This is a genomic window from Roseospira visakhapatnamensis (assembly GCF_014197915.1).
Classification (GTDB): Bacteria; Pseudomonadota; Alphaproteobacteria; order Rhodospirillales; family Rhodospirillaceae; genus Rhodospira; species Rhodospira visakhapatnamensis.
On record NZ_JACIGK010000006.1, the window covers coordinates 1 to 169,103 of the forward strand.

The 169,103-nt window shown below is 68.5% G+C and carries 139 protein-coding genes, 3 tRNA genes and 2 pseudogenes; 70 read left to right on the top strand and 74 right to left on the bottom strand.

From position 1 onward, the window contains the following. Positions 1 to 324: 324 nt before the first annotated feature. The 3 genes from GGD89_RS05055 to GGD89_RS05065 are packed head-to-tail and all read right to left on the bottom strand — an operon-like array spanning position 325 to position 1,390. Complete coding sequence (locus GGD89_RS05055) at positions 325 to 675, bottom strand: hypothetical protein (RefSeq protein ID WP_184043034.1); 351 nt, start codon at positions 673 to 675, stop codon at positions 325 to 327. After that, a complete protein-coding gene (locus tag GGD89_RS05060) occupies positions 672 to 1,040 on the bottom strand; it encodes a hypothetical protein (protein ID WP_184043035.1) in 369 nt (122 codons plus the stop codon). Before GGD89_RS05060 ends, GGD89_RS05055 begins: the two co-directional genes overlap by 4 nt. Continuing rightward, a complete protein-coding gene (locus GGD89_RS05065) occupies positions 1,037 to 1,390 on the bottom strand; it encodes a helix-turn-helix domain-containing protein (protein WP_184043036.1) in 354 nt (117 codons plus the stop codon). The genes GGD89_RS05060 and GGD89_RS05065 overlap by 4 nt, the downstream gene beginning before the upstream one ends. A gap of 168 nt (positions 1,391 to 1,558) precedes the next feature. Here GGD89_RS05065 and GGD89_RS05070 point away from each other — a divergent pair, with 168 nt between their 5' ends. The 4 genes and pseudogenes from GGD89_RS05070 to GGD89_RS19955 all read left to right on the top strand — a co-directional run bounded on the left by GGD89_RS05070 (position 1,559) and on the right by GGD89_RS19955 (position 4,906). Continuing rightward, positions 1,559 to 2,011 (top strand): helix-turn-helix domain-containing protein, encoded by a 453-nt coding sequence (locus GGD89_RS05070; protein WP_184043037.1) that lies wholly within the window; start codon positions 1,559 to 1,561, stop codon positions 2,009 to 2,011. A 20-nt stretch (positions 2,012 to 2,031) separates the two neighbouring features. Beyond that, entirely contained in the window at positions 2,032 to 2,637 is a 606-nt protein-coding gene (locus tag GGD89_RS05075; protein ID WP_184043038.1) for an ORF6C domain-containing protein, read from the top strand. Positions 2,638 to 3,508: 871 nt separating this feature from the next. After that, positions 3,509 to 3,652: pseudogene (locus GGD89_RS19950) on the top strand (transposase); the annotation flags it as partial. A 306-nt stretch (positions 3,653 to 3,958) separates the two neighbouring features. Then, positions 3,959 to 4,906 carry a hypothetical protein gene (locus GGD89_RS19955; RefSeq protein ID WP_343058546.1) on the top strand — a complete coding sequence of 316 codons (948 nt, stop codon included), beginning with the start codon at positions 3,959 to 3,961 and terminating at the stop codon, positions 4,904 to 4,906. 42 nt (positions 4,907 to 4,948) lie between these two features. On the opposite strand, the gene GGD89_RS05085 is transcribed toward GGD89_RS19955, so the two are convergent. Beyond that, on the bottom strand, positions 4,949 to 5,203 hold the full coding sequence (locus tag GGD89_RS05085; RefSeq protein WP_184043040.1) for a transposase: 255 nt from the start codon (positions 5,201 to 5,203) through the stop codon (positions 4,949 to 4,951). A gap of 149 nt (positions 5,204 to 5,352) precedes the next feature. Here GGD89_RS05085 and GGD89_RS05090 point away from each other — a divergent pair, with 149 nt between their 5' ends. Genes GGD89_RS05090 through GGD89_RS05105 form a run of 4 tightly spaced genes read left to right on the top strand, consistent with a single transcriptional unit; the run spans position 5,353 to position 12,116 of the window. Further along, positions 5,353 to 6,837: a Wadjet anti-phage system protein JetA family protein gene (locus tag GGD89_RS05090; RefSeq protein WP_184043041.1), complete on the top strand. Its 1,485-nt coding sequence runs from the start codon at positions 5,353 to 5,355 to the stop codon at positions 6,835 to 6,837. Then, positions 6,821 to 7,528, top strand: a complete 708-nt coding sequence (locus GGD89_RS05095) for a DUF4194 domain-containing protein (RefSeq protein ID WP_184043042.1) — start codon at positions 6,821 to 6,823, stop codon at positions 7,526 to 7,528. The genes GGD89_RS05090 and GGD89_RS05095 overlap by 17 nt, the downstream gene beginning before the upstream one ends. Next, the gene (locus GGD89_RS20345; protein ID WP_184043043.1) at positions 7,525 to 11,034 is read left to right on the top strand and encodes an SbcC/MukB-like Walker B domain-containing protein; all 3,510 of its coding nucleotides are present in this window, start codon (positions 7,525 to 7,527) and stop codon (positions 11,032 to 11,034) included. Before GGD89_RS05095 ends, GGD89_RS20345 begins: the two co-directional genes overlap by 4 nt. Continuing rightward, positions 11,034 to 12,116, top strand: coding sequence for a Wadjet anti-phage system protein JetD domain-containing protein (locus tag GGD89_RS05105; protein WP_184043044.1), 1,083 nt, complete (start codon positions 11,034 to 11,036; stop codon positions 12,114 to 12,116). The genes GGD89_RS20345 and GGD89_RS05105 overlap by 1 nt, the downstream gene beginning before the upstream one ends. 958 nt (positions 12,117 to 13,074) lie before the next feature. On the opposite strand, the gene metH is transcribed toward GGD89_RS05105, so the two are convergent. The 7 genes from metH to GGD89_RS05140 form a co-directional block, all read right to left on the bottom strand. After that, entirely contained in the window at positions 13,075 to 16,602 is a 3,528-nt protein-coding gene (metH, locus tag GGD89_RS05110; protein WP_184043045.1) for a methionine synthase, read from the bottom strand. 66 nt (positions 16,603 to 16,668) lie between these two features. Next, entirely contained in the window at positions 16,669 to 17,397 is a 729-nt protein-coding gene (locus tag GGD89_RS05115; RefSeq protein WP_184043046.1) for a methyltransferase domain-containing protein, read from the bottom strand. Positions 17,398 to 17,538: 141 nt separating this feature from the next. Then, positions 17,539 to 17,679 carry a hypothetical protein gene (locus tag GGD89_RS05120; protein WP_184043047.1) on the bottom strand — a complete coding sequence of 47 codons (141 nt, stop codon included), beginning with the start codon at positions 17,677 to 17,679 and terminating at the stop codon, positions 17,539 to 17,541. Between the two features lie 136 nt (positions 17,680 to 17,815). Beyond that, on the bottom strand, positions 17,816 to 18,727 hold the full coding sequence (metF, locus tag GGD89_RS05125; protein WP_184043157.1) for a methylenetetrahydrofolate reductase: 912 nt from the start codon (positions 18,725 to 18,727) through the stop codon (positions 17,816 to 17,818). Positions 18,728 to 18,753: 26 nt separating this feature from the next. Next, positions 18,754 to 19,746, bottom strand: a complete 993-nt coding sequence (locus GGD89_RS05130; protein ID WP_184043048.1) for an ArsR/SmtB family transcription factor — start codon at positions 19,744 to 19,746, stop codon at positions 18,754 to 18,756. A gap of 142 nt (positions 19,747 to 19,888) precedes the next feature. Continuing rightward, positions 19,889 to 20,941 carry a DUF418 domain-containing protein gene (locus tag GGD89_RS05135; protein ID WP_184043049.1) on the bottom strand — a complete coding sequence of 351 codons (1,053 nt, stop codon included), beginning with the start codon at positions 20,939 to 20,941 and terminating at the stop codon, positions 19,889 to 19,891. A gap of 17 nt (positions 20,942 to 20,958) precedes the next feature. After that, the gene (locus GGD89_RS05140) at positions 20,959 to 22,389 is read right to left on the bottom strand and encodes a LysM peptidoglycan-binding domain-containing protein (protein ID WP_184043050.1); all 1,431 of its coding nucleotides are present in this window, start codon (positions 22,387 to 22,389) and stop codon (positions 20,959 to 20,961) included. A gap of 289 nt (positions 22,390 to 22,678) precedes the next feature. On the opposite strand from GGD89_RS05140, the gene GGD89_RS05145 reads away from it, so the two are divergent. The 5 genes from GGD89_RS05145 (at position 22,679) to GGD89_RS05165 (ending at position 27,753) form a co-directional block, all read left to right on the top strand. Further along, positions 22,679 to 23,383 (top strand): cytochrome b/b6 domain-containing protein, encoded by a 705-nt coding sequence (locus GGD89_RS05145; protein WP_343058541.1) that lies wholly within the window; start codon positions 22,679 to 22,681, stop codon positions 23,381 to 23,383. A gap of 175 nt (positions 23,384 to 23,558) precedes the next feature. Then, positions 23,559 to 24,224, top strand: a complete 666-nt coding sequence (locus GGD89_RS05150; RefSeq protein ID WP_184043051.1) for a biliverdin-producing heme oxygenase — start codon at positions 23,559 to 23,561, stop codon at positions 24,222 to 24,224. Then, positions 24,221 to 27,019, top strand: a complete 2,799-nt coding sequence (locus GGD89_RS05155; RefSeq protein ID WP_184043052.1) for a GAF domain-containing protein — start codon at positions 24,221 to 24,223, stop codon at positions 27,017 to 27,019. Before GGD89_RS05150 ends, GGD89_RS05155 begins: the two co-directional genes overlap by 4 nt. Positions 27,020 to 27,116: 97 nt before the next feature. Further along, positions 27,117 to 27,203, top strand: a tRNA-Leu gene (locus GGD89_RS05160). A 55-nt stretch (positions 27,204 to 27,258) separates the two neighbouring features. Beyond that, on the top strand, positions 27,259 to 27,753 hold the full coding sequence (locus GGD89_RS05165) for a hypothetical protein (RefSeq protein ID WP_184043053.1): 495 nt from the start codon (positions 27,259 to 27,261) through the stop codon (positions 27,751 to 27,753). A 193-nt stretch (positions 27,754 to 27,946) separates the two neighbouring features. Here the strand turns inward: GGD89_RS05165 and GGD89_RS05170 are convergent. The 3 genes from GGD89_RS05170 to GGD89_RS05180 form a co-directional block, all read right to left on the bottom strand. Continuing rightward, positions 27,947 to 28,021: transfer RNA gene (locus GGD89_RS05170), tRNA-Thr, on the bottom strand. Between the two features lie 187 nt (positions 28,022 to 28,208). Next, a complete protein-coding gene (locus GGD89_RS05175) occupies positions 28,209 to 29,543 on the bottom strand; it encodes a sensor histidine kinase (protein ID WP_184043054.1) in 1,335 nt (444 codons plus the stop codon). 76 nt (positions 29,544 to 29,619) lie between these two features. Further along, positions 29,620 to 30,297 carry a winged helix-turn-helix domain-containing protein gene (locus GGD89_RS05180; RefSeq protein WP_184043055.1) on the bottom strand — a complete coding sequence of 226 codons (678 nt, stop codon included), beginning with the start codon at positions 30,295 to 30,297 and terminating at the stop codon, positions 29,620 to 29,622. 538 nt (positions 30,298 to 30,835) lie between these two features. Between GGD89_RS05180 and GGD89_RS05185 the strand changes: the two genes are divergently transcribed. Together GGD89_RS05185 and GGD89_RS05190 are read left to right on the top strand one after the other, a co-directional pair. Beyond that, complete coding sequence (locus GGD89_RS05185) at positions 30,836 to 31,531, top strand: DUF2062 domain-containing protein (protein ID WP_184043056.1); 696 nt, start codon at positions 30,836 to 30,838, stop codon at positions 31,529 to 31,531. A 194-nt stretch (positions 31,532 to 31,725) separates the two neighbouring features. Beyond that, a complete protein-coding gene (locus GGD89_RS05190) occupies positions 31,726 to 32,451 on the top strand; it encodes a hypothetical protein (protein WP_184043057.1) in 726 nt (241 codons plus the stop codon). Between the two features lie 103 nt (positions 32,452 to 32,554). Here GGD89_RS05190 and GGD89_RS05195 read toward each other — a convergent pair whose 3' ends face one another. Then, positions 32,555 to 33,229 (bottom strand): response regulator, encoded by a 675-nt coding sequence (locus tag GGD89_RS05195; RefSeq protein ID WP_246422669.1) that lies wholly within the window; start codon positions 33,227 to 33,229, stop codon positions 32,555 to 32,557. An 877-nt stretch (positions 33,230 to 34,106) separates the two neighbouring features. On the opposite strand from GGD89_RS05195, the gene GGD89_RS05200 reads away from it, so the two are divergent. Next, positions 34,107 to 34,559 carry a c-type cytochrome gene (locus GGD89_RS05200; protein WP_184043058.1) on the top strand — a complete coding sequence of 151 codons (453 nt, stop codon included), beginning with the start codon at positions 34,107 to 34,109 and terminating at the stop codon, positions 34,557 to 34,559. A gap of 1,142 nt (positions 34,560 to 35,701) precedes the next feature. Here GGD89_RS05200 and GGD89_RS05205 read toward each other — a convergent pair. Then, positions 35,702 to 36,769, bottom strand: coding sequence for an EAL domain-containing protein (locus tag GGD89_RS05205; protein WP_184043059.1), 1,068 nt, complete (start codon positions 36,767 to 36,769; stop codon positions 35,702 to 35,704). A gap of 351 nt (positions 36,770 to 37,120) precedes the next feature. Here GGD89_RS05205 and GGD89_RS05210 point away from each other — a divergent pair, with 351 nt between their 5' ends. Then, positions 37,121 to 38,128 (top strand): ATP-binding cassette domain-containing protein, encoded by a 1,008-nt coding sequence (locus GGD89_RS05210; RefSeq protein WP_221238334.1) that lies wholly within the window; start codon positions 37,121 to 37,123, stop codon positions 38,126 to 38,128. Then, on the top strand, positions 38,125 to 39,480 hold the full coding sequence (locus GGD89_RS05215; protein WP_184043060.1) for a hypothetical protein: 1,356 nt from the start codon (positions 38,125 to 38,127) through the stop codon (positions 39,478 to 39,480). Before GGD89_RS05210 ends, GGD89_RS05215 begins: the two co-directional genes overlap by 4 nt. Here the strand turns inward: GGD89_RS05215 and GGD89_RS05220 are convergent. After that, positions 39,399 to 40,211 (bottom strand): 6-hydroxymethylpterin diphosphokinase MptE-like protein, encoded by an 813-nt coding sequence (locus GGD89_RS05220; RefSeq protein ID WP_184043061.1) that lies wholly within the window; start codon positions 40,209 to 40,211, stop codon positions 39,399 to 39,401. The two genes, GGD89_RS05215 and GGD89_RS05220, sit on opposite strands and share 82 nt — an antisense overlap. Further along, on the bottom strand, positions 40,195 to 42,024 hold the full coding sequence (gene aspS / locus GGD89_RS05225) for an aspartate--tRNA ligase (protein WP_184043062.1): 1,830 nt from the start codon (positions 42,022 to 42,024) through the stop codon (positions 40,195 to 40,197). The genes GGD89_RS05220 and aspS overlap by 17 nt, the downstream gene beginning before the upstream one ends. Before the next feature lie 295 nt (positions 42,025 to 42,319). Here aspS and acmB point away from each other — a divergent pair, with 295 nt between their 5' ends. Together acmB and GGD89_RS05235 are read left to right on the top strand one after the other, a co-directional pair. Beyond that, the gene (acmB, locus tag GGD89_RS05230) at positions 42,320 to 43,537 is read left to right on the top strand and encodes a methyl acetate hydrolase AcmB (protein ID WP_184043063.1); all 1,218 of its coding nucleotides are present in this window, start codon (positions 42,320 to 42,322) and stop codon (positions 43,535 to 43,537) included. A gap of 112 nt (positions 43,538 to 43,649) precedes the next feature. Continuing rightward, positions 43,650 to 44,075, top strand: coding sequence for a SufE family protein (locus tag GGD89_RS05235; RefSeq protein WP_221238335.1), 426 nt, complete (start codon positions 43,650 to 43,652; stop codon positions 44,073 to 44,075). A 39-nt stretch (positions 44,076 to 44,114) separates the two neighbouring features. On the opposite strand, the gene ribA is transcribed toward GGD89_RS05235, so the two are convergent. After that, entirely contained in the window at positions 44,115 to 45,272 is a 1,158-nt protein-coding gene (ribA, locus tag GGD89_RS05240; protein WP_184043064.1) for a GTP cyclohydrolase II, read from the bottom strand. A gap of 169 nt (positions 45,273 to 45,441) precedes the next feature. On the opposite strand from ribA, the gene GGD89_RS05245 reads away from it, so the two are divergent. After that, the gene (locus GGD89_RS05245) at positions 45,442 to 46,260 is read left to right on the top strand and encodes a winged helix-turn-helix domain-containing protein (protein ID WP_184043065.1); all 819 of its coding nucleotides are present in this window, start codon (positions 45,442 to 45,444) and stop codon (positions 46,258 to 46,260) included. A 124-nt stretch (positions 46,261 to 46,384) separates the two neighbouring features. Here the strand turns inward: GGD89_RS05245 and GGD89_RS05250 are convergent, their stop codons facing one another. The 3 genes from GGD89_RS05250 to crtI form a co-directional block, all read right to left on the bottom strand. After that, on the bottom strand, positions 46,385 to 47,317 hold the full coding sequence (locus GGD89_RS05250) for a hemerythrin domain-containing protein (RefSeq protein WP_184043066.1): 933 nt from the start codon (positions 47,315 to 47,317) through the stop codon (positions 46,385 to 46,387). Between the two features lie 117 nt (positions 47,318 to 47,434). After that, a complete protein-coding gene (locus tag GGD89_RS05255; protein ID WP_184043067.1) occupies positions 47,435 to 48,493 on the bottom strand; it encodes a phytoene/squalene synthase family protein in 1,059 nt (352 codons plus the stop codon). Then, the gene (gene crtI, locus GGD89_RS05260) at positions 48,474 to 50,033 is read right to left on the bottom strand and encodes a phytoene desaturase family protein (RefSeq protein ID WP_184043068.1); all 1,560 of its coding nucleotides are present in this window, start codon (positions 50,031 to 50,033) and stop codon (positions 48,474 to 48,476) included. Before crtI ends, GGD89_RS05255 begins: the two co-directional genes overlap by 20 nt. Positions 50,034 to 50,240: 207 nt before the next feature. On the opposite strand from crtI, the gene GGD89_RS05265 reads away from it, so the two are divergent. The 3 genes and pseudogenes from GGD89_RS05265 to GGD89_RS05275 all read left to right on the top strand — a co-directional run bounded on the left by GGD89_RS05265 (position 50,241) and on the right by GGD89_RS05275 (position 51,924). Further along, entirely contained in the window at positions 50,241 to 51,134 is an 894-nt protein-coding gene (locus GGD89_RS05265) for an arginase family protein (RefSeq protein ID WP_184043069.1), read from the top strand. 24 nt (positions 51,135 to 51,158) lie between these two features. Next, positions 51,159 to 51,385: pseudogene (locus tag GGD89_RS05270) on the top strand (ISAs1-like element ISAzs22 family transposase); the annotation flags it as partial. 71 nt (positions 51,386 to 51,456) lie between these two features. Beyond that, positions 51,457 to 51,924: a rhodanese-like domain-containing protein gene (locus tag GGD89_RS05275; RefSeq protein WP_184043071.1), complete on the top strand. Its 468-nt coding sequence runs from the start codon at positions 51,457 to 51,459 to the stop codon at positions 51,922 to 51,924. Between the two features lie 25 nt (positions 51,925 to 51,949). Here GGD89_RS05275 and GGD89_RS05280 read toward each other — a convergent pair whose 3' ends face one another. Next, entirely contained in the window at positions 51,950 to 55,279 is a 3,330-nt protein-coding gene (locus GGD89_RS05280; RefSeq protein ID WP_184043072.1) for a sensor domain-containing protein, read from the bottom strand. Between the two features lie 394 nt (positions 55,280 to 55,673). Here GGD89_RS05280 and GGD89_RS05285 point away from each other — a divergent pair, with 394 nt between their 5' ends. Continuing rightward, positions 55,674 to 56,339 (top strand): site-specific integrase, encoded by a 666-nt coding sequence (locus GGD89_RS05285; RefSeq protein ID WP_184043073.1) that lies wholly within the window; start codon positions 55,674 to 55,676, stop codon positions 56,337 to 56,339. A gap of 40 nt (positions 56,340 to 56,379) precedes the next feature. Here GGD89_RS05285 and GGD89_RS05290 read toward each other — a convergent pair. From GGD89_RS05290 to GGD89_RS05300, 3 genes are all read right to left on the bottom strand, one after another. Next, positions 56,380 to 56,454 (bottom strand) — tRNA-Val (locus GGD89_RS05290). Between the two features lie 509 nt (positions 56,455 to 56,963). Continuing rightward, on the bottom strand, positions 56,964 to 57,818 hold the full coding sequence (locus GGD89_RS05295) for a universal stress protein (RefSeq protein ID WP_184043074.1): 855 nt from the start codon (positions 57,816 to 57,818) through the stop codon (positions 56,964 to 56,966). Positions 57,819 to 57,828: 10 nt separating this feature from the next. Continuing rightward, positions 57,829 to 59,313 (bottom strand): SulP family inorganic anion transporter, encoded by a 1,485-nt coding sequence (locus GGD89_RS05300; RefSeq protein ID WP_184043075.1) that lies wholly within the window; start codon positions 59,311 to 59,313, stop codon positions 57,829 to 57,831. Between the two features lie 708 nt (positions 59,314 to 60,021). On the opposite strand from GGD89_RS05300, the gene GGD89_RS05305 reads away from it, so the two are divergent. The 6 genes from GGD89_RS05305 to GGD89_RS05330 all read left to right on the top strand — a co-directional run bounded on the left by GGD89_RS05305 (position 60,022) and on the right by GGD89_RS05330 (position 65,735). Further along, on the top strand, positions 60,022 to 60,792 hold the full coding sequence (locus tag GGD89_RS05305; RefSeq protein WP_184043076.1) for a transketolase: 771 nt from the start codon (positions 60,022 to 60,024) through the stop codon (positions 60,790 to 60,792). Further along, positions 60,789 to 61,787, top strand: a complete 999-nt coding sequence (locus tag GGD89_RS05310) for a transketolase family protein (RefSeq protein WP_184043077.1) — start codon at positions 60,789 to 60,791, stop codon at positions 61,785 to 61,787. Before GGD89_RS05305 ends, GGD89_RS05310 begins: the two co-directional genes overlap by 4 nt. Before the next feature lie 57 nt (positions 61,788 to 61,844). Next, on the top strand, positions 61,845 to 62,597 hold the full coding sequence (locus tag GGD89_RS05315; protein WP_184043078.1) for an SDR family NAD(P)-dependent oxidoreductase: 753 nt from the start codon (positions 61,845 to 61,847) through the stop codon (positions 62,595 to 62,597). Between the two features lie 124 nt (positions 62,598 to 62,721). Beyond that, the gene (locus GGD89_RS05320; RefSeq protein ID WP_184043079.1) at positions 62,722 to 63,705 is read left to right on the top strand and encodes a TRAP transporter substrate-binding protein; all 984 of its coding nucleotides are present in this window, start codon (positions 62,722 to 62,724) and stop codon (positions 63,703 to 63,705) included. 187 nt (positions 63,706 to 63,892) lie between these two features. Further along, entirely contained in the window at positions 63,893 to 64,462 is a 570-nt protein-coding gene (locus tag GGD89_RS05325) for a TRAP transporter small permease (protein WP_184043080.1), read from the top strand. 16 nt (positions 64,463 to 64,478) lie between these two features. Then, the gene (locus GGD89_RS05330; RefSeq protein WP_184043081.1) at positions 64,479 to 65,735 is read left to right on the top strand and encodes a TRAP transporter large permease; all 1,257 of its coding nucleotides are present in this window, start codon (positions 64,479 to 64,481) and stop codon (positions 65,733 to 65,735) included. Here the strand turns inward: GGD89_RS05330 and GGD89_RS05335 are convergent. Beyond that, positions 65,722 to 66,738 carry a LysR substrate-binding domain-containing protein gene (locus GGD89_RS05335; protein ID WP_184043082.1) on the bottom strand — a complete coding sequence of 339 codons (1,017 nt, stop codon included), beginning with the start codon at positions 66,736 to 66,738 and terminating at the stop codon, positions 65,722 to 65,724. The genes GGD89_RS05330 and GGD89_RS05335 overlap by 14 nt on opposite strands. A 122-nt stretch (positions 66,739 to 66,860) precedes the next feature. Between GGD89_RS05335 and otnK the strand changes: the two genes are divergently transcribed. The 7 genes from otnK (at position 66,861) to purU (ending at position 74,945) form a co-directional block, all read left to right on the top strand. After that, entirely contained in the window at positions 66,861 to 68,162 is a 1,302-nt protein-coding gene (otnK, locus tag GGD89_RS05340) for a 3-oxo-tetronate kinase (RefSeq protein ID WP_184043083.1), read from the top strand. Further along, positions 68,162 to 68,803 carry a 3-oxo-tetronate 4-phosphate decarboxylase gene (otnC, locus tag GGD89_RS05345; RefSeq protein WP_184043084.1) on the top strand — a complete coding sequence of 214 codons (642 nt, stop codon included), beginning with the start codon at positions 68,162 to 68,164 and terminating at the stop codon, positions 68,801 to 68,803. The genes otnK and otnC overlap by 1 nt, the downstream gene beginning before the upstream one ends. Positions 68,804 to 68,868: 65 nt before the next feature. Next, positions 68,869 to 69,675 carry a 2-oxo-tetronate isomerase gene (gene otnI / locus GGD89_RS05350; protein WP_184043085.1) on the top strand — a complete coding sequence of 269 codons (807 nt, stop codon included), beginning with the start codon at positions 68,869 to 68,871 and terminating at the stop codon, positions 69,673 to 69,675. After that, positions 69,672 to 70,691, top strand: coding sequence for a D-erythronate dehydrogenase (gene denD, locus GGD89_RS05355; protein WP_246422672.1), 1,020 nt, complete (start codon positions 69,672 to 69,674; stop codon positions 70,689 to 70,691). Before otnI ends, denD begins: the two co-directional genes overlap by 4 nt. After that, a complete protein-coding gene (tkt, locus tag GGD89_RS05360) occupies positions 70,688 to 72,673 on the top strand; it encodes a transketolase (RefSeq protein WP_184043086.1) in 1,986 nt (661 codons plus the stop codon). The genes denD and tkt overlap by 4 nt, the downstream gene beginning before the upstream one ends. A 104-nt stretch (positions 72,674 to 72,777) precedes the next feature. After that, positions 72,778 to 73,749: a 2-hydroxyacid dehydrogenase gene (locus GGD89_RS05365; RefSeq protein WP_184043087.1), complete on the top strand. Its 972-nt coding sequence runs from the start codon at positions 72,778 to 72,780 to the stop codon at positions 73,747 to 73,749. Positions 73,750 to 74,075: 326 nt separating this feature from the next. Further along, positions 74,076 to 74,945, top strand: a complete 870-nt coding sequence (purU, locus tag GGD89_RS05370; protein ID WP_184043088.1) for a formyltetrahydrofolate deformylase — start codon at positions 74,076 to 74,078, stop codon at positions 74,943 to 74,945. Between the two features lie 24 nt (positions 74,946 to 74,969). Here the strand turns inward: purU and GGD89_RS05375 are convergent, their stop codons facing one another. Together GGD89_RS05375 and GGD89_RS05380 are read right to left on the bottom strand one after the other, a co-directional pair. Next, positions 74,970 to 75,878: a glycosyltransferase family 2 protein gene (locus tag GGD89_RS05375; RefSeq protein WP_184043089.1), complete on the bottom strand. Its 909-nt coding sequence runs from the start codon at positions 75,876 to 75,878 to the stop codon at positions 74,970 to 74,972. A gap of 11 nt (positions 75,879 to 75,889) precedes the next feature. Continuing rightward, positions 75,890 to 76,864 carry a UDP-glucuronic acid decarboxylase family protein gene (locus GGD89_RS05380; protein WP_184043090.1) on the bottom strand — a complete coding sequence of 325 codons (975 nt, stop codon included), beginning with the start codon at positions 76,862 to 76,864 and terminating at the stop codon, positions 75,890 to 75,892. A gap of 342 nt (positions 76,865 to 77,206) precedes the next feature. On the opposite strand from GGD89_RS05380, the gene GGD89_RS05385 reads away from it, so the two are divergent. Beyond that, on the top strand, positions 77,207 to 78,982 hold the full coding sequence (locus GGD89_RS05385) for a GGDEF domain-containing protein (protein ID WP_184043091.1): 1,776 nt from the start codon (positions 77,207 to 77,209) through the stop codon (positions 78,980 to 78,982). Then, positions 78,979 to 79,560: a D-glycero-alpha-D-manno-heptose-1,7-bisphosphate 7-phosphatase gene (locus GGD89_RS05390; protein ID WP_184043092.1), complete on the top strand. Its 582-nt coding sequence runs from the start codon at positions 78,979 to 78,981 to the stop codon at positions 79,558 to 79,560. Before GGD89_RS05385 ends, GGD89_RS05390 begins: the two co-directional genes overlap by 4 nt. Positions 79,561 to 79,617: 57 nt before the next feature. Here GGD89_RS05390 and GGD89_RS05395 read toward each other — a convergent pair whose 3' ends face one another. From GGD89_RS05395 to ruvX, 3 genes are all read right to left on the bottom strand, one after another. Further along, positions 79,618 to 80,157: an HNH endonuclease family protein gene (locus GGD89_RS05395; protein ID WP_184043093.1), complete on the bottom strand. Its 540-nt coding sequence runs from the start codon at positions 80,155 to 80,157 to the stop codon at positions 79,618 to 79,620. A gap of 219 nt (positions 80,158 to 80,376) precedes the next feature. After that, positions 80,377 to 81,066: a PilZ domain-containing protein gene (locus GGD89_RS20500; protein WP_343058542.1), complete on the bottom strand. Its 690-nt coding sequence runs from the start codon at positions 81,064 to 81,066 to the stop codon at positions 80,377 to 80,379. Then, entirely contained in the window at positions 80,996 to 81,457 is a 462-nt protein-coding gene (gene ruvX, locus GGD89_RS05405; protein ID WP_184043163.1) for a Holliday junction resolvase RuvX, read from the bottom strand. Before ruvX ends, GGD89_RS20500 begins: the two co-directional genes overlap by 71 nt. 148 nt (positions 81,458 to 81,605) lie before the next feature. Here ruvX and gatC point away from each other — a divergent pair, with 148 nt between their 5' ends. Genes gatC through gatB form a run of 3 tightly spaced genes read left to right on the top strand, consistent with a single transcriptional unit; the run spans position 81,606 to position 84,930 of the window. Then, complete coding sequence (gatC, locus tag GGD89_RS05410) at positions 81,606 to 81,893, top strand: Asp-tRNA(Asn)/Glu-tRNA(Gln) amidotransferase subunit GatC (RefSeq protein ID WP_184043095.1); 288 nt, start codon at positions 81,606 to 81,608, stop codon at positions 81,891 to 81,893. A gap of 11 nt (positions 81,894 to 81,904) precedes the next feature. Beyond that, the gene (gatA, locus tag GGD89_RS05415) at positions 81,905 to 83,413 is read left to right on the top strand and encodes an Asp-tRNA(Asn)/Glu-tRNA(Gln) amidotransferase subunit GatA (RefSeq protein ID WP_184043096.1); all 1,509 of its coding nucleotides are present in this window, start codon (positions 81,905 to 81,907) and stop codon (positions 83,411 to 83,413) included. A gap of 17 nt (positions 83,414 to 83,430) precedes the next feature. Next, entirely contained in the window at positions 83,431 to 84,930 is a 1,500-nt protein-coding gene (gene gatB / locus GGD89_RS05420; RefSeq protein ID WP_184043097.1) for an Asp-tRNA(Asn)/Glu-tRNA(Gln) amidotransferase subunit GatB, read from the top strand. A gap of 177 nt (positions 84,931 to 85,107) precedes the next feature. Here the strand turns inward: gatB and GGD89_RS05425 are convergent, their stop codons facing one another. Together GGD89_RS05425 and GGD89_RS05430 are read right to left on the bottom strand one after the other, a co-directional pair. Next, positions 85,108 to 85,788, bottom strand: a complete 681-nt coding sequence (locus tag GGD89_RS05425) for a DUF4332 domain-containing protein (protein ID WP_184043098.1) — start codon at positions 85,786 to 85,788, stop codon at positions 85,108 to 85,110. A gap of 137 nt (positions 85,789 to 85,925) precedes the next feature. Beyond that, a complete protein-coding gene (locus GGD89_RS05430) occupies positions 85,926 to 86,354 on the bottom strand; it encodes a hypothetical protein (protein ID WP_184043099.1) in 429 nt (142 codons plus the stop codon). A 580-nt stretch (positions 86,355 to 86,934) separates the two neighbouring features. Here GGD89_RS05430 and GGD89_RS05435 point away from each other — a divergent pair. Both GGD89_RS05435 and GGD89_RS05440 read left to right on the top strand, forming a co-directional pair. After that, a complete protein-coding gene (locus GGD89_RS05435) occupies positions 86,935 to 87,354 on the top strand; it encodes a response regulator (RefSeq protein WP_184043100.1) in 420 nt (139 codons plus the stop codon). A gap of 321 nt (positions 87,355 to 87,675) precedes the next feature. Next, complete coding sequence (locus GGD89_RS05440; protein WP_184043101.1) at positions 87,676 to 88,545, top strand: DUF502 domain-containing protein; 870 nt, start codon at positions 87,676 to 87,678, stop codon at positions 88,543 to 88,545. 83 nt (positions 88,546 to 88,628) lie between these two features. Here GGD89_RS05440 and GGD89_RS05445 read toward each other — a convergent pair whose 3' ends face one another. Continuing rightward, positions 88,629 to 89,189 (bottom strand): thermonuclease family protein, encoded by a 561-nt coding sequence (locus GGD89_RS05445; protein ID WP_184043102.1) that lies wholly within the window; start codon positions 89,187 to 89,189, stop codon positions 88,629 to 88,631. 453 nt (positions 89,190 to 89,642) lie between these two features. On the opposite strand from GGD89_RS05445, the gene GGD89_RS05450 reads away from it, so the two are divergent. The 4 genes from GGD89_RS05450 to GGD89_RS05465 all read left to right on the top strand — a co-directional run bounded on the left by GGD89_RS05450 (position 89,643) and on the right by GGD89_RS05465 (position 105,573). Next, positions 89,643 to 95,156: a PAS domain S-box protein gene (locus GGD89_RS05450; protein WP_184043103.1), complete on the top strand. Its 5,514-nt coding sequence runs from the start codon at positions 89,643 to 89,645 to the stop codon at positions 95,154 to 95,156. Next, a complete protein-coding gene (locus GGD89_RS05455) occupies positions 95,137 to 96,057 on the top strand; it encodes a diguanylate cyclase (protein ID WP_246422728.1) in 921 nt (306 codons plus the stop codon). Before GGD89_RS05450 ends, GGD89_RS05455 begins: the two co-directional genes overlap by 20 nt. A gap of 38 nt (positions 96,058 to 96,095) precedes the next feature. Continuing rightward, positions 96,096 to 98,288, top strand: a complete 2,193-nt coding sequence (locus GGD89_RS05460; RefSeq protein ID WP_184043105.1) for a GGDEF/EAL domain-containing response regulator — start codon at positions 96,096 to 96,098, stop codon at positions 98,286 to 98,288. Between the two features lie 292 nt (positions 98,289 to 98,580). After that, on the top strand, positions 98,581 to 105,573 hold the full coding sequence (locus GGD89_RS05465) for a transporter substrate-binding domain-containing protein (RefSeq protein WP_184043106.1): 6,993 nt from the start codon (positions 98,581 to 98,583) through the stop codon (positions 105,571 to 105,573). Positions 105,574 to 105,613: 40 nt separating this feature from the next. On the opposite strand, the gene GGD89_RS05470 is transcribed toward GGD89_RS05465, so the two are convergent. From GGD89_RS05470 to GGD89_RS05510, 9 genes are all read right to left on the bottom strand, one after another. Continuing rightward, a complete protein-coding gene (locus GGD89_RS05470) occupies positions 105,614 to 105,955 on the bottom strand; it encodes a rubredoxin (RefSeq protein WP_184043107.1) in 342 nt (113 codons plus the stop codon). Between the two features lie 243 nt (positions 105,956 to 106,198). Next, complete coding sequence (locus GGD89_RS05475) at positions 106,199 to 108,253, bottom strand: PhoX family protein (protein WP_184043108.1); 2,055 nt, start codon at positions 108,251 to 108,253, stop codon at positions 106,199 to 106,201. A gap of 562 nt (positions 108,254 to 108,815) precedes the next feature. Then, complete coding sequence (locus GGD89_RS05480) at positions 108,816 to 110,528, bottom strand: PP2C family protein-serine/threonine phosphatase (RefSeq protein ID WP_221238337.1); 1,713 nt, start codon at positions 110,526 to 110,528, stop codon at positions 108,816 to 108,818. A gap of 7 nt (positions 110,529 to 110,535) precedes the next feature. Further along, a complete protein-coding gene (locus GGD89_RS05485) occupies positions 110,536 to 111,327 on the bottom strand; it encodes a substrate-binding periplasmic protein (protein WP_184043109.1) in 792 nt (263 codons plus the stop codon). 164 nt (positions 111,328 to 111,491) lie between these two features. Beyond that, positions 111,492 to 112,325 (bottom strand): diguanylate cyclase, encoded by an 834-nt coding sequence (locus GGD89_RS20505; protein ID WP_343058543.1) that lies wholly within the window; start codon positions 112,323 to 112,325, stop codon positions 111,492 to 111,494. Between the two features lie 90 nt (positions 112,326 to 112,415). Continuing rightward, on the bottom strand, positions 112,416 to 112,805 hold the full coding sequence (locus tag GGD89_RS05495) for a DUF1987 domain-containing protein (protein ID WP_184043111.1): 390 nt from the start codon (positions 112,803 to 112,805) through the stop codon (positions 112,416 to 112,418). An 18-nt stretch (positions 112,806 to 112,823) separates the two neighbouring features. Further along, positions 112,824 to 113,384 carry a SiaB family protein kinase gene (locus tag GGD89_RS05500; protein WP_184043112.1) on the bottom strand — a complete coding sequence of 187 codons (561 nt, stop codon included), beginning with the start codon at positions 113,382 to 113,384 and terminating at the stop codon, positions 112,824 to 112,826. A 101-nt stretch (positions 113,385 to 113,485) separates the two neighbouring features. Continuing rightward, positions 113,486 to 114,730 (bottom strand): vWA domain-containing protein, encoded by a 1,245-nt coding sequence (locus GGD89_RS05505; protein WP_343058544.1) that lies wholly within the window; start codon positions 114,728 to 114,730, stop codon positions 113,486 to 113,488. Further along, on the bottom strand, positions 114,714 to 115,607 hold the full coding sequence (locus tag GGD89_RS05510) for an AAA family ATPase (RefSeq protein WP_184043166.1): 894 nt from the start codon (positions 115,605 to 115,607) through the stop codon (positions 114,714 to 114,716). Before GGD89_RS05510 ends, GGD89_RS05505 begins: the two co-directional genes overlap by 17 nt. A 423-nt stretch (positions 115,608 to 116,030) precedes the next feature. Between GGD89_RS05510 and GGD89_RS05515 the strand changes: the two genes are divergently transcribed. Next, a complete protein-coding gene (locus GGD89_RS05515; protein ID WP_184043113.1) occupies positions 116,031 to 116,471 on the top strand; it encodes a type II toxin-antitoxin system HicB family antitoxin in 441 nt (146 codons plus the stop codon). A gap of 75 nt (positions 116,472 to 116,546) precedes the next feature. Here GGD89_RS05515 and GGD89_RS05520 read toward each other — a convergent pair whose 3' ends face one another. Genes GGD89_RS05520 through GGD89_RS05530 form a run of 3 tightly spaced genes read right to left on the bottom strand, consistent with a single transcriptional unit; the run spans position 116,547 to position 120,250 of the window. After that, complete coding sequence (locus GGD89_RS05520; RefSeq protein ID WP_184043114.1) at positions 116,547 to 117,344, bottom strand: FAD binding domain-containing protein; 798 nt, start codon at positions 117,342 to 117,344, stop codon at positions 116,547 to 116,549. A 25-nt stretch (positions 117,345 to 117,369) separates the two neighbouring features. Further along, positions 117,370 to 119,763: a xanthine dehydrogenase family protein molybdopterin-binding subunit gene (locus tag GGD89_RS05525; RefSeq protein WP_184043115.1), complete on the bottom strand. Its 2,394-nt coding sequence runs from the start codon at positions 119,761 to 119,763 to the stop codon at positions 117,370 to 117,372. A 4-nt stretch (positions 119,764 to 119,767) separates the two neighbouring features. After that, positions 119,768 to 120,250 carry a (2Fe-2S)-binding protein gene (locus GGD89_RS05530; protein ID WP_184043116.1) on the bottom strand — a complete coding sequence of 161 codons (483 nt, stop codon included), beginning with the start codon at positions 120,248 to 120,250 and terminating at the stop codon, positions 119,768 to 119,770. Positions 120,251 to 120,688: 438 nt separating this feature from the next. On the opposite strand from GGD89_RS05530, the gene GGD89_RS05535 reads away from it, so the two are divergent. After that, positions 120,689 to 121,699 (top strand): XdhC family protein, encoded by a 1,011-nt coding sequence (locus GGD89_RS05535; RefSeq protein WP_184043117.1) that lies wholly within the window; start codon positions 120,689 to 120,691, stop codon positions 121,697 to 121,699. 162 nt (positions 121,700 to 121,861) lie between these two features. Beyond that, complete coding sequence (parC, locus tag GGD89_RS05540) at positions 121,862 to 124,150, top strand: DNA topoisomerase IV subunit A (RefSeq protein WP_184043118.1); 2,289 nt, start codon at positions 121,862 to 121,864, stop codon at positions 124,148 to 124,150. A gap of 58 nt (positions 124,151 to 124,208) precedes the next feature. Here the strand turns inward: parC and GGD89_RS05545 are convergent, their stop codons facing one another. From GGD89_RS05545 to GGD89_RS05570, 6 genes are all read right to left on the bottom strand, one after another. Further along, positions 124,209 to 125,120 (bottom strand): flagellin, encoded by a 912-nt coding sequence (locus tag GGD89_RS05545; protein ID WP_184043119.1) that lies wholly within the window; start codon positions 125,118 to 125,120, stop codon positions 124,209 to 124,211. Positions 125,121 to 125,131: 11 nt separating this feature from the next. Beyond that, the gene (gene flgK / locus GGD89_RS05550; protein WP_184043120.1) at positions 125,132 to 126,871 is read right to left on the bottom strand and encodes a flagellar hook-associated protein FlgK; all 1,740 of its coding nucleotides are present in this window, start codon (positions 126,869 to 126,871) and stop codon (positions 125,132 to 125,134) included. Positions 126,872 to 126,883: 12 nt separating this feature from the next. Next, complete coding sequence (locus GGD89_RS05555; protein WP_184043121.1) at positions 126,884 to 127,360, bottom strand: hypothetical protein; 477 nt, start codon at positions 127,358 to 127,360, stop codon at positions 126,884 to 126,886. An 11-nt stretch (positions 127,361 to 127,371) separates the two neighbouring features. Beyond that, positions 127,372 to 127,629 (bottom strand): hypothetical protein, encoded by a 258-nt coding sequence (locus tag GGD89_RS05560; protein ID WP_184043122.1) that lies wholly within the window; start codon positions 127,627 to 127,629, stop codon positions 127,372 to 127,374. 5 nt (positions 127,630 to 127,634) lie between these two features. Further along, a complete protein-coding gene (gene flgE / locus GGD89_RS05565; RefSeq protein WP_184043123.1) occupies positions 127,635 to 128,912 on the bottom strand; it encodes a flagellar hook protein FlgE in 1,278 nt (425 codons plus the stop codon). A 78-nt stretch (positions 128,913 to 128,990) separates the two neighbouring features. Beyond that, positions 128,991 to 129,686 carry a flagellar hook assembly protein FlgD gene (locus GGD89_RS05570; RefSeq protein ID WP_184043124.1) on the bottom strand — a complete coding sequence of 232 codons (696 nt, stop codon included), beginning with the start codon at positions 129,684 to 129,686 and terminating at the stop codon, positions 128,991 to 128,993. A gap of 274 nt (positions 129,687 to 129,960) precedes the next feature. On the opposite strand from GGD89_RS05570, the gene GGD89_RS05575 reads away from it, so the two are divergent. The 12 genes from GGD89_RS05575 to GGD89_RS05630 all read left to right on the top strand — a co-directional run bounded on the left by GGD89_RS05575 (position 129,961) and on the right by GGD89_RS05630 (position 140,630). After that, positions 129,961 to 130,785 (top strand): flagellin, encoded by an 825-nt coding sequence (locus GGD89_RS05575; protein ID WP_184043125.1) that lies wholly within the window; start codon positions 129,961 to 129,963, stop codon positions 130,783 to 130,785. A gap of 116 nt (positions 130,786 to 130,901) precedes the next feature. Beyond that, positions 130,902 to 132,566: a flagellar filament capping protein FliD gene (gene fliD, locus GGD89_RS20350; protein WP_184043126.1), complete on the top strand. Its 1,665-nt coding sequence runs from the start codon at positions 130,902 to 130,904 to the stop codon at positions 132,564 to 132,566. A gap of 33 nt (positions 132,567 to 132,599) precedes the next feature. Then, complete coding sequence (locus tag GGD89_RS05585; protein WP_184043127.1) at positions 132,600 to 133,070, top strand: flagellar protein FliS; 471 nt, start codon at positions 132,600 to 132,602, stop codon at positions 133,068 to 133,070. 51 nt (positions 133,071 to 133,121) lie between these two features. Continuing rightward, on the top strand, positions 133,122 to 133,757 hold the full coding sequence (locus GGD89_RS05590) for an RNA polymerase sigma factor (protein WP_246422681.1): 636 nt from the start codon (positions 133,122 to 133,124) through the stop codon (positions 133,755 to 133,757). 60 nt (positions 133,758 to 133,817) lie between these two features. Further along, positions 133,818 to 134,063: a hypothetical protein gene (locus GGD89_RS05595; RefSeq protein WP_184043128.1), complete on the top strand. Its 246-nt coding sequence runs from the start codon at positions 133,818 to 133,820 to the stop codon at positions 134,061 to 134,063. Positions 134,064 to 134,273: 210 nt separating this feature from the next. After that, entirely contained in the window at positions 134,274 to 136,076 is a 1,803-nt protein-coding gene (lepA, locus tag GGD89_RS05600) for a translation elongation factor 4 (protein ID WP_184043129.1), read from the top strand. Between the two features lie 144 nt (positions 136,077 to 136,220). Then, on the top strand, positions 136,221 to 136,739 hold the full coding sequence (locus GGD89_RS05605) for a hypothetical protein (protein WP_184043130.1): 519 nt from the start codon (positions 136,221 to 136,223) through the stop codon (positions 136,737 to 136,739). Between the two features lie 209 nt (positions 136,740 to 136,948). Continuing rightward, positions 136,949 to 137,161 carry a hypothetical protein gene (locus tag GGD89_RS05610; protein ID WP_184043131.1) on the top strand — a complete coding sequence of 71 codons (213 nt, stop codon included), beginning with the start codon at positions 136,949 to 136,951 and terminating at the stop codon, positions 137,159 to 137,161. 137 nt (positions 137,162 to 137,298) lie between these two features. Next, positions 137,299 to 137,532, top strand: a complete 234-nt coding sequence (locus GGD89_RS05615; protein WP_184043132.1) for a hypothetical protein — start codon at positions 137,299 to 137,301, stop codon at positions 137,530 to 137,532. Between the two features lie 107 nt (positions 137,533 to 137,639). After that, complete coding sequence (locus tag GGD89_RS05620; protein WP_343058545.1) at positions 137,640 to 138,224, top strand: NUDIX hydrolase; 585 nt, start codon at positions 137,640 to 137,642, stop codon at positions 138,222 to 138,224. Positions 138,225 to 138,344: 120 nt separating this feature from the next. Then, a complete protein-coding gene (locus GGD89_RS05625) occupies positions 138,345 to 139,241 on the top strand; it encodes an isocitrate lyase/PEP mutase family protein (RefSeq protein ID WP_184043133.1) in 897 nt (298 codons plus the stop codon). 324 nt (positions 139,242 to 139,565) lie between these two features. Then, entirely contained in the window at positions 139,566 to 140,630 is a 1,065-nt protein-coding gene (locus GGD89_RS05630; RefSeq protein ID WP_184043134.1) for a cytochrome-c peroxidase, read from the top strand. Between the two features lie 83 nt (positions 140,631 to 140,713). On the opposite strand, the gene GGD89_RS05635 is transcribed toward GGD89_RS05630, so the two are convergent. The 15 genes from GGD89_RS05635 to GGD89_RS05705 form a co-directional block, all read right to left on the bottom strand. After that, positions 140,714 to 141,628, bottom strand: coding sequence for a 2-dehydro-3-deoxygalactonokinase (locus GGD89_RS05635; protein ID WP_184043135.1), 915 nt, complete (start codon positions 141,626 to 141,628; stop codon positions 140,714 to 140,716). 11 nt (positions 141,629 to 141,639) lie between these two features. Beyond that, positions 141,640 to 142,323, bottom strand: coding sequence for a 2-dehydro-3-deoxy-6-phosphogalactonate aldolase (locus GGD89_RS05640; RefSeq protein WP_246422686.1), 684 nt, complete (start codon positions 142,321 to 142,323; stop codon positions 141,640 to 141,642). Further along, positions 142,317 to 143,468: a galactonate dehydratase gene (gene dgoD, locus GGD89_RS05645; protein ID WP_184043136.1), complete on the bottom strand. Its 1,152-nt coding sequence runs from the start codon at positions 143,466 to 143,468 to the stop codon at positions 142,317 to 142,319. Before dgoD ends, GGD89_RS05640 begins: the two co-directional genes overlap by 7 nt. 125 nt (positions 143,469 to 143,593) lie before the next feature. Next, positions 143,594 to 144,922, bottom strand: a complete 1,329-nt coding sequence (locus tag GGD89_RS05650; RefSeq protein ID WP_246422691.1) for a TRAP transporter large permease — start codon at positions 144,920 to 144,922, stop codon at positions 143,594 to 143,596. A gap of 1 nt (position 144,923) precedes the next feature. Continuing rightward, the gene (locus GGD89_RS05655) at positions 144,924 to 145,538 is read right to left on the bottom strand and encodes a TRAP transporter small permease subunit (RefSeq protein WP_184043137.1); all 615 of its coding nucleotides are present in this window, start codon (positions 145,536 to 145,538) and stop codon (positions 144,924 to 144,926) included. A 169-nt stretch (positions 145,539 to 145,707) separates the two neighbouring features. Continuing rightward, positions 145,708 to 146,769 carry a TRAP transporter substrate-binding protein gene (locus GGD89_RS05660; RefSeq protein WP_246422692.1) on the bottom strand — a complete coding sequence of 354 codons (1,062 nt, stop codon included), beginning with the start codon at positions 146,767 to 146,769 and terminating at the stop codon, positions 145,708 to 145,710. A gap of 77 nt (positions 146,770 to 146,846) precedes the next feature. Next, positions 146,847 to 147,698, bottom strand: a complete 852-nt coding sequence (locus GGD89_RS05665; RefSeq protein WP_184043138.1) for a FadR/GntR family transcriptional regulator — start codon at positions 147,696 to 147,698, stop codon at positions 146,847 to 146,849. Between the two features lie 373 nt (positions 147,699 to 148,071). Next, positions 148,072 to 149,289, bottom strand: a complete 1,218-nt coding sequence (locus GGD89_RS05670; RefSeq protein WP_184043139.1) for a beta-ketoacyl-[acyl-carrier-protein] synthase family protein — start codon at positions 149,287 to 149,289, stop codon at positions 148,072 to 148,074. A gap of 84 nt (positions 149,290 to 149,373) precedes the next feature. Then, positions 149,374 to 149,628: an acyl carrier protein gene (locus GGD89_RS05675; RefSeq protein WP_184043140.1), complete on the bottom strand. Its 255-nt coding sequence runs from the start codon at positions 149,626 to 149,628 to the stop codon at positions 149,374 to 149,376. A 41-nt stretch (positions 149,629 to 149,669) separates the two neighbouring features. Next, on the bottom strand, positions 149,670 to 150,770 hold the full coding sequence (gene lpxD / locus GGD89_RS05680) for a UDP-3-O-(3-hydroxymyristoyl)glucosamine N-acyltransferase (RefSeq protein WP_184043141.1): 1,101 nt from the start codon (positions 150,768 to 150,770) through the stop codon (positions 149,670 to 149,672). Between the two features lie 554 nt (positions 150,771 to 151,324). Then, positions 151,325 to 151,873, bottom strand: a complete 549-nt coding sequence (atpF, locus tag GGD89_RS05685; protein ID WP_184043142.1) for a F0F1 ATP synthase subunit B — start codon at positions 151,871 to 151,873, stop codon at positions 151,325 to 151,327. A gap of 1 nt (position 151,874) precedes the next feature. Continuing rightward, positions 151,875 to 152,366, bottom strand: coding sequence for a F0F1 ATP synthase subunit B family protein (locus GGD89_RS05690; RefSeq protein WP_184043143.1), 492 nt, complete (start codon positions 152,364 to 152,366; stop codon positions 151,875 to 151,877). 428 nt (positions 152,367 to 152,794) lie between these two features. After that, complete coding sequence (locus tag GGD89_RS05695; RefSeq protein ID WP_184043144.1) at positions 152,795 to 153,019, bottom strand: F0F1 ATP synthase subunit C; 225 nt, start codon at positions 153,017 to 153,019, stop codon at positions 152,795 to 152,797. Between the two features lie 139 nt (positions 153,020 to 153,158). Continuing rightward, on the bottom strand, positions 153,159 to 153,884 hold the full coding sequence (locus GGD89_RS05700; protein ID WP_184043145.1) for a F0F1 ATP synthase subunit A: 726 nt from the start codon (positions 153,882 to 153,884) through the stop codon (positions 153,159 to 153,161). Between the two features lie 97 nt (positions 153,885 to 153,981). Then, positions 153,982 to 154,374 carry an AtpZ/AtpI family protein gene (locus GGD89_RS05705; protein WP_184043146.1) on the bottom strand — a complete coding sequence of 131 codons (393 nt, stop codon included), beginning with the start codon at positions 154,372 to 154,374 and terminating at the stop codon, positions 153,982 to 153,984. Positions 154,375 to 154,753: 379 nt separating this feature from the next. Here GGD89_RS05705 and GGD89_RS05710 point away from each other — a divergent pair, with 379 nt between their 5' ends. Further along, complete coding sequence (locus tag GGD89_RS05710; protein ID WP_184043147.1) at positions 154,754 to 155,992, top strand: 6-phosphofructokinase; 1,239 nt, start codon at positions 154,754 to 154,756, stop codon at positions 155,990 to 155,992. A gap of 97 nt (positions 155,993 to 156,089) precedes the next feature. On the opposite strand, the gene GGD89_RS05715 is transcribed toward GGD89_RS05710, so the two are convergent. Next, positions 156,090 to 157,085 carry a complex I NDUFA9 subunit family protein gene (locus GGD89_RS05715; RefSeq protein WP_184043148.1) on the bottom strand — a complete coding sequence of 332 codons (996 nt, stop codon included), beginning with the start codon at positions 157,083 to 157,085 and terminating at the stop codon, positions 156,090 to 156,092. A gap of 171 nt (positions 157,086 to 157,256) precedes the next feature. Here GGD89_RS05715 and queG point away from each other — a divergent pair, with 171 nt between their 5' ends. After that, complete coding sequence (gene queG, locus GGD89_RS05720) at positions 157,257 to 158,411, top strand: tRNA epoxyqueuosine(34) reductase QueG (protein ID WP_246422698.1); 1,155 nt, start codon at positions 157,257 to 157,259, stop codon at positions 158,409 to 158,411. Positions 158,412 to 158,470: 59 nt separating this feature from the next. Here the strand turns inward: queG and GGD89_RS20355 are convergent, their stop codons facing one another. Further along, positions 158,471 to 160,018 carry an SPOR domain-containing protein gene (locus GGD89_RS20355; protein WP_184043149.1) on the bottom strand — a complete coding sequence of 516 codons (1,548 nt, stop codon included), beginning with the start codon at positions 160,016 to 160,018 and terminating at the stop codon, positions 158,471 to 158,473. A gap of 379 nt (positions 160,019 to 160,397) precedes the next feature. Here GGD89_RS20355 and GGD89_RS05730 point away from each other — a divergent pair, with 379 nt between their 5' ends. Next, the gene (locus GGD89_RS05730; protein ID WP_184043150.1) at positions 160,398 to 161,969 is read left to right on the top strand and encodes a CYTH and CHAD domain-containing protein; all 1,572 of its coding nucleotides are present in this window, start codon (positions 160,398 to 160,400) and stop codon (positions 161,967 to 161,969) included. Positions 161,970 to 162,026: 57 nt separating this feature from the next. Here the strand turns inward: GGD89_RS05730 and nhaA are convergent, their stop codons facing one another. The 4 genes from nhaA to GGD89_RS05750 form a co-directional block, all read right to left on the bottom strand. Next, entirely contained in the window at positions 162,027 to 163,244 is a 1,218-nt protein-coding gene (nhaA, locus tag GGD89_RS05735; RefSeq protein ID WP_184043151.1) for a Na+/H+ antiporter NhaA, read from the bottom strand. Positions 163,245 to 163,577: 333 nt separating this feature from the next. Further along, positions 163,578 to 164,696: an AmmeMemoRadiSam system radical SAM enzyme gene (gene amrS, locus GGD89_RS05740; protein ID WP_184043152.1), complete on the bottom strand. Its 1,119-nt coding sequence runs from the start codon at positions 164,694 to 164,696 to the stop codon at positions 163,578 to 163,580. Positions 164,697 to 164,958: 262 nt separating this feature from the next. Further along, positions 164,959 to 166,014: an NAD(+) diphosphatase gene (gene nudC / locus GGD89_RS05745; RefSeq protein WP_184043153.1), complete on the bottom strand. Its 1,056-nt coding sequence runs from the start codon at positions 166,012 to 166,014 to the stop codon at positions 164,959 to 164,961. Then, positions 166,002 to 166,748, bottom strand: coding sequence for a class I SAM-dependent methyltransferase (locus GGD89_RS05750; RefSeq protein ID WP_184043154.1), 747 nt, complete (start codon positions 166,746 to 166,748; stop codon positions 166,002 to 166,004). Before GGD89_RS05750 ends, nudC begins: the two co-directional genes overlap by 13 nt. Here GGD89_RS05750 and GGD89_RS05755 point away from each other — a divergent pair. From GGD89_RS05755 to GGD89_RS05765, 3 genes are read left to right on the top strand one after another with little or no spacing between them, the layout of a single operon-like run. Next, positions 166,747 to 167,574, top strand: a complete 828-nt coding sequence (locus tag GGD89_RS05755) for a DUF6134 family protein (protein ID WP_184043155.1) — start codon at positions 166,747 to 166,749, stop codon at positions 167,572 to 167,574. The genes GGD89_RS05750 and GGD89_RS05755 overlap by 2 nt on opposite strands. Next, on the top strand, positions 167,571 to 168,380 hold the full coding sequence (locus GGD89_RS05760; RefSeq protein ID WP_184043156.1) for an SDR family NAD(P)-dependent oxidoreductase: 810 nt from the start codon (positions 167,571 to 167,573) through the stop codon (positions 168,378 to 168,380). The genes GGD89_RS05755 and GGD89_RS05760 overlap by 4 nt, the downstream gene beginning before the upstream one ends. Then, on the top strand, positions 168,377 to 168,856 hold the full coding sequence (locus tag GGD89_RS05765; RefSeq protein WP_246422699.1) for a nuclear transport factor 2 family protein: 480 nt from the start codon (positions 168,377 to 168,379) through the stop codon (positions 168,854 to 168,856). The genes GGD89_RS05760 and GGD89_RS05765 overlap by 4 nt, the downstream gene beginning before the upstream one ends. Positions 168,857 to 169,103 lie beyond the last annotated feature (247 nt).

Below are 169,103 nucleotides of genomic sequence, written 5' to 3' on the forward strand. Positions count from 1 at the left end.
GCCCCGTCCGCCGATCCGGCAGGGCCGCGCACCGCTCCCGCAGCGCCGCGATTTGCTCTTCAAGCCACCTCACCCAGAGGGTGAATCACATCCCGTGTCCCGTGTCCAAGCCTTTCAGCTCAAAATGAGAACTGCTGCTCCTGGACATGAACCTTGCCTTGATCGAACTCCTCTTGCACCGCGAGGTCCTCGCGGAAGACGAGGTGCAGGCGGCACTCGAAGAGGCGTCGGCGAGACTGAAGACGGACATGAACGGCCTCATCACGGGCAGTGCCTTGGATTACATCCAGGATGGCGATGCACGCTTGGTGCGCCTCGCCGGGATCACACGGCGAGTTCAGATCGCGCGTCGAGGAAAGGCCTCAGACTGATCGCCGGCAACGGCGACAGACCTCTAGGGGCGGGGCGCGCCGGGCGCATCGCCTTCAGGCGCGCGATGAGGTCCTGCGCCTCGTCGGCCGTCGGCGCCGGGACCGTCCCGTCCTCTGGCCAGTCCGCCAGCACGTCCTCCACGCTTGGGCGCGAAGGGTGCGCGTACAGGCGCATGAAGGTCAGCGCCCACGGCGGGATCTCGCCCAGCCCCTGGGCGACCTCGAACGCCCGGTCATGCTGCGCCTGCCGGCGAGCATCCCAATCCATCCGGCCCGAGCCGGCGCTTTCGTGATCCATGCTCATGCCACCGCCCCCCGGGGCTCGCGAACCACCAGGGTCGCCAGGGCGTCCGGCTCTTGGAGCGCCAGCATCGCCCGCTCTACCGGCGCGCCGTCCACCCACAGCGTGGTACCGTCGTCCAGTGCGCTGACCAGCCTGTCGCGCGCGGCGGTCAAGGCGTCCGCCATCCCGGCGGTCTGTCTGGGCGCGTCCCAGGCATGCGCCCAAACGACCAGGTCCATCAGGTCGGCCAGTGCCCGCATGGCAGCCGTGGGCGACATATGCCGCGCGCGGAGGCTCATCTGGCAGTAGGTGGCGCGGGCGCTCGCCGTCCCGTCATCCAGCAGCCGCACCGCCGCCAGACCTCCTCGTCGCGTCGTCGTGCTCATGCCACACGCTCCTTTTGCCGCTGACCGCCAGGGGCGGGCGCGGTATGTTCAGAGAGTGAGCGCATCCGGTGCCGGGCCGGAGACCGCGTCTGCGTGAGGCGGCGGCCGGTCTCGGAGCACCAGCGCTCAGGCCACAGATCCTGGGCCGTCATGCCGATCGCTTCGGCAATCACCGGCTCCAGGTGGATGTTCGGATTGACGCAGGCGTCCGTCAGGGCGCGGCCCGAGACGCCGACCGTGCGAGCGAGTTGCCGAAAACTCAGCCCGCGCAACCGCAACTGATAGAGGATCCACGCCCGCCGCGCGGCGGGCTCTTTCGGAACCTCGTTGCTTCTGTGGTGTGTGCTCATGAGAAAAATCATATTTCCGTTTTCAGACCCACGTAAGTCCGAAAACGGATTTCAGAGTTCCGCGAATTCGGAAAACCGATTGCTGGTCCGCAACGCATTGGTATTAGAAGAAAAAAGGGAACTCCGAAACGACCGTTGCTGGAGTGCACAAATTTCGGAGTTCGGAGTGTGAACCCCGAAATCGATACAGACGCTGGATTTCGTGCGCGGCTCGGCGAGTTGGTGGCAGACGCACCACCCTTTCAGTGGGCCAAACAGGCCGGTGTTCCCCCTGGCTCCTGGGACCGTGCCTGGAATAAGGGCGCAATTCCGAAGGCGCCGCATCTCATTCGGATAGCGGAACATGGTGGGGTCACGCTGGATTGGCTGCTGACGGGCGACGGTCCGATGCACCGCGACGGCAGTGCAGAACAGCCTAAACAGGCGGTGGATACAGATCTTCTGCGTGACTGTATAGAAGTCCTGCACGAGGAATTGGATCTGCGCGAAGTCAAGCTTACGCCGACGCAAGAAGCTGAGGCAATTTCACTGCTTTATGATTTGGCTCGACCGGAGTCTGGTCAGCGGACGAAGCCTGTCGACAGAGGTGTAGTCGTCCGTATATTGCGGATGGCCGGGTAAATAAAAGAAGACATCTAGCTATGAACGACAGTGCCGAAGATCGTAAACAGCGCTTACGCCAGATCATTGGCGGGGATGAAAAACGATCCCACTCAAAATCTTCCGGTCACACTATAACCGGCAACAACAACATCGTCGGGAATGGAAATTCGATCAATCTTCACGAACCAAAAATTGTTAGGAAGGTCTATGTTCAGACGGGTGTCGGCACTATTGACGCCGCACAGAAAAAACAGATCAACGAGATGTTTGCCGAGTGGGCACGAGTGCGCGATCTTGTGCGAAAGACGAGCCCAGAATATAAAGCTCTGCGGAGCGCCTTCAATCGATACATGGGCGTCAATAGTTACCATGAGATAAAGCAGGATGATTTTGACAAGGCCGTTACTTGGCTTCAGCGCCAGACCGGCATTGTCCTTTCCATGTCCTCAGCCAAGACGCGAGTCCCCGATTGGCGAAAAAAACGCTACGCGTCAATCAATGCTCGCGCCAAAGAGTTCCCAGGCGGTGCTGAGCGCTATCGCCTTTTCGCTAAGGAGCGCTTCGGAACAACGTCATTGAAGGAATTGACCGACGAACAGCTTGATGCAGTATACCACCATGTTTTTGGGTGGCGAAGGCAGTAAGACCAAGATTTATTGGCGTCACCATCGACGGTCAAGCGTGGAAACACTCGGCGTAAGGTTGGTTTCTCGAAGGATTGATTATAGATCGTATAGAACTACGTGTGTTCGTCAGCCGTATGCGCGGCTATTGAGTGCATCATCAGGAGATTCCACCATGTTCTGCCGGCACCTCTTATCGTGCACCACTGCCCTAACGCTAGTACTAGCCATCGCCGCGCCAACCCAGGCTGCGGACGTGCCATACACACGAGGTAGCTGGACTAAAGAGATAGGAGACGTTCAGGGTGTTGTAAACGAAGGTGCAGCGCTGATCCGTCGTTTTGGTTGGCGTTGCGATAGCGTGTCCAGTATCGTCCGACGTTGGCCTTCGTCCGGTTTCGTTTTTTACTGTAATGACTTCCGGTATAGCTACGATGTATGGGACCGTGGCGGACGCTGGGTCGCCAAGATCAACGACTGATCAAGCGGCGCGGACCGGCGATCATCCCCGCTCGGCCGTGTGCCAAATCCCTGCCGATCCGCGATCATTCGCAACCAGGCTGTGCCAAATCCCCTTTCGGCCGCCGGCCCAATTTTTCTTGGGATCCCAATACGTTTCGGCAAATCCCTCAGAATCCCGCCTGTGCCAAAACGATCACCTCCCCACAGCTTCCCGATTGGGTGTGCCTTTGGCGGACAATCCGCCAAGTCAGCGGTGGAGCGGGTGACGGTGGCTCGGGCTGGGGCCTCGGCGCGCCAGAGAGCCGCTGCGGCGTACAAAGAGGGAATAGCGGTTCCTCGCGGGACCTTTCATGATTGAGCTGGCCCCAAGGATCTGGACAGGTTGGTTGGCTCTGAGGTGAGCTTCCTGGACCACACAGGAGAGGCCACGATGCCGAAGCAGACCCGCCGCAACCACAGCGCCGCATTCAAGGCCAAGGTGGCCCTGGAGACCTTGCGGGGTGAGAAGACCGTGTCCGAGTTGAGCGCCAAGTGCGGCGTCCACCCGACCTTGATCAACCAGTGGAGGCGAATGCTCAGCGAGCAGGCGTCGGTGGTGTTCGAAAAGGACGGTGGCCCGGACGAGAAGAAAACGGGACCCGGACGGCGCGGTTTTGCTATCCTTCCCGATGTGGTTCAGACATCCCGGCCGACGAAAAGAGTGACCTTTTCGAAGGCCGGCCGGCCTGACTACGCCGGCGCGGCGAAGCCGCGGAGCCGCGCGCCCCGAAGGGGCGCTGCGGCGAGAAAATCAAAGACTCATCTTCTTCGGCGGGCCGTTGAGACCATGGGCCCGCCGAGTCAATGCAAGTGTTGCTCAGTATCAGAAGGGAGAGACGCCGTGCCCGTCAGCAAGACCCGCCGCAAAAACGGCAAGACGGCCCCCAAGCCGGTGCCCCGGAAACGCCGGAAAACCGATCCGTCCCCGGCCCCGCTTCCGGAGGACCTTCCCCCGCGGGTGGCCATGGAGAAGATGATGGCCAATCTCCAGAGGAGCCTGGTCGTTGACGATCTCCTGGGCGAGGCGGAGGCCGATCCGCTCCACGCGGCGCAGGATGTCATGTATGACGCCTGGGAACGCGGGACGAAACGGGAGCGGATTGCCCTGGCGAAGCGGGCGCTCGGGATCTCGGAGCTCTGCGCCGACGCCTGGCTGCTGCTGGCCGAGGAGGAGGCCAAGGGCATCATTGAGAGGCGGGCCACCCTGGACAAGGCCGTGGCCGCCGGGGAACAGGCCGTGTGGCACGCCCTGGGGGAGGAGGCATTCGAGGAGGAGGAGGGGCACTTCTGGGGGATCCTGGAAACGCGCCCCTACATGCGGGCGCGGGCGGCTCTGGCCGACTGCCTGTGGGAGATGGGGGACCGCGACGAGGCCGTGGCCCACTGGCGCGACATGCTGCGACTGTGCCCGAACGACAACCTGGGCATCCGCCATGTGCTGGCGCCGAAACTGCTGCACCTGAACCTGTTCGAGGCCGCCCGGGACCTGCTCGACGAGTACGAGGAGCCGGACTTCGCCGAGTGGGCCTACACCGACGCCCTGCTGAAGTACAAACAGGGCGGGCCCACATCGGGGGCCGGCAAGGCATTGGCCGCGGCGATCAAGGCCAACCCCCATGTGCCGGCGTACCTGCTCGGCGAGACACGCCTGCCGAAACAGCCGCCGCCCCACTATGCCCTGGGATCAAAGGAGGAGGCCGTCCTCTATGTCTTCTCCAGCCTGGAAACCTGGACCTCGACCAAGGGCGCCCTGGCCTGGCTGAACGAGACCGCCAAAAACATCCTGTAAAAAATCGGCCGCCCGAAATCTACGATAAACGTCTGTTATCGTTCACAAAGCCTCAGCCCGCCCGAACCCTGGTGACAGATCCGGGTTCATGTCGGCCAGGGTGTGCTGGATGTGGCCGGGGTCGCGCGGATCGTCCAGGCCGTCGGCCTGTCGGCCGGCCAGCCCGGTGCGCCGTTCGATTTCGCGCAGCGCCAGCAGACCGCCGTCCGAGGAGGCGGCGCCGCCGTCAAACCGGGCGACGATGTCCTTGTCGAGAACCGGTGACAGGCCGGTCAGCGGGAGGGTACGTTCGTCCATGGCGGGCGTCGTGATCTGGGGATCCGTGTTTTTGGCTTCGACACCCAGAAAATACGCGATCTCAGGATCTTACGCTACACCCGCCAACCCCGATGAATAAAGCGGGCTAATTTGGGTTGTAGGTTTTCTGTTTCTTCCCTGGTGTTCAGATGCTCTTGTTCGATCACTTGTCCCCGGATTTCTTCCTGATTTTTTCCCGGTCCAACCGGCACCTCTACGCCCAGGTGGTGACGGAGATTTACGATCAGTATTTTGGGGTGGGGTTCGTCTACCCAAAACGGAACGATCTGGTATTGGTCATCTACAATGTCCTGCGCGCCAATCCCGACCTCTGGACCGAGGACGAGGAGTTGCTTGGTCTGCCCGATGTGGTCCGAAAGCGAGGGCGACGGCTGCGGGTGCTGTCCGACGAGGCGGGGCAGGACCGGTTGCTCAAGCAGGCCCAACATATCTATCGGCGGCTGGTGGATACCGGCTGGTTGGAGGAAGAGGCCCAGGGCCTGAAGGTCACCGTGGACATGCCACCCGCGGCCCTGCTGGTGACGGAACGGCTGGTGGCTTTGCGCGAAGGCTTGGCGGTGGCCGCCGCGGGCGTGGTGGTCGCCATCCGCACGGCCTTGAACGCGGTGCGGGTCGACGGCCGGACCAATGCCGCGGGCCTGCGTAAGGCGGCGGAAAACGCCCAGGCTTTCGAGCGCTCCCTGCGGGTGGTTCTGTCTGATTTGCGGCGGGTGGAAAGAAAGGTCATGGACAGCGACAGCCTGGAGGCTCGCTACCAGGCCTTTTTCGAGGATTTCATCGGCGAGGTGCTGCTGAAGGATCTGGAGGAGATCCAAGGCCCCAACCACCCCTACCGCCATCGAACGGAAATTCTCCGCGATGTCGAGGACATTTCCCTGTCCGACCATACCCGCGAGCGGGTGATGGAGGGCTATGTGGAGGACCGGATCAGTCCCAATGGCGCCGAGGCGCGAGCCCAGTTGGACCACGACCTGCGGGTCGTGGCCGCCGTCTTCGGGAACATCGACATCTCCCTGGACCACATCAATCGCTTCCGCCGCAAGTTGGAAAGCAAGCTGAGCAATACCATCCGCTACGCCGAACAGGGGGAAGGGCGGATCTCACGCCGGGTGGTGGATCTGGTCCGCGGGTTGGAGGAAATCCGAGGCCGGTCGGAGATCCTTGGGCGGACGTCCTCGATCGTGCCGGGGCCTTATCTGGAACGTCCCCTCTACTTCGGCCGGGCGGTTTTGGCCGCGCCCCGTCGGCCCCGCCCACCGGTGGCCAGGCAACCCCTTGAGAGTCGCCGCGTCGATCCGGCCCAGGCCTTGCGCCGGGCCATGATGCGGGATTATGCCCAGTTGTTTCAGGTTGGGCCGGACCAAGTGCGCGCCTACCTGGACCGGGTCCTGGATGGGCGGACGTCTCTCGAGGCGCGCGACATGCCCGTTACCTCGCTGGAAGAGTTCCTGGTGGTCGACGAATTGCGGCGCTATCGCCGGGGCATGCCGCCCTCCCTGGAACGGTGGTATGTGATCAAGGGGGCGGAGGGGTGGCGGGTTGACGAGTGGTTCCGTTGTCCGAATTTCCGTCTGAGCCTGTACGAAGGGATGGTCGATGCTGCCGGATCTTGAGCGCCTGGACCAAGCCACGGGCGGCAAGGCGGCGGAGGATATTTCCGCGGCCCTGCGCCTGTTGCTGAACAGGCAGTTCCTGTTCAGTGGTGATCGGGGGGTGGCCAAGGCCTACGACGTTCTGACCAACTCGCGCTACCGGTCTTTCATCGAGGATTGGGTGGACGTGCTGGGACTGGAGTTCGTCCTTCACCAGCGGGAACAATGGGTGGGACTGCTTCCCAAAGCCGAGATTTCCCATATACCTTCCATGAACCTGGCAGATACCTTGGTTCTGCTGGTGGTGGGCCAGGCTTGGCAGGAGGCCGCCAACCGGGGGGATTTCAGTGGAGACCGGGCGGAGGTTCAAACCACCGTCAACCGGGTCTGGGATCTGTACGATACCCTTAGATCCGGTCTGACCGGGACGAGTATGGCCATCGGTGAGTTCCAACGCGCCCTGAAGGAACTGGACCGTCGGAACCTGATCCTTCTGGGGGAGATGGACGGGGAGATGGAAGACCAGGACCTGCGCATCCGACCAATGGTGACCCACCTGTTGCGTGACGGGGAGGCCCTGCGGATTCTAGAGGACTACGCCCGGTCCGAACGGGGTTTGATGAACCTTCGGGGGACGCGGGATGAAAGGAGCCGGGGCCCGGACGCGACGTCCGACGCGGAGGGCGGAACGGACGGGGAGGAGGCGCCATGATCGGCTTGACCCGTATCGGCATGGTGAACTGGCACCAATTCCCCCACCAGGACATCGATATCGATGGAAACGCGGCACTGGTGGGGGAAAACCGCTCGGGCAAATCCACCCTGCTGGATCTGATCCAGACGGTGATGTCCGGCAATGGCTTGGGCAAATACCTGGAACTCAACGCCCGAGCCAGTGGGGGGAAACGCAAGGGACGGCGGTCCGTGCATGCCTATATTCTGGGGCGCACCGGCGATGGGCCGGAGGGGGTGAAGCGGCCGGAGGCCCAATGTGTCTTGTTTCTGACGTTCGAGCGGCCCGACGGCTGGCCCGTCACCCTTGGGGTGGTCATGGAAGCACGGGTTCAGGACGCCAAGGAAAGCACGCGGGCTCGGTTCATCGCCGACGGGGTGAAGCTCTCCGTCGACGATCTGGTGGATCGGCCCGAGGGAAGCGGGGAAGAGGGAGGCTTGCCCAAGGATTGGGACGCCGTGATCCGCCCCTGGCTGGAGAGCGCCTGCGTCGAAGCGGGAGGCCAGCTGATCGCCCATCCGGAATCGAAACCGGCCATGCATTTCGTCGGCGACTACTTGAAGCTGCTGTCGACGGGGCGGTTGCCAATCCCGCCGGACCGCTTTCTGAGGGCCTTCGGTAACGCCGCCCGGCTGAAGGACATTTCCTCCGTCAACGATTTCATCCGCGACTATATCCTGGAAAAGGATGACGTGCGGATCGATCAACTGCGGGAGTCCATCCGAGATTACCGAGGGTATGCCCGTGAAATCACCCTTCTGCGCAAGAAACTCGACCACCTGAAACCCCTGGCAGAGCGGATCGAAGCCCATGCGCGGCACCTGCGTCTGCAAGATATCACCCGCTGGGGCGAGGCACGGGCGAAGGCCCTTTCCGCCCGGATCGCCATGGGGCGTCACCAGCGTCTCGCCCGGGAAGGCTTGGAAAAACAGGCCGTGGTCAGGGCGGATCTGGAGAGGATCAAATGTGAGTGGGCGGAACTGGAGGCGGAACGGAAGGGCCTCGAGCGGCTGATCAATGCCGCGTCGGAAACCCAGCGGATGACCGAATTACGGGGGCAACGGGGGGACCTGGAACGGGGAAAGAAGGACGCTTTCAACGATATCCTGGGGCACTACAAGGTGGTGGTCGATCTGGTGAACGTCCTTCTGGCCGCCGACATGATCCCCCCGAACCTGGGGCGGATCCTGGAGACCCTGCGTCTGTTGCGAGAGCAAGGGGGCGCCGACCAGCCACCCCGTTGGCCCAAGGACCCCCAGGCCGTGGAGGGGCTGTTGGGGGCTCTTTGCCTGGAGCGGGAGAGGCTGACGGGCAGTCTGGAAACCGCCGCAGACGCCCTGACCGTGGAGCGGGCCGAGGTCGACGGGCGGACCAGGGAACTGACCCGTCAGATCGAGGAAATCACCCGGCGGGGATTTTCGATCCGTCCCGAAGTAGAGGCCTTGCGCGAGGATCTACGCCGCATGGGCATCCCCTCCCATTTGCTGTGCGAAAGGCTGGAGGTGGTCGACGAGGGCTGGCGGCTGGCCCTGGAGGTCCTGTTGGGCCGGGACCGGGAGGCGATTCTGGTGGGCCGGGAGCATGTGGAAACGGCCATCCGCCACCTTCAGGATAACCGCCGGATCTACCGAGGGTGCCGCGTCGCTAACAGTCGGAAGTTGACGGAAGGGGGGGCGGCCCAGCCCGGGACTCTGGCGTCCGTCGTCCGATCCGACGACCCCCTGGCCACGGCCTTTGTCCTGCGGCGTATCGGAAACGTGCGTCTGGCGGAAACCATCGCGGATCTGCACGCCGAGGGCCGCGCGATCATGCGCGACGGCACCTATGACGATGGATTGGCCGTGGAGGTGCGCCAATTGGGGCGAAACGACGGCCACAAGATCGGTGCCAATGCGGGCCGCTCCTCCCTGCGTTCCCTGGAGCGGGAACGGGACGGCTTGAGGGCACGATCGGCGGAATTGGAAAAGGACCGTAAGCGGCATGGATCCGTCCTCCTGGCCTTCCGGGGGCTGGAAGGCTGGGCGGAGCGTCCCGGCCTCGGACAGGCCGTGGATCGCTTCGAACACGCTCGGGATGGGTTGGAGGAGATCGCCCGGGCCATGGCGGAGGAAAGGGATCGCGCCGACCCCGCCTACGTGGAGCGACTGGCGGTCATCGACGTCCAGTTGGAAACCTATCGGGAGGAGGAAATCGGCCTGAATCAAGCCCTGGTCCTGGCCAAACGCGATGTGGAGGGGGCCACCTCCCGCTTGAGCGGGGGAGAACAGGAGGCTGGGTCCAAATTCCAGGTTAAGGTTCTGCGCGGGCGTTATCTTGGGCTTTTTTCGACGCTGGGTCCGATCCGGACCCTGGGTGGGCGGGAGCATTTCCTTGATGTGCTCGCCAGACGGAGCGGGAAGCTGGAGGCAGCGGCCGTGAGTCTGGGGGCGGAGAGGGAAAAACTTGAAAAGTATTTGGCGGGGGAAGCACCTGAAATCCTGCGCCAGTACGTGGAGTACACGCGTCTGGACGAAAGTTCCCCGGCCTTCGATTCCACGCATTCCATCCAGGGTGACCTGCGAGATTGGGTGGCCGAGCAGATCGTCACCATCGAGGCCAACAGTCTTCAACGTTACGAAGATTTGGCCAAGCAGGCCGCGGAACGGGCGGAATACTATTTCCAACATGCCTTCATTCACGAACTGCGCGAGCGTTTCAGCCGGGTTGAAGAGGCCGTGTATAGCATGTCCCAGGCTCTGAAAGGCCATCCCTTTCATAACGAGCGCTATCGGTTCTTCCATGAGCCCTCCGGTAGTCATCACGCCGTCTGGGAGTTGGTCCAACGCTCCCGGGAGGATGACAGCCTGCTGCTGCCCCTGTTCCAGGAGGTGGAAATCACCGAGGAGACGCCCCATGGCGAGGCTTTGCTCCGGGTGCGGGACCTGTTGCTCTCCTCGGACGTGGAGGTGGAGGCTTTCGCCGATTACCGGAACTACTTTGTCTTCGACCTGGAAATGATCGATGTCCAGACCAAGCGGCGTACCAATTTGGAGAGCCGCCAGGGAACGGGATCGGGAGCTGAGCAGCAGACCCCCTATTACGTGGCCATCGGGGCGTCCCTGGCGACGCTCTATCACAGGGCGCGGCACCGGGTTGGAACACGGGGCGTGATGGACGATCCGGGGCTTGGGCTGGTCATCCTGGACGAAGCCTTTTCCAACATGGATCCCAAGAATGTTTGGGCGGCCTTCGAGTATTATCGGGACCTGGGGCTCCAACTGATCGTGGCGGCGCCATACGACAAGCGAGCGGTTCTGCTGGAAAAGGTGGAGACCGTGGTGGACATCTGGCGCGACGGTGACTATGCGGATACGGAAACCTCCTATCCGGGCGCCCGCTTGCGGGAGGAACTGGCCCGGCGCAACCCCGCCCATTATGACATGGATGATTTCCGACGGTTCGTGGAAGCGCACTCCAGTCGCTTCGATGAGAGTGGGCGGGGCTGATGGTGAAATCCGTGGTTGATGCCCGCGCGGGGCTGGACTGGATGCTGGACCGGATGGAGGAGCGGCCCGACCGGGACCCGACAAGGGTCTTGGTCCGACCCGACTACACGGCGATGTCCCTGAGCGACGACGTGGTCCGCTTCCATGCCCTGTTGCGACAGGCCGAGGAAGCCGGAGCTCTGACCATTGAATGGTCAAGGAAGGCCCGTGATCTGGTGGACCGTGTACGCCTGAAGGACCCCGCGCGGCTTTATGCCTTCCTGAAACGGGATCCCACCGGGGAGCGGGCCATCGCTATTCTGGATGAGGTGTCGTCGGAGCTGTCGCCCCCACGTGCCGACCTTTCCCCTTTGCTTGAAAGGGTTCGGGAGCGATGGGCATTGGGACGGTCCGCCCTGGGCTCCCTGAAGCCGGGGGACAGATATGGTCTGACCGTCATTCTGAAATGCGTCGACGCCATCCTGCGGGATGAACATCTGGATTGCGAACTGCGGAAGTTCTCCGAAAAGGTCACTGGGACCACAAAGGCGGTGGAACGGCAGGCACCTCGTATCGGAGAGGCGCTCAAGCTGTTTTTTCCCTTGCCGGAGGAAGCCAGAGGGCTGGAAGTTCTCGCCGCCTTGGGATTGCTGAAATATTCCACGCCGATCCTTCTCAAGGGCCATTTGAGGATCCGGGGCGTGGGCGCGGTCTCGGCGGACCCTTTGATTGGCATACCAGAGGAATGGCTGGAGGGCATGTCCATCGTCGGTGATCCGCCTTATCTGATGTCCGTGGAAAATCTGGCGTCCTTTAATCGCTATGTTCGCGAGGTGAAGGACAACGGGCTGGTGATCTATACGGGGGGCTTTCCCTCCCGTTCGGTTGCCGCGACTTTCCGTCATCTGGATCGGATATTGCCGCCCTCGGTTCCCATGTTCCATTGGGGCGACATTGATAGGCATGGACATTTGATCGCCGACGTCATCGAGCGCCTGCTGTCCCGCCCCTTGACGCGACACAGAATGGAATGGGCCAGGGCCGGCGACAAGGGGAGCCTGGAACAGGAGGCGTTGGACCCCGAAGCGCCAGCGTGGCGTTGAAAGAGGAAGAGATAAAAAGATCAGTGTTTGAGTTCATGAATTGAGTGAAGTTGATGTTCTTTTCTTAGAGCGTGTTGCGTGATTTTGGACTCACCCAAAACGCTCTACGTTTTTGTTTTTAAAGCAAATCGTCGTCGCGATCTGGTTCGGATCGCTCGGGATTTGCTCTAAGTTAAAAAAATTAGATACGAAATTTCTCGCAAAACTCCAGTTTACTTTATGGATTGGCGTGCTTATATGGACATAACATGGACCGCAGAGCAGATTTTGGAGCTTTGATTACTTGACTATAGAAGCTAAGGGCCAGTGATGGCGTCGGCAATGAAGTCCGAAATCTTTCTGGCGGCGGCTTTCACGGAATTATTCGCCAAATGGGCATGCCGAGCCGTGGTTTGGATCTGCGTGTGCCCCAAGAGTTTGCCGATCATCGGCAAATCCTCGCCTAGTGCAGCGACGCATTCAAGGGATTCCCCCTTGAATGCAAACGTCGCTGCACAAAACATTGTTTCTCGTGCACTTTCGATCCAGACAAAAAGAATGCGGACTGCATCTTTTGTCTGGATCAGTGCACTAGCGCGAGGGCGCCACCGGCGTAGGAGTGGCGCAAGTCATGGATCCGAACATCGGGGAGCCCGGCCTGTTCCCGAATGCGCCGCCACGGATGTTGGTGGTCGCTCCCAAGCGGCCGAGCGGCGGCCCGCCACAACCTTTGCGTAGGTGCCCAACCGGATTGGCGCCCCCATCCGCGTCTTCAATTCCACATGAAAGGTCGAAGAACCATCATGAGACCCTCCGGGAGACCACGATGGCGACGTAGCACTCACACCAACCAACCTCCGCCAAACCCGGGGCGGTTCAATACTTGGTGCTGGCCTGGTTCGGCTGACTGACGGTATCGCAGGTCGGCCCCGGGCCGGCGCGGATCTGCCCCTTGAGTCCACGTCAAACGCGGACGGGGCTATATCCGGAAGTACTTCGCCTGCGGGTGCAGGACGACGATGGCGGTGGTGGACTGCTCGGGCACCAGTTCGTCCTCGTCGGTCAGCGACAGGCCGATGCGGTCCGCCCCCAGAAGGTCCAGCAAGGCGTGCTGGTCGGCCAGGTTGGGGCAGGCCGGGTAGCCGAACGAGTACCGCGAGCCCCGGTAGTCCTGCTTGAACAGGCCCTCGATGTCGCGGCTGTCCTCGCTGGCGTAGCCCAGTTCGCCGCGAATGCGCTTGTGGACCACCTCGGCCAGGGCCTCGGCCATCTCCACGCCGATGCCATGCAGGTAGAGGTAGTCCTTGTAGCGGTCCTCGGCGAACCACTGCCGCGCCACCTCGGACACCCGATGCCCCATGGTCACGGCCTGCAGGCCGATGACGTCGCGGGTGTCGTCGGCGATGTCCCGGAAGAAGTCGGCCAGGCACAGCCCGCCCGGCCGGTCCTGGCGCGGAAAGGCAAAGCGGGCGACCTCGGTGGTGCCGTCGGGCTCGAACAGCACCACCGCGTCGCCATCGGCGGCCGCCTTCCAGTACCCGTAGACGGCTTGTGGCCGCAGGATGTTGTCCTCCACGCAGCGCCGCGTCATGTCGTGAAACACCGGACGCAGGTCCTGGATGGCCCATTTCTTCCAGTCAGCCAGGGTGCGGCCGGACTTCTTGATGCCCCACTGGAACTGATAGAGCGTGTTCTCGTTGACGTAGGGCACCAGGGTCTTGGTGGCGATGGACGTTTCCAGTACGCGCGGTCCCCAGAACGGCGGCTCCGGCGGCGTCAGGCCGGCATGCAGGTCCTGGCGGCGCAGGCGGATTTCCTCGGCCTCCACCGGGCGGTTGGTGCGCGCGCGGGCTTCCGGCGGCACCGTCAGGACGTCGTCGTTGACCGCCGCGCGACGGCGTGACGGCCGGTTGGCGCGCTTGTTCTGGAGGTCGGAAAGGTAGCCGTCGAACCCGCCCTCCATCACCTTGGCCATCAGGTGCAGGCCGTCGAAGGCGTCGCGGGCGTAGGCCACCCGGCCGTGGTCGCCGTAGGCGCGCACGCAGTCCTCCTCGACGAAGCCGCGCGTCAGCGCCGCGCCGCCCAGGATCACCGGCACGTCCCAGTCCTCGCGGGCCATTTCCTCCAGGTTGTCCTTCATGATGACCGTGGACTTGACCAGCAGGCCGGACATGCCGACGGCGTCGGCCTTGTGCTCCCTGGCCGCCGCGCAGATGGCGGCGACCGGCTGCTTGATGCCCAGGTTGATGACCTTGTAGCCGTTGTTGGTGAGGATGATGTCCACCAGGTTCTTGCCGATGTCGTGAACATCGCCCTTCACGGTGGCCAGGACCATGATGCCCTTTTCCTGCCCCTCGATCTTTTCCATGTGCGGCTCCAGGTGGGCCACGGCGGCCTTCATGGTCTCGGCCGATTGCAGCACGAAGGGCAACTGCATCTTGCCGGCGCCGAACAACTCGCCCACGACCTTCATGCCGCCCAGCAGGAACTCGTTGATGATGGTCAGGGGCGGATGGACCCGCATCGCCTCGTCCAGGTCGGCGTCCAGGCCCTGGCGATCGCCGTCGATGATGCGCTGCTTGAGGCGCTCCTCCACGGACGCCGGGCGCTCCTTCTTCTTCTCGGTCTCGGCGCTGCGATCCTGATAGAGGGCGATGAACGCCTGCAAGGGGTCGGGGCCGCCCTCCTCGCGCTTGTCATAGATGAGCGCCTCGGCGGCCTGGACCTCGGCGTCGGGGATGGCGTGCAGGGGCTTGATCTTGGAGACATGCACGATCGCCGACGTCATACCGTGACGGACCGCGTGGTCCAGGAACACCGAGTTCAGCACGTGACGCGCCACCGCCTTCAGGCCGAAGGAGATGTTGGACAGCCCCAGCACGATCTGGCAGTCGGGCAGGGCCTCGCGGATCAGGCGGATCCCCTCCAGGGTCTCGATGCCCAGGCGGCGGTCGTCCTCGTTGCCGGTGCAGATGGTGAAGGTCAGCGGGTCGAATATCAGGTCCGATGGCGGCAGGCCATGCTGGTTGACGGCGAAGTCATAGAGCCGCCGGGCGATCTCCAGCTTCTTGTCGGCCGTCTTGGCCATGCCGTCCTCGTCGATGGTCAGCGCGATGACGGCGGCGCCGTGCTTGCGGGCCAGGGCCAGGCGTTCGGCGGCCGGCGCCTCGCCGTCCTCGAAGTTGATGGAGTTGAGGATGGCCTTGCCGCCGTAGAGCTTCAGCGCCGCCTCCAGCACCGGCGTCTCGGTGCTGTCGAAGACCAGCGGCACGTTGACCGAACCCCGCAGGCGCGAGACGACCTCGGTCATGTCGGAGACTTCGTCGCGGCCGACGAAGGCGGTGCAGACGTCCAGGGTGTGGCTGCCCTCGCGCACCTGGTCGCGCGCCATGGCGACGATGGAGTCCCAGTCCTCGGCGTCCTGCAACTCGCGGAACTTCTTGGATCCGTTGGCGTTGCAACGCTCGCCGATGGACAGGATGGCGTTCTCCTGGCGCAGGTCGACGCGCGAGTACAGCGAGGCGACGGAGGGCACCCATACCGCCGTGCGCGGCACCGCCGCCGGGCGGTGGGCGCCGTCGGCGGCGCGGGCGCGCAGCATGGCATCGACGGCGGCGATGTGATCGGGCGTGGTGCCGCAGCAGCCGCCCACCAGGTTGATCTTGTCGTCACTGATGAAGCGCGCGTGCCAGTCGGCCAGTTCGCGCGGGGTCAGCGGGTAGAAGGTGGCGCCGTCGCGCAGCTCCGGCAGCCCGGCGTTGGGTTGCAGGCTGATGCGGCCCTGCCAGTTCTCCGCCAGCCAGCGCACGTGCTCGGCCATCTCCGCCGGGCCGGTGGCGCAGTTCAGGCCCATGGAGTCCACGCCCAGCGACCGGGCGACCGTGGTCGCGGCGCCGATGTCGGCGCCCACCAGCAGGGTTCCGGTGGTCTCCACGGTGACTTGCAGGAAGATCGGCACGTCGGCCTTGCCCTGGCTGAGGCGCGCGGCCTTGGTGCCGTTGATGGCCGCCTTGAACTGCAAGGGATCCTGGCAGGTCTCCACAAGCACACCGTCGCAGCCCCCGGCGATCAGGCCCTCGGCCTGCGTGGCGAAGGAGGCTTCCAGGGACTCGTAGTCGATGTGTCCCAGGCTGGGCAGCTTGGTGCCCGGGCCGATGGAGCCCAGCACGAAGCGGCGCCGGCCGTCCGAGAAGCCCTCGGCGGCCTCGCGGGCCAGCTCGACGCCGCGCCGGTTGATCTCGAAGGCCCGGTCCTGAAGGTCGAACTCGGCCAGGGTGATGGGCGAGCCGCCGAAGGTGTTGGTCTGCACCACGTCCGATCCGGCGGCGTAGTACTGCCGGTGGATGTCGCGCACCACGTCCGGGCGCGACAGGCTGAGAACCTCGGTGCAGTTCTCCTTGCCCTGGAAGTCCTCCTCGATGGTCAGGGGCAGGGCCTGCACCAGGGAGCCCATGCCGCCATCGCACAACAGGACGTGACGGTCGAGGTGATCGAGGAAATCGCTCATGGGACGTGCCTGCGGGTCTGAGGAAGAAAAACGGGATCGGGTGTCGGGAATGGCGGTCCGGGATGGCTACCCATCGGCCCGCCGAAGGGCCCAGGTCACCGGCACGACGGGGCCGTCCATCAAGGCGACCTCCTCGATCTGGCGCGCGACATAGGCGTCCAGGTCGGCCGCGATCTCGGGGTGTTTCGCCTTCAGATCCTCGGCGCGTCTGGGAACGGCCGTGAGCGTCAGGTCGTTGAAGGCGGCCAGTGTCGGACTGCGTTCGCGACGGGCGACGATGGTATCGCCGAACCGGATCAGGCTGGCCTCCGTCGTCGCCCTGTCGGCGTAGTCCACATACGCATCCGTCGGCGGGGTGCCGTGCTCCAGGTAACCGTCGCCGATCACGATCAGCCCGCCGGGCTTCGTCAGGGTTCGCAGAGCCCCGACCGTCGTGGCCATATCGCCCAGGACCGGACCGACGGCGACCATCAACACCGCGTCGTACCGTGCCTCTTCCGAGAACGCACCGCGCAGGTCTCCGGCGACGAAACGGCAACGCGCCGACAGACCCGCCGCCTCCGCCGCCTGTCTGGCCTGCCGGACGAAGCCGGTGTGGCCCTCAAACCCCGTGACATGGGCGTCGAACGCCTTGGCCAAACGGATCGTGATGTCGCCGCGCCCGCAGCCGAGATCGAGCACGGCACACCCCTTCGGTAGCCCCGCTTCCTTCAGAACGTCAATGACGTCCTGGTCGTCTCCGCTCAGCGACGGCAGGTCCTGCAGCAGAAAGGGCAGATGCCGCAGCAGCGTCACCTCCGTTTCCATGGCGAGGGCGATTTCCGTTTCGAGGGCCGTCGTCATGTGTCCGCTCCTCGAAGCCTTTGGCCCCGGGTCATGCGACGCGTCGCCCGGCCTGCTCCCGGACAGGACAGTCGCGCGGGCCGGGACGACCGATCATGCCACCGTGCTGCCATTTCCCGTCTCCTTTGTCGCTTTTGCTTGCAAAGACACCCACCAGATCGCGCTGGCTCCCATCAAAAACACGCCGAAACTCGCGAAGAATAAACATATAAAGAGCATGGGGGATATGGTCATGGGGCTCTCCATTGCGGGCATCGTGAGTGCGCGAGGCAAAGGTCGAATGGTTCAGCTCGAATAAACCAGACATCCTCCGCCTTCGGTTCTGAGGCCCAGGTCTCGGGCCTGACGGTCCGCGAGGGGCCCGGTCGGATCAGGCCCCGGGCGAGGGTACCCCATCCGGGGCCGCCGGTCGCACGCCCAGGATGTGGCACAGGGCCGTGGCCAGTTCGGCCCGGTTCAGGGTGTAGAAGTGAAAGGTGTCCACGCCGGCGGCCGCCAGGGTACGCACCTGTTCGGCGGCGACCATGGCGGCGACCAGTTGGCGGGTGTCTCCGTTCTGATCCAGCCCCTCGAACACCGACGCCATCCACGGCGGGATGGTCGCGCCGCAGGCCCCGGCGAAGCGGGCGACGGTCTTGAAGTTGGTGACGGGCAGAATGCCGGGGACGATGGGCACGGTGATCCCGGCGGCGGCGGCGCGGTCGCGAAAGCGTGCGAACACGGCGGTATCGAAGAAGAACTGCGTGATGGCCCGGGTGGCGCCGGCGTCCACCTTGCGTTTCAGGTTGTCCAGGTCGGCCTCGGCGCTGGCGGCCTCGGGATGGCTTTCCGGGTAGGCGGCGACGCTGATCTCGAAGTCGGCCACGTCGCGCAGGCCCGTGACCAGATCGGCGGCGAAGGCGTAGCCGCCCGGCGTGGGCCGATAGACGCCGTCGCTTTCGGGCGGGTCACCCCTGAGGGCGACGATGTGGCGGATGCCCGCCTCCCAATAACGCCGGGCGACGGCATCGACCTCATCACGGGTGGCGTCCACGCAGGTCAGGTGGGCGGCGGCGTCCAGGCTGGTCTCGCCCTGGATGCGGGCCACGGTCTCGTGGGTGCGCTCGCGTGTCGAGCCGCCGGCGCCGTAGGTGACCGAGACGAAGGACGGCCGCAAGGGTTCCAGCCGGCGCACCGCCTGCCAGAGGGTTTCCGCCATGGCCTCGGTCTTCGGCGGGAAGAACTCGAACGACACCGAGACGTCGGTCGGCAGGGGGCTGCTGAGCGGCAGGTCCCGGGTCATGCGGGCCAGGGTCTGGCTATCGATCGTCACGCGGCGGGCTCCTCGGTTCGGGTCAACACGGGTGCGTCGGGCGCCGACGCGGCCGGCTTGCGGGCCAGCCACAGGCGCACGGTCAGGGGGTGGCCGGGCAGATCGCGGGTCTTGTCGAGGGTCAGTCCGGCCTGGGCGCACCAGGCGGCCACCTCGTCCGCGCGCAGGCCCAGGCGGCGATGCTGGTGCTGCTCGCGCAGGTCCTCCAGGTCGTGGGGCGCCAGGTCGACGATGACCAACCGCCCGCCCGGCCGCAGCACGCGGGCGCACTCCCGCACCACGGCGGCCGGATGTTCGGCGAAGTGGAGCACCTGGTGAACCGTGACGGCGTCGCGCGAGCGGTCCTCGCAGGGCAGGGTGTACATGTCGGCTTGACGGACACGGCAGTTGCGGGCGCCGGCGGCGTCCAGGTTGGCGCGGGCCACGCCCAGCATCTCGCGGGACAGGTCCACGCCCAGGCCCTCGCGGATATGCCGGGCGTACAGCAGAAGGACGCGGCCGGTGCCGGTGCCCACGTCCAGCAGGTCGGCGATGCCCTCGGGCGGCAGCATCTCCAGAAGGCCCTGTTCCACGGCGGTGTCGTCCACATGCAGGCGGCGCACGGCGTCCCACTGGGCGGCGTTGGCGCGGAAGTAGGCCTGTGCCGCCTCGACGCGGGCGCGGAGGATGTCCTGTTGACGCTCGCGGTCGTGGACCAGGACCGGATCGTCGCCCGGCAGCAGGGCGGCGACGGCGCGGGCCAGGGTGCCGGCCTCGCCCTGGTGGGCCAGGCGGTAGAACACCCAGGCCCCCTCCCGAACCCGCTCCAGCAGGCCGGAGTCACACATGACCTTGAGGTGGCGGGACACCCGGGGCTGGCTGAGGCCGAGGATGGAAACCAGGTCGGTGACGGTCAGTTCACCCCGCGCGCATAGGGCCAGAAGCCGCAGGCGGGTTTCCTCTCCGGCGGCGCGCAGGCCCGCGAGCACCTGGTCCAGGGTCATGGTCATGCGAGGATCGTCCTTCGGTCGGGGCTCCGGGTGAGGGCGCGCCGGGGCCGGGGGCCTGACTCCGGACCGCATGGCGTGCCCTCACACATATACATATAAATATATCTTTATATCAAGGCAAGGGCCAGAAACCGGTTGTCGTTTATCCGGCCAGACGGCGCATCACGGCCTCGACCGGTCCCCGGCCGATCCAGCGTGACCAGGCCAGCGCGTAGACCACCGACAGGGCGCAAAACGCCGCCGCCGCCCCCAGCGCCACGGGAAGGGGTTGGCCGCCCAGGAGCCCCAGGGCCTCCAGCGTGCCCATGCCAATGAGGATGTGGGCGATGTACAGCGTCAGCGTCTGCCGCCCCGCCGGGGCCAGCACGGCGACGACGCCCAGGCGGGCAAGCCGGGGCGCGCCGAGGAGGCACAGGCCGATCACCAGGGCGGCGGCGCCGGTTCCGGCCACCGTGTACAGCGGCGTGGGTGGGATCGGGCCGGTGGTGATGACCTCCAGAAGGGCCGGGTCGCCCGCCGCCCACACCCGCAGGCCGGCCGATACGGTCTCGGCGAGGGCCAGGGCGGCGGCGCCCAGGACGATCAGGCGCCGCTGGATGCGGGCGTCGGACAGGCGCAGGCGGCTCAGCAGGATCCCGAACAGCAGGAAGCCGAACCAGGGGAACACCGGATGCCAGCCGTTGAAGAAGAGATTGCGAACGAACCCGAGCGGCGTCCAGAAGTCGGCATAGGTGTAGGTCGTCCAGTCCCAGCCCGCGTCATAGGTCAAGGTGGCCAGCATGACCATGAAGATCACGTTGACCGCCGCGATCAGGCCGATCAGGCCCCGGTTCGGCGCCGCGACGCAAAAAACCGCCAGAAAGAAGTACACGGCATAGTAATGCAGGATATCCGCGTCGAAGATGAGCGTGTTCAGCAGGCCGACGGCCAGCAGGAACACCGCCCGGCGCAGGGTTACCGGGAGCGTGGCATGGGAGCCTTCCCGTCGCGCGCCGAGGCCCAGGCCGATCCCGGCCAGGACGACGAAGGTGGCGGCGGCCCGTCCCTCCAGGGTGCTCACCAGGACGGCCAGGGGGCCGCTCGCGGTCTCTTCGGCGCCCATGGCGATGCGGAAGTTGACGATGACCATGCCGACGAAGGCCGCGAACCGGGCCACGTCAAGCCCGTCCAGGCGGGCGGAAAGGGGGGGCGTCATGGGGACGGCAGGAGTCCTCAGTTGCGGGGCGCCCCGGCCGCCTCGTCGTGCGGGATGGTGAAGACCTGCCCGGGGTAGATCAGGTCCGGATCCCTGATCAGCGTGTCGTTGGCCCGGTAGATGGTGGTGTAGGCGATGCCCCGACCGTAGACGGTGCGGGCCACGGTCCACAAGTTGTTGCCCGGCTGGACGACCACCAGGGTCTCGCCCTCGGCCGTGGCCCGCAAGTCCAGGTCGGCGTGCTGGAACGGCAGTTCCACGCGCCGGGTCACGGTGCCGTCGGCGATCTCGTCGGCGCGCAGGGTGTACAGCCGGGCCGCGATGCCGCCGCCGCCCGGCGCGGCCGTCCACTGGCCACCGCTGTCGGTCTCCACCCGCGCCAGCGGCTGGTTGTCCAGGTAGAGTTGAACGGTCGTGCCCGGCCGGGCCGTCCCGGACAGCGTCAGGCCGCCGCTGGCCGTGTAGTCGACCATGCCGATGCCCAGGCGCCCCTCGGCCGCCGGTACGACCGGACCCTGCAACAGCCGCGAGGCGCCGCCGCCGCCGCGGGAGGCTTCGAAGGCCAGGACCGGCGCGTCGCCGTCCGGGCGGGGAACGGACAGGATGACGACGGTGGGCGACCGGCGTTCCGTGGCGTTCCCTGTCCCATGATCGGCGTGCGGGCCGCCATCGGCCTCGGCCCGGATCGGTGCGGCGGAGGCCAGCGGCGCCGATGTGGCCCCGGGGCCGGCCGTGTCCGGCGGTGACCCGAGGGCCGGACGCGGGGTCGACGTCGCCGGCGTCACCGCCAGACCGTCGAGGGGCAGGGCACGAACGATCGGTACGGGCGTGCCCGCGTCGGCCCGCGCGGACGCGGCGGCCCGGCCCGTCGCGCGCGCGTCCAGATCCGGGTCGTCAAGGATGCCTTGAAGGCGCCCCCCGCGACTGACCAGGGTCAGGCGCCGTTCTCCCGGAGGCAGGGGCGCGTCGGGAACAAAAACCCACTGGCCCCGGCTGTCGGCGTCCGCCTGTCCGAGTTCCCGTCCGTCGTCCAGGATGGAGACCGTGGCGCCGGGCGCCGCGCGTCCGGCCATCACCGCCTGGCCGTCCGGGGCGACGCGCACCACGTCGAAGCGCGGGGCGTCTGGATCATCGGCGGGGGCCTCGCTCGCCATGACCCGTGGTGCGCCGGGGACGGGCCGAGTCGCGCTCGGCGCCTCGGAGACGGTGTCCCCGGCCGCGCCGTCAAGGGTGGCGATGGTGCGGCGCGCGGTGTCCATGGCGCGCTCCAGCGAGGTGTCGTCGCCCGGGGGCGGGGCGCCTGTCGCCTCGGACGAGGGGGGCGCGGAGGTGCCGTCCGGCCGATCCATTGGGGCCGGCCACCAGACCACGGCCGTGACGCCCGCCGCCACGACCACGACGATCGCCACCACGGCGGCGGCCCGGAGGATCGGGGTCCTGCGCTGCATGACGGACGGCCTCCCGCGTGGTCCCGGATTCGGTGTCGTCTCCTGGGTCTCGGCATCCTGGCTTGCGTGTTCGCATGGACGGCGGACCCGCGTTCCCCCGACTGTGGCCGGGCGTTCGCGTGCTGGCAAGAGGGGCTGTCGGCGCCACCCGTACGCCGGGCAGGGGAACCCGCGCGACCGTCTGGACAGGCGTGGGCGCGCGGCCGATACCTGTGCGCGAGGCCTCGGAGTCGGCCGCTCACGGGCGCCCGGGAGTCATCGGTTTGACGCAGCTAAAAGGAGTATCGTCGTGTCCAAGACCCGCCCCCCGTCCGACGCCATGGTGGCGATCCGGCCCGTGAAAGTCTGGGATCTGCCGACTCGCCTGTTCCACTGGGTGCTGGTGCTGGTGATCGCCGTGGCCTGGCTCAGTGGCGACCAAGGCAACTTCACGGTTCACTTCATCGCCGGGCAGGTTGCCCTGGGGTTGCTGCTGTTCCGTCTGATCTGGGGCTTTGTCGGCAGCGACACGGCCCGCTTCAAGGCGTTCGTGCCGACCCCGGCGCGGCTGCGCGACTATGTCCGGGCCGCCGGCGCCGGCCGCTCCCACCTGATCGTCGGTCACAATCCGATCGGCGCGGCGATGGTGTTCGCGCTGCTCGCGGTGCTGGGCCTGCAAGTGCTCACGGGGCTGTTCGCCAGTGAGAATACGTGGGCCTTTGTCTCGGGGCCGCTGGCGCGCTTCATCGGCACGGACTTGAGCGAGACCCTGACGGGATTTCACAAGGACTGGCTGTTCAACATCTTGCTCGGCCTGATCGCCCTGCACGTGCTGGCGGCGTTCTTTCATCTGTTCGTCAAGAAAGACAACCTGATCCGGCCCATGGTGACCGGGACCAAGGACTACCCGGCCCAAGAGATCGGTTCGGTGCCGCGCCTGGCGTCGATCTGGGTGGCCCTGGTGCTGGCCCTGGTGGTGGCGACCGGGGTGTGGGCGCTGTTCACCCTGGTCTGAGCCGGCGGCGGCGGCGATCAAGCCTCGTGTCCAGGCGGATCAGGTGGAGGTCCATACCGCTTCGTGGTCTTCGCGATTTTCCCGACGGGCGGGGCGCGGGGGGCTCTGGTCTCCGCGCGGGCTCCCTGCTAGCCTCGGGTCATCGGAGCCCCCCGTCGGCCACGAGGACCCGCGCATGACCTCCGGCGCCAGCGATGCCCGCCTTCCGGACTCGACCGCTTTCGCGACGCCGGCGGATGGTGCCGCGATGCCGCTGATGGCGCGTCTCAAGGTCCGTACCCGCGACCAGCATGACGCGCTGCACCGGCACGGGGCGTTGTCCCTGCTGGTGCGACCGCGCTTGGCGCCATCCTCCTATCGTAGTATTCTTGAGGTGTTTGACGCTTTCCTGGTGGCGGCCGAGGCCCAGGTTCTGGTCCCGGCCGACGACGGGCTGGCGGCGGGCGGGTTTCGTCGTGCCTCGCGCCGGCCGGATCTGGCCCGCGATATCAAGGATCTCGCCGCCGCCGGCGTGCCACCGCCCCCGGGAGGACCGCCCGCGCCGCCCGCCCTGCGGGTGCCGGCGGGGCAGGGAGGTGCGCTGGGCGTGTTGTACGTGCTGGAGGGGTCACGCCTGGGCGGCCAGGGGCTGGCGCGCCGGGTCGGATCCTCCCTGCCGCACGGACTGGGCGGCGCCACCCGCTTCCTGGGGTCGCCCGGCCTGGATGTCGCCGCGCACTGGCAGCGGGTGGGCCAGGTGATCAACACCCTCGGCAAGGAGCCCGGTGTGGCCGAAGAGGCCTGTGTCGCCGCGCGGGATGTCTTTTGTCTCCTGGCCGACCTGTTCGATGAGGTCCCATGACCGAGACCGCGACGGACCTTCCCACCGTTGACCTCAGCGAGTGCGATCAAGAGCCGATCCACCTCCTGGAACTTGTGCAAGGCCACGGGTGCCTGCTGGTGGTAGGGGGAGACTCCCTCTGCGTGCGGCAGGTCAGCGAGAATGCGCGGGACCTGCTGGGACAGTCCGCGGAGGATGTCCTGGGTCGGCCGCTGACGGCGGTGCTGGACGACTTGGCGGTGGCCGATCTTGAGGCGCTGCGCGAGGACGTGCCCTGGCCCGAGAACCGGTCGATCGGCTTCTACGCGCGCCCGCGCACGTCCGTGGCGGGGGGCGGGCGGCTGCGCGTCACCGCGCACCGGCGGGGGGGCGAGGGCGCCGAACGGGGCCATGAACGGCCCGACCTGATCGTCGAGGTGGAGTCGGTCCCGGAAACCGACGAAGAGGACGCGGAGCTGACCTACGAGGCCGAGAGCATCGCTCTCGCCAGCCTGACCGAGGGCGAGAACCTCTACCAGCTTCTCAACCAGGCCGTCCACGGCATCGCCGGGCTGACCGACTACGACCGGGTCATGGCCTACATGTTCCACGAGGACTGGTCCGGCGAGATCGTGGCCGAATGCTGCAACCCCGACATGACGCCGTTCCTCGGGCTGCGCTATCCGGCCTCGGACATCCCGGCACAGGCGCGCCAGCTCTACCTGTCCATGTTGTTGCGGGTGATCGTGGACGTGGACGGTCTCAACGTGCCGATGCATCGGGCGCCGTCGGCGGTCGGCGAGCCGCCGCTGGACCTGGGCGGCGCGATCCTGCGGAGCGTGTCCTCCTACCACATCGAATATCTGCGCAACATGGGGGTGAAGGCGACCCTGGTGGCCTCCCTGGTGGTCGATGGGGAGTTGTGGGGCCTGATCGCCTGCCATCACGACACGCGCAAGGAGGTTCCCTGGTATCGGCGCGAGGCGGTCAGCCGCGTCGCCGCGCGCCTGTCCGATCGCATCGCTGACATTCTGAGCCTCCAGCGTACGCGGGTGCGGCGGCGGTCCAAGCGGTTCCTGGTGCTGCTGGGGCTGGCCCTCGCCGAGAACGCGAATCCTGTCCACACCCTGTTTTTTGGGACACCACGCCTGAGTGACGTGGTCCGCTGTCAGGGGCTGGCGCTGGTGGTCGGCGACCGCGTCGTGACCTGTGGCGAGGCGCCGCCGGTCGAGGTGCTGCCGGCGCTGATGGCGCGCGCGGCCGAGCATGCCGAGGACGGCCGGTTCGTGTCTCACGATCTGGTCGGCGGTGGCCTGTTCGACGACATGCCCGTGGGGTCGTCACGGGGCATGCTGGCGGTGTTCCCGGGGGACGGCGGGCGCCTCGCCCTGGCCTGCTTCCGGGGCGAGGTGGTGCGCGAGGTGCACTGGGGCGGCGACCCGAACAAGCCGGTGGAGGTGGACGGTGCCTCGCAGCGCCTGTCGCCGCGCAAGTCCTTCAATTTGTGGCGCCAGGTGGTGCATGACCAGGCCAGCCCCTGGGAGCCCTGGGCCATCAGGCTGGTGAGCGAGATTGCGGAGGTTCTGGTCCGTTATGAAGCGGACAATCGCGCGGTCGACGGCCTGGCGCGGGCCGTGCAAGACCAGGTGGTCCGGTTCGAGACCTCCCTGGAGTCCCAGGTGGAGACGGTGTTCGCCGCGGATAACGGTCTGATGCTGGTCGAGGTGACGGCCGACGAGAACGCGGATGGCGACGGGGGCGGGGGGCACGGCAACCGCGTGGTGGCCGTCAACCAGACCTTCCGGACGCGCTTCGACGTGGACCAGGACGATATCGAGGGCTGTGCCATGGGGCACGTTCTGCGCCAGTTGGGTCTGCCCAAGGCGATCGCCGACTTGCCGCGGAGTGGGGACATGGACGTCGAGTGGTGGTCCGGTGAGTCGGGACATCGCACCTTGCAGGTTCATCGCAGGGGCCTGTTTGCGTACGTCGACGGTTCGGCGCGGCGGGCCTGGGTGACCTATGCGTTCGGTGACGTGACCCGGTTCCATCGCACCCGCCGCGCGCTGGGGGCGGCGCGCGACCAGGCGCAGGCGCGCAGCCGGGGCCGGACCGAGTTCCTGGCGCGTCTGGCGCGGGAACTGCGCGGACCGCTGCAGGCGATCCAGGGATACGCGACGTTGCTGGAGAATGACGATCTCGCCGCGCGTCCGGATCACTTCAAGTCCTTCGCCCACGAGATCGGCAATCACAGTGGAACGCTGCTGAACCTCCTGAACAACATTCTCGACCTCTCGCGCCTGGATCACGGCGCCAGCGGATCGGCCGGCGAGAGCTTCGATCTGACCACCATGGTCGCGGAAATCTGCCAGCAGGCCGCCACCGCCGCCGCCCATGGCGGGCTCGTGTGGGAATGGCACATGCCCAACGAACAGATCCTGGTGCAAGGGGATGCCGGGGCCTTGCGCCGCGCCTTCGAGACGCTGGTCTACAAGGCCATCGTGGTCAGTCCGGCCGGGTCCACGGTGCTGGTGCGCCTGACGATGGAGCGGGGCGGCGAGCCGCGCCTGTCCGTCAACGACTCCGGACTGGGCCTGAGCGACGAGGAACTGCTGGCCCTGCAACGGCCGCTGGAGGCGCGACCGCACGACGGCACGCTGAACGACGACCAGTTGGGCAGCGTGTCCCTGGCCCTGGTGCGCGGCCTGGTCGACCTGCACGGCGGGGCCATCGCCGTGACCTCCACCCCCGGATCGGGCACCACGGTGCATGTGACGCTGCCGCGCCATCGGGTGCTGGGCCACGACAACGCCCCGGAGGCCGGGGCGGGGCTGTGATCCGTCCGGATGCGGTCCGGCCGGACGGATCCGGCGCGTGTGGATTGACGGCCGCCTCGGGCCCTGCAATAACCGGGGCCGGGCCACGGCCCACCCTGCCCGGGTGGCGGAATTGGTAGACGCACCGGACTCAAAATCCGGCGGTGGGAACACCATGCGAGTTCGAGTCTCGCCCCGGGCACCATATCGTTTTTTGGGTTCCAGATTGGTGACCGGGGCAAAAGTGGGGGCGGTCAGGCTTGGCAGCGCGCGGTGACCAGGCGCGGCGGTTCCAGGCCGGCGGCTTCCGCCAAGCTCCACCGGCCCAGTACCGGGTTCACCCCTACAACGCGCCCCCCACCCGTCTGCTGTTCGGCATCGTGGATCCGGGGTCGCCGGCGTGGCCGGCGCCGCAGTCCCTGGCCGCGCGCCTGCTCAGGGGGCAGATCTGCGAGAGGCATGTGCTGGCGTACGTCGTCGGGCGCGGCGCCACGCCCTACCGGCCCACCCGCTATCCGCGCAGCCGAGCCCAGGCGGAAGCGGCGCTGGTCAAGGACGTCCAGGCCGAATGCCGCCGCCGGGGGTTGCCCCGCCCGGACGTGACGGTGACGGACCTGTCCATGGGGGCATGGGGCGGCAACGTGGCGGCGGCGGTTCGGTTGGTCTTCCGGGTCGCGGTGCGGGGCCCGATCCTGCTCGGCCGCGATTGCCATCGGGACGGCGGCGGGCTGTTCCGGGGTGACGCCACGTCGTAAAGGCGAGCCCGGCTTTTTCGTCCAGACTATGAGATCGCTATATACTTTTCGGTTGTGTGCATTGATCAAAGGGTGCCACGACACCCAAGCAATATCGTCTTCGGCCCGCTTCCCCCGGGCTTTCCCAACTCCACGCAACGCGAGACGGCGCCCCTGAGGCGCCTTGCAACGTGCTGATCGGACTGAAGAAAAATGGTGCCGCCGGGGTGAATTGAACACCCGACCCCACCCTTACCAAGGGTGTGCTCTACCCCTGAGCTACGGCGGCCCATGTGCGGTAATCCGAGGGTAGGGACAGGCCCTTGTCGTGCGGCCTGCCGTTCCAGATTACGCCGTCGACCTTGCGGCGGGTTTTCCGCCGCGCGACGTGGGCGGTTTCTAGCCCCTGGCCCGTGTGATTGCAACCCCTTTTTCCCGGTGGCCCGGGGCGTTCGGGGGCTTCGCCCAGGATCGCGTCAGGCGTTGGCCCTGACCTGGGGGTGACGGACGAAGGTCATGACCACGCGCAGGCCCGGGTCGTTGTCCTCCAGGGCCAGCACGGCGCCGTGCAGTTCGGCCACGGCCGCCACCAGGCTGAGGCCCAGGCCGGTTCCCGAGGTATGCCGGCTCTGTTCCAGGCGCACGAAGCGGTCGAGGACGGTGTGGCGGTGCTCCTCGGGAATACCCGGTCCGTCATCGGCGACCTCCAGGCGCGCGGTGCCGTCCGTGACGCTCACGCGCACCGCGATGCGAGCACCCTGGGGGGCGTACTTGATGGCGTTGTCCACCAGGTTGGCGGCGGTTTGCATCAGCAGGTGGCGATCGCCGTTGACCAGGGCCGCCACCGCCGCGCCGGGGCCGTCGAAGGTCAGATGCTGGTCACGCTCGTCGGCCACGGGCTCGTAGAGTTCCACCGTGCCCTCGGCGATCTCCGCGATGTCCAGGGGCTCGAACGTCTCGGTGGCGTTGCGGCCCTCGATGCGGGCGATGGACAGCAAGGCGTTGAAGGTTTGCAGGATGGTGTCGATGTCCTCCAGGGCGCCTTGCAGGGAGGCCTGGTACTCGTCCATGTCCGGTTTGCCGACCAGGGTGATCTCCAGGCGCGAGCGCAGCCGGTTGAGGGGGCTGCGCAGGTCGTGGGCGACGTTGTCGGTGACCGAGCGCATCGCCATGATGAGCTTCTGGATGCGGTCCAGCATGGTGTTCAGGTTGGCCGCCAGCCGGTCGAACTCGTCGCCGGCGCCCGACACGGGCACCCGGCCGGACAGGTCGCCGGCCAGGATGGTCGCCGCCGTGCGGTTCACGGCGTCCAGCCGGCGCAGCAGGTTGCGGCTCATCACCACGCCGCCGAGGATGCCCAGGATCAGCGCGGCGGCCAGGGCGAAGGCCAGGGACTGCTCCATGATCTGGGCGAAGTTGCTGCGCTCCGTCATGTCGCGCCCGACCATCAAACGCAGGCCGCTGGCCAGCGGCACCACGCGGGCCTGCACCGGCCACAGGTCGCGGCGCTGGTCGGTGTCGTCCTCGACGGTGAAGCGTAGCCAGCCGGTGCTGTCCGGCTCGACGCGGGGCCAGTGGTGCAGGTTGCCGACCATGGGCTCGCCGTCCCGCGTGGCCAGCAGGTAGACGTGATGGTAGCCCTGATAGCCGGCCACCCGGCGTTCCAGCGCCTTGACCAGCGCTCCCGGGCCACCGCGTTGGTGGATGTCCTGCAAGCCCGCCATCTCGGTGTTGATGGCGGTCACCGTCTGATGGTCGATGAGGGTGGCGGTGGTGACGAACACGAGGCCGAGCACCACCGACGACAGCATGGCGAAAACGATGGCCGAGATCAGCGCCAGCCGGAAGACCGTGGTGCCGAACAGGCGTACCGTGGCGCCACCGGCGCTAATCGGATCCCCGCAGGCGGTAGCCCGCGCCCCGGACGGTCTGGATCAGCGATGTGTCGAAGTCCTTGTCGATCTTCTGGCGCAAGCGGCTGACATGCACGTCGATGACATTGGTCTGGGGATCGAAGTGATAGTCCCAGACGTGTTCCAGCAGCATGGTCCGGGTGACGACCTGCCCGGCGTGGCGCATCAGATATTCGAGCAGCCGGAACTCGCGCGGTTGCAGGACGATCGGACGGCCGGCGCGGGTCACGGTCCGGGCCAGCAGGTCCATGTCCAGGTCGGCGACGTGCAGGCGGGTTTGCTGGCTGCTGCCCTCGCGGCGCCGCAACAGGGCCTCCAGGCGGGCCAACAGTTCCGAGAAGGCATAGGGCTTGGCCAGGTAGTCGTCGCCGCCGGCGCGCAAGCCCTGGACGCGGGCGTCCACCTCGCCCAGCGCCGACAGGATCAGCACGGGCATCTGCTTGCCGGCCTTGCGCAGGGTTTCCACCACCGCCAGCCCGTCCAGGCGCGGCAGCATGCGGTCCAGGACCACGGCGTCGTAGGGCTCGTTGGTGGCCATGTACAGACCATCCATGCCGTTGTCGGCATGGTCCACCACATACCCGCTTTCCCGCAGCCCCTTGACCAGGTAGGCCGCCGCCTCGGCATCGTCTTCGACCACCAGGAGTCTCATGGGCGCATCATACCGTCTCGCCCGGACCGGGCAACGATCGCGATGGTGAACAAACCGTCATGTCACGGTAATGTCTTCAATGGTCGTATGTCGCAATTTGATACTCTTTTTGGAAAGCGGGCTTGTCCGCGTGATCGGTCGCCGGGACGGCGCGTCGGGGGCAGGGGAGTCGTCGCGCCCCGCCCCGCGACCGCGGGCCAAGCCGGCCCATGGGGGGATGGTCTGCGGGGGCCGGAGGCCGGCGCCGGCCCGGACCTCGCGGTGTCATGCATTCAGCCTCGCGAAACGGCTCCGTCCATGGTATCTCCGGCGACACGGCCCCGTGCCGCCGTTTTTTGGGCTGGTGTCGGACCGCGCCGCGATCCCGCTGGCCTTGCATCCCATGACGACGTGGCCCGCCGCATGCATGGAAGACCGCAGCGTGCGCCGTCGTCCGTGGGCGCCAGCCGCCCGCGTGCGTCCCTGAGTCCCCGTCCGTCCGCGCGATCGCGGCGTCCACCACATCCCGTTCACCCCAGCTCCACCATGGATCCCGACCATGGACCGTGTGTCGCCCCGGCAAGCCCATACCACGCCTCCGGCGCATGCTTTCGCGCCCAGGCGCTTTTCGTGGTGGCGCCAGGGCCTGCGCCTGGTGCGCTATCGTCTGGTCATTCCGCTGTTGCGCAGCCGCCATTCCCCGGAGCACACCGCGCGTGGAGTGACGATCGGCGTCATCTGGGCGATGACACCCCTGGTGGGCATCCAGATGCTTTGCGTGCTGCTCACCTGGGTCGTGACCACCCGCCTGTTCTCGTGGCATTTCAATCTGGTCCTGGGGCTGGCCTGGACGTGGATCACCAACGTCTTCACCGTGCTGCCCTTCTATTACACATTCTACGTCACGGGGCAGGTGATGCTCGGGCATTGGGACGACCTGTCCGGGTACGACAGCTTCGTGGCCCTCTGGCAGGGCACGTTCAGCGAGGATGCCGGGTTCTGGGAGGTCGCACGCGGGTACGCCGGGGACATCGTCCAGGGGTGGGGTCTGCCCCTGGTGGTGGGGTCGCTGCCCTGGGTGCTTTTGACGGGGGTCAGCAGTTACATCGTCACGCTGCGCCTGTCGCGCCGGCGTCAGGAGCGCCTGGAGGCGCGCCAGTTGGCGCGATCCCGCGCCGCGATCGAGGCCGATGGTCATGACCCGTCCGGCGGTCGCGTGTCCGCGGGGCTCCGCACCGGAACGGACGACCGGTAGGGGGGCGAGCCGGCACGGGCGGCACCTTCACGGAGTGTGCCGCCGAGGGTCGGGGCCCGGAGACGGTCTCCACTGGATTGACGGGGCCAGTCCGGATCGCCAAGATCGCCACCGGGTCAGGGGGCCGCGCTCCGTGGGTCCCTGGCCCGATGTCTGTTGTCGTCCGTCCGTTCCCGCCCGCACGAGTCCGCCCGATGCCCTTGGGTCGTCCGCGCCGCCGTCGGCGCTCCGGTCGTCCGGTTCTTGTCCTGCTGCTGACCCTCGTCGCCCTGGGCGTCTTGGGGGCTGGCCTGTGGTACGGCCACCGGGTGTTGAGCCATGATCTGCATGTGCGCATCGCGACCCTGGAGGCCCGCGTCACCGACCTGAGCCATGACCTGGAACGCACCGCGCGAACCCGCGACCGCCTCGCCGAGACCCTGGAGGAGACGCAGGCTCAGCTTCGGTACACCGAGATGCAGTACGAGCGCGAGGTGCCCGACGGCGATGCCCGGCGGCTTCTGGATCTGGTGCGGGAGGGTTTGGCCCGGGGCGCGGATCCGGACCGGCTGGCCTTCATGATCGAGGCGGGCGCCCGCCCCATGCGCTGCGACGAGACGCCCTCGACCGACCTGCTCGCGGTGGCGCATCCGGGCCGCCGTCGCGCGGCGGGCGCGATCCGGGTCGCCGACGGCCGGGTGACGGTCACCGCCGAGGGGGCTACCGCCACGGACGAGCGCGACCGTCCGGAAGACTGGTTCGACGTGGACCGGCCGGTTCGGGTGCGGTTCGCGCAGGGCGGCCTTGCGCCCACCGTGGTCGAGGGAAAGCTGCCGCTGACGCACAAGGTCATCTCCGGCGAGGCGGAGTACCGGTTCGCGATCGCCGCCGCGCGCCGTGGCTATATGGAGATCAGCGTCACGCGATGCGCGTTTCCCTGATCCCGCCCGTGACGGTGGTGTCTCGGGAGGGACGAGCCGGGCGCCGACGAGGCCCACGCCTCCGCCGCGCCCGTCTGGAACCCGTCCCCGGACGACGGCCGCGTCAGCCGGAAATGCCGTGCTGAATGGCCATGGCCACCGCCTGCGTGCGGTTGGCGGCCCCGATCTTCTTGAAGATGCTGCGCATATGGGACTTGACCGTGATCTCGGTCAGGCCCAGGTGCAGGCCGATTTCCTTGTTCGATTCCCCCCGCACCAGCAACGACAGAACCTGAACCTCGCGATTGGTCAGGTCGGCGAAGCGCCCCCCGGGGGCGTGGTTGCTGGCGTCGGTCTCGCCGCCGCCGGGCCCCAGCAAGTGGGCCGAGAAGTACGGTTGACCACTGAGAATCAACCGCAACGCGTGTACGAACGACGTGCCGCTCATGGACTTGGGCAGGTAGCCGGACGCCCCGAGTTCCATGGCCCGCAACACATCGTCGCGAACCACCTGGCCGGTGATGATGACCACCGGCACGTTCGGGCAAGCCTTGCGGAATGCGCTGACGGTTTCCACGCCGGCCATGCCGGGCATCTTCAGGTCGAGCAGCACCAGGTCCGGCGTCGTCTCGGTGGCCAGGGCCAGCGCGCCGTCGAAATCGACGGCTTCGACGATGTCCACCTGCTCGGCCAGATCGGTCAGGAAGGGGCGGATGCCGTCACGCAGCAGGGCGTGATCATCGGCAAGCAAGACCCTGACGGTCTGCATCGTCTCGATCGAGGGTTCCTCGGCGACCATTCCGGATGGGTCCTTTCGGCTGGCGGAGGTTCGTCGCGTTACCACGAATTTTTCGACGGCGGGGCCAGCACAATTGTTACAAGCGCCTTCATTTATCCGGGTTTGGCTCCAAAGCGTCAAGACCGGCGGTCCAAAAGTAGGGGACCGATCCAGCCATGCGGAGTGGGTGCGCCGGGTCCCACGGGGCCAAACCCATCCGTCCGGCTAGGCCGGGCGGGGCGACCACCGAGTGTCCGCGTGCGTTCCCGGGGGCGGCAGGGGGTCGTCCTGGTGGTCCATCGCCGGGCGCCGCCCGTCACCCGTCTATCATCATCATGTCGGCATCGTCTCGTGGTTGCGGCATGGAAGACGCTCCTAAGACGTGTTTCTTCGTCATAGCATACCTCTCGCGGGAATTCACCGGCGGTGCGATGAAGGCTCGGGCCGACTCGACCGTTGTGCGAGGGGCGGCCGGCGGCCCGAACCCCGATGTCTTGGGCGGGCTGGGCGCCGAAGTCCCCGCACGCGAGTCGTGATCCCGGGACCATGGATCGCTCCGGTGTCACGCCCGATGGCCGGCGGCGCCGGGCCGCACGGCGACCAATGACGGGAGGGGGACTGGGTCGCTTGGGTTGTGCGTTGCCCCATGCACCCATGAGAGGTGTTGCGTCCCGAAGACATTTATGGCATCGGCTTGCTTCTCCCTGGACGGGGTCACAGAGGTTATAATAAGGTCTCCCTAATGTACCTGTGGTAGAGGTACCCCGGACAACGATGTCTCGGTGTTCGGGCCAGGGCGTGCCTGGGTGCGTGCGTGTCCGGGTGACGTGTCCCCCTGGCGTCCCGGCACCCCGCCCATGCCCCCCCTTCCAACGACGCGACAACAGGAGTTGCTCCGATGATCAAGACGTTCGCCGCCGCCACCACCGCCGCCCTGCTGCTGGTCGGTATGGCCTCGCCGGCCACCGCCGATGACGACGCCACCGTCGCCTACCGTCAGGACGTGATGAGTGTCGCCGGCGCCGGCATGGGCGCGCTGGGGTGCTTCATGAAGGGCGAGTGCGGCCTGGACGGCAAGGTCCTGGCCCGGTCCGCCAAGGCGATCGCCCTGGTCGGCGAACTGTCGCAGGATGCCTTCAAGGATCCGGCCGCCGACGCCATGGTGGAGACCACCGCCGTGCCGGCCATCTGGGAGAACTGGGACGCCTTCTCCGGCGGCTTGCAGGCCATGACGGACGCCGCCGACGAACTGGCCGTGGCCGCCCGCGAGGCGGACAAGGCCGCCATGGGGCCGCTGATGCAGAAGCTGGGGGGCACCTGCAAGGAGTGCCATGACAACTTCCGGAAGTAGCCCGGCCTTGGGCCCCGATCCGGACCGGCGATGCCGCGCGCGTGCTTGTCTGGATCGACGGGGCATGCGGTTCAAGACTCATGTGCGGTGGCGTGATCCGCCGGTCGTGAGTCTCCTGAGGGCGTCGCCGCGCGCGGGTCCGTCCGGTGCGTGAGTCTGCCGACATGAACGGCGCGTTTCCTTCGGAAGCGCGCCGTTCTGCGTGAGAGGCGACGATGCTGATGACAACGGCCACGGCCCTGAAGATGACCAGGACCATGACGCGGAGGCTGCCCCGCCACGGTGCTTCGCGCCACGTCGCGTCGATGTCTGGTCGAGGATTTGGTGTGACTGGCGGATACGATCAACTTCTTGGCGTAATGCACCTAGACATCGTTATGGAGGCCTGATACACAATAGGGCTATGAATGATTGGCGCGAAAGCGATGGTCGACCACTAAACCGACTATAAGAAAGGAAATTTTACCAAAAACGGGACGAATTTTATAAACAAACATCGCAATAACAATTAAATACTGAAGCTCTGTTTTGCCAGTTTTGGCGCAATAAAAAACTCTTGCACCACCTCTGGAGTGCCTGATACCGTGCCGTTGCCAGGTCGGAGTTCGGGCCGTGTCTTGGGTGCCCAGAATACGGCAAGTAACCGGCCTTCGGCGACGCTACGGTCTTTGGACAGTCGGGACCGCGCCGTGGGGTGATCGGTGTTCGGTCGATCGCTCGACCAGTCTCGACCCGAAATCTGACGGGAGGCACCCCCCCGACTGCCCCCCAGCCTCTCCGTCGGAGGGAACCCCCCTGGACCTGATCCAGGGGGGTTCTTTTTTCATCGCGCCCTGAGGATCGGAGTCGGGCATGACAGCCGCTCCACGGGACCATTCCGGTCTGGTTGGGGTTGTCCAGAGCATGCTTTCGCGCCGGTGGGGTAATAATGTGCCGTCTTAATGGATCCGTGCAGGGCATTGATATCGGCCATGCCAAGGCCAGAGGCCGCGCCGACGCGCGCGGCCTGACCGGATGCGCGACTTGCATCGGCGGGCCATTCGGCGCAAGAGTACCATGTTCTGAAAGGCACACATTTCCGTGTCGAAAAGGCATCTCCTCATGCTGACCTGAACCCCGGCGCGTCAACGGCGGGGTTCTTTTTATGGCCGCCAGGGTCCGGGCGCCGGACGCGCGAGCAGGTATCCCTGCACGTAATCCACGTCGTGGCGTTTCAGCCAGTCAAGGTCCTCCGCCTGCTCCACGCCCTCCGCGATGACGGCGATGGACAGATCGTGGGCCAGTTGCACCAGGCGCTCGATGACGATGGCCTTGACCTGATCCGCGTGCATGCCATGGACCAGTGACCGGTCCAGCTTCACGAAGTCGGGCCGCAGGCTGGGCAGCAGCCCCAGGGTGGCGTAGCCGCCCCCCAGGTCGTCCAGCGCCACGCGAAATCCCGCCCGCCGGTAGAAGGCCAGCACGCCGGCCAGGTGCTCGGGATCCTGGATGTCCTCGGTCTCGATGACCTCGAAAACCACCCGCGCCCTGTCCAGGGCGGCGTCGTCGACGGCGGCGAGGGTGGTGCGCAGGCAACTCACCGGGTCGTAGATCGACGACGGCGTGAAGTTGATGAAGATGGTGGTGTCCACGCCTTTCTCGGCCGCCGTGGCCACCGCCGTGGTGCGGGCCAGCTTGTCCAGCTGGAAGACCAGGTCCGCGCGTCGGGCGATGTCGAACATGGTGGTCGGCGCGATCGGAGAGCCCTGGGGGTCCAGGCCCCGCAGCAGGCATTCGTGGGCGAACACGCGGCCGGGCTCGTCCACGCGGAAGATGGGCTGGAACAGGGTGGTGACCCGCCGCGCCCGCATCAGGTCCAGCAGCCAAGCGCCCTGTTCCCGGGCCAGATAGGTCTCCAGTCGATCCACCTGGCCCATCTGCGTCAGCCCGGGGTCGGTGTCGCCCGGGACGAACAGCACGCGGCTGTCACGGGCCTCGGCGGCGGTCAGCACGCTTGCCAGGCGCGCGGCCAGCGGGGCGTGGCCCTGATCCGGGACGCCGATCACCAGGCATCCGTCGGCGGCCCGGTCCTCGCAGGGCAGGTCGTCCCGGCGCAGCAGCACACGCACCTTGTCGGCGGTGTGCCCCAGGGGAGGCCAGAGAAACAGCCGTCCGCCTTGCGCGGGCACGTCGGGCATGCGGTCACAGCGGGGGCAGGAGGTCCGGGTCATGGGCGCGTCCTTGACGGGATCGGACAACGGCGGTGCTCGTGTGGCACGCGACGGCGCAGGGAAAGCGGGGCGCCACGCGCCGCTCGGCTCGCGCCACGCCCCGCCACACGGAAAGAAGGGCGCGAGCGTCGGCAACCAACCCAATGTGGGTTGCGGGCGGATCGCGAACCAGGGGGCATGGCCCGCCGACATCGCGTCTTTCGGATCACACCGGACCGGTGATACACGCGGTCGGGCCGTGATTGCCAGGGCTGTTGTCGTGACCCGGCACCCGCCAGGGTCTATCATCCCGCGGTGCCATCGCGCGCGCCGTGTCGCGCGCTGCCGTTCTCCCAGCCGGAGTCCGCTACTGTGCCCCTGGATGTTCCTCCGCACGCCGCGCTCATCCAGGTGGATGGGCTGACACAGGACTACCCCGGCCACCGTGCCCTGGACGGGGTCGGGTTCGCCGTGCCCGCCGGCTCCATCACCGCCCTGGTCGGCCCCAACGGCGCGGGTAAGACCACGTTGATGCGCTGCCTGGCGGCCCTGGACCCGCCCTTCGCCGGACGCGTCCGTGTCGCCGGCCTGGAGGTGTCGGAGGCGCCCCGTGCCGTGCATCGCGTCACCGGCTTTCTCCAGGACATCTTCGGCCTGTACGACGGCCTGACGGTGGAGCAGGGCCTGTGGCATGCCGCCGCCGCCCGCGCGGTCCCGACCCGGGACATTCCCGAACGCATCGCCTGGGCGGCCGACGCCGTGGGCCTGGCCGATCGCTTCAAGCAGAAGGCGGGCAGCCTGTCGCGCGGCCTGCGCCAGCGCCTGGCCATCGCCCAGACCATGGTGCACCGGCCCCGCGTCCTGTTGCTGGACGAACCGGCCTCTGGTCTCGACCCCGAGAGCCGCGCGGATCTCGCCGCGCTGTTCCGGCGGCTGAGCCGGGACCTGGGAACCACGCTGGTGGTATCGTCCCATATCCTGGCGGAACTGGAGGACTACTCCACCCACATGTTGATCTTGCGCGAGGGTCGGGTGGTTCGCCACGCGGCCCTGGATGCCTCGACCGGGACGCCGTCGCGGACCGCGGCGGTCCGCCTGGTCCTGCGCCTGGCCGCGCCGTGCCCGGATCTGGCGACCATGCTGGAAGGGATGTCCGAGGTCCGGGACGTCGATGTTTGGGCCGACGGCGAGACGGTGCGCCTGAGCCTGGAGGACGGTCACGATCCGGCGCGTCGGGCGGCCCTGCTGCGCGCGCTGGTCGCGCGCGACGTGGCGGTTTGCGGCTTCGACCTCGACCGTCGCAATCTGCAAGACGTCTACCTGGACCACGTGCGCCCCGCCGCGACCGCGCGCCCCACCCCCGGAAAGGGCCATCCATGACCCTGCTTGATCGACTCAACCCTCTGGCCAATCCGGAGTTTCGACGCAATCTCTGGTCGGAGTTCTCGACGCATCGGCTGATCGCCATGCCCCTCTTGCTGGGCCTGGTGTTTCTTGGGGCGCATAGCGGCTTCGGGACGGCCGGTGTGGATCAGGCCGCGCAAGGCGCGCTGCTCGCCCTCCTGGTCGTCTGGGGCGGGCGCCAGGCGGCCGGCGCGGTGAGCGACGAGATCGTGGGTGGCACCTGGGACGCCCAGCGCATGAGCGCGATCGGCCCCTGGAGCCTCACCTGGGGCAAGCTGCTCGGCGCCACCGCCTACACCTGGTACGGCGGCCTTCTGTGCGTGCTGGTGATGCTGGGGGCCGGCGCCACGAGTTCCCGCGATCTCCTCACCATGGTGCTGACGGCGTTGGCCGCCCAAGGGAGCGCGCTGTTCGTGGGCATGCTGTTGCAGCGAGGGCAACGCCCGGCGGCGCTGCTGGGCTACGTGACCCTTGCCCAGGTGTGCGGCATCGGCGTGGCCGTGGTGCTGGCGGCACAGGGATACACGTGGTCGATGGACGACAGCGTGACCTGGTGGTCCTGGCGTGTGTCGGGCGAGACCTTCCTGTTCGCCTCCACCGTGGCGGCGCTCGTCTGGGTGCTGGCCGGCGTGCACGCGCTCATGCGCGAGGAGTTGCGCTACCGTCCGCAGCCCTGGACGTGGCTCGCCTTTCTGCTGTTCGCCGCCCTCTACGCGGCCGGGCTGGCCGATCCGGGGCGGTTGTCGAGCCTGTACGGCACCATGATCGCGGTGGACGTGGTGCCGTTGACCGTTGCCTACGGCGTGGTCACGGCGTTGACTCTGTGGTCGGCGGTGGTGTCGTCGAACACCAGCGTCGGCTTGCGCCGCTGGCTGGCGGCGCCCACGCCGGCTCGCGACAGGCCGAGCGCTCTGTTCCTGGAGGCCCCGGCCTGGGTGCTGGGCCTGGCGGTCGGCGTGCTGCTGGCCATGGCGCTGACGGCGGCCTGGTCGGCCGTGCCGACGCCCGCGTGGTTGCCCGTGCTGGTGTGGAGCACGCTTCTGTTCCTGGTCCGGGACCTGGGGGTGGTGCTGGCCGTGACCCTGGACGGCGACCGGCGGCGCGGTGCCCTGGGGGCGATCGTCTACCTCGCCGTCCTCTACGCCCTTCTCCCCGTGGTGCTGCAGGACCTGATTCCCAATGTCGCCATGGCCCTGCGTCCCACCGAAGGCGCGACCATCGCCGGGTCCCTGGTTCCGGCGGCGCTTCAGGCGGTCGGGGCCTGGGCGCTGGTGGCCTGGCGCTGGCGCCGGGCCGGCCGGGGCCTGTCGGCTGTCGCGGCGGTGTAGGCGAGGCGCGGGACACCGGTCAGGCGTCCGCCCGGGGTGGCGTTCACCAGGCGCCGCCCATGCTCGGCGTACACCCGCGCCGCGCGCCGGAAGGCCACCAGCATGCGGTCGGTCTTGGGCAGGTGCCAGCGCCGCCCCGGGCCGAAGTAGGCCGGATCGAAGTGGTTGGGATCGGCGGCGGTGGAGGTGACCACGGGACCGGCCACCCGCGCCGACGCCGGCAGCCGGTAGTCGAGGTCGATGCCCAGCAGCACGACCGGGTCGCAGCCCATCACGAAGGCCACTTGCAGGGCCAGGTAGGCGACGCTTTGCCCCGCGTGCAGGCGGCCGGCGGCGGCGTTGGTGGTGAAGCCGGGTTCGCGCGGCGGCCGCAGGGGATCGTAATAGGACCAGTCCACCGGCACATGCAGACGCCCGGGTGCCGGCGGACTCACATCGGCGTGATCGGTGGGCAGCACCAGCAGCGTCGCCGGATCCAGCGCGGCCAGGTGCGCGGCCTCCTCCTCGGCCACCAGCCGGTCCTCGACCATGTGGATCGTCGGCACCAGGCTTTCCCGCAGCCGCCAGGCGCCGTTGAAGGCAAAGGTGATCTCGCCGGCCAGGGGCGCCAGATCCATCGCCGCCAGCGACGGGCCGTTGCCGACGATGAAGGCCCGGCGGCCGGCGACCCGGCCGGCCAGATCGGCCAGCCGCCGGGGCCGGCCCCGGACCAGATCAGCCCGCGTCGCCACCCGCCGTCACCGTCCCCGCGCCTTGGGCCTTGGGCTTCGGCTTGGGCAGATCCAGCGCGATGTGCAACTCCTTGAGCTGAGCCGCGCTCACGCCGCCGGGGGCCTGCATCATCAGGTCCTGGGCCTGCCCGTTCATGGGGAAGGCGATGACCTCGCGGATGTTGGGCTCGTCGGCCAGCAGCATGACGATGCGGTCGATGCCCGGGGCGGCGCCGCCATGGGGCGGCGCGCCATAGCGGAAGGCGTTCAGCATGCCGCCGAAATGCTCTTCCACATGCTCGGGCGAATACCCGGCGATGCCGAACGCCTTGAACATGATGTCCGGGCGATGGTTCCGGATGGCGCCGGAGGACAGCTCCACGCCGTTGCAGACGATATCGTACTGGAACGCCTTGATGTCCAGCGGGTCCATGGTCTCCAGCGCCTCCAGCCCGCCCTGGGGCATGGAGAAGGGGTTGTGGCTGAACTCGATCTGGCCGGTGTCCTCGTTCCGCTCGAACATGGGGAAGTCCACGGTCCAGCAGAACTTGAACACGCCGGTTTCCAGCATCTCCAGTTCGATGCAGACCTTGGTGCGCACCAGGCCCGCGAACTTGGCGGCGGCCAGGGGCTTGTCGCAGGCGAAGAACACCGCGTCCCCGGCCTTCAGGTCCATCTGGCCGCGCAGCGCCTCGACCCGGTCGGCTTCGAGGTTCTTGGCGATCGGACCCTTCGGACCGTCCTCGCCGAAGATGATGTAGCCCAGCCCCCCGGCGCCGTTCTCGCGCGCCCAGGCGTTCAGCTTGTCGTACCAGCCGCGCGGACGGTCCGCCGCGCCCGGCGCCGGGATGGCGCGCACCACCGCGCCCTTGCCGTCGATCAGCTTGGCGAACAGCCCGAAGCCGCCGCCCTGGAAGTGCGGAGTCACGTCCTGGATGATCAGCGGGTTGCGCAAATCCGGCTTGTCCGAGCCATATTTGAGCATGGCCTCGTCGAAGGGGATGCGCGGGAACGGCGCCGGGGTCACGGCGCGGCCCTCGGCGAACTCCTCGAACACCCCGGCCAGCACCGGTTCGATGGCGTTGAACACGTCGTCCTGGGTGACGAAGCTCATCTCGAAATCAAGCTGGTAGAACTCGCCTGGCGAGCGGTCGGCGCGGCTGTCCTCGTCGCGGAAGCAGGGCGCGATCTGGAAGTAACGGTCGAAGCCCGAGACCATCAGCAGCTGCTTGAACTGCTGCGGGGCCTGCGGCAGGGCGTAGAACCGGCCCGGATGCAGCCGCGAGGGCACCAGGAAGTCGCGCGCGCCCTCCGGGCTGGAGGCGGTCAGGATGGGGGTCTGGTACTCCAGGAATCCCTGCTCGACCATGCGCTGGCGGATCGCGGTGATCACCCGGGACCGCAGCACGATGTTGCGGTGCACCTGCTCGCGGCGCAGGTCGAGGAAGCGGTAGGTCAGGCGCAGATCCTCGGGGTACTCCTGGTCGCCGGCCACCTGCAGGGGCAGCACGTCGGCGGTGGACTGCACCGTGACCGCGTCCACGCCGATCTCGACGTCGCCGGTGGGCAGGCGCGGATTGATCGTTTCCTCGCTTCGGGCGATGACCCGGCCGGTCACGGTGATCACGCTTTCCACCCGCGCGCCTTCCAGGACGGGGAAGATGTCCGACGACACGTCGGCCACGCACTGGGTCAGGCCGTAATGGTCCCGCAAGTCCACGAACAGCAGGTTTCCGTGGTCGCGCTTGCGGTGGATCCAGCCGGACAGGCGAACGGTCTGGCCCACGTCCGAGCGACGAAGCTGGCCGCAGGTGTGCGTGCGGAAGGCGTGCATGACGGCGGGAATCCCTTGGCAATCGGAAGACGGCGCGATCCCCGGAGGACGGCGCCGACAGACGGTGGGACGGAACCCACACTGAACGGGCCGCTTTGTCAAGGCGGCCATCGGCCCGGTGGCTTGCCGGGGCGACGCGCGCGGATCCACCGCCGGAGCGATGTCCGATGACGTGGGTTTCCCCGCCCATCATCGCGTATTGCGGTCACCGGCCGGCTGCCCGTACTCTTGGATCCGGCGGGTCTCGCGCACACCGCCGCCGTCCACGATCCACCCCAGCGGAGAGCAGCGGCCCATGACCACAGCAGCGGACGCGGAACCCCGGACCGGTGCGGCGGCGGCGGACATGGCCCTGCCCGGCGTCGTCGCCATGGCCACCAATCGCACCGGCACCATCCACGAACGCGCGACCGGCTGGCGTGTCCTGGACCCGGCGGGCGCGCCCGGGGAGCCCATGACCATGGACACGGTGTTCGTGCTTCTGTCCATGACCAAGGCCGTCACCGCCACGGCGGCGCTTCAACTGGTCGAGGAAGGCCGCCTGGACCTGGACGCGCCCGCCCGACTCCATGCGCCGGCGATCGGCGCGCTTCAGGTGCTGACCGGCTTCGATGCCGAGGGCCGGCCCCAGATGCGGCCGCCGAAGCGGGATATCACCCCGCGCATGCTGCTGCTGCACACGGCGGGCCTGGCCTATCCGTTCTTCAACGAGAGCTACCGGCGGCTGGTCGCCGAGGGGCACTGCGTGGACACCCTCGGCGCCACCCGGGCGGGCCTGAACACCCCCCTGCTGTTCGATCCCGGTGACGCCTGGGAGTACGGCAGCGGCCTCGACTGGGTCGGCCAGGTGGTGGAGGGCGTCACCGGCGCGCGCCTCGGCGAGGTCATGCGGGCACGCATTTTCGAGCCGCTGGGCATGACCGACACGGCCTTCACCCTGACGCCCTCGATGCGCGCCCGTCTGGCCGGCATGCACCGGCGCGACGGCGACGGGACCCTCCAGCCGATGCCGGACTTCGCGTTGCCGCCCGAGCCCGAGGTGCACATGGGCGGTCATGGCCTGTACGGCACCGTTGGCGACTACGTCCGGTTCATCCGCATGTGGCTGAACGACGGCATGGGGCAGGCGGGCCGCGTGCTGCGCGCCGACACCATCCGGATGGCGGAACGCAATGGCCTGGGCGACCGGCGCATCCGGATGCTGCCCGGCGTCATGCCCATGCTGTCCAACGACGCGGAGCTGTTTCCGGGCCTGCCCAAGTCCTGGTCCCTGTCGTTCATGGTCAACGAGGAGGACGCCCCCACCGGGCGCCCCGCCGGTGCCCTGGGCTGGGCCGGGCTGGCCAACCTGTACTACTGGATCGATCGCCGGACGGGCGTGGGCGGTGTGTGGGCGTCGCAACTGCTGCCGTTCGCCGACCCGGCGGCCCTGAGCGCCTTCTATGCCTTCGAGACCAGCATCTACAAGGCGATGTCCGGATCGGCCGCCGAGGCCGGCGGCGGGTCCCCGTGACGCCGAGGCGGTGGAGTCCGTCCGGGGGGTTTCCGCGCCGGCCGATTCACTCTAGATCCGTACCCGACCGGCGCGCCGCGCGCGCCTCGACCGCCAGCCGGGACCCCTGCCCATGGTTGCCATGACCCTTGACGACCTTCGTGAGACGTTCACGCTTCTGGATGATTGGGAGGAGCGCTATCGCTTCATCATCGATCTGGGCCGCACGCTGGAGCCCATGCCCGACGCCGACATGACCGAGGCCAACCGGGTGCGGGGCTGCATGAGCCAGGTGTGGCTGACCGCCGAGACCCGGCCCGGCGCGCCGCCCCGGATGCACTTCCGCGCGGACTCCGATGCCCATATCGTCAAGGGCCTGATCGCCATCCTGCTGGTGATGGTCAACGATCGCCCGGCCCAGGAGGTCCTGGCCCTGGACGCCGAGGCTGTCATGGCCGAACTCGGCCTGGACCAGCACATCAGCCCCAATCGGCGCAGCGGCGTGACCGCCATGATTCAGCGCATCAAGGCCGAGGCCGCCGACGCCGCCGTCGCGTGATGGAGGCCCGGTCGCGCGGCTCGGTCTCAGGCCCGCCCCTCAGAACAGGTGCCCGCTGCGCCGCGCCTTGGCCCGCAGGTAGCCCACGTTGTGCGCGTTGGCGGGGAAGGCGTGGGGCACCCGCTCGACCACCTGGATACGATGGCGGGCCAGCGCCGAGACCTTGCGGGGGTTGTTGGTCAGCAGCCGCACGCGCGTGAAGCCCAGGTGACGCAACATCTCGGCCGCCGGGGAATACAGGCGCTCGTCGTCGTCGAAGCCCAGTTGCTCGTTGGCGTCCACGGTGTCCAGGCCGCCGTCCTGGAGGGTGTAGGCGCGCAGCTTGTTGACGAGGCCGATGCCCCGTCCCTCCTGCGCCAGGTAAAGCAGCACGCCCGCGCCCGCGCGGCTGATCACGTCGATGGCGCCGCGTAACTGCTCGCCGCAGTCGCAGCGGAGCGAGCCCAGGATGTCCCCCGTGAAGCACTCGGAATGCAGCCGGGTGAGCACCGCGCTCTCCGGGTCGGGGCGGCCGATGACGATCGCCAGGTGTTCGATGCCGCCGTCGTCGGGACGGAAGGCGATGACGCGGGTCTCCTCGGCTCCCATCAGCGGCACCCGGGCCTCGCTGACCGGCCGCAGGGCGCGCGCGGCGGTCTCGTGATGGGCCACCACGTCCTCGGCGGCCACGGCGACGATGTCGCGCGCGCGCGCCCAGGCCAGCGCCTCCAGCGCCGAGACGGGACACGGCACGGCCACCACCGCCGGCAGCAGGCGGGCCAGCTTGGCCAGCACCACCGCCGCCCCGGCGCCGCTGTCGGCGGCCACGGGCTCGACCGTGGAGCCCGCGGGGACGGGCACCGGGTCGGCCTCGGTGGGATCGGCCAGGCGCCGCAAGCGGTCCTCGGTCAGGCCCCCGGGGAGACCGAGGCGCACCGCCCCCGGCCCGGGCGCGCCCAGGTTCAACACCGCGGCGCGCCGGGTGGTCATCAGCAGGTCGGGCGCCGCCTCGGTCTCGCCCAGCGCCGAGAGGTTGGCGAGCAGGTCCCCGTCGGCGCCCTCGGCGGTGGCGGCCAGCACCGCGTCGCCGGGGCCGACGACCACCACCGCCGCGCCCCGGCGCAACTCGGCCAGCGCGCGCCCGACGCGGTCCAGGGGCGAGAGGGCAGGGGGTGACGAGATGTCGGGGCGGGGCTGGGACAGTGGGGCCAGGGTCATGACGGGCGAAGCCCTCCGGAACGGAAACTCGGACGCCGCCACCCCGCGACTGGCGGCGCGGGACGGAAGCGGTTAAGAAGAAAGCACCCGTACCTAAGCAAGGACCGCCAGGGACGCAAGAGGCGCGCCACGCTGAGCGCCTGTTCCGTCCCGTCGGCCAGAGCCGAGCATGTCGCAGCCGTTCACGCCTTCCGCTCCGGTGGCGTCCCCCGAGACCGGGCCGCGCCTGTTGTTGATCGACGCCGACGAGGCGCCTCGCCATGCCCTGGCCGGACATCTGGCCTCCCACCTGCGCCTGGTGCCGGCGGTTGTCGAGGGCGACGGGGGCGGCCTGTCGGCCCCGATCGCTCCGGTGGTCGTCACCGAGTCGGGCAGCGTGCCGGAGGCCCTGGCCGCGCTCGCCGGGTGTCCGTCGGGGGACGGCTGGGACGTGGTGCTGCTGGGCGCGCCGAACGCCGGTGCCGCGCGGAGGGCCGTCCGGGCGTTGCGGGTGGCGGGCCTGGACCCGCCGGTGATCGCCATGATCCCGCCCGATGGCCCGGGCGAGGATGCCGACACCGTGGCCTGGCCGGCCGGCGTCACACGCACCGCCCGGCCCGCGCGCCTGTCCACGCTGGTGGCGCTGCTGCGCGCGGCCCTGGCCCCGCCGGTGGACGGGACGGCGGCGCCGGCGGACGGCTTCGATCTGGGACCCTACGCCTGCGCGCCCCGGGCCCGAACCCTGACGGACCGCCACACCGGCGCGGTGCTGGCGTTGACCGAGAAGGAAGCGGCCATCCTGGCCTGTCTGTGGGGGGCGGACGGTCCCGTGAGCCGCGACGATCTGCTGGCGCGCGTCTGGGGGTATGGGGACAGCATCGACACCCACACCCTGGAGACTCACATCCATCGCCTGCGCCGCAAGATCGAACCCGATCCGCGCCAGCCCGCCTTGCTGATCACCGACACCGACGGGGGAGGGTACCGCTTGGCGGTGTCCCCGTCCTAGTGCAGCGACGCATTCAAGGGATTCCCCCTTGAATGCAAACGTCGCTGCACAAAACATTGTTTCTAGTGCACTTTCGATCCAGACAAAAAGAATGCGGACTGCATCTTTTGTCTGGATCAGTGCACTAGCCATAGGCCGCCTGGTAGCGCGGGTCCTGCTGATCGGCCAGCAGCGCCCGCAGGGGCACCAGCCCGGCCATCGTTTCCTGGGCGATGCGGGCCACGTCGATGGCGCTGGCCGGATGCAACAGGATATGCGCGACCCCCGCCAGGTCGCAGGCATTCACCACCGCCTCCAGCGGACCGAAGGTGGCGGCGATCACCGGGATGCCCTGGTGCTGGTACAGGTCCTCGGCGAAGACGCCGGCGCCGTCCATGGACCAGCCCAGCAGCACCATGTCGGGCAGCATGGTGGTGACGGTGGTGTTGGCTTCCAGCACCGACTTGGCGGTGGAGACCTGGGCGCCCTGCTCCTGCAACACGCGCTGGAACAGCACGCGCAGGTCCATGACCTCCTCGACGATCAGCACCCGCACGCCCTTGAGGGATGTGTCCGCGCCCTTGCGGCCCTTCATGTTCAGCTTCTTGGCCACGTCGGCGTACCGGATGCGGCGGATGTCGTCCTCGACGAGGCGGTTGCCGCGCATCAGCGCGGCGTAGGACTCCTGGTCCTCGTCCTTCACGTGCTTCAGCAGCCACAGGCGCAGGAACCGCAGGGTGTCGTCGAAGGGGAAGAGGGCCGGCGACTGTTCGAAGGCTTCCCACGACGCGCTCATCTTGGACACGATGGTGCGGTGAACCTTGCGGTGGTTGTCCAGGGTCGCGGTCGGCGTGCCGGCCCGCTCCATGGCCTGTTCCTCGACGAAGAAGTGGATCCGGCAGTAGCCCAGAACGTGCTGCAGCTCCCGGCGCACGGCGGGCAGGCACTGTTTCCAAGAACCGCCGATGACGTACAGGCGATTGAGGCAGCCGATCAGGATCTGGTGGTGCAGGTCCAGGGTCAGCGAACTAACGCTCAGCTCCGGGGACCACTGGATGATGCCGATGTCGTCGTCCATGCGTTGTTCTCGAGCCTTATGAAACCGCGATGATGGCCGTGCCCCGAACACGCAAACACCGCTCCCCGGGCCGCTGGCCCGGAAGCGGCGAGGCCGCGCTCGCGGTCGGCGCGTGTGTCAGGCGGCGCGTCGGCGTTCCTCCAGGCGAGACATCAGCTCCAACGCCCAGAAGACGCGTTCGCCATAGCTCTGCTGCTCGGCGGCGGGCTGCCGGGCCATCACCCAGATGTTCGGCGCGAAGGCCGCGGCATCGACCAGGAAGTGGGTTTCCGCAAGGGCCGGGTCGGCGGCGACCGACCGGTACACGGCGGTGTCGCGCACGGCGTTGGCGACCAGGGCCAGCTTGCGACGGCCCGGCACGTAGGCGCGCCGCGACACCGAGTCGTAGCCGGCCTGGGCGATTTCGGTGCCGATGCCGGCATAGATCAGGCGGGCCGCGTGAATCGCCGGCCGGCAGCCGGCCGGCAGCCCGGCGATGCCGCTGGCGGCGCGGTCGTACAGGCGATCGGCCTCGGCCAGCAGGCGGCGCACCACGACGCCGAGGGCCGGGGTGAAGCGCGGCCGGGCCAGGAACGCCTCGGGGTCCAGGCCGGCCTCGACCATCCACTGGCGGGGCAGATAAAGGCGGCCGTTGCGGGCGTCCTCGCCGACGTCGCGGGCGATGTTGGTCAACTGCATGGCGACGCCCAGGTCGCAAGCGCGGGCCAGCACGTGTGGTTGCCGGGCGCCCATCAGCACGCTCATCATGGCGCCGACGGTGGAGGCCACGCGGGCCCCATAGGCGCGCACCTCGGAGATGGTCTCATAGTCACGGCCGCGCGCGTCCCATTCGAAGCCTTCCAGCAGGGCGTCGGGCAGGGTCCGGGGCAGGGCGTGGCGCTCCACGACATCGGCGAAGGCCCGGTCGACGGGATTGTCCATGGGCGTCCCGGCGTAGATCAGGTCCAGCCGGTGGCGCAGGTGCGACACGGCCTGGAGACAGGCGTCGGACTCGTCCACCGCGTCGTCGGACAGGCGGCAGAACCCGTACAGCGCATAGGCCGGATCGCGCATCGCCGGCGGCAGCAGCAGCGAGGCGGCGAAGAAGCTGCGCGACCCCGTCTTGATCAACGCCCGGCATTGGGTGCGATCCTGGGGCGAGGCGAGGTCGGGGCGTTCAGACCAGGGCTTTTGCATCGGGAACCACCGTGTCGAGAACCCGGGCCGAGGAGAGAACACCGGGCAGTCCGGCGCCGGGATGGGTTCCCGCGCCAACCAGATAAAGATTCTTGACGTCTTCGCTCTTGTTGTGCGGACGGAACCACGCACTCTGGAGCAGGACCGGTTCCAGGCTGAAGGCCGCGCCCTTGACGGACAGCAGGCGATCCCGGAAATGCAGCGGCGTGGCGATCCGCGAGCAGACCACCGATTGCTCCAGGTCGGGCAGGATGGTTTTTTCCAGGAAGGCGGCAACCTTGCGCCGGTAGCTCTCGGCGATCCGGGTCCAGTCGTCGCCGCTGTCGAGATGCGGCACCGGCGACAGCACGTAGAACGAGTCGCAGCCGGGGGGCGCCATGGACGGATCGGTCGCCGTCGGCCGGTACAGGTAGACGCTGAAGTCCTCGGCCAGGGTGTGGCGCTTGAAGATGTCGTTCAGCAAGCCCTTGTACCGGGGGCCAAGCAGGATGGAATGGTGCCCGACGTCGTCGTAGCGGCGGTTGGTGCCGAAGTACCAGACGAACAGGCTCATGGAATAGCGGGCGCGATCCAGTTTGCGGTCTGTCCAGCGCTTGCGGAACTCGGGCGGGATCATCTTCTGGTAGGTCCAGGCCGAGTCGGCGTCGGACACGACGATGTCGGCGAGCATCACCTCGCCCGAGGTCAGGCGCACGCCCTTGGCGGTGCCGTCCTGAACCAGGATCTGCTCCACCTCGCTGTTCAGGCGGACGGTGTTGCCCTGGTGGGTCTCGATCAGCTTGGCCATGCCCTTGGCCAACTGGCCGGTTCCGCCCATGACGAAGTGAACGCCCCACTGGCGTTCCAGGTAGGCGACCAGACTGTAGACCGAGGTGGCCTCGTAGGGATTGCCGCCCAGGAACAGCGGATGGAACCCCAGGCCGATGCGCAGGCGCTCGTCCTTGATATGCTTGGAGACATGGGTGTGCACCGAGCGATCGGACCGCAGCCAGATCAGGTTCGGCAGGATCTTCGCCATGTCCCACAAGGTGTTGAAGGGGACGTCCGCCAGCTTCACGAACCCCGTGTGAAAGATCTGGCGGCTTTCCTTCAGAAACCTCTCGTAGCCGGGCACGTCGCCCGGAGACAGCTTGGCGACCTCGGCGCGCATGGCCTCGGGATCGCCGTTGCAGGTCATCCAGTGGCCGTCCGGGAACCGGATCCGGTAGAACGGATCCAGCGCGCGCAGTTCGACATCCTCGGCCATGCTGCGCCCGCACAGCGTCCACAGATCCTCGAACATGAACGGCGCGGTTACGATGGTCGGGCCGGCGTCGAAAGTGTATCCATCCACGGTGAAGGGCGCGCCCCGGCCGCCCACGGCGTCCTGGCGGTCCAGGACCGTGACGCGGTAGCCGCGCGCACCCAGCCGGATGGCGGCCGCTAGGCCGCCGAACCCGGCGCCGATGACCACGGCATGCGGGGTACCGCCTCCCCCTGACCCCCCGTCCGGTCCGTCGGCGCGGCGCGGCGCGGTGGGCATGGTCTTGATCATCGACATGAACGATCCCGTCACAAACGATCCACTTTCTGTCAGCTTGAATTGACTATACCAGTGTCAATCTGGCGTGATCAATGGCCCGATGGTGACCGGGGGCATTTCCTGAGCGGGGCGGCCCCCCGGCGCGATCCCCGGGTGGGATGATCGGGGGTTCATGTGGGGGGTGGTTTCCTTATCTATGAGTGCTGAAGGAGGGAGGGACGGACCATGCGGATGCAGGTGATCGAGGTGCCCTACGACAGCGGGTCGCGGGATCGGGGCATGGGGCGCGGCGTGGCGCCGCTGATGGAGCGGGCGGTTCTGCCCACGGTCCAGGTTCGGGGCCATGACGTGCGGCGGCGGAGTCTGTCGGTGAACGCCGCCATGCCGGCCGAGGCCGCCGCCGCCTTTGCGTTGCAGCGCGATACCGCGACGGCGGTGGCGGAGGCCCTCGCCGGGGGCGCCTTTCCGCTCATCGTGTCCGGCAACTGCAATCCCGCCGCCGTCGGGGCCGTGACGGGCCTGAGGCGGGAGGCGGCGAGGGACGGCGTCGCGGTGATCTGGTTCGATGCCCATGCCGATTGCGAGACACCCGAGACGACCGAAAGCGCCCTGCTGGACGGTATGGGGATGGCGATGCTTGCCGGGGAATGCTGGCGCGGGCCGCTGGCGGCACTGCCCGGGTTCTCGCCGCTGGCCGGGTCCCGGATGGTCCTGGTCGCCGCCCGGCAGGTCAGCGAGGGAGAACGGGCCCTGATGCGGCGAACGGGCATCCGCGACGTGCCGGTGGCGTCGCTGGTGGAGGGTGGTGCCGAGGCCGCGTTCGGGCCGATCCTGGCCGACTGGCGACGCGACGGCGTCCGCACCGTCTACATTCATGTGGACGTGGATGTTCTCGATCCCGCCCAGGTCGCCCCGGCCAACCGGTTTACCGAGCCCGATGGCCTGATGCCCGCCCACGTGCGGGAGGTTGTCGCGGCCGTGGCCCGGGTGCTGCCGATCGGGGCGGGGGCCCTGGCCGCCTATGACCCCGACTATGATCCCGACGGTCGCATTCCGGTGGCCGCCGCCGAGATCGTCGAGAGCATGGTGGAGGCGGCGGCCGGCGTCGCCCCGAGGTGATGCCAACGGCATCTGACGATGACCATGGGCCGTTGGGTCCAGGGCGAGAGGCCGGCGTGTCACATCGCCATCGACGGCAAACGGCTTCGGGGCAGTGCGACACTTCGGGGCAGTGCGACACTGGGGCGTCGGGCATTCATCTGCTGGCGGCGTTCAGCGAGGCGCTGGGTGGGGTCATCGGACGGTTGAGGGTGGAGCCGGGCGCCAACGAGATCACGGCCGCCCTGAAACCGCTAAAGGACCTGCCGCTGGTTGACAGGGCGTCGCGCCTTGGCTACCCCGGCCAGACCTTGCCGCCGCACGCCTGCCCCGGAGTCTCGCCGTGACGCTCTCCGATGTGTTCGCTCCCGACATCTGGCTGCCGATCGTCATTGGCGTCGGTGCCGTGGTGATCCTCCGCCAGATGCCGCGCCTGCTGGCGGGCGTTCCCTTTGTCGGTGTCGAGACCCTGAAGGCGCGCCTGGACCAGGGCGACGACGTTCTGGTGCTCGACGTCCGGAGCGGCGGCGAATTCACCGGCAAGGGGGGCCACGTTCCCGGGTCCATCAACCTGCCCCTGGACCATCTGCCGTCGCGCGTCGCGGCCCTGAAACAGGACCTGACGGACCACCTGGACACCCCGGTGTTTATCGTCTGCCAGACGTCCAGCCGCGCCGCCCATGCCGCCCGCCTGCTGCGCAAGACCGGCTTCCGGGATCTGGCCGTCGTGACCGGCGGCATGTCGTCGTGGCGCGCCCGGGGCTATCCCACCCGCAACGCCACCACGGACCATCCCCGGACCGCGCCCTAAGCACGCGTCCGCGCGGGCGTCCCCGTCACGGCATGGTGCCCTTGGACGGGGGCCGGTCGACCGCGGCCCGCAGGGCGCACTCCATCTCCTCGCGCGGCAGCGGACGGGAGAACAGGAAGCCCTGAACGACGTCGGCGCCCTCGCCGCGCAGATAGGTGAATTGTTCGTCGGTCTCGACCCCCTCGGCGACCACCGACATGCCGAGGCTGTGCCCGAGATTGATGATGGCCCGGACGATGATGGTGTCGTTGGAATCTGTGTGCACGTGGCGCACGAACGACTGGTCGATCTTCAGCGTGTGAACCGGGAACCGTTTCAGGTAACCCAGGGACGAGTAACCGGTGCCGAAGTCGTCGATGGTGATGCGCACCCCAAGCTCCGAAAGCTGGCCCAGGACGCGGATGGCCTCCTCGCCCTCCCGCATCAGCATGCTTTCCGTCAGTTCCAGTTCAAGCGCCGACGGCGGCAGGCCGTGCTGCTCCAGCGCGCTGCGCACGTTTTCGGCAAAATCGGTTTGCGCGAACTGGGCGGCGGAGATGTTCACGGCGACCGGAACGAGTGGCAGGCCCGCCTGATGCCAGGCGCTCAGGTCGGCCAGGGCCTGACGCAGCACCCGATCACCCAGGGGCAGGATGAGGCCGGATTCCTCGGCGACGGGGATGAAGGCGCCGGGCGAGATCAGGCCGCGCGCCGGGTGCTGCCAGCGCACCAGGGCCTCCATCCCCACCAGCGCGCCGGTCATGTCGTATTGCGGCTGGTAGTGGTTGATCAGTTCCCGCCGCTCCAGGGCGCGGCGCAGGTCTGCCTCCAGGGCCAGCCGCGCCTGAGCCTCGTCGTTCATCTCGTTGGAGTAGAAGCGGTAGGTTTCCCCGTCCGAGCGGATCACCCGATACATGGCCAGATCCGCGTTCTTGATCAGGCTGTCCGGGTCCGGCCCGTCGTCCGGATACATGGCGATGCCCACGTTGGCGCGCACGCTGACCGCCTGCTGGCCGACCTCCACCGGCGTCTCGATGATGCGCGCCACCCGTCGCGCGAGGCCCGCCGCCAGATCGGCCCCGGCGCGCCCGGTCTGGATGATGGCGAACTCGTCACCGCCCATGCGGGCCACGGTGTCCACCTCCTCGGCCACGGCGGCGTTGAGGCGCGAGCCGATGGTCATCAGGATCTGGTCGCCCACGTCATGGCCCATGGTGTCGTTGACGCGGCTGAACTGCGCCAGATCCACGAACAGCACGGCCACCGTGCCCTGGGTGCGCCGCGCGTGCTGCACGGCCTGATACAGGCGATCCCGGAACAGGGTGCGGTTGGGCAGGCGCGTGAGGGTGTCGTAGTTCGAGAGGTAGCGCACGCGCTCCTCCGCCCGCTTGTGATCGGTGATGTCCTCGTACACGAAGACGACGTTGCTGATGGTGCCGTCCTCCGCGTGCAGGGGGGTGACGGTCTGGCGCACCGTGAAGAGCGTTCCGTCCTTGCGCCGGTCGACCATTTCGCCGTCCCAGGCGCGGCCGGCCCGGACGGCGGCCCACATCTCCTCCTGGGTCGCCGGATCCTGCTGGCCGGACACGAGGATGTCGGGCGTCCGTCCATACACGTCGGCCCCGGCGAAGCCGGACAGGGCCACGAACGCGTCGTTCACCCAGACGATGACCCCGGCATGGTCGGTGATCAGCGTGGCGTTGGCGGCCACCGTGATCGCATGGGCCTGCAACCGCAGGAAGGCGGTGTCCCGCGCCAGGTCGATGGTGTTCCCCAGGTGCTGGGCGACGGCCTCGACGCGCAGCCGCTCCTGCCGGTCCGACGGCGCGGACCGTCCGTGCACCGCGAGCACACCGACCACGCGTCCGCAGCAGACCATTGGCACGACGACCGCCGGCCCCTGGAGCCGGCTGTCGGCGTCACGGTCGTCGGCGCGAACGTTCTCCTCCCTTGCCCCCAGGGCCACGACCATGGCCGCGCCCGCGCGGGTCTCCGTGGACCCGATTAGCGTGGCCGGGTTCGGTGCGTCCAGGGCGACGGCCTGCGGCATGTCACGGTCCTCGAGCGCCGGGGCCACCAGGCGTCGCAACAGGGGCATCAGCGGGCGTCCGAGATGCTCCGCCAGAAGGACACCGTCGGAACCGGCGGTCGCCGTCAGGGTCAGACCCTGCCGGTCGTGGCCCGTCGCCACCCAGACCAGCGGGGCATCGGTCAGGTCGGCCAGCAGCACGCAGGCCGACCGGCAGATCGTCTGCCGGGATTCGCCGGATCGCACCCACCGATTCATGTCCTGAAACAGGCGGACCATCGCCACCAGGCCGGCGGCGCCGTGCTCCGGAAGCGCCTCCGGGCATTGCACCAGCAGCAGCGCGTGGCCCCCATCCGCGTCCGCCGGGTCCGGGGCCGGAATCCGCCTGACGGTCAGGGTCAGGGCCTGGCCGCGCCGGTTCCGTCCCTCGACGACATGGATCGTTGCGGGCGCGGGCGGGGCCTCCGCGTGGGTCTCCCCGTGGGCCTCCTTATGGGCCTCGTCCAGGCCCGGCAGCAGGGCGGCCAGGGGGGTGCCCGCAAGGGGCTCTGGCTCGGGGACCCCGAACAGCGTGGCGGCCGCTCCGTTCGCCCAGACCACCCGCCGCCCGGCATCGACCTCCAGGGCGCCGGTGTCGAGCGCCGTCAACACGGTCCTTGGCCAGGCGGGGGGCGCCCCCCGGAGACCCCGCGCGGTCGCGCCACGCAGAACCAGGACCACCAGAACCAGACCCAGCAGCCCGTAGAGCGCCGGCTCGACGGTCGCCACGACCTTGAAAAAGCGCCATCCGTTCCACAGGGCTCCGGCCGCGACCAGGGCCAGCACGCCGTTCACCACCGCCAGGATCGACAGCATCCGAAAGCCCGGTCGCCAGGCCCACGGCCTGTCCGGACCCAGGGTCAGGCGCCATGCCATCGCCGCCACGGCCAACAGCACGGCCCCTCGCAGGAGATGGGCGGGCCCCATGACGAGAGGAACCGAAAGTCCGGCCACCATTGCGGCGCCGACCCACCCGATGCCGAGGCTCACCATGGCCAGCATCGGCCCGTCGAGCCCGGCGTGTCCCTGAACGGCCCTCAAGCCCGCGTACAGCAGGATGGGCTCCAGGGTATGCACCATGGAAAAGCCCAGGAACAGGGGGCCTTCGCCAGGTCCCATGATCCAGGCGAGCCCGTGTTCCAGCGTGGAGACGGCGAACGCGGCCGCCCACCATCGGGCGGCCTGGGCTTCCGGGGGACGCCCATGGTGGAGGCGCGTCCCCCACAGGAACGCCAGCACGAACAGGGCGGCGCCCAGTCCGGCGTCCAGATGGACCAGGGGATCGTCGGGCAAGTCGAGGCCGTGCATCTCAGCTCCCCTATCCCCATGCGGGCGGGCCGGTGTGGATGATCGGGACGCCGCTGATGTCCGTCCGCGGCGACACGCCCCCTTTTTCGCCGCCGGTGTGGTTGACCGTGAGCATACCCCATTTCGCCTTGTAAGACCTACCGGCCGGGGTGGGTCGCAGGGCGACTCGGTTCTGACCGTGTTTGGTGAAAAGGAGTGGTGGTGCGCCGGTCACTGCTGATTCAAGCTGTTGCGGGTAACGGCTTGGAGGAACACAGATGTTGAACCGCCCCGGGTTTGGCGGAGGCTCCGAAGTTGGAAAGGATGGAGCCAGAAGCAAGACCGGGACCTCGACGAGGTCTTCGCCTGACGTGCGCGAGCGCGTGGTACGGATGGTGACGGACCATGGGGGAACATGGGGGCGCCTATATACGCCCAGGAGCACGGGCCGGAACTGGCGTCCGACGCGGCTCGCGCGACCCTTTCCTACAACATTGCCGCACTACGGCACTGGTGGTCCGGCAAGACCGTGCAGGAGATCAGCCCGGAGACCTGCAAAGCCTATGCCTTGGCACGTCAACGGACGCCGGGGACCATCCAAAGGGAGCTGTCGGTGCTGTCGGCCGCCATGGGCCATGCCGTCACGATGGAGCGGCTTGAGGCGCGCCGGCCGATGTGGGCGCCGGCGAAGGGGGCGGGGCGGGAGCGATGGCTTGATCGCGCGGAGGCCGCGCGGCTGCTCCGCGCTGCCCGGTCGGAACCGCAGGCCCGCATGCATCTGCCGCTCTTCATCCTGTTGGGGCTTTATGGTGGCGCCCGGCCAGGCGCGATCCTGGAATTGAATTGGGATCAGGTCGACTTGGAGCGCGGCCGGATCGACTGGAATCCGGAGGGCAAGGCCCGAACCAAGAAGGGCAGGGCGCGGACGCCCATTCCCCGGCGACTCATGACATTCCTTCGTCTTGCGGAACGGCGGGGGTGGCCGACGGGTCCGGTTGTACACCGGGACGGGCAGTCCCTGGCCAGCGTGAAGAAGTCGTTCGCCAGGGCGTGCGCGGCCGCTTCTGTGGCATGGATGTGAGAAAGGGGCCGCGGAATGACCCGCAACCCCTTGATTTCATTGGTGGGCGCGACTGGGATTGAACCAGTGACCCCTACGATGTCAACGTAGTGCTCTCCCGCTGAGCTACGCGCCCCCGTGTGATGCCATAGTACCAATTTGTTCCCGACCGGCTGCGCCCGCCTAGAACCCCCCGGGACCCTTTTCCAGGACCCGAGGGAAGCGGTTGTACCTGCGCCGCGCGCGCTTGGCAAGCCCTGTGCAGCAGTTTGTATGGGTCCACGCCGAGCGGCTGGTTCACAGGCTCGACACCTTCACCGAGGCCGCCCGCGCGGCCAAGGAAACGGTCCGGTCCCTGATCTGGTGGGGCTACGCCGACCTGAAGGCCTATCGCGCCGCGCCGACCCCCACGAACGAAATTTCCAGACCTCAGGTTACACAGCCTCGGTCATGCTCTCTACCTCCTGGGGAACCATCAGGTAGCGCAGCGCCCTGTCTCACAAAACCGTGCCCTGACCCACCGGACGGTGGTCCACCGCACGCGGGCGCCTGAGCGCACCGCGACGCTCATGGTGGAAGGCGCCGGGGTAGAGCCGACCGGCGATGCGAGATAGCGGCCATGGAGATCTCGGGGCTGAAGGCGCCCTATCGAATCAGCACCACCGGGACCTTGCAGGCGCGGATCATCTCCGTCGTCGTCGATCCGATGACGAGCGTGCGCAGGCGGGAATGGCCGTAGGCGCCCATGACCAGAAGGTCGATGCCTTTGCGCTCGACGACCTCGCCCAGCGCCTTGCCGGGCTGGCCGCGCAGGATGTGCGCCTCGGCGCCGTGACCGCCGGCCGTCAGGGTCGCGCGGGCGTTGTCGAGGGCGCGGCGGGTGTCCTCGGTGTCCGGTCCCACGGTCGCCACCACGACATCAAGCCCGGCGAACAGCGGATCGCGGGACACGTAGTCCACCGCCTTCATGGACGACACGCCGCCGTCATAAGCGATCAGCACGCGGCCGATGGGCCGGAACGCCCGGTTGGCGACGAGCACCGGTTTGTGGCTGGCGCGCACGATCCGTTCGAAGTTGCTGCCCAGATGCGGTTTGTCCAGTCCGGCCGCCTCGCCCCGCTTGCCGATCAGGATCATATCGGCCGCGCCCTCCTTGGCGGTGACCGTCTCCACGATGTCGTCATGGCGCAGCCGGGTGACCACGTCGGACACGCCCTCGGCGGTGATCAGGGCGTGGGCGTCCTCCAGAATGGCGCGACCCTGGGCCTGGGCGAGCTTGGCGTGCTGCTCGTCCAGGGCGCTCAGCTTTTCCAGCAGCGCCGACCGCGCCCCCAGCCGGATGGAGCCCGACAGGTCCCGCTGGCCGGGCGCGCGGCGCGGGTCCAGCACATGATACAGCGTCACACGCGCGCCGGTGCGTGTCGCGACCCAGGCCGCATGCCGGCAGACGCTTTCCGAATAGGCCGACCCATCGACCAGGGCCATGAGTGTCGTGGACATCAACTCCCCCTCAATGTTCCAGCAACTTGTCCATCGCGCCGGGTTTGTCGTGCACGGCCAGGCGGTCAACGATGGTCTCGGAGGCCGCGTTCATGCCGGCGATGGTCACCGCCGCGCCCTCGCGTCGGAACTTGAGCACGGCCATGTCCAGCGCGGCCACCGACGAGACGTCCCAGATGTGGGCGCGGCTCACGTCGAGGGTGACGTGCTCCAGGGCTTCCCTGAAGTCGAAGGCGGCCATGAAGTCCTCCGCCGACGCAAAGAAGAGCTGACCCTCGACCACATAGGTCCGTTCGCGGCCGTCGGCGGAAATCTCGGAGGTGACGCGGAAGAGCTGGGCGATCTTGCCGGCGAAGAAGATGCCCGACAGCAGCACGCCCACCAGCACCCCAATGGCCAGATTGTGGGTATAGACGGTGACGATCACGGTCGCCAGCATCACCACCGACGACGACCGAGGGTGGTCGCGCAGAGTGCGGATCGAGGACCACGAGAACGTCCCGATCGAGACCATGATCATGATCGCCACCAGGGCCGGCATCGGGATCTGGCCCACCAGATCGCCCAGCACGACAATCAGGAACAGCAGCATCGCGCCGGCGGTGAAGGACGACAGCCGCCCGCGCCCGCCGGACTTCACGTTGATGATCGACTGACCGATCATCGCGCAGCCCGCCATGCCGCCGATGAAGCCGGTGCAGGTGTTGGCGATGCCCTGGCCGATGCATTCCTGATTGCGGTCGCTGGCCGTGTCGGTCAGGTCATCGACGATGGTCTGCGTCATCAGACTTTCCAGCAGGCCGACGGCGGCGACCGCCAGGGAATAGGGCAGGATGATCTTCAGCGTCTCCAGCGTCAGCGGAATGTCGGGGATCAGGAACACCGGCAGCGTATCCGGCAGGTCGCCCATGTCCGAGACCGTGCGGACGTCCAGGTCCAGCGCCATCGCCGCCACCGTCAGCACGACGATGGTCACCAGAGGCGAGGGGATGGCCGTGGTGAGCATCGGGAACAGGTAGATGATGGCCAGCCCGGCCGCGACCATGACATAGGTCATCCAGGTTACACCGGTCAGCTCCGGCACCTGGGCCAGGAAGATCAGGATGGCCAGCGCGTTGACGAACCCCGTGATGACGGAGCGCGAGACGAAACGCATCACCCGCCCGAGCTTGGCCAGCCCGGCGCCGATCTGAAGCAGTCCCGCCAGAACGGTCGCCGCCAGCAGGTATTGCAACCCGTGCTGCTCCACCAGCGTGACCATGACCACCGCCGTCGCGGCCGTCGCCGCCGAGATCATGCCCGGCCGGCCACCCGTGATGGCGACCAGGACCGCGATGGAGAACGAGGCGTACAGCCCCACCTTGGGATCGACCCCGGCGATGATCGAAAAGGCGATGGCCTCGGGAATGAGGGCCAGGGCCACGACCAGGCCGGCGAGAATGTCGCCGCGCGGGTTTCCGAGCCACTGGTCTCGGTAGGCGTGAAGCGCGTTCATGATCATCCCGATGACAAGGGGCGCGCGATGGCCCGCGCGAACGGGGGGCTGAGGCGCCGGCGCGGGCGCGCCCCGGAGAAGGGTGGCGGAGTGTAGCCACCCGGAGTCCACAAATACAGGGTGGGGATCCGATGGCGTGTCGGTTATCGCGTCAGACGCGGAAACTGGACGTGCGTCCGGTACCGAGACAATCGATCACCACGGATCTGGTGGCGGGTGCCATCAAGCGCGCTGTCAGTATGGTTCATGCCCGACAGGAAAACCTGGCCGGGGTGATGCTGGTCGCCGGCTTCGTCCGGTGACGACGTCACCCGGGCGCGCGGTACCATGAACCTGAACCGGGGTATGGCTGGCACAAAAACAACATTTAGTAGAAAAAAATCCCTTACGCTATCCATGACATAGTAACGCGCTGACTCCCGGGTCGATGTGGATCATCCGTCCGGACCCCGCGCCGCGACGGGCCGGACGACGCCCAGCACGGCCTGGGCTTTAGCTCAGCTTAACAAGCGGTCAAGAGATCGGGCTTGAGCCCCGGGGACCTCAGGTTCACAGTATTGACACAAAACAAATCTCTCCGAATAAAAAAACCAGAAACCATAAACACAATCCAAGGGTGGAACTGTGCCACAAAAACAAACAGGCCGTCGTCTATCCAATATTGAATTGGAGGAACGGGCCTATAATATTCGGCGCCACGCCATCCGCATGGCCGCCGTCCAGGGTCAGGGTTACATCGGACAGGCGCTCGGCGTCGCGGATGTCCTGGCCGTCTCCTACTTCCATGCGCTCCGCTATCGGCCCGCCGACCCCCACTGGGAGGGCCGGGACCGCTTCCTGCTGTCCATCGGACACTATGCCATCGCGCTCTATGCCGCGCTGATCGAGGCCGGCGTCCTGCCCGAGGAGGAGTTGGAGACCTACGGCAGCGACGGGAGCCGCCTGCCCATGTCGGGCATGGCCGCCTACACCCCGGGCATGGAAATCACCGGTGGCTCGCTCGGTCACGGCCTGGGCATCGGGGTGGGGATGGCCCTGGGTCTGAAGCGCAAACGATCGGACGCCTGCGTCTACAATCTTCTGTCCGACGGCGAACTGGGCGAGGGCGCCACGTGGGAGGCCGCCCTGTCGGCCGCCCATCACCGCCTCGACAACCTGATCGCCATCGTCGACTTCAACAACCAGCAGGCCGACGGCCCGTCGACCGAGATGCTCAGCTCGGAGCCGGTCACGGACAAGTGGGCGGCCTTCGGCTGGCTCGCGCAGCGCGTGGACGGCAACGACATGGCGGCGCTGGTCGCGGCCTTCGATGCCGCCCGGCGGCACTCGGCCGACCAGCCGCGCGTGATCATCTGCGACACCCGCATGTGCAAGGGTGTCCCGTTCCTGGAGACCCGCGAGGTCACCCACTTCGTCCGCGTCGCGCCAGAGGAGTGGGACAAGGCCCTGGAGGCGCTGGACGCCGGGAGGCCCCAATGAACGCGCCCCCGAAGACACGCCTGACGACCTCGGCCATGATCGCCTCGATCGCCGAGGACGACCAGGAGACCACCTCCGCGCCCTTCGGCCATGCCCTGGTCGCGCAGGCGAAGGCCCGGCCGGAGATCGTCGGCCTGAGCGCCGACCTCAGCAAGTACACCGACCTGCACATCTTCGCGCAGGCCATGCCCGACCGCTTCTACCAGATGGGCATGGCGGAACAGGTGCTCATGGGCGCGTCCGCCGGGCTGGCGCGCGAGGGCTTTCAGCCGTGGGCGACCACCTACGCCGTGTTCGCCTCCCGCCGGGCCTATGACTTCATCGCCCTGGGCATCGCCGAGGAGTCGCTGAACGTCAAGATCGTCTGTGCCCTGCCCGGACTGACGACCGGATATGGACCGAGCCATCAGGCGACCGACGATCTGGCCATGTTCCGGGCCATGCCCAACCTGACCATCGTCGATCCCTGCGACGCCGTGGACATCGAACAGGCGGTGCCGGTCCTCGCCGGGCACCCGGGGCCGGTCTATATGCGCCTGCTGCGCGGCCAGGTGCCGCGCGTGCTGCACCGCTACGACTACCGGTTCCAACTGGGCAAGGCCGCGTTGCTGCGCGACGGACCGGACGTCCTGTTCATCTCCACCGGGCTGATGACCATGCGCGTGCTGGCGGCGGCGGAGCGGATGGAGGCCGAGGGCATCGCCCGCGCGGGCGTGCTGCATGTGCCCACGATCAAGCCGCTCGACACCACCACCATCCAGGCGGCCATGGGCACGCCCGGCCGGCTGGTGGTGACGGCCGAGAACCACAGCATCGTCGGCGGACTGGGCGAGGCCGTGGCCGCCGCCGCGCTGCGCGCCGGTGTCGTCCCAGCCGGGTTCCGCATGATCGGTCTGCCCGATGCCTTCCTGGACGCCGGCGCGCTGCCGACCTTGCATGATCGCTACGGCCTGTCGGTGACGACCGTCGTGGAGCAGGTCAAGGGCTGGATGTGAATCCAACCGGCCGAAACGGAGCCGGTCCCCGACACAGAACGAAGGAGGATGAGGACAATGGGTCTTCTTGACGGCCGCTACGCCATTGTGACAGGCGCGGCGTCGGCGCGTGGTCTGGGAAAGGCGACCGCCCGCCTGTTCGCCGAGCACGGCGCGACCGTGGCGGTCCTGGACCTTGACGCCACGGCCGCCGAGGCCGCCGCCGCCGATCTTGGTCCGGCGCATGTCGGCCTTGCCTGCGACGTGACCGACAAGGCCGCCTGCGAGGCCGCCGCCCAGACCCTGGTTCGCCGCTGGGGTCGTGTCGACGTGCTGGTCAACAACGCCGGCATCACCCAGCCCGTGAAGATCATGGGCATCACGCCCGAGGGCTACGAGGCCGTCACGGACGTCAGCCTGCGCGGCACGCTGTACATGAGTCAGGCCGTCATCCCCATGATGCGCGAGCAGAGGTCCGGCTCGATCATCACCATGTCCTCGGTCTCCGCGCAACGCGGCGGCGGCATCTTCGGCGGCCCGCACTACTCCGCCGCCAAGGCGGGTGTGCTGGGCCTGACCAAGGCCATGGCGCGCGAACTGGCGCCGGACAACGTGCGCGCGAACGCCGTCTGTCCCGGTTTCATCGACACCGACATCACCGGCGGCATGATGACCGACGAGATGATGACGACGGTGTTGTCGGGCATTCCCATGGGCCGCCCCGGTGCCGCCGTCGATGTCGCCGGCTGCTGCCTGTTCCTGGCCTCCGACCTGTCCGCCTATTGCACCGGCACCGAGGTGGACGTCAACGGAGGATCGCTCATCCACTGATCCCGTCCCCCGGTCCACGCCGTCCGCGTGCAAGCTACCGCAGAGTCGCGCCGCGGCGGTGCCGTTCACCGTCCCCCGAAAGACCCAGGTCTTCCGGCAATCATGAAGCCACTGGAGGAACACGATGCGTATCCTGTCCCGGACCATCGCCACGGCCGCCATCGCGACCGTCGGCTTCACCGCCAGCGCCCAGGCCGAGGAGATCATCCTGGCGCACGGCGCCAACGCCGGAAATCCCCGCTTCGACGCCGCCAATCTGTTCGCGGAACTGGTCCCCGGCTGCTCGAACGGCGAGATGACGGTCAACGTCGCGCCATCGGCGACCATGGGCGACGATGCCGAGATGCTGACCTCCACCACCGCCGGCGTCATTCAGATGACGGCCAACTCGCAGGGCGCCATGTCGCAGGTCGTGCCCGAGTTCGGCATGCTCGGCCTGCCGTTCCTGTTCAAGGATCTGCCGACCGTCTGGCGCGTGCTGGACGGCGAGATGGGGGCGCAACTCGACGACCTCACCCAGGCGCGCGGCATGAAGATCGTCGGGTTCTGGGACAACGGCATCCGCCACGTCACCCACGTCGGCCAGTTCATGGAAACCCCGGCCGACCTGGAGGGCATGAAGATCCGCACGCCGCCCGGCCGCGTGACCATCGATATCTTCGAGGCCCTGGGCGCCAACCCGGCCCCGCTGGCCTGGAGCGAGCTTCCGACCGCCCTGCGCTCCGGCGCGTTCGAGGGCCAGGAAAACCCGCTGACCAATATCTACACCGCCAAGCTGCACGAGATCACACCCTACATCACCATGACCGGCCACAAGTACGAGACCACGCCGGTGCTGGCCGGTCTCGGCTGGTGGAACGGCCTGTCGGAAGACCAGCAGGCGTGCGTGCAGGACGCGGTGGACCAGGCCGGCTGGTACCAGCGCGGGCGCAGCCTGATGGACAATGTGCAGCTTCGCGACGTCATGACCGAGGAAGGGGCGAAGTTCATGGACGTGGACCGCGCCGCGTTCCAGGAGGCCACGGCCTCGGTCTATGACAAGTACGAGGCCGAGTACGGCGACTTCGTCGCCGACCTGCGGGCCGCCGCCGCCGCCGCCGCGCAGTAGGCGCGACACCCGATCCGAACACCCGGTTCTGTCCCGTCTTCCGCCTCGGGTTCCCGAGCGGACGGCGGGGCGGAGGGCCCCTCCCGCTTTCCACGGCGCGGTGCCGAGCCGTCTTCCGTTCGATACGGAGACCGGGCGCCGTCCAGGACGAGAGCGGGATACGGGCCGGGATAGGGAGTCGTCCGTCATGTCCATGCCTCCGTCGGATACCGAGGCAGGCCGCCCGCACTGGGGTCGGTCCGTTCGCGCCGCCCTGGCGATGGTGACCAGGGGTCTCGACGGTCTTGCCGCGATGCTGGTGGTCGTCACCCTGAGCGCGATGTTCGTGGCCCTGCTGGTCAACGTGATCCTGCGCTACGTGTTCTCGACCGGCATTCCCTGGGCCTATGAGATCCACTCCATCCTGTTTCCCTGGCTGGTCGCGGGCGGCGCGGTGATGGCCGCCGTGCGCGGGCGCAACATCGCCGTCACGGCGATCGTGCGGCTGCTGCCGGAGTTGGGCCGGCGCATCGTCGCGCTGGCCGTGCATGTCATCATCGTGGTGACGGCGATCGCGGTTATCGACACCTCGTTTCCCATCGTCATGGCGTCGCGCTTCAGCATCCTCGCCGAGACCCGCATCCCGCAGATCTACGGCTACGCGAGCCTTCTGTTCGGCTTCGCGCTGGTCGCGTTGATCGCGGCCATGGACGCGGCCCGGCTGCTGCTGGGCGAACAGGCCCGGGATACGGAGCCCGGCCGGACGTCCATGGGCTGAAAGGAGGACCCGCGCCATGGTGATGATGCTGATCTGGGTCTTCCCGCTGCTGCTGTTCCTGTCGGTGCCGGTCGCCCATGCGCTGATCGCCGCCGCGACGCTGATCCTGGCGATCGACGGCCGCCCGGTGGCGGTGGTGGCGCAGCGGCTGTACACGCCGACACAGAGCTTCCCCATGCTCGCCATCCCGTTCTTCATCCTGGCGGGCAGCCTGATGATGTCGGGGCGCTTCGGCGAGCATCTCGTGAACTTCGCCAAGCTGTTGGTCGGCCGCTTCAAGGGCGGCATGGGTCACGTCAGCATCGTCGGATCGGTGATGTTCGGCGGCGTCTCCGGCTCCGCCGTGGCCGACGCCTCGGCCCTCGGCAACGCCTTGATTCCGGTGCAGAAGCGCGAGGGCTTCCCGGCCGCGTTCGCCGCCGCCATCAATTCGTGCTCCTCCACCATCTCCGTCCTGATCCCGCCGTCCATCCCGCTGATCATCTACGGACTGGTCTCCAACACCTCGATCATCGCGCTGTTCATCGCCGGTATTCTGCCGGGCGTGATGCTGGGGGTCGGCATGCTGACCGCCTGCTGGCTGTCGGCGCGGATCCGGGGCTTCCCGGCGACCGAGGTCGAGGGCGGCTGGTCCAAGTTCCGCAAGGAAGCCTGGCAGGCGCTGCCCGCCCTGCTCATGCCGGTTTTCGTGGTCGGTACCCTGCGCTTCGGCATCGCCACCCCGACCGAGGTCTCCGTCATGGCGGTGGCCTATGCCCTGCTGGTGGGGGCCGTCGTCTATCGGGATCTCACGCTGACCACGGTGCTGCGGGCGATGATGGAGACCGGCGTCATGACCGGCGCCGTCATGCTGATCATCATGGCCTCGTCGGTCATCCAGTGGATGCTGACCCTGGAGCAGGCCCCGCAGACCCTGGCGGCCTGGATGATGGCGTCCCTCAACCAGGAATGGATGGTCATCCTGGCGATGAACCTCATCATGCTGATGGTGGGAACGTTCCTCGACCTGCCGGCGGCGATCCTGCTGCTGGGGCCGCTGTTCGTGGGCATCGCCACCGCCATCGGCCTGGATCACGTTCAGCTTGGCCTGATGATGGTCGTCAACCTGGCGATCGGCCTGTACACGCCGCCCGTGGGCACGACCTTGTTCATCTCCTCCACCATCGCGCGCGTCGGCATCGGCGCGGTCTTCAAGGAGCTGCTGCCGTTCTATCTGGTGGCGCTCGTCGTTCTTGGGCTGATCAGCTATGTGCCGGCGTTCACGATCCACTGATCTCGATAGCCTCACCCTGGCCGGGGTGTCGCGTGCCCGGGGTCGCGATCGGGACGACCGGACAGTCCAGCCGGGCCAGAAGGGCTTGGGTGAGGGCCTCGTGCCGCGCGCATTCCTCCCGCAGCCAGTCCCGGAACAACTGGACGATCCGCCGGCTCTGGTTGCGGCTGGGCCCCATGAGCCAGTAGGCGGGAAAGCGCAACGCCCCCAGCGCCGGGCAGACCGGCACCAGCGTGCCATCGGCCAGTTCATCGTGCGCGAGCGTGACGGACTCCAGGACGATCCCGACGCCGCGCACCCCCAGCTGCAGCGCCATGGACGAGCGGTCGAAGCGCAGCCGCGCGTCGTCGGTGGCCGGGGTGATGCCGGCGCGCTCCAGCCATGCATCCCAGCGGTACAGCGTCTTGACGCTGTCGATCAGACGGGCCTGGCCGATCAGGTCGGCCTGTCCGGCGGATGGCGTCACGATCTCGCGCAGGTGCGCCAGGTAGGCCGGGCTGCACATCGGCAGAACGTAGTCGTCCAGGATGTCCTCGACATACAGCCCGGACCAGTCGCCGGCCCCGTAGCGGACGTCCAGATCGACGGCCTCGCGGTCGAAGTCGGTCGGATCCGGGGTGGCGTCCACATGCAAGTCCCAGGAGGGATGCTGGTGGATGAAGCCCGCCAGACGGGGGCCGAGCCAGCGCACTCCGAAACTGGGGCTGACGCGCAGGATCAACTGCCGCCGCTCGCGCTGGCGGGCGACCAGCTGGCGCGCGTCGCGGATCATGCGGAAGGCGGCCGACGTGCTGTGAAACAGCCGTTCCCCGTCCGCCGTCAGACGGAACTGGCGCTTTTCGCGGAAGAACAGCCTGACGCCGAGTTGCTGTTCGAGAAGCTTGATCTGCTGGCTGACGGCCGAGGCCGACACCCCCAGTTCCTCCGCCGCCTTGGTCACGCCGCCGTGGCGGGCGACGGCCTCGAAGTACAGCATCCCGTTCAGCGTCGGATCACGCGACATCGCAAGGGACCCCGGTCCGCGCCCGGCCGGTCCGGGCGACCGGGCAGTATGCCACGGAACCGGCCGCCGTGTGACTCCCGGACCGCGCCGCCGTCTTCACCCACATCATGACGAGACCCGCCATGCCACTCCTGGGATGCATCGCCGACGACTTCACGGGCGCCACCGACCTCGCCAGCATGCTGGTGCGCGAGGGCATGCGCACGATCCAGGTGATCGGCGTGCCGGAGGCCCATGCGGCGACACCTGACCTCGCCGACGTCGATGCCGTGGTGGTCGCGCTGAAGTCGCGCACCATCCCGGTGGCCGAGGCCGTCGACCAGAGCCGGCGCGCGCTGTCATGGCTGCGCGCGGCCGGGTGCGAACGCTTTTTCTTCAAGGTTTGTTCGACCTTCGACAGCACGCCCGAAGGGAACATCGGCCCGGTGGCGGAGGCGCTGCAAGAGGACCTGCACGCCGGACTCTCCATCGCCTGCCCGGCGTTCCCGGAGAACAACCGGACCATCGTCTTCGGGCATCTGTTCGTCGGCCATCGGCTGCTGAGCGACAGCGGCATGCAGCATCATCCGCTGACCCCGATGACCGACGCCGACCTGGTGCGCTGGCTGGGCCGCCAGACCAGGCGGCCGGTCGGGCTGGTGCCATGGGACGTGGTCGCGCGGGGACCGGCGGCGATCCGGTCCGCGCTGGACGCGCTGGCCAAGGATGGACACGGCCATGCCATCGTCGATGCGCTGGACAACGACCACCTGCGCGCCATCGGCGCGGCGGTCGCCCCCGATCCGCTGGTCACGGGCGGATCCGGGGTCGCCATCGGCCTGCCCGACGCGTGGCGCGCCGCCGGCCTGCTCGGCCAACGGACCGATGCCGCGACCCTGCCCCGGGTGGAGGGACCGGCCGTGGTGCTCTCCGGCAGTTGCTCGACGGCGACGCGGGGGCAGGTGGCCTGGATGACGGCCCGGCGCCCGGCGCTGGCGCTTGACCCGCTGGCGCTGTTCGACGATCCCGATCAGACGATCGACGCCACCGTCGCCTTCCTGACCGACCACATGGCCGACGGGCCGGTTCTGGTCCACGCCACCGCCGCCCCCGATGCCGTTCGCGCCGTCCAGGACCGCCTGGGCCGCGAGGAGGCCGGCGCCCTGGTCGAGCGCGCCTTCTCCGCCATCGCCCGCGCGGTCGTCGCGGCCGGCGCGCGCCGGCTGGTGGTCGCGGGCGGCGAGACCTCGGGCGCGGTGGTTTCCGGGCTTGGCGTCTCGGCGCTGCGCATCGGCCCCATGATCTGCCCGGGCGTGCCCTGGACGGTGGCGGACCGCGCCGGTGACGGCCCGCCCCTGGCCCTGGCGCTGAAGTCCGGCAACTTCGGGGCCGAAGACTTCTTCCTGGGCGCGTTCGACGCCCTGGATTCCATGGAGACGTCGTGATGAGTGCCGATGCCGCGCTGCGTGAACAGATCTGCATCCTCGGGAAGTCGCTGTTCGACCGTGGCCTGACCATGGGGTCCAGCGGCAACATGTCCGCCCGGCTGGACACGGGCGACTGGCTGGTGACGCCCACCAATGCCTGCCTGGGCCGGCTGGACCCGGCGCGGCTGTCGCGCATGGCGCCGGACGGCCGCCACCTGGACGGCGACCCGCCCACCAAGGAAGTCCCGCTGCACACCGCGATGTTCGACGCCCGGCCCGGCGACGGCGCCATCGTGCATCTGCACTCCACCCATTCGGTGGCGGTGTCCATGCTGCCGGACGTGGACCCGGCGAACGTGCTGCCGCCGCTGACGGCCTACTTCGTCATGCGGGTCGGGCGCCTGGCCCTGGTGCCCTACCACCTGCCCGGCGACCCGGCGGTGTCGGACGCGGTGCGTGGGCTGGCCGGCCGGCATGCGGCCGTGCTGCTCGCCAATCACGGCCCGGTGGTCGCCGGCAAGACCCTGGAAGCGGCGGTTTACGCCACCGAGGAACTGGAAGAGACGGCGAAACTGCACCTTCTGACCCGCGGCCTCAATCCCCGCCTGCTGACCCCGGATCAGGTCGCCGAGGTCGAGGCCCGGTATCCCCGGACCTGACCGCGACCCCAATACCGCCGCAGACCATAGACAGGCAGACCATAGACAGAAGGAGACTCCCGCCCATGCCCCGGCTGGCCGCCAACCTCAGCATGATGTTCACCGAGGTGGACTTTCTCGATCGCTTCGCGGCCGCCGCCGCCGCCGGGTTCCAGGGGGTGGAGTACCTGTTCCCTTACGCCTGGGCGGCGGGTGACATCGCCGAGCGCCTGCGCGCGCACGGCCTGACCCAGGCCCTCTTCAACATGCCCCCGGGCGATTGGGAGGCCGGCGAGCGTGGCCTGGCCTGCCTGCCCGGGCGCGAGGCTGATTTCCGCGCCGGCGTGGTCGAGGCGCTGTCCTACGCCGAGACGCTGGGCTGCGCGCGGATCCATGCCATGGCCGGCATTCGGCCACCAGAGGCCGACCCGGCGGATCTCGAAGCGGTCTACGTCCGCAACCTGCGCTTCGCCGCCGCCGAGGCCGCGAAGGCCGGCCGGATCGTGACCATCGAGCCGATCAACCCCATCGACATGCCGGGCTATTTCCTGGCGACGCAGGCCGACGCGCGCCGGTTCATCGGCCTGGCGGACGCGCCGGACGACACCCTCAAGGTCCAGTTCGATCTCTACCACTGCCAGATGAGCGAGGGCGGAGTATCCCGCGCCATGGACCGGCAGTGGCCGTTCCTGGGACATGTCCAGATCGCGGCCGTTCCCGGCCGGAACGAGCCCGACCAGGGCGAAATGGATGTCGGATGGCTGCTCGACCGCCTGGATGCGCGCGGCTACGAGGGCTGGGTCGGTTGTGAATACAGACCGCGCGGCGCCACCACGGACGGGCTCGCCTGGGCGCGCCGGTTCGGTGTCGTGCCACAGGACGGGAGGACATGATGCGTATCGTCGTCACGGGCGCCAACGGGTTCATTGGCCGCAAGCTGGTCCGCGCCTTGCTGGACCAACCCAGTCTGTCCGGCGCCGACGGTGCGCCGGTCCCCCTGTCCGACCTGCGTCTGTTTGACGTGGTGCCGCCCGAAGTGCCGGCCGGCGCCGCCGACGGCCCGGTGACCGTCCGCTGCATGGCCGGCGACCTGTCGGACCCGGCGGCGCTCGGCGCCGTGATGAACGGCGGGGTGGACGTGGTCTTCCATCTCGCCGCCGTGGTCAGCGCCCAGGCGGAAGAAGACTTCGGCCTGGGGATGCGGGTGAACTTCGACGCCACCCGCGCCTTGCTGGACGCCTGCCGACAGAGCGCGCCCGATGGTGCCGCGAGGCTGGTCTTCACAAGCTCGGTCGCCGTGTTCGGCGGCGACCTGCCGGAGGTGGTGCGCGACGACACCGCCCCCGTTCCCCAGAGCAGCTACGGCGTCCAGAAAGCCATGGGCGAACTGCTGGTGCAGGACTACGCCCGGCGCGGCTTCGTCGATGGCCGCACCGTGCGCCTGCCGACCATCGTCGTGCGCCCGGGACCGCCCAACAAGGCCGCCAGCACCTTCGCCAGTTCCATCATCCGCGAGCCCCTGAACGGCGAGGACGCGGTGTGCCCGGTGCCGGCCGAGACCGGACTGTTCGTGTCCTCGCCCCGGCGCATCGTCGCCAACCTGATCCAGGCCGCCACGCTGCCGGCCGCGCGGTTCGGCCGCGACCGGACGGTCATGCTGCCGGGCCTGTCGGTGACGGTGGCCGAGATGATCAAGGCCCTGCGGGCCGAGGCCGGCGACGGCGCCGTCGCCCGCATCCGCTTCCAGGACGATCCGCGCGTCCGCGCCATCGTCGCGAGCTGGCCCGCCCGTTTCGAGACCGCGCGCGCCACGGCCCTCGGGTTCCAGGCCGACGCCTCCTTCGCCGAGGTGATCCGGGCCTTCGTCGAGGACGAGATGGGCGCCCCCCACAAGGACCCTGTTTCATGACCACTTCGAGAGACATGGCGAACGCCATCCGGTTTTTGTCGATGGACGCCATTGTTCGCGCCGAGGACGGCCATCCCGGCACGCCCATGGGCGGCGCCGACATCGCCACGGCCCTGTACGGGCTGGCGATGACGTACGATGCCTCGGCGCCGCTGTGGCCGGACCGCGACCGCTTCGTGCATTCGGCCGGGCACGGTTCCATGCTGCTGTACGCGGCGCTGCATCTGGCCGGATACGACGAGATCGACCTGGACCAGATCCGGAACTTCCGCGTGCTCGGCTCGCACACCCCCGGGCATCCGGAAGTCCACCCGGAGGCCGGCATCGAGACCACCACCGGTCCCCTTGGCCAGGGCATCGGCAACGCGGTCGGCATGGCCATCGCCGAACGGGTCCTGAACCACCGGTTCGGCGACGGCATCGTCGATCACCGCACCTTCGCCTACGCCGGCGACGGCTGCCTGATGGAGGGCGTGGCCGCCGAGGTCATCGCGCTGGCCGGGCACCTGCGGCTCGACAAGTTGACGGTCCTGTGGGACGACAACCGCATGACCGACGACGGCAGCACCGACCAGGCGGTGTCCGAGGACAACGCGGTCCGCTTCGAGACCGCCGGCTGGCACGTGATTCGGGGCGTGGATGGCCACGACGCCCAGGCCGTGGCCGACGCCATCGCCCAGGCCGGGGCGGACCCCCGACCCTCCATGATCGCCTGCCGCACCCTGATCGGCTTCGGGATCCCGCGTATCGAGAACACGCGCGCGGCCCACGGCGGCAAGATCACCAAGGACGACACGGACGCCGCCCGCGCGCATCTGGGCTGGCCGCACGCGCCGTTCGTCATTCCCGAGGACATCCTGGTCCGCTGGCGCGAGGCCGGGGTAAGGGGTGCCGCCGCGCGCAAGGCGTGGGACGGTCGGCTGGCCGCCCTGCCTCAGGACGAGCGTACCGAGTTCGAACGCCTGATGGCGGGCCGCCTGCCCGAGGCCTGGCGCCGCACGCTGCTGGACGTCAAGCGGTCCGCGGTCGAGTCCGGCGCGGCCAAGGCCGGCATCAAGGCATCCGGCGAGGCGCTGTCGGCGCTGGCCGACGTCATCCCGGAGCTGATCAGCGGCGCCCCGGACCTGGAGGCCGCGACCCAGCACAAGCGCCAACTCGCGCCCTTTACCGCGATGGACCGGGGCGGACGCTACATCCACTACGGGGTGCGCGAGCACGCCATGGGCACCATCATGAACGGCATGACCGTCCACGGCGGCGTGCTGGCGGTGGGGACCACGTTCCTGGTGTTCTCCGACTACATGCGCCACACCTTGCGCATGGCGGCCCTGATGGGCATCCCCAGCGTGTTCGTGTTCAGCCACGATTCCATCGGCATCGGCAAGAACGGCCCGACGCACCAGCCGGTGGAGTACCTCGCCTCGCTGCGCGCCTACCCGAACATGCGGGTGATGCGCCCCGCCGATGCGGTCGAGATGGCCGAGTGCTGGGCGCTGGCGCTGGAGAAACGCGACGGACCGAGCGCCGTCATCTGCTCGCGCCAGCCGCTGACGCTGGTGCGGACGACCCATGCCGAGGAGAACCTGTGCGCCCGGGGTGGCTACATCCTGGCCGATGCCGGGGGTGGTGAGCGCCGGGCGACGCTGTTCGCGACCGGGTCGGAGGTGGCCGTGGCCCTGGCCGCGCGGGCCACGCTCCAGGGCCGGGGGGTGCCCACGGCCGTGGTGTCCATGCCCTGCTGGGACCTGTTCGAGCAGCAGGACGAGGACTACCGCAAGGCCGTCATTGGACGCGGTACCGTCCGGGTGGCGGTCGAGGCCGCCGTGCGGCTGGGCTGGGACCGCTACATCGGCGAGGATGGGGCGTTCATCGGCATGAGCACGTTCGGCGCGTCGGGCGATGACCCCGACCTGTTCGAGCACTTCGGCATCACGGCTGATGCCGTGGTCGCGGCGGTCGAGGCCCGGATGGTGGAGGGATAGGGTACGCGATCCGCCCGGGAGAGAGGCCGGACCGAGCCGGTGTGATCGCGCCGGCTCCCGATCGGCGCGGGCCTCGGCGCCGCCCAGAATCACAGGAGATCTTCATGGACCCGAAACCCGTGCTCGCCCTGGCCCGTGTCCTGCCGGACGCGGTCGAGGCGCGCGCCGCGCGCGACTACAATGTCCGCCCCGCCCCCGTCGATCATCCGCCGCTCGGCGGGGACGCCCTTGTCGCGCAGGCCGCCGGGGCCGACGGCCTGCTGGTCGCGCCCGGCAATGCGGTCACGGCGGCGGTGATCGGTGCCCTTCCCGACAGCCTGCGGGTGATCGCCACCTTCTCGGTCGGCTTCGATCACATCGATCTCGACGCTGCCCGCGCGCGGAACCTCATCGTCACCAACACGCCGGACGTGCTGACCGACGCCACGGCGGACATCGCCATGCTGTGCCTGCTGGGGGCCGCGCGCCGGGCCGGCGAGGGTGAGGCGCTGATGCGCGCCGGCACCTGGGCCGGATGGACGCCCACCCACATGATGGGCACCCAGGTGACCGGCAAGCGCCTTGGCATCGTCGGCATGGGCCGCATCGGCCGCGCCGTCGCCAAACGCGCGCGGGCCTTCGACATGACCATCCACTATCACGACCGCACGCCGCTGCCGCCGGACCAGGCCCAGGGCGCCGTCCACCATGACACGGTGGAGGGCCTGTTGCCCCACTGCGATGTCCTCAGCCTGCATTGCCCGGCCACGCCGGCGACCACCGGCCTGATGAACGCCGCGCGCATCGCCTTGCTGCCCCGGGGAGCCATCCTGGTCAACACCGCCCGTGGCCCCGTCATTGATGACGCGGCGGTGATCGACGCCCTGAAGCGCGGCCACCTCGGCGCCGCCGGGCTCGATGTCTACACCGGAGAACCGGACGTGCATCCCGACTACCGGATCCTGCCCAACACCTTCCTGTTGCCGCACCTGGGCAGCGCGACGATCGAAACGCGCGAGGCCATGGGCTTTCGGGCACTCGACAACCTCGACGCCGTCCTGCTCCGGGGCGAGGCGCCGGGCAACCGGGTGGCCTGACCCCCGCGCCGGGACCGGCGGCGGCGGACTCGCCCGCCGGACCGGCCGGGGGCACCCATGGCTCGTCCCGGTCACCCCACGGACCGCTGATCCGGTGCCTGGGATGGTGGCCGGCACGGCGTTCGTGCGATACGGCTGGTGTCTGGCATCCGATGGTCCGTCCCGGTCCGGGCTTCCGTCTCCGTCCCGGCTTCGGTAAACAACGGGGTCCGCCCTGGCGCGGTGGACCCGGGGCACGTGGAGTCACGCCCGCCCGGGTTTCCGTCTTCCGAGGCCCCGGCGTTCGTCCGGGCGCCTTCCCCACGCGACCCAAGGACCCGCCGGCCATGAACGCCGATCCGAACACACCCTTCATCCTCATCCTTCAGTGTCCCGACGGCATAGGCGTCCAGGCGGCGGTGATGGGATTCCTGGCCGGTCATCAGGCCTTCATCACGGAATCGCACAGCTACGGCGATCCGTTGACCGGGCGCTTTTTCATGCGTGTGGTCTATCGGGCCGGGCATCCCACCATGCCGGACCTGGCCACCATGAAGGCGCACTTCCAGACCGTGGCCACCAACTTCGGCATGGACTGGGACCTGCGCGACGCGACCCAGCCCCCCCGTGTGCTGATCGCCGTGTCGCGTTTCGGGCATTGCATGAACGACCTGCTGCACCGTTGGAAGACGGGTCAGCTGCATATCGACGTTCCGGTGGTAGTGTCCAACCACGAGGACTTGCGCGACCTGGCCGAATGGCACGGCATTCCCTTTCACCATCTGCCGGTCACGCCGGAGACCAAGGCCGACCAGGAGCGCCGGTTGCTGGATCTTGTCGACGAGCACCGCGTCGACCTGGTGGTGCTGGCGCGCTACATGCAAGTGCTGTCCAAGGAGCTGTCGGCGGCCCTGGCGGGACGCTGCATCAACATCCATCACTCCTTCCTACCCAGCTTCAAGGGTGCCCGTCCGTACCACCAGGCGCATGCGCGCGGCGTCAAGATCATCGGTGCCACCGCCCACTACGTGACCGCTACCCTGGACGAGGGGCCGATCATCGAGCAGGAGGTGGTGCGCGTGGACCATACGTTCACCCGCGAGGCCCTGGTGCGCATGGGACGCGACGTGGAGACCGTGACGCTCGCGCGGGCCGTGCGCTGGCACTGCGAACGGCGCGTGTTCATCAACGACAACAAGACCGTGGTGTTCAATTAGGGCCTGTTGACAAGAGGGGGACGCTCACCGCCACCAGGCGCGCGCCTTGGCGGCCGCCGTGCCTACCAGCGTCCGGACCAGCAGGCCGGCCGACAGCAGCGCCCAGACCACGGCCAGGCGCCAGGGGGGCGTGGTCCCGGCCGGCCGGCCGAACTCGCGCCACAGATAGCGCCGGAAGCTCCGGATCTTGTGGCGGGTGACGAACAGGCCGGAGACCGGCGAGCGGCTCTTCAGGTGGGTGACCGTCACCGCCGGCGCGAACAGCACCCGGCCGCCGGCCCGCCAGACGGCGCGGCACAGCGCCAAGTCCTCGAAGTGCAGGAAGTAACCCTCGTCGAATCCCCCCAGGCGGGCGAAGAAGGCGCGTGGCAGCAGCATGGCCGCCCCGGAGATCGCCGGCATCTCCACCACCGGCGCCACCGGCAGGGGGTCGGTATGGCGGTTGACCCGGCGCCAGGTTCCCGGATCCAGGCGGTCCAGACGCAGTGCCTCGGCCAGCCACTCCCCGGGGGTCCCGGTATTGCGACGGCCACCGGCCTGTTCGCTGCCGTCCTCGTTCAAAAGGCGTGGTCCCAGCAGCCAGCCGTCATCGGGTTGCATCGCCGCCAGATCCAGCAGGCGCGGGACCGTGCCCGGCTCCAGCCGGCCGTCGGGGTTGAGGAGCAGCAGGACATCGCCTCGCGCGCGCGCGGCGCCCCGGTTGCAGCCGGCCCCGAAGCCGACGTTGCCCTGCCCATGCACCAGGGTCAGGCGCGGTTCCTCGCGTGGCAACGCGCCCAGGTCCGTCGGCCAGGGCGGCGCGTCACGGTTGTTGACCAGGATCACCTCGATCACGCCCGGTTGGGACAGGGCGGACAGCAGACAGGCGCGCAAGCCCTCGCCACCATAGAACACCACGACCACCGAGACGGTCACGCCGTCCGCGCCTTGCATCCGCCTTTCTCCTAGCCGCGCCGGGTCGAGCCGGCCACCGCCGCCTGACCCGCGCTCAGGATGTGTTCGAAGTAGGCGATGGTCGGCTTCAGGCCGTCGGCCAGCGACACCGCTGGATGCCATCCCAGGGCGTCGCGGGCGAATCCGATGTCGGGCTGGCGCTGCCTGGGATCGTCCGATGGCAACGGCTTGAACACGATGCGCGAGGACGCGTTGGTCATCGCGATCACCGTCTCCGCCAGTTCGCGGATGGTCACCTCGACGGGATTGCCCAGGTTCATGGGGCCGGTGATGGGATCGGGCGCCGCCATGAAGCGCGAAATGCCCTCCAGCAGATCATCCACATAGCAGAACGACCGAGTCTGCCGCCCGTCGCCGAACAGCGTGATGGGCTCGCCCTTCAGCGCCTGGACGATGAAGTTGGATACCACCCGGCCATCGGACGGATGCATGCGCGGGCCATAGGTGTTGAAGATGCGGGCCACCTTGATGCGCACCTTGTGCTGGCGGAAGTAGTCGAAGAACAGCGTCTCGGCGCAGCGCTTGCCCTCGTCGTAGCAGGCGCGCACGCCGATGGGGTTGACGTTGCCCCAATAGGTCTCGGTCTGCGGTCGCTCGACGGGATCGCCATACACCTCGGACGTGGACGCCTGGAACACCTTGGCGCGGGTGCGCTTGGCCAGGCCGAGGATATTGATGGCCCCGTGCACGCTGGTCTTGGTGGTTTGAACCGGATCGAATTGATAGTGTATCGGCGAGGCGGGGCATGCAAGGTTGTAAATCTCGTCCACCTCCACATACAGCGGAACGGTGACGTCGTGTCGCATGGCCTCGAACGCGGGGTTGTCCAGGAGGTGGTGAATGCTGCTTCGGCGTCCGGTAAAGTAGTTGTCCACGCACAGCACCTCGTGCCCCTCGGCCAGAAGGCGCTCGCACAGGTGCGATCCTATGAATCCCGCGCCACCGGTCACCAGGATTCGCGTCATGTCGCTGCCATGCCCAACCCATGCGTCGTCGGCGTCCAGCCGCGCCCAGATCCCGGACGCCCTAGGCCATCCGAGACCGCCAGGGGTCCGAGCCCTTGGCCCGGGCGCGAGTCTCGTGCGCCCCGCGACACATCCCTTGTCGACGAGCGTGCCGCTCCCGATCCGGACAGTGGCAGGACGGTCACGCCCCCGTCGGACCCGGAGCCCACACGATGCCCTATGTACCGTGTTCGGCCGCCCTTGAACACCACCCTCAAACGTGCCACGCGGGTTTCCTGGCCAGAACGGTTCACGGAGGTTAATATTTCTCCCTCCCCCGGTCGCGACGGACGGACTTTTTTCATGCCTCAACCGCTATCCGCGCGTCGTCGCACGGCCATTCCAGAAATCGTCATCGGCGTGATGCTGGCCGGGGCGATCATCGCCCTGGTTGCGATCACCGCTCTTGCCGTGTGGACGGCCGACGAAACGGAACGAGCCTGGGACCGGTACCGCGCGGAGGTCCAGGCCAAGGGTGCGCTGCTGGCCCGTCTGCCCGAACCGGAGGATCTGGAGGACCGGACTCTCCGATCGGCGGTTCTGCAAGCCGAGTCGGCGGACACCCTCGGCGCCCTGCTGGACCGCTACCGGGACCTGCCGCTCTCGGATGGGGAACGCGATGCGCTCGCCACCCTGAAGGCCGCCTTGACGGCCGACCCGGCGGCCGTCCGTGACAGACCGGAGGTGGTGCCCGAGGTGGCGGTTCAACACGGGGTGCCGGCGGTGGCCATCGCCGCCCTCGCGACTCCCCGCGACCACGCCAGCGCCGTCACGGCGCTGGCCAGCCTCCACGCGGCCGCGCGTGCCGACGACGCCCGTCAGAGCCGGCGCCTGAGCACCCTTTTGACGCGTGCGGACTGGATCACGCACGCCATGACGGTGACTGTCCCCCTGCTGCTGGTAAGCATAACCCTGGCGGCGGGCTCGGTGTGGCGCCGGGCGACCCGCCGCGTCCCTTGGGCGCATCATGACGGTGATGCGCCTCATGCCGCGCCTCCCCAGGCCGCGCTCCCCCACACCGAGATCCTCTATCGCGATCTGGTGGAGGGATCCACGCAGGGCATGTATGTCCACGAGAACTTCAAGCCCGTGTTCGTCAACCGCGCCTTCCTGCGTCTGTTCGGGTTCCAGTCGGAACAGGAGGCCCTGGCCCAGGAGACCGTCCTTGATCTGGTGGACGAGTCCGCCCACGCCGACACGGTGCTGATTCACCAGAAAATCGCGGCCGGAGAGGTGGACGACTGGTGGTCCCGCCTGCAGTGCCGGACGCTGGACGGTACCCCGCGATGGGTGGAGGAAATGGTCAAGCCCGTGCGCTGGCAAGGCCGGCCGGCGGTCCAGGTCACGTTGCTGGATATCACCGACCGGGTACAGCACGAGATTGACAAGGAAATGGAGCGCACCCAGACCGAGCGCCAGGCCGAGGAGGTCGTCGCCCTGGCCGAGGAACTGGACGCGGCCCTGCAACTGGCCGAGACGCAGAAGAAGCAGCTGCACCGTCTGTCCATCTCCGATCCGCTGACGGGCGCCTACAACCGGCGCCACTTCCTGGATCGGGTCGACGAGGAAGTCGCCCGCATGCGGCGCCAGTCGACCTATCGGGTCAGCGTGTTGATGATGGACATCGACCACTTCAAGCGGATCAACGACACCCATGGCCACGGCGTCGGGGACGAGGCGTTGCGTCGCTTCACTCAGGCCTGCCAGGAGAAGCTGCGGGAAAACGACGTGTTTGGCCGGCTCGGCGGCGAGGAGTTCGGTGTTCTGCTCCCCAATGCGTCCCTGTCCGATGCGGCCGTGGCCGCCGAGCGGCTCCGCGCGCGGTGCCGCGATATCCAGGTCCCGACAGAGGATGGCGGCCGCTTCGGCTTCACCGTCAGCATCGGCGTCACCGAGATCCTCGATCCCTCCGCGTCGTTCGACGACACCCTGCATCGGGCCGACACCGCGCTCTACGCCAGCAAGACCGGCGGACGTGACCGCGTCAGTCTGGATTCCATCGCGATGGCGGCCTCCGTCGCCCGGCATCGGACATGCGGGCCGTCGGCCCCGGTCGCGGTCCAGGGCGGCGACGCATGAGCAGGCTCGACACCGCCGAGCCCGAGCCGCCGTCCGCGCCACGCCCTGCGGAAGCCCCCACCGCGACACCACGGCCGGCCGCCTTTCTGGATCGCGACGGCACCTTGAACGTCGAGGTCGGCTATGCGCACCGTCCCGACCAGATCTCCTGGATCGACGGCGCGGTGGCGGCCATTCGCCGGCTCAACCGCGCGGGCTGGTGGGTGATCGTGATCACCAACCAGGCGGGCGTGGCCTACGGATACTACGACGAGGAGACGGTGCGCGCGCTGCACCGCTGGATGACCGCCGACCTGGCGGCGCGGGGGGCGCGGGTGGATGCCTTCTACTACTGCCCGCACCATGCCACCCGGGGCCTGGGTCGCTATCGGGTGGCCTGCGACTGCCGCAAGCCAGGTCCCGGCCTGCTGCGACAGGCCATGGCGGACTTTCCGGTGGATCCGGCGCGGTCGTTTATCCTTGGCGACAAGCCCAGCGATGGCGCCGCCGGCCATGCCTTGGGTATTGCCGGTCATCTGTACCGGGGGGGCGACCTGGACACCCTCGTCTCGCGGCTGATGGCCGAGTCCGGGGCGTAGGGGAGGGGACGCGGCCCCATCGGGCACTGCGACGGTCATCCTCAATGATCTTTGGTGTCACAACACCAACCGGCGCATCTTCTGGCAGGTCCACACAACCGCGTCGGTCCACAGGCGTTCCGGCATGTCCTGGTCCAGGGTCCAACGGGCCTTCACCGACAGCCAGGCCCCGGTGTAGGCGCACCAGCGGCGCGGATCGCCCGGCAACCAGCTCAGCGGGTCGCCATCGGCCTTGGCGCGATTGGACCGGGCGCTCACCGCCACCAGGGTCAGCGGCGAGGAAAGGTCGTTGGCGAAGGCACGGCGGCGTTCGGTGCTCCAGCCGTCGGCGCCGGAGCGATGCGCCTCGGCCAGCGGCACCAGATGGTCGATATCGACATCGCGCGGATCGGTCAGCGTCCGTCCCGAGTAGGGATCGATCCAGCGTCCGGAGAGCACCTGGCAGCCGTCGACGGTCATCTGCGGAGTGACGCGGCTGTCCCGGATCAGGACCTCCTGGCGGGTGTCCCGGCAATCGCCGTCGGCGTCGATCCAGTGCTGGTATAGGGTGCGGTCGTAGGGTTCGATGACCGGGCTGAACAGCTCGGTCTGGCGCAACGCAAGGATACTGGCGGGCAGGGCGGCGGCCAGAATCAGGAGACGAGACCAGACCCAGAATCGCCGGCGCGACTCAGACGCGCGTAACCACGATGGCCGCGTCCCGGACCGAACCCGGGCAAACCCCGCCCGTGAAAACTCCGCCCGTGAAAACTCCGAATGTGATGCCATGTGGTCATGGTCTCCTGACCGCGTGCCCCCGGATCTCCATGCCGGGATCTACCATTCCTTGATGTGCGCCCGAAGCACTTTTTTCAGACGATCGACGGACAGGGTCACGCTGGCCACCGCTTCGGTCACCTCGCTGTCCTCGATGACCGGGAGGCTTTGAAGCTTGCCGATAAGCTCATCAAGGGGCAGGCGGTCCAGGGCCTCGATCACCACTTCCAGGGGGTCGGGGGGCGGCGCGAACGAGGGCCGGGTGTCTCCACAGAACCGCAGGCCGACCTCCATGCCGACGTTGCGGATGACCTCGGCGTCCAGCATCTCGCCGTCCGGCATCGCCAGAAGCAGGCGGCCGCTGATCCGGGTGATGTCGGCGAGGCGGACCCGCGCTCCCGTGGCCGAGATGTCCTTGATGGTGCAGTCGAGGGTCGACAGGCCGCCCCCCAGCACCAGTCTGGCGCCCTTCAGCACCCGTTTGCGTCGTGCCCCGCGTTTCGGGGCCGGCGGCGTCTGCGCGCCAGCATCGGCGGCGACGCCGACGCCGACACGAGTGGGTCCGTTTCCCCTGCCTGGGTCCTCAATCATGCGCATGCTCCAGACGGATCGGGGGGCGTGACGGCGCGAGCGGTGGCGGCGCGCATGCCACGGCGGCTCGCCGCCCGGATCCCCGGTGTCACGAGACCGGACGCCCTCGCGCCAGGGCTTCCAGCGCCCCCTGAAGGATGTATGCGGCGGCGGCGGCATCCACCTTGGCCGCGCGCCGGCCGCGCGACAGATCGAACTCCTCGACCATCATGCGCTGGACCGCGCTGGTGGACAAGCGCTCATCCCAGAACAGGAGAGGAATGTCTCTTATTTTCAGTAAATTATCGGCGAATGCTCGAGTCGCCTGACATCGGCTCCCCTCCCGGCCATCCATCTCCCGGGGCCAGCCCAGCACCAGGCCGACGACCGCGCGATGATCCATGCGCGCGAACAGCGCCTCGGCATCCCGCGTGAACTTGGTCCGCCGCAGGGTTTCGAGCGGCGACGCCACCGTCCGGGTCGCGTCCGAGGTGGCCAGGCCAATGGTCCTGGTGCCGAGGTCCAGGCCGAACACCGCCCCACGCGCCGGCAACGCCGCCGCCATCGCCATCGGATCCGGCAGGATCACGCCCGTTTCCTCCCCATCGCGCCACCGCCCGGGCCGGCCCACCACGGTTGCCAAGCCCGGAGCCTTCCGAGTAAACAAAAGGCCGTGCCCGACGCCCCGAAGGGCCCCAAAAGCCGGAGATGTCTACTCCATGTCCCTGGACAAAGAAACCGTCCGCAAGATCGCCTTCCTGGCCCGCATCGACGTTCCCGACGCCCAGCTTGAGCCCCTGGCGGGCGAACTCTCGGGCATCCTGGGCTGGATCGAGCAATTGCGCGCGGTGGACACCAGCGATGTCGAGCCCATGACCAGCGTGGCCGCCATGACCCTGCCGTGGCGCGACGACGTGGTGACCGAGGGCGACGACACGGCGCGGGTGACCGCCAACGCGCCGGACGGCCAGGACGGCTTTTATCTGGTTCCCAAGGTGGTGGAGTAGGATCGCGCGCCATGACCAAGCTCACCGACCTGACCATCGCCGAGGCGCGCGCCGCCCTGGAGGCCGGCGACACGACCGCCGTGGCCCTGACCGAGGCCCATCTGGCGGCCGTGGACGCGCACGAGGATCTCAACGCCATCATCACCAAGACCGGTGAGCGGGCCCTGGAGATGGCGCGCGCCAGCGACGATCGCCGCAAGGCCGGGCGCCGCAAGGCCGGGCGAACGCGGGGCGCCCTGGACGGGATCCCGCTGGCCATCAAGGACCTGTTCTGCACCGAGGGCGTCAGGACCACCGCCGGCTCCAACATCCTGGCCCCCTTCGTGCCCCCCTACGAGAGCACCGTCTCGGCCAACCTGTGGGACGCCGGCGCCGTCATGCTGGGCAAGGCCAACATGGACGAGTTCGCCATGGGCTCGTCCAACGAGACCAGCGCCTTCGGCGGCGCCGTCAATCCCTGGACCCGCGCGGGAGATCCGGAGACCCGGCTGGTGCCCGGCGGTTCCTCCGGCGGCTCGGCGGCGGCGGTGGCGGCGCGCCTGGCCCTGGGCGCCACCGGCACCGACACCGGCGGCTCCATCCGCCAGCCGGCCAGCTTCTGCGGCATCGTCGGCCTGAAGCCCACCTACGGTCGCTGCTCGCGCTGGGGCATCGTCGCCTTCGCCTCGTCGCTGGACCAGGCCGGCCCCATGACCCGCACGGTCACCGACGCGGCCCTGATGCTGGGCGCCATGGCCGGGCATGACCCGAAGGATTCCACCTCGGCCCCCGTGCCGGTGCCCGACTTCGCCGCCACCGTCGAGCAGGGCATCGCGGGCCTGACCGTGGGCATCCCCCGGGAGTACCGCCCGGAGGAGGGCCTGTCGCCCGAGATCGACGCCATGTGGACGCGCGGCATGGAGATGCTGCGCGATGCCGGCGCCCGGATCGTGGATATCAGCCTGCCGCACACGAAGGTCGCCCTGGCGACGTACTACATCATCGCCCCGGCCGAGGCATCGTCCAACCTGGCCCGCTACGACGGGGTGCGCTACGGCCTGCGGGTGGTGGACGAGGGCGACAGCCTCCATGACATGTACCGCAAGACCCGCGCCGCCGGCTTCGGCACCGAGGTCAAGCGGCGCATCCTGATCGGCACCTATGCCCTGTCGGCCGGCTACTACGACGCCTACTATCTGAAGGCGCAGAAGGTGCGCAGCCTGATCGCCCGCGACTTCAGGGCCGCTTTCGACGATGGCGTGGACGTCATCCTGACACCCACCACGCCCTCGGCCGCCTTCCCGCTGGGCCAGGAGGTCACCGACCCCGTCACCATGTACCTGAACGACGTGTTCACCGTGCCCACCTCGCTGGCCGGTCTGCCGGGCCTGTCGGTGCCGGTGGCGCTGACCGGCGAGGGGTTGCCCCAGGGCCTGCAACTGATCGGCCGCCCGTTCGACGAGGACACCGTGCTGCGCGCCGGGCGCGCCCTGGAGAAGGCCGCCGCCTTCACCGCCAAGCCGACCCTGCTGGAGGGTTGAGACCGATGGATGCCCCAATGGATGACACGCCCGCCCCTGCTTACGTGATTCGCGGCGACACCGGCGACTGGGAGGTCGTCATCGGCCTGGAGGTGCACGCCCAGGTCGTTTCCCAGGCCAAGCTGTTCTCCGGCGCCTCGGCCACCTTCGGCGGCGCCCCCAACAGCCACGTCTCGCTGGTGGACGCCGCCATGCCGGGCATGCTGCCGGTGATCAACCGCGTCTGCGTCGAGCAGGCGGTGCGCACCGGCCTGGGCCTGCGCGCGCACATCAATCATCGCAGCGTCTTCGCGCGGAAGAACTACTTCTACGCGGATCTCCCCCAGGGCTACCAGATCAGCCAGTACGAATTGCCGGTGGTCGGCGAGGGCACGGTCATCCTGGACATGCCCGACGGATCGTCGCGCGCGGTGGGCATCGAGCGCCTGCACATGGAGCAGGACGCCGGCAAGTCCATGCACGATCAGCACCCCACCAAGTCGTTCATCGACCTGAACCGGGCCGGCGTGGCGCTGATGGAGATCGTCTCCAAGCCGGACATGCGCAGCCCCGAGGAGGCCGGCGCCTACCTGCGCAAGCTGCGCTCGATCCTTCGCTACCTCGGCACCTGCGACGGCAACATGGAGGAAGGCTCCATGCGCGCCGACGTCAACGTGTCGGTGCGTCCGGTGGGCTCGACCGAATTGCGCACCCGCTGCGAGGTCAAGAACGTCAACTCGGTGCGCTTCGTCATGCAGGCGATCGAGGTGGAAGCCGCGCGCCACGTGGAGATCTGGGAGGCGGGCCGGGAGGTTACCCAGGAAACGCGCCTGTTCGACCCTGGCCGGGGCGAGACCCGCTCCATGCGCGGCAAGGAAGAGGCGCACGACTACCGCTACTTCCCCGACCCGGATCTGCTGCCCCTGGAGTTCGACGACGCCTTCGTGGAGGGTATCCGCGCCACCCTGCCGGAACTGCCCGACGACAAGAAGGCGCGGTTCATCCAGGACTTCGGCCTGACGCCCTATGACGCCTCGGTGCTGGTGGTGGACCGCCGCGAGGCCGACTTCTTCGAGGCCGTCGCCCAGGGAAGCGATGGCCGGCGACGGGACGGCAAGACCGCCGCCAACTGGGTCATCTCCACCCTGTTCGGCACGCTCAACAAGAGGGGCCTGGGCATCGACGAGAGCCCCGTCTCCGCCGAAAACCTGGGCAAGTTGATCGACCTGATCGCCGACGACACCATCTCCGGGCGCATCGCCAAGGATGTCTACGAGATCATGGTCGAGACCGGCGAGGCGCCGGACAGGATCGTGGAAGAGCGCGGCCTCAAGCAGGTCACCGACACCGGCGCCATCGAGGCGGCCATCGACGCGGTCATGGCGGCGAACCCCGACAAGGTCGAGCAGGTCAGGGGCGGCAAGGAAAAGCTGCTGGGTTGGTTCGTGGGGCAGGTCATGAAGCAGACCCAGGGCAAGGCCAACCCGGGCATGGTGAACGAGCTGTTGCGGAAGAAGATGGGCCTCCTCGACGCCTGATACCAGCGGCGGCACCGGCCCGCTCCCGCTTCCAACCCGCCCCCGTGACCCTCCGGTGCGGGGGCGGGTCGCGTCCCCATAATTCGGTCTCCCCACAGGGCGACGCGGGTGGTGGACGTCCATCGGCCGGTCTTGGAGATGCCCAAGACATCCGTGGTCGGCGCCCCCCGCCCGGGTTCAGGGTCCGGGCTGGGGCCGTGTCTGGGGAATATAGGCCGCGGCCGCCACCAATCGCCTCACGTCTCTCAAGCCCACCTCGCCGCCGTAGAACTTGGCACCCTGGTTCGCGGTCGCGATCGCCTGGACCAGGGCTTCAGGATCGGCCCTGGCGACCGTCACGGCGCTGGCGTGACCGGCGGCCAGCAGCGCCCTTGCATACTTTGGACTGACCCACTGAATGCGACACAGGTCGGAGATCGCGACGAGGTCCGACAGATCGTTGGCATCCGCGCCGAGATCTGTCGCCAGGGCGCCCGTTCCGTTGGACGCCGCGTCAAACAGCGTCTGGGTGTTCGTTATACCTGCCTCCTTGAGACGCGAGACGATGTCACTGTCCAACCAGTCAACATCACTCAGCGGTCTCGGTTTCGGGAAGAACCCACCGACGGCTCGCTTGAGCAATCGCAGGTATTCCGGATCGACACCGGACGCTGCCGACAGGGAGGCCAGGGACGACTGCGACTTGAGCGCGGCCCGCAAGTCCGCGACCGACTCTAGTTCCGTCGCGCGAAGAGCGGTCAGTTTGGCGTCGAGCCCGTCGAGCAGGGGTTCCTGGCTTGGAATCAGATCGGAGGTTTCCAGACGCGTCCGCAAGGCGGCCAGATCGATCGAGCGATCGTCGAGGTGATAGCGTGTCACGGTTTTTCCTCTGGGAAGGCTTCCGCAATGAGCGAGTCGAAAACGAGTCCTGAAACAGGGCACAGCCATGACCGATCCGGCTGATCCCCCTGGTTCCGGTGACGGCGGTGGTGGACGGGCGCGGTCTGCCCGCGATCTTACCCGGGCAGTTGGACGGGCTGCGGGCGCGCGCCCTTGGGCGCGCAGCCCAGGGCTTTGTCCAAGTCCGACGGGTCCAACTCGGGTTTCATGCGCGCCCGAAGGTAGGTCACGACCCCGTCGCGCTTGTCGGCCTTGATGTAGGCCCAGGTCATGAACAGGCCGCCCCGCGCCTCCAGGGTCGTGAGGTCCGGGTGGTCCTGCAACGCCATGACGGTGGCCCCCAGATTGGCGGTGCTGCCCACATAGACCCAGCGCGGTTGCACGCCGCCGTGGAACACGACGAACACGCCGCCGCGCCCGGCCAGGTCGCGGCGAGTCGTCTTCAGGGCCAGCAGCCGAAAGAAGCGCGCCTTGTCATCGCGCTGCCAGTAGGGATCCGGTGGCGGCTTCTCGGCATCGCCGAACAGGAACGACAGGAACGACATGAGCGAGGGGTATCCCGGCTGAACCCGTCATCCGGCCGACGCGGTGGCGGCGATGCGGCAGGATCGGCGAGCAATGAGGCACACGAACCCGCATGATGGGTCGCCCAGCATGTCGAAACCGTGGCACGCCTTTCAAGGGTGGTTTTGTGCCGGTGGCCGTGACGGGGTGCGTCGCGTCCTGCGGGTCAGAATGACCCGGGATGCCGGCCGGCGCCGGTCAATGTGACACGCGGGGCGTCGCGCACATGCCGTGTATATCTCACTGACACGATCTGTTTTTCGGGGGGCGATCCCGCGCGGGTGGTGGCCGGTCCGGCCCGGGGCCCGCGAAACCGGGCCTTTCGGAGGATCGGCGTGGCCGCGTCCGGCGGCCGGTGAACCCTGGTGGATACCTCCGACAGCCTTGGCATGCCGGGTGCTTGGCCGACATCCGGCGCTCATCCTTGCGTGTGCGATCAGCGGTCCCGCCCCGGTGTCTGGACGTCCCGGTCCCGGACACCGCCCCGGGCGATGGGCCGCGAGTGCCGCGCCGGATGGGACGATGCGGCCGGCGTGCGTTTCCTGGCGGAGGTTCTGTCCCATGGTTTCCGTGTCTCACAACGGGTTCCGAGCCAACATTCTGGTCATTGACGAGGATCCGCGCACGGCGCAGGTGATGCGCCGCATCCTGGATGAAAGTCGCGACGGGCGGGTGCTGGCCGTGCCGGATGTTCTTGGGGGCCTGCGCCTGGCCTGCCAGGAACCGCCGGCGGTTATCCTGCTGGACGGCATGATGCAGGACATGGACCGCGTGACCGGGCTGTTGCTGTTGAAGGCCCATCCGTCGACCCGGATCGCGCCGGTCGTGGTGATGACACCGCGCTTGCGTCCGCCGGACATGGAGGCAGCCTACCGGGTCGGCGCGCACGCGCATGTTCTCAAGCCCCTCCAGAACGAGCGACTGACCAATGCCCTCCAGGCGGCGCTGGTCGCCGGGCGGCCCGCGGCCGCCTTGAGTTGAGCGTGCCGGCGCGGACCGGTCGCCACTCCCGCCACTCCCACCACCGCCTTCCACCACCGGCCGGTCATGCCCGTCGCCCGGCCGGCCTGTCTGTCGTCGGGTCGTTGATCGAGGCGCCCTGTCCGGCGGCCCGGGCGGCATCCGGAGCCGCGCGGTCCCGACACACGCCGGGTTCGGGGGCGGGCGGCAACGTCGCCCTGGCGCTGCCCTCAAAAAGCGCCATATTGGCGCTAAACGCCGCTCGCCACTGACCCGCGCCTGTGCCGCCACCGTCCGTGCCGACGCACGGGGCCGGCGGTCGCAGAACAACAGGACCCGTGCATGTCCATACCTCAGCGTCCCGGGGGCTCCCCCGACCGTTCCAACCCATCCGATCGGCCGGCGCGCGGCAAGAAGCGCGCCGCCGGACCCACCTCCGGACCAGCATCCCATCAGGGCGTGTCGCTCACCGCCCGCCTGCGCAACCATTTCTTCGCCGGCATCCTGGTCACGGCGCCGGCCGCCATCACCTTCTTCGTCGCCTGGAAGTTCATCGAGTTCGTGGACCAGCAGGTGGCCAACATGATTCCCGACCAGTACCACCTGGACTTCAGTGTTCCGGGGCTGGGCCTGCTGGTCATGGTGGCCCTGCTGATCATGATCGGCGCCTTCGCCACGGGGCTGGTCGGGCGCATCCTGTTCCGCTCGGGCGAGCGGCTCCTCAACCGCATGCCCCTGATCCGCAGCATCTACGGCGCGCTGAAGCAGATCCTGGAAACGGTGCTGGCTCAGCAGTCCACGGCCTTTCGGCAGGTGGTGCTGGTGGAGTACCCCCGTCGGGGCATCTGGGCCATCGCCTTCATCACCGGCGTGACCGAGGGCGAGGTGCAGAACCTGACGGCCCAGGAGTGCGTGAACGTGTTCCTGCCGACGACGCCCAACCCGACCTCCGGGTTCCTGCTGTTCTTGCCGCGCGAGGACATCGTCGTGCTGAACATGTCGGTGGAGGATGGCATCAAGATGGTCATCTCCGGCGGCATCGTCACGCCGCCCGACCGCCGCCCGGAGGAGGTGCGCCGGGTCCCCCTGGTCTCCGCCACGCCGGACATGGACCCGGGGACCGCGCGCAAGATCACTCCCCGGACCGACAAGGACACCGCCGATGCGGCCATGGGGGCCGGGACCACGGGGCCGGACTCGGCCCGGGTGTGACGCGGCCGGCGCGCGATCCTGGACGTCGCCGTGCCGGGGGGCGGGGCGGCCCGCGTGTCCGCCCGCGACGGTCCGGCGGACGCCTACCGGGCGGCGCGCCAATCGGCCGGATGGTCGAACGGCCCCGCCCACAGGCCCCGGCGGGCGGCGCGGGCCTCGTCCTGGTCCTGGGTGTAGCGGGTGCCGGTGGTGACGGCGAAACCAAGCTGGACCATCATCCGGTTCACCTCCATGCCGTCGACATGGCAGACGCCGATCAGCCGCCCCTCGCGATCCCGCGAGTTACCCATGCAGCGGACGGTCCGGTTCAGGGTCAGGCGGAGCAGCATGGATGCCGCGTGACGGCCGCAGGGCCAGGATTCGCCCTCCCGCGTGCAGGTCTGCTTCACGTCCGGGGCGTCGATACCATAGAGCAGGACCGGATCGCCCCCATGGCACCGCCCGTAGGCCCTGTGGCCGTTGAGATAGAGGAGGCGGCCATTCTCCACGCAGGCGGGCCCAGCGGCGTCGGCCCGTGCCGGCTCTGGAGACCCACAGAGACCGACAAGGCCGGCCAGAATCAGGATCAGACTCCGGCGCGGTCGCCGGGCGCCCTGGACCGTCCGGGCGGACGACGCGGCGCCCGTGGCCGTCGCTGTCCTCATCCTGCGTCTCCTCGCCCATCACGCACGGTCTGGTTCGACATCGTCCGGTTCGACACGGTCTGGCCCGATACGCATACCGTCACCATTTTAGCACGAGTTGGACAGCCGGTCGCCATGGGAGCGACGACTCAGCAGGACTCAGGATGGCGTTTCAAGGCGTGGCGGGCGGACGCGGTATGACCCAAGACCCGACCCGGTGCCCGGACTTCGTCCCCTTTCGAAGAGGGTGGCCAGGGTGGGGATGGACTCGGCCCCCGTGGAATGGGGGACGAGCCTCGTGGGTCCGTGGTGACCGTTACCGCCGTCCACTGGGGTTATGGAACCATGCCGTGCCAAGATCGATCGCGACCGCGCGATGCGATATACCGTATCCTTGGACGCGTTCCGAACGGGGGCGACGGCGGAGGATTGACCCTTGCTCCCCGGGACACATCGTCGCAAGACCGGCGGCGGATGCGTGAGACTCAATCGCCGAACGGCAGCATGCCGCTCACCGCCATGAACGAGGCCGCGATGACCAGCGCTCCACATCTTGACAGTCAGCCGGAGCCGGATACGTCCGGCGGGGGCGGTTGGCGGCGCTGGAAGCCGGCGCTGCCGCTTTTCCTGCCCCTGTTGGCGGTCGCGCTGGTCAGTGGCGGTATCATCGGCGCCCTGAGTTACGACAACGAGGTCAACCGTATCGAGACCGATCAACATAACACGGTCTCCATTGCCAGCCGTCAGCTCAACACCCCGATCGAGGCGGCCATGAGTCACCTGGCCGGCCTGACCCACGAGAACGATGTCCGAGGCGTTCTTCAGTCCCTGAAGCCGGCCGAGCGCCTGGAGAATGCGTTTTCGACGCTGCTCAATCGAAACCCCACCTACATTCAGGCCCGGTGGATCGGAGCGGATGGCGTGGAGCTGATCCGGGTCAACCGGGTCGGAGGCTCGGTCATGGCTGTCCCCGCGTCGGCGTTGCAGGACAAGAGCGAGTCGCGATACTTGTTGAATACCATGGCTCTGAGTCCTGGTTCGATATATGTTTCGAGTTTTGATTTGAATAGAGAGCATGGAAATATTGAGAGGCCTCTGGTGCCGACTGTTCGGGTCGCAATTCGAATGGGCGTTATCAACGAGGAGGACAAAGGACTCTTCATCATCAACGTATCTGTTGGTGATGTACTTGGTAGAATCCTGGATTTATTTGACGGAAATCAGAATGTCAGGATCCTCGACTCGTCGGGCCATTGGGCCGTGCATGAGAATCCGGACAAGGCCTGGGCGGTGGCGCTCGGGCGCGGGACCGCGCTGGCCGAGTCCGATCCCGACACGTGGGCGGCCATTCGCGCGACCACCAGCGGGCAGGTCCGGACGACCTCGGGACTGTGGACGTGGGAGCGATCGGCCCCCGTTGGCCGTTCGGGCAATCCTGTCGAGCTTGGCGGCCGCTGGACGGTTCTGACGCACGTGCCGCATGTGGTGCTGGCTGACCTGGCCAGGCGGATCTGGCTGGAAGTCGGCGCGGTCACGCTTGTCATCAGTCTGATCTTCTACGGCCTGAGTGTCACGGTTCAGCGGCTTTCCTCGGCCCGCCGGCGGGAGGCGCTGGACCTTGTTCGCGCCCGAACCGAGGCGGAGAATCTGGGCCGGCTGAATCAGGCGAAGGAGGTGTTTCGTGATCTGGTCACGGTGTCGCCCAACGGAATCCTGGTCGCCGACATGTCCGGGACCATCGTCATCGCCAACCCCGCCCTGGAAACATTGTTCGGCTATGGGGCCGGCGACCTGATCGGGAAGACCATCGAGGATTTGCTCCCTGGTCACCTGAACGAGCATCGTCCGCCCCTGCGGGCGGAAGAGTTGTTGGCCGAAATCGACCGGCTCGCCCGTGGTGGTGACCGGACCGGATGCACGAAGGACGGCGCGAGCGTGCCCGTCAATGTCAGCCTGGGCCGCCTTCTGATGGAGGGGCAGCCCATGGTCATGGCCAGCGTCGTTGACCTGTCGTTGCGCCATAGACTGGAATACGAAAAAGAGGTTTACGTCTCCCTCGTAAAAAGTAGCCATGACCTGATCGCGGTCGTCGACGGCTCGGGGCGTATCGTCTTCATCAATGAAGCCGGCGCCAGGGTCATGGGTGCCGACTCCTCTGATGACCTCGTCGGGCGAAGCTTTCTTGACTCTCTCGTGACCGATCAGGATGGCGATGAGTCGTTCAGGTCGTTCGGGCACCTGCTGGAGCAGGCCTATCGACTTCGCGTCCGCCATGTTCGGTTCGCCGCTGGCGAGACGAGCCATGATCGGCGCGTTCTGTTGAACGTCTTCCCCATCGCGGTGCGAGCCAAGACGCGGCAGCAGTACGCCATTGTCGGTCTCGACGATACCGAACGGTACAGCATGTCCGTCGCCCTGGAGGAGAGCCGGCGAAAATGGCAGACCCTGGCCGAGTCCATGCCGCATCTGGTCTGGACCTGCAATGCGGACGGGCTCTGCGACTACCTGAGCAGGCAGTGGGTCGAGTACACCGGTATCGGCGAGGACGAGCAACTCGGCACCGGCTGGCTGGAGCAGGTGCATCCCGATGACAAGGACTGGCTGTTCGCGCGCTGGAAGGCGTCCGTGGAGCAGTTGATCCAGCTCGACGTCGACTTCCGCATCCGGCGTCACGATGGCCAGTATCGGTGGTTCGCCACCCGGGCCGAACCGATCCTGGACGACCAGGGACGGCTCGTGAAGTGGTACGGGTCAAACACGGACATCGAGGACCTGAAGCGGTCCGAGGTGCGGGCCAGGGAGGCCTACGAACGGGTTCAGGCCCTGCTGACGACGGCGCCGGTGACGCTGTTGGAGGTCGACGCCCAGAACGGCCTGGCGCTATGGAAGGACGTCCAGGCGGGCGCGGAACCATCGCCCGCGTCCACGGATGTGCTGGCCCCGCCACAGGTCGCCGACCTGCTGGCGGCGATGACCATTGTCACGCGGGGAGGCGCCGGATCGCTGACCGAGGCCTGGGGCGATCAGGCGTCGACGCTCCTCGACGTGTTCACGGACCCGGAGGGCCAGAAGGTCGTCTTGGGCGGTCTTCTCCATCTGGCGGCGGAGGGGGGCACGGACGTGACCGCCGGTCAGGTCCGCACCACGGCCCGGGATGGATCGGCCGTCGACCTTCTGGTCTCGATGTCCCTGGCGAGCGACGGCCCGCTGGCCGGGCGGGTCTTTCTCGCCTTGCAGGATATCACCGAACTGCTGGTGATGCGGCGCGAGCTGGAGCAGTACAAGGACGGACTTGAACTCCTTGTGGATGAGCGGACGCACCAGTTGGCCGCCACGAACCGGCTGCTGGAAACGGTCACGGATTCCATCCCCTCCACCGTGTCCTACTGGACGACCGACGAGCGATGCACCTTCGCCAACGTGGCCTTCGGCATGGCATTGGGTCTTCCGAAAGGGTTGTGCATCGGCAAGACGGTCGGCGAGTTGATGACCGATGATATCTATGCCGAAAACTACCCGCGCTTCCTGCGTGCCATGGAAGGCCGCACGGAGATCTTCGAACAGGAGCGTGTGACGCCGGGTGGCGGGACGATGTACGTGATCGCCAACTACATGCCCGACATCGTCGACGGGGCGGTTCAGGGGATCGTGGCGATCGTCACCGATGTTTCGGACTACAAGACCGCCCAGGTCCGGCTGGAGGCCCTGAACGCCGAACTGGAGAAAAGAACCGTCCAGGCAGAGCAGGCCAACCGCGCCAAGAGCGAGTTCGTCGCCAACATGAGCCATGAGGTTCGCACGCCCATGAACGCGGTGCTGGGGCTGGCGCAACTGCTGCAAAAAACCAGCCTGGATGATCAGCAGAAGGACTTCATTGGAAAAATACTGAACGCGTCGCGATCACTGATGGCCATTCTGAATGATATTCTCGACTACTCAAAAATGGAGGCGAGAAAAATCGTCATCGAGGCGGAACCCTTTGATCTTGACGACGTCTTCCAGAATGTTTTCGACATGTTCACGTTCTCGGCGTCCGGCAAGGGCGTCGAACTCCTGATCGATCTTCCCCCGGATGTTCCCAACAGGCTGGTCGGCGATCCGCTGCGTCTGTCGCAGGTTCTCACCAACCTGGTCGGCAACGCGCTCAAGTTCACCACGTCGGGTACCGTGAGCATCGCCGCCCGGAGGGACCAGGGGACCGCGCGGGACTGCACGGTGAAGTTCACGATCACCGACAGCGGCATCGGCATGACGGTCGAACAGCAGTCCGGAATCTTCTCGCCGTTCTCCCAGGCGGATACCTCGACCACCCGACGCTTCGGCGGGACCGGCCTGGGGCTCGCCATCTGCCGGCACCTGGTGACCCTCATGGGCGGCGAGATCGGCGTGATCAGCGCCCCCGGGTCCGGCAGCACGTTCTGGTTCACGGCGCGCTTCGGGGTGCAGGACGCCGAGGCGGTGGACGCGCGGGTGCCCCTGGAACGGCAGGTCCTGTTGCTGGGGGGCTCGCAGGCCAGCCGCGACATCGTGCGGTCACATCTGGCGATGTGGGGTATCCAGGGCATGGATGCCCCGGACGAGGACACAGCCCGGCGGGTTCTGGAGACGGCCGAGGCACAGGGCACGCCGTGCAAGGCCATCGTCGCGGATACCCTGCCGTCGGACTCCGCCGACGACGACCGCGAGGTCGGCGCCGCCCGGCTGCGGGCCTTCTGCCAGTCCACGGGCCTGCCGCTGGTCTATCTGGTCGACCCCGGCACGGACCCGGCGGTGCGCGCGGCCGTCGACGAGGACCCGTCGTGTGTCGTCCTGGCCAAGCCGGCCACCGCCTCCAAACTGTTCGAGACGCTGTCCCGCGTTTTCGCGCCGGATCCGCCGGCCACGCGGAGGCGCGGGACGCCGGCGCGCGCGGATGGTGCCGACGGCCCGGGGACGAGCCGGCTTCGGGGCGCGCGGCTTCTGCTGGCCGAGGACAATGTGGTCAATCAGGAGGTGGCGTTCCACATCCTGACGAGCCTGGGGGCCGAACTGGACATCGTGGACAACGGCGCGGAGGCCGTGACCGCCGTGGCGACCATCGCCTACGATCTCGTTCTGATGGACGTGCACATGCCGGTCATGGACGGCTTGCAGGCCACCCAGATCATTCGGACCCTGGCGGGGTGCGAGACGTTGCCCATCATCGGCATGACGGCCGCCGCGTTCAACGAGGACCGGGCGGCGGCCCTCGACATCGGCATGAATGCCTACCTGTCCAAGCCCATCGACACGACCCTGCTGGAGCGCACGCTCGTGGCCTGGCTTCCCGACAGGGACGCGGTGCCGCCGGAGACGGGGCGTCCCGACCCAGCGCCGCCCGACCCAGCGCCGTCGCCCGACGCGCCGCCATCCAGACTTCCCGGGGAGATGGAGGGATTCGACCTTCCCCTCGTTCTGTCCCGTCTGTCGGGAAACACGGCGCTGCTGGCCCGGTTGTTGCTAGTCTTCGCCAAGGAAAGCAAACAGTGGAGCCAGACGTTCGACGAGGCCATGGACCGCGGGGATACGACGCTGGCCGCGCGCCTAGCCCATACCCTCAAGGGATCGGCGGGGAACATCGGCGCGACCGAGATCTACGAGGCCGTGGTGCGGCTGGAAGAGGACCTGCATGCGGGGCGCGCCGTGGATGGCGGGGCGACCCATGAGGCCTTGTCAAAGGCCTTGACGTTCATCGAGGCGATGGTCCCGGACCGGACCGCGGCGCCGTCGACGTCTTCCCTGGATCGGGACGCGGCGCTCGCCGACCTTGACAAGATTGTCTCGTTGCTGGAAAAGCATCGATTGTTGCCGGATGAGATCGTTGATACACTGAGAGAGCACTTGGGTGGACGTCATCAAGACCTTTTCATGAGTGTCGCGGAAAAAATAGAGACATTCGACCTGCCAGGAGCGGCGAAGTCCGCCTCGGAGCTACGAAAGGCCGTGCATGATGACATCAGACTCCAGTAAAAAGCCGCTTCTGCTCCTGGTTGAAGACGATCCGAATACACTTCGACTTTTGTCAGGTCTTTTCAAGGAGTCGTACGAAATACTGGTTGCCATGTCCGGCCATCAGGGTATGGATGTGGCGCGGTCCGAGGGACCGGACCTGATCCTTCTCGACCTCCGCCTGCCGGACATGGATGGCCTGGAAATCTGCCGCATCCTGAAGGCGGAACCAGACGTTGAGCGGATTCCGATTATCTTCCTGACGGCCGACCAGGATCCGGCCACCGAGGAAAAGGGGATCACCCTGGGGGCCGTGGACTTCGTGACGAAACCCTTTTCCACCGCCGTGCTGCGGGCGCGGGTGCGCACCCACATCGATCTGCGACGAAAGACGGAGGCCCTGGAACGCCTCGCGGCCACCGACGCCCTGACCGGTGTCCCAAATCGCCGGTCCTTCGAAACGGTGATCGCGCGCGAGTGGCGGCGCATGATGCGCGAGAAGATGCCGCTGTCCGTGGCGATGGTGGATATCGACCATTTCAAGGCCCTGAACGACACCTTCGGCCATCCGTTCGGCGACCACGTTCTTCGGGTGGTGGCGGCGACCATCGACGCCCACCTCCGACGTCCGAGCGACTATGTCGCCCGCTATGGGGGGGAGGAGTTCGTCCTGGTGCTGCCCTCGACGGATGCAGCGGGGGCGGCCTCGGTGGCCGAGGGCGCGCGGCGCGCCATCGAGGCCCTTCAGTTCGACGGCATGCCGGTGGACAAGCCCCTTCAGGTCACGGCCAGCCTGGGATGCGGCACCGTCGTGCCGTCCGTCGAGGGGGGCGTGGAGGCGCTGGTCGGGGAGGCCGACCAGAACCTGTATCGGGCCAAGAACAATGGACGGAACCGCGTGGAACCCTCGTCGCCAGCATAGCGGTGGCCGGCGGCGTGGGATCCGATGGAGGCTCGGCGATGCGCCACCCCGACATGCAAAGAAACGCTAAGTATCCTCTTATCCTCGTGGTGGATGACGATCCCACCAGCCTGCGGACCCTGCTGGAGGCGCTGCGGGAAGAGTACGATATTTCCGTCGCCACGAACGCCAAGGATGCCTGGGACGCCCTGTTCGTTGACGACATGCCGGATCTGATCCTGCTGGACATCATGATGCCGGACATGGATGGGTACAGGCTCTGCCAGAAGATCAAGCAGGACGAACGGGCCCGGAAGGTTCCCGTCATGTTCATGACGGCCCTGACCGACGACGTTTCGGAGGCCCATGGTTTCAGCCTCGGCGCCGTCGATTACATCCACAAGCCGTTCAAGATTCCGCTGGTGCGCGCGCGCGTGCGCACGCACATGACCACGCGCGGCATGATGGACGACCTGTTGTCGGCCAACCAGAGACTCTGTGACCACATTGTTCGACTACAGCAGGACGGCAAGTCCCTGTCCGACGGCGCGCAAAATCAGAGCGAAGGTCAGATATACCAGAACCTGATGGAGCGTATTCTCGACAACACGGCCGAAGGCGTCATCATCAGCGATACGACCGGCAAGATTATTCGCGTCAACCCATCCTTTACCCGCATCTCGGGCTTCACCGAGGAAGACGTTCTCGGGCACGACGTTCGAGAGTTCAAGCCCCTCAGTCATGACTCCGAGCATGGCCGCGGGATATGGGAGCTTCTGGAAGAAAACGGACGCTGGCACGGCGAACTGAGCGGTCTTCGCAAGAACGGGGAAACCTACCCCGAGTTCCTGACGGCGAGCACCATTCGCGGACAGGCCGGTCTCGCGACATACTATGTTATCATCTTTAATGACGCCTCCGCCGCTTTGAAGACGCAGGAAAAGATCGATCGTCTGACGTGGTATGATTCGCTGACCGGTCTTCCCAACCGCCTCCTTTACCTGGACCGGCTCAATATTTCATTGCGATACTGCAAGAGCACCGACATGGTCTCGGCGACCCTCGTCTTGGATGTCGATTCATTCAGATCCATTAATGACGCGCGGGGATTGCCTGTCGGAGACCGGATTCTTCAGGAGATCGGCAACCGGATTTCGGCGGAAATCCAGGGGGACGGAACGGTCGCGCGCATGGCGGCGGACGAGTTCGCCATCATTCTTCTGCCGTCGGAGGAAAGCAAGCAAGAGGTCGCGGAGCGGGCCCTGGCCATGGCCGAGCGTATTCAAGGGGCGTTGGCCAGCCACTTTCAAATTGATTCCTTCAATTTTGTTGTCACATGCAGTTTCGGTGTCAGCATCTTCCCAACGGATCAAAATGATTCGCCGGAAAAGATACTGCAATGTGCCGAAATTGCCAGAAGTCGCGCCATGAAGGAAGGCGGGAACAAGATATTTTTCTTTGACAAATCGATGGGGCAGTATGCGAAAGAAAAGTTTTCAATGGTGCACGACCTGAGGTCGGCGCTCGAACATCAGCAACTTCAAGTCTTTCTGCAAACGCAGGTCAGCAGTGCCGACCACGTGATCGGCGCGGAGGCGCTGGTTCGATGGAACCACCCCGTGCGGGGCATGGTGTCGCCGGAGAAGTTCATTCCGGTGGCCGAGGAAACGGGCCTGATCGTCGATCTGGACCGGTGGGTCCTTCAACAGGCCGTGAGGCTCATCCAGGACGCCGACGCGCAAGGAAAGCGGCTGAGGGTCTCGGTCAACATCAGCCCGCCCCATTTCGCCGACGCGACGTTCAGTGATCACGTGTGCCACACCGTCCACGCCGCCGGTATCGACCCCACCCTTCTGGTTCTTGAGGTCACGGAGGGTTTGATGCTGCACGACATCGACGTCGTTATCGAGAAAATGAAAAAAGTTGGCGATACAGGAGTCAAGTTTTCTCTTGATGATTTCGGATCGGGATATTCCAGTTTGTCCTATCTCAAGCGGTTGCCTATCCACGAGGTCAAGATCGACAAGTCCTTTGTTCTGGATGCGCCAACCGATTCGAACGATGCCCTGATCATCGACATGATCTATAGCATCGGCAACGTGCTCAGGATTGATGTTGTCGCCGAGGGTGTTGAAACGGATGACCACGCCCAGTATCTGAAGAAGTATAAGGGGTTGATCCGTCAGGGGTATTTCTTCGGGCGACCGCAGCCCATGGCGGACTGGCTTCGCGACAACCTGCATCGGATCTGACGGGCGGCTCATCGTCCGCGCGCGCCGCGCCGGGGTCGCGGTCCGTCTCGCCCGCCCGTGCCGTGGAGACATTCCCGTCGGCCAAGGACGGGGACGGGACGGTCACGAGCGCGGTGGCCGCCGGGCGGAAACGGGTGACGCGAAGTTCGCGCTTGTTCCGTCCGATGCGGAGCCATACCGTACTCGAAAGGGATTTTGCCCGGTCGAGCGGCAGGTGACTCGTGTCCACACCGTAAGGGCGTGATGGAGCTTCCCGCGAGGGGGCGAACCGGCGTGGAGGAGGGCAGGGACGGTGACGACGGAGTCGTCCGCCCGTGTGGCGCACCTCGGGACGGCCCGCGACGGGGGCGGTCGCCCCGGCAGCGCTGACGACTCTTCCACCCGGGCGCGCCCGGGGCCCGGTCTGGCCCTGATCCGCGTCCTGCTTGCCCTGGTGGCGGTGCTGATCCTCGGGCTGTCGCCGCCGTCGGCCGGGGCGCAGGAGGCCGCGCCGACAGAGGCGGATCCCGCGCCCCTGACCATTGCCGTCGTCGACGACTATCCCCCGTTCGCGGTCCAGTTGCCGGACGGCACGCCGGCGGGGCTTCTGGTCGACCTGTGGCGGGCCTGGTCGGAGACGACTGGGCGGCCCATCGTCCTTGAAACCTGCGGGTGGTTCGAGAGCCTGGCCGCCGTGCGCGAGGGACGCGTGGACATCCACGCCGGCCTGAACCAGACGGCGGAGCGGGCCGAGTGGATGGCGTTCTCGGCGCCCATCCACAGGACGGAGTCCCGCCTGTTCTTTCGCGCGACCGACCCGCGCGGGGTTCGGTCGGTCGCGCGCATGGGCGGTCAGCGGGTCGGGGTCATGCGCGACACCCTCCACCACGACCACCTGACCCGAACCCATCCGGACCTTCAGACGGTCCCCTACGGCGACGGCGTGCCCCTGGTCCAGGACCTGGTGTCCGGCGCCCTGGATGCCGTCTTCAACGAAGTGCCCGCCATGATCGGCGTGCTTGACCGCATGGGCCTGCGCGGGGCCGTGCTCCGTGGACCGGAGATGCTGTCCAGCAACACCCTGCATGCCGGGATCGCCCGCGACCGCCCGGCGCTGGTGACGGCCGTCAACGAGGGGCTGGCCGCCCTTCCCGCCGGGGTCCTGGCCGACATCGACCGGCGCTGGCTGGCCGATCCCCGGGACCGCTACCACTGGCCGGCCGCCGCCGACGTGACGCTGACCCCCGACGAGAGGGCATGGCTGGAGACCACGCCGGCCATTCGCCTGGCTGTCACCGACTTCCTCGATCCCCTGGATATCGTCGGCGAGGACGGCAGCCACGCCGGCTTCAACGCCGACTTCATTCAGCGGCTCGCCCAGGCGCTCCAGACGGACATCGTCCCGGTGTTCTATGGGTCCTGGTCGGATCTGGAGAGCGACCTTCTGGATGGGGCCGTGCATGGGGCCCTCGGCCTCTCGCGCACGCCCGAGCGGAGCCGGCATCTCATCATGACGCATCCCTACGCTTACGATCCCGTGATCGTGGTGACGCGCGAGGATGACATGGACATCCAGGCGTTCCGTGACCTCGCGGAGCGCACCGTCAGCATGGCGCGCGGGAGCCCGGGCGAGGGCGAGGTGCGGGGACACCTGGGAACCGCCGGAACCCTGGTGTCCGTGGACGACGATGGCGAGGGATTGACGCGGCTGGTCGAGGGCGGCGTGGACGCCCACGTGACGACCCGGCTGTCTTACACCCGGCACCAGCAGCGGGCGCTTGTGCGAGGGGTGCGGATCGCCGCCCGGCGGGACCTGGAGAGCGGGGCGCTGCGCATGGCCGTCCACGCCTCGACCCCGCAGGTGTTCTCCATCCTCCGCAAGGGACTGCACGCCATTCCGCGCGAGGACCTGGCGCGGTTGCGCGATCGCTGGCTGACCGCGCCCCTGGACGCGCGCTGGCTGGAGACCCTGAGCGAGGAGGAACGCCGCTGGATCGCCACCCACCGCACCGTCCGGGTCGGCCTTATGTCCGACTCACCGCCCTTCAACACCATCGGTGTCGACGGGGACCCCAAGGGCATCTCGGCCGATATCCTGCGCGGCGTCGCCGAACGGGTCGGCCTGGGTGTGGAGATGGTGCCCGGCGCCTGGAGCGATCTCTATGGCCAGTTGGCGGAGCGGCGCCTCGATGTCCTGATGGACGTCACCCCCAGGCCCTGGCAGCGCGACCGGATGCATGTCACGGCCCCCTACCTCTCCATAAACCACGCCATCATCGCGCCCCGGACCCGCCCCGTCCTGGAGGATGAGAGCGGCTTGCGCGGCTTGACGGTGGCCCTGGACGCCGGGTCCGGCAACGTCGCGTGGTTCCGGAGCAATGAGCCCGACGTGGCCATCCGCGAGTACACCGACACGCGGGCCGCCCTGGCCGCCGTGCTGCGCGGCGAGGCTGACGCCTACGTGGGCAACCGCGTGGTGGCCATGTTCGTGATGAAACAGCAGGGCCTGCACGACCTTTCCGTCCATGGGCGTCTGTCGCGGTCCCCGACCGACCTCGCCATGGGTGTGCGCAAGGACTGGCCCATCCTCGCCGGCATCCTGGACAAGGGCCTGAGCGCCCTGGGGCGCGTGGAGGTGCGGACCATCCTCACGCGCTGGGCCGGCGAGAGCGTGGACGGGCGTCCCCGCCTGGCGGCGGAACCGCCGGCCGGGTCGGATGTCTGGGACCGGGTGGCGCCTCCCGACGTGACCATCCCGGAGTCGAACGCCGATCTGCGGTTGCTGGCCGGGATCGTGGTCGCCGTGATCCTGATTCTGGCGGCGCTGGTCTGGCTGCTGCTGCGATCGGGCCGAAGCGAGAGCCTGGCCTTGCAGATGGGCTCGCGGCGTCTGCGTCTTCTGGTGCTGGGGGCGCTGGCCGTGCTGGTCCTGCTGGTGCTCACCGTGACCTGGGTGGTCTACCAGCACAACCGGGTCCGCATTCTTGAAGTCGTCGGGAGCAACCTGCAAACCGTCCTGGGCAGCACGGTCGAGCGTCTGAGGATGTGGACCGACGCCCGCGAACGCCAAGTCGCCCAGTTGGGGCGCGACCCGGATCTGGTGGCCCTGACTCGGCGGCTGATGGAGCTGCCGCGCGACCGCCTGGTGGTCGAGGCGTCGCCCGCGCTGGGCGACCTGCGCCGCTTCTTCCGGGACAAGGGACGGGGCTTCGGGACCACGGGCTTCGCCATCGTGGCGTTGGACGGCACGGCCATCGGCGCCACCGACGACGTGGACCTGACGATCGAGGATCTGCTGATCGAACGCCGGCCTGACGCGTTCAACCGCCTGATGGCCGGACAGGCCATCACCATTCCACCGATCCGTCCCGATCCGTCGGAGGCCGACGCGGATGCGGAGCAGGACACCGCTACGGCGGCCTCCCAGGTCGCCGATCCCCCGGCCGTCATGTTCTTCGCCGCGCCCGTCATCGATCCCTACGGGACGGTGCTGGCGATCGTGACCCGGCGGGAGGACCCCATGGGGGACTTCGCGCGCATCCTGGAGACGGGCCGCATGGGGCGCAGCGGCGAGACCTATGCCTTCGACCGGACGGGCGTGATGGTCTCGCGCAGCCGCTTCCGGACGGTCCTGGAAGACACCGGCCGGCTTGCGCCCGGACGGACGAGCATCCTCAACCTGGAGGTCCGGGTGCCGGCAACCCGGCGGGGGGCGTGGGACCCAGGTCCGGAGGCGGGCCAACTGACCCGCATGGCCCAGAGCGCGCTGGGGGGGCGCGCTGGCCTGGACCTCCAGGGATACCGAGGCTACCGCGGCGCGCTGGTCATGGGGGCCTGGACCATGGACGGTCCCCTGGGGCTGGGCATCGCCTCGGAAATCGATGCCGCCGAGGCGCTGGGCCCCGTGACCACGCTGCGCGACACCATGGGCGCGATCCTGCTGCTGACCCTGGTGCTGTCGGCGGGCGCCACGGTGGTCACGCTGATGCTGGGCGAGCGCACCAGTCGTGTCCTGCTGCGGGCGCGGGATGAGTTGGAGGAGAGGGTCCGGGACCGAACGCTGGAACTGGAGAGGACATCGGACCGCCTGTCCCTGGCGCTGGAGACCATGTCCAACGGGCTGTGTGTCCTGGACGGCGACCTGCGCTTCCTCATGTTCAACGATGTCTATCAAGACATGATGGATGTGCCGGGCGACCTGATCGCACCGGGCGCGCCGGCGGAGCGGCTCGTCCGTTTCCTGGCGGAGCGCGGCGACTATGGAACGGGCGCCAGTGTCGAGGATCTGGTCCGCGATCGCATGCAGAGCGTGCGAAGCCCGTCGGACACGGTCCGGCAAGTCCAGACGCCCAAGGGCCGCGTGCTGGAGGTGCGCACGCGCACCGCCCGCACCGGCCTGACTGTGGTCGCCCTGAACGACATCACCGAACTGAAAGAGAAGGAACGGGACCTGACGCTCAGCGGCGAGCGCCTGGACATGGCGCTCAAGGGGGGCAGCCTGGGGTCGTGGGACGTGGACCTGATCACCGGAGAGACCATCGTCAACGACCGCTATCTGGAGATGCTGGGCTACACGCGCGACGAGGTCGCGGATGTGCGCGCCCTGTGGCTGGACAGCATGCATCCCGACGACCGGCCCGGGGTCCTGGCCGCCGGCGATGCCTACCGGACCGGTCGCACCCAGGCCTACGAGGTCGAGTACCGCGCCCATACCAAGGACGGCGAGGAACGATGGATGATCTCCAAGGGCGCGGTGGTCAAGCGTGACGAGACGGGGAGGCCCACCCGCATGGTGGGCACGGTCTCGGACGTGACCGAGCGGCGCGCGGCCGAGGAGGCCTTGCGCGACAGCCGGCAATTGCTGGAAAGCGTCATCGAGAACAGCGGCGCCGTCATCTTCGCCAAGGACATCGAGGGGCGCTATATCCTGGTGAACCGGCAGTGGGAGGCCCTGACGGGCTTAAGCCGCGACGCGGTCATCGGCCGGCACGACGACGAGATCTTCCCGGAAGATCTCGCCGCCGAGCTGCGGGAGCACGACCGGACGACCATCGCCGCGCGGGTGCCCCAGTCGTTCGAGGAGGTGGCCAGGGCGGAGATGGGCAACCGCATCTTCCTGACCATGAAGGTTCCGCTGTTCGATTCCGACGGCGCCGTGGAGGGGGTGTGCGGGATTTCCACCGAGATCACCGACCGCAAGCGCATGGAGGTCGAGTTGATGACGGCCAAGGAAAAGGCCGAGAGCGCGACCCGCGCCAAGTCCGCCTTCCTGGCCGCCATGAGCCACGAGATCCGCACCCCCATGAACGGCGTCGTGGGCATGATCGACCTGCTGGGCGAGACCGAGATGGACAGCGAGCAGCGGCAGATGCTGCGCATTGTGCGCGACAGTGCCTTTGCCCTGCTACAGATCATCAACGACATCCTCGACTTCTCGAAGATCGAGGCGGGCAAGATGGGCCTGGAGACGATGCCCATCTCGGTGCGGGATGTGGTCGAGAGCGTCTCCGAGATCCTGGTTCGCAACGCCGACGCCAAGGGGGTGCGTCTGGTCGCGTTCATCGACCCGGCCATTCCGGACAGGGTGATCGGCGATCAGGTGCGGTTGCGCCAGATTCTGTTCAACCTGATGGGCAACGCCATCAAGTTCACCGGAAGCGGTGATGGGCGGACGGGCCTGGTCCAGGTGCGGGCCGACCTGGCCGAACCCCTCCACGACGGCATGGCCTGGGTCCGCCTCCAGATCATCGACACCGGAATCGGCATCTCGGAACAGGGTCTGGCGACGCTGTTCCAGCCCTTCACCCAGGCCGAAAGCTCAACCACCCGGCGGTTCGGCGGCACTGGCCTTGGGTTGACCATCTGCCGCAGCCTCACGGACCTGATGCGCGGGCGGATCACGGTGCACAGTGTGGAGGGCGAAGGCTCCACCTTCACCGTCACCCTGCCGATGCCGGTGGTCGACGCTGGCGAGGCCGTTCAGGACGAACCCGACCTGACCGGCTTGCGCGTGCTGCTGGTGGGCACGGACCCGAACCTGTTCGCGTCCATGCCGGCTTACATCGCCGGGCGGGGCGGCACCGTCCAGGAACAGGCCGACCTGTTCACCGTCGCCATGGCCTTCCGGCGTGGTGTCAGGGCGGGCACGCCGGCGCATGTCATCGTCTTTGGCCCCGAGTACAGCCCGGACCAGGTCGATCCCGTGATCGACGTCATGCGGGCGGAGTCCGCCGACGTCGATCTGCCGGTGCGCTTTGTTCTGGTCACCGACGACCGCCGCGTCCGTAAGGGGCTGGTGACGCCGGATCTGGTGGTCGTGGACGCCAGTCCCATGAAGCGCTCGGCGTTCCTGCGGGGCCTTGGCGTGGCCTGCGGCCGCGCCAGCCCGGACCTGGAGGACAGCGTCGAGCGCCTGACGGCGGGGGTGCGGTCCGCGCCCACGCCGGAGGAGGCCGCCGCGCGGGGATGCCTGATCCTGGTGGCCGAGGACAACCCCACCAACCAGGACGTCATTCGCCGGCAATTGCGGGCGCTGGGCTATGCCTGCGAGGTGGTCGACAATGGCCGGCGCGCGCTGGAGGCGTGGGCGAGCGGCCGGTTCGCGCTGGTGCTGACCGACTGCCACATGCCGGAGATGGACGGCTACGAAATGACCGGGGCCATCCGGGCGACGGAGGCCAGGGCCGATGAGATCGACCGCATACCCATCATCGCCATCACCGCCAATGCGCTGCAGGGCGAGGCCGATCGCTGCCTGGCCGCCGGCATGGACGACTATCTCGCCAAGCCTTTGGAGATGTCCAAGCTGAAGCGGCTGCTGGCCCGCTGGATGCCGGTGGGGCACTCCGGGCCCTTGACCGCGCCGTTGGCGTCTGGAGCCGCGTCGGACGGGGAGACCACGGCGCCTGGCGAACCGGCCTCAGGGGTGCCGCCGTCCGGCACGGTCCAGGACGATCCCGTCACCGGGCTACTGGCCGGCGGGGGGGTGGATCCCACCTACCTGCGCGAGACCTTCGGCGACGACCACGACATGATCCGCGACATCCTCAAGGACTTCGTGGCGCCGGCGCGGGGCATTCGCGGGGAGATCGACGCGGCCCACGCCGCCGGTGATCCCGCCGCCGTGGGGGCCGCCGCCCACAAGCTGAAGTCGTCGTCCCGGGCTGTCGGGGCCACCGCCCTGGCCGACCTGTGCCAGGACCTGGAAACCGCTGGCAAGGCCGGGGATCGGGACCGGATCGAGGCTCGCTATGGCGATCTGGCCGGCCTGATGGACCGCGTGACCGGCGTCATCGAGCGTCTGTGACGGCGCGGCCCGGCGAGGCGCCGGGCGCGCCCGTGGCGGGTCAGGCCACCCGGTCCTTCACGAACCAGATCTTGCCGGCGCCACAGATCGGGCATCGCCAGTCGTCCGGCAGATCCTCGAAGGTCGTGCCCGCCGGGATCGGGTGATCGCCCATGATGTTCTCGGGGTCGCCATGGGACGGCATGTAGTAGTACGGATCGCACTCATTGTAGGTGCAGCGCCATGTCTGCCGGGCGGGATCGTAGGGCGCGCTGCCCGCGCGGGGTTTGGCGGCCGCCGGGCGAGGGGCGGGCAGGGCCGCCGCCGCGAGACCCAGCAGGGCGACGGGCAGGCGTCCGAGAAGGCCGCGACGGCTGGTCGGGGACAGGGGGGATGGAGCCATGGGAGACCCTCCGTGATCGACGGGTGTGGCCCGAGGATGAACACCCGAGGCAGCGTGCCCGCCCTCGGCCGGCGGCCGCGTTGATCGGGCGCAAACCGGCAGGAGATATCATGCAACGGTAACGGTCATGGAGACACGGCGCTGCCCGCTCGGGATCCCAAGGGCCGGCCGGGGGAGTTCCCGACCGGCCCTTGGGTTGTCACGCGGCGCGCGCCGGCCGGGGTCGACCGGCGTGGGCCAGGGTTAGCCGATGGCGCCGCCGCCGGTCTTGACGATCACCTGGATCGAGGGGCGCGGCGGCAGGGCGTCGTCGAAGTCCGGCCAGCGGGTGGACGGATTGTCGAAGGTGCTGTCCTTCTCGTCCGCCGGGTGCTGGACGGCCGCGAAGTAGGTGCTGTCGTCCGGCGTGAACTCCGGGCCGCACAGCTCGGCGCCCTGTGGGCAGGCGTAGAAGCGGCGGGTGATGGCGCGCCCCGGGCCGGCCACGTCGGCGGCCCACACGCCGTCGGCGATGCCGCTCTTGGGGCCGCCGTCGGTGGAGATCCAGATGCGGCCCTTGCTGTCGAAGGCCACGTTATCGGGGCAGGACAGCCAGCCGTTCTCGCCCACGTCGCCGCCGTACCGGGCACCGTCCTCGGGCTTGGCCGGATCGCCGGCCAGCAGGAAGATGTCCCAGGTGTATTGCGCGGCGGTGTGGTCGGCGTTGGCGCCGTCGCCGTCCGGCGCGGTGCCCGGCGGGATAATCTCCACGACGTGACCGTGGCGGTTCTTGGCGCGCGTGTTGACCACGTTCACCTGGTCGTCCTTGCGCTTGGTGTTGTTGGTCATCATGGCGTAGATGATGCCGTTGACCGGGTTGGGCTCCACGTCCTCGGGGCGGTCCATCGGCGTGGCGCCCACCAGGTCGGCGGCCTTGCGGGTGTCGATGAGGATATCGGCCTGGCTGTTGAAGCCGTTCTCGGCGGTCAGCGGGCCGTCGCCGAACACCAGCGGCATCCAGTCCAGGGTGCCGTTCTCGTTGAACTTGGCGACGGACAGCACGCCCTCGTCCAGCAGGTCCATGTTCGCCGCGCGGTCATCCGGATTGTACGTGCCGGCGGTGACGAAGCGGTAGACGTACTCGAAGCGCTGATCGTCCCCGGCGTAGACGACCACGTGGCCGTCCTTGTTGACGGTGGTGGTGGCGCCTTCGTGCTTGAAGCGGCCCAGGGTGGAGCGCTTCTTGGGCACCGAGTTCGGGTCGTACGGATCGTACTCGATCATCCAGCCGAAACGGTTGGGCTCGTTGGGCTCCTTCTCGACGTTGAAGCGGTCGTGGACGTTGCCCCAGGCATAGCGGCCACCGCCCACGCCGTAGCGCTCGTAGTTCTCGGCCTCGGCGGTCTTGGTGATGTCGCCCAGGAAGTAGCCGTGGAAGTTCTCCTCGGCGAACAGGATGGTGCCCCAGGGGGTCTTGCCGCCGGCGCAGTTGTTGACCGTGCCGATCACCTTGGTGCCGGTCGGATCGGCCTTGGTCTTCAGGCGGTCGTGGCCGGCGGCCGGGCCGGCCATCGCGAACTCGGTGGCCAGGGTGGTGATGCGGCGGTTGTAGGGGCTGTCCTTGACCACGGACCAGGTGTTGCCCTCGCGCTTGATCTCGACGACGGCGTGGCCGTGGGCGGCCATCTCGATGTCGATCTGCTCGGCGGTCAGGTCCTCGGCGCCAGGGCCGCCCGGGAACATCAGGTCCGGGTTGGTGTACTCGTGGTTCACGCACAGCAGGCCGTGGTCGGAGGTGTCGGAGCCGACCGGCAGCGGCATGAAGCCGACGTAGTCGTTGTTGTAGCCGAACTGCTTGGCCTGCGCGTCGGCGGTCTGGTTCATCGGGTCGAAGTCGGGCGCGCCGGCCACGACGGGATCACCCCAGCGGATCAGGGTCTGGATCTCGTAGCCATCGGCCACATGGCTGGTCTCGTCGTAGCTGTGCGGCAGCGGCGGGAAGGTGAGGGTGCTGGCCTCGGCGCCGGCGGCCTGCGCCGAGCGGGCGGTGAGGGCGGTGCCCAGGGCGCCGGCCGTGGTGGCCAGGGCCAGGCTGGCGGCGGCGCCCTTCAGGGCGTTGCGACGGCTGAAGGTCTTGCCGCTGAACAGGCTGGCGCCCACGACGGCGGCGCCGGCCCCGGCGACGGTGACGCCGGTCAACGCGGTGCCCTGGCCGAGGCGCGCGGCGAAGATGGTTTCGAACGACGGCTGGGTGGAGGCGTTGAGGACGACATCGTCATCCGCTTCGAGCTGCTCGCTCCAGGTCAGGCCAGTGTCCATGGGGTGATCCTTCCTAGCAGGGGTTCGGCGGCCGTCGCGTTCGGCGTGATGTCCCGGGCACCATGCCCGACACCGTGATGATGGGGCCCGCCGCGTGACGCCCTTGGCGCGGCGGCCGGCCTCGGGAGGTCGGAACCGACGGTGGGTGCAGCTTGGTCAACCACGCGCGCGTCGGCTATCCAGCAAGGATGAAGATTCGGAGACACACGGACACCGTGCCGGCGGTGATCGGCCGAGTCGTCGCCGGACGCGCCGGCTGGCTCGGTTCTTTCTTTAAAGATCAATGGGTTACGGCGCGCCCGTCGCGCCGGGTCGAGGCGCGCGGCACGTGGGCGCGGCGGGCACCGGACGTCCTTCCGGATCCGAACACGAGTGTCGCGCGCGCGTCAATCCTGGCCATCGGGGCGGGGCGGCGGCGGACGGGATCCGCCCGTTCTCCCGGAAACGAGTCGTACTGTATTGGAAAACTTGGAAAACAGAGCGGTCCGAATCGGGTGGTGTGTCGACCATCCCGATCGGTCCGGTCCGGGGCGGCGCCGGCCATTCAGAAGGACCGTGGGTCCTACAGGGGGATGAACCCGATCATGGTCATGTCGTCACGGCGCGGTTCGTCGCCGCGATAGGCCTCCAATTCGCGTTGAATGGCCGCCAGTTGCTCGGCCATCGGCAGGCCCTGGTTCTCGACGATGATGCGGCCCAGCCGCCGGCGACCCAGCAAGCGCCTGGGCTCACCGCCCATCTGGTCGGGGACGCCGTCGGTGGGCATGTAGACGGCCGTGCCGGCCCGCACCGTCATGACGTGATCGGTGAAGCGTTCGGGGGCCGGCAGGGTGCGATAGCCCAGGTAGGCGCGATCGCCGCGCACCTCGCGCAGCGCGCCGTCCTCCACGTACAGGAGCGGCAGCCCGGCCCCCGCGAAGGTCAGCGTCCGGGCGCGGCGGTCCCACAGGCAGATGGCCGCCTCCAGGCCATCGTCCGAATCGGACTCCGGCCGGTCCTGGCGCAGCCGCGCGCGCACCTGTCCGTCGATGGCCCGCAGGATGTCGGAGGGCCGGCGCAGGCCCTCGTCATGGAGCGCCCGGTCAAGGGCCGAGGCCACCACCAGGGTCATGAAGGCCCCGGGCACGCCATGGCCGGTGCAGTCGGCGACCAGCAGAAGGGCGGTGTCGTCGTCGAACCGCTCCAGCCAGAAGTAGTCGCCGCCGACCACGTCCAGGGGATCCCAGCAGACGTGAAGGTCGCGCACCAGCCCCGTGAGGGCCGTCTTGTCGGGCAACAGCGAGGTCTGGATGCGCCGGGCATAGTGGATGCTTTCCAGCAGCAGGCGGTTGGCGTTGGCCAGGGCCCGATGGGTTTCGTCCAGGCGCGCGAAGGCGGCCTCCGTTTCCTCCTTCTCCGCCGCCAGTTCGTCCATGGCGTCTTCGAGGTCCCGGGTGCGCAGCGCGACGCGCCGCTCCAGGTCCTCGGTCAGGGCGCGCAACGCCGCCTCGGCCTTGTCCCGGGCGTCGAGGCTGTGCTGAAAGGCGCGCAACAGGGCATTCAGCGCCTGAGCCACATGCCCCAGTTCATCTCGCCGGTGACCGCGCGGGGCCGGGATGGGGTGCCCCGCCGGATGGGTCGGGTCGACCCGGGCGATGGCCACCGACAGGCGGGACAGCGGGCGCACCATCAACACCAGGAACACCAGCGCCAGAATGGCGGAGATGACCGCGGCTCGGGCGGCGCCGCCGGCCAGGGTGGCCAGGGCCCGGTCCCGGTAGCGTTCGCCCAGGGCCTGCGGCGACAGGCTGACCATCAGGGAGCCCACGCCTTCCACGCCGGTCGGCGACACGTAGACCAGGGGTTCCCGGTGGTGGACCACGTCCGAGAACAGGGTCGCGAACCAGCCGGTCAGGCCCCCGTCCGGACCGGCGCCGCGATCCAGGTCGGCCAGCACCCCACCGAAGTTGTCGCGCAGGTCCACGCGGGCGACGAGGGCATTGCGGGCCAGGCCGTCCACCACTCCCTCGGCGATGGCGGGGTTGAGCTGAAAGGCCGCCTCGGCCGCCGAATCCCGCACCAGCGAGACGGTGCGATCCAGTTCGGCGACCACCTCCGCCCGGTCGGCGCGCAGGTCCATGGCCAGTTCCAGCGCGCCGCCCAGCAGACCGACCAGCAAGGCGACCAGCAGCGTCACCAAGGCCAGGCGCGGAGTCAGGCCCCGCCAGACCGACATTGGCGTGACCGAGACCGACGGCACGGCGGCCATGCGGTCCTGCGAGACCGGGTCCGTCATGGGTGCGTTACTCCGGCGGATCGACGCCGTGCTCCACGCCGTGCTCGTCCTTGAGCGCGGTAATGCGGTTCGCGTTGGTCTCCACCCAGGCGTCAAGCTGGGTGATCACGTCGGGATGGGCGATGGTGGACATCAGGTAGGACCCGTAGTCGTGCGGCAACCCAGGCGCGAACACCAGGGCGCCGGGCTGGTTCAGGTCCTGGTCCAGCACGCGGTTGACCACGGCGATGCTGGCGTAGGCGGCGTCCACCCGGCCGGCCAGCACCTGGCGCACCAGGGCCGCGAAGTCGGCGTTCTCGGACAGCGTGACCGTGCCCGCCTCGATCCGGTCGGTCCAGGGCCAGGGGCCGAATCCGGTCACCGTGCCCAGGGTTTTCACCGCGTCGGGCGCGATGTCGATGCGATCCGCCCGCACCACCGAGGCATCCAGGAAGTCGGCCACGGGACCGCTGTATACCACCGCGTTGTCGGCCACGAACGCCGTGTTCCAGTTCGGGTTATCCGGAAACTTGAAGTCGATGGTCCCGGCCGCCAGGCTGGCGTACAGGCGCCGCACCGGCATGGGGCGATAGTCGAACCGCAGCCCCTGATCGGCGGCGAAGGCGTCGAGGAACTGCCGGGCATAGCCCACGTAGGCGCCGTCCTCGATCCCGTAGGCCGGCAGGTAGTCCAGGTTCTCGACGCCGACGACGTAGGCGCGCGCGGATTCCTGGGCGTGCCCCCGGTCGGAACCCGCGATGCTCAGGACCAGCGCCATGGCCAGCGTGGCGCCGATCCCCCGCGCGGACAGGGTGTGCATGGTGACCTCCGGTGAGCGGGACCGATGATGGTCATGGGCCTGATGGCCGGGAGGGGACCGACGCGAGGAGTCGCACCGCCCGCTTGCGCCGATGCATGGCCGGTGCCGAGGGGACCGGCGGCCCCGGCCCGGGTCCACGATCGGGAGGATGGCGAGGGCGGCGGTCACGCCGCGCCACCGGTGACCGGCGCGGCGGTGACGACGCGGTTTCGGCCGGTGCGCTTGGCCTCGTAGAGGGCGTTGTCGGCCCGGTGCAACAGTGAGTCGAGGCTTTCGTCCGGCTCGTGCTCGGCGACGCCGAAGCTGGCCGTGAACGTCACCGTCCCGCCGTCCGGCAGGCCCACGGCGCAGACCGCCGTCGCTTCGCGTAGACGTTCGGCGATATGCTGCCCGCATGTCAGGGGGGTGTCGGGCAGCAGCACCGCGAACTCTTCGCCCCCCAGGCGGCCGGCCAGATCCAGCGTCCGCAGGGCACCGCGCAACACCTCGCCCATGGCGCGGAGAACGGTGTCCCCGACGGCATGTCCATGAGAGTCGTTGATGTGCTTGAACCGGTCCAGGTCGAGCATGACGGCGGTGACCGGGCCGCGCGTGCGATGGCGGCGGGCCAGTTCCCGCTCGGCCAGATGCATGAAATGGCGGCGGCCGAACAACCCGGTCAGTTCGTCGATGGTGGCCAGCCGCTGCAACTCCATGGCCAGCCGTTCCCGCTCCTCGATCTCGGTGCGCAAGACGGAATTGAGGTCGCGCAGTTCGTCAGCTTGAGCGGTCAGCCCCTGGTTGGCCTCCTGCAACTCCTCCTGCATGCGATCGCTCAGGCGCACCAGGCGGCTTTGCTCTCGGTAGCTGCGTCGATATGCCTCGGCCAGGTCGCGCACGCCCCGCGCGACTTCGTCGAGTTTGCGCACCATCTCCTCGGCGTCGCGCAGAACCCGTTCCTCGACATCGAAGAGGGTGTAGTCCCCGGAGCCGGTCTCGTGGGTGGCGGGTGTGCTCACGACCCGGGTGCTCCTCATCTTTTCGGCACCAACCAAAGGGCTGGTCGTCTGTAACGCTGGACTAACCAAGATTTAAGTGGTGGAAAAACTTCACGTCTTGGGGGTAGGGCGCATTCGGAACGCGGCATTCTCGAAATCCAGCCCAAAGTCCTCTCCGAATTCCTCCATTGTATCGTCGTCGGGGTGAAAATGCCAGTTGACGACCACCTCCCGGCCGCGCGCGCCGGCATCTTCCAGCATCTGGAACATGTTCATCAGGGCCTTGGCGCTGCTGCTGTTGAAATAGGTCATCGCCAGATCGAACGAGACCGGGCGGGTGTCGTCCGATTCCAGGAAAGCGCGCAGGGCGGCCAGAAGCGGCGCGAAGAAGCTCGCCGAATTCTCGGGGTATGACTCTCCCTCCAGGCGGAACCGGCCCTGGGAAAAATCGAACTCCACCAGCGGCGATCGGTCGGTGGGGGCGATCGAAATGGTATCCATGTCCTGTCGTTGCATCTTTCAGATGAAGGCTTTGATGCAGAAGAACGCTTGGTTGTGTTCGGGGTCAAGCCAGACGATATCGAAGGAGATCGGTTCGCTCGACCGCCGCGCGATCTCGATCAAGCCGATGGAGGCTCCCTGACTTTCCTCCTCGGGCGGTTCCCTGAGCTTTTCCCGGTAGTACGCCTTCAGTTGGTCCTTATCAAGGCGCGCCAAGTGGGTCAGCCGTTCACGCAGCGGCTCGGCGCGGGCCGCGTCGACGACGTTGCCGCAGACGACAAAGAAGCGGTCGTCATCGACACCGACGGTGACCATGCCGCCGCTCATCTCCGTCGGGGGCTCGGTTCCGGCAATCCGGTCGGACGAGTAACGGATGATGTTCTGCACCTGCTCGACGAAGACGGAAAACACCCGTTTCGCGACGTTGGCGTTGGTTTCGCTCAGGGCCATGCTCTTCTTCAGCGCGTTGCCCAAGGTTGTGAGCATGTCCTCGGAAAGGTAGCCGGTGAACGAAAAAATGATTCCCTGACCGGTCAGCCAGTCTCGATATTCGTTGTAGGACTCGGCCCAGGTCGCCATCGCGCGCTCATTTCCCAATGCCCTCACGATGCCTGTGACCATGATCCAAGACGGCGCCCGGGGCAACGACGAAGTGATGCCGTCCTGCCCCGGGTTCGATGTCAGGCCGGCATGCGTCCGCGCCAGGCGCGGGCGGCCTCCAGGCGGCGCGGGCTGCGGCCGGCGGCGTGGTCGGACACGGCGCGGACCAACTCCGCCAGGCTGTCCAGGCTGTGCGACGGGCGGAAGTCGTCCACATGCGGCAACATGGCGCGCACGCCCGCGGCCCTGGGCTGGAAGCCGTCCCAGCGCAGCAGCGGGTTGAGCCACACCAGCCGCCGGCAGGAGCGATGCAATCGGGCCATGGGCCGCGCCAGGCCCTCGGCGCCGGCCTGATCCAGGCCGTCGGTCATCAGCAGCACCAGGGCGCCTTGACCGAGCACGCGACGGGACCAGTGGCGGTTGAAGGCCGTCAGGCAGTCGCCGATGCGCGTGCCGCCGGCCCAGTCGGGCATGGCCGCCGCCGCCGCGTCCATGGCCTGGTCGGGGTCGCGGTCGCGCAGGGGACGGGTGACGTTGGTCAGCCGGGTCCCGAAGACGAAGCCATGGAAGTGGGGCTCCCGGTTGGCCAGGCCATGCATCAGGCGCAGGAACACGCGCGCGTAGCGGTCCATGGAGCCGCTGATGTCGCAAAGGGCGACCACGGTGGGCGGGCGCGGCTCCGGCGCGGTCCGCCGCAGGGGGATGACGTCGCCCCCGAACCGCAGGCCGGCCTTGAGGGACGCGCGCAGGTCCACCCGGCGCCCATGGGGGTGCGGGGCATGGCGGCGCGTGCGGACCGTCAACGGGGGCAGAACCAGGGCGTCGATCAGGCGTTGGGTCTGGCGGAAGTCGTCGGCGCTCATCTTATCGAAATCGAGGGTGCCGAGGCGCTCCCGGTCGGACCAGTCCAGGTCCACGTTCAGGCGCTGTTCGGGGGTGGGGCGGTCGCGATCGGCGGGCGGTGGAGGCTGTTGAGCGCCCAGGGCGTCGCGCAGCCGCTGGGATCCGGCGGGGTCTTCTCCCGGCGTGGTCAGGCGCGGCAGCAGCAGGCCCATCATGCGGCCCAGCAGGTCGGGGTCCTTCCAGAAGATGTGAAAGGCTTCATCGAACAGGGCCAGGTCCTGGTGGCGGCGCAGCAGCACGGCGGACAGGGCGGCGCGTAGGTCGGCGCGGTTGGCCACGCCCACCGCCTCCACGGCCCGCAGCGCGTCCAGGGTGTCCCCCGGGCCGACGCGCATCCCGGCGGCACGCAGCGCCCGGGCGAACTGCATGACGTTGTCGGCCAGCTTGCCCCCGGGCGGGCCGGCCTCAGGATGCCGGGCCACGGGCCAGGTCCGTCTTCACCTGCGCCAGGATTTGCGCCGCCTCCGACCCGCGCATGCGCAGGATGTCATCCTGGTACTTCAGCAGCACCCCCAGGGTGTCGTCGATCACCGCCGGGTCCAGGTCCACCACGTCGAGCTGCATCAGCGCGTTGGCCCAGTCCAGCGTTTCCGCGACCCCGGGCAGCTTGAACAGGTCGGCGGCCCGCAAGGACTGGACGAAGGCCACCACCTGCGCGGTCAGCCGGTCGCCCACCCCGGGGGCCCGGGCGCGCAGGATGGCCCGTTCCCGCTCGGCGTCGGGATAATCCACCCAGTGGTACAGGCAGCGCCGCTTGAGGGCGTCGTGGATCTCGCGGGTGCGGTTGGAGGTGATGACCACCACCGGCGGCCGGCCGCCGCCGCGCACCCCCAACTCCGGGATGGTCAGGGTGAAGTCGGACAGGACCTCCAGCAGGAACGCCTCGAAGGGTTCGTCGGCCCGGTCCAGTTCGTCCACCAGCAGCACCGGCAGGGTGCCGTCGATCCCCTCCACGGCCCGCAGCAGCGGCCGGCGCACCAGGAACGCGTCGGAGAAGATGTCGCGCCCCAGCCGTGCCCGGTCGGCCGCGCTGGCCGTGCCCCCCGTGGCTTCCGCCAGGCGGATTTCGATCATCTGCCGGGCGTAGTTCCATTCATAGGCGGCGCTGGCCAGGTCCAGGCCCTCGTAGCATTGCAGCCGCTCCAGGGGCCGGTCGAGGGTGCGGGCGAGGACCTTGGCGATCTCGGTCTTGCCGACCCCGGCCTCGCCCTCCAGGAACAGCGGCCGGCCCAGCCTGAGCGCCAGGAACACGCAGGTCGCAAGCGCCCGGTCGGCGATGTAGTCGTGGGCCGACAGCATGGCCTGGACGGCGTCGACGCTGTCGGGGGGTGGGGTGTCAGGCACCGAGGTCGCGGGTGATGCGGTCACGGGGGACCTCTCCGGGGTGTGGACGGCGGGGCAGGGGTGTCGTACATTGATGTACGAAATGCGTTTTTCACTTGGTTGTTTTTGCGCGTTCCCGCAGTCTATGCGCAAGGCTGACGGGAGGCGCGCATGCCGACACGGGACCAGTTCCTGAGGGCGTTACGGAGGGAGTGTCGAAAAGCTGGCTATGTCCTGCTCCTCGACACCAAAAAAGGCAAAGGTTCACATATTGAGGTTTCCGTGGGGTCGAGATCGACCTACGTGAAGGACGGCGAACTCTCTCCAGATTACATGAGGCTTGTCCGCAAGCAACTTGGCTTCAAAAGGTAACCCTGTTGCAAGATGAGGAGGTGTGTCGTGAATCTGTCCTATCCCGTCACGGTCGAAAATTATCCCGATACCTGGATCGTTCAGTTCATTGATATCCCCGGGGCGATTACCGAGGGTAAGACCCGCGAGGAGGCCCTGCACAATGCCGAAGACTGCCTGGACGTCGCCTTGCTCTGCCTGTTCGACGACGGCGATCCCTTCCCACCGACGGCCTCGTCCGAGGGGGACGCCTGGGTCTCGCCCACCGCGCCCATCGCCGCCAAGCTGGCCGTGATGATGGCCTGGCGGGACAGCGGCCTCAGCAAGAGCGACTTGGCCCGCCGCCTGCGCAAGTCCGAGTCCGAGGTGCGCACCCGCATCCTCAACCCCCGCCACAACACCGCCCTGGCCACCCTGGACGCCGCCGCGCGGGCGCTGGGATCGCGGCTGACGGTGGACATTGCTCCTGTGTCGGGATCGCAGGCTTGAGGTGGGGGATCGCCCGCTGCCCGCTGCCAGTATGGGAGACGGCGGCCGGCCGTTGGCCAGCCGCCCTACGCTGATTTACCCTCCGCACGCCGCCACCGCGCGCGCCGCCAGGACGGAAACCAGCGCTGCCCGGTACGCCGGGGTCGCGTGCAGGTCGCTGTTCAGGCCATCGGCCGAAATGGTCACGGCCTTCGCGGCGGCCGGCGAGAAATCGGCGGCGAGCGCCACCTCCAGCGCCGTGGCGCGCAAGGCATAAGGGGCCGCGCCGGTGACGCCGACGCGCACCGCCCCCCCGGGCATGCGCGCCACCATCACCCCGGCGATGGCGTACCCCGAGGCCGCCTGCGCGAACTTGGCGTAGGCGGCGACCTCGGGAATGGGGAAGGCGATTTCGGTGATCAGTTCGCCCGGCTCCAGGGCGGTGGTGAACAGGTCCTGGAAGTAGTCGTCCCCGGCAATCTCCCGCCGGTTGGTGCGCACGGTGGCGCCCAGCCCGATGACGGCGGCGGGGTAGTCGGCGGACGGATCGGCATTGGCCACGGAGCCGCCGATGGTGCCCCGGTTGCGCACCTGGGCATCGCCGATCTGGCTGGCCAGATGGGCCAGCGCCGGAATGGCGCCGGCCACCGTGTCGGACGCCGCCACCTCGGCATGGCGCGTGCCCGCGCCGATGATGACGTGATCGCCCTCCCGGCGGATGCCGCGCAGGGCCTCGATCCCGCCCAGGTCCACCAGCGCGTCGGGCATGGCCAGGCGTTGCTTGAGGGTGGGTATCAGGGTCTGCCCCCCGGACAGGAACTGGATGTCGTCGCTGGTGATCAGGGCCACGGCCTCGTCGATGGAGGACGGCCGGTGATACTCGAAGGCGTACATGCGATGATCTCCCCGAACCGTGACCCTATTCCGCCGCCCGGGCGGGGGCGCGCGCGTCCTGAATGGCCTGCCAGACCGCGAGCGGCGTCGCCGGCATGGCGATATCCTCGACCCCCAGCGGTTCCAGCGCGTCCAGGATGGCGTTGATGATCGCTGGCGGGCTGCCGATGGCGCCGGCCTCGCCGCAGCCCTTGGCCCCCAGCGGATTGTGGGTGCAGGGCGTGCAGGTGAAGTCGAAGCGATAGTCCGGGATGTCGGCGGCGCGCGGCATGGCGTAGTCCATGTAGCTACCGGTCATCAACTGGCCGTCATCGTCATAGGCGCAGCCCTCCAGCAGCGCCTGGCCCAGCCCCTGGGCGACGCCGCCGTGCACCTGGCCCTCGACGATCATGGGGTTGATGATGGTGCCGAAGTCGTCCACCGCCGTGAACCGCTCCACGCTGACCCGGCCGGTGTCCGGGTCCACCTCCACCTCGCAGACATAGGTCCCGGCGGGGAAGGTGAAGTTGGCCGGGTCGTAGAAGGCGCTTTCGTCCAGGCCGGGTTCCAGGGTGTCGTGCGGGAAGTTGTGCGGCACGTAGGCCTGGAAGGCGACCTCGCCCATGGTCAGCGACCGGTCCGTGCCGGCCACCCGGAAGGCGCCGTCCGAGAACTCGACATCGCCCTCGCCGGCCTCCAGCATGTGGGCGGCGATCTTGCGGCCCTTGTCGATGATCTTGTCCATGGCGCGGACGATGGCCGACCCCCCCACCGCCAGCGAGCGCGACCCATAGGTGCCCATGCCGAAGGGAATGCGGCTGGTGTCACCGTGCACGATCTCCACGTTGGCCATGGGCACGCCCAGGCGGTCGGCGACGATCTGGGCGAAGGTCGTTTCGTGGCCCTGGCCGTGGCTGTGGCTGCCGGTGAACACGGTGACCGAGCCAGTGGGGTTCATGCGCACCTCGGCGGCCTCGTACAGGCCGGCCCGCGCCCCCAGGGCACCGGCCACGGCGGAGGGGGCGATGCCGCAGGCCTCGATGTAGCAGGACAGGCCCCGGCCGCGCAGCTTGCCCTTGGCCTCCGAGGCGGCCCGGCGCTCGGCGAAGATCGCGTACTCCGACAGGTCGAGCGCCCGGTTCAGGCTGGCCTCGTAGTCGCCGGTGTCATAGGCCAGGGCCACCGGCGTCTGGTAGGGGAACTGGTCGGGCTGGATGAAGTTGCGCCGGCGCAGGTCCGCCGGGTCCATGTCCAGTTCGTGGGCCGCCTTCTCGACGATCCGCTCCAGCAGGTAGGTGGCCTCCGGACGGCCGGCGCCGCGATAGGCGTCCACGGGCGTGGTGTGGGTGAACAGCGCCTTGACCTCGGCGTAAATGGCCGGGGTGCGGTACTGACCCGCGAGAAGCGTGGCATACAGGTACGTCGGCACGCATGAGGCGAAGGTGGACAGGTAGGCGCCCATGTTGGCCAGCGTCCGCACCCGCAGCCCGACGAAGTGGCCCTCGGCGTCCAACGCGAGTTCGGCGGTGGTCACATGGTCGCGGCCATGACAGTCGGTCATGAAGGATTCCGAGCGGTCGGCGGTCCACTTGACCGGGCGGCCCACCTTGGCTGCGGCCCAGGTGACCACCGCTTCCTCGGCATAATGGAAGATCTTGGAGCCGAAGCCGCCCCCCACGTCCGGGGCCACCACCCGCACCTTGTGCTCGGGCAGGTTCAGGACGAAGGCGCACATCAGCAGCCGGATCACGTGCGGATTCTGGCTGGTGGTGGTCAGGGTGTAGGACCCGTCCGCCGGATCGTACTCGCCGAGGGCCGCGCGCGGTTCGACGGCATTGGGAATCAGGCGGTTGTTGACCAGGTCCAGCCGGGTGACATGGGCGGCGCCGGCGAAGGCGGCGTCGGCGGCGGCCTTGTCGCCAATGTCCCAGTCGTAGCAGACGTTGCCGGGCACGTCGTCGTGGACCAGCGGCGCGCCGGGGCGGGCGGCATCGGCCACGTGGGCGACGGCCGGCAGCGGGTCGTAGTCCACCACCACGGCCTCGGCGCCGTCGCGGGCGGCGTGGCGGTTCTCGGCCAGCACCACCGCGACCGCGTCGCCGACGGTGCGCACCCGGTCGAGGGCCAGGGGCGGGTGCGGCGGTTCCTGCATGGGCACGCCGCCCTTGCCGATCACCTGCCAGCCGCAGGGCAGGCCGCCGATGCCCTCGGCGGCCATGTCGGCGCCGGTCAGCACCGCCACCACCCCCGGAATGGCCATGGCGGGCGCGCCGTCGACATCCAGCACGCGGGCGTGGGCGTGTGGGGAGCGCACGAAGCAGGCGTGCACCTGCCCCGGGCGGTGAAGGTCGTCGGTGTACCGGCCGCGACCGGTGAGGAAGCGGGCGTCCTCGGTGCGCTTGACCGAGGTGCCGACGGTCCTGGTGGCGGTCTCCGTCATGGCCTCATCCTCCGCCTGAGGTGTGCATGGCCCGGGCGCCCGCCTGCACGGCGCGCACGATGTTCTGGTATCCGGTGCAGCGGCACAGGTTGCCTTCGAGGCCCTTGCGGATGTCGGCGTCGCTGGGGTCCGGGGTGTGGCGGACCAGATCAACGGCGCTCATCACCATGCCCGGGGTGCAGAATCCGCACTGCAGGCCATGGTGATCGTTGAACGCCTGTTGCATGGGATGCAGGGTGGCGCCGTTGGCCAGTCCCTCGATGGTGGTCACGCTGGCGCCCTGGCATTGTACCGCCAGGGTCGCGCAGGACTTGACGGAGCACCCGTCCAGCAGCACCACGCAGGCGCCGCACTGGCTGGTGTCGCAGCCCACGTGGGTGCCGGTCAGGCGCAGGGTCTCGCGCAGAAACTCGACCAGCAGGGTGCGTGGCTCGACGGTGCCGGTCACATGCTGGCCATTGACGGTCATGCTGAGGGCGATGGACATGGGGTGCGGCTCCTCCCTGCGGGGGGCCGGCCGGCGTCGGTGCCGCGCCGAACCCTTGTCTGACGGGACCCTTTGGTCTTGCGGGATCCCTTGATCTCTTGGGATCCCCGGATCGGCAGGGATCCTCTATGGTCCGGCGGTGGTCCGGCGTCGACGAGAGACGGCACGGCCCCGTCACGAGATGATCCCGGAGCCTCCCGGCGGGAGGTTCGGCTTGGTGCGCGCGACGCGACACAGGGAAAAGACAATGGGCCCGGCGACGCGTGGCCGGGGCGGGCATCCTCCCTCGTCGTCTCGGACCTTGATGGTGTCTGGAGCACACCTTGAGTCCGGTGTTGGTTGAGTCTTACGCTACGGAAACGATCGGAACTCTGTCAACCGCCGTGCGCCGCCCTCCCGGGTCCGTGCGGGACGGTGGCATGCCGAGAGGGACCTCCCATGATCCAGGACTTCGACGAGACGGTGCTGCCGATCCTTTTGGACTGGCGCGGGGCCGGCGGCGCCGGCGCGCTGGTGACCCTGGTGCGCAAGAGCGCGTCCGGTCCCCGCCCGCTGGGCAGCCAGTTGGCGGTGGCCGCCGACGGTCGGGTGGTGGGGCTGATCTCCGGGGGCTGCGTGGAGGGCGGAATCGCCGAAGAGGCCCTGTCGGCCATGCGCGCGGGGCGCGACCGCATGGCGCGCTTCGGCGAGGGGTCGCGCTACGTCGACCTGCGCATGCCCTGCGGCGGCAGCATCGATGTCCATGTCAACGTCACCGTGACCGACGAGACGCTGGCCCAGGTGGTGGCGGCGCTGGCCGAGCGTCGGCCCGTGGTGATGGTCACGGACCTGGAGACCGGGGCGGCCTGGGTGGAGCCGCCGGGTGCCGGCGACGACGCGGCGTTCGCCGTCGCCGAACTGGCATGGCAGGGCGAGAGCCGCTTTCGCCGCCTGCATCGGCCGCCGCCACGTCTGGTGCTGGCCGGGCGGGGGCCGATCCTGACCCTGACGGCGCGCATCGCGGCGCTGAACGGGTACCAGGTGGTGGTGCTGACCGATGACGCGCACGCGGCCGACCAGGCGCGCGCGTCCTGTGTCGAGCCACCGCGCGGCACCGGGCCGGGCGACGTGGCGGCGGTGGCCCTGGACGCCGCGACGGCGGTGGTGACCCTGTTCCACGATCACGACGTGGAACTGCCGGTCCTGCGCCGGGCGCTGTCGAGCCGGATGGGGGCGGCGCCGGTGTTCCACATCGGTGCGCTGGGGTCACGGACCACCCATGCGGCCCGGCTGGCGCGGCTGGCCGACGAGGGCTTTGACGACGCGACGCTCGCCCATATCGAGGGACCGGCCGGCGTGCCCATCCACGCCGCCAACCCGGCGGAGATCGCCACATCGGTGGTGGCCGGGGTGATTCGCGCCTACCGAAGCCGGCGGCCGCGCGTCAGCCAGGATGTGGCGGCGGAGTAGGGGGCCGGCCGTCCCGGTCATACCTCTTCCGGGTCATCCGTCTTCCCGGCCGAGCGTCAGGTGCGCCGGCGGCTGGCGCGCTCCCGCACGATCATCGGGGGGCATCCGGTCTCGGTGCCCAACCCCTTGAAACCCCATCTCCTCCGGCGCAAAGTGCGGCCCATGAGCACCACGACCACGACGCCTCCCCCCCCGCCCCCCCATCCGGCGGGCGGGGAGATCCGCGACACCCGCCTGGCCTCGGCGCTGGGCGAGCGGTATCTCGCCTATGCCTTGTCCACCATCGTCTCACGCTCGCTTCCCGACGTGCGCGACGGCCTGAAGCCGGTGCACCGCCGGCTGTTGTTCGCCATGCGGCAACTGAAGCTGGATCCGGCCGGCGGCTTCAAGAAATGCGCCCGCGTGGTCGGCGACGTGATCGGCAAGTACCATCCGCACGGGGATTCGGCGGTCTACGAGGCCATGGTGCGCCTGGCCCAGGAATTCGCCGTGCGCTATCCGCTGGTGGAGGGGCAGGGCAACTTCGGCAACATCGACGGCGATAACGCGGCCGCCATGCGCTACACGGAAGCGCGCCTGACCGCCGTCGCCCAGGCCCTCATGGAGGGGCTGGACGAGAACGCCGTCGACTTCGGCCCCACCTACGACGGCGAGGAGGACGAGCCCCGGGTGATGCCGGCGGCCTTCCCCAACCTGCTGGCCAACGGCGCCCAGGGGATTGCGGTGGGCATGGCCACCAACATCCCGCCGCACAACGCGGGCGAGATCTGCGATGCCCTGCTGCATCTGATCGACCACAAGGACGCGCCCATCACCGATCTGGTGGCCCGGCTACCGGGGCCGGACTTCCCCACCGGCGGGGAACTGGTGGAGTCGCCCGAGGCCATCGTCGCCGCCTACCGCACCGGGCGCGGCGCCTTCCGCCTGCGGGCCCGCTGGACGGTGGAGAAGCTCAGCCACGGCCTGTTCCGCATCGTGGTGACGGAAATTCCCTACCAGGTGCAGAAGACCAAGCTGATCGAGCGCATCGCCGATCTGGTGATGAACCGCAAGGTACCGCTGCTGGGCGACGTGCGCGACGAGTCGGCCGAGGATGTGCGCATCGTGCTGGAGCCTCGCAGCCGGGGCGTTGATCCCGATACGCTCATGGAACAGCTCTTCCGGCAGACCGAGTTGGAGACCCGCTTCAACCTCAACATGAACGTGCTGGACGCCGACGGCGTGCCGCGCGTCATGGACCTGCGCGAGGTCTTGCAAGCCTTCCTGGACCATCGGCACGAGGTGCTGGTGCGGCGCACCCGGCATCGGCTGGACAAGATCGCCCACCGCCTGGAGGTGCTGGGGGGATACCTGGTCGCCTATCTGAACCTGGACGAGGTGATCCGCATCATCCGCGAGGAGGACCACCCCAAGGCCGCGCTGATCGATACCTTCAAGCTGACCGATGTCCAGGCCGAGGCCATTCTCAACATGCGGCTGCGCTCGCTGCGCAAGCTGGAGGAGATGGAGATCCGCAAGGAGCACGCCGCCCTGACCGAGGAACAGGCGGCATTGGAGACCCTGCTGTCGGACCCGGCCCTGCGCTGGGCGCGGGTGGGCGACGAGATCCGGGGCATCCGCGACGCTTTCGGCGCGGGTACGGCGCTCGGCCGGCGGCGGACCACGCTGGGTGCGCCGCCGGCGGCGATCGACGTGCCGGTCGAGGCCATGGTGGAGCGCGAGCCGATCACCGTCATCCTGTCCACCATGGGCTGGATCCGGGCGCTCAAGGGGCATGTGGAAGACCTGGGGGACCTGAAGTTCAAGGACGGCGACGCCCTGCACACGGCGGTGCGTGCCCAGACCACGGACAAGCTGCTGCTGCTGGCGTCCAACGGCCGCTTTTACACCGTCGCCGGGGACCGCGTGCCGCGCGGGCGCGGCTTCGGCGAACCGGTGCGCCTGATCGTGGACGTGCCCAATGACGCCGACCTGATCGCCCTGCGGCGGCACCGGCCGGGCGGAAAGCTGCTGCTGGCGGCCTCGGACGGGCGCGGGTTCGTGGTGGAGGAAGCCGACTGCCTGGGCCAGACCAAGGCCGGCAAGCAGGTGCTGACCGTGTCTGCGGGGGCCGTGGCGGCGGTGTGCCGGCCGCTGGACCCGGCCGGCGACGGCACGCCCGGCGACCATGTGGCCGTGGTGGGCTCGCATCGCAAGCTGCTGGTGTTTCCGCTGGAGCAGGTGCCCGTCATGACCAAGGGCCGGGGCGTGCAGCTGCAGCGGATGAAGGACGCCCGCCTGACCGATGTGCTCGTCCTTCGCCTGGCCGACGGCCTGCGCTGGAAGAGCGGCGACCGCACGCGGACGGAAACGGACCTTTCTCCCTGGCTGGGCACCCGCGCCCAGGCCGGGCGCCTGCCGCCGCGCGGCTTCCCGCGCGACAACCGGTTTGGCGATCAGGGCGCCGGCTAGACACGCGCGCCAGCGCGCCCCCGAACCGGGTGGCCGGCGGGGGCGGTCCGGTCCGGTGTCAGCGGACGTAGTCGGTCAGCGAGATCGAGGTCAGGGACGACAGCGCCGAGAACGATGCCTGCAACACCGCCTCGTGCTGGGCCACGGTGGCGGTGGCGGCCGCCACGTCCACCTTGGTGATGCTGTCCAGCGCGCTTTCGGCGTAAAGCTGGAACTCGGTCTGGCTGTCGATCAGGGTGGAGAGCTTCTTGCTTTGCCCGGACAGGGCTTCCTGGTCGGTGGCCAGCGCCGTGGCGGCGTCGTCAAGCAGATCGTAGGCGTCCTGCATCAGGGCCGTGTCGGGGGGGTTGGTGGTCATGCCGGCCAGCAGCGACAGGGCGCGCAAGGTCTTCTCGGCGCCGTCGCCGTCGGCGCGCACCCCGTAGGTCAGGCCGGTATCGCCGTCCACCATCAGAATCCGGTCGGTGCCGGCGCCCTGATAGTAGTCGCCATCGGGGAGCGCCGGCGCGGACAACGGGTCATAGGCCGGGTCATTCAGGTCGACCGGCGCCGCCGTGGCCCCGTTGCCGCCGAACACCGCGCGCCCGCCCACGTCGGTGTTGAACAGGCTGGCCACGGTCTTGAGCCACCCGTCGGCGGAGGTCTGAAGGGTGCCGGTGTCGGTGATGGTGCCGTTGATGGCGGCGGCGATGTCCACCTTCGCGGTCTCGATGACGTCCACGATGTCCGCGAGGGTTCCATAGGCCGTGTCGACCAGGGCTTTGGCGTTTTCGGCCTCCGAGACCAGATGCGCCGAGGCCTTCAGGTCGCTTTCCAGGCTGATCGCCGTGCCGGCGGCGCCGTTCAGGCCCGACAGCGTCGCGCTCTTCAACTCGCTGCCTTGCTGAACCAGCGCGGTGCTGAAGTCCGACTGAACCCGCATGGCCTGGGCCAGCAGCGTGGCTTGCATGGTGCTGGTGCTTACCCGCATGGGTCCACTCCCTAATTCATCATGGCGACGAGGCTGTCGAACATGTCCTGGGCGGTGCTGATGATCTGAGACACCGACTGGTACGACTGCTCCAGCGCCAGCAGTTTGGCCGATTCCTCGTCCACGTTGACGCCGTGGGCGTTGGTGAAGCTGTTCGACAGCGTGGCGTAGGTCTGCGCCGACAGGCTCGCCGCGTCACCGGCCGCGCTGGCCCGGTCGGCGACGTCGTCGATCAGCGCGGCGGTCTGGCCGATCGCCGAGCGTTCGGCGGCGGTCATCGTGCTTGTGGCGTCGAAGGCGATGGGGTCGTCCAGCGCCGTCCACAGGGCCTGGAGACCGCTGGTGTCGCCCTTCACCAGGGCGGTGTCACCCACGGTGGTGGAGGCCGGGATGGCCACGGGTAGACCCTGGGAGCCCACGGTCTCCGCCACCGCCAGGTCGGACGCGCCGGTTCCGGACATCACGGTGTTGATGCCCAGGGCATGCGCCAGGCCCCATCCGTTGGCGCCCACCGTGGTCTCGCCGGCCAGCACCACGCCGGTGCCGGCGGTGTCGGCCGTGATCACCACATGGCCGTTGGCGTCCAGGGTGGCGGAGACGCCGGCGGCGCCGTCCAGGGCGGCCACCAGATCGGCGTGGGTGGCGATGGTGGACAGGTCGATGTCGGTGGACGACACCACGGTGCCGTCCGCGTCCACCGCCGCGACCGAGAGGATGCCGGATCCGCTGAAGGGGTCTGCTCCGGCGACGGCGGTCGTTCCGGTGAGGGTGCCCGGCGCGGGCACGGGCGTGGCCTTGCTGGCGGCGGCGTTCAGGGCGTCGGCGATCCCCATGGCGAGGGCGTCCAACCCCTCCTGGATCGCCGGCAGCGTGGTGTCGCGCGCCGTGATCAAGGCCCCCAGCGTGCCCCCCGAGAGCGCCGCGGTGATGTCCGTGCCATGGACCTCGATGCCCTGGACGGTGCCGCCGCCGCTGGGATCGTAGGCGGCATCGGCCGTCATGCGGCCGAACGGGGTATAGGACAGTGTTTGGGCCGACGAGGTCAGCAGCGGTGTTCCGCCCGCGCTGTAGACCCGCAACTCCCCGGTGCCGGTGGTGAAGTAGGTGATGTCGACCAGGCCGCTTAACGTCTCCAGCATCACGCGCTGGGAGTCGAGCAGGTCCGCCGTGGGGTCGCCGGTCGCGGTGGCGCGCGCGATCTCGTCGTTCAGGTCGTCGAGCCCCGACAGCAGGGCGTTGATGTCGTCCACCGTCTCGGCGATCTCGGTGTCGGCCGTGGTGCGGCTGGCCTGCACCGCCTGGCTCGTGTCCCGAAGGGTCGCGGCCCAGGTCTCCAGGGCGTCCGTGACGTCGGCGGCCGACTGGGCGCTGCCGCCCGCGTTGACGGCCTCGCCAAGGACGGACATCAGGTCGGACAGGGCCGTTTCCAGGGCCGACCCGCTGTCCGTCGTGCCCAGCGCGTTGAGGATGCCCTCGGCGTAGGCGGCGAGGGTCGCGTCATGGGCGGACTCGGAGGTGGCCCCCATGACCTCGCGCATCAGCGCCGTGTTCACGGCATTGCCGATGCCGACCACCATCACCCCGGTGGCTTGCCCGCCGACCACCGTGGTGGCGATGTCGGTGCTCTTGGCGGTGTAGCCAATGGTCTTGGCGTTGGTGATGTTCGTCGACGTCACGGACAGGGCCGTCTGCGTGGCCATGAGTCCGCCGCGTGCGGTGTACATGATGTTGGCGATGGAGGTCATGGCCATGGCGGCGGTGTCCTAGGGTGTTGGCCGGGTGGGAAGCCCTCCCGCCTGGGCGACCGGTGGGGCGGCCCTGTTGGCCCGTCCATTGGGGGTCTCGATGGCGGAGGCGTCGTCGGCCGTGTCCGGAAGGGCCTGCATCACGGCGTCGACGCGGGTCCGCGTGGCGCCGTCCCGGACGCGCCGGCGGCGCCGGTTTTCCTTGGTGAGGGCCACGAGATGGCGAATGCGGCCCTCCAGGGCCTCGACGTCCAGAAGCCCGGCCTCGTGCAGGAGCCGCACCTTCGGCTTGAGCGCGGCGCCGAGCAGGGTGTAGTCGTTGGCCAGCGCCTCCTGGGGCTTCAGGATCGACAGCGGTCCGGGGTCGACCCCCTGGTCCAGCAGCGACCGTTCCAACTCGGCCAGTTCGATCAGGCGATGAAGGACGATCAGGTACTGGTCCAGGAGCGACCGGGACGCGACGGCCTCGGGGAGCGCCTTGGGGGTGGCGGTCATCGCCGGTCTCCTCATGTGGTGGTGCCCAGGCTCGCGGCCCGCGCGTAGGCCTGTCCGGATCCGCCATGCCGGCGCGCCGCCGTCAGGCGGCCGGCGACCGCCGCGCGCTGGATCGTCAGGCCGTCCAGGCTTTCCGCGAGGGCGCTGGCGGCCCGCAGCATGTCGGCGCGGGACGAGGCGGCCGAGATGCCGTCGGCCAGGCGGGTGGCCCGGGTGACCGCCCGCAAGGCCCTAATGAGGTCCCGCTCCAGGGGGGCCGTGCTGGTCATGGCCGTTACCTCTTCGCGTTGATGATGTCGTCGAACATCTCCTGGGCGCTCTGGATGACCTCGCTGGCGGCGCTGTAGGCCTGCTGGGCGGTGATCAACTTGCTGAACTCGTCGGCGGTATCGACGGTCGAGCTTTCCAGGGATCCGGAGAACACGGCGCCCGAGCCGGCCGTGCCGGCCGTCACGAAGGTGGCGGTGCCCGACTGGGTCGTCGGCAGGTAGGCGTTGCCGGAGATGGCCTCCAGGCCGTTAACGTTGGTGAAGGTGCCCAGCGGGACCTGATAGATCGGGTAGCTCACCCCGTTATCGAAGTTGGCGTAGACCAACCCGTCCTGGGTCACCGTGGAGCTGTAGAACGCGCCGTACCGGACGCCGTTCTGGACGACGCGATCGACCTCGATCTTCACGTCGCCATCCGTGTTGCCGGGCGCGTACTGGCTCAGGCCATCGGCCAGGCCGCTGGTGCCGGGGTCATAGGCGATGGCGCTGTCCGAGGCACCCGTGGTCCACCCGGTGATGGCGATGGGAAACGGATCGGCCGAGGCGGTGTCCAGGCGGCCGTCGTCGAAGGTCAGCGTCAGCGTGGCGGGCGTGGTCGTGCCGGACACCGTGGTGCCGTCGGAGGACAGCACCGGGTCGCTGACCGTCATGTCCCAGGTGTTGATGGCCGTCTTTTCGTAGGTCAGGGTGACGGTATGGGCGACGCCCAGGCTGTCGAAGATCTCCACACTGGTGGTCAGCGTGTCACCGATCGCCGCCGTGGCCGGCAGGTTGGCTTGCAGGGCCAGGTCCGAGGTGGCGACGGCGGTGCCGGTCACGGCGTGGATGTTCACGGCCTCCAGGCTGGCCGGCGAGGTGTTGCCGATGACCACGCCTTGCTCGTCGGTCGGATAGCCTTGCAGGAAGTAGCCGTTGCTATTCACCAGATAGCCGTCGTCGTCGGGAAAGAAGTCGCCGGCGCGGGTGTAGGCAAAGACGTCGCTGGCGGTTGACGTCGTGACGGCGAAGAAACCGTCCCCGTCGATCGCCATGTCGGTGTCGTTCTCCGTGCCGATGATCATGCCCTGCTGGGCGATGTTCTGGGCCGGATTGGCGATCACGCCGCCACCGGTGAAGTTGCGCTGGGAACTGGTGCCGGTCACCAGGCTGTAGAAACTGGCTTGGGTGCTCTTGTAGCCGATGGTCTGGCTGTTCGCGAGGTTGTTGGAAATGCTGGACACGGCGGCGGACTGGGCGTTCAGCGCCGTGACCGCGATGTTCATGGAACTGCTGAGACTGCTCACGGCAAGGCCCTCCAAGGCCGGATGGGGGGAACGAGCGATGATGGATGCGCGAGGGCGCCGGGCCGGCGCCGGGACCGGTCAGGCTTCGGCCGCGGTGGGCTGGCGGGCGCTGATGATGCTGTCGAGGCCGGTGGTTCGGCCGTTGGCGAGCACCAGGGCCGGGGAGCCGGTGGACCAGTCCACCTCCTGAACGATGGCGGTGGTCTCCAGGTCCAGGGTCTCGGACCCGTCATTGGGCAGCGTGGCCGTGGCCGCCAGGGTATAGCTGCCCTCGGCGACAGCCGTGCCGCTGGTGGCCGCGCCGTTCCACTCGAACGTCATCTGGCCGTCCGCTTCCGGGGTCAGCGTGGTCCGGTAGATGACCAAGCCGTCCGCGTTCTTGACCTCCATGGTCACGGACTCCGCGTCGTCTGGAACGTCCATCGACCACGACAGGCTCTCCTCGCCGTCGTAGGTCTGCGTGGAATTGTCGTAGGTGATTTCCATGCCGACGAAGCCCATGGCCGTTTGAGCGGCCTGGTTGTTGGTGGAGAGAACCAGGTTCTCCAGGTACTGGTTGGACAGGATCTGCTGTTCGACCTGGGTCTGGGTCATGAGCTGTTGTGTCAGCTCATCGGTATCCGTGGGGTCCAGCGGGTTCTGGTTCTGCAACTGCGTCGTCAGCAACTGGACGAACATGTCGTAGTTTTCGGACAGATCGGAGAGCGACTGGGCCGTGGTGGTGCTGATGCCGCTGCTGTACGCGCTGGTTAGGGTCGTTGCTTCAATGGTCATCGCAAGCGCCTTTCGACCGTCGGGGCGGGCCACGGCGCTTGAGCGTCACCGGGGCCGGGATCTGGTCGAAAGACGAGTGAGCGCCGCGAATACTGGCGTGACCCCGCGACAAAAAACGCGTGACGGTGAGAAAAAAAATCGTCCGATCCGCGCCAGGATTGCGCGGTCGGCTGCGTCTAATACTCGATCGGCGCGGAACCACGTCGTCCCGCGTCCCGAAGCGGGGCCAGAAACGGCCCCTTGTTCACGACGTGCGCAGCAAGGAGCACAGAACATGCCCGTGATCTCGACCAACACCGCGGCCAATTCGGCGTTGCGGTACCTGAACATCAACTCCGCCCAGCAGACCACGGCCCTGAACCGCATCGCCAGCGGGTCCAAGGTGACCCAGGCGTCCGACGACGCCGCCGGTCTGGCCGTGGCGACCAAGCTTCAGAACGACGTCGCGGTGCTGAACCAGGCGCAGACCAACGCCTCCCATGGCATTGCCGTGCTGCAGACCGCCGATGGCGGCATGGCCGAGATTTCCGACATCCTGGAGCGCATGAAGGTGCTGGCCAGCCAGTCGCTGTCCGGCGCCGTCACCGACACCGAACGGGCCTACATCGACGCCGAGTACACGGACCTGCTGGCGGAAATCGATTCCATCGCCACCGGGACCCGGTTCAACGGGGAGTCGCTGCTCGACGGGACCGGCGCGCATGCCGCCGGCGCCCAGTATCTGGTCGGCACCGACGTCGCGAGCGACACCCTCACCGTCACGATCGCCGACGTGCAGGCCGCGACTCTGGGTGTTGCGACCGGCGTGAGCACCGCTGCGGACGCGACGGCGGCCCTGGGCGAGATCGACACAGCCGTCGATACCCTGGCCACCGCCCGGGCCGAGGTCGGCGCGACCATGTCGCGGTTCGAGTACCGCTCCGGTCAGTTGGCCACGTCGGAGGAAAACCTGGACGCCGCGCAGTCGGCCATCGTCGACGCCGACATCGCCGAGGAGCAGGCGAACCTGTCGTCGGCCGAGGTGCTGACCAATGCCGCCATCGCGGCGCTGGCCCAGGCCAACGAGATGCCTCAGAACCTGCTTCAGCTTGTTCGATGAGGCAAACGGGAGCGTAGAGGCGACAGGGGCGGACGTCTGAGGCCGTCCGTCCCGTCGCGACGCGCGTGGCCGGGGCCTGCCCCCGGTCGGTTTCTCACCCGATCGGGACCCGGACCATGACCACCATCGTGTCTTCCAGCGTGGTGACGGGCAGCAGCGGCGCCACCTACATTTCCGGCATGTCGGGCCTGGACACCGCCGCGCTGATCCAGGCCGCCGTCGAGGCCCGCATGCAGCCAGCCTATGCCATCGACAGCCAGCGCCAGGTGCTGGACGCGAAGGTCGCCGCCTTCCAGGAGTTGAATGGCCTGCTGGAGACGCTGGCGGACTCCGTCACCGGCCTGTCCGGCCAGGCCGACGCCGAGACCTTCGCCAAGCGCGCCGCCTATCTGACGTCGACCTTGGACACCCCCGCGAACCATCTGACCGCGACCGTGGCCGACGAGGCCGCCCTGGGCGTCTACGACATCGAGGTGATCCAACTGGCCGCCAGTCACAAGGTGGCGTCGGCGGAACAGGCAGGCGACGCGGCGCTGGGGCTGAACGGCTCCTTCTCCCTCGCGGCCGACGGCGCGGCCGGCGCCACCATCACCGTGACCGCCGACATGACCGTGTCGGACGTCGCCGCGGTCATCAACGCCGCCAGCGCCGACACCGGCGTGGTCGCCACCCTGGTCGGCACCAGCGACGGCAACAAGACCCTGGTGCTCTCCACCGTCGACACCGGCGTCTCCATGACGGCCGGCGCCGACACTGGCGGCGTGCTCACGGGCCTGGGGCTCACGGCGGCGGACGGCAGCTTCGCCCATGAGGTGCAGGCCGCCCAGGACGCCGTGCTGACCGTCGACGGCATCACCGTCACCAGCGCCAGCAACGAGATCGAGGACGTGGTGCCGGGCGTCTCGTTGTCCCTCTACGCGGCGACAGCCGGCGAGACCATTACCCTGGAGGTGGGCCAGGACCTTGGCTCGGTGAAGGAGAGCATCGAGGCCTTCGTGGAAGCGTTCAACGCGGTCCGCGCGTTCGCCATCACCCACCAGCAGACCGAGGAGGGCGTGGGGGCGGCCGAGGACGCGGTGCTGTTCGCCGATTCGACGCTGAAAAGCGTCACCGCCGACCTGTATGACGCCGTCGGCACGGCGGTCGAGGTGGATGGCGTGACGCATACCCTGGCCACGCTGGGGATCACCATGGGGGCCGGTGCCACGCTGAGCATCGACGAGGACAAACTGACCGAGAGTCTCTTGCAACACGCCGACGTCGTGCAGGCGTTTTTCGCCAGCACCGCCACGTCGTCGTCGGTCGACCTGGCGGTCATCTCCCTGCCCGAGACCGTGCCCCCCGGTGACCACACGGTGGATGTGACGGTCGATCCGGGCACCGGCGCGGTGACCGCCGCCAGCATCGGCGGCGTGGCCCTGTCGGTGTCCGGGGCGACGCTGAGCGGGCCGCCCGGCACGGCCTACGAGGGGTTGCGAATGGTCTACACCGGGACCGGCGGCACCAGCGCCACCCTGACGGTCAGCCAGGGTCTCGCGGACCAGGTGCTGGGCATGGTGGACGCCGCCACCAACGACACCGACGGCCTGATCACCACCAAGCTCGATGGCCTCGACGCCACGATCGAGGACAAGGATGCGCGCCGCGCGACCATTGCCGACCGCGCGGCCGACTACGAACAGACCCTGATCCTGTACTACGCCCGCCTGGAAGAACAGATCGCGCTGGCCCAGACCAAGCTTCAGTACATCGAGGCCCTGTTCAACAACAGCGATGACTGAGTCCGTCCCATCACGCATGCGGGAGACCGGCCCATGACCACCCTCGCCACCGCCAACGCGATCGCCGCCTATGGGCAGGCCCGCCGCCGGCAGCCGCCGCTGAAGCTTATCGTCGAGGTCTACGACATGGCGCTGACCCTGGTGGCCCGCGCGCGCGCCGCCCGCGCCGAGGGTGTCCGGGACAGCGAGATCCAGGCCCTGACCCTGGCGGGCCGGATCCTGGAGGAACTGGAGGGGTGCCTCAATCGCCGCGATCCCCGGGCGCGCCCCATGTCGGACGCTCTCAGCGGCTATTACAGAACGGTGATGGCGCAGTTGCACAAAGCGACCCGTAGCCAGGGCGACGAAGCGTTGGAGCGATACGGCAGCGTTCACCGGCAACTTCTGGTCATGCGCGATGCCTGGGCGGCGGTCGCCGGCATGGCGCCGTTGACGGGAAAGACGCGGTTGGGAAACGAAAGTAAGGACGCGCAGACGCAAGACGCGGCAAAAATTACCGAGTGAAAAGTGTAAGCATACCATGTAACTTTGGGTCGTAAAAGAACGATCCTGGCCATGAGTTCGACCATGAGTTCCGAGTCAAGCCCTGCCGGTATTGCTCTCGACGGAAGAATTCGGTCGTGGGCGGATGATGTGATTGCCGCCGATCCCGATGGGATCTCGTCCGACGGTGAATCGGACACGGCGCTGATGCTGCGGGTTCGGGACGGAGATCGGGAGGCGTTCCGGCGGTTGGTCACGCGTCATGTGGATCGCATCGTGGGATTGGCCCGGCGCGTCGTGGGCAGTGCCGAAGCCGACGACATCGCGCAGGACGTGTTTCTGAAGCTGTGGGCCCGGCGGTCCCAGTGGGAGCCGAGGACCGGAGCCTTTCGGACGTGGCTCTATCGCGTGGCCCTCAATCAGTGCATCGACTGGACCCGCAAACGCAAGACCGTGCCGCTCGACGGTACGCCGGAGGTGCCGGATCACGCCGATGGACCGATGGAAATCTGTGACGCCCACGAAACGGCGGCGCGGGTCCGGGCAGCGGTCCAGAAGATTCCGGAACGGCAAAGAATAGCCATTACATTGTATTACCATGAAGATTTGACAGCCGCCCAGGTGGCCACTATCATGGATTTGAATTTGAATGCAGTCGAATCTCTCTTGAAGCGCGGGCGAAAAAGTTTGCGTGTGTTGCTAGGCTGATCCACCGAATGTGGATGATCTCAACGGTTCACCGAATGTGAACAAGCCGACGTGCCACTCATGTCCCCCAAACAGTTTCGGCTGCTGATCGATACGCTCGGTGCCGATGTGGCGAAATGGCCACCAGACCAGCGGGCCGCGGCGTTGGCGCTGCTGTCTGAGTCGGCGGATGCCCAGGACGTCCTTAGACGGGCGGTGGCATTCGACGGCCAGCTTCGGACCCCGGAACCGGGCCTGTCCCCGGATCGGCGTGCCTCCCTCGTCGATAACATCATGAAGCGCCTGGACGACGATCGCGACCCGTAAGCGCCCCTGGATACCGGGAGTGGTAGGATGGGCGCATCCCGCTCGGTGGCGGCGTTTGACGGCACCGAGCGGGGGGCGTATTGCGTTTTATCGCCAGGGTCATCCCCGAACCCGCTGCCGCGTGACGGCATGTGTTGAATGCGGCCGTGATTGCCCCTATCGTCCGCCTTCCACGGCGCCCCGCGTCCGATCCTCTTGACCGCACGAGACATGACCGACCTGTCGCATATCCGGAACTTCGCCATCATCGCCCATATCGACCATGGGAAGTCCACCCTGGCCGACCGCATGATCCAGATGTGCGGCGGGCTGGACGCGCGCGAGATGAAGGAGCAGGTGCTCGACAGCATGGATATCGAGCGCGAGCGCGGCATCACCATCAAGGCACAGACCGTGCGGCTGTCGTTCCAGGCGTCCGACGGCCGGACGTATGCGCTGAACCTGATGGACACGCCGGGGCACGTGGACTTCTCGTACGAGGTCTCGCGCTCGCTGGCCGCCTGCGAGGGCGCGCTTCTGGTGGTCGATGCGTCCCAGGGGGTGGAGGCGCAGACCCTGGCCAACGTCTACCTGGCGCTGGACAACGACCTGGAGATCGTTCCGGTCCTCAACAAGATCGACCTGCCGGCGGCCGAGCCCGAGCGCATCAAGCAGCAGGTCGAGGATGTCATCGGCATCGACGCCAGCGAGGCGTTGCCCATTTCCGCCAAGACCGGCCAGGGGGTGACCGAGGTGCTGGAGGCCTTGGTCAAGCGGCTACCGCCGCCCCAGGGGGCCGTCGACGCGCCGCCCAAGGCGCTGCTGGTGGATAGCTGGTACGATCCGTACCTGGGCGTCGTCACCCTGGTGCGCGTGGTCGATGGTGTGTTCCGCAAGGGCATGCGCATGCGCATGATGCGCACCGGCGCCGTGCATCCCATCGACAAGGTGGGCCTGTTCACGCCGAAGATGGTGGCCGTGGAGACCCTGTCGGCCGGCGAGATGGGCTTCATCATGGCCGGCATCAAGTCGGTGGCCGACACCCAGGTGGGCGACACCCTCACCGACGACCGCGCGCCCTGCGAGACGCCGTTGCCCGGCTTTCGGCCCTCGGTGCCGGTGGTCTGGTGCGGACTGTTCCCGGTGGACACGTCGGACTTCGAGACCCTGCGCGACAGCCTCGCCAAGCTGCGGCTGAACGACGCCAGCTTCGAGTTCCAGATGGAGACCTCGGCGGCGCTGGGCTTCGGGTTCCGCTGCGGATTCCTGGGGCTCTTGCACATGGAGATCATCCAGGAGCGCCTCACCCGAGAGTTCGACCTGGACCTGATCACCACCGCGCCCAGCGTGGTCTACAAGATGCACCTGACCAGCGGTGAGTTGCTGGAACTGCACAACCCCGCCGACATGCCCGACCCGGTGATGATCGAGGCCATCGAGGAGCCCTGGGTCAAGGCGACCATCATCGTCCCCGACGAGTACCTGGGGCCGGTGCTGAAGCTGTGCACCGAACGGCGCGGCATCCAGCAGGACCTGACCTACGCCGGCAGCCGGGCCATGGCGGTCTACAAGCTGCCCCTGAACGAGATCGTGTTCGACTTCTACGACCGCCTGAAGTCCATTTCCCGGGGTTACGCCAGCTTCGACTACGATATGGACGAGTACACGGAATCCGACCTCGTGCGGGTCTCCATCCTGGTGAACAACGAGCCCGTGGACGCCCTGGCCTTCGTCGCCCACCGCACCCAGGCCGATGGGCGGGGCCGCCAGATCTGTGAACGCCTCAAGGATCTGATCCCGCGCCACATGTTCAAGATCCCCCTGCAGGCGGCCATCGGCGGCCGGGTGATCGCCCGCGAGACCATCTCCGCCATGCGCAAGGACGTGACCGCCAAGTGCTACGGCGGTGACATCACCCGCAAGCGCAAGCTGCTGGAGAAGCAGAAGGAGGGCAAGAAGCGCATGCGCCAGTTCGGCCGGGTGGAGATTCCGCAGACGGCCTTTATCGAGGCGCTCAGGATGAAGGACGACTGAGGGGGCCGGGGACACCGGACCCTCTATCGGGACACGCCGACAGGCTCTCGTCACCGTCTCGTGCGCTTTCCAGGGAACGCGACCGTGCATGCGAAGATTTCAAACGCGCCGGGTCGTCTCGAAAAGGGAGGGGTGTGACCCCCCATGTTCATCACCCTGATCGTCAGTGCCTGCGTGGCCGCCCTGGTGGCTGGCGTCATCCTGCTGGGCTTCAAGCTGGTGGGCCGGAAGGCCCCCAAGGGGCTGCTGCCCCTGGCCATGGGCGTGGCGGTGATCGCCTATGTCACCTACGCCCGCTACACATGGCACGAGACCATGATCGCGCGGTTGCCGGAGACCCTGGTGGTGATCGAGACCGGTCGCGGCGGCACGCCGTTCGAGCCCTGGACCTACATTTGGCCACGGGTGACGCACTTCGCGGCCGTGGACCGGGCGACGGCGCGTCATCACCCCCAGGTGACCGGGATGGTCCTGGTCACGGTGATGCTGGTGGCCGAGGACGAGCCCAGCCGCGCCGTGCCGCAGGTGGTGGACTGCCGGCGCGGTCGCCGGGCGCCGGTGGGCGGTCTGACCCTGACGCCGGAGACGCTGGCGGCCGACACCCTGCCCTGGCAGTCCGGACGGAGTCCGGCGGCCCTGTTCGACGCCGTGTGCGAGGGGTAGATTCCGGCGGACGACGGTGTGACCGCCGCCCCGCGCGCGCGGGGCGGGACACCGGCCTGAAACCGTGATAGGCTTCTTTCCGGGTTACGGAATGCGTGACCGACCGTTCCGGTGGAGCCAGGGCGATGGAGCCCGCCCCCGGACGCGGTGGCGGAGGCCGGGCGCCGCGCCCGGATCCGCGAGACCGGCGGCGGAAAAGGAGACCGCGCATGAGTGGTGGTGCCATCGCGGGAGGCACGATGCTCTCCCAGGCCGTGAGCCTGCTGCATACCCAGACATCCATGATCAAGATGGCCGCCGAATCGGAACAGGCGGTGGCCAACCTGCTCGCCCAGGGCGCGGGGATGGCGCAGTCGCCCGGACAGGCCGTCACGCCGGCCGCCGCCCCCGGCAAGGGGGGCACGGTCGACATATCCGCCTGAGCCGGCGGATATCGCGGACGGGACCGGACGCGCCCGTTCCCTCTTTCGTCGTCGATAGACCCGCCGGGTCGAGGGGTGCCCGTGGGGGCGCGCACCCTGGCCCGTAGGGCTCGCCAGATCGCGGAGCGCGAGGACTCATGGCCGACATTCAAGGCATGACCGGATCCGCCGTCCAGACGGCCCGCACGACGACCGCGCGTCCGGCCGTGGCCGCCATCGACGGGCGCGGTGGCGGCGGGGGTGGGGCCGACGGCCCGCAGGCGACCCGTGCCCGCGCCGCCGAGGTGCCGGCGCCCCAGGTGATCCGCTTCGAGGGCATGGACCTCGACCCCAACGCCCCGCGTGGCACCTACCTCGACATCCTGGTATAGTACCGACGGTCCTTGAGCATGACCGGTGCCGTTCGGCGGCGGGAGTCACGGGCTTCCGCCGCCGGGACACGAGCGGTGCCTTGTCCATCGACCAGGATATGCGAGCGGTGACCGGACACGCCCTTCCCAGAGCCTACTTCACGCGCGTGCCCGGCGGGGCGCGTGGCGACGGGCCGACCACGGTCATGGTGCCGGATGGCGACAGCCGCGAGCGGTTGGTTTGCGCCGACTGCGGCTTTGTCCGCTACGAGAACCCGCGCATCATCGTCGGCGCCGTGTGCACGTGGCAGGACCGCTATCTGCTGTGCCGGCGGGCCATTCCCCCCCGGGTCGGGTTCTGGTGTCTGCCCTCGGGCTTCATGGAACTGGGCGAAAGCACCGAGGACGGCGCCCGCCGCGAGGTGTGGGAGGAAGCGCGCGCCCGGGTCGACCTGGTGGACCTGCTGGCCATCTACAACCTGTCCCACATCAGCCAGGTTCATCTGATCTATCGGGCGCGCATGCCCTCGCCGGCCTGCGCCGCCGGTCCGGAAAGCGAGGCCGTGGCGCTGCTGACCTGGGACGAGGTTCCCTGGGATGCGCTGGCCTATCCCAATGTCGCCTGGGCGTTGCGCCAGCATCGGGCCATGCGCGGGCGGGACAACTTCGCGCCCCTGGGTGTTCCGGACGAGGCGGCGACCACCGGCGCCTGATCCGCGTGTCGGGGGGGCCATCCTTTTGCATGGGAGGGTCGCGGGCGGCGTGGAAGGCTCCTCCTCGTCGGGTTTTTGGGGGTAGGGTGGCGCCTCCTTTTTGCCCGCGCCGGAGGTCCCATGCGCCGCACCACCCGTTTCCGCCGCCTGATCGAGGCCGACCCCATCCTGGTCATGCCCGGGGTCTTCGATTCCCTGAGCGCCCGGATCGCCGCCGAGGCGGGGTTTCAGGCCATCACCTGTGGCGGCTATGCGGCCACCGCCACACGGCTCGGGCAGCCGGACATCTCGCAGCTGACCATGGTGGAGTTCGCCGACCACTACGCCCGCCTGTGCGATGCCGTGGATTTGCCGGTGTTCGGCGACATGGACACGGGCTTCGGCAATGCCACCAACGCCGCGCGGGCGTTGCGCGCCTACGAGCGCGCCGGGCTGGCCGGCGCCTTTATCGAGGACCAGGTGTTCCCCAAGCGCTGCGGCCACATGGCCGGCAAGGCCGTGGTGCCGGTGGCGGAGATGCTGCCCAAGCTGAAGGCGGTGCTGGACGCCCGCGACGATCCGGACTTCGTGGTCATGGCGCGCACCGACGCGCTGGCCGTCGAGGGCCTGCAGGCGGCCATCGACCGCGCCAATCTGTACCGCGAGGCTGGGGCCGATCTGCTGTTCGTGGAGGCGCCGCGCACGGAGGCGCAGATGCGCCGCATCTGTGCCGAGGTCCAGGGCCCCTGCATGGCCAACAGCCTGGAAACGGGCCTGACCCCGTTGGTGTCGGCGGCCGAACTGGAGGCGATCGGCTACGCCCTGGTGGCGCATCCGGTGGCGGCGCTGTACGCGGTCACCCAGACGCTGCGGCGGCTGTTCGGAGAGTTGCGCGAGACCGGCTCCACGGCCGGCTGGCTGGACCGCATGACGGATTTCGAGGGCTTCGCGGCGCTCATGGGCCTGCCAGGGATCCGCGTCCGCGAACAGGCGTTGCTGGACTTCGCCGAGGACATGGTTGGGCGCGACCGAGCATAGCGGTCGGTCGACTCCGAGGCGGGGGGAGGGGCGCATCGCGCGACAGGAACGCCGTTATGGTCAAGAAACATGCGATGGAATTCCCGTTTTGGGTGTTCAGCCCCGTGGCCCAGTCGGAGATTCGGCCCGAAAGAGGGAGAGGCGCGCCCATATCCCTGTGCGATTTGCGGCAAATCAATGCATTGGAAATGGTCCAGTTCTAAAAAGAGTCGGGTCGCCTGCGGGTGCCCCTGGATGCGCGGCCTCGCCCCGACTCCCCGGCTCGTGGGCGGAACGGCGGGGATCGCGACTGTCGCTGTCCCGACTCTGGATGAGGACCCCCCGATGAGACACGTCCTGACGATTGCCGCCGTCGCCACCCTGCCGGTCCTGTCGCCGGTCGCCGCCTGGGCCGAGGCCCCGGACGACGCCGCGCTGATGGAAGAGGCCCAGGCCCTGTTCGAGCCCATCCCCGATCAGGTGCCCGACGTCAGGGGCAACGCGGTGACCCGGGAGAAGATTGACCTCGGCCGTATGCTGTTCTTCGATCCGCGTCTGTCGGCCAGCCATCTTCTGTCGTGCAACACCTGCCACAACCTGGCCATGGGCGGTGACGACAACCTGGAAACCTCCATCGGCCATGGCTGGCAGGCCGGCCCGCGCAACTCGCCGACCGTCTACAACGCCGTGTTCAACATCGCCCAGTTCTGGGATGGCCGCGCGGCGGACCTGAAGGAGCAGGCCAAGGGGCCGATCCAGGCCGGCGTGGAGATGAACAACCAGCCGGCCATGGTGGTGGAGACGCTGTCGTCCATGCCGGCCTACGTCGAGTACTTCACCGCCGCTTTCCCCGGCGACGACGATCCGGTCACCTTCGACAACGTGGCACGCGCGATCGAGGCGTTCGAGGCCACGCTCATCACCCCCGCCGCGCCCTTCGACCAGTTCCTGGAGGGCAACGCCGACGCCCTGACCGAACAGGAGAAGCGCGGCCTGCGGACGTTCATCGACACCGGCTGCGTGGCCTGTCACGCGGGCGTCAACCTCGGCGGCGAGGCGTACTACCCGTTCGGCGTGGTGGAACGTCCGGGCGCGGACATCCTGCCGCCCGAGGACAAAGGGCGCTTTGCCGTCACCGACACGGCCACCGATGAATATGTCTTCCGGTCGCCCACCCTGCGCAACGTGGCGCTGACCAAGCCGTACTTCCATGCCGGCCGCGTCTGGGATCTGACGCAGGCGGTGGCCGTCATGGGCGTGGCCCAGCTTGGCGAGGACCTGAACGAGGACCAGGTGGACGACATCGTCGCCTTCCTGCACACCCTGACCGGCGAGGCGCCCGAGGTGATCGTGCCCGTGCTGCCGGCCAGCAGCGTCGATACGCCGCGCCCCGCGCCGATGGACGAGTAGGGCAGGGGCCGCGCGATAGACGCGGCGGGTGGGGACGCGGGCGGTGTGCGGTGACCGCCGCGTCCCTATCCTCCCAAGCGTTGCTACACTCCCAAGTCCGTCGCCACGGCCAGCACCCCGGCGCGAGTGGCCTGATCGGCGGGGATGACCTCGACCCGCAGGCCCCGCGCGGTCAGGGCGCGTTCGTAGGGGGCTTGCAGGGACGCGCCCCCCACCAGGGCGATCGGTGCCGTCCGGGCATCGGGAGCGCGGGCGAGGGCGCCGTCCAGTTCGGCGCCGATGAGGACTCCGGACAGGAAACTCGCCACCCCCTCCGGCGCCAGCGCGCCATAGAGGAACCGTCCGCGCGACGAGAACACATGATGCAGCGGCCCACCGGGCGTGGCGGCCTGCGCCAGGCCCTGGTCGAAGGCGGCCGGATCGAAGGGTGCGTCGGCCGTCGCCGGCTCGCCCAGGATCGAGTGGCCCAGCAGCACCGCGCGCATCTCGCCGGTCAGGAAGGTGGCGAAATCGACGAGCCGCCCGCCCTCGGCCCGGGCCCACTTGGAATGGGTGCCGGGCAGGCAGAACAGACCGTCGCTCCGGCCCAGCAGCGCCAGGGCGCCCAGGACCTGCACCTCCTCGCCGCGCATCACGTCCACATGGCCGTCGGCGCCCCGGACGTGGGCGCCCGGCAGGATCCAGGCCTTGGCCAGCCCTTCGGCCGGGACCACCTGGGCGGCGAGGTCCCGGGTCCCCACGGGCAGGGGCGGCTGGGCCGCCTTGCGCCAGCCCGAGGGCGCGCCGACCATCCCGGCCATCAGCACCGGCGGCGTGCCCTCGGCCTCGTTCCGCCAGGGCGCCAGACGATCGCGTGCGTAGGCCGGGAACGACTGCCCGGCCATGGCGCGCAATCCCTTGCCGGACGGCAGGGTATCCAGCACCGCGCCGGTGTCGCGGGCCACCAGCCAGGCGCGGAAGCTGCTGGTCCCCCAGTCGATGATGATGACGCGGGTCATGGTCCTGCCGGTCAGCCGGTGGTGAGGGTCCGCCACGTCGTGACCAGGGTGCGCGCCAGGGCGCCCACCTCGGCCGCCGTGCGTCCGGGCTTGTACAGCGACGATCCGAAGCCGAAGCCGTCGGCCCCGGCGGCCCGGAACGCGGCCATGGAATCCCGGTCGATGCCGCCCAGGGGGACAATCCGTGTGTGCGGTGGCAGCACCGCGCGGATGTCCCGCAGATAGGCCGGGCCGAGGGCCGCCGCCGGGAAGACCTTCAGCGCCCGGGCGCCATGGCGCGTGGCCTGGAGGGCCTCGGAGGGGGTCATGCAGCCTATCACCGGTACCAGGCCGGCGCGCACCGTGGCGTCGACGACCGTGGTGTCGGTGTTGGGCGTCACCACCAGGTCCGCGCCCAGCGCCGCCAGGCGACCCACGTTCTCGGGGGTCAACACGGTGCCCGCGCCCACCACGACCCCGGGAGGGCAGTGGGCTTGCAGCAGGGCGATGCTCTCGAACGGCTCCGGAGAGTTGAGGGGGACCTCCAACATGGTGAAGCCGGCGGCGATCAGGGCGCCGGCGATATGCAGCACCTCGTCGGGGGTGACGCCGCGCAGCACCGCGACCAGCGGCATGGTGGTGAAGGCGGCATCGAAGCGGGCGATCGCGCCGCCGGCGGCCGCCCCCTGGGCGTCGATCATGGGGGCAATCACCATTCCGCGATACTCCCGTCCTCATGGCGCCAGATCGGATTGCGCCAGGCGTGGCCCTCGCGGGCGCGCTCGATCACCACGGCCTCGTTGATCTCCACACCCAGGCCCGGTCCCTCGGGCACCGGCATGAACCCGTCGGCGTCGACCGTCAGCGGCGCCGGATCCACCAGATAGTCGAGAATGTCGGAATTCACATTGTAGTGAATGCCCAGGCTGAACTCCTGAATGAAGGCGTTGTGGGCCACGGCGTCCAGGTGCAGGGACGCCGCCAGCGTCAGCGGCCCCAGCGGGCAGTGCGGCGCCAGCGCCACGTCATAGGTCTCGGCCAGGGTGGCGATCTTGCGGCCCTCGGTCAGGCCGCCGCAGTGCGACAGGTCCGGCTGGATGATGTCCACCGCGCCGCCGTCCAGCACCGGCTTGACCTGGGTGCGGTGGAACAGCCGCTCGCCGGTGGCGATGGGATAGCCCAGCCCCTGGGTGATGGCCGGCAACACCGGCAGGTACTCGGGCAGCACCGGTTCCTCGACGAACAGCGGGTGGAACGGCTCCAGCTCCCGCAGCAGCACCTTGGCCATGGGTCGGTGGACGCGGCCGTGGAAGTCGATGGCGATGCCGATGTCCGGTCCCACCGCCTCGCGGGCCTCGGCCACCCGGGCCACCGCCTCGTCGATCTTGCGGTGGCTGTCGACGATGGCCAGTTCGGCGGTGCCGTTCATCTTGAAGGCGGTGAAGCCCTTCGCGACGATCTCCCGGGCCTGCCTGCCCACGTCGGCCGGGCGGTCGCCGCCGATCCAGGCGTACATGCGCACCCGGTCACGCACGCGCCCGCCCATCAGCGCATGCACGGGGACCCCGAGGGCCTTGCCGGTGATGTCCCACAGCGCCTGATCGATGCCGGCGATGGCGCTCATCAGGATCGGTCCGCCGCGATAGAACCCGCCCCGGTAGAGCGTCTGCCACAGGTCCTCGATGCGGCGCGGATCCCGGCCGACCACGGCGTCGGACAGGTCGTGCACGGCGGCCTCGACGGTGGCGGCGCGGCCCTCGATGACCGGCTCGCCCCAGCCCGACAGGCCGGCATCGGTTTCCACCTTCAGGAACAGCCAGCGCGGCGGCACCCGAAACGTCTTCAGTGCGGTGATACGCATCGTCAATCCTATTCCAGGGCGGACCGCGCGGTCTCGACGCCGCCCGGTCCGCCCGACTGTGATGTCTCTACGCCCGCGGGACCCGCGCCGGGACGTGGGGAACCACGCCCCGGCGGCGACCCGTCTCAGTTCACCAGCCACATGGCCACGTTGGGCTGGAACAGCAGCAACGCCAGCACCGCGATCTGGATGACCATGAACGGGATCACCGAGCGGTAGATGTCCACGAGGGTGATGTCGGGGGGCGCCACGCCCTTCAGGTAGAAGGCGGCCGGTCCGAACGGCGGCGACAGGAACGAGACCTGCATGTTCACCGCGAACAGGATGCCGAACCAGATCGGGTCGTACCCCAGTTGCTGGACGATGGGCACAAAGATGGGCAGGCACAGCATGGCGATGCCGATCCAGTCCAGGAACAGGCCCAGCACGATCAGCACCAGCATCATCACCAGCAGGATCAGGATGGGCGCCAGGTCCAGCCCGAGGATGGTCGACGAGACGAAGCGGTTGCCGCCCATCAGGTTGTAGACCCCCACCAGGGTGGCGGCGCCGACGCCGATCCAGATGATCATGCCGCAGGTGTTGATGGTCTGCGTGACGGCCTGCTGCATGAGCGTGAGCGAGAACTCGCGCCGGATCATGATGCCGATCAAGACGCCGAACACGCCCATGGCCGCCGCCTCGGTGACCGAGGCCACGCCGCCGTAGATGGAGCCCAGCACCATGAAGGCGATGGTCGCCGGCAGGAGGATATGGCGCATCTCGCGCAGCTTGTCGCGCCACGGCATGTTGGCCTCGGCCTCCGGCACCGGAGGTCCCAGCCTCGGGTTCAGCAGGCAGCGCGTCAGCACGTAGGCCATGTAGCACAGCATCAGGATGACGGCGGGCGTGATCGCCGCCGTGAACAGGTCGGCGATGGAGACGCTGGCGATCAGCCCGTAGATGATGAGCACGATCGACGGCGGCATCATGGTGCCCAGCGAACCGCCGGCGCAGACGACGCCGATGGACAGATGCCGGTTGTAGCCCAGGCGCAGCATCTGCGGCAGGGCCAGCATGCCCAACAGCACGATCTCGCCGCCGATGATGCCCGACATGGCCGCCAGGAAGAAGGCCACCACCAGGGTCTGCACGGCGACGCCGCCGGGGACGCGCCCGGCCAGCACGCGCATGCCGTTGAACAGGTCCTTGGCGATGCCGGAGCGGTCCAACAGCGAGGCCATGAACACGAACATCGGCACGGCGACCAGGGAGTACTCGGTGATGAAGCCGAACACCCGGCTGGTGACCAGCGGCAGGGCGTTGGGGCCGAACCAGCCCAGCGTGAACACCAGTGCCACCAGTCCGGTGGTGAAGGCCAGCGGCAGGCCGGTGAGGAGCAGCAGGAAGATGCTGCCGACGAGCACATAGGTGCCAACCTCGATGCCCATGACGCTCAGGTCGAAGCCGTCCATATCACCGGTCCTCCCCGTCGGGGCGCGCCGGACGCGCGCGAAGCGTCTGGATCAGGTGCAGGACCGCCTGCACCGTCATCAGGGCGACGGCGAACAGGATCAGGCCCTTGGTCATGGCCGGGAACGGCGGGTTCCACGAGGTGCCCGAGCGCTCCAGCTGCCAGACGCCGGTGGGGCTGTGCGAGGCCCGGTAGAACAACTGCCAGGCGGCGTAGCTCATGCCGCCGCAAAACAGGACAACGATGGTGTTGTTGAACAGGTCCAGCCAGTGCCGCACCCGGGGGGAGACGGAATCGTAGATCACCCGCACGCGAATGTGCTTGTCGCGGGCCAGGGCCACCGGTCCGCCCAGGGCGAACAGGGCGGCGATCAGCATCACCGTGCTCTCATGCGCCCAGGAGGTGGGGGCGTTGAACACATAGCGCATGATCACCTCGAACACGCTGATGGCCATGGCGATGAACACCAGCCAGGCAATGCCGTCGGCGGCGCGGGCGATCACCCGGTCCAGGCTGGTACGGATGGTGCCCTCGGCGGCCTTGTGCGGATCCTCGGGCGGCGAGGCGCTGTCCGGGGCGGGCTCCGGGGATCGGGGGGGCGGGGAAGAACGGGACATGGTGATAGATCCCCCTGCGGCGAAGGTGCCCCGCGATGGACGACCGGAAACCGGAGGTGCCCGAACGTGGGAGACGGGACCGGGGACAATGGGGATGACGGGGCCGATTGAAAAAGACCGCGGGGCGTCCGGGCGGCGCGGTGGTCGCGCCCGGACGCCCCGCCGATCCTCACAGCAGGTTGCGGGCCTGCAGGAACACGACGACGGAGTCGTAGACCTTCTGCGTCAGCTCGTTCCGGGTGGCCCAGTTGGCCCATTCCTGCTGGGCGATGGCGCGGAACTTCTTCCGCTCCTCGGGCGGCAGGTCGATGATCTCGATGTTCGGATCGGCGCGGGCCTCGGTCACGGCCTCGAGGTCGCGCGCCTTGAGCTTGAAGACCAGTTCATAGGCCAGGGAATCCGTGGCCGTCTCCAGGATGGCCTTCAGGTCGTCGGGCAGGTCGTCCCAGATGTCCTTGTTCAGGGACACCGCCACCATGGGCAGCGAGTGGAAGCCCGGATAGCTGGGATACCGCGCGAAGCTGTGCAGGCCCTGGTCGTGGTTGGTGGAGAACACGGTGTAGTCGGCGGCGTCGATGACGCCCTTTTCCAGGCCGGTGTAGACCTCGGAGCCGGGCAGGTTCACCGGGGCCGCGCCGGCCTTGGAGAAGATGTCATAGACCATGCCCTCGGGGGCGCGCAGCTTCAGGCCCTCCAGGTCGGCGACCGAGCGGATCGGCTTCTTGGAGACAAACGCCTCCAGGCCGGTGGCGGCGGCGCCGATCAGGTGCACGTTGTAGGGCTCGACCAGCTCGTTATATAGCGCCTCGCCGCCGCCCTGCTGCATGTACTCCAGGAACTCCAGCGGGTCGCCCCAGGCGCCCACCAGGTTGCCGAGCATGGAGAACGCCGGATTCAAGCCGGAGAAGTAGCTGGGATCCGTCAGGTGGCCCTGAAGGATGCCGGAGCCGACCGCGTCCAGCGTCTGGTTATGGGGGACCACCGCGCCGGTGGGCAGGATTTCGATGTGAATGCGGCCACCGGACATGGTGGCGACGTTCTCGGCCCAGGCCTGCTTGATCTTGAACTGCGGCTCGCCGGCGGCCTCGGAGGTCTGGAAGGTCCATTCATACTCGGCCGCCTGGGCCGGGATCGCCAGCAGCAGCGCGCCGACGATGGCGCCACCAATCACCGTGCCGCCGAACAGCACGCCGGAGCCGGAGGGCATGGGGGGCAAGAGTCGAATGTTCATGACATTCTCCCACGAGGGGTTGCAGGGAAACGGGGATCCGCATCCAGGTCCCGAGAGCGGGACCGGAGGCGGTCGGTTTACCCTCCGGGCCGGACGGTGCCGGGGGGCGTGCTCATCCAGGCATGGGCGAGCAAGTCGGGATCCGCGATGGCGTCGGGGTCCTCCAGGCCCAGATCCAGGCCGGTGCGGGTCATGACGCGGACGGCGGCGCGGAAGGCGGCTTCCGGCTGCCGCAGGCGGATGGACTCCATAAGGCGGCGATGACGGCCCAGGCTGTCGCGCAGCTCGTCCGCCGTGTCATTGGTCTTGCGGATGACGATCAGGATGGTCGGTCGCAGGATGTGCGCGAGCTGTGCCCAGACAAGATTGTGGGTGGCACGGTAGATGGCGGCGTGAAAGGCCACGTCGTGCTCGCTGAAGGCGCGCGGCAGCGTCGCCCCCAACGCGGTGTCCTCCAGCGTCCGCTCCATCCCCAGGAACTCGTCCTCGATGGCCATCAGGTCGCGGGCCGTCGCCCGTTCGGCGGCCAGGGCGGAGATGAACGGTTCGGTGGTGCGGCGGAACTCGAAGATCTGGCGCAGGATTTCCGGATTGGGCGCGGCGTAGTCCGCCATCCAGCGGGTCACCAGCGGATCCAGGATGTTCCAGTCGCCGTACTCGCGCACCATCGTACCCTGGCCGGCATGGCGGCTGATGATGCCGAGCGCGGTCAGGCTTTGCAGGCCGGCGCGCACGCTGGCGCGGCTGACGCAGAAGCGTTCCGCCAGCTCAAGTTCCTTGGGAAGCAGGGAGCCGGCCGGGTACTGGCCGGAGAACAGGGCGCGGGCCAGACTCTCGGCCACGCGGTTGCCCAGGTCCCGGGTGGTGCCGTGGGGGCCGGCGGGCAACGGAGGGGGACTGTTGTCCTGGGACGGAGCCGGGCGGGACATGAGCGCGCCTGCCTTGTGAGCCTTGCCCCGGGGGCCGGGGTGTCGGTCTTGACCGTCCCTTGAGATGGACGAGTCCCCGATCAATGTCGGAAACCCTACACCATGTCCGACATGAGATCAAGAAATTCGTACTTGTATCGTGCCCTGGTCTATCTTAATCGGCGGTATGTACGCATAACGATGGCCGTGGTCGGGATGCACGGTACCCTGAGCCGAGAGCGGCGGCGGGGTCTGGATCATCTGGGGGCTCTCCCAAGGGACCCTGGGGCTGGGCACAAAAAAAAGACGGCGATGCGGTGCCGCGATCGCCGTCTGATCCGCGACCGACCCTGGGGGAGGGGCGCTCGCCGGACAACCGTCTCTCGATACGCCGTTACTCGGCTCGCCGGATGGCCAGCACGGCGTTGAGCCCCCCGAAGGCGAAGCTGTTGGACACAACCGTGCGAACATCGGCGACGCGCCTTTCGTCGACGACCACGTCCAATGGGCAGTCGGGATCCAGCTCGGTGACATTCAGGGTCGGGGCGATGGTCCCGCTGCGCACGGCATGGATCGCCGCCACCAGTTCCAGGCCCCCAGCCGCGCCCAGGGCATGGCCGGTGTAGGACTTGGTGGAGGTGACGGGAATGGCGCCGGCCCGGTCGCCGAACACGCTCCGGATCACGCGTGCCTCGGCGACGTCGTTGGCGGTGGTGGCCGTGCCGTGCGCGTTGATGTGATCCACGTCGTCGAGTCCCAGCCCGGCGTCGTCCAGACAGGCGCGCACGGCGCGCGCCGCGCCCTCCACCGATGGATTGACGATGTCGCCGGCGTCGGCGCTCATGCCGAAGCCGATCATCTCCGCCAGGATGGTGGCGCCCCGGGCCTGGGCGACTTCCCAGGGTTCGAGCACGAACACGCCCGCGCCCTCGCCGACCACCATGCCGGTGCGGTTCTTGTCGAAGGGCCGGCAGGTGTCGCGGGCCACCACCCGCAGCGCTTCCCAGGCCTTCAGGTTGCCGAAGTTGACCAGCGCATCGGTCCCGCCCACCACCGCGGCGTCCACGGTGCCGCCGCGCACCATGTGAAAGCCAAGGCCGATGGCGTGGTTGGCGGTGGCGCAGGCGCTGGTGACCGCGAACGACGGTCCCGTGATGCCGTGCACCATGGTCACGTGGCTGCACGCCGCGTTGCCCATGGCGCGGGGCACGGAGAAGGGATTGACACGGTGCCGGCCATCCCGGAACAGGCGCACGAACCCGTCCTGCAAGGTGCAGATGCCGGCGCCGCCGGTGCCGATGATGCAGGCCGTGCGCTGGCTCAGGGCCGGATCGGCGCGGATGTCCAGGCCGGCCATGGCCACGGCTTCGTTGGCGGCCGCGAGGCCGAACTGGGAAAAGGGGTCGAGCATGGGCAGCCGGTCGCGCCCGAGCCGCGCGGCCGCATCGAATCCGCGCACCTGGCCGACCACCGGAATACCGCGCGGGACGTCGTCCAGACCTTCCACCGGCGCCAGCCCGCCGCGCCCCTCGTCCAGGGCCCGCGTGAAGGCGTCCGCGTCATGCCCGATGGCCGAGATGACGCCCATGCCGGTGATGGCGACCCGTCTCATGATCTGTTGTCCTCAAGCGCACACAAATCCATCCGGACCCCCAGGGTGTCTCCCGGCCGGTCCGGCGTCGCGCGGGCGCGCGACTCAGCCCTGCTGTTTGGTGATCTCGGTCCGCACGGCGTCGATGATGTCGCCCAGGGTTTCGAAATCACTGTCCATGGTGTTCGCGTTGTAGGGGATCTCGATGTCGAACTCTTCCTCAACCGCGAAGACGATTTCGACAAAATCGAGAGAGGAGATTTCAAGATCCTTGATGTTGGCGTCACGGCTCAGGCGTTCCCGCTCCAAACCTGTTTTCTCGACGACAATATCGAACAGTTTGTCTTCCAGAGTGCTCATGGTCTTCCGCCGTTGTTTGACCCCGGCCCCGCCGGGGCAGGTCACGCAGATCCAGACTCGCGGGGGTCGAGGGTCTTGACCGCCGCCTTGAGGGTTCGCACGTCGCGAAACAGGGCCTTGAGGCGCCGCGTCATCATCCAGGTCTCGAACGCCTGTTCGCGCTCAATCGCCGGCGTGCCGGCATAGACGGCGCGGCCCTGGAGGTCGGTCCCGACTCCGCCGCCGGCGGCGACGACCGCGTCGTCCCCGATGGAGACATGGTCGGCGACCCCCACCTGTCCGGCCAGCACCACCCGGTCGCCGACGACGGCGCTGCCAGCGATGCCCACCTGGCCACACAGCATGCAGTGGGACCCGACCCGGACGTTATGGCCGATCAGGACCAGATCGTCGATCTTCGTATGGTCGCCGACGCGCGTGTCGGTCAGCGTGCCTCGATCGATGCAGGCGCAGGCGCCGACCTCGACGTGATCGCCCAGGGTCACCGCGCCAAGGGAGTGCACGCGCATCAGGCCGACGTTGGTGGCCTGGACCCGGCCGGTCTCCTTGGCGGTTTCCACGCTGCCCTTCTCGGGGGTGACGAAGCTGAAGCCGTCGGCGCCGATGCTGGCGTTGTGGTGGATGATGACGCGGGCCCCGAGGGTACAGCCGCCGCCGATGCGCGCGCCGGCATGGATCAGGCTGTGCGGGCCGATGCTGGCCCGTGCGCCGACGCTGACATGGGAACACAGGACGGTGTGATCGCCGATCCGGGCGCCGGCCGCCACGTGAACGAAGGGACCGATGGCCACGTCCTCGCCCAGGGTGACGTCATCCTCGATCACGGCGCTGGGATGGACACCCGGCGGTACGCCCGGCGTCGCGGCGAAGGCGCCTGTCACCTGGGCCATGGCCACACGCGGCCGGCCGACGGCGAGGACCGCGTCGACGGCTCCGTGGGGCACGGCGTCCACCGCGTCCCGGTGCACCACCGCCACCCGCGCCGCGCAGGTCGCCAGCAGCGGCACGAGCGCCGGGTCCATGGCCACGGCGACATCGTCGGGGGCCGTTGCCTCCGCCGGATGGCGGGGCCGGCCCGCCGGTGCCGCGCCGGTTCCGTGAAGATCGGCCTGCAACAGGTCGGCCAGGGCGGCAGCGTTCATGGGCGGGGTCCGGTTGGGGAAGGCCACGCGAGGGGTGTCCTCCTGAAGGGGGATCCGAAGGGCGGGGGTCGCCGTTTCGGACCATGCGCGCTCAAGATCAGAGCGGTGGAGCGGAGTGGGCGCGGCGCACGTCTTCACGCGGGCGCGCGGCTGAGCTTAGTGGCTCGCCGGAGCCGTGACAATCCCGACGCCCCGCCACGACACCGGGCTCAGGTCAGCCGTCGGCGAGGTCCCTGGAGATGAAGATCCGTCTGGTGCTTCGCACCTTCGGGACGACGCGACCTCAAAACAGGCAACCCTCATCCTGAGGACCTGAGTGGCGCGAGGGATATCCCTTGAGACACGGACCCGTGGTCGGTGTTCCCCTGACCCCGTTGCCGTGTCCCCCGAACGATGCCTTCCACAGAGACCAGGGGACCGACGCCGACACCACACCCGCGACCAGCGAGCGACACGCCGGGGGCTCTCGATCGACGGTCCCGGGGCGTCGCCGCTCCGTCCGACACGCGCGCTTGCGTCAGGACGGCCGGAGGCCGCCGCGCGGGACCGGCGCCTCAGTGCAGGCGGTTGGGAAGATCGCTGATGGCGGCATCCACCATGGCGGTCTGGCGTCGGTCATCCATGGCCTCGCCGATCACTTGCCGGGCGGCGGCGACGGCGATGTCCACGACCTCGCCCCGCACCTCGCGCATGGCCTGGGCCTCGGCCTGGGCGATGCGTTCGTCGGCCTGGGCCTCCCGCCGCTTGATGGTGGCTTCGAGGTTCACCTCGGCCTCCTTGCGCTGGCGCTCTGCCTCGACGCGGGCGTGCTTGATGATGTCGTCGGCGGTCTTCAGCGCCTGCTTCTGCTTCTGCTCGTAATCGGCCAGCAGGGCCTGGGCCTCCTCGCGCAAGGCACGGGCGTCGTCCAGGTCCTTGCGGATACGCTGGGCGCGCTGGTCAAGGGCCCCCACGACCCGACGCCATGTCTTCAGCACCACGAAGGCGACGACCACCAGAAACGAGACGGCCACCCAGGTTTCCGGCTGGGCCCACATGTCTCCGGCGTGATCGGCGGCATGAGACGCCTCGGCGGCGGTCTCGGCGGCAAGGGCTTCGAACATGTCAGCGGGCCTCCCGCATCACGGCATCCACCGACGCCTGGGCCTTTGTGGACCCGACGGCGTCGCCCATCAGCTTGTCTGAGAGCGCGACCACGACGTCGCACGCGGCCTCGCGCGCGCCTTCAAGAGCCTGCGACCGGGCGGCGGCGATCCGCGCCTCGCCCTCCTCGATGCGCCGCGACAGCGCCTCGCTCACCTCGCGCCGCCGGGCCTCGGTGGCCTGCGCCACGGTTTCCTGGGTTTCCTTCAGGATGGCCTGAGCCTGACCGCGCGCCTCGGCCAGCGCCTTTTCGTAGGCTTCGATGGCCGCGTTGGTCCGCGCCTTGAACTCGTCGGCGCGACGGATGTCCTCCCGGACGGTCCGTTCCCGGTCCTCGATCACCTCGCCCAGGCGCGGAATCACCATCCGCGTCAGGTAGCGATAGAGCAGGACGAAAAACACGATCAGCCAGAAAAGCTGGGACGTGAAGCTCGTCGGGTCAAACTGCGGCATCCTGAACGGCTCCCGATCTCGGCGCCGGTGTCGCCCCATGCCTCCATGGGCGCGACCGGCCTGGCCGGCTTTGGTCTCGCGTATCCGACCCGTCGGGCCGGTGTCTTTCGGGTCGCGTCATGACCCTGACGTTCCTGGCGCCGATGGCCGGGAAAAACCCCAGCCCATCGGCGCCCGCTGTCGGGCTCCACCGGTGCCCTCAGTCAGGTCCACGCCAAGGAACGGCGTCACGCGCGGTCGGTTTCGGACCGAGTCCCGCGCCGTGACGGCCCGGCCCCGTCTGCCACGACGCCCCCTGACCCATCCGAACTCCGGCTGGAGAGATCGGACGGCGGTGTCGCCTCGCCGACGGGGGCTTGGGTGACGGCCCCGGAGCTTTTGGCCCCCCAACCGACGTCGGGCGACACGGTCCGAGGGCCATCGGCGCCTTAGCTGAACAGGACGATCAGCGCGACCACCAGGGCGAACAGGGCGATGGCCTCGGTCACGGCGAAGCCGATCCAGCCATACAGCTCCACGTTTGCCTTGGCGGCCGGGTTGCGGCCGACGGTGGCGATCAGATTGGACCAGATGTTGCCCACGCCAATACCGGACCCAATCATGCCAATGGCGGCCAGACCGGCACCAATCATCTTCGCGGCTTCAGCTTCCATGGTACCCATTTCCCTTGGTTGAGGACGATACAGTGGTGTTCGGTGGTCGCCGGCCCCGCCACGGTGGCGATCGGCGAACCCAGGAGTGGGACGAGTCGGCCCGGCGGCTCCGGGTGCCGCCGCGACCACATCCCCCATTCTAGTGCATGTGAATGGCGTCGTTCAGGTAGATGCAGGTCAGGATCGTGAACACATAGGCCTGCAGGGCGGCGATGAAGAACTCCAGCACCGTGATGCCGATCACCGCCGCCAGCGGCACGACGCCGGCGACCAGACCGAGGGCCACCACGAACCCGGCCAGCACCTTCAGCATGATGTGGCCGACCGTCATGTTGGCGAACAGTCGGACCGACAGGCTGAAGGGACGCGACAGGTAGGAGATCACCTCGATGGGGATCAGGATCGGCGCGGTAAGGATCGGCGCGCCCTTCGGAAAGAACATCCGCAGGTAGCCGAGGCCGTGACGCGAGAACCCGATGACCGTGACGGCGCCAAAGATGAACAGGGCAAGGGCACCGGTCACGAGGATGTGCGAGGTGTACGTGAAGTTGCCGGGCACCATGCCCAACATGTTGCCGAAGAAGACAAACAGGAACAACGTGAAGATGAAGGGGAAATACTGCATCCCCTCTCGTCCCACGTTATCCTTCACCATGTTGGCCACGAACTCGTAGAACAGCTCCGCCACCGATTGCAGCCGGCCCGGGACCAGGGCGAGGCGCCGCGTGCCGACGTAGAAGATAGCCGAGGAAACGGCGACGGCGAACGCCATGGCCAAGGCGGAGTTGGTGAACGAAAGATCGACGATTCCCACGTTGATGGGCACGATCGGCTCGATCTCGAACTGCTGGACCGGACTCGCCACGGCTTCGTTTCCCTACCCGTCTGTACCCGTCTGTGGTTTTCCAGCGGCCCGGCCCCGGGTGGGAGCGGCCCGCGCCCGAGACCGAGGTCCCGGTGTCTCATTCGGTGTGCCGCTCCGCCTCCGGCCCGTCGGACCCGGCGTCGCGGCGCCGCTTCTCGTCGATGGCACGACCCAGGCCCACGCCGTCATCAAGGCCCTTGACGACCCGATAGACGTTGCTGACGCCAGCGGCCGCCCCGAGGAACAAAAGCACCACCATCATCAGGGGTGCCGTTCCGAACCAGACGTCGAGCGCGTATCCCAGACCAGCGCCGACGGCCACCGTGACCACCATCTCGACACTGATCCGCATCCCCAGGCCGATCCCCGACGGCCCGGACCCCGCCGCGTCGGTTGCGTCGGGTTGGTCGGGCACGCCATGCCGCGCCTTGGCGGCCGTGATGCGGGCCGTCAGGTCGGACACGTCGGGGCGTCGGTCACGGTCGGACATGGCCTCGGACCGCCAAAAAAAGCCTCGTTCGCACACCCCCGCCGGGCCGTCGCGCCGAAGGAACACGCGGCCGGGTGGAAAGCGCGGGCACCATAGTGAGTGCGCCATACCCTGTCAAGCGCGCCTCCCGTGCCGGTCTGGCGCGCGTCCGGCTGCCACCGATGGGACCCAGAGCGGCATCGTCCCGCGTTCCACAGTCCTCGGGTCCGGTTCCCGTGGTCAACCCAGGGGCGAGGCGAGGTGCTGTTGGGTCGAACGAGTGGGCGGATCGGTTGCGCATTGGGCGGCGGCGGAGCAGGATGGGGTCGACCGGCCGGATGCCGCCCTATCCCGAGCGATGCCGGCCCATCAAGAGGATCATAAGGAGAGGAGGTAGGCCATGACCCAGTCCAAGGTGATGGTAGCGCAAGGGGGGGGGCCCACCGCGGTCATCAACCAGTCCCTGGTTGGAGCGATCCTTGAGTCGCGAAAGTTCCGCGGCGTTGAACGCGTCTACGGGGCGTTCCATGGGGTCCGCGGCATCGTCAACGAGGACTTCCTGGACCTGACCCAGGAGACCACGCATAACCTGGAAATGGTGGGCGAAACGCCGTCGTCGGCCCTGGGCTCCACCCGCGACAAGCCCGATCTGGCCTATTGCCAGGAGATCTTCCGGGTTCTGAAAGCCCATGGGGTCGGATACTTCTTCTACGTGGGCGGCAACGACTCATCCGACACCGTGCGGATCGTCGCCGAGGAGGCCATCAAGGCCGATTACGACCTAGCCTGCATCCATATCCCAAAGACCATCGACAACGACCTGGTGGTCAACGATCACACGCCGGGATTCCCCTCCGCCGCGCGCTTCGTCGCGCAGGCGTTCATGGGGGTCAACCTGGACAACTGGGCCTTGCCCGGCGTGTATGTCGGCGTCGTCATGGGGCGCCACTCCGGCTTCCTGACCGCCGCCTCGGCGCTCGGCAAGAAGTTCACCGACGACGGCCCGAACCTGATCTACCTGCCGGAGCGGGACTTCGACGTGGATCGCTTCTGCCGCGAGGTCAAGGAGGTCTACGACCGGCAGGGCCGCTGCGTGGTGGCGGTCAGCGAGGGCATCCACGACGGCAGCGGCAACCCCATCATCACCAGCCTGGCCAAGCAGGTGGAGCATGACGAACACGGCAACGTTCAGCTCTCGGGCACCGGCGCGCTGGCCGATCTGCTGGTGCAGGTGATCAAGGACAAGACCGGCATCAAGCGTGTGCGCGGCGACACCCTGGGCTACCTCCAGCGCTCTTTTGTCGGCTGCGTCTCCGACGTGGATCAGCGCGAGGCCCGCGAGGTCGGCGAGAAGGCCGTGCAGTACGCCATGTGGGGCGCCAAGACCGGATCGGTGACCATCCACCGCACCGGCTTCTACTCGGTGGACTATCAGCTGTCCGACCTGAACGCGGTCGCCGGCAAGACCCGGGTGATGCCCGACGACTTCATCGCCGATACCAACAACGACATCACCGACGCCTTCCGGCTGTACCTGCGGCCGCTGCTGGGACGCGGCATGCCCGATGCCTACCGGCTGCGCAGCAGCAACTTCGTCGAGCGTATCCTTCACAAGGACCGGCCCTGGACCAAGGGCTGACGCCGTATCGGAGCCGGGATCGGGCACGTCGCCCGGTCCTCCGGCTCCGATCATCTCCTCGTCCTGGCCCGTATCATGGGCGTCTCGGCGTCAGGGCTCAGGATCGGCGAGGCGCGCGCAGCACCACATGACGGTGGTGCGGACGGAACCGGGTCATGTACTGGGGCAGCACGGTTTCCACCGCCGTCGGTTCGATCCCCATGGCCTCCAGGCCCGGCAGCGCGCCGGTCAGCACGTTGTCCACCTCCAGGAGCTTGACCTGATCCGTGGTCAGCAAGGGCTTGGGCAACAGCCCCATGACCCGTGCCTGCATCCTGGCCACCCACATGGGCACCGGCACGGGCCGGACGCGGCGTTCCGTCTGGTCCGCCACCAGGGCCATGACCTCGCGCATGGAGTAGGCGCGCGGTCCCCCCAGTTCGTAGGTCTTGCCGAGATGTTCGGCCGTGGTCAGGGCGCGCGAGACCGCCTCGGCCACGTCGCCGACGTAGACCGGCTGGAAGCGCGGCCCGTCGGCGCCCGCCTGCCCGCTGCGCGGCCGAACGCCGTCCTTCACGTAATAGGGCAGCACCGGCGAGAACCGGGTGAACGAGCCGAACAGGTTGAAGAAGCCGTCGTGGGGACCGAACACCACCGAGGGCCGCAGGATGGTGGCCGCCGGGACATGCTGTCGCACGGCGGCCTCGCCCGCCGCCTTGGACCGCGCGTAGCGGGCCGCCGCCGCGTCGTCCGCGCCCAGCGCCGAGACATGCACCAGGCGGCGCACGCCCGCCGCCGCCGAGAGCCGGGCGATGCGCTCCGCCGCGTCCACGTGCAGGGCCTGGAAGGTGCGTCGGCCGCTCTCGGCCAGGATGCCCACCAGGTTGACGACGCCATCGGCGTTGTCCACCGCGCGGGCAACGGCCGCCTCATCCGCCACGTTCACCTTGAGCAGGGCGATCTGCCCCAGGTCGCCCAGCGGCTTCAGGAATGCCGCCTTGAGCGGATCGCGCACCGCCACGCGGACGCGCACCCCCTGGCTGGCCAAGCGCTGCACCACCTGGCGCCCGATCGACCCGCTGCCGCCGAATACCGTCACCAGTCGAAGTGTCATGCCCATGATCTCCCTTGATGGATCGGGGTTCCGCGTCCAAGCCCTTGCCGTATGCTCTGTCCCGGGGGACAGTCGGTCCGGCGTCGTGGCGCGGCCAGCGCCCCCGCGTGTCTTGTCCCCTTAAGAGATAAGGGGACCGGGCCCATCGAGAAAGGGGAAAGGAAACCGTCGATGCACGATGGGCGCCTCGTCGACATGGTCGCGCGCAAGACCGCCGTCCTCGACCGGGCGGCGGCCATGGGTCTGGACGCGGCCGCCGTGACGCGCGCCCACCTGCCCGAGTCGGTGCGTCGGGATCTGGGCCTGTTCCTGGATCAGGGACGGCACGGCACCATGGCCTGGATGGCCGAGACCCGTGACCGGCGCGGCGATCCCCGTGTGCTGTGGCCCGGGGCGGTGTCGATCATCACCCTCGGCCTGACCTATGGCCCCGGCCACGATCCCTTGGCGCCGCTGGCCCAAAGGGATCGCGGGGCTGTCAGCGTCTACGCGCGCGGTCGCGACTATCACGATGTTCTCAAGAAGCGCGCCAAGGCCCTGGCCCGGTGGATGCACGCCACCCTGGAGACCGACGTCAAGGTGTTCGTGGACACCGCGCCGGTGATGGAAAAGCCGCTGGCCGCCCAGTCGGGGCTGGGCTGGGCGGGCAAGCACACCAACCTGGTGTCGCGCCGGTTCGGATCCTGGCTGTTCCTGGGCGAGATCTTCACCACCCTGGCCCTGCCGCCCGATCCGCCGGAGGCGGACCGATGCGGGTCCTGCCGGCGCTGCCTGGACGCCTGTCCCACCGGCGCGCTGGATCCGGCCGACCCGTATCGCATCGACGCGCGCCTGTGCGTCAGCTATCTCACCATCGAGCACAAGGGGCCGATTCCGCGCGCCCTGCGCGCCCGGCTGGGCAACCGGGTCTATGGTTGCGACGACTGCCTGGCGGTCTGCCCCTGGAACCGCTTCGCCCGCGCCACGCCGCACGAGGCCCTGGCCGCGCGTCCGGCCCTGGTTGCCGCGCCCCGCCTGGCGGACCTGGCGGCGCTGGACGACGCCGCCTTTCGGGCGCTGTTCTCGGGCTCGCCGATCAAACGCACCGGCCGCGACCGGTTCGTCCGCAATGTCCTGATCGCCCTGGGCAACAGCGGCCGTCCCGACCTGCTGCCGGCGGTGGCGGTGCGTCTGGCGGACCCCTCGCCCCTGGTGCGCGGCGCGGCGGTCTGGGCGTTGCGCCGGCTGACGCCGTCCCGGACCAGCATCGCCCGGGACCGGGACCGCCACCTCGCGGGCGAGACCGACCCGGATGTCCGCGACGAGTGGACCGCGCCGCTGAGCTGAGGTCGGGTCGACTCTCCTCGCGTCCGGACGTCCGGTCCGCCCGTGCCGCTGGTGCGGGATCACTCCAGCAGTGTCGTCGGCTCACAGAACTGGCCGGCGCCACGCAACTGGTCGCACAGGCGGTTGGCGCCGCCCGGGATGCCGACCGGTCCGGCCTTCAGGCGGATGAAGGTCCCCTTGCCGGGCACGGTGACGCGCTGGTAGTGCGGCGCCATGTCGCGCATGGACCCGGCGTAGCGCTGGCTGAGGGCCGCCCAGCCGGCCCGGGCGCTGGTCTCGTCGCGGTAGGACGCCAGGTGGACGTAATTGCCGGAACCGCGTGTGGCCGCCGCCTCGGCATCGCTGGCCCCCGGTGGCGCGTTGGTGACGCCGGTGAAGCGCTGGGTGGCGGGGTCCTCGGCATTGGCGGTCGGCGGGCCGGCGGTGATGCCCGGTTCGCTGGGGACGGGCGGAACCAGCAGGCGGGGGGCCGTCGCCGCCCCCGATGGCGCCGCGGTGCCGGCGTCGCCCTCTGGGGTGTCCTGGGCCGTCTCCCCGGGTGTGGGCGGGGACGGCATGGCGCTGATGGCCGGTGTCATGCCGCCACCCGGCCCGATGACCGCCGGCGCCGGGCGTGGTGCGCCGCGTCCGCGCACACCGGCGGCGGCGAGCGCGGCCCGTTCGGCCTCGTACTCCGGTATGGTGATCAGGCCGCGCCGCAAGGTGTCCTCCAGCCGCTGGGCGTGGCGCTGGGCCGCCGCGCCGGAGGGCCGGGTCAAGGGGGCCTCCCGCGCCGTCGGCTGCGCCGGCAGCAAGGCGTCCAGGATGGCGCGCCGCTCCTCGGCGTGCTGGCCGGCGGAGATGGCGCCGGACTCGAACGTGCGGCCGAGGTCCCGCAGGCGGGCGATCACGGCCGTGTCACGGGGAGGCGGGCGGGTCAGGCCGACCGATGGCGGGGCCTGGGTCAGCGGCATCAGCGCGCCCAGGTTGGCGGCCCGATGGGTGCGATATTCCTCGCCGCTGATCATGCCCTCGCGCGCCAGCCGTTCCAGGATCTCGAATCGCCGGGCCACGTTGGTCCGGGCGCTGCCGCTGGGGGCGACGGCGGGCGTGGGCCGGGCGGTCGGGCTCTGCAGGGCCGTGGGGCCGCTGACGCCGGGCACGCGGGCCATGCCGGGGCCGACGGCGGAGGGACTGAGGCCCCGAAGCCGCTCGGCGGCCACCTCCGCCACCCGGCGCGGCTGCGCGGTCAGGTCCAGGGGGGTCGGGGCGATCAGTTCATCGGGATCCTGGGCGAGGATGGCCTGGTAGGACTCCCGCGCCAGCCCGGGCTGGGCGGCCCGTTCGGCCAGCAGGCCGCGCACCAGCAGGGCGTAGGGGTTGCCGGGCGTCTCCCGGAGCGCCCGGTCGGTCCAGGCGTCGGCGTTCGGCCGGTTGCCCCGGGCGAGGGCGGCCAGGGCCGAGTCGATGGAGGCCGCGGGCGGGGACACCACCTCGACCATGCCGCCTTCGCCGACGGCGCAGCCGGCCAGCATCAGGAGGGCCGCCGGCAGGGCGAAAGCCAGGGGCAGCGTGCGGCGCCTGGGGTGATGGCGGGTGGGGGTCGCCTTGCAGTTCTGGTCCGGCATCTACGCGTCTCTCTCCTTGCTCGATCCCGGGATGCCCGAGGTCCGGTGTGCTCCCGGTCGGAGCTGTCATCGCCCGCCGCCCGACCCCGGCGGACACATTTCGGATGTTTGTATCCGGCTTTAATCTAGCCCTCTAATATGCCGACATCAATCAATCTTCTTGTGAAACTTGAGAGCCTTTGGCGACCCGGCGCCGCTAGACAAGGCTGCTCTTGCGCGCCATATCGAAACGAGGTCATCGAATGGCGACAATGTCCCCTCGGCCCGACTCCGTGTCGACGCCGGGCGCGGTGCGTATGGCGCGGCGTGGCCGGAGCCAGGAAAGGCGAATTTATTCATGGACGTTAACGCGCAAACCTCATCCTCCGTACCAACAGAGATGGAACTCAAGCTTGTGGTCGCACCGGCTCACTTGACCAAAGTGCGGGGCCTGGGATGGGTGCGGGATCTGTGTCATGGGCGGCCGGCGCGCCGTCATCTGGTCAGCACGTATTTCGACACCGTCGACGAGACCCTGCTCCGGCGCGGCGTGGCGCTGCGCGTTCGGCGTCAGGGCCGCGCGCGCATCCAGGCCATCAAGGCCGATCAGCAAGACGCCGCCGGCCTGTTCCATCGCCTGGAATGGGAAAGCGAGGTGGCCGGCGAGGTCCCCGACCTGGCGGCGGCGCGCGCGGCCGGCCTGGAGGCGCTTGTCGAGGGCGTCGCGGTGGCCGATGAGGGCGCGGACGCCTTGCGCCCGGTCTGCGCCACCGACGTTCATCGCACCGAGATGCGGCTGATGGGCGACGACTGGGCCGTCTCCATGGCCCTGGATCATGGCACCGTGTCGGCCGGGGGGCGCGAGGCGGCGATCAGCGAGATCGAACTGGAACTGGTCCGGGGCACGGCCGGGGCGGTCTACGCCCTGGCCGCGCGTCTGGCGGAGACCGTGCCCGTGCGGCTCGGGCGGTTCAGCAAGGCGGAGCGCGCCCTGGCCCTGGCGCGGGGCGCGCCGCCGCCGCCACGGCCGGCGCGCGCGCAAGACCTGCCCCTGAGCCCCGACATGCCCGTCGGGGCCGCCTTCCAGGCCATCGGCCGCGCCTGCCTGGCACAGATGGCGGGCAACGAAGCGGCGCTGCTGGAACGGCACGATCCGGAGGCCGTGCACCAGATGCGCATCGCCGTGCGCCGGATGCGCGCCGCCATGACCACCTTCGGCGCGGTGGCGCGCGGCCCCGGCCTGGACGGTGTCAAGGCGGATCTGCGATGGCTGATGGGCGTGCTGGGACCGGCGCGCGACATCGACGTGTTCCTGGCCGACATCCTGGATCCGGTCATCGCGCGGAGTCCGGAGGATCCGGGCCTGGCGCGGTTGCGGGCCCTGTTCTCGGCTCGCCGCGACGCCCGCTATCGGGACGCCCTGGCGGCGGTCGGCGACGCCCGCTTCACCCGCCTGATCCTGGGCCTGGGCGCCTGGATCGAGGGCGGGGACTGGCTGGACGACCCGCGTCGCGCCAAGGCCAGGGCGGCGCCCGTGGCCGCCTTCGCCCGCGCTACCCTGGAGCGGCGCCGCCGCAAGGTGCGCAAGGCCGGGCGTCGGTTCGACGGCCTGACCCCCGAGGCGCGTCACGACTTGCGCATCCTGGTCAAGAAGCTGCGCTACACGGGCGAGTTCTTCGCCGGGGTGTTCGGGACCAAGGTGGCGCGTCCGGTCCTGAAGGACCTGGCGCGGTTGCAGGACCAGTTGGGGGCGCTGAACGATGTCGCGGTGGCCGGGGCGCTGTTGCGCGAGACCCTGGCCGAGCATTCCCCGGACGCCGGGCCGGCCGAGGAGGCGGAGCGCGCGTGGGGTGCCGGCCTGGTGACCGGCTGGCATCGCCGCGACGCCGCCGATGCCCTGGACCAGGCCCGGCGGACCTGGGCGCGCCTGAACAAGCGCCATCCCTTCTGGAGGCCGACCAGGCGGCGGTAGACGGGGCAGGGGACCCCGGAGCGGCGCGGCGCGCCGGCCCCGGGGCTCGTCCGAAGGCTAATCCCCGGTGGCCGCGGATGCCGGCTGGGTCGCGGCCGGCGCGATGGCCGGTGGCCGGGCCAGCAGCCGCAGCACCAGGTAGCCGCTGACGCCGGACAGCAGTGACCCGCCCAGCACGCCCAGCCGGACATCGTCGGCGAACTCCGGGTGATGCTCGAACCCCAGCATGCCGATGAACAGACTCATGGTGAAGCCGACGCCGGTCAGCAGTGACACGCCGTACACATGCATCCAGGTCGCGCCCTCGGGCAGGCGCGCCAGGCGGGTGACGATGCCCACCCACACCATGCCCATGACGCCGATCTGCTTGCCCAGGAACAGGCCCAGGGCGATTCCCAGCGGCACCGGCGCCAGCAACTGCCCCAGGGTCAGGCCCTGCAGCGAGACGCCCGCGTTGGCGAAGGCGAACACCGGCAGGATGGCGTAGGCCACCCAGGGGTGGAGGCTGTGCTCCATGTGGCCGGCCATGTCCCGGCCGCCCTCGCGGGGGGCGCCGAGCGGAATGGCCAGGGCCAGGGCGACGCCGGCCAGGGTGGCGTGAACGCCGCTCTTCAGCACGCAGACCCAGAGGACGACGCCGATCAGCACATAGGGCGCCGTGCGCCGCACACCGGCGATGTTCATGATGGTCAGGATGGCCACGCAGCCCATGCCGAGGGACAGGGCCATGAGGGACAGGTCCTCGGTGTAGAACAGGGCGATGATGACGATGGCGCCCAGGTCATCGAGGATGGCCAGCGCGGTCAGGAAGATCTTTAGCGACAAGGGCGCGCGCGTGCCCAGCAGGGTGAGGATGCCCAGCGCGAAGGCAATGTCCGTGGCCGCCGGAATGGCCCAGCCGCGCATGGCCACCGGGTCGCCGTGGTTGAACAGCACGTAAACCAGGGCCGGCGCCACCATGCCGCCGACGGCCGCCAGGATGGGCAGGGCCGCCTTGGCGGGCGTGGAGAGTTCGCCCTTGACCACCTCCCGCTTGAGTTCCAGGCCGACCAGCAGGAAGAACACGGCCATCAGGCCGTCGTTGACCCAGTGCAGCAGGGCCTTGTCGAGTTGGTAGTCACCGAAGCCGATGATCAGGTGGGTTTGGAACAGCACGAGGTAGGGGTCGGCCAGCGGCGAGTTGGCCACGGCCAGGGCCAGGGCGGCGGCGAACACCAGGATGATGCCGCCGGCGGCCTCCATGCGCAGGAAGGTCTGGATCGCGGTCAAGGGCATTGTAGGCACGCTCCACGCGTCTAGTCCGGGGGGACCCAGGATCCCGAGGGTCGGGAGAGGTGAAGGGGTCGCGCGACGCGCGGGAGGCGGTCGGCGGTGGTAAGGCCGGGGGTTGGACGCCGCACACGCGGCCTGACCCCGGCCTGGATCCGTCTGGACCGGGCTTCGGGGTCACCGTTCCCGACCCTCGACATCAGATGCTTCGGGCTGTCCCCGGGGTCAAGTCAAACCGGTGTCTCCGGCGTTCGATCGCCCGCGACAGTCTCGCCGGGAGCCCCGTCAAACGTCGGCATACCCGGTACAAGGGTTCCCGGGTGGATGGATCACGCCGGATCAGGCCAGGTGGATCGGCGCGCGGCGCCGGCCCCAGGTGCCGGGCGCGGCCTCGAACACGCCGGGAAGCCGCGTGCCGCAAGACTGGCACAGACCCTGGTGGTCCAGCCCCCAGGCGCCCAGGGCGTACCAGTCGCGCTCGATCACGCGATGTCCGCAGCCGGCGCAATAGGTGCTGGACCCTTCCGGGTCGTGAACGTTGCCCAGGTAGACGTGGTGGAGGCCGGCCTCCCGGGCGATGCGGCGCGCGCGTGTGAGGGTCGAGGCCGGGGTGCGCGGCAGGTCGCGCATCTTGTGGTCCGGATGGAAGGCCGAGAGGTGCAGCGGCACGTCGGGACCCAGCGTTTCCGCCACCCAGTCGGCCAGGGCCTTCACCTCGTCATCGCCGTCGTTGAGGGTGGGGATCAGCAAGGTGGTGATCTCCAGCCAGATGTCGGTGTCATGCGCCAGATAGCGCAGCGTGTCGAGCACCGGCGCCAGCGCCCCGGTGCACCGCTTGCGATAGAAGTCCTCGCTGAAGCCCTTGAGGTCCACGTTGGCGGCGTCGATGTGGCGGAAGAAGTCGACGCGGGCATCCGGTTCCACGTATCCGGCGGTGACGGCCACGGTCTTCAGGCCGCGCTCGTGGCAGGCCAGCGCGGTGTCGGCGGCGTACTCCAGGAAAATGACCGGGTCGTTGTAGGTGAAGGCCACCGACCGGCAGCCATGACGGAGCGCCGCCTCGGCGATGCGCTCCGGTTCGGCCTCGGCGTTCAGGCGATCCCAGGCCCGCGCCTTGCTGATCTCCCAGTTCTGGCAAAACGTGCAGGTCAGATTGCAGCCCGCCGTGCCGAACGACAGGATGGGCGTGCCGGGCAGGAAGTGGTTGAGCGGCTTCTTCTCGATCGGATCGATGCAGAAGCCCGACGAGCGGCCATAGGTGGTCAACACCACCTCGCCATCCCACGCACCCCGCACGTAGCACAGGCCGCGCTGGCCATGGTGCATCTTGCAGCGCCGCGGACAGACCATGCATTCCACCGCGCCCGACGTCAGGGCACGCCAGTGCCGGCCCGGATGCGCATGGGAAAACCGGTCCCCTTCTGGGCCGGACTCCGGCGATAGCGCCGTCAGGTCCATGGTCGTCCTCCGTCCGAGTCAACCCGTGCCGCGCCGGTCCCGCGGCGCCCCGGGATGCCGGGCCGACGCGCCAGGACCGTCACAGGACCCCCCGTTCACGTCCGTGTCGGTGCACTCCTGCCTTGGTCCGCGCCACGTGAAGTCTACTCTGTCGATCACGAGCCGGATCATGCGCAGACGGCGCAACCAATGGAGAATTGGTCCTATGAGAAAGGCTATACGCCGTCCCGGCGGTGGCGACGGCGACCGACCGGGCCCGCGCTCACGCCCCGTCCAGCGGGTCGCCCGCGAGCCATCCCAGGATCAGGCGACGCGCGATCGAATCGCCCCGGGGCAGCATCAGGCCGTCGGTGCCGGGCGGTCCGCCCCGCGTCGCGCGGCCGGCGTCGACCAGGTGGCGCACCTGCGCGCGATCATACCAGGCGGCGTATTCCAACTCCCGTGGGTCGATGACGATGTCCGTGGTCTCCGCCCGGCCATGGAACCCGATCATCATCGACGCTGGGAACGGCCAGGGCTGCGAGGCCGCGTAGGCCACGGTGCCAACCCGAATCGCGGTTTCCTCCCACACCTCGCGGCGAACCGCTTCCTCCAGGGACTCCCCGGGCTCGACAAAGCCGGCCAGGGTCGAAATCTGCCCGGGCGGCATACGGTCGGCATGGGCCAGAAGGCAGCGGGCATCGTCGCCGGATCCGGACGTCACCAGCATGATGACGGCCGGATCGGTGCGTGGAAAGTGACTCGCATCACAACTCGGGTCGCCGCAGCGCCGCCGCCAGCCGCCGTCGACCGGATGGGACGGTGCGCCGCAGGCCGCGCAGAAACGATGCCGCCGGTGCCACGCCAGCACGCCCAGCGCCTGGGCCTGCATGGCGGCCTGACCGGCGGGGAGATTGGGGCCGACGGCCCGCAAGGGCAGAAAGAGCCCCCCCAGGCCCAGGTCGGGACCGGTCTCGCGGCCGGGGTCCACCGCCACCGGATCATGGGTGTCGCCGGCGCCGGCCGGGATCTGTCCCGCGAACCAGGCGACGCCGTCGCCGTCCAGGCCAAGGAAGACCTCCTCCTCGACCGCCAGGGCCGGCGTCGGCGCGGTCCACGTGGCCGGCACCGTCAGGATTCGCGGTCCGGGCGCCGGCGCCTCCACCCCGGTCACCAGCACCCGGTTGCGCCAGATCAACAGCAGGTGGCTTCGCGGATCGGCGCGCAGCCGTGCCAGCGCCTCTGGATCGCGGCGCAGGGGATCGGCGCGATCCAGCGGCGCGCCGGTGTAGGGGATGTCCGTGAGGACCGCGCGGGCCGTCGGGGTCAGGGCCGCCATGTCATGGTCCGTGCCGCGGCGGCGGTGCGGTAGAGATAGAGGGTGAAGTCATGGGGGTCATAGTCCTCGCGCAGCATGGCCACCGGCACAATGGTCTTGGCCCAGGCCAGGGTTTCCTCCGGATCGGCGTGGAACATGGTCCACTGGGCGGCGTTGGGGGCCTTGCGGCTGAGCGAGTTGACGGCCACGCCGCAGGTGGCGCGGGCGACCATGGCCTCCACCATCTGCCTCATGTAGGCCTCCGGCCGCTCGTAGCGATGGGCGAAAATGCCGCTGGCGACCACCCAGTCGTAGGACTCGCGCGGCAGGTCCGGGCCGGACAGCAGGCACCCCTGCTGGAACCGGTGGTCCGGGAACCGGGCGCGGGCGTGCTCGACCATCGCCGGGGTGATGTCCAGGCCCAGGTAGTCGCCAGGGGTGACCCCGTGTCGCCGCATCCAGTCCAGCAGGTCGCCGGTGCCGCAGCCCACGTCGAGCACCGACTGGCCGTCGCGGATTCCGGCCTCCCGCAGCACCCCGAAGCGGCGTTCCTGGCTTTCCCGGCTGCGCCATTCCAGCGACGCGTGGGTCTGGCCATGCCGGGACAGAAGGCGGCTGAAGTGGGTGATGGTGAAGCGGTCGTCGCGGTCGAGAACGCCGCTCGCGGCGGTCTCGCCGGTCCCGGACGCTGATCCGAAGCGACGGCGGGTGCGTAGGTCAAGCAAGCGAAACCACAGAGAGTCAGGCGACGCCATGGCGCTGCGATCCTGGAAAAGGGGGGCTCTTGGAAGCACCCTGCTGATTACCATCGTCCTGGCCCTTGGGTCCAATGCCGCGCGTGCCGAGGGTGTGCAAGGCGGGGCCACGACGGCCGGGACGTTCACTCCCGAGCGCCTGGCCAGCCTGGGCGGGACGCCGCTGGCGCTGTATCCGAACGGGCTGAGCTTCGACGTGCTCCGCAACGGCCGCGTTGTCGGCAGCCACCGCACGGCCTTTCGCGACATCGGCGACGGCCTGGCGGTCTCGTCGCGCATGGATCTGTCCGTGCGGCTCGTGGGTATTCCCCTCTACACCTTCACGTATGAGTCCACCGCCGACTGGCGGGACGGACGCTTGCGGTCCCTGACCGCCGTGACCGACGACGACGGCGAGGTCAAGCGGGTCACGGCCCGGGACGCGGACGGCGCCTTTCGTGTCGAGGGGCCGAATGGCGTGGCGCGCGCCGGGGCTCCCCTGTTTCCCACCAACCATTGGCACGCCGGGGTGCTGACCCAGGACCGGGTGCTGAACACCATCACCGGGCGGCTGGCGCGGGTGACCATCACCCCGGGACCCGTGGAGACGGTCGGCACCGGCACCGGTCCTCGGCCGGCGCGGCGGTTCGACTACAGCGGCGCCATCCAGGTCAGCGCCTGGTATGACGCGGCCGGGCGGTGGGTGAAGCTGCGCTTTCAGCGCGGCGGCTCGACCATCGAATACCGGTGTCGCGTCTGCGGTGTCGAGGCCGGCCGGGCCGACCGGTCGCAAGCCGGGACGGCATGGAGGACCGCCGGCATCGGCGGGGAGGGAGGACCGTCATGACGGACGTGATCTGGATCGTGGGCGCCGGGCGCGGCATCGGCCGTGCCCTGGCCCTAGCGTGGGCGGAGGCCGGGGCGACCGTGATCGCCAGCGCCCGCGACGCCGACGACCTGAATGCCCTGCGCGACGCGGCGGCGGCGATGACGGGCCGGGTGGTGCCCGTGCCGCTTGACGTGACCGATCGCGCGGCCACGGCGCGGGCCTTGGCGGAGATCGAGGCGGCCGAGGGTCTCCCCGATGCGGTGGTCCTGAACGCCGGGACCCACCAGTCGATGCCGGCGGCGCGCTTCGATGCCGCAGTCTTCGACCGCCTGTTCGCCGTCAACGTCGGCGGCGTGGTCAATGGCCTGGAGGCCGTGGTGCCGCGCTTCGTCGCCCGTCGGCGGGGCAGGGTTGTCGTGGTGGCCTCCGTGGCCGGGTACGTCGGCCTGCCCACGGCGGCGGCCTATTCGGGCAGCAAGGCGGCCCTGATCGCCCTGTGCGAGTCGCTGCGGCCGGACCTGGCCCAGTTCGGCGTCACGGTGCAGGTGGTCAACCCGGGCTTCGTGCGTACGCCGTTGACGGACCGCAATACCTTTCCCATGCCGTTCCTGATGGAGCCGGAGGCGGCGGCCGCGCGCATCGTTCGGGGCATGCGCGGGACCGGCTTCGAGATCACCTTTCCCCGCCGTTTCACCTGGCTGATGAAGGCCCTGGCCATGCTGCCCTATCCCGTGCTGTTCGCGCTGACCCGGCGGACCATCCCGGATGAGGCGAAACCGGCGGCGGTGGGCGTTGGGGACGGGCCAGGGGAGGGCAGGCCATGAGCACGCCCAACGGTGCCGCCGTCGCCCCGCCGCCGGCGCCCGCCGCCCCGGTGCTGATGGGCGCCGCCCGCTATGTGGCGTTCTTCGAGGCGCTGACGCCCGAGGCGGTGGAACGACTGTCCGATGTGACGACGCCCGATATCCATTTCGTCGATCCCTTCAACGACGTGGTGGGGCTCGCGGCCCTCCAGCGTGTCTTCCGGGGCATGTACAAGGACATGGACGGCCCGCGCTTCCGCGTGACGCATCGGGCCTTCGACGGCGATGTCTGCTTCCTGCGATGGGAGTTCACGGGACGGGTGCGGCGCTTGCGGGCCGATTGGCGCATCATCGGCATGACCGAATTGCGGTTCGCCGAGGATGGCCGCGTGCGCCAGCACGTCGACCACTGGGACGCCGGCCGCCAGTTTCACGAACGCCTTCCGGTCATCGGCGCGCTGGTGCGCTGGGTGCGCCGGAAGGCCGGGCATGGGTGAGGGAAACGCCCGGCCCGTCCCAAAGGGATTGGATGAAGACGGCCCGAGATGGCATCGCTCGTCCGTGACGGCGCCAGTCGCTGCACACCGTTTTGACGTGAATACACTCTTGATCCAGACAATAGAACGCGAACCGCATCTTTTGACTGGATTAGAGTGCTCTGGGGTCGGGTTGAGTCGCCAGGGATTCCCATGGGATCGATTTTATGATTCAACGGACTGACCGTTAGGAGGTCGGTCCGCATGG

Excerpts from the sequence above, each read along its gene's own strand:
- gatA (WP_184043096.1), top strand. The coding sequence starts at position 81,905 with ATGACCAAGCTCACCGACCTGACCATCGCCGAGGCGCGCGCCGCCCTG.
- metF (WP_184043157.1), bottom strand. The coding sequence starts at position 18,727 with ATGACCCGGGACCTGCCGCTCAGCAGCCCCCTGCCGACCGACGTCTCG.
- tkt (WP_184043086.1), top strand. The coding sequence starts at position 70,688 with ATGACCACTTCGAGAGACATGGCGAACGCCATCCGGTTTTTGTCGATG.
- GGD89_RS05430 (WP_184043099.1), bottom strand. The coding sequence starts at position 86,354 with ATGTCGTTCCTGTCGTTCCTGTTCGGCGATGCCGAGAAGCCGCCACCG.
- lepA (WP_184043129.1), top strand. The coding sequence starts at position 134,274 with ATGACCGACCTGTCGCATATCCGGAACTTCGCCATCATCGCCCATATC.
- GGD89_RS05475 (WP_184043108.1), bottom strand. The coding sequence starts at position 108,253 with ATGGACACTGGCCTGACCTGGAGCGAGCAGCTCGAAGCGGATGACGAT.
- GGD89_RS05305 (WP_184043076.1), top strand. The coding sequence starts at position 60,022 with ATGGCCGCCGTCCAGGGTCAGGGTTACATCGGACAGGCGCTCGGCGTC.
- dgoD (WP_184043136.1), bottom strand. The coding sequence starts at position 143,468 with ATGCGTATCACCGCACTGAAGACGTTTCGGGTGCCGCCGCGCTGGCTG.
- GGD89_RS05640 (WP_246422686.1), bottom strand. The coding sequence starts at position 142,323 with ATGGTGATTGCCCCCATGATCGACGCCCAGGGGGCGGCCGCCGGCGGC.
- purU (WP_184043088.1), top strand. The coding sequence starts at position 74,076 with ATGAACGCCGATCCGAACACACCCTTCATCCTCATCCTTCAGTGTCCC.
- GGD89_RS05610 (WP_184043131.1), top strand. The coding sequence starts at position 136,949 with ATGAGTGGTGGTGCCATCGCGGGAGGCACGATGCTCTCCCAGGCCGTG.
- GGD89_RS05265 (WP_184043069.1), top strand. The coding sequence starts at position 50,241 with ATGCGGATGCAGGTGATCGAGGTGCCCTACGACAGCGGGTCGCGGGAT.
- denD (WP_246422672.1), top strand. The coding sequence starts at position 69,672 with ATGATGCGTATCGTCGTCACGGGCGCCAACGGGTTCATTGGCCGCAAG.
- GGD89_RS05255 (WP_184043067.1), bottom strand. The coding sequence starts at position 48,493 with ATGCAAAAGCCCTGGTCTGAACGCCCCGACCTCGCCTCGCCCCAGGAT.
- GGD89_RS05150 (WP_184043051.1), top strand. The coding sequence starts at position 23,559 with ATGACCTCCGGCGCCAGCGATGCCCGCCTTCCGGACTCGACCGCTTTC.
- GGD89_RS05390 (WP_184043092.1), top strand. The coding sequence starts at position 78,979 with ATGAGCAGGCTCGACACCGCCGAGCCCGAGCCGCCGTCCGCGCCACGC.
- GGD89_RS05710 (WP_184043147.1), top strand. The coding sequence starts at position 154,754 with ATGACCCAGTCCAAGGTGATGGTAGCGCAAGGGGGGGGGCCCACCGCG.
- GGD89_RS05630 (WP_184043134.1), top strand. The coding sequence starts at position 139,566 with ATGAGACACGTCCTGACGATTGCCGCCGTCGCCACCCTGCCGGTCCTG.
- GGD89_RS05765 (WP_246422699.1), top strand. The coding sequence starts at position 168,377 with ATGAGCACGCCCAACGGTGCCGCCGTCGCCCCGCCGCCGGCGCCCGCC.
- GGD89_RS05090 (WP_184043041.1), top strand. The coding sequence starts at position 5,353 with ATGCTCTTGTTCGATCACTTGTCCCCGGATTTCTTCCTGATTTTTTCC.
- GGD89_RS05655 (WP_184043137.1), bottom strand. The coding sequence starts at position 145,538 with ATGTCCCGTTCTTCCCCGCCCCCCCGATCCCCGGAGCCCGCCCCGGAC.
- GGD89_RS05205 (WP_184043059.1), bottom strand. The coding sequence starts at position 36,769 with ATGACCCGGACCTCCTGCCCCCGCTGTGACCGCATGCCCGACGTGCCC.
- GGD89_RS05615 (WP_184043132.1), top strand. The coding sequence starts at position 137,299 with ATGGCCGACATTCAAGGCATGACCGGATCCGCCGTCCAGACGGCCCGC.
- GGD89_RS05380 (WP_184043090.1), bottom strand. The coding sequence starts at position 76,864 with ATGACGCGAATCCTGGTGACCGGTGGCGCGGGATTCATAGGATCGCAC.
- GGD89_RS05300 (WP_184043075.1), bottom strand. The coding sequence starts at position 59,313 with ATGAACGCGCTTCACGCCTACCGAGACCAGTGGCTCGGAAACCCGCGC.
- GGD89_RS05575 (WP_184043125.1), top strand. The coding sequence starts at position 129,961 with ATGCCCGTGATCTCGACCAACACCGCGGCCAATTCGGCGTTGCGGTAC.
- GGD89_RS05470 (WP_184043107.1), bottom strand. The coding sequence starts at position 105,955 with ATGGCTCCATCCCCCCTGTCCCCGACCAGCCGTCGCGGCCTTCTCGGA.
- GGD89_RS05285 (WP_184043073.1), top strand. The coding sequence starts at position 55,674 with ATGGGGGCGCCTATATACGCCCAGGAGCACGGGCCGGAACTGGCGTCC.
- GGD89_RS05455 (WP_246422728.1), top strand. The coding sequence starts at position 95,137 with ATGACATCAGACTCCAGTAAAAAGCCGCTTCTGCTCCTGGTTGAAGAC.
- GGD89_RS05310 (WP_184043077.1), top strand. The coding sequence starts at position 60,789 with ATGAACGCGCCCCCGAAGACACGCCTGACGACCTCGGCCATGATCGCC.
- otnK (WP_184043083.1), top strand. The coding sequence starts at position 66,861 with ATGCCACTCCTGGGATGCATCGCCGACGACTTCACGGGCGCCACCGAC.
- GGD89_RS05665 (WP_184043138.1), bottom strand. The coding sequence starts at position 147,698 with ATGTCCCGCCCGGCTCCGTCCCAGGACAACAGTCCCCCTCCGTTGCCC.
- GGD89_RS05280 (WP_184043072.1), bottom strand. The coding sequence starts at position 55,279 with ATGCACGGCCTCGACTTGCCCGACGATCCCCTGGTCCATCTGGACGCC.
- GGD89_RS05335 (WP_184043082.1), bottom strand. The coding sequence starts at position 66,738 with ATGTCGCGTGATCCGACGCTGAACGGGATGCTGTACTTCGAGGCCGTC.
- GGD89_RS05450 (WP_184043103.1), top strand. The coding sequence starts at position 89,643 with ATGCGTGAGACTCAATCGCCGAACGGCAGCATGCCGCTCACCGCCATG.
- GGD89_RS05625 (WP_184043133.1), top strand. The coding sequence starts at position 138,345 with ATGCGCCGCACCACCCGTTTCCGCCGCCTGATCGAGGCCGACCCCATC.
- flgK (WP_184043120.1), bottom strand. The coding sequence starts at position 126,871 with ATGGCCATGACCTCCATCGCCAACATCATGTACACCGCACGCGGCGGA.
- aspS (WP_184043062.1), bottom strand. The coding sequence starts at position 42,024 with ATGCACGCCTTCCGCACGCACACCTGCGGCCAGCTTCGTCGCTCGGAC.
- ruvX (WP_184043163.1), bottom strand. The coding sequence starts at position 81,457 with ATGGCGATGGCGGCGGCGTTGCCGGCGCGTGGGGCGGTGTTCGGCCTG.
- GGD89_RS05755 (WP_184043155.1), top strand. The coding sequence starts at position 166,747 with ATGGCGCTGCGATCCTGGAAAAGGGGGGCTCTTGGAAGCACCCTGCTG.
- GGD89_RS05510 (WP_184043166.1), bottom strand. The coding sequence starts at position 115,607 with ATGCTGTCGGCCCACGACTACATCGCCGACCGGGCGCTTGCGACCTGC.
- GGD89_RS05375 (WP_184043089.1), bottom strand. The coding sequence starts at position 75,878 with ATGCAAGGCGCGGACGGCGTGACCGTCTCGGTGGTCGTGGTGTTCTAT.
- GGD89_RS05140 (WP_184043050.1), bottom strand. The coding sequence starts at position 22,389 with ATGCAGCGCAGGACCCCGATCCTCCGGGCCGCCGCCGTGGTGGCGATC.
- GGD89_RS05690 (WP_184043143.1), bottom strand. The coding sequence starts at position 152,366 with ATGCCGCAGTTTGACCCGACGAGCTTCACGTCCCAGCTTTTCTGGCTG.
- GGD89_RS05570 (WP_184043124.1), bottom strand. The coding sequence starts at position 129,686 with ATGACCATTGAAGCAACGACCCTAACCAGCGCGTACAGCAGCGGCATC.
- GGD89_RS05195 (WP_246422669.1), bottom strand. The coding sequence starts at position 33,229 with ATGGTCGCCGAGGAACCCTCGATCGAGACGATGCAGACCGTCAGGGTC.
- GGD89_RS05180 (WP_184043055.1), bottom strand. The coding sequence starts at position 30,297 with ATGAGACTCCTGGTGGTCGAAGACGATGCCGAGGCGGCGGCCTACCTG.
- GGD89_RS05485 (WP_184043109.1), bottom strand. The coding sequence starts at position 111,327 with ATGCACACCCTGTCCGCGCGGGGGATCGGCGCCACGCTGGCCATGGCG.
- acmB (WP_184043063.1), top strand. The coding sequence starts at position 42,320 with ATGACCACAGCAGCGGACGCGGAACCCCGGACCGGTGCGGCGGCGGCG.
- GGD89_RS05445 (WP_184043102.1), bottom strand. The coding sequence starts at position 89,189 with ATGAGGACAGCGACGGCCACGGGCGCCGCGTCGTCCGCCCGGACGGTC.
- GGD89_RS05535 (WP_184043117.1), top strand. The coding sequence starts at position 120,689 with ATGATCCAGGACTTCGACGAGACGGTGCTGCCGATCCTTTTGGACTGG.
- GGD89_RS05185 (WP_184043056.1), top strand. The coding sequence starts at position 30,836 with ATGGACCGTGTGTCGCCCCGGCAAGCCCATACCACGCCTCCGGCGCAT.
- GGD89_RS05075 (WP_184043038.1), top strand. The coding sequence starts at position 2,032 with ATGAACGACAGTGCCGAAGATCGTAAACAGCGCTTACGCCAGATCATT.
- GGD89_RS05705 (WP_184043146.1), bottom strand. The coding sequence starts at position 154,374 with ATGTCCGACCGTGACCGACGCCCCGACGTGTCCGACCTGACGGCCCGC.
- GGD89_RS05215 (WP_184043060.1), top strand. The coding sequence starts at position 38,125 with ATGACCCTGCTTGATCGACTCAACCCTCTGGCCAATCCGGAGTTTCGA.
- GGD89_RS05060 (WP_184043035.1), bottom strand. The coding sequence starts at position 1,040 with ATGAGCACGACGACGCGACGAGGAGGTCTGGCGGCGGTGCGGCTGCTG.
- GGD89_RS05200 (WP_184043058.1), top strand. The coding sequence starts at position 34,107 with ATGATCAAGACGTTCGCCGCCGCCACCACCGCCGCCCTGCTGCTGGTC.
- GGD89_RS05555 (WP_184043121.1), bottom strand. The coding sequence starts at position 127,360 with ATGACCGCCACCCCCAAGGCGCTCCCCGAGGCCGTCGCGTCCCGGTCG.
- GGD89_RS05605 (WP_184043130.1), top strand. The coding sequence starts at position 136,221 with ATGTTCATCACCCTGATCGTCAGTGCCTGCGTGGCCGCCCTGGTGGCT.
- GGD89_RS05135 (WP_184043049.1), bottom strand. The coding sequence starts at position 20,941 with ATGACGCCCCCCCTTTCCGCCCGCCTGGACGGGCTTGACGTGGCCCGG.
- gatB (WP_184043097.1), top strand. The coding sequence starts at position 83,431 with ATGGATGACACGCCCGCCCCTGCTTACGTGATTCGCGGCGACACCGGC.
- GGD89_RS05250 (WP_184043066.1), bottom strand. The coding sequence starts at position 47,317 with ATGGACGACGACATCGGCATCATCCAGTGGTCCCCGGAGCTGAGCGTT.
- GGD89_RS05500 (WP_184043112.1), bottom strand. The coding sequence starts at position 113,384 with ATGGCGACCTGGGCCGAGTCCTACAACGAATATCGAGACTGGCTGACC.
- atpF (WP_184043142.1), bottom strand. The coding sequence starts at position 151,873 with ATGTTCGAAGCCCTTGCCGCCGAGACCGCCGCCGAGGCGTCTCATGCC.
- crtI (WP_184043068.1), bottom strand. The coding sequence starts at position 50,033 with ATGTCGATGATCAAGACCATGCCCACCGCGCCGCGCCGCGCCGACGGA.
- ribA (WP_184043064.1), bottom strand. The coding sequence starts at position 45,272 with ATGACCCTGGCCCCACTGTCCCAGCCCCGCCCCGACATCTCGTCACCC.
- GGD89_RS05480 (WP_221238337.1), bottom strand. The coding sequence starts at position 110,528 with ATGACGGACCCGGTCTCGCAGGACCGCATGGCCGCCGTGCCGTCGGTC.
- GGD89_RS05675 (WP_184043140.1), bottom strand. The coding sequence starts at position 149,628 with ATGAGCACTCTGGAAGACAAACTGTTCGATATTGTCGTCGAGAAAACA.
- GGD89_RS05730 (WP_184043150.1), top strand. The coding sequence starts at position 160,398 with ATGGAACTCAAGCTTGTGGTCGCACCGGCTCACTTGACCAAAGTGCGG.
- GGD89_RS05530 (WP_184043116.1), bottom strand. The coding sequence starts at position 120,250 with ATGTCCATCGCCCTCAGCATGACCGTCAATGGCCAGCATGTGACCGGC.
- GGD89_RS05320 (WP_184043079.1), top strand. The coding sequence starts at position 62,722 with ATGCGTATCCTGTCCCGGACCATCGCCACGGCCGCCATCGCGACCGTC.
- GGD89_RS05235 (WP_221238335.1), top strand. The coding sequence starts at position 43,650 with ATGGTTGCCATGACCCTTGACGACCTTCGTGAGACGTTCACGCTTCTG.
- GGD89_RS05595 (WP_184043128.1), top strand. The coding sequence starts at position 133,818 with ATGTCCCCCAAACAGTTTCGGCTGCTGATCGATACGCTCGGTGCCGAT.
- GGD89_RS05545 (WP_184043119.1), bottom strand. The coding sequence starts at position 125,120 with ATGCGGGTAAGCACCAGCACCATGCAAGCCACGCTGCTGGCCCAGGCC.
- GGD89_RS05525 (WP_184043115.1), bottom strand. The coding sequence starts at position 119,763 with ATGACGGAGACCGCCACCAGGACCGTCGGCACCTCGGTCAAGCGCACC.
- amrS (WP_184043152.1), bottom strand. The coding sequence starts at position 164,696 with ATGGACCTGACGGCGCTATCGCCGGAGTCCGGCCCAGAAGGGGACCGG.
- nudC (WP_184043153.1), bottom strand. The coding sequence starts at position 166,014 with ATGGCGGCCCTGACCCCGACGGCCCGCGCGGTCCTCACGGACATCCCC.
- GGD89_RS05435 (WP_184043100.1), top strand. The coding sequence starts at position 86,935 with ATGGTTTCCGTGTCTCACAACGGGTTCCGAGCCAACATTCTGGTCATT.
- GGD89_RS05130 (WP_184043048.1), bottom strand. The coding sequence starts at position 19,746 with ATGACCATGACCCTGGACCAGGTGCTCGCGGGCCTGCGCGCCGCCGGA.
- parC (WP_184043118.1), top strand. The coding sequence starts at position 121,862 with ATGAGCACCACGACCACGACGCCTCCCCCCCCGCCCCCCCATCCGGCG.
- GGD89_RS05155 (WP_184043052.1), top strand. The coding sequence starts at position 24,221 with ATGACCGAGACCGCGACGGACCTTCCCACCGTTGACCTCAGCGAGTGC.
- lpxD (WP_184043141.1), bottom strand. The coding sequence starts at position 150,770 with ATGAACGCTGCCGCCCTGGCCGACCTGTTGCAGGCCGATCTTCACGGA.
- GGD89_RS05330 (WP_184043081.1), top strand. The coding sequence starts at position 64,479 with ATGGTGATGATGCTGATCTGGGTCTTCCCGCTGCTGCTGTTCCTGTCG.
- GGD89_RS05520 (WP_184043114.1), bottom strand. The coding sequence starts at position 117,344 with ATGTACGCCTTCGAGTATCACCGGCCGTCCTCCATCGACGAGGCCGTG.
- GGD89_RS05695 (WP_184043144.1), bottom strand. The coding sequence starts at position 153,019 with ATGGAAGCTGAAGCCGCGAAGATGATTGGTGCCGGTCTGGCCGCCATT.
- gatC (WP_184043095.1), top strand. The coding sequence starts at position 81,606 with ATGTCCCTGGACAAAGAAACCGTCCGCAAGATCGCCTTCCTGGCCCGC.
- GGD89_RS05120 (WP_184043047.1), bottom strand. The coding sequence starts at position 17,679 with ATGACCATATCCCCCATGCTCTTTATATGTTTATTCTTCGCGAGTTTC.
- GGD89_RS05460 (WP_184043105.1), top strand. The coding sequence starts at position 96,096 with ATGCGCCACCCCGACATGCAAAGAAACGCTAAGTATCCTCTTATCCTC.
- GGD89_RS05085 (WP_184043040.1), bottom strand. The coding sequence starts at position 5,203 with ATGGACGAACGTACCCTCCCGCTGACCGGCCTGTCACCGGTTCTCGAC.
- GGD89_RS05295 (WP_184043074.1), bottom strand. The coding sequence starts at position 57,818 with ATGTCCACGACACTCATGGCCCTGGTCGATGGGTCGGCCTATTCGGAA.
- nhaA (WP_184043151.1), bottom strand. The coding sequence starts at position 163,244 with ATGCCCTTGACCGCGATCCAGACCTTCCTGCGCATGGAGGCCGCCGGC.
- GGD89_RS05385 (WP_184043091.1), top strand. The coding sequence starts at position 77,207 with ATGCCTCAACCGCTATCCGCGCGTCGTCGCACGGCCATTCCAGAAATC.
- GGD89_RS05650 (WP_246422691.1), bottom strand. The coding sequence starts at position 144,922 with ATGGACGGCTTCGACCTGAGCGTCATGGGCATCGAGGTTGGCACCTAT.
- GGD89_RS05245 (WP_184043065.1), top strand. The coding sequence starts at position 45,442 with ATGTCGCAGCCGTTCACGCCTTCCGCTCCGGTGGCGTCCCCCGAGACC.
- GGD89_RS20500 (WP_343058542.1), bottom strand. The coding sequence starts at position 81,066 with ATGCCGCCGCCGCCGCATACATCCTTCAGGGGGCGCTGGAAGCCCTGG.
- GGD89_RS05750 (WP_184043154.1), bottom strand. The coding sequence starts at position 166,748 with ATGGCGTCGCCTGACTCTCTGTGGTTTCGCTTGCTTGACCTACGCACC.
- GGD89_RS05315 (WP_184043078.1), top strand. The coding sequence starts at position 61,845 with ATGGGTCTTCTTGACGGCCGCTACGCCATTGTGACAGGCGCGGCGTCG.
- GGD89_RS05065 (WP_184043036.1), bottom strand. The coding sequence starts at position 1,390 with ATGAGCACACACCACAGAAGCAACGAGGTTCCGAAAGAGCCCGCCGCG.
- fliD (WP_184043126.1), top strand. The coding sequence starts at position 130,902 with ATGACCACCATCGTGTCTTCCAGCGTGGTGACGGGCAGCAGCGGCGCC.
- GGD89_RS05105 (WP_184043044.1), top strand. The coding sequence starts at position 11,034 with ATGGTGAAATCCGTGGTTGATGCCCGCGCGGGGCTGGACTGGATGCTG.
- GGD89_RS05190 (WP_184043057.1), top strand. The coding sequence starts at position 31,726 with ATGCCCTTGGGTCGTCCGCGCCGCCGTCGGCGCTCCGGTCGTCCGGTT.
- otnC (WP_184043084.1), top strand. The coding sequence starts at position 68,162 with ATGAGTGCCGATGCCGCGCTGCGTGAACAGATCTGCATCCTCGGGAAG.
- GGD89_RS05055 (WP_184043034.1), bottom strand. The coding sequence starts at position 675 with ATGAGCATGGATCACGAAAGCGCCGGCTCGGGCCGGATGGATTGGGAT.
- GGD89_RS05590 (WP_246422681.1), top strand. The coding sequence starts at position 133,122 with ATGAGTTCGACCATGAGTTCCGAGTCAAGCCCTGCCGGTATTGCTCTC.
- metH (WP_184043045.1), bottom strand. The coding sequence starts at position 16,602 with ATGAGCGATTTCCTCGATCACCTCGACCGTCACGTCCTGTTGTGCGAT.
- GGD89_RS05560 (WP_184043122.1), bottom strand. The coding sequence starts at position 127,629 with ATGACCAGCACGGCCCCCCTGGAGCGGGACCTCATTAGGGCCTTGCGG.
- GGD89_RS05585 (WP_184043127.1), top strand. The coding sequence starts at position 132,600 with ATGACCACCCTCGCCACCGCCAACGCGATCGCCGCCTATGGGCAGGCC.
- GGD89_RS05760 (WP_184043156.1), top strand. The coding sequence starts at position 167,571 with ATGACGGACGTGATCTGGATCGTGGGCGCCGGGCGCGGCATCGGCCGT.
- GGD89_RS20355 (WP_184043149.1), bottom strand. The coding sequence starts at position 160,018 with ATGCCGGACCAGAACTGCAAGGCGACCCCCACCCGCCATCACCCCAGG.
- otnI (WP_184043085.1), top strand. The coding sequence starts at position 68,869 with ATGCCCCGGCTGGCCGCCAACCTCAGCATGATGTTCACCGAGGTGGAC.
- GGD89_RS20345 (WP_184043043.1), top strand. The coding sequence starts at position 7,525 with ATGATCGGCTTGACCCGTATCGGCATGGTGAACTGGCACCAATTCCCC.
- GGD89_RS05660 (WP_246422692.1), bottom strand. The coding sequence starts at position 146,769 with ATGAACATTCGACTCTTGCCCCCCATGCCCTCCGGCTCCGGCGTGCTG.
- GGD89_RS05635 (WP_184043135.1), bottom strand. The coding sequence starts at position 141,628 with ATGACCCGCGTCATCATCATCGACTGGGGGACCAGCAGCTTCCGCGCC.
- GGD89_RS05715 (WP_184043148.1), bottom strand. The coding sequence starts at position 157,085 with ATGACACTTCGACTGGTGACGGTATTCGGCGGCAGCGGGTCGATCGGG.
- GGD89_RS05095 (WP_184043042.1), top strand. The coding sequence starts at position 6,821 with ATGCTGCCGGATCTTGAGCGCCTGGACCAAGCCACGGGCGGCAAGGCG.
- GGD89_RS05670 (WP_184043139.1), bottom strand. The coding sequence starts at position 149,289 with ATGAGACGGGTCGCCATCACCGGCATGGGCGTCATCTCGGCCATCGGG.
- GGD89_RS05325 (WP_184043080.1), top strand. The coding sequence starts at position 63,893 with ATGTCCATGCCTCCGTCGGATACCGAGGCAGGCCGCCCGCACTGGGGT.
- GGD89_RS05175 (WP_184043054.1), bottom strand. The coding sequence starts at position 29,543 with ATGCTGTCGTCGGTGGTGCTCGGCCTCGTGTTCGTCACCACCGCCACC.
- queG (WP_246422698.1), top strand. The coding sequence starts at position 157,257 with ATGCACGATGGGCGCCTCGTCGACATGGTCGCGCGCAAGACCGCCGTC.
- GGD89_RS05365 (WP_184043087.1), top strand. The coding sequence starts at position 72,778 with ATGGACCCGAAACCCGTGCTCGCCCTGGCCCGTGTCCTGCCGGACGCG.
- GGD89_RS05495 (WP_184043111.1), bottom strand. The coding sequence starts at position 112,805 with ATGGATACCATTTCGATCGCCCCCACCGACCGATCGCCGCTGGTGGAG.
- GGD89_RS05440 (WP_184043101.1), top strand. The coding sequence starts at position 87,676 with ATGTCCATACCTCAGCGTCCCGGGGGCTCCCCCGACCGTTCCAACCCA.